Genomic DNA, 230,686 nt, shown 5'->3' with positions numbered 1-230,686 from the left:
AGGCGCCTGACCGAGAGCGCCCCCGGGGGAGCACCGCCGACCGCGCGGTGCTCGCCGGGGTACGGCGATGCGCGGCGGTTCCGGTGACGCGTGATGGTTCCGACTTCGCGCGGTGGTTCGGGTGGCGCGCGGTGGTTCGCCGGTCCTACTTCGCCGGCTCGGCTTCCCGGGAGAGGGCCTCGTCCGGGCGGCCTTCTTGCGGCCCGTTCTCGCCCGGCCGGTCGGTGTCCTGGCCCAGGCCCAGTTCCGCGTCCCGGATGAACTCGACCTCGCGGCGGACCAGGCGGAACCACATGAAGACGACGAAGCCGGCGAAGACGAACCACTCGCCGGTGTAGCCGAGGTTCTGGAAGGCCTTGAGGTCGAGCCCGGTGTCCTGCGGCGTCGTCGCGGGCACGGCCTTCATGCCCGAGTCGGCCTTGTCGAGAGTGATCCAGGCGTCGTACAGGTCGTCCGGCACGAGGTTCACCAGCGTCGCCGCGCTGATCGCCGAGGTCTGCCCGGCCGGGAGCCCGCCCTGGACGGGCACACCGTTCGACCCCGGGGTCTCGCCCGCCTGCAGCGAACCGGTGACGGTGACCTCGCCGGAGGGCGCGGCCGGGGTGCGGTCGGGGTCCGCGGAGCCGGGCAGCCAGCCCCGTACGACGGGCAGGGCCTTGTCCTCGTCGGTGCGCAGCAGTGTCAGCACGTAGAAGCCGTTCCTGCCGTCCACCTCGCGGTTCGGCACGAGGAGCTGCTCGCCGTACCGTCCGGTCACGGTGGCCAGCTCGCCCGAGGTCTCCTTGTCCACCGGCAGCAGCTCGTCCAGCGGGCGGGCCGGGGCCCGGTCCGCCGGGTCGATCCGCTCGGTCGCCGCACGATGGTCCTGCATCCGGCCCTCGAACCGGCTCAGCTGCCACGATCCCATGAACACGCAGAAGGGGATGGCGAGCAGCACGAAGACGTTGATCCCCCACCATCGGGGCGTCAGCAGAAACCGGTACACGCCTTCCACCGTACGGTGCCCGCGCCGCGCGCCCGGCTGCGGGGTCGGCCCGCGCGGCCCGTGCGGCCCGCCGCTCAGTACCGCTCGACGAGGTGCACTCGCCCGGCCGGTGGCTCGTACGGTTCGGGCCAGAAGTCGGTGACGGCGGCTATCCGGCCGTCCGCGTCCCCCGTGAAGAAGGAGATCGCGTGCATCTCCTCCTGCCCCATGGTGACGTGCGTCCAGCTGACGACCTGCCCCGGTCGTCCCGACTGCTCGGAGTCCCCCGCCCGCCCCGGCTCCGCGACGATCCGCTCGACCCGGGCGTGCCAGTCGCCCGGATACTCCCGGTTGAACTCCACATACCGCTCCCTGCCCCGTATCCGCTCCCGCGTCTGCGGCAGCTCGTACACGACGTCCTCCGCCAGCGTCTCGGCGAACGCGGTCCAGTCCCGGCTTTCGGTGGCGGCCCAGAAACGCTCGACGGTCCGGCGCAGATCGGTCGTTGACGTCGTTGAGGTCATGCGGCGAGTCTGCACCCGGCCACTGACAATCGGCCCGGAGGAACCCGACGGGAGCCGAAGTTATCCACAGGCCGGGGGCCTCGGCGGCACATTGTCGTGCGGGCGGGGCAGTATGGGGCCATGACTGAGAGCAACGGGTCCACCCCGCAGCAGCAGAGCGGGTCCATGCCCGACTGGGAGAAGAGGTTCCGGGCGCCGAGGGTGTCCCTGCCGGACTGGGCGGAGGACGCACCGCACCGCTCGCTGTTCGTCTCGAACGCCACGGGCACGTACGAGTTGTACGCATGGGACCGCGCCACCGGCGAGCAGCGCCAGGCCACGAACCGGGCCAACGGCACGACGGACGGCGTGCTCTCGCCCGACGGCGAGTGGATCTGGTGGTTCGACGACAAGGACGGCGACGAGTTCGGCGTCTGGCGCCGCCAGCCGTTCCACGGCGGCCCGGACGAGGAGGGATCCCCGGGTCTGGACCCGTCGTACCCGGCGGGCCTGGCCCTCGGCCGCGACGGCCGTACGGCGATCGTCGGCCGCTCCACGGACGAGGACGGCTCCACGATCCATCTGTCCCGGCAGGGCGAGGCCCCCGTCGAGATCTACCGCCACCGTGAGTCGGCCGGCGTCGGCGACCTCTCGCACGACGGCTCGCTGATCGCGATCGAGCACACCGAGCACGGCGACGCGATGCACTCGGCGCTGCGCGTGGTCCGGGCGGACGGCACGACGGTCGCCGAGCTCGACGACACCAAGGGCGGCACGGTCGAACTGGGCCTGGAGGTGCTGGGTTTCGCCCCCGTCGAGGGCGACACCCGGCTGCTCATCGGCCATCAGCGGGGCGGTCGCTGGGAGCCGCTCGTCTGGGACGTGGCCTCCGGCGAGGAGACCGACCTCGGACTCTCCGGCCGGCTGGAGGGCGACCTGAGCGCCGAGTGGTATCCGGACGGCTCCGACCTGCTCGTCGCCCACAGCTTCGAGGCCCGCAGCGAGCTGTTCCGCTACGACCTGGCGTCCCGAGCCCTGGAGCGCGTGGACACCCCGCGAGGCACCGTCTCCGGGGCCACGGCCCGCCCCGACGGCAGTATCGAGTACCTGTGGTCCTCGGCCGCCGAACCGCCGGTCGTCCGCTCCACCACGGGCGAGGTGGTCCTTGACCCACCGGGTCCGAAGTCCCCCGGCTCGGTGGCGGTGGAGGACGTGTGGGTGGACACACCGGGCGGCCGCGTCCACGCCCTCGTCCAGCGCCCGGCGGGAGCCTCCGGCCCGTACCCGACCGTCTTCGACATCCACGGCGGCCCGACCTGGCACGACAGCGACGCCTTCGCGGCAGGACCGGCCGCCTGGCTGGACCACGGGTACGCGGTGATCCGTATCAACTACCGGGGCTCCACGGGCTACGGCCGCGCCTGGACCGACGCCCTCAAGCACCGGGTCGGCCTGATCGAGCTGGAGGACATCGCGGCGGTCCGGGAGTGGGCGGTGACCTCCGGTTTCGCCGACCCGGACCGGCTCGTCCTCACCGGCGGCTCCTGGGGCGGCTACCTCACCCTCCTCGGCCTCGGCACCGAGCCGGACGCCTGGAAGCTCGGCATCGCCGCCGTCCCTGTCGCCGACTACGTCACCGCGTACCACGACGAGATGGAGGCGCTCAAGGCCATGGACCGCACCCTCCTGGGCGGTACGCCCGAGGAGGTCCCCGAGCGTTTCGAGGCCTCGTCGCCCCTGACGTACGTCGACGCGGTGAAAGCCCCCGTCTACATCTCCGCAGGCGTCAACGACCCCCGCTGCCCCATCCGCCAGATCGACAACTACGTCGGCCGGCTCGCCGCCCGCTCCGCCGTCCACGAGGTCTACCGCTACGACGCCGGCCACGGCTCCCTGGTCGTCGACGAACGCATCAAACAGCTCCGCCTGGAACTGGACTTCGCCGAACGCCACCTGGGGGCCCGCACCTGACGACCCCAACATCCCGCGCCCCGAGAGGGGCGCGGGGAACGGCGCGAGCAACCACGCCCCCTCACGCAGCCACCAGAACCTCCTCCGCGGCCGCCAGCAACCCCACAAGCGTGGCCCGGGCCCGGGCGACCCGTGACCGGACCGTCCCGATCGGGCATCCGGTCAGCTCCGCCGCGTCCTCGTAGGACAGCCCCAGCATCTGGGTGAGTATGAACGCCTCCCGCCGCTCCTCGGGCAGCGCCCCCAGCAGATCGGTGAGGGCGACACCGTCGTCGAAGCCGGGCAGCCCGCGCGGCTGGGCGTACTCGACGGCCAGCCGCCAGTCCGGTACGTCGGACAGCCGGGGCCGGGTCGCCGCGTACCGGAAGCTGTCGGTCACCGCTCGGCGGGCGATGGACAGCAGCCACGTACGGGCGGAGCAGCGCCCCTCGAACCGGTGCAGGCTGCCGAGCGCCCGCAGGAACGTGTCCTGGGTGAGGTCGTTCACCGCCTGCGGGTCCGCGCAGAGATGGGCGACGAACCGCTGGACGTCACGGTGCAGCGCGCCGACGAACCGCTCGACGGCCTCCGGGTCCCCACCGCGGGCGGCGAGCGCCCAGGCGGTTATGGACTCGTCGGTCGTGGACCGGGCCTGCGGGATCGAGGAAGCCTGCGGGGTCGAGGAAGTCCGCGGGGTCGACGCGGGCAGCGGAGTAAGGGTGATCACCTGGTGTCCTTTTCGGGTCATCCGGGATCCGGACCAGCGACACGGGCACGTGGGCGCACACAGCGGCACAGCGGCACAGCGGCACAGCGGCACAGCCGTACAGACAGACGGTTGGGCGGGGTGCGAGGTGGGTGTGCGCGTACGTGGGAACGCGTCCGGCGGTCCGGCGAGGAAGGGAAGCCGGCCGTACGGCACGCGCGGGGGCGGCGTACGGCCGAAGCCCGAGGCGTGTGCCGTGTCGGCCGCCTCAGGTAACCGGCTGTCGTCAGATGACAGCGGTCCCGGCGGGCGGACCCCGAGAGGTGATCGCATGGACGAGAAGGAGCCGGCGCGGCGAACGGTTCGCACGGCCGCGGCGCACCCGGGCGCGCGGACGCTCCGCCGCGACGGGCAGCGCGAGCGACAGCCGCAGCGGTGCGGCCAGCCAGCCGGCCACGGCCCGCAGCAGCCCGAAGGCGGCGCGTTCGCCGTACGCCAGCCACAGACCGCAGAGCAGCGCGGCCAGCAGATGCGCGGCGAGCATGCCGGACGAGGACGCGTACATGGACGCGAGTGAGGACATGAGCGACGAAGAGGACGCGGACGAGCCGTCCAGAAGGTACCCGGTGTGGTCCACATGGCCCATGTGACCGGCCGTACCCGTGGGGACCGTGTGAATCATGTGGGCGGAACCCATGTCCATGAGATCCGTCGAGCCGGTGGAAACCGTCGAACTCATCGAGCCCGTTGGGCCGTTGGCGGCCATCGGGCCCGACGGCTGCGCCAGCTCGAAGCCCGAGTGGAGGGCCGTCTGGGCGGCGACCACGACGGACGTGATCAGCGGGAGCCCGCGCTCACGTCCGGCCAGGCACCAGCCGACGGCACCGGTCGCGGCGGCCCCTGCGGCCATGGCCCACCAGGGGACATGGCTGCCGGACATCATCACGTGGCCCAGGGCGGCGAGCAGCACACAGACGGCCGCGAACATCGCGGCGCGTGTCGTGCGCGAACCCCACCCTGCGGTCATGGCGCCCCATCCTCGTATCCGGACACCGCCGTCGCCCCGTCCCTCTTGAGTACGGATTTCCACCCGCCGTCGCACTCACACCACCAACTGTGATCCGGATCACCAAGGAACCGGTCGCGTCGATGAGGCAGTCTTCTGCCTCGTGGGGACCCCTTCGCAGCACAACAGCCGTACCGGTCCGGGCAGACAGGCAGGTCCGGCCTACCCGGCCGACTCAACCGGGGCGCCCGGCACGACCGGGACGCCCGGTCGGGCTGGAACACCCGGAACACCCGGAGCATCCGGAACACCCGGTCCGGGCACGCCGTCCGGTCCGCCCGGCGCGGGCCGGCAACCCGTCCCGAGCGCGCGGAGCAGGCCGGCCGCCGACTCCGGCGCGCACATGGTCGTCTGCGGGGACGACGGGCTGGCGCACCGGCTCGCCGCCGAACTGCGGACCGTGTACCGGGAACAGGTGACGCTCGTCGTGCCGCCCACGGCACGCACCGCGCAGCGGCCGGTCGTCGGGCGCGCCCGGACCGCCGCCGCGCTCCTCGACCGGATGACGGCGGCGGTCAACCGGGCCACGGGCGTCGGCGATCCGGCGGCCGGCGACCGGACCGGAGAGCGGGGCGACCGGGGCGGCGGCGAGCGGGTGCTGGAGGCCGGGGAGGCCACCGAGGCGGTGCTCGCCGAGGCCGGGGTGGAGCGGGCCGCCGCGCTGGCACTGGTGTACGACGACGACGAGACCAACATCCGCGCGGCCCTCACCGCCCGGCGCCTCAACCCGCGCCTGCGACTCGTCCTGCGGCTCTACAACCGTCGCTTGGGGCAGTACATCGAGGAACTCCTCGACCAGGCCTCGGCGTTGGCGGCGGGTGACGCCGAGGCCGACGGGGTCGACGGCTTCGGCGCGTCGACGACCGTTCTCTCCGACGCCGACACGGCCGCGCCCGCGCTGGCCGCGACCGCCGTCGCCGGGACCAGCAAGGTCGTCCAGACGGACGGGCTGATGCTGCGGGCCGTGGAACGTCCGCCGGGCCGGAGCGGCCAGAGCCCGGGAGGCCTGTGCACGCTCGCGCTTCTGTCGGCCACGACCAACGACCCCGCCGGAACCGAGGGTTCCGAAGGCAGCGGCGAGCGTGGCCCCCAACTCCTGCCCGACGAAAGGGCGGTGGCCGAGGCCACCGGACGCGGCACCATCGTCCTCGACACCGTGCGTTACGCGGGACCCGCGCTCCCGCCCGGCCGGGCGAGCGGCGGATCACTCGGGGCCTTCGGCGCGTTCGGGTCGCTGCTCTCGCGCCGGTTGCGGTGGTCTCTCGCGGGGATGATCGGGTGTGTGTTGGCCCTCGCCGTCGCCCAGATGGTGATCACCGGGGAGCACCCGCTCCAGGCGACGTACGCGACCCTCCTCGACCTCTTCGGGACCGCCGACCCGGCGACCGACCAGAGCGACTCCCGCCAGGTCCTCCAACTCCTCTCCGGCCTGATGGGCTTACTCCTGCTGCCCGTGCTCCTGGCTGCCGTCCTGGAGGCCCTCGGCACCTTCCGCAGCGGCAGCGCCTTGCGCAAACCGCCGCGCGGCCTCTCCGGACACGTCGTCCTCCTCGGCCTCGGCAAGATCGGCACCCGCGTGCTCGCCCGCCTGCGGGAGCTCCACATCCCGGTCGTCTGCGTCGAGGTGGACCCCGAGGCGCGCGGCCTCGCGGAGGCCCGTCGTCTACGGGTGCCGGTCATCCTCGGCGACGTGACCCAGGAAGGTGTCCTGGAGGCCGCCAAGATCCACCGCGCCCATGCCCTCCTCGCCGTCACCAGCTCCGACACGACGAACCTCGAAGCCGGCCTGTACGCCCGTTCCGTACGCCCCGACCTGCGCGTCGTCCTCCGCCTCTACGACGACGACTTCGCCACCGCCGTCTATCGCACTCTGCGCGCCGCCCACCCGGGCGCCCTCACCCGCAGCCGCAGCGTCACGCACCTCGCCGCCCCCGCGTTCGCCGGCGCGATGATGGGCCGCCAGATCCTGGGCGCGATCCCCGTCGAACGCCGCGTCCTCCTCTTCGCCGCCGTCGAGGTCCGTGGCCACCCCCGCCTGGAGGGCCGAACCGTCGCGGAGGCCTTCCGCGCGGGCGCCTGGCGGGTCCTGGCCCTCGACACGGCCGCCCCCGGAGAATCGGACACCGAACGGGCGCCGGGGGAGGCCGGTTCGGGCCTCGTCTGGGACCTGCCGCCCACGTACGTCCTCCGCGCCGAGGACCGCGTGGTGCTGGCGGCCACGCGGCGGGGGTTGGCGGAGCTGTTGGGGAGACGGGCGAGGACGGGGGCGTAGCGCTGGGCCGTGATCGTCGGTGCGGTCGGTGCGGTCGGTGCGGTCGGTGCGGTCGGTGCGGCCGGTGGGGCCGGTGGGGCTGGTCGCGCGGGGAGCTGCGCGAGCAACCACACACGACCCGCACCCGGCGCTCCTCCTGGTCAGCCCACCCCGGCGGATCGCGCGGGTTGCTCGTGCTCGCAAGCGTCGTCGATCCCGTACGTGTCCCACGCGGGGAACGGATCGCCGACGGCCGCCGCGGGAACACCCTCGCCCAAGCCCATCAGACAACCGGCCAGGGCCGAACACAGCGCATCCGCCCGCAACTCCGTCCCGATGAACACCAACTCCTGTGCGTACGGGGTCTCCTGCGCGTGCGCGGCCTCGTCGTCCCGCGCGGCGGACGGCTCGAAGCGGGCGACGGACCCGGCCTGCGACCACAGCCCGACCACACGCGGCCGACTGGCGAGCGTGAAGAACCCCTTGGAGCGCAGGACGTGCCCGAAGGCGCCGCTGTCGAGCGCCTCGGTCACGAAGGTCCACAACCGCTCCGGGTGGAAGGGCAGTTCGGACCGGAAGACGGTCGAGGAGATGCCGTACTCCTCGGTCTCCGGCACATGGTCCCCGTTCAGCTCCCGCACCCACCCCGGCGCCTGCTCAGCCCGTTCCAGGTCGAACGCCCCCGTGCCGAGCACCTCCGCGACCCGTACCCGGCCATGGCTGACCGGCACGATCCGCGCGGCCGGGTTGAGCCGGGCCAGCGTCGCCGCGAGCCGCTCGGCGGTCGCCGCGTCGACGAGGTCGAGCTTGTTCAGGACGATCACATCGGCGAACTCCACCTGGTCCATCAGTAGATCGCTCACCGTGCGCTCGTCGTCCTCGTACTGGTCGAGCCCCCGCGCCACGAGCTCGTCCCCACCCGCCAGCTCCGGCAGGAAGTTCACCGCGTCGACCACCGTGACCATGGTGTCGAGCCGGGCGAGATCCCCGAGCGTGGCGCCGTCGTCGCGCGCGAAGGCGAAGGTGGCGGCGACGGGCATCGGTTCGGAGATCCCCGAACTCTCGATGAGGAGATAGTCGAAACGGCCCTCCCGCGCCAGCCGGTCCACCTCCTCCAGCAGATCGTCGCGCAGGGTGCAGCAGATGCACCCGTTGGTCATCTCGACCAGCCGCTCCTCGGTGCGCGACAGCGAGGCCTCGCCGCCCCGCACGAGGGCGGCGTCGATGTTGATCTCGCTCATGTCGTTGACGATGACCGCCACACGGAGTCCCTCGCGATTGGCGAGGACATGGTTCAGCAGGGTGGTCTTGCCCGCACCGAGGAACCCGGAGAGGACGGTGACGGGCAGCCGTTCGTTCGCCATGGTCAAGCTCTCGATCCTGGATCCTCGATCTCCGGTCCTCAGCCCTCGGGGTGGATCAGCCCGCGCTCGTACGCCTTCAGCAGCCGCTGCGGTACGAGGTGGGTGGCGCCGTCGACGGTGAACGGCACCAACGGGGGTGTGCTCGCCTTCCACTGGGCGCGACGGTGGCGGGTGTTGCTGCGGGACATCTTCCGCTTGGGTACGGCCATGGGGTCCTCCTCCACAGGCTTCACAGGTGATGGACCGGACGCTACATGAAAATGGATCCCATTACTAAAAGGGCTTTCCCGGGGTCGGGACTGTGGCCGTGGCCACGACCGTGAGCAACCCCGACGCGAGCGCCGTATGGGAGGGAAGGGGGCCGAACCGGCCCCACTCGGCCCAGCCGTTCCCTACGGAGGTACCGTCCCCCGTGGCCACAACCAAGGAAGAAGCGCCCCAGCGCGGGCGGCACCTCGACCCACCCCTGGTCCTCACCATGCTGCTGGTCCTGGCGGTCGTGGTGCAGGGTCCCCTGCGCGGTCTGCTGTCCGCCCCCGTGACGCAGAGCTGGATGACGGTGTTCGTGGCGGTGGTCGTGCAGGCCCTGCCGTTCCTGGTCATCGGGGTGCTGCTGTCGGCGGCCATCGCGGTGTTCGTACCGGCGTCGTTCTTCGCCCGCGCCCTGCCGAAGCGGCCCGCGCTGGCGGTACCGGTGGCGGGCATGGCCGGGGTGGTGCTGCCGGGCTGCGAGTGCGCCTCGGTGCCGGTGGCGGGAGCCCTCGTACGCCGGGGTGTGGCACCCGCGGCGGCGCTCGCCTTCCTCCTCTCCGCCCCCGCGATCAACCCGATCGTCCTGACCGCGACCGCCGTGGCCTTCCCGGGGAACCCCGAGATGGTGCTGGCCAGGTTCGTGGCGAGTCTGCTGGTGGCCTGCACGATGGGCTGGCTGTGGCAACGGCTGGGCCGCGGCGAGTGGATGCGCCCGCCGGAGCGGCCGTCCTACGAGGGACAGAGCAAGGGCGCCGCCTTCTGGGGCTCGGTGCGGCACGACGTGATGCACGCCGGCGGGTTCCTGGTCGTCGGCGCCATGGCGGCGGCCACGCTCAAGGCGGTCGTCCCGGCGAGCTGGCTGAACGCCGCCGCCGACAACCCCGTCATCGCCATCCTCGCCCTCGCGGTTCTGGCCGTGCTGCTGTCGATCTGCTCGGAGGCGGACGCGTTCGTGGCGGCCTCCCTGACCCAGTTCTCCCTGACCTCCCGGCTGGCCTTCCTGGTCGTCGGCCCGATGATCGACCTGAAACTCTTCGCCATGCAGACCGCCACCTTCGGCCGCGCCTTCGCGCTCCGCTTCGCCCCAGCCACCTTCACCCTCGCGATCCTGGTGTCGGCCCTCGTCGGGGCGGTGCTGCTGTGAACCGCCAGGCCCAGACCGTGATCCTCTTCCTCACCGGCGGCGCTCTCCTCCACGCGGGCTTCACCGACCTCTACCTCCGCTACGTCAAGGCCGGCCTCCGCCCCCTCCTCATCGGCGCGGGCGTCGTCCTCATAGCCGCCGCTGTCGCCACGGTCCTGTACGAACGCCGGGCGCGGCGCCAGGGCGACGAGCAGCACACCCATCACGAACCCCGGGTCTCCTGGCTCCTCGTCCTGCCCCTGCTCGCCCTCGTCCTGGTCGCCCCGCCCGCCGCCGGTTCCTACACCGCGATGCGCACCGGCTCGGCGCTCCAGCAGCAGCCCTGGGGCTACCCCACCCTCCCCGCCGACGGCCCCCTCCGGCTGAGCGTCGCCGACTACGCCGGCCGCGCGATCTACGACAAGGGCCGCGCCCTCGCCGGCCGCCCGCTCAAGGTCACCGGATTCCTCGCCCTCGACGGTTCCGGCAACCCGTACCTCGTCCGCATGGCGCTCAACTGCTGTGCCGCCGACGCCCAGCCCGTCAAGATCGCCCTCACCGGCGAACTCCCGGCCGTCCTCCGGCCCGACACCTGGATCGAGGTCACCGGCACCTACACCCCGAAGCGGACCAAGGACCCCCTCAACGGCACCGCCGTCCCCTACCTCGACGTCACCACCACCAAGCCGGTCAAGGCCCCCCAGGACCCGTACGACGAGGCCTGAAACGGCTGAGGGTGCGGGAGCGTCTGGCCGGCCGGCGCCAACAGGTGCTGCTGGCGGGCTGAGCAAGGGCGGCCGCTACGGCCTCTACGACCTCGCGCCGGACGACCTGGCCGTCGTACAGGCGGTCGTACAGGCCATCCGAGAGTCCGAGGGGTCCCGAGGGTCCGAGGGGTCCGAGGGGTCCGAGGCATGAAAGGGCCCGGTCGCTGGCGACGGGGGATGCACCAGCGACCGGGCTATGGCCAAGGCTAACAAGGCTGGTCGTGGGACGGGAGCCGACTGCTCGACTGCGTTGACAAGTTGTGATCGGTATCACGTGCGTGCCGATGACCGGCCAAACGTTTGTTAGCTGGTCACGGTGCCGCTGGACACCCCGAGCAGGTTGCTGCCGGGGCTGAAGGACAGGAAGTGACCGGTCCTGGCGTTGGGGCTCATCGACCGGCCGATGGGGGAGGCGTCGGCGGGGCGGGTGACGTCCCTGAGGTGAACGGTGCTGTCGTTGCCCCCGCTGGCCAGGGTTCGGCCGTCCGGGCTGTAGACGAGGTCGCTGACCGCGCCGCGGTGGGCGGTGAGGGCTCCGCCGAGCCGGGTGGACCGGGCCGGTTCGGCCACGTTCCACAGACGGATGGTGCCGTCCGCGCTGCCGCTGGCGAGCGTGCGACCGTCCGGACCGAAGACGAGGGCGAGGATGTAACCCTTGTGGCCGGTGAGGGGCTTGCCGAGCGGGACGACGTGGGACGGATCGCTGACGTTCCACAGCTGGACGTCGTGGTCGCCGTAGGAGGTGGCCAGGACGCGCCCGTCCGGGCTGTAGGCCTGCGCGTCGGTGTACAGGATCCGCAACGCGAGGGGTGACCCCCGCAGGACCGGGCGGGCGGGCTCGCTGACGTCCCACAGGTACAGCGCCCGGTTCCCGGCCACGATCGAGAGGGTGCGGCCGTCGGGGGAGAACGTCAGGGAGCGATTGCCGCTGTCCAGGCCACCGGCGTAGCGCCCGCAAACACGCCACATCATGTCGCACGCTCCCGGCCGGCCTCAGCGACGCCCCAGCTCCGCCACCTCCACAACCGACCTCGATCCGCGTCCTCCTGACACGGATCGACACCCCCGCGCCGTCCGGCACCGGTCCCTCCCCACGTGGGGAGGGACCGGTGCCGGACGAAGCGATCCCACGGCGGCGAGAGGCCGCACCCGCCCGCACCCGCCCGCACCCGAGCGGAGATCGAGCAGAGCGAGATCACGCGTACCGTCACTGACGAACCAGCGCCCTTCTGCATCGGCGCCCTTCTGTATCGGCGTCTCTCTGCATCGGTACCCTCTGAACCGGCACTCGCAGAACTCGTCTTCGCAGAACTCGTCTTCGCGCAACTCGTCTTCGCACAACTCGTCCCTCGGGAACGGACCCGCAAGCGTGACCGACCCCTTGAAGGACCCGCGGTTCTTCGCCGATCCCTACCCGACCTACGCTCGGCTGCGAGACGCCGCGCCGGTGCAGAAGGTGCCCACCGGCTCGGGAGGGCGCCACAGCTACCTGGTCACGGGCTATGCGGAGGCGCGGGAGGCCTTCGCCGACCCCCGGCTCTCGAAGGACACCACGCGGTTCTTCGCCGACCGCCCGTCGCAGCGCGACCTCCATCCGGCCGTCTCCCGGAACATGCTCGCCACCGACCCCCCGGAGCACGCCCGGCTACGGGCCCTGGTGACGAAGGCGTTCACGACGGGGGCCGTCGCGCGGTTGCGCCCCTACATCGCCGCCCTGGTCGACGACCTGCTCGACACCTGGCCCGACCACGGAACGGTGGACCTGGTCGAGAGCCTCGCGGTACCGCTGCCGGTCACCGTCATCTGCGAGATGCTGGGGATCCCCGAGTCCGACCGTCCACTCGTGCGCACATGGTCGAGCGACCTGTTCGCCGCCGGCGACCCGGCCCGGATCGACGCCGCCTCACACGCCGTCGCCGACTACATGACCGACCTCGTCGCAGCCAAGCGCAGCGAGCCCGGCGAGAGCCTGCTCGACGCCCTCATCGCCGCACGCGACGGGCAGGACAGGCAGGACGGGCAGGACCGGCTGACCGAGGACGAACTCGTCTCACTGGCCGTCCTCCTCCTCGTGGCCGGCCACGAGACCACCACCAACTTCATCGGCAACGCGGCCCTGGCCCTCCTCCAACACCCGGAGTCACTAGCCCGCCTGAGGGCCGAGCCGCACCTCCTCGGGAGCGCGTTGGACGAACTGCTGCGCTTCGACTCGCCCGTCGGCATCGCCACGTTCCGCTACAGCACGGAGGAGCTCACCCTCGGCGGCACCCTGATCCCCGCAGGGGTCCCGGTCCTCATCGCCCCCGGCGCCGCCAACCGCGACCCCGCCCGCTTCCCCGCCCCGGACCACCTCGACCTCAACCGCGGCACCACCGGCCACCTGGCGTTCGGCCACGGCATCCACCGGTGCCTGGGCGCCCCCCTGGCCCGCATCGAAGCCGAACTCGCCCTCCACGCCGTCATCTCCCGCTACCCCGACATCCAGCTCGCAGCCTCCACCGAGAACCTGAACTGGCGCCACACCCGCCTGATGCGCGGCCTCACCTCCCTGCCCCTCACCGTGTGAGCCGAACCGCCGAGACGTACCGACGGGTATGCGGAGACGATCAATCCGAGCAAGCACGCGGCCAATCCGAGCAAGCACGCGGCCAAACCGGGCAAGCGCGCGTCGTCACGCAGTCGGACACCCACCCCGTTTGCTGGGCGGAACCCCCAACTGGCCCTCCAACGCCGTGTACGCGCGCTCGACCTCACCCAGGTACTGCTCCAGGCGGAAGCGAACCTCCTCGACGGGCCCGTCATCGAAGCCCGGGTATGCCAGGTCGGACCAGATGACCGTCTCGCCCCGGAGCCGGACCCGGACGGTCAGCCTGTCCGGCCCCGCCTCGGGCTGCTTGTCGGTCGCCACATCCACCGTGCGCGGCATATCCGTCGGATAGAGCGGTCCGCCGGGGCGGAGCAGCCGCCCAGGACCGAGGCCGACCATTCGGCTGTCGCTGCGCGTGATCATGTCGAGGCCGTCGACGAAGAGGTACGTGTGAACAGCGGTACACGCCGGCGGCCCAGGACACGCGCTGATGAACAGCGTGCTCACCGCACCATCGCCGTGCCCATCGGGCCCGACGCTCCTCACCTCGCGCGGCGCCCTACGAGGCATCCGCCTGCTGTGACGTCATGGACCGATGCTAGCGGCCACACCACAGCCTGAAAGGTCGCACACCACATCCGGCCTGACCGGGCAGACGATGAGCGGCGCATTCCTTCCTTTTCATCGCGACACGCCACTAGAGGTCGGCCTGGGAGGGAAACCTCGCGGCAATTCGAAGATCAGAACAGGTCTCCCTCCTGGCATGGCTCCGCCAAACCCCAAACTGTCCACGATGGCTTTTACTGTGCGGTACGCGGACGGCCGTCACGGTCGGAACAACGCATGGACCAGGGGAAATGCGGCGGTGCCGGGCAGTTTGGGCGATGCGTCGGATGGCTTGTTCAAGGTGCTTGCAGGGGGCACATTATTACCGCATGATGGGTTTCCCTTTACTTGTGCGAAAATGTTGAATCCTTTTCGATGGTGCGGGGTGAGTGTGGTAAACGGGGGAGAGATGGTGGGGTACGAAGGGCGTGATTGCGCCATGCCCCGCCTGGCTGCCGGATGGGAGCCTCGGTCGCGGCAGCGGCCGTGTGCGCGTCCTCCGTCGCCGTTCAGGGCTTCGTCCGAGACGAGCCAGGACGCCTTGTGCTGTCGGGCACGCCCGAACGCGCTATGTCGCACGTGTGCCAGGAGGTCACGCGGCTCGACGTGCTCGCGACCGCGTCCCGTTGCCTCCTTGATGTCCCGAGAGCCCTTTTCGAACGTCGACCCACGACCTGTATGACCGCGTCATTCGCACGCAGTCGCGGGTGCGACGCCGTGTGCGACCTAGCCGCGCCCGTGTCGATCGGATGATCTGCGCTGCAGGCTCCGCGGTCGCGGGCCCCCTTTGTGCCGCAGCGAGAGCAGCCCCTCAGGAGGAAAGCCCCCATGTCCGTCATTCGCGTGCTCCTCGCCTGCGAGAACAAACTCTTACGGGACGCCGTGTCCGGGGTTCTCGCCCCGCAGCAGGACATTCGGATCCTGGGCGCGGCCGGTGGGAGACACCTCGTACGCCGCGCCGCCGAGTGGCATCCCCACGTGGTGATACTCGTCCCGTGGGCGACCGCTGCGGCAGCCCATGCCGTGTACGTCCTGCGAAGAGTGGCGCCGAGGAGCGCGGTGCTGGTGCTCAGCACCCGCGACGCCGACCGCACCCAGTTCCTGGCGGCGGGCGCGCACGGATGCCTGCCCGCGCAATCGGGTCAGGAGGCGTTGCTGGCCGCCGTACGAGAGTTGTCGGTGACACGTGCTGCCACTCCCGTGCCGCAGTCGGACATCACACTGTCGCCGCGTCAGCGGGAGGTGCTCGGCCTGGCTGCGGAGGCGCTGTCGAACAAGCAGATAGCCCGGATCCTGGATATCAGCATCGGCACCGTCAAACGGCATCTGCACGTCGTCTTTCAGAAGTTGGGAGCGGTGTCCCGGCTGGACGCGGTCGCACGAGCCCATTCCGCAGGCCTGCTGCCCGTCGCCCACGGGCCGGCCGCATCGCTGTCGAAGTCCGTCGACCGTCGCATCCTTGCGAAGACCTGACATGGCTTGACGTAGATCTGACGTGGACGGGATTGTGCCGGGGAGGAAGAGCGAAGAAAGTAGTGAGTACGTTCCGGTGCGTTGTTCCCGAAAGAATCCCGGGGATGAGGCGGAGTGGGATTGCTCGAACCGTTGAGCCTCGTCTGCCTGGCGACAGGGTTGCGAATTGGTGAATGGAGTCCCCGTGATCAATGTGTTTCAGCCCAGCCTGGGGCGGGAAGAACTCCAGGCCATCGCAGAGGTCTTCTCGGACAACTGGCCCGGGCATGGGGTGCGGACTGCTGCATTCGAGAAGGAATTCGCGGAACATATCGGTGTGCCCGGCGAGAGCGTACTGTTCCTGAACAACGCCACGGCTGGACTCTTCCTTGCCATGGAGTTGCTGGAGCTGGAGCCGGGCGATGAGGTGGTGCTCCCGTCGGTGAGCTTTGTGTCGGCGGCCAACGCCATTGCGGCCACCGGCGCGGTCCCTGTCTTCTGTGACGTGGACCCCTACACGCTCAACCCCGCCGTCGAGGACGTCGAGCGTGCGTTGACGCCCCGGACGCGAGCCGTGTGCGTCCTGCACTACGGCGGATACCCGGGGGAGGTCGCACGTATTGCGGAACTGTGCCGAAGCCGCAGAATTCCGCTGTTGGAGGATGCGGCCTGTGGCGTCGCCTCCCGCGTGGAAGGCCGGTCCTGCGGCACATTCGGAGAATTGGCGACCTGGAGTTTCGACTCCATGAAAACCCTGGTCACCGGTGACGGCGGAATGCTCTATGTGCAGGACGAGAAGCTGATGGCGACTGCCCGCCGCCTGGCCTACTACGGCACCAGGCAGAAGAGTGGGTTCAGTTCCGCACGCGTCTCCGACCGGTGGTGGGAACTGGATGTGGAAGGGTTCGGGCGGCGGCTCATAGGAAACGATCTGACGGCGGCGATAGGCCGCGTGCAGTTGCGCAGATTGCCCGACTTCATCTCCGCCCGTGAAAAGGCCGCAGCCTGCTATACCGCATCGCTGGCGGACGTGGAAGGCGTGCGGCTTCCGCCTCCTGCGCCACCCGGCCACACTCTGTCCCACTATTTCTATTGGGTGCAACTGGACAACGGTATTCGGGACCGGGTGGCCGCAGACCTCCGGGACCGAGGTATCTACACCACGTTTCGGTATCCGCCACTGCACCGTGTCCCGGCATATGGATTCCGCGGGACTCTGCCGGCCACCGACCGGGCGGCGGAGGAGACCCTGCTGCTGCCCCTCCACCAGGGGCTGTCCGAGCAGGACGTGGACCAGGTGGTGCGCGAACTCGGGGCTGCGGTGGCTCGGCGGGGCGGTGGGGGCACATGAAGGTCCGGCCCACGGCCCTCGAAGGGGCGTACACCGTCGAGCCCGAGCACCTCGACGACATACGCGGCACGTTCTATGAGGCGCTGCGCACCGAGGAACTGGAGCAGGCCACTGGACGGCCCTTCGTCGTGTCGCAGGTCAACTACTCGGTTTCCCGATACAACACCCTGCGTGGTCTGCACGGCGTCACCGATCCGCCGGGGCAGGCGAAGGTCGTCACCTGTGTGCGGGGTGCGCTGCGCGACATCATCGTCGATCTTCGGCCCCAGAGCCCCACGTTCGGTGACTGGCACGTGAGCGTCCTCGACGCAGCCAGGGGAAACGCGGTGCTGATCCCTGAGGGATTCGGGCACGGCTTCCTCGCGCTGACGGACGACACCTGCGTCTGCTACCTGCTCTCCACGGTCCATGTCCCCGGCACCCAGATCGACATCGACCCCTTGGACCCCGAACTCGCCCTCCCCTGGGGCTTCGAGGAACCGCCGCTCATGTCGCACAAGGATGCGCGGGCGCAGAGTCTGCGCTCCGCGCTGGCGTCCGGAGTGCTCTCTTCGCGCTTTCCCGAAGACGTCATTGACCTCGACCGCGGTTGAGGTTTTAGGGTCCGAGGGTCCCCCACGGGCCGAGACCGGTCGGCCGTGACTGAGAGGAAGAGTCCACTGATGCAAGAGAGCTCGTTACGGGCGACGAAGCGGGAGTGGATCGGCCTGGCCGTGCTCGCACTTCCATCCATGCTGGTCACCATGGATCTGACCCTGCTGCACCTGGCGGTGCCGCAGATGAGCGCGGACCTGAACCCCAGCAGCTCGCAACTGCTGTGGATCACTGACATCTATGGCTTCCTCATCGCCGGGTTCCTCGTCACGATGGGTACCCTGGGCGACCGCGTGGGACGGAGGCTGCTGCTGCTGCTGGGTTCCGGTGCCTTCGGTGTGGCCTCCGTCCTCACTGCGTACGCGGACACGCCGGAGATGCTCATCCTGACGCGCGGCGTGCTGGGTGTGGCCGGAGCGTGTCTGGCTCCCTCCACCCTGTCGTTGATCCGCAACATGTTCCCCTCACCCGCCCAGCGCACGACCGCGGTCACCATCTGGTCGACCAGCTTCATGCTGGGCGGCGCACTGGGCCCGGTGGTCGGCGGCGTCCTTCTGGAGTACTTCTGGTGGGGCTCGGTCTTCCTGCTGGCCGTGCCGGTGATGGTACTGCTGCTCGCCGTAGGCCCTTTCCTGCTGCCGGAGTACCGCAACCCGGAGGGTGGGCGTGTCGACCTGGTCAGCTCAGTGCTGTCGCTGATTGCCGTGCTCTCCATGATCTACGGCCTCAAGGAGGTGGCCAAGTACGGCCTGGAACCCGTCCCGTTGGGGGCAATCGTGGCCGGGGCGGCCATCGGCTACGTCTTCGTACGGCGTCAGCGCACGCTGACCCACCCCCTGCTCAACCTGAGCCTGTTCGGCAACCGGGCCTTCAGCGCCTCCCTGTCGACCTTGCTGCTCACCGTCATGTTCCTGATGGGAATCCAGTTCGTCATCGCGCAGTTCCTGCAGAGCGTGCTCGAACTCTCGCCCCTCAAGGCGGGGTTGTGGCTGCTGCCTGCAGTGATCGCCGGCATGGTCGCGGCGCTTGCCGCCTCCGGCATCGTCGGCAAGGTGCGTCCGGCCTATGTTTTCGGGGCGGGCATGGTCCTGGCCGCCGTGGGGTTCACGGTGCTCTGGGGAGTCTCCGCAGAGTCCGGGCCCGGCGTGGTGATGCTGGCGTCGATCCTGATGTTCGCCGGTCTGGCCCCGGTCTCCGCGCTCGGCATCGACATGATCGTCGGCGCCGCGCCGCCGGAGCAGGCCGGACCCGCCGCCGCGATCTCGGAGACGTCCAACGAGTTCGGTGGCGCCCTCGGTATCGCCGTGGTCGGCAGCATCGGCACCACCGTCTACCGGGACACCATGGCCGACACCTACCCGGACGGCGTGCCCGCCGGTGCGGACGACACACTCGCCGGCGCACTGGAAGCCGCGGCGCGCATGCCGGGCGAGGCGGGTGAGGCCCTGGCCGCTGCCGCACGCGACGCATTCGCCGAGGGCCTGCAGATCAACTCGTTCGTGGCCATGCCCCTGATGCTCCTCATGGCACTGGGTGTGTCCTTCCTGCTCCGCCAGGTGAAGCCTGCCGCGCAGGAGGAGGAAGCGGCTCCCGCCGAGCAGACCGTCCCCGCCACCGGCGGACCGGAACCCTCGACGGTCAGGTAGGAGCCGGGCCGCGCGAGAGAAGTCGGATCGCACGTCTCACCTTCGCAGGGGTGTCGCCTCACCACGAGGCGGCACCCCTGCTTTCTATGCGCCGCCGTGGTCCGCCGCACGCGGCACGTGGCGGAGGAGAGGAAAGACATGAAGGCCCTGGTGCTCGCGGGCGGAGCGGGAACCCGCTTACGTCCGTTCAGTTACTCGATGCCCAAACAGCTCATACCCATCGCGAACAAGCCCGTCCTCGCGCATGTCCTGGAGAACATCAGAGACCTGGCTGTGACGGACGTCGGCATCATCGTGGGCGATCGCCCCTCGGAGATCGTCGAGGCGGTCGGCGACGGATCCCGGTTCGGTCTGAGGATCACGTACATACCGCAGACGGAGCCCCTCGGACTGGCGCACTGTGTGCTGCTCGCCCGCGACTTCCTGGGCGACGACGACTTCGTCATGTACCTCGGCGACAACATGCTCCCTGAAGGGGTGGGGGACATCGCCGCCGAGTTCCGCGCGCGGCGGCCGGACGCCCAAGTCGTCGTGCACAAGGTGGACAACCCCCAGGCGTTCGGCGTCGCCGAACTCGACGCGGAGGGCTCCCTCCTGCGGCTCGTGGAGAAGCCGCGCAGGCCGCGCAGCGATCTCGCCCTCATCGGCGTGTACTTCTTCACGCCCGCCATCCACGAGGCGGTCGCGGCGATCAGCCCGAGCAGCCGGGGAGAACTCGAGATCACCGACGCCGTCCAGTGGCTGCTCAGCAACGGCGCGCCGGTGACGGCCAGCAGGTACACGGGCTACTGGCGGGACACGGGCCGGGTCGAGGACGTCCTGGAGTGCAACCGCGTCCTGCTGCGGGATCTCAAGCCCTTGATCGAGGGCGTGGTGGACGAGTCCTGCCACATCCGCGGGCCGATCGTCGTCGAGGCCGGCGCCCGGGTGACCCGCTCGTGCATCGACGGGCCGGCCATCATCGGCGCCGACACCGTCGTCGAGGACAGCCACATCGGCCCGAACACGTCCATCGGACGAGGCTGCGAACTGCGGGGCACCCACATCGACTTCTCCATCGCTCTGGACGGCGCCCGGGTATCGCACGTCACCGGACTGCACGGTTCGCTGATCGGCCGCGGCGCGACGGTCGGTCCCCGTCCGGACCGGACCGCGCACCACCGGCTGGTCGTCGGTGACCACACGCACATCGAGGTGTCGGCATGAGAATCATGGTCACCGGGGGTGCCGGTTTCATCGGCTCGCACTACGTACGCACCCTCCTCTTGGGCGGGTACCCGGGAAGCGACAGCGTCTCGGTCACCGTGTTGGACAACCTCACGTACGCGGGAAACCGGGCGAACCTCCCTCCGTCCCATCCGCGCCTGGACTTCGTACGCGGCGACGTATGTGACCCGTCCCTGCTGCGGGAACTGCTTCCCGGGCACGACGCCGTGGTGCACTTCGCCGCGGAGTCCCATGTGGACCGGTCCCTCGTGTCCGCCGGGGAGTTCATCCGCACGAACGTCGGCGGCACGCACGCCGTACTCGACGCGGCCCTCGCCACGGGCGTACCGCGGGCCGTGCACATCTCCACCGACGAGGTCTACGGCTCCATCGACCACGGGTCCTGGACGGAGGAGTCACCGCTCCTGCCCAACTCCCCGTACGCCGCGAGCAAGGCAGCGGCGGACCTGGTCGCCCGCTCCTACTTCAGGACGTACGGCCTCGACGTCTCCATCACTCGCTGCTCGAACAACTACGGCCCGTACCAGCATCCGGAGAAGCTGATCCCGCTGTTCGTCACCCATCTGCTGGAGGGACGGACCGTCCCGCTCTACGGCACGGGCGACAACCGGCGCGAGTGGCTGCACGTGGACGACCACTGCCGCGCGGTGCACAGAGTGCTCCTCGGCGGCAGGGCCGGCGAGGTCTACAACATCGGCAGCGGCAGCGAGTACAGCAACCTCTCGGTGACGGAACGGCTGGTCGAGCTGTGTGACGCCGATCGTTCCGCGATCCGCTACGTCACCGACCGCAAGGGGCACGACCGCCGCTACGCGCTCGACGACACCAAGATCCGTGAGGAACTGGGCTACGCGCCCGCGATCTCCTTCGTCGACGGCCTGGCGGACACGGTCGACTGGTACCGGTCGAACCCGGCCTGGTGGAAGGCCGCGAAGTACGGAACCGACGGCGAGCAGAGCACGGACGGCAATGCCGCCGACGCGCGGATCGCGGGTCACGAGGGGGCGTGGGCCCGGTGACGGGGCAGCACACGGCGGCCGCGGTGGGCCCGCGCTCGCCGGCGCGGATCCTGCGGCCCCGGTCGGACCTCACGCACGGTGACCGTGTCGCTGCCTCGCTGGCCGTGCGGGACAGCGCGGTGAAACCCACCGCTGAGGTGACCCGATGGCTGGCGGAGCGGCGCGACGCCCACGCCTTCCGGGTGAACCGGATCCCCTTGCGTGAACTCGACGGGTGGCACTTCGCCCCGGGCACGGGCGACCTCGTCCACCGTAGCGGGCGGTTCTTCACGATCGCGGGGCTGGAGGTGTCGATCGAGGGGAGTTACGCGACGTCCTGGCAGCAGCCGGTGATCCGGCAGCCCGAGACCGGAATCCTGGGACTGCTCGCCAAGGAGATCGACGGTGTCCTGCACTTCCTGATGCAGGCCAAGATGGAGCCGGGGAATCCGGACCTCCTCCAGCTCTCGCCCACGGTCCAGGCCACCCGCAGCAACTACACGCGGGCCCACGGAGGGGCGAGGGTCAAGTACCTCGACTACTTCGTCGGACCCGAGCCGGGCCGTGACCACGTCCTCGCGGACTCCCTCCAGTCCGAGCACGGCTCCTGGTTCTACCGCAAGAGCAACCGCAACATGGTGGTGGAGACTCGGGACGATCCTCCCGAGGACAAGGACTTCTGCTGGCTCACCCTCGGCCAGATCGGCGAGCTCCTCCGTCTCGACGACGTCGTGAACATGGACGCACGATCGGTGCTCGCCTGCGTGCTCCCCGACCGTGGCGCGACGGCGCTGCACACCGACACGGACGTGGTCTCCTGGCTGACCGCGGAGAGGTCCCGGCAACTGCTGCTGGCCGGTCCGCGGCCACTGTGTGACGTAGCGGAATGGACCGTCGGCGAGGAGGCGATCGAGCGCCCCGACGGCCGCTACTTCCAGGTGGTGGCCGTCGCGGCCGAGGCGCCCAGCCGGGAGGTGACCGGCTGGTCCCAGCCTCTCGTCGAGCCCCGAGGAGAGGGGATCGCCGCATTTCTGACCCGCCGGATCGGAGGTGTACGGCATTTCCTGGCACAGGCCCGCGCAGAAGGGGGCCTGGTGCACGGACCGGAGATCGCGCCCACGGTCCAGTGCACGCCCGGGAACTACGCGCACCTTCCGGCGCCGGAGCGACCTCCGTTCCTGGACGATGTCCTCGCCTGTGCCGGAAGCCCACGGATCCGGTACGAGGCTGTCCACTCCGAGGAGGGGGGGCGGTTCCTGAACGCCCAGAGCCGCTATCTGGTCATCGAGGCGGACGAGGCCCAGTCGTCCCCCGAACCACCGTGCGGCTATCGCTGGGTGACGTACGGCCAGCTCGCGGCCTTGGCCCGGTACGGGCACTGCCTGAACGTCCAGGCCAGGACCCTGCTCGCCTGTATCGGCACCATCCCCGAGTTACAAGGAGACGCCCCGTGAACGTCGATTCCACGACGGAATCCATGGCCTACAGCACCGAGCACGCCGAGATATACGACAGGATTCACGCGAGCCGCGGTAGGGACTGGGCCGCCGAAGCCGACACCCTCGCGGACCTGGCCCTGCGACTGCGGCCCGGATCCTTGTCTCTCCTCGACATCGCCTGTGGCACGGGTGAGCACCTGAGGCGCTTCGCTGAGCGCTTCACGACCGTGGCAGGGGTGGAACTCTCGCGGGGTATGTGCGAGATCGCCCGGCGAAAGCAGCCTGGAGTCCCCGTCCACCACGGCGACATGCGCGCCTTCGATCTGGGACGGCGCTTCGATGTCGTCACCTGCATGTGCTTCTCGCTGGCCTACATGGCCTCGACCGACGAGCTCAACCAGGCGGTCGCGAACATGGCGCGGCATCTCGACCCGGGTGGTGTCGCCATCGCCGAGCCGTGGTGGTTCCCGGAGAGGTTCCTCGACGGGTTCGTGTCGGGCGCGGTGGCCCAGGACGAGCGAGGCGTGATCAGTCGCGTCTCGCACTCCGTCCGGGACGGGCGCAGAAGCCGTATGACCGTCCGCTACACGGTCGCCGAAGTGGCCGGCATCAAGGACTTCACCGAAACCGAAGTGCACTCGCTGTTCACCCGTGACGAGTACGAGACGGCCTTTCTCCTCGCCGGTCTGAAGGCGGAGTTCCGCGAAGGCGGGCCCAACGGCAGGGGTCTGTTCGTCGCGACGCACACGTGACCCACGACCGCCCGTACCCGGAGGAGGACCCCATGCGTGTCATGATCGCGACGTTCCCGTCGACTTCGCACCTTTACCCCGTCATACCCCTTGCCTGGGCCCTGCAGAGCGCCGGCCACGAGGTGTGTGTGGTCGGCCACCCCGGAATGGGGACGGACGACATGGCGGCCACCGTGACCGGCGCCGGTGTGACCGCCGTTCCCGTCGGCGAGAGCGTGGTCACCGCAGACTCGGAGCCGACGGAGGAAGAGGGCAGTCACCTCGACATCCCACCCGACGCCTTCGCCCTGGACATGCTGACCAGCGGCCCGGCCGAGTGGGAACTGCTCCAGAAGCGGCTTCTGTCGATCATCGGCCAGTGCTATCCGCTCGACGCCGACAAGGGAATGGTCACCGAGCTGGTGGAGTTCGCTCGCTCCTGGCGGCCCGACCTCGTGCTGTGGGACCCGCTCTGCCTGCCCGCGGCGGTCGCGGCACGGGTCGCCGGAGCCGCCCACGCCCGCATCCTGTGGGGCCAGGACAAGATGGGGTGGGTCTGGGACCGAGCGAGCGGACGGTCTGCCGAACGCGACCCGATGGCGCGCTGGATGCGCCCCCTGCTCGACCGGTACGGGCTGGACTTCTCGGAGGAGTTGCTCCTCGGCCAGTGGAGCGTGGACCTGGTCCCGCAGGCGGCGAGGCTGCCTCTGGACACCCGTACCGTGCCGCTGCGGTGGGTGCCCTACAACGAAGCATCGGTCGTCCCCGAATGGCTTCGTGAACCTCCGGAGCGCCCCCGCGTCTGCCTGACCCTGGGCGTCAGCTCGCGGCACCTTTTCGGCAAGGACACCGGCTTCCCGCTGGAGGAGATGCTCGACGTCGTGGCCGGCCTCGACATCGAGGTCGTGGCCACCCTGAACCGGGCGCAGCTGACGGGCCTGGACCGGATCCCGGAGAACGTCCGCACCGTGGACTTCGTGCCGCTCAACCAGTTGCTGCCCTCCTGCGCGGCCATCGTCCACCACGGCGGCTGGGGAACCTTCTCCGTCGCGGCCACGCACCGGGTGCCCCAGCTCATCCTTCCGGTGCCCACGTGGGACGAACCGGTCGCTGCGCGGTACGTGGCACAGCGCGGTGCGGGCCCGCTGCTGGACCCGGCGCGGCTCACCCCGGACGAGCTGGGCCGCCGGCTGAGCCGTGCCCTGGAGGAGCCCACGTTCCGGCAGGGCACGGCGGACCTCCAGAGCGACCGTCTCGCCGCGCCCTCGCCGGCGGAGATCGTCCCTGTCCTGGAGCGGCTGACAACACACCACCGTGGCCTGCCGCTCGGCTGAGCGGTCCGGATCCGCCCGGCAGGGGTCGGCCGCAACCGAGGAGTGAGCGATGGAGTACACACAGCTGGGGCGCACCGCCCTGCGCGTCAGCCGACTGTGCCTGGGTACGGTCAACTTCGGCGGCAGGGTCGACGAGGAGGCGGGCCACCGTCTCATGACCCGCGCGCTGGAGCACGGGCTGAACTTCCTGGACACCGCCGACATGTACGGCTGGCGGGTCCACAAGGGCTACACCGAGGAGACCATCGGCCGCTGGTTCGCCGGCGACCCCGCGCGCCGCGAGCGCGTGGTGCTGTCCACCAAGGTGGGCAACGGGATGTCCCCGGCACCCAACGACAGCGGGCTGTCGGCCCGTCACATCGTCGCCTCCTGCGAGGCGTCGCTACGGAGGCTGGGCACCGACCGCATCGATCTCTACCAGATGCACCACATCGACCGCAGCGCGCCCTGGGACGAGGTCTGGCAGGCGATGGACCTGCTGGTCAGCCAGGGGAAGGTCCTGTACGTGGGGTCGTCCAACTTCGCGGGCTGGCATGTCGCGACGGCGCAGGAGGCGGCGCTGCGCCGGCACTCGCTGGGACTCGTCGCGGAGAGCTGCGTCTACAACCTGGTCTCGCGCCAGGTCGAACTCGAACTGCTCCCCGCAGCCCGGGCGTACGGCCTGGCGGTGCTTCCCTGGTCCCCGCTGCACGGCGGTCTGCTGGGCGGGGTCCTGGACAAGCTTCGCGAGGGAACGGCGGTCAAGTCCGCGCAGGGCCGTGCGGTGCCGGCGCTCAAGGAGCACGAACAGCGCGTCGAGTCGTACGAGAACCTGTGCCGGGAGATCGGCGTGCCTCCCGCCCAGGTGGGCCTGGCCTGGGTGCTGTCGCGCCCCGGGGTGACCTCACCGGTCATCGGGCCCCGCACCGACGAGCAGCTGGACGGCGCGCTGGCCGCGCTGGAGCTCCGGCTCGATCCCCAGCTCCTGAGCCGCCTGGACGAGCTCTTTCCCGGACCGGGGGCCGAGGCCCCGGAGGCGTGGATCACTGCCTGAGCCGTCCCCACCCGTTCGCCCCGACACTCCCGAGGAGCCATGCAACCGAGGTATATGGCGCCGGCCGGCCCCGTCACGTACGCGCGACGCTGTGCTCAAGCGTTGAACTCCCTGCACTCGATCCTCTACTTCACGACCGACCTGGGCGAGGAACTCGCGCCCTTCGGTGTCGACGAGCACTCCAGCGTCTACATGGCGGGCCGCGCCTCGCCGCTCGGTGCGGTCGGCTCGGCGCCGGTCGTCGGTGTCTTCAACTCCTTCGCACCCGGCTTCGTGGCGTCCACGGTGCCCGCCGTGTGGGACCGCGTCGCGCCGGAGCGGGCCGTCGAGGCCCGCCAGAAGGCCGCGGGAAGGGCCATGGAACGTCTGCTGGGGCGGGCCGTCGTCGAATCGCGGGCCCTGGCGGAGGCAGCCGAACTGGCCACCGAAGCCGCCACCGAGGGCCTGCTCGCCGACCGGCCCCTCTATGCGGCCAACGCCGCCCTGGCCTGGCCGGACGAACCACACGTGGCCCTCTGGCACGCCGCGACGCTGCTCCGCGAGCACCGCGGGGACGGACATGTCGCGGTGCTCGACTGGTTCGAGGCCACGGACATCCGCTCGCTGGTCATCGACTGCGCCAGCGGCCACGGCATGCCGAAGGAGATCGTCATGCCGATGCGCGGCTGGAACGAGGACGAGTGGTCGGCAGCCCGGCAGCACCTGGCCACGCGCGGCCTCGTCGACGGGCGGGGCAGGCTGACCGCCCGGGGAGCCGAACTACGCGACGAGATCGAGTACGACACCAGCAGGCTCGACCGGCGCCCCTACGAGGCCCTGGGCGTCGAACGCACCGAGAAGCTGGCCCGGTTCGTGCACGGCCTGGTCAACCACGCGGCGGACACCGGGGTGTTCCCGACCCCGTTGCGCGACTTCTTCGCCCCGCCCACCGAGAAGTGGAACGACCTGTGAGGCACGTCGTCCACGACGCGTGCGGCCGATCCCCCAGGAGACAAGGACCGACCATGACCTCAACCCTGGCACCGGGAGTCCCGGCGCTGTTCTCACCCGCGTACTACCAGAACCCGCACCCCACCCTGACCTGGCTCCGCGAGCATTCCCCCGTCCACGCGTTCCCCTTCCCGGTCGGCGAGGTCCGGACCTGGATGGTGACGCGGTACGACGATGTCAGGGCGGTCCTCGCCGACTCCCGTTTCAGCGCGGAGACCGGAGCCTGGGCCGACGCCGACTTCCGTGACGCGGGGCTGGTGAGCGCCGCCGGGACGATCCTCGAACGCGGCATCGCCGTCATCGATCCGCCGGACCACACGCGGCTGCGCAGGCTGGCGATGAGCGCGTTCACCACTCGCCGGGTCGAGAAGTGGCGGGACACCGTAGGGTCCGTCGTCGACCGCGTGCTGGACGACTGCGCCCGGAGCGGGACCTTCGACGTGATGGACGACTACGCGGGTGAGGTGTCGGCCGGCGTGCTGAGCGCCATCCTCGGTTTCCGCATCGAGCGGCATCGCGAACTCGTCACCGCCCTCAACGATGCGTTTCCCTCCGACCCGGCGCTGATGCACCGCGTCCCGGCGGCCTTCGGCAGGATCTGCGAGTACGCGGAGGAACTCGTCGAGGACAAGCGGCGCCACCCCGCCGACGACCTGACCTCGGCCCTGATCCAGGCCCGTGACGAGAGCAACCGGCTCGACGGTGACGAACTGACCGGTCTGGTCGCCGCGTTCATCATGGGGGGCAGCGACACCGTACGCGGTTTCATCGGCAACGCCACGTACGCCCTGCTGGACAACCCCGGGGAATGCGCCCGGCTGCGCGCGGAGCCCGGCCTGGCCAAGAGCGCCGTGGAGGAACTGCTCCGCTACGAGGGGGCGTTGCACACGGCGCTGTTCCGGGTCACCACCGAGCCGGTGGAGCTCGCGGGAGTCAAACTGCCCGCAGGCGCCCCCGTCATCGTCGGGCTGCTGTCGGCCAATCGCGATCCGCGGCGCTTCGCCGACCCGGACCGGCTCCGCTTCACCGGGGAGAGCCCGCGCCACGTGGGCTTCGGACACGGGCTGCACAACTGCATCGGCGCCGCGCTGGCGCGGATGGAGGCGGAGATCGCGGTCCCCGCCCTGGTGACCCGTTTCCCCGGCCTGGCGCTCGCGGTGCCCCGTGACCAGGTGCGCTACATCGAGAACTGGGCTATCCGGCGGCTCACGTCGCTGCCCGTCACCTCCCAGGTGGGGCATGGCTGACCACGTCCCAGGGGCCGACTCCGGCCCGGGCGTCCGAGGAGAAGCCTTCATGCGAGCCGTGGCACACGTGGACCGAACGCTCTGCTACGGCACCGGCATGTGCGAGGCGATGGATCCCGCGCTGTTCGAGCTGACCGACGACGGACCCGCGGTGTTCCGCACCTCCGGGGTCGACGGCACCGGCCTGGTGCGCCTGCGGGAGATCGCCGAGTGCTGCCCGGCCGGAGCGATCACGGTGATCGCTTCGGAGAGCCAGGTGCGAAAGGTGCGTGCGGAGATGGAATGGGATGTGATCGTCGTCGGGGCCGGTCCGGTGGGTCTCATGCTCGCCGCGGAGCTGCGGCTGGCCGGAGCGGCCGTGGTGGTCCTGGAGAAGGAGAGCGGCTCCAGTGCCGAGTCCCGCGGTATGGGGTTCACCGCGCGCACCCTGGAGGTGTTCGACCAGCGGGGGCTGCTGGAGAGGTTCGGTGCCCTCGCGCCGGCCCCGGGCGGTCACTTCGGAAGCGTGCCGGTGGACTACGCGGTCGGGGACGGCGAGCACGCGAGCGTCACGGGCGTCTCCCAGGCGCGGACCGTGGCGGTGCTGGGCGATTGGGCCCGGGAACTCGGCGTCGAACTGCGCTACGGGAACCGAGTGGTCGCCGTCGAGGACGATGGCCGGCATGTCGAGGTTCGAGTCGAGACACCCTCCGGGGAACAGCTGCTGACCGCGCCCTACCTCGTGGGGTGTGACGGCGGCCGCAGCCTGGTGCGTCGGTCGTGCGGCTTCGGCTTCCCCGGTGTCGACGCCACGACGGAGCTGCTGCTCGCCGACGTCAGGGACCTGGACCTGGACCCGCTCTGGTCGGGAGGGCGGCGGCCCAACGGCATGCTCCTGGCCGCCCCGCTGCCCGACGGCGTGATGCGGGTTGTCGTACACGAACGCGGCAGGCCACCCAGGACAGGCTCCGGGCCGCCCGAGTTCCGCGAGGTGGCCGAGGCATGGCAGCGGGTCAGCGGAGAGGACATCTCCGGGGCCACGCCCGTCTGGGTGAGCTCCTTCGGAGACGCGGCCCGGCAGGCGAGTGAGTACCGACACGGCCGGGTCCTGCTGGCCGGCGACGCCGCCCATGTGCACCTGCCGGCCGGTGGTCAGGGCATGAACGTCGGCATTCAGGACGCCGTGAACCTCGGCTGGCGGCTGGGAGCCGTGGTGACGGGCCGCGCGGACGAGCCTCTCCTCAACGCGTATCACGCCGAACGGCACCCGGTCGGTGCGGAGTTGGTGCGCAACACCCGGGCGCAGGCGGCACTGTTCCTTGGCGGCGACGAGATGCAGCCGCTGCGGGAGGTGCTCGGCCGGGTCTTCCGGGGCGAGGCGGCGGCTCAGGAACTGGCCAGCATGGTCAGCGGACTCGACATCCGCTACGACGTCGGCCCCGGCGACCACCCGCTCCTTGGCCGGAGGCTGCCGGGGGCCGCTCTCGCCCTGCCGGACGGCGGCCGGGTCACCACCATGGATCTGCTCCGTTCGGCCCGGGGAGTGCTCCTGGTCCTCGGCGGGGACCACGGCTACGCGGCCGCCGCCGAGGGCTGGAAGGACCGCGTCGACGTGGTGGCCGCCCGTCTCGCCGGTGACCCCCCGTCGAGCGGGTTGTCCGGCACCGGGGCCCTTCTGGTCCGGCCGGACGGGTACGTGGCGTGGACGAACGCCGATGGCGACCTCGGTACGGCCCTGCGACGCCACTTCGGCGAGGCCCCGGGGTGAGGCCAACCTTCCGGCAAGGACCGGACCTCGTGCGGAACACCTCGTGCGGAACACCTCGTGCGGAACACCGGACGTTCTGGAGAGGACCAGCCCTCATGGAGACGACCATGACCGACACCGTTGCCGAACAGCCCACCGCGCCGGACATCGCGCGCGCCGACGCCCGCGCGGTCTTCGTCAGCCACTGGTACGTGGGAGACCCCGACAGGGCGCGGACCGAACTCGACGAGGTCACCGACGTCTGGCGGCGGGCCCCGTGGCCCGAGGAGTTCCTCACGTTCTCGTGCTACCTGAGCGTGGAGGGCGACACGGCGATGACGTACACGCAGTGCTCCGGCGCCACCGCATACCGGCGGTTCGTCCGTGCGCTGCCCGGCGCCGCACGTAGGGAGCCGGTCGAGTACCGGTTGCACCGCAGCGTGGTGACGGAACTCTCGACCGAGCCGCCGGGGGCCCTCGTCACCGCCATGTTCGACGTGGACGGGCCCGAACGCCAGCGGTTCATCGTGGATTCCATCGCCCGCCGGCTCGGGGAGGCGCCGGCGGACGAGCACGCGGGCATGATCGGCTCCCACTTCCATCTGAGCGTCGACGGAACGCGGGTGACCAATTTCGCAGAGTGGACGACCGACGAGGCGCACGTCGCGTTCCTGGAGGGAGGCACACGGCACGGCAACCTGCGGGTCACGGAACAGACGCCGGGTGTGCGCCCGATCGGTTTCCGGCGCTACCACCGGCTCCGAAGCCTCGGCTCGTGAACGTCCGGAAAGCGCCTCAACCGGGCCTGATCAGGCACCTCGAAATTGTTAACCTGCAAGCGGGGCAAGGGAGTTCACGCTCGCGAACGCCACACCCCCGACAGCAGTTCCCGATGAAGAGGAGAGCCCGCGCATGACCCCTCCGACAACGGTCCCCTTCCCGGACGTCAGCCGCTCCGACAGCGGCATAGTCCTGGTCACGCCGCTGTACGTGGGCTCCGCCGACGCCCAGCGCGCCGAGGTCGAACGCGTCATGGCCCCTTACCGGGACGGACCCCTCCCGGAGGGCATGCTCTCGGTGAGCGTCTTCACCTGCACCGAGGCGGAGAACGTCCTGACGTACGCGCAGTGGACCTCCGACGAGGTCTACCGCGAGTACGTTCGCGACACCGGCCGGTACGAGAAGGAGCCCGACGCCGTCGAGCCCGTCCGATACCGGCTCTACCGGGGCCGGGTCCTCGAAGCCGGGAGCGTCCCCACCCTGCTCGTTCCGCCCGTCTTCGACGTCGACGGCCGGGAACGGCAGCGGCGCGCGGCGGACAACCTGCTGGACGGGCCGCTCGGCACGCCGTTCCCCGGCCTGGTCTCCTCGCACTTCCACATCAGCGTGGACGGCACGAGGGTTCTCAACTGGGCGCAGTGGGTGGACGAGGAGTCCCACGCACGTTTCATGCAGAGCGAGCGACCCAAGGAATGCTTCGAGGCGCTCACCATGCCCGGAGTACGAGGCATCGGAGGCAAGCGCTACCGCCTGGCCGACTCGGTGGTGCGCTGACACAAAGACACCCGCTTCGGGACAGAGAGCTCCGAGCGGGCTGACATCGGTGGGCAGGGGCCCCTGTCCGGACGGCTGATCCAAGAGATCACCGTCCGGACAGGGGCCCTGTGCGTGCCGGACGCCCGCCGGCCGTCGGCCGGTTCGCCGTGCCGTGGGCGCCGGCCCGGATCCAAGGAGGAGATGGCAGATGGACACGGAAGTGATAGTCGTGGGTGCCGGCCCGGCCGGCCTCATGCTCACCGGAGAGTTGCGCCTGGCCGGCGTGGACGTCATCACCCTGGAGAAACTCCCCGAACGGACCGGTGAGTCACGGGGACTGGGCTTCACCGCCCGCACCATGGAGGTCTTCGACCAGCGTGGCCTGCTGAGCCGCTTCGGGGAGGTGCAGACAAGCAACGTCGGCCACTTCGGCGGACTGCCCGTCGACTTCGGTGTCCTCGAGGGCGCCCACCAGGCCGCCAAGACCGTCCCCCAGTCTCACACCGAGGCCGTCCTGGAAGCCTGGGTCGGCGACCTCGGGGGCGACCTGCGCCGCGGTCACGAGGTGCTTTCCTTCACCGACGAGGGCGACCGCGTCACTGCTCGGGTGCGCACCCCGGACGGCGACACGGTCGAACTGACTGCCCGTCACCTGGTCGGCTGCGACGGTGGGCGCAGCATGGTCCGCAAGGCGTCCGGGTTCGACTTCCCCGGCACCGCCGCCACGATGGAGATGTTCCTCGCCGACGTCAGCGGCCTGGAGCTGGCCCCCCGGATGATCGGCGAGACCTTCGAGGGCGGCATGGTCATGGTCGGCCCGTTGCCCGGCGGCATCACCCGGCTCATCCTGTGTGAACGCGGTACCCCTCCGCAGCGCCGAACCGCGGCCCCCTCCTTCGAGGAAGTGGTCGCCGGTTGGAAGCGGGTCACGGGAGAGGACATCTCGCACGGTGAACCGGTGTGGGTCAGTTCCTTCGGGGACGCCACCCGGCAGGTCACGGAGTACCGGCGCGGTCGTGTCCTGCTCGCGGGAGACGCTGCCCACGTCCATCTGCCCGCTGGTGGTCAAGGCATGAACACCAGCATCCAGGACGCCGTCAACCTCGGTTGGAAGCTCGCCGCGGTCGTCCGGGGCCGGGTCGGCGAGGAACTGCTCGACACCTACCACTCCGAGCGCCACCCGGTGGGCACGCGTCTGCTGATGAACACCCGGGCGCAGGGCCTGCTCTTCCTCTCCGGGCCGGAGATGCAGCCCCTGCGCGACGTCATCAAGGAACTGATCGGCTATCTGCCGGTCTCACGACACCTGGCCGCCATGGTCTCCGGCCTGGAGATCCGCTACGAACTGGGCGGCGGCGACCATCCGTTGCTCGGTCTGCGCATGCCGAACCTGCCCCTGACCGCGGCCTGCGGAGCCACCAGCACCACCGAACTGCTCAGGCCGGGCCGCGGCGTCCTGCTCGACCTGGGGGACAACCTCCATCTGCGGCGCCGTGCCCTCGGCTGGACCGACCGCGTCGACATCGTCACGGCCACCCCGAGAAATCCGACGGAAGGAGACCTGGCGAACACCGCGGCCGTGCTGCTGCGGCCTGACGGCCATGTCGCCTGGGCCGCCCCCGGCTGCCACCAGGACCTTCCCACCTCACTCGCGCGGTGGTTCGGCCCCGCCCGGACCGCCTGACCCCTCCACCACGGGAGACCCATCCATGCACAGCACTCTGATCGTGGCCCGGCTGGCGCCCGAGTCCGCCGAGCAGGTCGCCGAACTGTTCAAGGCCTTCGACGACACCGAGATGCCCCACCGCATGGGCACCCGCCGCCGACAGCTCTTCTCCTACCGTGGCCTCTACTTCCACCTCCAGGACTTCGACACGGACGACGGCGGCTCGCGCATCGAGAACGCCAAGGACGACCTGCGTTTCGTGCGCATCAGTGAGGACCTCAAGCCGTTCGTCCAGGCATACGACCCGACGACCTGGCGCTCTCCGAGGGACGCCATGGCGACCCGTTTCTACACCTGGGAGGCGCAGCAGTGAGCGCCCGGCGCGTGGCCCTCACCGGCGTCGGCGTCGTAGCCCCCGGTGGCGTGGGCGTCAAGAACTTCTGGAGCCTGCTGAGCGAGGGACGCACCGCGACCCGCGGCATCACCTTCTTCGACCCCTCACCCTTCCGCTCCCGGGTGGCCGCCGAAATCGACTTCGACCCGCAGGAGCACGGTCTCTCCCCGCAGGAGATCCGGCGCATGGATCGAGCTGCTCAACTCGCCGTGGTCGCCGCACGGGAGGCCCTGGCCGACAGCGCGGTGGCCGACGCGGGTATCGACCCCTACCGCACCGGTGTCGTCGTCGGTACCGCGGTGGGCGCGACGATGACCCTTGACCAGGAGTACCGGGTCGTCAGCGACGGCGGCCGGCTGGAGCTGGTGGACCACGGCTACGCTCCGCCCCACCTGTACGACGCGTTCGTACCAAGCTCCTTCGCGGCCGAGGTGGCGCGGATCGCCGGGGCGCACGGTCCCGCCTCCGTGGTGTCCACCGGATGTACGTCCGGGATCGACTCGGTCGGCCACGCCGTGGAGCTGATCCGTGAGGGCAGCGCCGACGTGATGGTGGCCGGCGCCTCCGACGCTCCGATCTCCCCCATCACCATGGCCTGCTTCGACGCGATCAAGGCGACCACGCCCCGTAGCGACGACCCCGGCACCGCGTCGAGGCCCTTCGACGGCACCCGCAACGGCTTCGTCCTGGGCGAGGGCTCCGCCTTCTTCGTCCTGGAGGAGTTCGAGAGCGCACGCCGCCGCGGGGCTCACATCTACGCCGAACTCGCCGGATACGCCACCCGTTCCAACGCCTACCACATGACCGGACTGCGCCCGGACGGCGCCGAGATGGCGGAAGCCATCCGCAGCGCCCTGGATGAGGCCCGGCTGGCCCCGCAGGACGTCGACTACATCAACGCCCACGGCTCCGGCACCAAGCAGAACGACCGGCACGAGACCGCCGCCTTCAAACGGAGCCTGGGGGCGCACGCCTACGCGGTGCCCGTCAGTTCCATCAAGTCCATGGTCGGCCACTCGCTCGGCGCCATCGGCTCCATCGAGATCGCGGCCTGCGTCCTGGCGATGGAGCACGACGTCGTCCCGCCCACCGCCAACCTGCACACCCCCGACCCGGAGTGCGACCTGGACTACGTACCGCTCACCGCGCGTGAGCACACCACCGACACCGTGCTGACGGTCGGGAGCGGCTTCGGCGGCTTCCAGTCCGCGATGGTGCTGGCACGGCCGGAGAGGAGCCCGGCATGAGACCCGCCGTGGCACCCGTGGCCATCACCGGGATGGGCGTGGCCGCGCCCAACGGCCTCGGCACGGAGGACTACTGGGCGGCCACCCGCGTCGGCAAGTGCGGCATCGGCCCGGTGTCCCGCTTCCGGGCGGACGGCTATCCGGCGGTCCTGGCGGGTGAGGTACCCGGATTCGAGGCGGCCGATCACCTGCCCAGCCGGCTGCTGCCCCAGACCGACCACATGACACGCCTCGCTCTGACCGCGGCCGACTGGGCGCTGGCGGACGCCGGCGTCGACCCGTCCGAGCGGGACGGCTTCGACATGGGCGTGATCACCGCAGCCTCCTCCGGCGGCTTCGAGTTCGGCCAGAACGAACTGCGCAAACTGTGGAGCCAGGGCAGCCAGCATGTGAGCGCGTATCAGTCCTTCGCCTGGTTCTACGCGGTCAACAGCGGCCAGATCTCCATCCGCAACAACATGAAGGGCCCCAGTGGTGTCCTGGTGGCCGACGGGGCCGGCGGGCTGGACGCCCTCGCCCAGGCGCGGCGAGCCGTCCGCAAGGGAACCGGGCTGGTCCTGTCCGGAGCGGTGGACGCCTCGATCTGTCCCTGGGGCTGGGCCGCGCTGCTCACCAGCGGCCGGCTCAGCACCGGCGATCGTCCCGAACGAGCGTATCTGCCCTTCGACCGGGACGCCGCGGGTCACGTCCCCGGGGAGGGCGGCGCCCTCTTCGTCCTGGAGGACGCGGTGGCGGCCCGCCGCCGCGGCGCCCGCCTCTACGGCACCCTCGACGGCTGCGCGTCCACCTTCGACGCGACCCCCGGCAGCGACGGAACGGGCGGGCTGGACCGTGCGATACGGCTCGCCCTCGCCGACGCGGACGCCACCCCCGACGACGTGGGTGTGGTCTTCGCCGATGCCGCCGCCGACCCGGAACTCGACCGGGTGGAGGCCGAAGCGCTGCGGGCCGTCTTCGGCGAGTGGGGAGTGCCCGTCACCGCTCCGAAGACCATGACGGGCCGCCTCTGCTCGGGCGCGGCACCACTGGACGTCGCCACCGCCCTGCTGGCCATGAAAGAAGGGATCATCCCGCCCACCGTGCACAGCCAGGCGGACCCCGGCTACGGCCTGGACCTCGTCACCGGCCATCCGCGCACCGCCGAGGTGCGCTGCGCCCTGGTCCTGGCCCGCGGGCAGGGCGGGTTCAACTCCGCCGCCGTACTGCGTGCGGCCGACTGAACGGGCGGGGCCCTGCACGGCCCCGCCCGCGCACCACGGCGCGGAGCCGCCAACACCACTTGCCACGAGAGACATGGAAGGAACCGGAAGACATGTCTGCTGCATTCACCCTGGACAACCTCAAACGCATCCTCCTGGAGGGGGCCGGCGCGGCTGAGGACGTGGACCTGGACGGCGACATCCTGGACACCGCCTTCACCGACCTGGGATACGAGTCCCTCGCGCTGCTGGAGACGGGCGGCCGAATCGAGCGTGAGTGGGCCATCACCCTGGACGACTCCGCCCTGACGGACGCCGGCACCCCGCGCGAGCTCATCGACACCGTCAACCGGCACATCACCAGGGCCGCCGCCTGACCCTCTCCTGTCACCACTGCCGCCCGGCGGAATCCCACACCGGCGGCAGCGAAGCCGCGCCCGTTGAGGCCGATCAGGTACTCAGCGCCCCCGACACATACGGAGTACCCATGCCCTCAGCTCCTCGTCTCGCTCTCGTCACCGGTGCCACCAGCGGTATCGGGCTGGCCGTCGCCCGCCTGCTCGGAGAGCGGGGCCACACGGTCTTCCTAGGCGCCCGCAGCACCGAGAACGTCATCGCCACCGTCAAGCAGCTCCGCGCCGAAGGCATCGAAGCGCACGGTACCGAACTGGACGTGCGTGACAACGCCAGTGTGCACGCCTTCGTCAAGGCCGCCGTGGCCCGCCACGGCAGCGTCGACGTCCTGGTCAACAACGCCGGCCGCAGCGGCGGCGGTGTCACCGCGGACATCGGCGACGAGCTGTGGCACGACGTGATCGACACCAATCTCAACAGCGTCTTCCGGATGACTCGCGAAGTCCTCACCACGGGTCGGATGCGCTTCAAGAGCCGCGGTCGCATCATCAACATCGCGTCGACCGCGGGCAAGCAGGGCGTGGTGCTGGGTGCCCCGTACTCCGCCTCCAAGCACGGCGTCGTCGGATTCACCAAGGCACTCGGCAACGAGCTGGCGGCCACAGGTGTCACCGTCAACGCGGTCTGCCCCGGCTATGTGGAGACCCCCATGGCGCAGCGCGTGCGCGCCGGTTACGCCGCGGCTTGGAGCACCGACGAGGAGACCGTCCTGGAGAAGTTCCAGGCGAAGATCCCGCTCGGCCGCTACTCCACTCCCGACGAAGTCGCCGGCCTGGTGGCCTACCTGGCCTCCGACACCGCCGCGTCCATCACCTCCCAGGCCCTGAACGTCTGTGGCGGCCTCGGCAACTTCTGAGCCGTGCCGCCCGCCCACCAGTGAACACCGACCGAGGAGACGTGACCATGCCGCAGTCCGCCCTACGCGAGGTCGAGCACGAGATCACCGTCTCGGCGCCGGCCGCAGCCGTCTACCGACTGATCGCCGATGTGGTCAACTGGCCGCAGATCTTTCCGCCGACCATCTATGTCGACCATGTGGAGCGCGGCGCCGGGAGCGAGCGCATCCGCATCTGGGCCACCGCCAACGGAGAGGCCAAGAACTGGACCTCGCGCCGCACCCTGGACCACAGGGCCCGGCGCATAGAGTTCCGCCAGGAGATCTCCACCCCGCCCGTCGCCGCGATGGGCGGAGCGTGGATCGTCGAGGAACGCGACGCGGGGACCAGCCGCGTCCGCCTGTCCCACGACTACCGGGCCGTCGACGACGACCCGGCCTCGCTGGAGTGGATCGACCAGGCGGTCGACCGCAACTCACGGTCCGAGCTCGCGGCGCTGAAGGAGAACATAGAACGCGCCCACGCCACGGCCGACCTCACCTTCTCCTTCGAGGACACCGTCCACATCGCCGGATCCGTCAAGGACGCCTACGACTTCATCAACGAGGCACAGCACTGGTCGGAGCGGCTGCCGCACGTGGCGTCCGTACGGCTGACGGAGGACACCCCGGGCCTGCAGACCCTGGAGATGGACACCCGCGCCAAGGACGGTTCCACCCACACCACCAAGTCCCATCGCGTCTGCTTCCCCGACCGCAGGATCGCCTACAAACAGGTCACGCTGCCCGCGCTGATGATCCTGCACACCGGCCTGTGGACCTTCGAGGAGACAGGGCAGGGTGTCGCGGCGACCTCGCGGCACACCGTCGTGCTCAACACCGCCAACATCGCAGAGGTCCTCGGCCCCGACGCCGGCGTGGACCGCGCCCGCGACTACGTACGTACCGCGCTCAGCACCAACAGCCGCGCCACACTCCAGCACGCCAAGGAGTACTCCGAGGCCAAGCGCTGACATGGGCGCCGCACTCGACACCGAGGTGCTCGTCGTCGGAGCCGGCCCCGTCGGGCTGATGCTCGCCGGTGAACTCCGGCTGGGCGGTGCCGAGGTGCTCGTCGTCGAGCAACGGGACCAGCCCGCCACCGAGTCCCGGGCCTCCACGCTGCACGCCCGCACCATGGAGATTTTCGACTCCCGGGGCCTGCTCGACCGGCTGGGCACGGTGCCGAACGATCCGCGTGGCCACTTCGGCGGCATCCCCTTGGACTTGACGCTGCCCAGCTCCCACCCCGGGCAGTGGAAGGTCCCTCAGACCCGTACCGAGGAACTGCTCGGAGTCCGGGCGGACGAACAGGGCGCGCGGCTGCTGCGTGGCCACCGGCTACGGGCCCTGGCCCAGCACCGGGACCACGTCGCGGCCGAGGTGGAGTCGGCAGGACGTACCGTCCGGCTACGCGCCCGGTACCTCGTCGGCTGCGACGGCGAGCGCAGCAGCGTACGGCGGCTGGCCGGCATCGCGTTCCCGGGCCAGGACGCGGAACGCGAACTCCTCCGAGCCGATGTCGCCGGCCTTGACGTCCCCGACCGCCGTTTCCACCGGCTGGACAGGGGCCTGGCCATCGCCGCCCGGCGCGGTGCCGGCGTCACCCGGGTGATGGTCCACGAGTTCGGCGCCCCGCCCCGCGTGCGTACGACGCCGCCCGGCTTCGACGAACTCGCCGCCGTGTGGCGGCGGGTCACCGGCGAGGACATCACGTCCGGAACCCCGCTGTGGGTCAACTCCTTCGACGACACGACCCGGCAGGCGGCCACCTACCGCGACGGCCGGGTCCTGCTGGCCGGTGACGCCGCGCACCGCCAGCTGCCGATCGGCGGGCAAGCCCTCAACCTGGGGCTCCAGGACGCCGTGAACCTCGGCTGGAAGCTGGCCCGGCACGTGCGCCGGGAAGCTCATCCGGAGCTTCTGGACACCTACCACAGCGAGCGCCACCCGGTCGGCGCGCGGGTGCTGGCCAACATTCGTGCTCAGGCGACGCTGCTGATGGGCGGCCCGGAAACCGAGTCCGTTCGCGCTGTCATGACCGAACTGATCACCTACGAAGAGTCCCGCGCCCATCTCGCCGGGATGGTCAGCGGCCTCGACGTCCGCTACGACGCCGGGCCAGGCGGCCACCCTCAGCTCGGCGCCCGACTGCCGCTCACCCTCCTGGCCGACGCGGACGACGAGTCCCCCACCTCGGCCGAGGCGCTCCGCACGGGCAAGGGCCTGCTGCTGCGGCTCGACGGCGACGCATCACGGACCGTTGCTCTGCGCCGGGCCGCCGCGAGCCACGCGGACCGCGTCCTCACGGCACGCGGCACCTATGGTGCGCGACGCGGATCGCCGGCCGGGAGCGGAGCGGTGCTGGTCCGCCCCGACGGTCACGTGGCCTGGGCCGGCGACGGCACCGAGGGCCTCGGTGACGCGCTGGCGCGCTGGTTCGGGCCGGCCGGCGTGCCGACAGTCCGTACGACATCCCCCGCGGCCCCCAGGTCCGCAGGGCAGACGAACGAAGGGAACCCGATGGGCAAGCTCACCGGAAAGACGGCGCTGGTCACCGGATCAAGTCGCGGTATAGGCCGGGCCACGGCCGTCCGCCTGGCTCGCGAGGGCGCGCTGGTCGCCGTGCACTACGCGACGAACAAGGACGCGGCCGACGACACCGTGGCGGCCATCGAGAAGGACGGAGGGAGCGCCTTCGCGGTCCGCGCCGAACTGGGCACTCCGGGCGACGTGCACGAGCTCTTCCTGGGACTTGAGGCGGGCCTCAAAGAACGCCGAGGCGACAGCGAACTGAATATCCTTGTCAACAACGCCGGTGAAATGGGCGGAGTGGCGGTGGAGGACACCACACCCGAGCAGTTCGACCGGCTGGTCGCCGTGAACGCCAAGGCTCCCTTCTTCCTCATTCAGCGGGCGCTGCGGAACATGCCCGACGGGGGGCGCGTCATCAACATCTCCTCCGGGCTGACCCATGTCGCCAATCCCGACGAGATCGCCTACGCCATGACGAAGGGCGCGGTCGAGCAACTCGCCCTGCACTTCGCCAAGTACCTGGGCCCGCGCGGCATCACCGTCAACAGCGTCGCACCGGGCATCACCCGCAACAGCAACCCCGTCTTCGGCATCCCCGAGGCCGTCGAGCAGATGGCCGGGCTCTCCGCCTTCAACCGGGTGGGCGAGCCGGAGGACGTCGCCGATGTCGTCGCGTTCCTCGCCGGTGAAGACGCCCGCTGGGTCACCGGGGCCTTCGTCGACGCCACCGGCGGCACGCTGCTCGGCTGAGCCCCGTCCGGGGCACGGCCATGTGCCGGGCCCCGGGCCTACCCCGTTCACCACCCCAGATCCGATCGACCGCATCCTCGGGAAAGAGGATCATGACGTCATCTACGGCCCCCCAGACCCCTGCCGCGGCAGGGGCGCGGCAGTGGGCCCTGCTCGCCGTTCTCGCCGGCAACATGCTGCTCGACGCGCTGGAGGTCTCCGTACTCGTCGTCGCCGCGCCGGCCATCGGTGCGGACCTGGGTCTACCGCCGGCGGGCGTCCAGTGGACGATGAGTGGCTTCGCCCTGGGTTTCGCCGGGCTGCTGCTGTTCGGCCCGCAGCTCGCGGAGCGCCGGGGCCGACGCCGTACCTACCTGGCTGCCCTGGCCCTGTTCGCCGCGGCCTCGCTGGTCGGTGCGGTCGCGACGGACCCGGTCGTGCTCGTGGCCACGCGATTCGTCAAGGGCTGCTGCGCCGCGCTCACCGCGCCGATGGGGCTCGCCATCATCACCTCGGCCTTCGCCGACGGAGCGGCCCGGCGTCGGGCCGTGTCCGTGTACGCCTTCTTCGGGGCAGCCGGCTTCACGGTGGGCCTGCTCCTGTCCGGCCTGCTCACGGCGTGGGACTGGAGATGGACCCTTTCCTTCCCGGCGCCCGTCGTCGCCGTGCTCCTGGTCGTCGGGGCCCGGGTCATCCCCCGGGACACACCGGCCCCCGGCACCGACCCGGGCCGCCCCGACGCGGCCGGGGCCCTCCTGCTCACCGGCGCACTCTTCGCTCTGGTGGGCGGCTTGTCCCTCGTGCCCGCCGACGGCTGGACGGGGCCGCGCGGCAGCGGCCTGCTGCTGCTCTCCGTGACCCTCTTCGTCGTCCTCGGCCTCCGTGAACGCGTGGTGTCCCGACCGCTCGTCCCGGCTCCGCTGCTGCGCCGCCCCGGTCTCGCGCGCGCGGCGCTCGGGGCGGCCTGCCTCAACGGCGCCTACCTGAGCACGCTGCTGACGTCCACCCTCCACATCCAGGGCCGGGAGGGGCACGGCCCGCTGTGGACGGCGCTGGCCTTTCTGCCCGCGAGCGCCCCGCTCGCCTGCTCCGCGCTGTACTCCGGCCGGATGATCGGGAGGTTCGGCACCCGGCGTCTGATCGCCGCCGGGCTGTCGTCGGCCCTGGCCGGATTCGTCCTGCTGTGGCACCGAGGGCTGAACACCCCTTACCCGACGGGGTTGTTCCCCGCACTGCTCCTGGTCGGCGCCGGATTCGTCCTTGCCTTCACCGCGCTCAACATCCAGGCCACCGCCGGCGTACCGGACAGTGGCAAGGGCCGGGCGAGCGCCGTGTACCAGACAGCGGTCCAGGCGGGGGCCGCCCTGTTCCTGGCGTTGACGGCCGCACTGTTGCCGCCCGCGTCCGGCCGGGCGGTGTCGGCCCACGCACCGGCACTCGGCGCGGTGGTCGTCATCGCCGCGCTCGGCTGGATCTCCGCGATCGGCGGGCTGCGTCCCGGCCTGCAGGACGATCCGTCCCGGTCGACCCTCGTGAGAAGGAGGACGTCATGAACTTCCGTGAACCGCTCGTGGTGGGGACGAGGTCACCGCGCCCGGCACGCGTGTCGCACGCGTCCGTCCCGGACATCACCGCCGTACCGGAGAAGGACGAGTCGCCGTTGCTCGCAGGGGAGGAAGACCGGGACGAGGCGGAGTCCCACATTGTTCGGGGCATCGACTGAGCGTCGGTGGTTCTCCGGCCGTCGTACCGCACGGGCGGTCAGCCCTTGCCCGCGCGTTCCATTCGGCGGGTGAAGACGGAGTGCACCTCGGATTCAAGGTAGTAGGTGCGCCCGGCACGGCGGCAGCGGCTCCAGGTGTGTTCGGAGGCGAGCCGGTACACAGTGCCGACGGGCACCTGGAACACACGGGATATGTGGTCCACGCCCAGCCAGCGCTCTGGCCCCTGGCCGCTCCCGTCGGCACGGGCGGCAGCCATGCGGCGCATCAGTGAAGTCCACTGTCGGCTCGGCCAACGATGGCGTTCCTCGGCCGTACAGGTGACGAGGTCGGGGCTTTCGCCGTGGGCGGCGTGTGCCTCGGCGACCAGTTCTCCGGCGCACCGCGGCTCGGGGCACGTCCCCAGGTGGAGCTGCCCGGGAGCCGCGTCCGGGCGGGCGACTCGCCGGGCCGCGACGACCGCGGCCTCGAGTTCCCTGCACACGTCGGCGGCGGCCTGATGGGTGGCGAGCCACTCCACCTGGGTCTTGAGGAAGGCGGCGCGGGCGTCCACGTCGCGGGGCGGGGCCGCCACGTTCCTCTCCAGGGCGACGAGAGAGGCCCAGGAGCCGAGCAGCGTCAGCAGGTCGGTGCGGACCCGGGCCGCAGCCTCGTTGAACGGCATACCCGTGGGCGCGCCGCCCCCGCTCGTGCGTTCACGCAGGGGGAGCTGGGTCGTGCAGGACAGCATCTCCCCACACTCGCGGTACAGGTGCGCGGCTTCGGCGATGCACAGGAGCAGCCGGTCGCGGCAGGAGCTGCACAACCGGAGCCCCGGGACGGCCGCCCGGGCCGTTCGCGCGGTCGCCTCATGGCTGGTCCGAGAGCAACCGACGCATTCCGTACGCCTGTCGGGGGGTGTCGGAGAACGGGGCGGCATGCGAGTTCCTTCCAGAAGAGAGGGGCGGGAGTGGGGGTGCCCGCGCCGGGTCACGGTCGGCCGAGGCGGAAACCAACACCGCGCACGGTGAGAATCCAGTCGGTCGAGCCGAGCTTCCGCCTCAGCGCGGCCACATGCGTGTCCAGGGTGCGGCTCTGTGCCGATTCCGTCTCTTGCCATACGCACTGCATGAGTTGCTGACGGCTCACCACCGCGCCCGGCCGCACCATGAGCACATGGAGCAGGTCGAACTCCTTGCGGGTGAGGTCGAACCGCTCGCCGTGGAGCTGCACCGAGCGGATGACGGGCTCGAGAACGAGCGGCCCCACACGCAGCACCCGCTGCTCCTGGCGGGTGGGGGAGGCGCGGCGCATCACGGCCTCCATACGTGCGAGGAGTTCCTGGAAGCCGTACGGCTTGACGATGTAGTCGTCCGCGCCGGCTCGCAGCCCCAGCACACGGTCGGTCTCGTCAGCGCGAGAGGTGACGGCCAGTAGCGGGATGTCGGAGGTCGCCGTGAGGGACCGGCACATGTCCAGGCCATCCACGTCGGGGAGTTCGAAGTCCATCAGGATGACCTCGGCGTCCTGCCGCGCCCGGAGTGCTTCCATGCCCGTCCTCGCCCGGCGTACTCGGTGCCCGTGTTCCTCCAGGTGCCGGCTGAGGCTGGTGGCCGCCCGGTCGTCGACCTCGATGACCAGCACGTGCCATCGGTTGGTGCTCGGTATGGGGATGTCCTTCACGTCGAACCGTCCGGACGGTTCGACGGTCGTACGAAACCGACTGGCCTGTTGCGGCACGTGCTCCTCCTGCGGAATGACTGTGGGGGGCTGGAGAACGCGGGTCCATTTCGCTTGCGTGCGAAAGGTGGTGGGACACCCGTCCGCTGCGGTTGGCGTAGTGACCTTCGCACACATACGGGCCGGGCCATGTGGTTGATGACACCTTGGTTGACCATGCTTCTCAACCACCCTTGCGTCGAAGGATCTTTTCCTCATCCCCTATTGCCGACAGCCCCTCGGGAACTCCGCCACCGACCGGAATGATCATGATCAAGGCAGGAAACGTGCTTAGGCCGGCCCGGCCCGGCGTGGCGTGCCGGCCAGGCCGACGGAGACGTGGCTGCCCCGTGCGGGGAGAATCGAAAGGAACTGGCATGAGCAGCAAGCACTTAAGGCTGGCCGTGGTGGTCGGCAGCGTCCGTAACGGCCGGATGGGCATCGATGTGGCCCGATGGGTGGCGGCCAGAGCGGTCCCGCACGGGAGGTGGGAGGTGGACCTCGTGGACCTTGCCGAGCACCCACTGCCGCTCGCCGTCCCGGGTATGGGCCAGCCGCTGGATGCCGAGGTGCAGCGCCTCAAGGACGGGATCACGCCCCGGCTGGCCGCGGCCGACGCGTTCGTGGTGGTCACGCCCGAGTACAACCACTCCTACCCGGCCTCGCTCAAGAACGTGGTCGACTGGCATCCGCAGGAGTGGGCGGCCAAGCCGGTGGGCCTGGTGTCCTACGGGGGAATGGGCGGGGGCATACGGGCCGCGGAGCATCTGCGGCAGGTGTTACCGGAAGTGCACGCGCTGACGATCCGCGAAACACTCTCCTTCCACAACGCCTGGGGCGCTTTCGAGAATGGAGGAGCACCGCAGGGCGCGGAGGCAGCGGCGAAGACGTTTCTTGACCAACTGGCCTGGTGGGCGGACGCGTTGTACGTCGCCCGGCTCAACCGCTCTTACCAGTTCTGATCCTTGCCACCGGGCCGACCGGCATGGTCGGCGCCGAGAGCTCGTTCCGTTGCCCCGGTACGCCCGGTCCCGGTTCTCGCGAAGGGAGATGAGACCGACCAGGTGGTCCGGCCGGGCTGCTCGTCCCTCCTCTCCCACCACTTGATGTGCGGCCACGTATCCCTCCGTTCCCGAGCCGCACTCAAACCGGGCCGGCCAGGTGGGGTTGAACACGTGCAGCTCGCGGCCTCGTAGGAGTCGGGCAGTGCCCGAAGAGCGGGAGGGCTCGTGCGCGCCTACTCGTCGGGCCTCCCGCAGGATGTGCGGATCCCGAGGCCGACAGGCCCCCTGGGACACCCCAACTCCTCCCTGGCTGCTCGATGACCTACGGAGATCTCATGCCACAGTCCGTCCCGGCACAGACACCCGAACGGGGCCCGTCACCCCGCCCAGTGGAGAAGGTCGAGTTGGTGGCGGGGGACGTACGGTTGTCAGGACTGCTCGCCCTTCCACCCCGGGGCGAGCCGCGCGCCGTGCTCGTCGCTCTCCACGGCGGGGGGATGGGCGCGGGCTACTTTCACGGCCAAGCCGATCCGTCCATCTCGTTGCTTTCCCTCGCCGCCGCGGCCGGTTACGCCGCCCTCGCCCTGGACCGCCCCGGCTACGGTGTTTCCGCGGGCCCTCTTCCGCAGGGCATGCGCCTGGCCGAGCAGGCCGTCTGTGTGCGGGCGGCGCTGCGGGCGTACGCCGTTGAGCATGGACGGCGCACCTCGTTCTTCCTGGTGGGCCACTCACTCGGCGGCAAACTCGCCCTGACCATGGTCGCGACGGCGGAACCGGAGGACAGACTGTTGGGGGTGGACGTCTCGGGAGTGGGGGAGCGATGGGCCCTGTCACGCGCTCAACTGGCCGCCGCAGGGGAGCTGTACGACCACCGTCTGCACTGGGGGCCGCTCGCGCTGTATCCGCCCGGCACGTTTCGAATGGCGCAGCACCTCGTCGGCCCCATCCCGCCCCGCGAGGCCGAGGAGATCCCCCACTGGCCCCGGCGATACGCCGGACTGGCCCACCGCATCCGGGTTCCGGTGCGCTTCACCTTCGCCGAGCACGAGCGCTTCTGGGCCTGCGACCCTGCGGCCCTACGCGACCTGACCACCCCTTTGGCCTCCCCGCTGGTGTGTACCGACCATGTGATCGGGGCCGGACACAACATCAGCCTCGGCTACGCGGCACGCCGCTATCACCTGAGCGTGCTGTCCTTCCTTGAGGAATGCCGCGGCCGTGTCTCCCGTTGAACACCGAACGCGCGTCGGAGCGCCCGGAGTCACCGGTAGTCCACAAACCCGGCTGCGGAGTACGTCGCGGTACTCTGCGGTCCCCCCGGGCTGTCAACCTCCGGGCCGGGCATCCCGCAGTCGGCAGGTCCGCATGACGTGGACGCGCGTACGGCTGGACTCCGGACGGCATCGCGGCCCTGTTCTGGACGAGGGGTTGTACGGCATCGACGACGTGGGCGTCTTCCTCGGCCTTGACGTCGGCAAGAGCGCCCATCACGGGCACGAGCCCACCCGGCCGGCCAGGAGGTCCTCTCGGACACACCGCCGTGTGGCGGTTCGCCGACCAGCGTCCGGGCGAGGGGAAGACCGACGTCAAGGATGCCGCGTGATCCGCAGGAGACCTGGGAGGACTCACCGCCGGGCTGGGCCCCAGTTCCGCGAGGACGGACGGCAGACCGACCGCGCAATGAGCGCGGATCGCCGTCGGCCACGACAACGACCTACACAGCGGACACCCCGGCACGGCGGGCTCAGGCTGCCGCTCCTGAAGCCGGGCCCGGAGGCCGCAGCCCAGCCGGGATCCGAGGACCGCAGTGCTCCGGACATACGACCGCACCCCGAACCCCTCCCACTGGCCACCACACGCAGCCGCTCAGGAAGACGTCCGTATGCGCTCGGGGGTCTTGATCAGTCGAACGGGTTCCAGATCAGGTAGGTGGCGGGAGGCTGATGCCGGCGGGGACCGCTTGCCTCGGACTGCGGCCGGCGCTCGAAGCGCGGGGACGAGTTCGGGGTGGTCCCCGCGAGAGGCTGACTGCAGCAGCTCGGTGACGACAATGATCTGTGCGACGCGGCCGGGTTCCCGCTTGCGCACCGGAGAGATATCGCGGACGCGATGGGCGAATGCGTCAGGCCCGGTGCTGATCTCTCAGCACCGGGCCTGACCTGGTGTTTCACTGTCGGGGTGGCGGGATTTGAACCCACGACCTCTTCGTCCCGAACGAAGCGCGCTGCCAAGCTGCGCTACACCCCGATTGTCGCTGCTTGCCGCGGCGACGTCGTTTACTTTAGCCCACTGGTGCCTTGAGACGAAATCCGGTTTTCGGGGCGTCGGCCGTGGCGGTCGGGGCGCCCGCGACGAGGGTGTACGGGGTCGGGGCGGACGTGGTCGACGGCGATGAGGAGGAGGGCGAGGGCGTAGAAGGCGAGGCCCAGGAGGAGGGCGTTGCCGAGGACGCTCTTGTAGCCGTGGCCGTTGACGTCCAGGAACGGGTAGAGGTACGGGGCCGGCCAGTCCGGGGTCACCAAGGCGGCTCGGCCGAGCGTGAACGCCAGGTACGCCAGCGGGTAGAACAGCCAGGCCACCGCATGGCTCAGGCGTGGCGGCGCCGGGCGGGTCAGGAGCAGCCAGTCCGCCACCACCGCGACGGGAACCGCGGTGTGGAAGGCGACGTTCGTCAGGGCGAGCCAGCCGGTGGGGGCGGTCGGGGCGCCCGTCGGCGTGATCGTCATGGAGAAGGCCGTCGCGTCCTTCATCAGGATCAGGTGGTACACCAACGCCGTGATCACGGCGTAGAGGACCGTGCCGCCTGTCACCCAGGAGGGCAAGGGACGGCGGGCCGACCAAGCGCTGCGGGCTGAGGCGGCGAAGACCAGTGCCACCAGGGCCGTGCTCTGGACCGAGAAATGGCTGAACGCCCTTAGGGGGCTGCCCAGCACCATCTCGATCACCACGGCCGCTGCCGCCGCCAGCGCGACCAAGGCGCGGTACGCCGCTGCAAGTGGGCGTCGTGTCGGTGCCACCACCGCTGTCGCGGGCACGACGGATGTCACCGGCGCGGGAATGCCCGAGATCGCGGGCAGATCGGGGATGTCCCTGGGTATCGGTGCGGTCATGCGATCACGCTAAGGCGCCCCGGCGAAACGGGCTATTCGGGGTGATCCGTACGGGTCGGTGCCTCATCCCGATGGCAGCCTTCACCGTCGGCCTGATCGCCAGATCTCACCGGCGAGAACCTCACCCGGCGAGGCCCCACCGCCAGCCACTCGACGTCACCGGTGGGCTGAACGCTGAACCCGTGGGCTGCACCGGCTGGCCTCATCATCAGGTCTTGCCGCTGGCCCCACCGGCAGAGCACCATGCTCGACGCCCTGCCTGCACACCAGCGACCCATCCGGCTGGCCCGCACCGCCCCCCGGGTGAGCCTCCCCCTCGCCCTTACCCCTCCCGCCCCACCAGCGTCAGCAACGAGGCCTCCGGCGGGCAGGCGAACCTCACCGGGGTGTAGCGGCTCGTGCCGCAGCCGGCCGAGACGTGCATGTACGCGGTGCGACCGTCGGCGGTGTGCCTGGAGAGGCCCTTCACGCGGTCCGTGTCGAGGTCGCAGTTGGTGACGAGGGCGCCGTAGAAGGGGATGCAGAGCTGACCGCCGTGGGTGTGGCCGGCCAGGACGAGGGGGTAGCCGTCGGCGGTGAACGCGTCGAGGGCGCGGAGGTAGGGGGCGTGGACGACGCCCAGGGAGAGGTCGGCCGAGTCGGACGGGCCGCCGGCCACGCGAGCGTAGCGATCCCGCTTGATGTGCGGGTCGTCGACGCCGGTCAGCTCGACCGACATGCCTTCGATCTTCAGTGTGCCGCGGGTGTTGGTGAGGTTGAGCCAACCCGCCCCGTCGAAGCCGTCCCGCAGGTCCTCCCACGGGTTGTGGATGGCGCCGACCACTGGCTTGTTGCCGTTCAGACCGTGGCGGCCCTGGACCTTCTCCAGGAGGTAACGGGCGGGGTTGCGCAGCGTCGGGCCGTAGTAGTCGTTCGAGCCGAAGACATAGGCGCCAGGGAACTCCATCAGCGGACCCAGCGCGTCCAGCACCTCGGGGACGCCCTCGGGGTCGGAGAGGTTGTCCCCGGTGTTGATCACGAAGTCGGGGCGCAGCCCGGCCAGGGAACGCAGCCAGCGCTGCTTCTTGCGCTGCCCGCTCACCATGTGAATGTCGGAGACCTGGAGTATGCGCAGCGGCCTCATGCCTGGTGGCAGCACCGGCACCGTCACCCGCCGCAGCCGGAAGGAGCGGGCCTCGAAACCCGCCGCGTACACCACACCGGCGGCACCGACCGCCGCGATCCCCAGAGGTACTCCGTATCGCGCTTGCATGTCTCCATCGTGTCAGACCCCGCCGAGCCCGAGCGCCTGCCTGTGGACAACCGCCGACCACCACCGCCGATCGTCAACTCCCCCTGTGGAAAACCCACTCCGGTCCGCACCTCCGACCAGCGCCCGAGCCGCCGACGATCCGCACCGGAGCTGCCACCGATCCACACCCCGGCCCGTCACCGATCCCCACCGGAGCTGCCACCGATCCACACCCCGGCCCGTCACCGATCCACCCCCAACCCGTCACCGATCCGCACACACCAGCGAAATCAAGGCGCGCTTCCCGCACCACACCTGCGACAATCGGCCCCATGACCACGCTCAAGTCGAAGCTGCAGGAAGACCTCAACGCCGCCATCAAGGAGCGCGACGAGCTCCGCTCCTCGACGCTCCGGCTGACGCTCACCGCGATCACCAAGGAAGAGGTCGCGGGCAAGGAGAAGCGCGAGCTCTCCGACGACGAGGTGCTCAAGGTGATCACCAAGGAGGCGAAGAAGCGCCGCGAGGCCGCGGACGCCTTCGCCCAGGGCGGTCGTACCGAGTCGGCCGAGCGGGAGACGGCGGAGGGCGAGTTCCTCGCCGAGTACCTGCCCAAGCAACTGTCCGACGAGGAGCTGAAGCAGATCGTCGTCCAGGCCGTCGAGGAGGCTCGGGCCGCCGGTGCCGAGGGCCCGCGCGCGATGGGCCAGGTCATGAAGATCGTCAACCCGAAGGTGGCCGGACTCGCCGAGGGCGGCCGCGTCGCCGCCATCGTCAAGCAGCAGCTCACGGGCGCCTGAGCAGCCCTCAGGCTTTCGCCCGCGCTCCAGCAGAACGGCGGTGGGGGCGCCCCTTCTCAAGGGGCGCCCCCACCGCCGTATCCGTGTGGATCAATCACTCATCATCCACACGGATCAGACGCTCATCGGCTGAGACGCTCATCGGATCAGTCGCTCACCGCATCAGAGACTCTTCCGATCGGACACTCGGTAGCTGTCAGCCGAACCCGCCACCGTTGCCGTTCCCGTTGTTCCCGCCGTTCGTCTGGCCCTGGATCCAGTTCTCCGGGATGGAGAATTCGGGGGTCGGGAAGGTGGTGCCGCCGTCGGTGCCGCCGATGAACCCGTCGTCGTTGTCGCCGTCGTCACCGTTGCCGTTGTCGTCGTCGTTGTTGCCGTTCCCGTTGTCGTTGTCCCCGCGACCGCGGTCCGGCCTCTCGTCGGGGATGTAGACGGGGTTGAAGCCGGGATTGGGCTCGCCCTCCAGCGCGCCGGACATCATGTCGCGCCAGATCGGGCCGGGGACCTTTCCGCCGAAGACCTTGTCGTAGCCCACGCCGCCGATGGTGATGTTCACCATGCGGCGCTTATGCGCGGGGTCGCCCACCCAGACGGCGCCGGCCATGTTCGGGGTGTAGCCCACGAACCAGGCCGCGTAGCGGCCATCCGTCGTACCGGTCTTACCGGCGCTGGGGCGGCTGGGGCCGAGGCCGGCCTCCGTACCCGTACCGTCCTCCACAACCCCCTTGAGAAGGGTGCTTATGGTGTCGGCGGTCTTCTCGGACATGGCGCGTGAACAGGTCGACTTCGGGACCTCCAGCGACTTCGACTTCTCGCCGACCCGCTGGGTGATGGACTCGATGGCGACCGGTGTGCAGTACATGCCGCGCGAGGCGAAGGTCGCGTACGCGTTCGCCATGGTCAGCGGGGACATCTCCTGCGTGCCGAGCGCGATCGACGGGGCCTGGTCCATCTTGCGGCCGTCGGCCCGCTCGACGCCCATCTTCCCGGCCATCTTCGTCACCGGGCAGATGCCGATGTCCGCGATCATCTGCACGAAGTAGGTGTTGACCGACAGCGCGGTCGCCTTCTCCATCGAGTACGGGCCGACCTCGGACGCGCTCTCGTTGGCGAGCTTCGCGGCGTCGCTGCCGGTGCTGTTGCGCCAGGTACCGCCACCACAGGTGGAGATCGGGCTCGGGTAGAGCATCTCGTACGGCGCGGGGTAGATCTTCCCCGGGGACATGCCGTCCTCGATGGCCGCCGCGGCGACGATCGGCTTGAACGTCGAACCGGGCTGATAGCCCGCTCCGCCGCCCATGGACTCGTCCACCGAGAGGTTTATCGACGTCTCGTTCTTCTTGGTGTCGAGGCCGTACGGCCTCGACTGGCCCATGGCGAGGATGTTGCCGGTGCCGGGCTCCACGATGGTGGCGGCGGTGGCCACCTCGTCCTTCTGCCTGACGTGCTCCTTGACGGAGGCCTGGACCGACTTCTGGGCCTTCGGGTCCATCGTCGTCCGGATCGTCAGACCGCCCTGGTTCCAGATCTTGGCCCGGTCCTCCTTGGACTTGCCGAAGATCGGGTCGTTCAGGAACACCTCGCGCACGTAGTCGCAGAAGAAGCCCGCACCCTTGACGGCCGTGATGCAGCCGTTCTTCGGCTTGCTGATGTCGAGGCCGAGCGGCTTCTCCTTGGCCTTGTCGGCCTCCGCCTGTGAGATGTCGCCGAGATCGGCCATGCGCTGCAGCACGGTGTTGCGCCGCTTGGTGGCTTCCTGCGGGTCGTTCACCGGGTCGTACCGGCTGGGCGACTGCACGATGCCGGCGAGGAGCGCGGCCTCCTCGACGTCCAAATCCTTGGCGGACTTGGAGAAGTAGCGCTGGGAGCCGGCCTCGACGCCGTAGGCCTGCTGGCCGAAGAACGTGATGTTCAGGTAGTTCTCGAGGATCTTCTTCTTGCCGAGTTCCTCTTCGAGCTGGATCGCGTACTTCAGCTCGCGGATCTTCCGGCCGAGGGTCTGCTGGATGGCCTGGGCGACGAGCGTGGGATCGTCACCGGCCTCCTCCACCGCGACGTTCTTCACGAGTTGCTGCGTCAGCGTGGACGCGCCCTGGGCGACCCCGCCCTCCTGCGCGTTCCGGTTGACCGCGCGCAGTACGCCCTTCAGGTCGACCGCGCCGTGCTGGTAGAAGCGTGCGTCCTCGATGGCGACGATCGCCTGCTGCATGTACGGCGAGATCTCCTTGAGATCGACCACCGTACGGTCGCGGCTGTACACCGTGGCGATCGAGTCGCCCTTGCTGTCGAGGATCGTGGTGCGCTGGCTCAGCGGCGGCTGCTTGAGGTTGGCGGGGAGTTCGTCGAACCCCTCGACCGAACCCTTGGCGGCCAGCCCCAGGGCGCCGACCGCGGGCAGCGCGATGCCCGCCATGACGGCACCGGCGAGCACGCTGACACCTAGGAACTTGGCGGCCTGCTGTGTGGGGGACAGACCACCACCCGAGCGCTTGTTTGGCATGAGGGCAGCCTAATCCGTAGCGACGACCGTTCCGAAGGAGCAGGTGGGTCAGGAGGGGTACGGGTGCCGGATCGTGACATCCGTGCCCGTGACGGGCCCCGACCCCCGTACTGAACGACGTGGCCTACGGCGGACGCCGGGGAGTGTCCCATCGGCTCTACGACCGGGCCGTGCTCGCCGGGCTGGTGCGGCATGCGGCGGCACGGAGGCGTGCCGGAACATGAACGCTTGTCTACGTTCTCATTTGCCGGACAGGCGCTCAGGCGTTGGCCTAAGCTGCTCCCAACTGTCACAGCCGTAGGCCCTTGTATCAAGTACGTCCAGCGAGCCCGAATCGTTCTGACGTTCTTCCGATTTTTTCCGGTGCCGTGTCCGAATACGCCTTGTGTGTCATTCGGTGTCCGTTGTGACGCATGTCAACTGTCCCGTTCTGTCGGGATGGTCATGTATGTCCTCAGGTCACTCCCGCGGGTGATCTGCCGCTTACGCATAGTCCGTTCGGGCCATTCAAGATTGGGCCCGAAGGGGGTGTTGCGCTGTGCCCACCTTCCGTAACGTCCTCAACTGGCGGCGGTGAATATGCCGCTGCCGCCGTGGGGGAGCCTCGATTCGGGAGAGGACGGCGCCGGTATGGGCTGGGTAACCGACTGGAGTGCGCAGGCTGCCTGCCGCACTACCGATCCGGATGAACTGTTCGTTCAAGGAGCAGCGCAGAACAGGGCCAAGGCGGTGTGCACCGGATGCCCGGTGCGTACGGAGTGCCTGGCGGATGCGTTGGACAACCGCGTCGAGTTCGGCGTGTGGGGAGGAATGACGGAGCGTGAGCGCCGCGCATTGCTGCGCAGGCGTCCGACCGTCACGTCTTGGCGCAGGCTGCTGGAGACCGCGCGCACGGAGTACGAGCGTGGCGCGGGCATTCTGCCGCTCGACGATGACGAGATCTATGAGAACTACGCGGCGGTGAGCTGAGGGCGAGGCCCTTCCGGGCCACGTCGGTCGAGGGCGCCTCTTGAGGTGTCGGCGCGTCGGGCAGGTGTGCCGGCTCTCGGGTGCCCCGAGGCGTGGATCGGTGGTCGGGGCACGGTTCGGTCCCCTCGGCCGGTCGTAGCGGTCCTCCGGCCGTCGCCGGACGGCCGGTTCGTCCGGCAGGGCAGTCGACCGCCAAACGTGAAGACCAGTCGTCCGACGGGTGGTTCAGTCGGCGGAGGTGGGCAGCTCCGGCCTTATGGCCGCGAGCCGGTCTCCGATGTCCCGCAGACCCGCCAGGTCGTGGACATCACCGGGCAGCGCCGCCACTTCGGCCACGGCCACCTCGGGATGCAGCGCGGTGAAGCGGTCACGTGTGCGCTGCTCGCGGGAGAGCAGTCGCATCCGCTCGGCGTGCAGCCGAAGCAGGCCCGCCGTGAGCTGTTCCACGGTCAGGTCCGGGGCGACAACCTGGTCGGCAACGGTCTGGTCGGCAACGGTCTGCTTCTGCTGGTCCGGGGCGGGGGAGCCGTCCGGGGTGACGGTCGTTGCGGGAGCTTCCGGACTGCCTGAACTGGCTGAACTGCCGTACGTGTCGGGAGAGTTACGAACTGCTTTCCCGTCCATCTGATCCACAATGCGGGGCTCGTCAAGATTTTCCGCGGCGGCGAGCGCGCGCTCGGCGGACAGCTGGGCCGCGCCGCTGCCATGGACGCGGTTGAGCACCAACCCGGCCAGTGGCATGTCCTCGGCCGCCAGTCGCTCCACGAAGTACGCCGCCTCGCGCAGCGCGTCCCGCTCCGGCGCGGCCACCACCAAGAACGCCGTGCCGGGCGCCTGGAGCAGCTTGTACGTGGCGTCCGCGCGCGTACGGAAGCCCCCGAACATGGAGTCCATGGCGGCCACGAACGTCTGGACGTCCTTCAGCAGTTGACCGCCGAGGAGCTTGCCCAGGGCGCCCGTCATCATCGACATGCCGACGTTCAGGAATTTCATGCCGGCCCGCCCGCCGACCTTCGCCGGCGCCAGCAGGACGCGGATCAGCTTGCCGTCGAGGAACGAGCCGAGCCGCTTCGGGGCGTCCAGGAAGTCCAGCGCCGATCGGGACGGAGGGGTGTCGACGACGATCAGGTCCCACTCGTCCCGGGCCCGCAACTGGCCCAGCTTCTCCATCGCCATGTACTCCTGCGTGCCCGCGAAGCCCGCCGAGAGCGATTGATAGAAGGGGTTGCTCAGGATCGCGGAGGCCCGGTCCGGGTCCGCGTGCGCCTCGACGATCTCGTCGAACGTGCGCTTCATGTCGAGCATCATGGCGTGCAGTTCGCCATCCCCGTCGATGCCCTTGACCCGCCGCGGGGTGTTGTCCAACGAGTCGATGCCCATGGACTGGGCGAGCCGTCGGGCCGGGTCGATGGTGAGCACGACCACCTTGCGGCCGCGCTCGGCGGCCCGCACCCCGAGTGCCGCCGCCGTGGTCGTCTTGCCCACTCCGCCGGCGCCGCAGCACACCACGATGCGGGTCTGCGGGTCGTCCAGCAGGGAGTCGACCGCGAGGGGGCGGGTCGAACTGATCACGCGGTGTCCGTCGTGGGAGTGGGCCGAATCGTGCGTGGCGGCCGGGTCCGGAGTCATGAGATCCCTTGCTGACGCAGTTCCTTGGCCAGTTCGTACAGGCCCGCCAGATCCATTCCCTCGGCGAGCAACGGCAGTTCGTGCAGCGGCAGGTCCAGCTCGCCCAGTGCGCCCCGCTGTTCGTGCTCCAGGGCGTACCGCTCGGCGTACTCCTCGGCCTGCGTGAGCAGCGGCTCCACCAGGCGCTCGGCCGTGCCGCCGCGCCGCGCGCCGCCCAGACCCGCCGTGGACAGGGATTTGGCGACGGCCGTACGCGGCACCGCGCGCGCGAACTCCAGCTCGCCGGCGTCCAGCAGTTCGGGCCGCACCATGTTGACGATGATCCGCCCCACCGGCAGCTTCGCGGCCCGCAGCTCGACGATGCCGTCCGCTGTCTCCTGGACCGGCATCTCCTCCAGCAGCGTCACCAGATGGACAGCCGTCTCGGGGGATTTCAGGACCCGCATGACGGCCTGGGCCTGATTGTGTATCGGGCCGATCTTGGCGAGCCCTGCCACTTCGTCGTTCACGTTCAGGAAGCGGGTGATGCGCCCGGTGGGAGGCGCGTCCATCACCACGTAGTCATACGTGAACCGCCCGCTCTTCTCCTTGCGGCGCACCGCCTCGCAGGCCTTGCCGGTCAGCAGCACGTCCCGGAGGCCGGGCGCGATGGTGGTCGCGAAGTCGATTGCGCCGAGCTTCTTCAGGGCCCGGCCCGCCCCGCCCAGCTTGTAGAACATCTGGAGGTAGTCCAACAGGGCCAGTTCGGGGTCGATGGCCAGCGCGTACACCTCCCCGCCCCCGGATGCGACCGCGATCTTCCGCTCCTCGTACGGCAGTGCCTCTGCCTCGAAGAGCTGCGCGATGCCCTGTCTGCCCTCGACCTCGACCAGGAGGGTGCGCTTGCCCTCGGTCGCGAGGGCGAGCGCGAGTGCGGCGGCGACCGTGGTCTTTCCGGTCCCGCCCTTGCCGCTGACGACCTGGAGCCTGCTCACGTATTCGAGCCTAACCAGTCCGCGCGCGGCGTACGCGGGAGGCTGTGGACAACTTGTGCTCTCCCCGCCTGTCGCCCCGGCCTGCCCGGGCTGTCATGCATGCCCGCCGGGACGGCGGCGGAACCCGCGCCGGACCGATCTCGATCCCGTGCCGGACCGAGGTCGACCCCCGTGCCGGACCAAGACGGAACCCGGGCCGGACCAAGATGGAACCCGTGCCGGGCAGCGGCCGGGAAGCGGATAAAGTCGGCCACATGACCAAGTGGGAATACTCAACCGTGCCGCTGCTCGTCCACGCCACGAAGCAGATCCTGGACACCTGGGGCGAGGACGGCTGGGAGCTCGTCCAGGTCGTGCCCGGGCCGAACAACCCCGAGCAGCTGGTGGCCTACCTGAAGCGGCCCAAGCCGTGAGCGCCGTCGAGGCCAGGCTCGCGGAACTCGGGCTGAGGCTGCCCGGGGTCGTCCCGCCGCTCGCCGCGTACCAGCCGGCCGTCCAGTCCGGCGTGTACGTGTACACCTCCGGGCAGCTCCCCATGGTGGACGGCAAGCTGCCCGTCACCGGCAAGGTCGGCGCCGAGGTCACCCCCGAGGAGGCCAAGGAACTCGCCCGCACCTGCGCGCTGAACGCCCTCGCCGCCGTGAAGTCCGTCGCGGGCGACCTGGACCGTGTCGCGCGCGTGGTGAAGGTCGTCGGCTTCGTGGCCTCGGCCTCCGACTTCACGGGCCAGCCCGCCGTGCTGAACGGCGCGAGCGAACTCCTGGGCGCCGTCTTCGGCGACAAGGGCGTCCACGCGCGCAGCGCGGTCGGTGTGGCGGTACTGCCGCTGGACGCGCCGGTCGAGGTGGAGCTCCAGGTGGAGCTCACCAGCGCGTAGCGGTCGCCGGGATCGCGGAGGCTCGCTCGAACATCCGCCCGTGACGAGTTAGCCTCCGCCCATGGCAAACGGGCAGTGGTACCCAGCCGAGTGGCCGGACCGCATCCGCGCACTCGCGGCCGGCACGCTGACACCGGTGACCCCCAGGCGGGCCGCCACCGTCATGCTGCTCAAGGACACGGCCGACACTCCGGTGGTGCACATGCTGCGCAGACGCGCCTCCATGGCCTTCGCCGGGGGCGCGTACGCGTATCCGGGCGGCGGTGTGGATCCGCGCGACGACGACCACCAGATCCGCTGGGCGGGCCCCGCGCGCGCGTGGTGGGCGTCCAGACTCGGCGTCGACGAGACCGACGCCCAGGCGATCGTCTGCGCGGCCGTACGGGAGACGTACGAGGAGGCGGGCGTGCTGCTCGCCGGGCCCAGTTCCGACACGGTGGTCGGCGACACCACGGGCGACGACTGGGAGACGGACCGCGCGGCGGTCGCCGCCCGGGAGCTGTCCTTCGCGGAGTTCCTGGAGCGCAGGGGGCTGGTCCTGCGGTCCGACCTGCTGGGCGCCTGGGCCCGCTGGATCACCCCCGAGTTCGAGGCCCGCCGCTACGACACCTGGTTCTTCGTGGCCGCGCTGCCGAAGGGCCAGCGCACCCGCAACGCATCCACGGAGGCCGACCGCACGGTGTGGATCCGCCCCCGGGACGCGGCGGACGGCTACGACAAGGGCGAGCTGCTGATGATGCCGCCCACCATCGCGACGCTGCGCCGGCTCGCGGAGTACGACACGGCCGCCGCGGCGCTCGCCGCCGCACCAGCCCGCGACCTGACCCCCGTCCTCGCCGAAGCTCGCCTGGAGAACGACGACGTGGTCCTCTCCTGGCCCGGCCACGCCGAGTTCACCAAGCGCATATCGGCCACCGGGGACTCCGCATGACCGACGCAGCAGCCCTCCCCGGCCGGCCCAGGGGCGGCGTCCTGTCGGGGCCCGCCACCGCGCGCGCGGTCAACGTGCTCGCGCCGAACGCGTCCGTGATGACGCTGGACGGGACCAACACCTGGATCGTGTCCGAACCGGACTCCGAGCTGGCGGTCGTGATCGACCCGGGTCCGCTGGACGACGTCCACCTGCGCAACGTCGTCGACACGGCGGAGAGGGCCGGCAAGCGGGTCGCGCTGACCCTGCTCACGCACGGGCACCCGGACCACGCGGAGGGCGCCGCCCGCTTCGCCGAGCTGACCAGGACGAACGTACGGGCCCTCGACCCGGCGCTGCGGCTCGGCGACGAAGGACTGGGCGCGGGCGACGTGATCTCGGTCGGCGGCCTGGAACTCCGGGTCGTTCCCGCCCCCGGCCACACCGCCGACTCGCTCTGCTTCCATCTCCCGGCCGACCGGGCCGTCCTGACGGGTGACACCGTCCTGGGGCGCGGTACGACGGTCGTGGCCCACCCCGACGGCCGTCTCGGCGACTACCTCGACTCCCTCCGCCGCCTCAGATCCCTCGCGGTCGATGACGGCGTCCACACCGTCCTTCCCGGTCACGGCCCCGTCCTGGAGGACGCGCAGGGCGTCGTCGAGTTCTACCTCGCCCACCGCGCCCACCGGCTCGCCCAGGTCGAGACGGCCGTCGAGAACGGCTACCGCACCCCCGGCGAGGTCGTCGCCCACGTCTACGCGGACGTCGACCGCTCCCTGTGGCCGGCCGCGGAACTCTCGGTACAGGCACAACTGGAGTACCTGGCCGACCACGGCCTGATCTGATTCCCCGAGCCTGAGCGGCCGCCTCCGGGGCCGTGTGCGACCGCGGGGTCTCCCGGGCCCCTGGAGGCCTCCCGGGCCTCAGCAGCCCCTCCCAGGGGCGTCCAGGGGTCCTCCGGGGGCATGATCGGAGCCCCATCGCCCGAGGAACGTCCCTCTCACCCTTCACTGATCTCCGGGACGCGGTGCTTTGACGCCGTGTACGCGCGCGTACTCCTCGGCCAGCCAGGGCCCGAGGTCGTCCAGGTACGACCGCAGAACCTCGACACCGGTACCCGGCTCGTACCCGGCCACCGCCGCCGCGCGCATCTGGGCGGCGCGCTCCGGGTAGTACGCGCCGAACGCCTCCGCCATCTCGTGCAGATCACTGGTCCAGCCCTGTCGGCGGGGCATGACGAGGGTGAACCCGGTGCGGACGAGCCGCCGGGAGCAACCACGGACGAGCGCCCGCCGGGCGTCGTCGGTCGTGGCCTCCGCGACTCGCGCACGCCAGCGCGGCAGTTGCAGCGCGAGGTCGCCGTTGGTCTCGCGGGCGAGGACGGAGTCGGGCCGATAGCGAGGCAGGTCCTCCGCCAGGTCCTCACCCAGCAGGGGAGTGCACAGACAGGCCACGAACCAGCCCAGGTCGTACCGCTCCAGGTCGCTGAGCACCTGCGCCCGGCTGACCAGCAGTGTTCCGGCGCCATCGATCTGCGGGAACTCGTTGTCCAGCGCCTCGTCCAGTACTCGGGCCTCCGCCCGGTCCGTCTCTGTGGGCTCCTCGCGCAACGCCAGCAACAGATCGAGGTCACTGCGCCCGGGACGAGCGGTGCCCCGGGGCACCGACCCATAGAGGTACGCACTGTGCAGCCGCCCTCCGAACACGTCCAGCACCCGATCCCGAGCCGCGGCCACCACCGGCCGGAACACCCCGGGCACCCGCCCGAGTGCCCCCTCCCGCTCGATGAACCCCTGACTGTCCAGCCCTCTTGGGCGCCCGATTCCGGCCATACGGTCACTGTGCCGCAAGGGACGCGCGGGCAGCTCAGGGAGGCGAAAACCAAGGGGCCCGCCCCGCGAAAGAAAATGGGGCCCGCCTCGCGGAACGAGACGAACCCCATCGACGTACGAACAGATGTGCGGCCTGTACTGGCTCGCAAGCCCCACCTGCGTACTGCGTTGCACCAACCCTCAGGCCCTGGCCCTGGCCCGTAAACCGAGGCCCCTCAGGCCCTGGCGGCGAACGACCGAACCCGCGTCAGCGCGACCGCTTGGCCAGCCGCTCCACGTCCAGCAGGATCACCGCGCGAGCCTCCAACCGCAGCCACCCCCGCTGCGCGAAGTCCGCCAGGGCCTTGTTCACGGTCTCCCGAGACGCACCCACGAGCTGCGCCAGCTCCTCCTGCGTGAGGTCGTGCACCACATGGATGCCCTCCTCCGACTGAACGCCGAACCGCCGGGAGAGGTCCAGCAGCGCGCGAGCGACCCGCCCGGGAACGTCCGAGAAGACGAGGTCGGACATCTGGTCGTTGGTCTTGCGCAGCCGCCGCGCGACGGCTCGCAGCAGCGCCGCGGCCACCTCGGGCCGCGCGTTCAGCCACGGCTGGAGGTCGCCGTGGCCGAGGCCGAGCAGCTTGACCTCGGTCAGCGCCGTGGCGGTCGCCGTCCGCGGACCCGGGTCGAACAGCGACAGCTCGCCGATCAGCTCACCGGGGCCGAGCACGGCCAGCATGTTCTCGCGGCCGTCGGGCGACGCGCGGTGAAGCTTGACCTTGCCTTCGGTGACCACATAGAGGCGGTCACCCGGGTCGCCCTCGTGGAAGAGAGCGTCACCGCGCGCGAGGGTCACTTCACCCATGGAGGCGCGGAGCTCCGCGGCCTGCTCGTCATCGAGCGCCGCGAAGAGCGGGGCGCGCCGCAGAACGTCGTCCACGAGTTCTCTCCTTGTCGACCTGCTCAGGGGATCTTGCTCCCCGTACTACCAGGGGACCGTGTTCCCCGTCTTGCCGGACGTACCAAACAGTGTGATCTGTCACAAGGATGCCGCACACATGTCCCGGGGTAAGCGTCAGGGGTCCAATTGGGGGCCGATCTTCTGGGCCCGGGGCGGATGTCAGTGCCGGGCTCTAGGCTGGCCGGGTGTCCAAATCGCCGGTGAGAGCACAGGCCAAGGGGGCTGGGCGGGTGGTTGTACGGCGCGATTCCGCTGTGGGCGAACAGGGCCCCGCGGGAGCGAACAAAACGGCAAAGGCGACGAAGGTGTCCGATCCATCAGCGGGGGAGAACTCCGCCCAGAAGACCACGGCCTCGGCGAAGAAGGCCGCTCCGGCGAGAAAGTCCACCAGCGCCGGAAGGGCGGTAGTGAAGAAGGCGGCTTCCAAGCCCGAATCGCAGACCGCCCTGGTCCGCCGTGCCCGTCGCATCAACCGCGAACTCGCCGAGGTGTACCCGTACGCGCACCCGGAGCTGGACTTCGAGAACTCGTTCCAGCTGATCGTCGCGACGGTCCTGTCGGCGCAGACGACCGACCTGCGGGTCAACCAGACGACACCGGCGCTTTTCGCGAAGTACCCCACCCCAGAGGATCTGGCCGCGGCCGACCCGGAGGAGGTCGAGGAGATCCTGCGGCCCTGCGGGTTCTTCCGGGCGAAGACGAGGTCGGTCATAGGGCTGTCGAAGGCCCTGGTGGAGAACCATGGGGGTGAGGTCCCCGGCCGTCTCGAGGACCTCGTCAAACTGCCCGGCGTCGGCCGCAAGACCGCCTTCGTCGTGCTGGGCAACGCCTTCGGCCGCCCAGGCATCACCGTGGACACGCATTTCCAGCGGCTCGTACGGCGCTGGCGGTGGACCGAGGCGACCGACCCGGACAAGATCGAGGCGGCCATCGGCGCGCTGTTCCCGAAGAGCGAGTGGACGATGCTGTCGCACCACGTGATCTTCCACGGCCGCCGTATCTGCCACGCCCGCAAACCGGCCTGCGGTGCCTGCCCCATCGCCCCGCTCTGTCCCGCGTTCGGCGAGGGGGAGACGGACCCGGAGAAGGCCAGGAAGCTCCTGAAGTACGAGAAGGGCGGCTTCCCCGGCCAGCGCCTCAAGCCCCCACAGGCCTACCTCGACGCGGGCGGTATCCCGGCCCCGCCCCTGGGAGCCGCCGGATGACGGGGCCCACGGAGCAGCCCGGCACGCACCCTCCCGGCGCTACTGCCCGCCACCCACAAGAGGGACGCGAGGCCCGAGCGGAACGATCAGCGGTCCCCCGGGCGTTGGGACCGGAAGAACGACGGGGGTGGCTATGACACGCGCGAGCCGGACGGACGGCGGCACGGACACCGACCACGGGCATCGCCCGACGGCCGGGCGGCCGGTGCTGGACAGGGCGGGCCTGCCCGCCTGGCTGGACCCGGTGGTGCACGCCGTCGAGACGATCGAGCCGCTGCAGCTGAGCCGCTTCCTGCCGCCGGAGAACGGCTCGGGGCGGCAGTCGGCGGTCCTGATCCTGTTCGGCGAGGGTGCGAGCGGCCCCGAACTGCTGCTCATGGAGCGCGCAGGCTCGCTCAGATCACACGCGGGCCAGCCGTCGTTCCCGGGTGGCGCCCTCGACCCCGAGGACGGCGACCCGCAGACCGACGGTCCGCTGCGCGCCGCCCTGCGCGAGGCCGAGGAGGAGACCGGCCTCGACCCCGCCGGCGTCCAGCTCTTCGGCGTGTTGCCCAAGCTGTACATCCCGGTCAGCGGCTTCGTCGTGTCGCCCGTCCTGGGCTGGTGGCGACAGCCGACCCCGGTCCGGGCCGTCGATCCGAACGAGACGGCCCGCGTCTTCACCGTCCCCGTGGCGGATCTCACGGATCCGGCCAACAGAGCCACCGCCGTTCACCCCCGCGGCTACGCAGGACCGGCATTTCTGGTCGAATCGGCCCTCGTCTGGGGGTTCACGGCCGGAGTGATCGACCGTCTGCTGCACTACGCCGGCTGGGAGCGCCCCTGGGACCGTGAGAAGCAGGTCCCGCTCGACTGGCGCTCATGACAGGGTGTCTGCCGTGCTGCGTCTTTTGGGGCTTGTGGTGTCCCCCCGTCGCCGCGCGGCGGGCCGGCCTCCCGGCCGGCCTGTAGTGATCGCGAAGCGACGAGGCGAGGCTTGAAGCGGTGAACGTGCTGGACATCCTGTTGCTGGTCGCCGCCGTCTGGTTCGCGATCGTCGGCTACCGACAGGGCTTCGTCGTCGGCATCCTCTCGGTGATCGGCTTTCTCGGCGGCGGCCTCGTAGCGGTCTACCTCATGCCCGTCATCTGGGACTGGACGACCGAGAACTCCGAGGTCACCACGGCCGCCGCCGTCGTCGCGGTGGTCATCGTGATCGTCTGCGCCTCCGTGGGCCAGGCCCTGACCACCCACCTCGGCAACAAGCTGCGCCGTTACATCACCTGGTCCCCGGCGCGTGCCCTGGACGCCACCGGCGGCGCTCTCGTCAACGTCGTGGCGATGCTCCTGGTCGCCTGGCTGATCGGTTCCGCACTCGCCGGGACGACGCTGCCGACGCTCGGCAAGGAGGTCCGCAACTCCAAGGTGCTGCAGGGCGTGGCAGGGGCCCTGCCCACCCAGGCGGACACCTGGTTCGCGGACTTCTCCTCGGTCCTCACGCAGAACGGCTTCCCGCAGGTCTTCAGCCCGTTCTCGAACGAGCCCATCACCGAGGTCCAGCCCCCCGACCCGGCACTCGCGAGCAGCCCGATCGCCCAGCGCGCGAAGCGGTCCATCGTCAAGGTCATGGGCACCGCCCAGAGTTGCGGCAAGGTCCTCGAAGGCACCGGCTTCGTCTTCGGAGAGCGCCGGGTGATGACCAATGCGCACGTGGTGGGCGGAGTCGACGAACCCACCGTCCAGATCGGCGGCGAGGGCCGCAAGTACGACGCCACGGTCGTCCTCTACGACTGGGAACGCGACATCGCCGTACTGGACGTGCCGGGCCTGCAGGCGCCCGTACTGGAGTTCACCACCAAGGACGCCGACGGCAGCGACGACGCGATCGTCGCGGGTTTCCCGGAGAACGGCTCGTACGACGTCCGCCCCGCGCGCGTGCGTGGTCGCATCACGGCCAACGGCGCCGACATCTACAAGCGCGGCACCGTCCACCGCGACGTCTACTCGCTCTATGCGACTGTCCGCCAGGGCAACTCGGGCGGCCCGCTGCTCACGCCCGAAGGCAAGGTCTACGGCGTGGTCTTCGCGAAGTCCCTCGACGATCCGGACACGGGCTACGCCCTCACCGCGGACGAGGTCGAGGAGGACATCGCCAAGGGCCGTAAGGCCAACCAGCAGGTGGACAGCGACAGCTGCGCGCTCTGAGGCCGGGGGCGGTGTGGTGAAGTCCTGTGCGGGTCACCCCGCGTGGGTCAGGGGCGAGGATGGCGCAGCCGCGCCGAGACCCAGCGGGCCCGGCGGCGCAGGATGCGCGGAATGCCCAGACGGGGATCCGTGCCCGGCAGCTGCGGGGCGCCCCTCTGGTGGGAGCTCAGGCCCGCGGCCGAGCGGCGGTTGCGTGCTGCGTCACTGTAGTCGTGCGTCCAGCCCATACCCCGACGTGTGCCCCCGCCCCAAGGTCCATAACCGCCCCCACGCCCCCCAATTGGCCTATGCGCCGGGCAAGTAACTGTTCGTGGAACAGGTGTTCAAGTCTGGAGGGCGGGAGGCCCGGCCGGACTCACCGGTCGGGCTCGGGGTCCTTCAGCCAGTTGATGAGTTCGGCCGAGAACGCCACCGGGTCCTCCTCGTGCGGGAAGTGCCCCAGACCGTCGAACAGCCGCCAGCGGTACGGCGCTTCGACGTACTCCCCGGACCCCGCCGCGCTGCGCGTACGCATCACCGGGTCGAGTGAACCGTGCAGGTGGAGGGTGGGCACCCGGACCGGGCGCTTCATCCGGCGGTTGAACTGGATGCCGTCCGGGCGGGCCAGGGACCGCACCATCCACCGGTACGGCTCGATCGAGCAGTGCGCCGTCGACGGGATGCACATCGCCCGCCGGTACGCCTCCACGGCCTCGTCGTCGGGCAGCCGGGGCCCCGACCAGTCCCGGATGAGCCGGCCGACCAGCGCGCCGTCGTCGGCGGTGAGTTGCCGCTCGGGGATCCAGGGCCGCTGGAACCCCCAGATGTAGGAGCCCGCGGACGTCTGCTTGACGTCCGAGAGCATCGCCGAGCGCCACCGCCGCGGATGCGGCATCGAGGACACCGCGAGCCGCCGTACGAGCTTGGGGCGCATCACGGCCGCCGTCCACGCCAGATAGCCGCCCAGGTCGTGGCCGACCAGGGCGGCGTCGGGCTCGCCGAGGGACCGTACGACCCCGGTGATGTCGAGGGCGAGGTTCGCGGGGTCGTAGCCCCGGGGTGTGCGGTCGCTGCCGCCGACCCCGCGCAGGTCCATCGCCACGGCCCGGAAGCCCGCGTCGGCGAGGGCGACCAGCTGGTGCCGCCAGGTCCACCAGAACTGCGGGAAGCCGTGCAGCAGCAGCACCAGCGGCCCGTCGCCCACCTCGGCGATGTGGAAGCGCGCGCCGTTGGCGGCCACGTCCCGGTGGATCAGCTTTTTGGCGCCGGGCACGTCGAGCCGTACGGGAGACGCGGGCTGATTCCAGGGGGCGGCCGGGGTGGCCGCGGGGTCGGTCATGACGTCGAGCGTGCCACAGCCTCGACGGCGTCGTCGGCCCGGGCGGGTCGACGGGGGTGCGGCTTGGCGTTCTGCAGCACGCCCGCTGTCTCCTTCATGGAGGCGGCGACCTTCTGCGGCCCCTGCCCCTTCTTGGCCTTCTTCGAGAAGACGACGCCGATCAGCGTCAGCACGAGGGCGACCACCACGTTCGCCGCGAACGAGAGCAGGAAGCAGATCGCCAGGTTCCAGTCGCTCCAGGTGCGGATGCCGTACGCCAGGGCGAAACTCAGCATCGGCAGGGAGAAGATCAGCACCGTGCCGGCCGCGGTGAACGCCCCGCCGCCGATCACGCCTCGCTTGACGTCCTGCCTGAGCTGAGCCTTGGCCAGCGCGATCTCGTCGTGCACCAGCGCGGACATCTCGGCCGTCGCCGAGGCGAACAACTGGCCGACGCTGCGTTCGGCTCCGACCGGGCTGCCGTCGGGTGCGCTCATCGGGGTCTCCCTCATATGCGTTTGTACGGTCCTGTCAGATCATGCCGGACCGTCGTCGCCGTCGCCTGCCCCGCCCGCCACTTCGGCAAGCCTGCGATGCTCGGCGGCCTTGCGTTCGTGGATCGCGGCCATACGCAGGTGGTACGCCGGGTCGTCCTGTTCGTAGACGTCGGGGATGCCGTCGAGGTCGTCGTCACGCTCCTCGGCGGCCCACAGAGCCTGGTACTCGGCGTTCCTCATTTTCAACAGGATGGTCGCCAGGACCGCCGCGATGAGCGAACCGGTAAGGACGGCCGCCTTGACGCCGCCGGTGAGCGCCGGGTCGCCCTCGAAGGCCAGTTCGCCGATCAGCAGCGACACGGTGAAGCCGATCCCGGCGAGGGAGGCGACCGCGAAGACGTCCGGCCAGGCCAGTTCCTCGGAGAGCGAGGCCCGGGTGAAGCGGGCGGTCAGCCAGGTCCCGCCGAAGATCCCGACCGCTTTGCCGACGACCAGCCCGAGCACCACCCCGAGCGTCTCCGGCTGTGTGAACACCTCTTCGAGCGCATTGCCCGTCACCGCTACACCCGCGCTGAACAGGGCGAACAGCGGCACCGCCAGACCTGCGGACAGAGGGCGCACGAGGTGCTCGATGTGTTCGCCGGGGGAGCGCTGCTCGTCCTCGCGCCGTGTGCAGCGCAGCATCAGCCCCATCGCGACACCGGCGATGGTGGCGTGCACGCCGCTGGTGTACATCAGCGCCCAGATGACGAGCGCGAGCGGAACGTACACGTACCACCCGCGCACGCCCTTCCTCAGCAGCAGCCAGAAGACGGCGAGACCGGCGAACGCGCCGCCGAGCGCGGCGAAGTCGAGGTCGTCGGTGAAGAACACCGCGATGATCAGGATCGCGCACAGGTCGTCGACGACGGCGAGGGTGAGCAGGAAGGCCCGCAGCGCGTTCGGCAGGGAGGTGCCGATGACGGCGAGCACGGCCAGCGCGAAGGCGATGTCGGTCGCCGTGGGCACCGCCCAGCCGGCCAGGGAACCGCCGCCGGTGAGGTTGGTGAGCGCGTACACGAGCGCCGGTACGGCCATACCGCACAGTGCGGCGACCACGGGCAGCGCGGCCGTCCTCGGGTCCTTGAGGTCACCGGCGACCAGTTCGCGCTTGAGTTCGATGCCGGCGACGAAGAAGAAGACCGCGAGGAGTCCGTCGGCCGCCCAGTGCGCCACGGACAGATCGAGGCCGAGCGCCGCGGGGCCGAAGCGGAAGTGGCTGACGCTCTCGTAGCTGTCGTGCAGCGCGGGGACGTTGACCCAGACCAGCGCGGTGACGGCGGCCAGGAGCAGCAGCACACCGCCGACGGTCTCCGTGCGCAGGGCGTCCGCCACGAAGGTCCGCTCGGGCAGGGAGAGCCGGCCGAGAACCTTGCGGGTGGGGGTGGGGGTGGGGGTGGGGCGGGACGCGGCCACGGTGGGGACCTCCGGTCGGTGGGCAGCACGGATCACTTGCCGACCAGACTTCCCGGCGCACCATTTGTCACTTTAACCAAAGAGCACCCGGCGTGCTTGCCGCCGGGTGCCCATTATCGGCGTACGCCCTCGCGGGGGACGTACGGAACCTCAGTCCTCGCTCGCCGCCGCCGGCAGCTTGGCCTGGATCAGGTCCATCACCGTGGAGTCGGTCAGCGTCGTGACGTCACCGAGCTGCCGGTTCTCCGCCACGTCCCGCAGCAGGCGCCGCATGATCTTCCCGGAGCGGGTCTTCGGCAGCTCCTGCACCGGCAGGATCCGCTTCGGCTTGGCGATCGGGCCGAGGGTGGTGCCGACGTGGTTGCGGAGGTCGGCGACGAGGCCCTCGTCCTCGGCGTTCGCCGTGCCGCGCAGGATCACGAACGCCACGATCGCCTGACCGGTGGTCTCGTCGGCCGCACCGACCACGGCCGCCTCGGCCACCGACGGGTGCGAGACGAGCGCGGACTCCACCTCGGTGGTGGAGATGTTGTGACCCGACACGAGCATCACGTCGTCGACGCGCCCGAGGAGCCAGATGTCCCCGTCGTCGTCCCTCTTCGCCCCGTCACCGGCGAAGTACTTGCCCTCGAACCGCGACCAGTACGTGTCGAGGAACCGCTGGTCGTCGCCCCAGATGGTGCGCAGCATCGACGGCCACGGCTCGGTGAGGACCAGATAGCCGCCACCGCCGTCGGGGACTTCCCGTGCCTCGTCGTCCACCACCGTGGCGGAGATGCCCGGCAGTGGTGTCTGCGCCGACCCGGGCTTGGTCGCCGTCACACCAGGCAGCGGGGAGATCATCATCGCGCCGGTCTCGGTCTGCCACCAGGTGTCCACGATCGGCGTCACGTCGCCACCGATGTGCTTGCGGTACCAGATCCATGCCTCGGGGTTGATGGGCTCACCGACGGACCCGAGAACACGCAGACTGCTGAGATCGAACTTCGCGGGGATGTCGTCGCCCCACTTCATGAACGTACGGATCGCCGTCGGCGCGGTGTAGAGGATCGTCACCCCGTACTTCTGCACGATCTCCCAGAACCGCCCCTGGTGCGGGGTGTCCGGCGTGCCCTCGTACATGACCTGCGTCGCGCCGTTCGCCAGCGGCCCGTACACGATGTACGAGTGGCCGGTCACCCAGCCGACGTCGGCCGTGCACCAGTACACGTCCGTCTCCGGCTTGAGGTCGAAGACGGCGTGGTGGGTGTACGACGTCTGGGTGAGGTAGCCGCCGGAGGTGTGCAGGATGCCCTTGGGCTTACCCGTCGTGCCGGACGTGTACAGGATGAACAGCGGGTGCTCGGCCCCGAACGCCTGCGGGGCGTGCTCGGCGCTCTGCCGGTCGACGATCTCGTGCCACCACACGTCACGGGAGTCGTTCCAGGCGACGTCCTGGCCGGTGCGGCGGACGACGAGGACGTGCTCGACATTTCCGGCGCGGTCGGCCGCGTCGTCCACTGCGGGCTTGAGCGCGGACGGCTTGCCGCGCCGGTAGCCGCCGTCGGAGGTGATGACCACCTTGGCGTCGGCGTCCTGGATGCGGGTCGCGAGCGCGTCCGCGGAGAAACCGCCGAACACGACGGAGTGCGCGGCGCCGATCCGGGCGCAGGCGAGCATCGCCACGGCCGTCTCCGGGATCATCGGCATGTAGACCGCGACCCGGTCGCCCGCTTGGATCCCCAGCTCCAGCAGGGCGTTCGCCGCCTTGCTCACCTCGTCCTTGAGCTCGGCGTAGGTGATGGTCCGGCTGTCCCCCGGCTCGCCCTCGAAGTGGATGGCGACCCGGTCGCCGTTCCCGGCCTCGACATGCCGGTCCACGCAGTTGTACGCGACGTTGAGCTCGCCGTCCTCGAACCACTTGGCGAACGGCGGGTTCGACCAGTTCAGCGTCTCGGTCGGCTCCTTGGCCCAGGCCAGCCGTCGGGCCTGCGCAGCCCAGAAGCCGAGCCTGTCAGCCCTGGCCTGTTCGTACGCCTCAGCCGTGACGTTGGCGTTCTCGGCCAGGTCAGCAGGCGGCGCGAAGCGTCGCTCCTCCTTCAAGAGGTTGGCCAGGCTTTCGTTGCTCACGACATCTCCCTTACGGTGCTTTGCCGGGGCGACCGTTGTGTCCCAGGCCACAGCTCATCAGACCCGGACCCCCGATGACAAGGGCCTTCATCGGATTGGTTTAGACCTGTGGGGCTCCGGGTGGCCCCACCGCCAGGGCGCCACCCGTTCCCACGGACCGCGAAGGAGATCGGTTCACGCGCGCGTGTCGTGCAGGACCGCCCCGGCCGGATCGTCCGTCCCGGCCGTCCCGGTCACCTGGTCGAAGACTCCGCCGTCCGGGGCCTCCTCGGTGAGCAGATACGCCTGTGCCTCGCCCACGTGGAAGTACATCCCGTGCAGTACGAGTGCGCCGTCGCGCAGGGCGCGTGCGACGGAGTCGTGGGCTCTCAGATGCTCCAGCTGCTGGATGACGTTGGTCAGGCCGAGTTGTTCGACGGCGTCGGCCGGTTCGCGGCCGGCCAGGCGGGCCCAGGGGCGGTTCTTGTCGGTCGCCCGGTCCAGGCTGGGGCGGCCGTGCCGCAGCCAGCGCTTGAGGGGGGTCTGGGCACTGTGCGGGTCGCTCTTGAGCAGGGCTTGCATCGCGCCGCAGCCGGAGTGCCCGCAGACCGTGATGGACCGAACGTGCAACACGTCCACCGCGTATTCGATCGCCGCCGCCACCGAGTCGTCGCCGCTCTCCTCGCCGGGCAGCGGCACGAGGTTGCCGACATTGCGTACGACGAAGAGGTCGCCGGGGCCGCTGGAGGTGATCATCGACGTGACGAGCCGGGAGTCGGCGCAGGTCAGGAAGAGCTGCGAGGGTTGCTGCCCCTCGCGCGCGAGCCGGGCCAGCTCACTGCGGACCAGGGGAGCGGTGTTTCGCTGGAAGGCGCTGATGCCACGCGCCAGTTGGTGACCGCGCGGCCCCTCGGCCGCCTCCTCCTGAGGTGTGCCGGCGGTCGGGGTGGCCGGGGCCTCGCACTGGTGGTTGCGCCACGGCGTCCAGGGCCGGCAGCGACAGCCGGCCGCCGAGGCCTTGACGGGTTCCGCGATACGGGTGCCGGCGCGCCCGGTGATCTCCACGGAGCCGCCGTGCGCCCGGTGCGCGTGCTGCCAGTCCTGCAGCGACTCGTAAGCCGCGTGGTCCATGAACGACCCGTCCAGCTCCACGACGACGGCGGCTGCCTGCGGGACCTGATGCAGGGCGCGGCTGAGGCGGGGCACGGCGAGGAACGTCAACTGCCCTCGTACGTGGACGTGATGGACTTCGTCCCGCTCCTCGTGGGTGATGCGGGTGCGGGTGAGGCGGTGCAGGGCGACCCCGACGGCCACGGCGATGCCGAGCGCGACGCCTTCCAGGACGCCGAGGACGACGACGCCGAAGGTGGTGACGGCGTAGACCAGTACTTCTCGGTGACGGGTGACCGTGCGGATGTGGTGCAGGGACACCATCTGGACCCCGACGGCCATCACCAGGGCGGCGAGTGAGGCGAGGGGGATCAGCTCCAGGCAGGGGACCATGAGCAGTGCGGCCGCTACCACCCAAACGCCGTGCAGCATCGTGGAGTTCCGGCTGGTGGCGCCGGCTCGCACATTGGCCGTGCTGCGGACCGCGACGCCGGCGATGGGCAGGCCGCCGAGGATGCCGGAGACGACGTTGGCCGCGCCCTGGCCGCGCAGCTCGCGGTCGAGGTCCGAGCGCCGTACGTCGGTCCGCCCCGCCGCCAGCTTGTCCATGGCTACGGCGCCGAGGAGCGACTGGACACTGCACACCAGAGTGGTGGTGAGGACGGCCGCGACGATGCCGAGCGTCGGCCCGTCGGGCATTCCGGCCAGGGCATGGCTCCGCCACGAGGGCAGGTCGACCTTGGGCAGGCTCAGCGCGGTGAGCGAGGCCGTCGCCGTGGCGCCCGCGACGGCGACGAGGGCGGCCGGGACCGTGCGCAGCTGCCGGCCGACGCGGCCGGGGATCCGGGGCCAGGCGAACAGCAGGACGAGGGTGAGGGCGCTCACGGAGACCGCGGCGGGTTGCAGGTGCGCCAACTGGGCGGGTAGGGCACCGACGTTGGCGCTGACCGAGCTCTGCGGGGTGCCGCCGAGCACGATGTGGAGCTGGGCGACGGCGATGGTGACGCCGATGCCGGCCAGCATGCCATGCACGATCGCGGGGCTGACGGCGAGCGCCGAGCGGGCAACGCGCAGGTGGGCCAGGCCCAGTTGCGAGAGGCCGGCGAAGACGGTGATGGCGCAGGTGGTGCGCCATCCGTACTGGTGAATGAGGTCGGCCGTGACGACGGTGAGACCGGCCGCAGGGCCGCTGACCTGGAGAGGGGAGCCGCCCAGGCGCCCGGCGACGAGGCCGCCGACGGCTGCGGCGACGAGGCCGGCCTGGAGCGGGGCGTCGGTGGCGAGGGCGATGCCCAGGGACAGGGGAAGGGCGATCAGGAAGACCGCGATGGAGGCCGACAGGTCGGCGGCCGAGACACGGAACCGGCGGCGCGGTCCCTCCGGGGGGCTGTGTGGTCGGTGATCACGCTCCATTCGATTCGAGTCCGGGTCGGTGGCGTGGGTGGGGACGCAGGCGGACATGTTCTCCCGTCTCCTCCGGGGCTGCGCGGTCGCGTGGGTCGCGGCCGTGGGGCACGGCTTTCAGTGGCGGGATTTCTCAACGCTCAGTAAACGAATCGTAATGCAGGGTAAAGGATATGCAAGAACATTAGCCGCAAATAGGTCATTAGATCACTCGTGAGGGTGAATCAAGCTTTTTATCAGCTTGTCGTATTAATGGTGATCGGAACTCTGTGTGACCTTGGCGGCTCTGCCCCTGAGCGAAGGAAGAAGGTGGGCGGAACATGGCCGTCACCCAGAGGATCGCCGCCGGCGTCACCCTCGCCGCGACCTGCGCCGCGGCGCTCGCCGGATGCGGGACCGGTGAGCCGACAGGAGCCGTCGGCTCACCTGGCGCGAAGAAAACGGAGGAGGAGGGCCGGCAGGGCGTACCGGCCACGAAAGAAGGCGTTCCGGCACCGCCGAAGGCCGCGGTCCGGCTGATCGGCGACGGCTCCACCGCGTACACCGGTGCGCAGCCGCGCCTGCCCAGACCCGAACGGCTGAAGCCCGGTCAGAAGCCGCCGCAGTTCGTGGTGTTCAGCTGGGACGGCGCGGGGGAGGACGGCCAGCGGCTCTTCTCGCACTTCCGCAAGGTGGCGCGGGCCAACGACGCGACCATGACGTACTTCCTGAGCGGCGTGTACATGCTGCCGGAGGAGAAGCGTGACCTGTACCGTCCGCCCCAGCACTCGCCGGGCCGGTCGGACATCGGCTTCAACGACGTCCGCGGAATCAAGGACACCGTGGACCAGCTGCGCGGCGCGTGGCTGGAGGGCAACGAGATCGGCACGCACTTCAACGGCCACTTCTGCGGTTCCGGCGGCGGGGTCGGCGAGTGGTCGGTCGAGGAGTGGAAGAGCGAGATCGCCCAGGCCAAGTCGTTCGTGAAGGCTTGGAGGACCAACACCGGCACGGGGAAGGCCGAGCCGCTGCCCTTCGACTACGACAAGGAGCTGATCGGCGCCCGCACACCCTGTCTGGAGGGCCAGACGAACTTCATGCGGGCCGCCCGTGACCTCGGCTTCCGCTACGACACCAGCGGAGTCAGAAACCAGGTCTGGCCCGAGAAGAAGGACGGGCTCTGGGACCTGTCGCTGCAGCTCGTCCCCGTCCCGGGGCGCGACTTCGAGACGCTCACCATGGACTACAACTTCTACGTGAACCAGTCCGGGGCCCGGGCGGGGAATGCGGCCAAGCGGGAGCACTGGGGCGACCAGTTCCGTGACGGTCTGCTCGCGGGCTTCGAGCGCGCCTACGAGGGCAACCGTGCGCCCCTGATCATCGGCAACCACTTCGAGTCCTGGAACGGCGGCGTCTACATGCGTGCCGTCGAGGAGACCATCGAGGCGGTCTGCGGCAAGGCCGAGGTGCGCTGCGTCTCCTTCCGGCAGCTCGCCGACTGGCTGGACGCCCAGGACCCGAAGGTCCTGGACAGGCTGCGCACCCTGGGAGTCGGACAGTCCCCGAAGAAGGGCTGGAAGAGCTTCCTGTCCGCCGGAGCGGCACCGGCCCCGAAGGGAGTTCCCGGGGCTCCGGCGGCCAAGCCGAAGGAGTGAGCGGAGCCGCGGCCGGGGCGGCCATGGGGCTCAGACCCCGGCCGGGACTCCCTCGGTGAGCACGAACTCGGGGTCGATCTGCGAGGCCAGGTCGGCCCCGGTCCTCTCGTTGCCCCAACTGGTCGCGTTCTTCAGGTGGAAGTGCGCCATCTGACGGGTGTAGCGCTCCCAGTCGCGCAGCTCGTACGTGGCGTCGGCGGCTTGGTGAAGGGTGCGCAGGGCTTGGCGGTTGGGGTCCTCCAAGCGCTCGAAACGGGGCGGGCGGCCCTTCTCCAGGGCGCGCACCCAGTCCGAATGCCCGAGGGTGACCAGCAGGTCGTCCCCGACCTCGGCGCGGAGGAAGTCGAGGTCGTCCTGACCGTGCACCTTGTTGCCGACGACCTTCAGGGCGACGCCGTAGTCGGCGGCGTACTCCTTGTACTGGCGGTAGACGGAGACTCCCCTCCGGGTCGGCTCGGCGACGAGGAACGTCATGTCGAAGCGGGTGAACATGCCGGACGCGAAGGAGTCCGAACCGGCTGTCATGTCGACCACCACGTACTCGTCGCGGCCGTCCACCAGGTGGTTCAGGAACAGCTCCACCGCTCCCGTCTTGGAGTGGTAGCAGGCGACGCCCAGGTCGGCGTCGGTGAAGGGGCCGGTGACCATCAAACGGACGGCCCCGCCGTCGAGTTCCACCGGGCGGGCGCAGGCGTCGTAGATCGCGTTGGGCTCGCGGATCTGCACCAGGCGTGAACCGTCGCCGGGCGGGCTGGTCTTGATCATCGTCTCGGCGGAGGTGATCCGGGGGTTGGAGCCACGCAGATGGTTCTTGATCAGCGCCAGCCGGTCTCCCATCGCCGGCAGTTCGGCGGCTTCCGACTCGTCGAGGCCGAGGGCGGCGCCCAGGTGCTGATTGATGTCGGCGTCGACGGCGACGACCGGCGCTCCGGAGACGGCGAGGTGGCGGATGAACAGGGAGGACAGTGTGGTCTTGCCACTTCCGCCCTTCCCGACGAAAGCAATTTTCATGTTCACTAACGGTAGTGGGGCGAGTGCCAGGGGTGTTCGTCGGCGGTGGAAGACCACTCATTCGAGGGGTCGGTGACCGGTGCGCGTAGGGTCGTACTCATGAGTACGTCAGGTGCGGCCGCCGATCCGCTCGCGGCCCTGGGAGAGCTTCCCGGTGTGGCCGAGTCCGTGGAGTCCGTGCGCAAGGCCGTGGACCGGGTCTACGGCCACCGCGTCATGCGGCGCCGCAGCAACGCGGTCACCTCCGAGGCCGCCCTGCGTGGTGCCCGCGGCTCGGCGGCACTGTCCGGCGCCGACTGGGCCCTCGAAGAGGTGCGCCGTCGTACGGACTTCAGCGGCCAGGACGGCGACGACGAGGCCCGCGCCATGGGTGCCGCGTTGCGGCTGACCGCCGAGGCGGGCCAGTTGCTGTCCATCTGGCGGCAGTCGCCCCTGCGGGTGCTGGCCCGGCTGCACCTGGTGGCGGCCGGCCGTGACGACGCGCGCGTGGGGCGGCCCCGACAGGAGGGGGAGTCCGTCGACGAACCCCTCGTCGAGCTGCCTGTGCCAGGCGCCGCCGAGGTGGGCGGCCGTCTCGACGGACTCTCCGAGCTGATCATCAAGGGCGGTTCGGCCCCCGCTCTGGTGACCGCCGCAGTCGTCCACGGCGAGCTGCTCGCCCTACGGCCCTTCGGCTTCGACAACGGCCTCGTCGCGCGCGCTGCCGAGCGGATTGTCCTGATCGGCAGCGGCCTCGACCCGAAGTCGGTCTGCCCGGCGGAGGTCGGTCACGCGGAACTGGGCCGTGCCGCCTATCTGGCCGCCCTCGACGGCTATGTCTCCGGTACCCCGGAGGGCATGGCCGCCTGGATCGCCCACTGCGGCAGGGCCGTCGAACTGGGCGCGCGCGAGTCGACGGCGGTGTGCGAGGCGCTGCAGCGCGGAGCGGCGTAGAAACCCGGGAAGCCGGGTGGCGGAAAACCCCTGGAAAAGGGTTGCGGCGGTACGAGAATTCGTACCGCCGCTGGCATGTTCACCCGGTTACCAAGCGTCCTCGATATATGCCCATCAGGTCGGGAACTGCGGCCCGTAACCTGGTGCGGCTGGCCCGTAATCGACGGGTCGACGTCGCGTGGGTGCCCGGTGTTCATGCTGGGTCCGTGGGGCCAAAATGAGTTTTAAAGGTGATCCTCTCGGATGTCCTTTGGTCTCGCGGGCCTTGAATCCTTTCTACTCCAGGATGGAGGCAAGCGGAACCCCTTGATGTGCTTCTTTACTTTTAGGTTCAAAGAGGGTGAATCGGCTACCGGTGTGCCGACCGCAGGTCAGGCGGTCGCCACCCGGCGTCGGCTCGCGTACCAGACGAGCCCCGCGGTGGCCGCCGCGGCGCCTATGGCGGCAGCCGCGAGAAGGGCGGGGCGCGGCCGCACGGCCAGGCGCTGCTTGAGGCGCACGGGACGGTGGAAGTCGAGAATGGGCCACCCGCGCGCGAGGGCCTCCTTGCGCAGAGTCCGGTCCGGGTTCACCGCGTGGGGGTGCCCCACGGCCTCCAGCATCGGCAGATCGGTCGCCGAGTCGCTGTACGCGTAGCAGTGCGCGAGGTCGTACTCCTCGGACTCGGCCAGCTCCCGGATCGCCTCGGCCTTGGTCGGGCCGTAGGCGTAGTACTCCACCTCGCCGGTGAAGCAGCCGTCGTCGCCGACGACCATCCGGGTCGCCACCACCCGGTCCGCGCCGAGGAGTTCGCCGATCGGCTCGACCACCTCGGCGCCGGAGGTGGAGACGATGACGACGTCCCGCCCCGCGATGTGGTGCTCCTCGATGAGGGAGGCGGCCTCGTCGTAGATGATCGGGTCGATCAGGTCGTGCAGGGTCTCGGCGACGATGTCCTTCACCTGTTGGACGTTCCAGCCCCGGCACAGCGCGGACAGATACTTCCGCATCCGCTCCATCTGGTCGTGGTCGGCGCCGCCCGCGAGGAACACGAACTGGGTGTACGCCGTCCGCAGGGCGGCTCTGCGGTTGATCAGGCCACCTTGGTAGAACGACTTGCTGAACGTGAGCGTGCTCGACTTCGCAATGACCGTCTTGTCCAGGTCAAAGAAGGCCGCTGTGCGGGGCAGGGAGTGGTTTTCCACGAGGCCGAGCATATGCGCCCGCCATTCGGGCTAGTGTCGGGTGCGTGGGTTTGCCTGAGAGGCCTCTCGGGTACACCATGGAAGTCACGGATCGTTCGCGACCGTGCCAACGCGGTCCGGCTCCTCCCCCCCCGAGTCGGCCGTGAAGACGACCCCCACTCTCCCCCCCGGTGGGGGTCGTCGCATGTCCGGGTGCGTTTTCCCCTCTTCTTCCCAGCCCGCGAGGCGCCTCCGTGCTCTCGTGGGCTTTCCTCTGCCTCGACACAGGATCCGTCACCGTCCGTAGCCGTGGGGATGCGCTGCGGAAGTCGCGCAGGGGTCGCCTGTTCGGGTGACGGCGATATCCACAAGGGCCGAGCTGTCCACAGTTTTCGACCAAGATCCACACGATTTCCGGGATCGCTGCACCGTGATTCCAGCGCGTTCCGACGGCGGCGAGTTCATGGCCGGTTCCGTTTCCAGGATGCGTAGGGCCGGATTCCGTCGGCCGCCCCTATGGGCGGCCGATCGCCGGTCCTCACACAGGACTTGAACACGAGCGCCCGGAACACGGGGCGCCCGTGTCAACGCAGCGAAGGGGGCTGGAGATCGTGGCGGGAGCCATCACCAACGACCGGCCGTCCGCCGCCGAGGGGCGGCAGGGCAGGCCGTTGATCGTCACCGAGGACGTGGAACTGCTGGACGACCTGCTGCGCCTGTGCGCGGCGGCGGGTGCCCGGCCGGAGGTCCACCACGGAGTGCCGGAGGGCCGGGGCCGGTGGGAGACGGCGCCGCTCGTGCTCGTCGGGGACGACGCGGCGCGGCGGCTGCGTGGGGCCGCACGCAGACGAGGAGTGGTGCTCGTCGGCAAGGACCAGGACGACTCCGGGGTCTGGCAGCGGGCCGTGGAGATCGGCGCCGACCACGTCCTGATGCTGCCGGACGGCGAGCAGTGGCTCGTCGACCGCATCGCCGACGTGGCGGAAGGGGTCGGCAGGCCCGCGCTCACCGTCGGCGTGATCGGCGGCCGAGGCGGCGCCGGCGCGTCCACACTGGCATGCGCTCTCGCCGTCACCTCCGCGCGGCAGGGCACGCGCACACTCCTCGTGGACGCCGATCCGCTGGGCGGCGGCCTGGACGTGCTCCTCGGCGGCGAGAGCGCCGACGGACTGCGCTGGCCGGCCTTCGCCGCCTCGCGCGGCAGGGTCGGCGGCGGCGCCCTGGAGGAGTCGCTGCCCGAACTGCACTCCCTGCGCGTCCTCAGCTGGGACCGCGGCGACGCCGTCACCGTCCCTCCCCAGGCAGTACGCGCGGTGCTCGCCGCGGGCCGGCGCCGCGGCGGCTCGGTCGTCGTCGACCTGCCGCGCCGCATCGACGAAGGCGTCGCCGAGGCGCTCGCCCAGCTCGACGTCGGCCTCCTGGTCGTCCCCGCCGAGCTGCGTGCCGTCGCCGCCGCCTCCCGCGTCGCCTCCTCCTTCGGCATGGTTCTCCGCGATCTCCGCGTCGCGGTCCGCGGGCCGTACGCCCCGGGGCTCGACGACCACGAGGTGGCCCGCCTGCTGGGGCTTCCGCTCGCGGGCGAGGTACCCACCGAGGCTGGGCTGCCGGACGGCGGCAAACCACCGGGAGGCATCTCCCGCGGACCACTCGCGCGGTTCTGCGAAGGCTTCTGGGAGCGGGTCGCGGTCAGGGGTGAGGCGGCGTGAAGCAGGTGCCCGAGGGCGGTCCGGGGCTGTCTGACGACGGGCTGCCGGGCGGCGGAGAACCACGGCTGGCCGGAGCCTGCCGACGGGTTCCGAGCGGGGGCGAGGCCGTATGACCGGAATGCCTGACGACGGACTGTTGGACGGGGTACGGCAGTGGCTCGTCGAGAGCGGTGCCGAGCCGACGCCCGCGCGGGTGGCGCAGGCGCTGCGGGAGCGGGGGCGGGTGCTCGGGGACGCCGAGGTGCTCGGGGCGGCTGAGCGGTTGCGGTCGGAGCTGGTGGGGAGCGGGCCGTTGGAGCCGTTGCTCGCCGACCCGTCGGTCACCGACGTGCTGGTGTCGGCACCGGACCGGGTGTGGGTGGACCGGGGCGGCGGACTGGAGCTGACCGGGATCTCCTTCCCGGACGCGGCCGGTGTACGACGGCTCGCACAGCGCCTGGCGGCCGTCGCCGGACGCCGACTGGACGACGCCCGACCGTGGGTGGACGCGCGGCTCCCGGACGGCACCCGGCTCCACGCGGTGCTCCCACCGGTGGCCGTCGGCTGCACCTGCCTGTCCCTGCGGGTCGTACGGCCCCGGGCCTTCACACTCGCCGAACTGGCGACGGCGGGCACGGTGCCGCCCGGAGGCGACCACGTCCTGCGGGCGCTGATCCGCTCCCGGTTGTCGTACGTCATCAGCGGCGGCACCGGCACCGGGAAGACCACGCTCCTGAGCGCGCTGCTCGGCCTGGTCGACCCGGGTGAGCGGATCGTGCTGGCCGAGGACTCGGCGGAGCTGCGACCCGACCATCCGCATGTGGTGCGGCTGGAGGGCAGACCGGCCAACCAGGAAGGCGTGGGCCTCGTCGAACTGCAGGACCTGGTGCGCCAGGCGCTGCGAATGCGCCCGGACCGGCTGGTGGTCGGCGAGGTACGAGGGCCCGAGGTCGTGTCCCTGCTGGCCGCTCTGAACACTGGCCACGAGGGCGGCTGCGGCACGCTCCACGCCAACGCCGCGGCGCAGGTACCGGCCCGTCTGGAGGCCCTCGGTACGGCCGCCGGCCTCGACCGGGCCGCGCTGCACAGCCAGTTGGCGGCCGCGCTGTCGGTGGTCCTGCATCTCGTACGGGACCCGGACGGGCGACGGCGGATCGCCGAAGTTCATGTGCTGGAGCGGGACGCGTCCGGGTGGGTGGTGACCGTCCCGGCGCTCCGCTGGGGCGAGGAGGCGTTCGTGTACGAGCTGGGCTGGGAGCGGCTGCGGGGGCTGCTTCGGGGCGGGCCGCGCGGCGGAGGCGACGGGGGCTCGGACGGGTTTCCGCAAGGGCGGAACGGGCTGGACAGGCGGGAAGGGAGTGGGCGGCAGTGACAGGGGTCGGGGAGATGCCGGTCGGGGTGGTGGCCGTGGCGTGTGCCGGGGCGGCGGCCTGGATGGCGGGTGATGGGCGCGTCGCCGGGATTCGGCGGGCGCGGTTGTTGCTGGCGGGAGGCGGGGCCACGGGGCCGTCGGCCTGGGCGCGGGTGATCGGCCGGGTGCGGCGGCTGGGGGCCGAGTGGTGGGCGCCGGTGGCCGGATTGGTGATCGCGGTGCTGGGGGCCTCGGTACTGCCGGTTCTCGCGGGGGCGGCGGCGGTGCCGTTACTGAGGCGGGTGCGGCGGGCGGCGGAGGAACGCCGGGCCGGGGAACGGCGGGGCGATGCGGTGGTCGCGCTGTGCTCGGCGGTCGCCGGGGAGGTGCGGGCCGGGCGGCAGCCGGGTGAGGCGTTGTCGCGGGCAGCGCGGGACTCCGGAGGACTCGGGGAGGCCGGGGCCGTGGTGCTGGCGGCGGCGAGGTTCGGTGGGGACGTACCGGGCGCCCTGGCGGACGCGGCACGGCAGCCGGGCGCCCACGGGCTGCTGGGGCTCGCCGCGTGCTGGCGGGTGGCCGTCGACCGGGGCGCGGGCCTCGCCGCCGGGCTCGACAGGCTGGAGGGCGCTCTGCGCGCCGAGCGGGACCAGCGGGCCGACCTGCGGGCCCAGTTGGCCGGCGCCCGGTCGACGGCGGTGATGCTAGCCGGGCTCCCGGTCCTGGGCCTCCTGCTGGGCACCGCGCTCGGCGCCGATCCCCTGCGCGTGGTGCTGCACAGCACGGCCGGGCTGGGCTGTCTGCTCGTCGGCGCGGTGCTGGAGGGCGCGGGGCTGTGGTGGGCGCTGCGGATCGTACGGGGAGCTGAGGCGGCGTGAGCGGCGAGGTTGTCCACAGGCTGGGGGTGGTCGTCTGCGTGTTCGTGGGACTGTGGTGGCTGGCCCGGTCGCTCGACACCGCGCGGCATGAACGAAGGCTGCGCGCCCGGCTGGCCGCGGTGCTGGCCCTCGCGGCAGAGCCGCCCCGGCGGAGCCTCGTGCCCCGGGGTGCCGTCCGCCGATGGCTGCCGGTCGCCGGGGCGGTCTGCGCCGCGTGGGTGCTCGTCGGCGGCCTCCTGGGGCTGCTGCTGGGGCCGGCTGCCGGAGTCGGGGCCTGGCTGTGGCTGCGAAGGGTGCGACGCGCGGGCGGTGACCCGACGGCGGCGTACGACGCCGCGGAAGCCTCTCGCCAACTGCCTCTCGCCGCCGACCTGCTGGCCGCCTGCATCACGGCCGGGGCGAGCCCCGTGGTGGCCGCGCAGGCCGTGGGCGAGGCCCTGGGCGGGCCGGTGGGCGGGCGGTTGGCCAGAGGTGCGGCAGAGGCACGGCTCGGAGGAGAACCGGCTGAGGCGTGGCGTGCGTTGGCGGCCCTTCCTGGCGCCGGAGCTCTGGCGAGGCTTCTGGAACGCGCCGACGAGTCCGGCGTACCGGCCGCCTCTCCTGTCGCCCGGCTCGCCGCCGAGGCCCGCGCGGAGTGGGGTCGTTCGGCGACGGAGCGGGCCCGCCGGGCCGCCGTGATGGTCACCGTACCGGTGGGGCTGTGCTTCCTGCCCGCGTTCATCGCGGTGGGCGTGCTGCCGGTGGTGATCGGGCTCGCGGACGGGTTGTTGGGAGGGGGTGGGGGATGACGGGGCGGACTTGAGCGGGCGGTGGACGGTGCCGACCGGCAAAGACCAGAAGTGGCCGACGACGATCAGCGGAGGCCGCTGATCAGCGGTGACGGCGATCAGTAGTCGGCCGTAGTCGGTAGTCGATGGAACAGAGCCTCACGGGGGTTGAGATGTACAAGGCAGTGAAGGCAGTACGGGAAGTGGTGCGGGTTCGGGTCGTGTGTGCCGTGATGTGCCGGGTGCGGGCGGCGCGGAGGGATGCGGGGATGGTCACCTCCGAGTATGCGGTGGGGATCATCGCGGCGGTGGCCTTCGCCGCGGTGCTCTACAAAGTGGTGACCAGCGGGCAGGTCCAGGCGGAGCTGCAGCAGATCGTCGGGCGGGCCCTCAATGGCGGGGCGTGAACCACGGGGGCCGTGGCGGCTTCGCGGGGTGTTGGGCGGTGACGAAGGGTTCGTGACGGCCGAGGCGGCCATGGTCCTGCCCATGATGTTGCTGTTCGCGACGGCGCTCGTGTGGGCCCTGTTCGTTGCCTGCGCGCAGATCCAGGTCGTGGACGCCGCTCGGGCCGGTGCCCGGGCGGCAGCCCGGCAGGACCCGTCGGGTGCCGTCGTGGCGGCGGCCCGGAGGACGGCGCCGGGAGGGGCGAAGGTGAGCGTCGGTCGGGAAGGCGACTTCGTGCGCGTCGTGGTCTCGGCCCCGGCGCCGGGGCCGGAGGGACTCGGCCTCGATGTGAGCCATGCGGCCGTGGCGCTGGCGGAGGAGACGGTGGGGGCGGCCACGACGGAGGGGGTGGGGATCGGGTGAGCGCGTCCTTGTGGTCCGGCCGACGGCCAGGAGTCGCCCGGTCGGTCCGGTTGGCCTGGTCGGTCCGGTTGGTCCGGTTGGCCCGGTCCGCCCGGTCGATCCGCTCCGACCGAGGCTCCGCGACCGTCTGGGCCGTCGGTGTGATCGTCGCGCTGTGTGCCGTGTTCGGTGCTGTGCTCGCCCTGGGGCAGGCCGTTGTGATCCGGCATCAGGCTGCCGCGACGGCCGACCTCGCGGCCCTCGCCGCCGCCGACCACTGGATGAAGGGTGCTGAGGGGGCCTGCGCGACGGCGGCACGGGTGGCGAGGGCTCAGGGCGGCAGACTCGTGCGCTGCGAGGTCGAGGGAGAGATCTCGGACGTCACGGCGGCGTCGGGCACGGGTCCGCTCACCGCGGAGGTCAGGGCGCGGGCGGGTCCGTCGGGTCCAACCGGGTCCGCCGGGTCCGCCTAGGCCCGGCAGGTCCCTCCGCAGCGGGCCGGAGGGACCGCTGGAGCGCCTCGTAGGAGTGGCCCGGAGGAATGCCGCCCAAGGGGCGCGGGGAACCGCGTGATCAGCCGCGTACGACCGTCGTGCGCCAGATCCCGGTCGGCTCCGAGTCCTGAGGCGCTCAGGCCGGCGGCGGAGCGTCGGGCGCTGCCCTGAGCAGTTCGGTCAGCAGCCGTACGGCGCCTCGTTTGTGCAACGGGTCGTTGCCGTTGCCGCACTTGGGGGACTGGATGCAGGACGGGCAGCCGGCGTCGCACTCGCAGGAGGCGATGGCCTGGCGGGTGGCGGTGAGCCAGGCGCGCGCGGTGTGGAAGGCGCGCTCGGCGAAGCCCGCGCCGCCGGGGTGGCCGTCGTAGACGAAGACGGTCGGGAGCAGTGTGTCCGGGTGGAGCGGGACCGAGACGCCGCCGATGTCCCAGCGGTCGCAGGTCGCGAAGAGGGGCAGCATGCCGATCGAGGCGTGTTCGGCGGCGTGCAGGGCGCCGCCGAGGATCTCGGGGTTGATCCGGGCCGCGTCCAGCTGGTCCTCGGTGACGGTCCACCAGACGGCGCGGGTGCGCAGCGTACGAGGAGGGAGGTCGAGTTTGGTCTCGCCGAGCACCTCGCCGGTGATGAGGCGGCGACGGAGGAAGGAGACGACCTGGTTGGTGACTTCGACGGAGCCGTAGCACAACCGGCCGACGCCCCAGGGGACTTCGGTGTCGGTCTCCAGGACGGAGATGGCGGTGGTGTCGCGGGCGACCGTCGAATAGGGCGGGTCGGCCTGTTCGACGAGGGCGACGGAGTCCTCCAGGTCCAGTTCGCGCACCAGGTACGTACGGCCCTGGTGCAGGTGGACCGCGCCCTCGTGGACGGAGGTGTGGGCGGCGCCCGCGTCGACCGTGCCGAGGAGTCGGCCCGTGCCGGTCTCGACGACCTGGACGGGGCGGCCGCCCTGGCCCCGGATGTCGGTCAGGTCGGCGGCCCGTTCGCGGCGCGTCCAGTGCCAGGCCTTGGCCCGGCGGCGGAGCAGTTTCGCGGCCTCCAGCTGCGGCAGCAGTTCCTCGCAGGCCGGCCCGAACAGGTCGAGGTCCTCGTCCGTCAGGGGCAGTTCCGCGGCGGCGGCGCAGAGGTGGGGGGCGAGGACGTACGGGTTGTCGGGGTCGAGGACGGTCGATTCCACCGGTTGGCCGAACAGGGCCTCCGGGTGGTGGACCAGGAAGGTGTCCAGCGGGTCGTCGCGGGCGACGAGGACGGCGAGGGCGCCCTGGCCGGCGCGTCCGGCGCGGCCGGCCTGCTGCCACAGGGAGGCGCGGGTGCCCGGGTAGCCGGCGATGAGGACGGCGTCCAGACCGGAGATGTCGATGCCGAGTTCGAGGGCGGTGGTGGCGGCGAGGCCGAGAAGTTCCCCGGAGTGCAGGGCACGTTCGAGGGCGCGGCGTTCCTCGGGAAGGTAGCCGCCGCGGTAGGCGGCGACGCGCCGGACGAGAGAGCGGTCGATCTCGGAGAGGCGTTCCTGCGCGATCACCGAGATCAGTTCGGCGCCGCGCCGGGAGCGTACGAAGGCGACGGAGCGGACGCCCTGGACGGTCAGGTCGGTGAGGAGGTCGGCGGTCTCGGCGGTGGCGGTGCGGCGGACGGGGGCGCCCTTCTCGCCGTGGAGTTCGGTGAGCGGGGGCTCCCAGAGGGCGAAAACCAGTTCCCCACGGGGTGAGGCGTCGTCCGCGACCTCGGTGACCGGGAGGCCGGTGAGGCGGCGGGCGGCGACCGAGGGCTCGGCGGCGGTGGCGGAGGCCAGCAGGAAGACGGGCTCGGCGCCGTAGCGGGCGCAGAGGCGGCGCAGGCGGCGCAGCACGTGGGCGACGTGGGAGCCGAAGACGCCGCGGTAGGTGTGGCACTCGTCGATGACGACGTACTTGAGGGCGCGCAGGAAGGAGGACCAGCGGGGGTGGGAGGGGAGTATCCCGCGGTGCAGCATGTCGGGGTTGGTGAGGACGTAGTTGGCGTACTGGCGCACCCACTCGCGTTCCTCGACCGGGGTGTCGCCGTCGTACACGGCCGGACGTACGGCGTTTCCGAGAGGTTGTGAAAGTTCTTTCACGGATCGCAGCTGGTCCGCCGCGAGGGCTTTGGTGGGGGCGAGGTAGAGCGCGGTCGCCCCACGGCCGTTGGGGGCCTCGGAGCCGTCCAGGAGGCGTGAGAGGACCGGGACGAGATAGGCCAGCGACTTGCCGGAGGCGGTTCCGGTGGCGACGACGACCGAGTCGCCGTCCAGCGCGTGCTCGGCGACGCGTGCCTGGTGGGCCCAGGGATGTTCGATTCCCGCGGCCTGCACGGCGGCGATGACTTCCGACCGGATCCGGTCGGGCCAGACGGCATGGCGGCCCGCACGCGGGGGCACATGCTCCGTATGAGTGATGCGCGAAGCCCGGCTCGGCCCCGAGGCAAGCCGGTCCAGGACCGTGCTCGGCGAGGGGCTGGAGGCGGGGTCCGTCGGGGATCGATCGGATCGGTGATTCTTGGCCATCGGCATCGAGTGTGTCACCGGCGTGACGGACAATGGAGCCAAGGCGTCGTGCACGCCTGCCGGTAAGTGATTGAATGCCATCGCGGCTGGCGAACCGTCCCGGGGGCTTTCAAGCCGAGGTGTCCCGAGGGGCGAACGCTCGATAGCAAGGTGCTGGAGGATCCGTGGACCTGTCCCTGTCGACCCGTACTGTCGGCGATCGTACGGTCGTCGAGGTCGGTGGCGAAATCGACGTTTATACCGCGCCCAAGCTGCGTGAGCAGCTGGTCGAGCTGGTCAACGACGGGAGTTTTCACCTCGTCGTCGACATGGAGGGCGTCGACTTCCTCGACTCCACCGGGCTCGGCGTGCTGGTGGGCGGCCTGAAGCGCGTACGGGCCCATGAGGGCTCGCTGCGCCTGGTGTGCAACCAGGAGCGGATTTTGAAGATCTTCCGCATCACCGGTCTGACCAAGGTGTTCCCGATTCACACCTCGGTCGACGAAGCGGTGGCGGCCACCGACTGATCACGCTCGCCCGGGCCCCGCGTCCGGAACGGCACGAGACAAGTGAGGGGGTCCGGGCCCATGGGCCCGGCCCTCCGACAGCACGCCCGTAGTTCTGAGGGGGATGCATGGCCACCGTTGAACTCCGCTTCAGCGCGCTGCCCGAGCACGTCCGGACCGCCCGACTCGTGGCGGCAGCGGTGGCGCGCAGGGCCGGAGTGGACGAGGCCGTCCTCGACGAGGTCAGGTTGGCCGTCGGCGAGGCGTGCACCCGTGCCGTCGGACTGCATCAGAGCGGCGGTATCTCGGCGCCTGTGCAGGTGTCGCTGATCGAGGAGGAGAAGCAGTTCTCCATCGAGGTCGGCGACGAGGCGCCGCACGCCGTGCCCGGTGACTCGGGCGCCGGCGTCGACGCGGACGACATCGAGGAGGACGACATGGGCCTCGCGGTGATCAGCGGTCTCGTCGACGACGTCGAGGTCTCTGCCGGGGAGAACGGCGGGCTGATCCGCATGACCTGGCCGACGACGCCGTCGATCGCCGCGCTGCCCTGATCGACCCGATCGCCCGATCGACCCGATCTTCTCAACTTCAAGTAGTACCGCGAAGGGCCCTGCTGAGCAGGGCCCTTCGCTTTTATTCGGCATTTATTCCGATCGCCGTTCATAGGAACACCGGAATTCGTGAAGGAATTCACGATCAATCACGCGATTATTTGATCAAGCGTCAATGCCTTTGAGGCGTTACTTCTTTCGAGTAACGTGGTCGTGCGCGGATCTTTTGCTGGACAGCATGTGAAGGCCAATTCCGCTTGCCGTGCACTGTTTTGATCAGGTTCTGCTCCCTAGAATCCGTCCACATCTTGAGCTCAGCCCAAGCGTCAAGGAGGACGAATGGCGGGGCTTTCTACCCCTCAAAGGTTTGACCAGACCACGGACTTCGCAGCCGCGGTACTGACCGACGACAACCGGATCATCGTCATGGTGATCGGCGTTGTGGCACTGGCGGCGCTCGCCGTCGCCGGGGTCCTGGTGCGCCAGGTCCTCGCGGCGGGCGAGGGCACCGACAGCATGAAGGAGATCGCGACGGCGATCCAGGAAGGCGCGAACGCCTATCTGGCACGGCAGTTGCGCACGCTAGGCGTATTCGCCGTCGTCGTGTTCTTCCTGCTCTTGCTGCTGCCCGCGGACGACTGGAATCAGCGCGCCGGACGGTCGGTGTTCTTCTTGATCGGCGCGGCGTTCTCGGCGGCCACCGGCTATATCGGTATGTGGCTCGCCGTGCGCAGCAATGTGCGCGTCGCCGCGGCGGCCCGGGAAGCGACACCGGCGGAAGGCGAGCCGGAAAAAGATCTCACCGCCGTCTCGCACAAGGCGATGAAGATCGCATTTCGCACGGGCGGCGTCGTCGGGATGTTCACGGTGGGGCTCGGCCTTCTCGGCGCGTCCTGCGTGGTCCTCGTCTACGCGGCCGACGCGCCGAAGGTGCTGGAGGGCTTCGGCCTAGGGGCCGCGCTCATCGCCATGTTCATGCGGGTCGGCGGCGGCATCTTCACCAAGGCCGCCGACGTCGGCGCCGACCTGGTCGGCAAGGTCGAGCAGGGCATTCCGGAGGACGACCCGCGTAATGCCGCGACCATCGCCGACAACGTGGGCGACAACGTCGGCGACTGTGCGGGCATGGCGGCCGACCTCTTCGAGTCGTACGCCGTGACGCTGGTCGCCGCGCTGATCCTCGGCAAGGCGGCGTTCGGCGACTCCGGGCTCGCGTTCCCGCTGATCGTGCCCGCGATCGGCGTGCTCACCGCGATGATCGGTATCTTCGCGGTGGCACCCCGCCGCACCGACCGCAGCGGAATGTCCGCCATCAACCGCGGCTTCTTCATCTCCGCGGTGATCTCGCTGGTGCTCGTCGCCATCGCCGTCTACGCCTACCTGCCGTCGTCGTACGCCGACCTCGAAGGCGTCACGGACACGGCGATCGCGGGCCACGACGGCGACCCACGGGTCCTCGCCGTCCTCGCGGTGGCCATCGGCATCGTGCTGGCCGCGCTGATCCAGCAGCTGACCGGCTACTTCACCGAGACCACCCGGCGTCCCGTGAGGGACATCGGCAAGAGTTCACTGACCGGCGCGGCCACCGTCGTCCTCGCCGGTATCTCCATCGGTCTCGAATCGGCCGTCTACACCGCCCTGCTGATCGGCCTCGGCGTGTACGGGGCGTTCCTGCTCGGCGGTACGTCGATCATGCTCGCGCTGTTCGCGGTGGCGCTGGCCGGCACCGGTCTGCTCACCACGGTCGGCGTCATCGTCGCCATGGACACGTTCGGGCCGGTCTCCGACAACGCGCAGGGCATCGCCGAGATGTCCGGCGACGTCGAGGGCGCGGGCGCTCAGGTGCTCACCGACCTGGACGCCGTCGGGAACACAACCAAGGCCATCACCAAGGGCATCGCCATCGCCACGGCCGTACTCGCGGCCGCCGCGCTCTTCGGCTCGTACCGCGACGCGATCCTCACGGCCGCGAACGACGTCGGCGAGAAGGTCTCCGGCGAAGGCGCGCCCATGAACCTGATGATGGACATCTCGCAGCCCAACAACCTCGTCGGGCTCATCGCGGGCGCCGCGGTCGTCTTCCTCTTCTCGGGGCTGGCGATCAACGCGGTCTCGCGGTCGGCGGGCGCGGTGGTCTACGAGGTGCGGCGGCAGTTCCGCGAGCACCCCGGGATCATGGACTACAGCGAGAAGCCCGAGTACGGCCGGGTCGTCGACATCTGCACCAAGGACGCCCTGCGGGAGCTGGCCACGCCCGGTCTGCTCGCCGTCATGGCGCCGATCGCGATCGGGTTCACACTCGGGGTCGGAGCGCTCGGCGCGTATCTCGCCGGGGCGATCGGTACCGGGACGCTGATGGCGGTGTTCCTCGCCAACTCCGGTGGCGCGTGGGACAACGCCAAGAAACTCGTCGAGGACGGCCATCACGGCGGCAAGGGCAGCGAGGCCCATGCCGCGACCGTCATCGGCGACACCGTGGGCGACCCGTTCAAGGACACGGCGGGACCGGCCATCAACCCGCTGCTGAAGGTGATGAACCTCGTCGCGCTGCTCATCGCGCCCGCGGTCGTCCAGTTCAGCTACGGCGAGGACAAGAGCGTCGGGCTGCGCGTCGCCATCGCGGTGGCCTCGATCGCCGTGATCGTCGGGGCTGTGTACGTGTCCAAGCGGCGCGGGATCGCCGTGGGTGACGAAGACAACTCCGAACGAGTGGCCAAGTCGGCGGATCCAGCGGTGGTTTCGTAGGCGGTCTTACGAACGGGCCTGCGAGGGCCCCAGTTCAAGAGGCGGGCGGACAGCGCGTGTTGACGCGTCGTCCGCCCGCTTCCGTATCTGCCGACAGCTCTCCGTGAGCCTTCTCTCTCTTGGTGCAAACAGTTACAAAAGGGTGCACTGGGGGTGCTCGGCACACAGGTGTCGCCCAGGTGCCGTGTATGTTCCGGGGCCGAGAGCCATGGAAGGGACCAATCCGGTGAACAAGAAGCTCGCGGCCGCGCTGTCCGGCGGTGCGGTACTGGTACTGGCGCTGTCCGGCTGCGGCGGCGACGACGAGACGAACGACAAGCTGAACTCCTGGGCCAAGGAGGTCTGCGACTCCGTGCAGCCGCAGATCAAGAAGATCGCGGCGGCCAACGCCTCGATCCAGAAGGAGACCTCGGACGACAGCGCACCGGCGGACGTGCAGAAGGCCGACTCCCAGGGCTTCCAGGACATCTCCGACGCGTACAAGGCGATGGCGACGGCCATTCAGCAGGCCGGGGCGCCCGATGTCGAGGAGGGCGCGAAGAAGCAGAAGGGCGCGGTCGCCGAACTGAACCAGCTGTCGACGGCGTACGGGGAGCTGAAGAAGAAGTCGGACGCGCTGAACACGAAGGACCAGGCGAAGTTCGCGGACGGGCTCGAAGGCGTCGCCACCGAGCTGGAGAAGCTGAGCAAGACCGGGAGCGACGCGCTGAAGGAGCTGGAGAAGGGGGAGGTGGGGCAGGCGATGGCCGATCAGCAGAGCTGCAAGTCCGCGACCTCCTCCGGGGTGGCTTCGGCGCCGGCTTCTTCGACCTAGAGCTGAGCGGGTTTTTTGCCGGCCGTGGGGTGACCGCGCCGGGGGCCGGACAGGCGCCCGGCGGTCGGTGCCGGGCAGGGGCGGGCTCCGCGGCTCGACGGCTGGGCGGTACGAGGTGCCGCCGCGCCCACCGTGCCGCCCCAGCCGCACGATTGCCGCAGCTACGCCTGTGACTCGGTCCTGCCGCTGTGGGGTGGGCGCCGCTCCGACGGCGCGGTGGCCAGCAGCTGAGCCGGGTCACGATGCGCGGCTACGCTGAGCGGTGTGAGTGACTCCAGGCTGTCTTCTCTGCCCTCTGTCGACCGGTCCGACGTAGCTGCCCGGTTGCGTGACGCGCTGCTCGGCGTGGATTTCACCGCCGACGGGCTTCTTGAGCTGCTCGGTGCCTCCGCGTACGCGGCCCTGGCGCGGAGTGAGGTCGTGCCGGCGCTCAGGGCGACGCGGGGGGACACGGCACTGGAGGCGCTTGCGCGGTTGTTCCTGTTGCAGCAGGCGGTTCCCCACGCGCGCGTGGAAGGTGTGCTGCCTGTTGACGCGTGCGTGGAGAGTGGGTGGCTCGTTCGCGTCGGTGCGGGCGGCGACGAGATCGCCGCCGCCGTCGACGTGCGGCCGTACGGCGGGCCCGGTGGTGAGGACTGGTTCATCGTGTCCGACCTGGGCTGCGCGGTTGGCGGGGCCGGGGGGATCGGGAGCCAGGACGAGGGTGTGGTGCTGGGGGTCGGCGGGGCGTCCACGACCCTGGCCGGGATCACCGTGCGGACGGCTGTCGGGGCCGCCCTCGACCTCGGGACCGGTTCCGGCATCCAGGCGCTGCACGCCGCGCAGCACGCCACGCGCGTGACCGCGACCGACCTCAACCCGCGCGCGCTGCACATCACGGCGCTCACGCTGGCGCTATCCGGAGCCCCGGCGGCCGATCTGCGTCAGGGCTCTCTCTTCGAACCGGTCCGGGCCGACGAGACGTACGACCTCATCGTGTCCAATCCGCCGTTCGTGATCTCGCCCGGTGCCCGGCTGACGTACCGCGACGGCGGGATGGGCGGGGACGATCTGTGCCGCACGCTCGTTTCGCAGGCGGGGGTGCGGCTGAACGACGGTGGGTTCGCGCAGTTCCTCGCCAACTGGCAGCACGTGGAGGGGGAGGACTGGCAGGAGCGGCTCAGGTCGTGGGTGCCGCGCGGGTGCGACGCGTGGATCGTGCAGCGGGAGGTCCAGGACGTCACGCAGTACGCGGAGTTGTGGCTGCGGGACGCGGGCGACCACCGTGGTGACGTGGCCGAGTACCAGGCGCGGTACGACGCGTGGCTCGACGAGTTCGAGGCGCGGAAGGTGAAGAGCGTCGGGTTCGGGTGGATCACGCTGCGGAAGGCGGCTGTCGCGGACTCCGAACCCTCGATCACCGTCGAGGAGTGGCCGCATTCGATCGAACAGCCGCTCGGCGAGACCGTGCGGCAGCACTTCGCGCGCGTCGACTACCTGCGGGCGAACGACGACGCGGCGCTCCTCGCCGCGCACTTCCGACTCGCCGCCGAGGTCGTCCAGGAGCAGGTCGGACTGCCCGGCGCCGAGGACCCCGAGCATGTGGTGCTGCGTCAGAACCGGGGTATGCGCCGGGCCACGAAGGTGGACACGGTCGGCGCGGGATTCGCCGGTGTGTGCGACGGCACGCTCAGCGCGGGGCGGATTCTGGACGCCATCGCCCAGCTCGTCGGCGAGGACGCGGTGGCGCTGCGCGACCGGACACCGGTCCAGATCAGGCTCCTCGTCGAACAGGGGTTCATCGAACCGGCTCGGTGAACCGCCGGGGCGGATGAGGAGGCTGCGGCACTGGCGAGAAGGGTGCGGCCCCCGCGAGCAGGGACCGGCAGCGGCGAGTGGCCCCGCACGGATGTGCGGCCCCGCACGGATTCGCGTACCGCGCACGGTTCGCACGAACCGCGCAGGACTCGCGGACCCGCAGGGATTCGCGGACCCGGTGACCATTTCCGTACCGTCCGATGACGGTACTGGTACCCCGCGCGGCGCCCGTCCCCGTGACGTGTGAGGCGTGGGCGCACCCCTGGGGCGCGTGTGTCTCCTCTGCCTGGATTGATACGTAAAAGGGCTCCTGTCAGTGGTGCGTGCGAAGCTATTTTCAAGAGACGGATTCGACGTGTCCTCGGGGGAGGCACGCGCTGTCTCTGGGGGATCGGGGGGTCGCGATGGCGGGGGCTATGCCGGCGGAGGGCCGGGGAAGGCTCATCAACGACCGGTACCGACTACTGCGCACTCTGGGCGCGGGCGGCATGGGCCGGGTCTGGCTCGCGTACGACGAGGAGTTGGCGTGCGAGGTCTCCATGAAGGAGATCTCCATGCCCGATGTCCCCATGGACTCGACCGAGCCCGCCCAGCGCATCGCGCGGGCCCGCAGCGAGGCCCGGCACGCCGCGCGGCTGCGCGGACACCCGCATGTGGCGACGGTCCACGACGTGGTGCTCCACGACGGCCTGCCGTGGATCGTCATGGAGTACGTGCCGGACGCGATCGATCTCCAGGCGGTCGTACGGCAGCGCGGGCCGCTCCCGCCCTCGCAGGTCGCCCGGATCGGGCTCGCCGTCCTCGACGCGCTCACGGCGGGACACCGGATCGGCATACTGCACCGGGACGTGAAACCGGCCAACATCCTGCTGGCCGCCGACGCCTCGGGCGACCCCTACGCGCGCGTACTGCTCACCGACTACGGCATCGCGCTGCAGCCGGAGTCCCACGAACCCCGGCTCACCGCCACCGCCGGCATCCTCGGCACCCCCGGATACCTGGCCCCGGAGCGCGCACGGGGTGAGCCGCCCACTCCGGCCGCCGACCTGTTCTCGCTCGGCGCCACGCTGTACGCGGCGGTCGAGGGGCGCGGCCCCTTCGACCGGCACGGCGAGTACGCGACGCTCACGGCCCTTCTCGGCGAGGAGCCGACGCCGCCCGCCCGCGCCGGTGAACTGGCCACCGTCCTGCACGGCTTGCTCATCAAGGACCCGGTGCGCCGGCTGTCGCCGGAGGCGGCGGCACGCGGACTGGAGCGGGTGGCCGGCGCGGGCGGCGAGCCGACCCCACCGGGCTGGGGAACCACCCCAGCGTCGGCGCCCGGGAGCTTCGGCCCGGCTCCCGGTACGCCCGGTACACCGGGTACGCCCGGCGGTCACGCGGCCGCCGGTGCGCCCCCGGGGTACGTGGCGAGTGCGCCGCCCGGGTACGTGGCCGCCGGGCAGCACGGCCTCGGAGGCACACCGAACACACCGGGCGCACCCCACACGCCGTACACACCACAGACCCCGGGCGCCCCGCACACACCCGGCGCGTCGCCCTCGGCGCCGAACACCCCGAACACCCCGGCGGGCGGCCCGTCACCGTACGACCCGTGGCAGCAGGGGCAGCAGCCACGGAGTCCCTACGCCGGCTACAACCCGTACGGGGGCGGCAGGCCCACGCCGTACGGCGGCGGCGGCCAGGCGCCGGCGTACGGCGGCACCCTCCCCTACGCGGCCAACCCGTCGACGCCGTACGGAGGCGGCGGGGCCCAGCCGCCGGGGAACGCGGGGTATCCGACCATCACGGCCGGAGGACCGCCGCCGCCCGGTGGGCCGAAGCGGAAGATGCCCGCGGCGGCGATCCTCGCGATCGTGGTCTCCGTGCTGCTGGTGGCGGGCGGCGGGACCTGGGCCGCGGTGAACCTGACGGGCGATCCGGATCCCAAGCCCTCCGACACCCCGGAAGCGCTCGTGTCGCAGCCGGGCTCGGAGTACCCCTACGGCGAGCAGGCGGCCCTCAAGAAGCCGCTGGAGGTGGGGGACTGCGTCAAGGCGGTCTGGACGGGGGCGGCGTTCGCGTCGGTGCCCGACCTCGGGGTGGTGGATTGCGACGAGGACTGGCCGGACGGGCAGGTCGTGGCGATGGAGACGGCGTCGGACCATGCCGACGCCAAGGCAGGCGGCGCGCGGCGCTGCGCCAGCCAGGCCGACGCGATGGCCGAGGCCCTGCCCGACGCGGGGGTCTACGCGCTCGTCCCGACGAAGGCGGGCTTCGCCGCGGCCAAGGGCGGCACGGCGTGTCTCGTACTCGGCAAGCACGTCCCGATCGGTGGCGAGGTGGGCCGGTTCCGTGACGTGGGCATGAACCTGTGGCCCACTCAGATGGCCGTCGGCGACTGCTGGGACTACACCACGAGGGAGGAAGAGGGGTACGACGCCCCACTGACCGACTGTGCCGAAGCGCACACCGACCAGGTCGTCGGATCGGTCCAGGCACCCGCCAACATGACCTTCGACGGCGCCCTCGCCGAAGGGGGAAAGCTGTGCACCAACAGGTTCGAGTCGAGTTGGGCGCCCGGCGCTGACCTGATCGTGTCGGGATGGGTGTCCGACAAAGAGGAGTGGAAGAAGGGCTTCAACAAGGTGGTGTGCACGGTGCGCAACGCCGACGTGTCGAGGACGACAGGGAAGATATCCACGCCCGGCTCGGTCTGAGGGCCCCGGACGCCTCGCGTTCACCTGGGGTTCGCGCGCCCGCTTCCCGTCCGTGCCAGCCTCCCGTCCCGGGGCAGTCGAGGGGTGGGAGGACGGGACATGGAGAGCGGACCGGCGATCTTCGCGGGGGTGGTGTTCGCCCTGTTCGGGGGCGGGCTGCTGCTGTGGACCGTGACGCGGCTGCGCCGGGGCGAGCCGGTCGCCCAAGGGGTGCGGCCCGCGCTGTCGGCGACGCTCGCGAGCGTCGCGGCGGTCACCGCCCTCGTGCTCGGCGCGTGGTGCCTCACGCGGATCTGAGCGGGCCCGGTGAGCCGGTCCGGGGAGCGCGCCGGGCGACCGGGATGTGACCCTCCGCATAGGACCGAAGGGATCGCTGAACACGCCGGGCGGCAGGAATGGCGGTAGTCGGGTTACCGTTCGAGTGGCCGTTGCGGGCTTTTCCCGTTTGACACGGGGGCGGGATGTACCGTCACACTCCGCAGCGTCAGCATGACCCGACCCCCGGGCCGGCCGCCGAGCCCCGTGCGAGGCAACGGCATTCCGGGGGCCCGCCCCGGGACGCAAGCCCGGGGAACCCCAGCGTCGACCGGAGAGAAGAGCGAAGTTGTCCCCGACCAGCGAGACCTCGAAGGGCGGCCGCCGACTCGTCATTGTCGAGTCGCCTGCCAAGGCGAAGACGATCAAGGGCTATCTCGGCCCCGGCTACATCGTCGAGGCGAGCGTGGGGCACATCCGCGACCTTCCCAACGGCGCCGCGGAGGTGCCCGAGCAGTACACCGGCGAGGTGCGCCGCCTCGGCGTGGACGTCGAGCATGACTTCGCGCCCATCTACGTGGTCAACGCGGACAAGAAGGCGCAGGTCAGGAAGCTCAAGGACCTCCTGAAGGAGTCCGACGAACTCTTCCTCGCCACCGATGAGGACCGCGAGGGCGAGGCCATCGCCTGGCACCTCCAGGAGGTGCTCAAGCCCAAGGTCCCGGTCAAGCGGATGGTCTTCCACGAGATCACCAAGGCCGCGATCCAGGCCGCCGTCGCCAACCCGCGCGAGCTGAACCAGAAGCTGGTCGACGCCCAGGAGACCCGCCGCATCCTCGACCGCCTCTACGGCTACGAGGTCTCGCCGGTCCTGTGGAAGAAGGTCATGCCGCGTCTGTCGGCGGGCCGCGTCCAGTCCGTCGCGACCCGGCTCGTCGTGGAGCGGGAGCGCGACCGGATCGCGTTCCGCTCGGCCGAGTACTGGGACCTGACCGGCACCTTCGCGACCGGCCGCGCCGGTGACGCCTCCGACCCGTCGTCCCTGGTCGCCCGTCTGCAGTCCGTCGACGGCCGCCGAGTCGCCCAGGGCCGTGACTTCGACTCGGTCGGGCAGCTCAAGGGCGCGAACATCCTGCACCTGGACGAGGCGAACGCCCACGCGCTGGCCGCCGCCCTGGAGAACACCCGGTTCTCGGTCCGGTCCGTCGAGTCCAAGCCGTACCGCCGCTCGCCGTACGCCCCCTTCCGCACGACGACGCTGCAGCAGGAGGCCTCGCGCAAGCTCGGCTTCGGGGCCAAGGCGACGATGCAGGTGGCGCAGAAGCTGTACGAGAACGGCTTCATCACCTATATGCGTACGGACTCCACGACGCTCAGCGAAACCGCCGTGAACGCCGCCCGCGCCCAGGTCACGCAGCTGTACGGCGCCGACTACCTGCCGGCCCAGCCGCGGACGTACGCCGCGAAGGTCAAGAACGCGCAGGAGGCGCACGAGGCGATCCGCCCCTCGGGTGATCGTTTTCGCACGCCCGCCGAGACCGGCCTGACCGGCGACCAGTTCAGGCTCTACGAGCTGATCTGGAAGCGGACAGTCGCCTCCCAGATGAAGGACGCGACGGGCAACAGCGTCACGGTCAAGATCGGTGGCACCGCCTCCGACGGCCGGGACGCCGAGTTCAGCGCCTCCGGCAAGACGATCACCTTCCACGGCTTCCTCAAGGCCTACGTCGAGGGCGCCGACGACCCGAACGCCGAGCTGGACGACCGCGAGCGCAGGCTGCCGCAGGTCGGCGAGGGTGACGCGCTCTCCGCCCAGGAGATCACGGTCGACGGGCACGCCACCAAGCCTCCGGCCCGCTACACCGAGGCGTCGCTGGTCAAGGAGCTCGAAGACCGGGAGATCGGCCGCCCGTCGACGTACGCGTCGATCATCGGCACGATCCTCGACCGGGGATACGTGTTCAAGAAGGGCACGGCCCTGGTGCCGTCGTTCCTGAGCTTCGCCGTGGTCAATCTGCTGGAGAAGCACTTCGGACGGCTCGTCGACTACGACTTCACCGCCAAGATGGAGGACGACCTCGACCGCATCGCGCGCGGCGAGGCCCAGGCGGTGCCGTGGCTCAAGCGCTTCTACTTCGGCGGGAGCACGGGGGCGAACGGCACCGCGGCCGAGGCCGGCAACGGCGACGGGGACCACCTCGGCGGTCTGAAGGAACTGGTCACCGACCTGGGTGCGATCGACGCCCGCGAGGTGTCGTCCTTCCCCGTCGGCGACGGCATCATGCTGCGTGTCGGGCGCTACGGCCCGTACGTTGAGCGCGGTGAGAAGGACTCCGAAGGGCACCAGCGGGCGGACGTGCCCGAGGACATGGCCCCGGACGAGCTGAGCGTCGAATTCGCCGAGGAACTGCTCGCCAAGCCGAGCGGTGACTTCGAGCTCGGTGCCGACCCGGTCTCGGGTCACCAGATCATCGCCCGCGACGGCCGCTACGGCCCGTACGTCACCGAGGTGCTCCCCGAGGGCACCCCGAAGACCGGCAAGAAAGCGGTCAAGCCGCGTACGGCCTCGCTGTTCAAGTCGATGTCGCTGGACACGGTGACGCTGGCCGACGCGCTGAAGCTGATGTCGCTGCCGCGGACCGTCGGCGCCGACGCCGAGGGCCAGGAGATCACCGCGCAGAACGGGCGGTACGGGCCGTATCTGAAGAAGGGCACGGACTCGCGTTCGCTGCAGACCGAGGACCAGCTCTTCACGATCACCCTTGAAGAGGCGCTGGCGATCTACGCCCAGCCCAAGCAGCGCGGGCGGGCCGCCGCCAAGCCGCCGTTGAAGGAGCTGGGCGAGGACCCCGTCAGCAAGGCGCCGGTCGTGGTGAAGGACGGCCGCTTCGGGCCGTACGTCACCGACGGCGAGACCAACGCGACGCTGCGGTCCGCGGACAGCGTGGAGACGATCACGCCCGAGCGCGGGTACGAGCTGCTCGCGGAGAAGCGGGCGAAGGCTCCCGTCAAGAAGACGGCGAAGAAGGCGCCCGCGAAGAAGACGGCGACCAAGACTGCCGCGAAGAAGGCTGTGCCGGCGAAGAAGACCGCTGCCAAGAAGACGGCGACTTCGAAGACGGCCGCGGCCAAGAAGGCGGCTCCCGCGAAGAAGACGACGGCGGCTGGGGAAGGCGCCTAGCCAAGTCGCTCGGGGGTGTGGGCGCGGGTACGGGCGCGGGTGCTTCTGCGGCTGCGGGCCGAGTGTGGCTGGTCGCGCAGTTCCCCGCGCCCCTTTGGGGGCGGTGGTGCCGAGGGTGGCTGAAATGGGTCGCCTTGGTTTTGCTGAAGGTGTGCGGGTTTTGTGCGACTTGGTTGTGCGGCGTGCGTGCGTTCGGGCGCTGCTTCGGAGTGTCGGTGGGTGCCGATAGGCTGAAAGCATGATGCGAGCCGAGCAGCCGACGGCCCACAACCCGGCCTCCGACGACGCCCTGGTAGTGGATTCCAGGGAGCGCGCCGTGCGGGCGCTGCTGCGCCGACCTCAGCTGAAACGGTTGTGGAGCGCACAGCTCGTGGGCGGTGTGGGCGATGTGCTCGCACTGTTCGTGCTGGTGCTCCTCGCCTTCCAGGCGGCGATCAGCGAAGGTTCCTTCGGCGGTGGATACCGGGGCGTCGCCCTGACGGTCGCGGCCGTCTTCGGTACGCGTGCCCTCGCGACACTGCTCTTCGGGGCCGTACTCCTCGGGCCGCTCACCTCGCTGACCGCGCAGGAGGGGCCGCTCGACCGTCGCTGGACCATGGTCGGCGCGGACGGGGTGCGGGTCCTGCTGCTGATCGTCGCACCCCTGTGGATCGACTGGACGCCGGAGAACGCGCTCGCGGTGCTGTTGGTCACCGCGTTCGTGGCCGGTGTCGCCGAACGGTTCTGGACGATCTGCCGGGAGAGCGCGGCGCCCGCGCTGCTGCCCGCGCCGCCGCCCGAGGGCGCGACCGTACGGCCGCTGCCGGACCACATGGACGCGCTGCGGCGCCTGGCACTGCGTACGGGATTCGTCGCCGTGCCTCTCGCGGCCACCGTCCTCGTCGTCGCGTCGCTGCTCAACAATCTGCTGGGCGCGGGCCTCGACTGGTTCGGGCAGCACCAGGCCGCGCTCGCCTCGTACGTCGCCGCCGGGCTGTTCGCCGCCTCGCTGTCCCTGGTGACCTTCCTCGAACTGCCTAAGACACGCACCCCGCGCGCGCGGTCGCCGCTGGAGGGGCTGCGCCGGCCCAAGACCGGCACCGGTGTGGACAAGGGCCGTACGGGTGCGATCCCGCTCCTGGTGCCGGCGTGCGGCGCGGTCGCCGGTGCGGTCGCGGCCGCTGTCGCCGTCGCCGTGCTGCACGCCAAGGACCTGGGCGGCGGGCCGGTGCTGTACGGGCTGTTCGTCGTCGCGCTGACGGGTGGCGTGGTCGTCGGGATCCGTCGGGCGCCGTCCGTGCTGCCCTCGCTGTCCCGGCGCCGGCTGCTCGCCCTCGCGATCGCCTTCACCGGTGTCGCGCTGCTCGCCGCGGGGCTGACGCCGGATGTCACGAGTGTGGTGCTGATCCTGGGGCTGGCCGGTGTCGGCGCGGGGGTCGCCGCCAACACCGGGCACACGCTGCTCGACCAGGAGGCCGAGGACTTCCGGCGGGCGCGAACCACCGAGCATCTGCATGCCGTCGTCCGGGTGTTCGTGGCGCTGGCGGTGATCGTCGCTCCGCTGGTCGCCGCCGTCATCGGGCCGCACCGGCTGGAGAGCGGCAGGTTCGTGTTCGCGCACGGAGGTGCGGCGTTCACGTTGATGCTGGTGGGCGCGTTGCTGCTGCCCGTGGCCGCGCTGGTGCTGGCCAAGGTCGACGACCGGTCCGGCGTGCCGCTTCGGCAGGATCTGCGGGACGCGTTGCTGAAGGGCGACGACCCGGCACAGGCACCCGCCGGGACCGGGTTCTTCATCGCTCTGGAGGGCGGTGACGGGGCCGGGAAGTCCACCCAGGTCGAGGCGCTCGCCGAGTGGATCCGGGCCAAGGGACACGAGGTCGTGGTGACGCGGGAGCCGGGGGCCACTCCGGTGGGCAAGCGGCTGCGGTCGATTCTGCTGGACGTGTCGAGTGCCGGGCTGTCGAACCGGGCAGAGGCGCTTCTCTACGCGGCGGATCGTGCCGAGCACGTGGACACCGTGGTGCGGCCCGCGTTGGAGCGGGGCGCGGTCGTCATCTCCGATCGGTACATCGATTCGTCCGTGGCCTATCAGGGGGCCGGGCGGGACCTTTCGCCCACGGAGATCGCCCGGATCTCGCGGTGGGCGACCGCCGGACTCGTGCCTCATCTGACCGTGCTGCTGGATGTGTCGCCCGAGGCGGCGCGGGAGCGGTTCACCGAGGCTCCGGACCGGCTGGAGTCGGAGCCGGCCGAGTTCCACGAGCGGGTGCGGGCGGGCTTCCTGACGCTGGCCGCCGCGGATGCCGGTCGGTATCTGGTGGTCGACGCCGCGCAGGATCCCGAGGCCGTGACCACGGTGGTCCGGCATCGGCTCGACGTGCTGCTGCCGCTGTCCGAGGCCGAGGTGAAGGCGCAGGAGGAAGCCCGGCGCAAGGCCGAGGAGGAAGCGCGGCGCAAGGCCGAGGAAGAGGCCGCGCGGAAGGCCGAGGAAGAGCGGCTGGAGCGGGAGCGTCAGGAGGAGCTCGCGCGGCTGCGGGCCGAGGAGGAGGAGCGCAAGCGGCGCGAGCTGGAGGAGGCTCAGCGGCGCGAGGCGGAGCGGCAGGCGGAGGAGGCCCGGCAGCGAGCCGAGGAAGCGCGTCGCCGTGCCGAGGAGGAGCAGGCGCGGCTCCTCGCGGAGGAGAAGGCCCGTGCCGAGCAGGAGGAACGGCGGCGGGTCGAGGAGGAACGGCGTCGCAAGCAGGCCGCGGAGGAGCAGCGGTTGCGGGCGGAGGCGGAAGCGCTCCGCCTGGAGAAGCAGCGAAAGGCCGAGGAGGCATTGCTCCGGGCCGAGGATGCTCGGAGGGTGGCCGCCGCGGCGGAGGCCGAGCGGGCGGCTCGGGTCGAGGCGGAGAGGGTCGCGGCGGAGCGGGCTGAGGCCGAGGCCGCGGCGGAGTCCGAGCGGGGGGCTCGGGCTGCGGCGGAGCGTGCTGCTGAGGCTGGGCGGGATGCTCGGGCCGCCGCTGAGGCTGAGGCTGGGCGTGTTGCCGAGGCCGGGCGCAGGCGCTCTGCCGGGGTTTCGAGGGGCGACGATGCGGTCACGGTGGCTACGCCGCTTGTGACGCCGACGAACGCGTCGGGTGGGCCTGCGGACGAGACGGCCGTGTTGCCTCCGGTGCGGGGGGATGGGCCGGGTGCGGCGGGTTCGTCCGGTGGGGCGGACTCCGAGACGACGGCGAAGCTGCCCAAGCCGCCGGTGCCTTCTTCGGGGGCGGCCGCGGAGGATGAGACCGCGGTGCTGCCGCCGGTGCCTTCGGGGGCGGCCGATGAGACGGCTGTACTGCCGCCGGTGCACGACGATCGGGTGCCGCCGGGGTACTTCCGGGACGAGCGGCCGGGGCCCGACGGGGCGGAGGGGCGGACGCGGGAGCTTCCGCAGGTCGACGAGCAGGGGGCGCCGCGGCGGCGGCCCCGGTCGGACTGGGCCGAGGAGACGCCCCTGGACGATCTGCCCACGCTGGCGGACGAGCTGTTGGGGCCGCATGGTGAGGACGACGCCGATGACGGGCGGGGCTGGGGTCGGCGGCGTCGGTGAGTTGAGCCGGCTTGTGCGCGGATGGTTCGCGGGCGGGGGCTCGTGTGCGCACGGCTCGTGTGCTGGCCGGTGAGCTGGGCTGAGCCGGCGTTCGCGTGCGGTTGCCTGTGGGTCGGGGCCGTGCCGGTGCGTCAGCCCGTCGCTTGGTGCCCTACTGCTCGGGGTTGGATCGATCCGGGTGACTTCTCTGGGCCGCTGTATGCGACGGGCTTGATGCACCGGCACGGCCCCTTCCGTGCGTGGGCGGCTGATTCGGCTTCGTGACGTGGCCGGCACCGGTGGTGGGGTGTGGTCGTGCGCGGGGTGGGTTGTCGGTGGGGGCGCGCACAATGGGGCGTGGTGAGGTCTTGTGGGACGGAGGGTGGTGGGTCATGGCCGTGTGGGACGACCTGGTGGGGCAGGAGCGGCTGAGTGGTCAGCTCGATGCGGCTGCTCGGGATGCGGACGCGATCGTCACGGCGGCGATGACCGGGACCGCCCCTCCGGAGGCGTCGAAGATGACGCACGCGTGGTTGTTCACGGGGCCGCCGGGGTCGGGGCGGACCACGGCGGCGCGGGCGTTCGCGGCGGCGCTGCAGTGTGTGAGTCCGGACCGGGCACTCGGCGGGAGTCCGGGATGCGGGTTCTGTGACGGGTGCCATACGGCGCTGGTGGGGACGCACGCGGATGTCAGCACCGTGGCGGCGGTGGGCACGCAGATTCTGGCCGACGACATGCGGGACACGGTGCGGAAATCGTTCACGTCGCCGGCGAACGGGCGGTGGCAGGTGATCCTCGTCGAGGACGCCGAGCGGTTGAACGAGAAGTCGGCGAACGCGGTGCTCAAGGCCGTGGAGGAGCCCGCCCCACGGACGGTGTGGATGCTGTGCGCACCCTCCTTGGAGGACGTGCTGCCGACCATTCGGTCGCGGTGCCGGCATGTCGGGCTGCTCACACCGTCGGTGGACGCCGTCGCGGACATGCTCGTACGGCGTGAGGGCATCGAGCCGGAGGCTGCCGCGGTGGCTGCTCGGGCCACCCAGGGGCACATCGAGCGGGCCCGGCGGCTGGTCACCGATCCGCGGGCTCGGGAGCGCCGGGCCGCCGTGCTGAAGCTGCCTTTGCGGGTCGAGGACATCGGGGGGTGTCTCAAGGCCGCGCAGGAGTTGGTGGACGCCGCTTCGGAGGAGTCGAAGCAGCTGGCCGAAGAGGTCGACACCAAGGAGACCGAGGAGCTGCGGACGGCGATGGGCGCGCAGGGCGGGCGGATGCCGCGCGGTACGGCGGGGGTGATGAAGGACCTGGAGGACAAGCAGAAGCGGCGGCGTACGCGGTCGCAGCGGGACAGCCTGGATCTCGCGCTGACCGAGCTCACCGGGTTCTACCGGGATGTTCTGGTCCTGCAGTTGGGGTCGCGGGTCGCGCTCGCCAATGTCGAGGTGCAGGACACCTTGGAGCGGATGGCGCGGGGCGGCACGCCGGAGTCGACCCTGCGGCGGATCGACGCGATCGCGGCCTGCCGGGAGGCGCTGGAAAGGAACGTGGCGCCCCTGCTGGCCGTGGAGGCGATGACGATGGCGCTGAGGGCCGGGTGACGTGACGGGGGCCGGGCGGCGAGCGTCCAGCGGTCCGTGGAGCGTTCGGTTGACTGTGTCACTCGTACGAGGAGCATTCGTTGCTGTTCGTGATCAATTGAGTGCTTCTGGTTACGCTCGCGAGATGTACACCAGGCGTACTTCCCGGCCGAATCGGCCCCTGCGGGCCGGCGGCGCGTTGCTCGCTGCCGTCGCGCTGCTCGCCGCGGGCTGCTCCTCCGGCGGTTCCAGTACGGCGGCCACGGCGGTGGACGGGGGGCCCGCCCTCGGCGCGCTGCCCCGGGCGACACCGTCGGTGCTGACCTCGTACTACGAGCAGAAGCTGAGCTGGCGCGACTGCGAGATCCCCGGTTTCCAGTGCGCCACGATGAAGGCGCCCCTCGACTACGCGCAGCCGGGCGAGGGCGACATCAGGCTGGCCGTCTCGCGGAGGAAGGCGACCGGGCCGGGTGAGCGGCTCGGCTCCCTGCTGGTCAATCCGGGCGGGCCCGGCGGGTCGGCCGTCGGGTATGTGCAGGGGTACGCGGGCATCGGCTACCCGGCCGAGGTGCGGGCCCGGTACGACATGGTGGCCGTCGACCCCCGGGGCGTGGCCGGCAGCGAGCCGGTCGAATGTCTCACCGGGCGCCAGATGGACACGTACACGCAGACGGACCTCACCCCGGACGACACGGGGGAGACGGGGGAGCTGGTCGCCGCGTACAAACGGTTCGCGGAGGGGTGCGGGCAGCGGGCGCCGCGGCTGCTGCGGCACGTCTCCACGGTCGAGGCGGCCCGGGACATGGACATCCTGCGGGCCGTCCTGGGCGACGAGAAGCTGACGTACGTCGGCGCCTCGTACGGGACGTTCCTCGGGGCGACGTACGCGGGGCTGTTCCCCGAGCGCGTCGGCCGGCTGGTGCTGGACGGCGCGCTGGACCCGACGCTGCCCGCCCACCGGCTCAACCAGGAGCAGACGGCGGGCTTCGAGACGGCGTTCCAGGCGTTCGCGAAGGACTGCGTGAAGCGGAAGGACTGTGTGCTGGGGAGTACGCCCGCACGGGTCGCCGAGAATCTGCGCGCGTTCTTCGAGCGGCTGGACACGCGGTCGCTCCCGACCGGTGACGCGGGTGGCCGACGGCTCGGCGAGTCCCTGGCCACCACGGGGGTGATCGCGGCGATGTACGACGAGGGCGCCTGGCCCCGGCTGCGCCAGGCGCTCACCGAGGCAATCGGGAAGGACGACGGCGCCGGTCTGCTCGCCCTCTCGGACAGCTACTTCGAACGCGGCCCCGACGGCACCTACTCCAACCTGATGTACGCCAACGCCGCCGTGAACTGTCTCGACCTCCCGGCCGCCTACAACACCCCCGAGGAGGTCGAACGAGCCCTCCCCGAGTTCGAGAAGGCGTCCCCGGTGTTCGGCCGGGCCCTCGCGTGGGCCTCCCTGAACTGCGCGTACTGGCCGGTGAAGCCGACGGGCGGACCGCACCGTATCGAAGCGAAGGGCGCCGCCCCGATCGTCGTCGTCGGCACCACGCGCGACCCCGCCACCCCCTACCGCTGGGCCCAGGCCCTCGCGTCGCAGCTCTCCTCCGCCCGCCTCCTCACCCATGACGGCGACGGCCACACCGCCTACGGCCGCGGCAGCGCCTGCGTCGACTCCGCGATCAACGCCTACCTCCTCCGCGGCACGCCCCCGGCCGATGGAAAGCGCTGCTCAGCCTCCTGAACGCCGACCGGGCCGCCAGCCCGTCCGGGCCCGTCCCGGGGGGCTCCGGCCCCTGGCTCGGAGCACCCCGGAAACTGTGTAGACTTACCGGCGTTGCTGATCGCACCATGGTGCGGACGGCGCGCCGCCTTAGCTCAGATGGCCAGAGCAACGCACTCGTAATGCGTAGGTCTCGGGTTCGAATCCCGAAGGCGGCTCTGTAGAAGCCTCAGGACTCACTCGCCGTGACCTGGGGCTTTTGCTTTTACCGGATGCGGCGACGACGCTGAGCGCGTACTGCCTTGCGGTCCCTGGTCTCAGTTGTGGTCTCAGTGGCGGGTTCCGGCGTGGGCATGAAGTGGTCGCCCATGCGGCGCATCGCGTCCTTGGAGAGGTGAGATCGGCCCTTCACGTACCTCCGGGTCTGGCTGATCTGGGTGTGCCGCAGGATCTCCATGATCGTGGGCATGTCGACCCCGAGTTCGTTGAGGATCGTGCCGGCGGTGTGGCGGCTTCCGTCGTACAGGCGGCGGTCGTCGATGCCAGCCTCGGCGAGCAGTTCTTTGAACTCTGACCAGTCCGTCCGGGGGTCGAGGGGGCGGCCGTCTGGGCGGGTGAAGAGTGCGTTGTGCTCCTGCCATTCGTCGCCGGCGGCGGCGCGCATTTCTTCCTGCTGCGCCTTGTGTTCGATCAGGTACGGGATGAACGGCGGCGGGATCGGCACGGGGTTGGTGCTCTTCTTGGTCTTGGGTCGGGTGAAGACCAGTCCTCCGTTCTTGCGCTCGGGGCATGCGGTGGCGTGCTTCCGGCAGTCCTTCGGGCACGGCTTGAGGCAACCGCGCTTGTAGTTCTTGTGCGTACGACAGTCCGGCGGGCACGGCTCGAACCGATGGAGGCGTTCGCCGCAGGCGTGGATGTCCGTGCAGCCGTGGCGCCAGGTGAGGCGTTGAAGCTGCCACTGGGGGGTGGAACAGCTCCGCCTCGAAGTCGACGTAAGGCCAGCGCAGGCCCAGGGCTTCCCCTTGTCGGCCCATGCCGACGCCCACACACCAGCGCATGAAGGTGGGGCGCTTGGCGGCGGCTTCCAGGAAGGCTGGGCCTTGACCGCGCACCCTCAGAATTCACCGCTCGGGCGACCGTGCAGCGGCAGCGGGCCAGCGGCGGGGACTGGGTAGCCCACGCGGCGGAGGTCGCGTCCAAGAAGCACTACGCGTCGATGACCAGTCCTTTGGCTTCAAGTACCGCGGCCAGGTTGCTCACCTCGATCACGCTCTTTCCGGAGCGGTAGGCGGCGATGTACGCGTCTTCGGCGTCGACGCGCTCCTGGCTTTTGCGTACGACGTCGGCCACGTCCTCGCGTCGTACGACCACGACGCCGTCGGCGTCCGCACGTACTACGTCTCCGGGGCGGATGATCTCGCCGCCGATCAGTACCGGTTCGGCCATCGGCCCGATGGTCTCCTTGACGGTGCCCTTGATGCAGACGCTGTACGAGAACACCGGGAAGCCGAGCGTGCGCAGCTCCTGGGTGTCGCGGACGCCGGTGTCGGTGACCAGACCGCCAAGTTCCTTGGCCACGCAGGCGTTTGCGAGGACGTCGCCGAAGGAGCCGGCTTCCGCGTACTCGCCGGCGGAGACCACGATGACGTCGCCGGGCTGTGCGTGGGCGATGGCGACCTGAAGCATGATGTTGTCGCGGGGCGCGCAGCGCACGGTGAACGCGGGGCCGCACAGGGACATGGCGGAGTCGACCGGTTTGATCGTCGAGTCGAGTGCGCCGAGGCGGCCCTGTGCCTCGTGGATGGTGGCGGCGGAGTATGTGCTCAGCTGCGCGATGAGCGCCGGATCGGGCCGGTCGAACTTGGTGTTGACGTGAAGAACCATGTCGCTCCTCCAGGGGCCTGAAAGGTCAGAGAGGTCAGGAGAGTTCCGCGCAGGCGCGGGCGATGCCCTCGCAGGCCTCGGTGAGGACGTCGGCCGACGTCGCGAAGGAGATACGGAAGTAACCCGGTGCGCCGTATGCGCCGCCGTGGATCACCGCTACCTGCTGTGACTCCAGCAGGTAGCGGGTGAACTCCTCGTCCGTGCGGATCACTTCGCCCGTGGGGGTCCGCTTCCCGAGTACGTCTGCGCAGCTGACGAAGGCATAGAAGCCGCCGCTGGGTGGCGTGCAGGACAGGCCCGGGATGTCGTTGACCAGCTTCACCGTCACGTCGCGGCGGCCGCGGTAGACGGCGACACACTCGCGTACGAAGTCCTGGTCTCCGGTGAGCGCGGCGGCCGCGGCGGCCTGGCTGATCGACGACGGGCACGACGAGATCTGCGACTGGAGGGTGTTGATCGCCGCCACCAATGAGGCGGAGCCGACTCCGTAACCGATGCGCCAGCCGGTCATCGCGTAGGTCTTGGAGACGCCGTTGGTGAGGAACACCCGGTCGGTCAGTCGTGGTTCGGCGGCGGCGAGGCTGGGGACCTGGCCCGGCTCGTACCAGATCTCGTCGTAGATCTCGTCGGTCAGTACCTGGACGTGCGGGTGGTCGAGCAACACGTCGGCCAGCGCGTGGAGTTCGTCGACCGTGTAGGCGGCTCCCGTGGGGTTGCCCGGGGTGTTGAGGATGACCCAGCGGGTGCGGGCGGTGATCGCGGACTCCAGCCGCTGCGGGGTCAGCTTGAAGCCGTCCGCTTCGGGGCAGGGCACGATGACCGGTGTGCCGTCGTTGGCGAGCACCATGTCCGGGTACGACACCCAGTACGGCGTGGGGATGACGACCTCGTCGCCCGCGTTCAGGGTGGCCATCAGCGCGAGGAAGATGACCTGCTTCGCTCCGCCGCCGACTGTGATCCGGTCGTCGGAGCAGTGGAGTCCGTGGCGTTCCGCCAGCTTGTGCGCGATGGCGGCCCGCAGCGCCGGTGTCCCGTTGACCGGGGTGTACTTGGTGTCCCCCTGCCGAATCGCCTCGATCGCGGCGGCCTTCACATGGTCGGGGGTGTCGAAGTCCGGTTCACCGACGGTGAGATCGAGGATGTCGAGACCCCGCGCCTTCAGCTCACGTACGCGCTGGGCGGCCGCGGTGCTCGGCGACGGCTTGATGCGGCGTACGCGCTCCGCCACGCCGGAAGTGGTCGAAGTGCCTGCCATCAGCCCTCCCTCCGCTCGAAGTTGAGGCCGCCCGGCACCTGGAACGTCGGCAGGATCTCCACATGGCCGATGTTCACGTGGCGCGGTGAGTCGATCGCGAAGTCGATGGCGTCGGCGATGTCCTCCGGCTTCAGCGACTCGTAGCCGTCGTAGAACTGCCGCTGTGCTTCTTCCATGTCGCCGAGGAGACGGCCGAAGATCTCCGTTTCCACCCGGCCCGGGCAGATCTCGGTGACGCGGATCCGGCGGCCGTATCCGTCGACTCGGAGTTGACGGGAGAGCGTGTGCACGGCCGCCTTGGTGGCGTGGTAGATCGTGTTGCCGCCGAAGTTGTAGACGCCGGCGATCGAGCTGATGTTGACGATGTGCCCGAGGTCGCGTTCGACCATTCCGGGCATGATCAGGCGCACGAGGTGCAGTACGGCCTGGATGTTGACGGCGATCTGCTCGTCGACGGCGAACTCGTCGGCGGTGAGGATGTTTCCGGTGCGGGAGACTCCGGCGTTGTTGACCAGGACGTCGACCTTGAGGCCGCGCAGGGTCTCGGCGAGGGCGGCGGTGTCGGTGATGTCGACGGCGTGCGGGGTGCAGCCCGTACGCCGGGCGAGGTCGTCGAGCCGCTCGGCGTTACGGGCGACGGCGTGGACTTCGAGCCCTTGTTTGGCGAGCCGCTCGACGACCACCGCTCCGATTCCGGTCGAGGCTCCCGTCACCAGGGCGGTCTTGTAGTCGGAAAAGGGCATGCGGGTGCTCCTGGAGAGAGGTGGTGGGGGGTGGGGTGATCGGCCGGGTTATGCGTCGCGCAGTGGCAGGTGTGCCCTGTCCTGCACCCGGGACACGGCGATGAGCGTGCCGAGGGCGGTGACGACCGCGTAGAAGGCGGGCATGTTGACGTTGCCGGTCTTGTCGATGAGGTAGGTCATCAGCAGGGGAGCCGTGCCACCGAAGAGGGCGGCGGAGACGTTGTAGCCGAGCCCGTAGGCGGAGTAGCGCACCCGGGTGGGGAAGAGTTCGACGAGCAGGATGTGAATGACGCCGGTGTGGCCGGCGAAGACGACTGCCATGATGCAGGCGCCGAGGATGGCGAGCGGGACGCTGCCGGTGCCGATGAGCAGGTAACAGGGGATGCCGGCGACCGCCATGGCGACGGCGGCGCTCGCGAGGACCTTCTTGCGCCCGACGCGGTCGGAGAGGCGGCCCATGTAGGGGATCGCTATACAGATGGCCACCAGGCTGGTCGCGGTGACGAGCAGCCCCTGCACCTTGCTGAAGTTCAGCTCGGTGTTCATGAAGGTCGGCATGTAGCCGAACAGCACGTAGTAGCCGGAGCCGTTCATCAGCGGGATGAACAGGGCGAGCAGCATCGCCCGGCGGTGCTCGGCGGAGGAGAAGGCCTCCTTGAGCGGGTTCTTCGACAGGCCGCCGCTCTCCTGGAGGCGGGTGAAGTTGGGGGTGTCGCTGATGCGCTTGCGGATGTAGATGCCGGTGATGCCCAGCGGGACGGCCAGCAGGAACGGGATACGCCAGCCCCACGACTCCATGCGGTCCGAGCCGAGGCCGCTGGTCAGTCCGGCGGCGATCAGCGTTCCGGTGAGCAGGGAGAGGAACGAGGCGATCTGGGCGTAACTGGTGTAGAGACCCCGCTTGCCCTCGGGGGCGTGTTCGGCGAGGAAGCTCATCGCGCCGGCGGCCTCACCGCCGACCGAGAAGCCCTGCGCGACGCGCAGCAGGATGAGCAGGGCGGGGGCTGCGATACCGATGCTCGCGTATGTCGGGAGGATGCCGATCGCCGCCGTCGCGACGCTGATCAGCATGATGACGAAGACCAGCATGCGCTGACGGCCGATACGGTCACCGATGTGCCCGCAGATGATGCCGCCGAGCGGGCGGAAGAAGAACGAGACCGCGTAGCCGAGGAAGACGAACTGGACGGCGGTCGCGTTGTCCGTGTTCGGGAAGAAGACGACGGCCAGGGTGCCCGCCATGAAGCCGAAGATGCCGTTGTCGTAGAGCTCGGCGAAGATGCCGACGCATCCGGCGAGGGTGACCTTGCGCGCGGTTCTCGGATCGACGGTGCTTGGCACCGGCTGAGCGGCCACGGTACTCATGTCGTTCTCCTGTCTGCTGGCAGGCTGGGGGGCTTCCCCCAGGGGGAGAGAGGGACGGCGCGTGCGGGGCTGGGGATGCGCAGGGCGTCGAAGACGGTGCGCACTCGGCTCTGGAGGGCGTGGACGGCGCCACGCTGGGAACGGTGGGCGGCCACCGCCTCGGCGACGGTCCGGCGCCGGAAGCGGACGGACTGGCCCGGTCCGACCTGGCCGAGGGCGGACAGACCGGTCGCGGTCACGACCGCGAGTACCGGATAGCCGGCGGTGACGCCGCGGCCTCGGTGCAGGACGAGCAGCTCGTCGCCCGCGGGGATCTCGACAGCTCCGACGGGTACGCCACGTGAGAGCACCTCGCCGGTCGCGACGCGCCTGGGTATGTCGCCGGCCATCCGCAGTCCGACGTGGTTGCTCTGCGGGCTCACGGTGAACTCCGACCGGAACAGCCGGCCCGCCGTGTCACCGAACTCGGCGAGGTCGGGGCCGTCGGTCACGTCGATCGTCCACGGCGTCGGGAAGCGGGGCACGGGTGCGCGCAGCCGGAACAGCGGGATGCGGAAGTCCGGATGGTCGACGGGCGGGCAGTGCCGCTGGAGTCCGAGCTCGTCGCCGTCGCGCAGTGAGCGGCCGAAGCCGAGGATCGTGTCGGGGGCGCAACTGCCTTGCAGGTAAGGAGCGTTCACCGAGCCGAGCACGGCCAGGTAGACCCGGATGCCGTGCCGGATGCCGCTGATGCGGATCGTCTCGCCGGACCGTACGGAGAGGGGTTCCCACTGCGGTCGTGCGACGCCGTCGACGGTCAGGTCCGCGGGCGCGCCGGTCACCGCGACGAGTACGTCGGTCGACGGCGTGCAGCTGAAGTCCAGAGCGGTGATCTCCAGCAGCGGCGCGCCCTCGTCGTTGCCGCAGAGCACGTTGGCGACGCGGGCGGAGTGCTGGTCGAGCGCGCCGTTGACCGGCAGGCCGTAGCGGGAGCGCCCGAACCGGCCCAGGTCCTGCACGGCCGCCATGCCGGCCCGGTGGATGGTGAGGGTGTCAGCCATGCGACGCCGCCAGGGGCCGGTTCGCGTGGTCGTCCCACTGCTCGGGTGCGATCGGTACGAAGCGGAAGGTGTCGCCGGGCCGGTACGCCGTCAGCGGGTCGGCGTCGAGATCTTCGAGGACGCGCAGGGGAGTGCGGCCGATCAGGGGCCAGCCGCCGGGCGACGGCATCGGGCAGATCACGGCCTGCCGTCCGGCCACCGCGACCGACCCGGGCAGCACCCGCGTCCGTGGCGACGCCAGCCGCGGTACGGGCCGGGGGAACGCAGGTCCGTCCATCATCGGAGCACCCGCCGGTGCGCCGAGGCAGCGGACGGTGAGATCCGCACCGCAGTGCAGCTCCACGACCTCCCGCTCGCTCAGCCCTAGCTGCTCGGCGACAACGGGCAGATCGGGGCCGAACTCGCCGCCATACACCACCGGGACGACGAACCGCCGTGTCCTGGACGGCCGCACCGGACCCTCGCCAAGCCGGTCGGCCTCGTGCCGCAGGACGCGCCGTACCGTTTCGTGATCGGTATCGGTGCAGTCGAACTCGACGAGCAGCGAGTCATAGGTGGGCACGATGCCGTGCACCCCGTCGAGCCGCACCGCGTCGAGCGCGTCGGCCAGGGCGTGCACGACCTGCCAGCCGCGCTCGGCATCCATGCCGATGGCCCTGGCCACGACGGCCGAGTCGCCGCAGTCCACGATCACGACGCCGCTGTCCACGGTGGCGAGGCTGGTGTCCATGTCAGGCGGCCTTGTGGTCGAGCACGTCGGCCAGGGCCGTGATCTTGACGCCGGCGGCAAGCAGATCCTCGCGTACGCGGTGGGCGAGGGATATGGCGCCCGGGGTGTCGCCGTGCAGCAGCACGGTGTCGCAGTCGACGGGAATGTCACGGCCGCCGACACTGCGTACGACGCCCTCGGTCACCATGCGGATCGTCCGCTCGGCGATCTCCCCCTTCTCGTGGATGACCGCGCCCGGCTCGCTCCTCGGCACCAGCGTGCCGTCGTCGCGGTAGGCCCGGTCGGCGATCCCGACGATGCCCACCCGCAGGTCGCGGGCGCGTGCGGCGTCGGCGAGCGCGCCGTCCTGCGCCAGCACGATCAGCGACCGGTCGAGCGAGGCGACCGCGTCGGCCACGGCTGCCGCGTAGTCGGGCCGGGTCGCGACCAGGTTGCCGAGCCGGCCGTGCGGTGCCACATGCCGTACGCGGGTGCCGTGTGCGGCGGCGAACGCCTGGAGCGCACCGATCTGGTAGAGCACGTCGGTGCGGACCTCGTCCGGCGTCAGGTCCATCGCGCGGCGGCCGAACCCGACGAGATCGGGAAAGCTGGGGTGCGCGCCCACGGCCACGCCGCGCTGGACGCAGTGGCGGACGGTGGCGTCCATGATGCGGGGGTCGCCCGCGTGGAAACCGCACGCGACGTTGGCCGATGTGAGCACGTCGAGGAGGGCCTCGTCATCGCCCATGGTGTAGGCGCCGAACCCCTCGCCGAGGTCGGCCACGAGATCAACCGTGTGCGTCATGACGTCCTCCGGGTACCGGATGAATGAAGAAAACGGCGCCTGTAAAGGTGGATTAACAAGGCTGTTACGATTCCCGTGAGATGCGTGGACCGTGCGATCAAGCGACCGGGAAATCGCGTTTCGGTGAACGTAATCCGAACGCGCGAAGGCGGCAAATATGCGTTGTGCGTGACGTAATAGCCGTTGGATATGACCCGGCGCCCGCGCACCAAGGTCCGCCGGACGACCTCGCGCCTACCATGAGGCTCCGCCCCGTGGAAGGCCCGCACATGGACACCAGGCGTCTCTACTCGTTCGTAAAGATCGTGGATGCCGGGAGCATCACGCGCGCGGCCGACATCCTGCACATCGCGCAGCCCGCGCTCAGCCAGCAACTCTCGGCGCTGGAAGCCCAGTTCAAGCAGCAACTACTGATCCGCAGCAAACGCGGCGTCGCCCCGACCGAGGCCGGCCGCGCGCTGTACCGTCACGCCCAGCTCATCCTGCGCCAGATCGACCTCGCCCACGCGGCGGTCGACGTCTCCGGACGGGCACCTGCGGGCAGCGTCTCGGTGGGGCTTGCCCCCTACAGCATGGGCGCGGCGCTCGCGCTCCCGCTGCTCAGGAGCGTGCGCGAGCGCTACCCCGACATCCTGCTGCACATCAACGAGAACTTCGGCGGCGTGATCAGCGAGGCGATTATGACCGGCCGTATGGACATGGCGTTCATCTACGGGGCCGGGCCGCTGCGGGGCGTGCAGTTCGAGCCGCTGCGCACCGAGGACCTGTTCCTGATCGCCGCGCCGGGCGGAGCCGTGCCACCCGGCGACGGCGATGTCCCCCTCGAAGAGCTGGCCGGTGTCGGCCTGTTGCTGCCCAGCCGCATCCACACCATCAGGCAGGTCGTCGACGCCGCGTTCCAGCACGCATCGCTCGAACCCAAGGTGGTCGGCGAGATCGAGTCGGTCCTGACCCTGGTCAGCGCGGTGGGCGCCGACCTCGGGGCGACGGTCCTGCCCTGGTCCGCGGCGCGCGCGATCCTCGACGTGCGGAATCTGGTGGTTCGCCGGATCGTCGACCCGGCGATCCAGGTCAAACTGTCCCTGTGTACCTCCGACCACCAACCGCTGTCGGAGCCCGCGCTCGCCGTGCACGACCTGTTCCATGAATTGATCACGGAATTCGGTGAAGGCGACACCTCAACGTAATGCATACCAGTTTTCGATGGCGTCATGTAAAACACCTATTTGCCCCCCGGGTATGTGCTGACTAGCTTTTTCGCGAATCGACGTCACCGGGAGAAACAGATGAAGCAGCGTGTGCTCACCACCCGGGCGGACCTCCTCGGCGGGAGTCTCGCCCGCCTGGCATCCCAGGCCGAGGTCGTGGGTTGGACGGGCACGGGCAAGCCCGATCCGGCGGATCTGGCCGTACTGGCGAGGGACGTGAGCGCCATCCTGGCCTTGGGCAACGACCGGGTGGACGCCGCCCTGCTGGATGCGGCCGGGCCCACGCTGCGCGTCGTGGCGCTGGCGAGCATGGGCTACGACGCGGTCGACCGGGACGCGGCGGCCGAACGCGGTGTCGTGGTCACCCACACTCCCGGCGTTCTCGCCGAGACCACCGCCGACCTCACCTTCGCGCTCATCCTCATGGCCCGCAGACGGCTCGGCGCTGCTCGCGACTCACTGGCCGCCGGTCAGTGGGACCTGTTCCGGATGGACGACTACCTGGGCCTGGACGTGCACGGTGCCACGCTCGGCGTGATCGGCTACGGCCAGATCGGACGAGCGGTGGCGCGCCGTGCGCAGGGCTTCGGCATGCGGCTCCTCCACCACGACCCGAGTGCACCCGACGACACCCTCTCCAAGTCCGTGGACCTGCCCACCCTCCTTGCCGAGGCCGACATCATCTCGCTGCACGTCCCCCTCACCCCGCAGACGCGTCACCTCATCGGCGCCGCCGAACTGGCGGCCATGAAGCCCACCGCCACCCTCGTCAGCACCTCGCGGGGTGGTGTCGTCGACGAGAATGCCCTGACCCGGGCACTGCGCGACGGGGTCATCCACTCGGCGGGCCTGGACGTCTTCGAGCGCGAACCCATGGGACGTGACCTCTCTCCGCTGGTCGGCGAGCCCCATGTGGTCACGCTTCCGCACATCGGTTCGGCCACCGAGGCCACGCGGGCTGCGATGGTGGACCTCGCGGTGGACAACATCCGGGACGTACTAGCCGGAGGACCGGCGCGCACTCCGCTGCCGGGCAGCTCGGCCACCCCTGGCGCGCGCCGCTGACGGAATGCCTCGTATGCCGGGCGAGGGACCTGGCCGAGCTCTCCTGACGGGCGTTTCCCGAGCTGGCGTCACTCTGAAAGGTCTGTCGAAGACCGACAACTACTATGCGTCGGTGCTGAGGTGTAGCGTAGGTGGCCCTGTCTTGATGAACATGAACACCTCGGCGCGGGCGGTCGCCCGGTCGAGCCAGATCCGAGTGCCGATCTCTTCCTTGAGTACAGCCCAGAAACTCTCCGCCGCGGCGATATCAAAACAGGACCCAGTCCTGCCGGTGCTCTGACGAAGCCGCGTCTTCGGCGCGCGACGCCGGCGATCTGGCGTTCGCGCATCACCCGTTCCACCCGCTTGCGGTTGACAGCCTGGCCCAGCCGCCGCAGCTCGGCGTGCACCCCGCGGAACACCGTAGGCACCTATCGAGGCCAGGTGGATCACGGTGATCTCGTGGGCAAGCGCGTCATCCGCCCGCGTCCGGACCTGCCGGGCCTCCTCCGCCTCCAGCCAGGCGTAGAACGAGGAGCGGACCACACCCAGGACACGGCACACAGTAGGGCCACCAGGTAGACGGCCTTCTCCGCAGCGATGAACCTGGCGGAGCGCTGTCCTCATGCACCGAACCGAACCCTGGTAGTCGCGGCATGCTTGGTCAGCACGCCCACGCATCCTGAGCTGCGCCTCACCTTCGAGGGCTCCTTCGAGTTCCTGTATGAGACTGACAACGGCATTTTGGCGGCTCGGTCTACGTAGGTGTGGCCGTGTGCGGCCAGAGTGCGGCCGGACGCCTTTGGACGAGGTAACACAGGGCGTCACCGCGGACCTGTGCGTACATGCTCTGATCAGGCAGAACGGCAGCCGACAGTACGAGCCGGAACCAGCCGTCACGAACCCCCGTGGTCTCGTAATGCGTAGGTCTCGGGTTCGAATCCCGAAGGCGGCTCTTTTGGAACCCCAGGTCAGGCTTTTGACCTGGGGTTTTGTGTTGTTCGTGCTGTCTGGTCCGGGCTGGAGTGCGGGTGTCGACCTGCGCAGCTGTGATGCGTAGGTCAGGGGTTTGATCGCGAGGGCTTCCCTTGAGGCGGAGCATGTAGATGACCATGACCTGCTGTTTTCGTGGTTTGGTCGATGTCTGCTCAGTTGTGGCTGCTGACGGCGTGTGCGAGGGGAGCGCATTGGTCCACGGGTAGTGCGCCTGTGGTTCGACACTCGGTTGGATGACGGGCCGTTGAGCCCGATGTGCTGACCCCTGTTCAGATTGTCGACGTCCGACAAATTCGTGGCGAATCCGGTCTCCAACACGATGGGTCAGGCTGAGACTTGGGATGGGCGCGTGGCGTCGCGGAGGGGTGTCAGTCATTTGTCGTCGGTCCACCGGCGGACAGGGTCGCGTCCATCGACGAACTGATCCTGGTCGAACACTCCCGGACCGGCTACTCGCAGCCGGCTGATCCATGATCTGACCGCGCTCGGGGCCCGTCGGCAGCGACATCGTGATGTTCCATACACGGATGTCCGCCCTCGGATGCGTGGCAGGTGGCCCTCGGGCGGTCATCGGTGCTCTCCACGATGCCGTGGCCGGAGCAGGGAACCTTGATGGTGGCCTGCGGCTGGAACGACACGCTGCCCTATGGCTACTCCGATTGGCCACGAGCCTCGCGAGACGCCCTGTGCGCAGAGCACCCCGCGTCCCCGAACTCGGCGAGCCGGACGACAGCAAGGGTCGGCTTTGTTCTGTGTGGTCGGAACGTCGCCACCGCACTACGGGCCGACCGCAGGGGCTCGGGTGGGAGTGGTCCAGTGTTTTGAGGACGCAGAATTCCGCTGCCGGACCTCCGCTGCGTGGACCTTCCCCCGGACGGTGAACTGCGCCGACAGGCCGAGGTGCCGGCGATCAGGGCGCAGTGCGCGGGTTCGCCGAGCGGATGGGGCAGGGTGGCCGCGCGGTGGCGGCGGCGGGGCGGCTGCGGATGGCCGACGCCCGCGAGCCGGTGGACCTGCTACGCACCGGCGACAAGACCGAGGAGTGCGTTCCTCGGTCGACCTGTCGAGGTTGGGACTGCTGGTGGAGTGGGCGAGGAAGGCGCGGGTGGTCCGGGTGGCCAAGGGGGGAGTGTATGCCGAGGCCTGGCCGGTGTACGGCCGACCCGCTTCGACTGTGGTTGCGCGCCTTTGAGCGTGCTTCGAGCTGCGACAGGCTCTGATCGGTGCGCGTAGCGGGCGGCATGGGGAGTCGAGGCTCTTCGGCGTCTGTGAGGACGTGCGGCACACGCTCCGCCGTACCCGATGCCCTGGCCGCGGTTGCGTGACTCGGTACGCTCGGCCCCCTCCGTGGTGGTGAACTCGTAGTGGTGGAAGACGTATGAACCGCCTGCGGGCGGAGATCACGAGATGCCACAGTCGCGGCATGCGCAGCGCGGACGGAGCGACGGACGAGGGGGGGTCCCCCCGGCCGAAGGCTGGGGGAGTCCCGGCACAGCCCGGTACTGGCGCGGGGGGATCCGTGGCCGAGGTGGTACGGCAGCGGTGGGGGGTCGCCCTGGGCGCCCGTGCCGGGGCTCCGGCACGGTTCTCCGAGCCCGGCTGGTCCTACGAGGAGCGGGTGGAGCGCTGTTGTCCCATCTGCGAGGGGGACCTGCACGCACTGCGCAAGCCGTACGAGTCCCGAGGGCGGGTCCACCGGTACACCGCAGTCGTCTGTCCCGCCTGCCCCACCGCACTCACCCTCGCGGAGCTCGGAGTGAGGACGTACGACCAACTGGCCGCCGGGACGCCCCGCCGGGCCGTGCCGGTCGTCGCTGCGGAGCTCGTGCCGCTGGGGTCCTGCCCGAGCGGTCCGGCAGTCACCGTGACCGCGATCCGGGTGCCCGGGCAGGTGTGTCCCACGGTGCGCGAAGGGAGCCGTCCGGCCTGGCCGAAGGATCTCCCGGTGCCCGAACAGGCCGAGAAGCGAGCCCTGTTGTGGTGCAAGGCGGTCGATGCGGCGTGGCGGCCCGCCGACGCGGCTGTCGCGGCGGCCGACGACGTGCGGGTGATCCTTCCCGAAGGCCCCGAATACGGTGAACTGCGGGCGTGGCTGGCGGAGCGCGGGATCCCGTACCGCATCAGCCGCTACTGGGAGGAGGACGAACAGGTCACCGACGTGAACGACGTCGGTGGCCGCACCGACCTGACCGCAGCCGGCCCCGGTGGCGCCGCCCCGGCCGGGGACCCCTGGGCCGCGGCGGCCCGGGACGCCTTCGCCGCCCAGTGGGACGCGTTGGAGGAACTGCCGGAGCGTGACCACGACACGTACATGCCGGTCGAGGAACTGGTGCCCGCCGAGTGGGCGGCCCTGCTGCCGCACCGGACGTTCAACCCGGCGCAGGCCGCCGCGGTTCCCCTCGTGCGGGAGGGCGCCGGGCATCTGGTCGTGGTGGCGCCCACCGGCGCGGGGAAGACCCCGATCGGCATGGTCGCGGCGCTGGACGCGCACGCCCGGGGCCGCAAGGCGGCCTGGCTGGTGCCGCAGCGCTCGCTCACCGACGAACTCGACCGCGAGCTTCAGCTGTGGCGGCGCCAGGGGCTGCGTGTGGTGCGCCTGACCGGCGAGGCCGTGGTGGACACCGAGCTGATCCGGGCGGCCGACGTGTGGGTGGCGACCACGGAGAAGTTCGAGGCGATCTGCCGTGCGGGATCGCTGCGCGACGCGCTTGCGGAGGTCGGCTGCCTGGTCGTCGACGAGATCCACCTGCTCGGCGACCCGGCTCGTGGGGCCGTACTGGAGGCGCTGCTCGCACGGGTGCGGGAGGACAGCGTGGGAACGCGCATCGTCGGTCTCTCCGCGACGGTCGCCAACGCGGACGAGGTCGCCGACTGGCTGGGCGCCCGCCTGGTCCGCACGGCCTGGCGGCCCACCCGGCTGACCTGGCAGCTGCCCGTGCTGCCCCCGGTGGACGAGGCGGACTGGGCGGCGCGTGCCGCCGTCCGCACCGAAGCCGCCGTCCGGATCGCCCGTGACGTCACCGCGGACGGCGGCAGCGTGCTGGTCTTCTGCGGCAGCAAGCGCCGGGTGCGGTCGACGGCTCTCGCGCTGGCCGCCGATCGCGGTGTACCGACCGCCGGCGTGGACGCGGACGACGCCGAACTCGTCGAGCGACTGTGCACCAAGGCCGGTGTGCGGCTGCACTACCGGGACTGGCCTGGCAAGCGCGAGGCCGAGCAGGCCTTCCGCACCCGTGAGGCGGACGTCCTGGTCGCCACCTCCACCGTGGCCGCGGGCGTCAACCTCCCCGCCCGGGCCGTGATCGTCAGTGACACCACCATCGGCCTGGACCGCATCGAGGTGTCCATGGTCCAGCAGATGTTCGGGCGGGCCGGCCGCATCGGTGCCGGGGAGCGCGAGGGCTGGGCCTTCCTGCTCACCGACGTGGGCGAGCGCGCACACTGGCAGGCCCGGCTCGCCGCCGGATACACCGTGCGGTCGCGGCTGGGCGACCATCTGCCCGACCACCTCCTCGCGGAGGTGGTCCAGGAACGGCTGACCGCCCCGGATGAGGCCGCGCGGTGGTGGGCGGGAACGTTCGCCGCGCACCAGGGCGAGGACAGTGTCGAGCCGCTGCACGAGGCGGCCCGGTTCCTCAGCACGGCGGGCTGCCTGCGCGCCACCACGGACGAGGGCCGTCTGGAAGCGACCCCACTGGGTCGGCTGACCAGCCGCTTCATGGTCGATGCCATCCTCGCCGACGAACTGGCCACCGCGGTGCGCGAGGCCCCGTTGCCCGAAAACGCCTTCGCCGCCGAGCGGTTGCTCGCGGCCCTGCTCAGCACACGCCTTCCGGTGCTCGAACAGGCCCCGTTCACAGAACGGGCCCGGGCGGCGCTGCGTCGCGTACTGCGCGAGGCTGACCGCGAACCCGCGGAGACCGGTGCGTACGAGGGCGTCGGTGGATCGGAGGAGTCCGGTGCGCGTGAGGAATCCGGTGCGTCCGAGGGCGATGAGCCGAAACCCGAGGCCGGTGACCTTGCTCGTGCGGTCCTGCTGCTGGTCGCGGGCCGCCCGCGCCTCTTTCGCGGTCGGCCCGGCTATGTCCTCGGTATCCCCGTAGACTCCATGACCGGCATCCTGGAGGAGGCCCGGCGCTACCTGGCCTGGCTCGGCGCGCAGGGACCCATGGGCACCGTCCATCCCTGGGCGGCCGTCGTCGCCGGCGACCTTGCGCTTCGCATCCGCTGGCGCGCACTCGGGCCCTTCCGGGGCGCCGGGCGACTGCTGTGGATGTGCGAGCGGATGGCCACCGCGCCGCACGCACCCCGCCTCGTCCCGCGTATGTGGGAGGCGGCCCGCGCCCGAGGCATCGACGCCCCCGACTGGACCGGCACCACCCCACCGGGCGACTGCGCCCTGACCACGGACCGCTACCACGCCCTGCTCGCCGAGCGCGCCACCGGCGTCCGCCTGGACCTTCGGGAGGACCAGGAAGGCACGGTCCGGGTGGCGGCTCCACCGGGCTCGGTGATCCGGCTGTGGAACGGCGCGACCACCACCCTTCACATCGGCGACGGCGAGGAAACCACCCTGCCCCTGCCGCCCGACGGCCCATCCGGCATCTCGGCGGGCAACAGCGGGGCGGCCGTCTTCACCAGGGGCGGCGACCGGCTGGCGACGGGGTGGCTCGGGGTTTACACGGCGATCCGTCCCTGACCCCGGCGCCGGGCCGGCCCGCGCGAAGGTCACCACCCGCTCACCTGGTCTGCTGCTACCAGCGGCAGCCGCTTGCGCCGTGCCGGGCGCCCCATGGGCGACGGGCACGTGTGTCCACCGCGGCGGCGACGGGAGCGATCCACCAGTCGTCGGCCTCCGTCGGCAGGACCGGGTTCCCTCATCCGACGGTGAATCTCGCGGCCGCACGAAGTTCGGGACGGCTCGCAAGAGGCCACCAGTCGCCTTCTCCCCGCACATCGCGGCCAGGCGCCGTCGGCGGGGAGGTCTGGCCAAGTACGCCCGCACGACGGGGCCGATCGCCCGCCGTGCGAGCGATGGGTGCGTTGCGCCCCCGGAGAGCTATGCTTAGTCCAGCACTTAGTCCACCCGGTGATCGTATCGTGAGGCAGCCATGGAAGCAGCCCGGCAGTACAACGTCCATGAAGCCAAGACGCACTTCTCGCGGATCCTGGAGCAGGTCGCGACCGGTGAGGAGATCGTGATCAGCAAGGCGGGGGAGCCGGTGGCCAAGGTGGTGCCGCTGCGCCCCAAGGTGAAGCGGACCGGCCGGGGCTCGCTCCGGGGACGGATTCACATCCCCGACGACTTCGATGAACTGCCCGACGACATCGCTGACGCCTTCGGGATGCGCTGATGCGGCTGCTGCTCGACACCCATGTGGTCCTTTGGTGGCTGGACGACTCCGCTGAGCTGTCCGGTGAGATCAAGGATCTGCTCGACACCGAACCCGCGGTGTACGTCAGTGCCGTGTCACCGTGGGAGATCGCCATCAAACAGTCCCTCGGGAAGCTGGAAGGCCCAGAAGACCTGGCCGAGCGGGTACGCGACAGCCAGTTCACCGGCCTGCCCATCACCGCCGGGCATGGTGTGCGGGCGGGTCGGCTTCCGGCGCATCACCGGGACCCCTTCGACCGGATACTGGTCGCTCAGGCACAGATCGAAGGGATGACCCTGATGACGAGGGACAAGTGGATCCCGCAGTACGACGTGCAGGCCATGTCCGTGTGAGGGGCAGTCCGCTCCCTTTCGTGTCGCTCGTCGGCCGCCGGATCACTTGTGAACCGATGCCCGACCGCGACGGACGGCCGGGACCGGGCGCGAGGCGCGCAAGTCGTCGTCCCCGTCGCCGCGGACGGTGGCCGATCCAGGGATCAGGAGGCCCGCCCACCGCGTGCCACGGGTGTGAGAAAGGCGCAAAATAGCACAGGGAGTGTGGGCTGGAGAGCGGGTTACCCGCACTGGTACGAGTGCGGCAGACTGGTGCGGAACCCCGGCTGTCCGGCCCGGGTGAGTACGTGTCCAGCCGCAGCAAGGAAGCCGCCAGATCCGTGAGTGACGAGCCCGACGCCCCGGAGTCCCAGGTTCCGGACCCCGTCGACGAGGGCGCGTTCGGCATCGACGCGTTCTCCCTCGACGACCGGCTGCGACTGTTCCACTTCGCCGCCGCCGAGAAGCGTCACGAATACCTGTGGCTGCTGCGCGCCTTCGACCGCGGACGCGCCAACTACCAGGTACTGCTGCACGCTTCGGACGCAGTGGGGCTGCTGGAGCGGCTCGCCGTCGACCATCCGGCCGCAGGTGCCGTAAGCGCGGTCGGGGGGTCGGCCGGTGTTCAGCCGTTGCTCGACGCGCTCGCGGAGTGGCAGGTTCTGGACCGGTCGTACGACGGGACGCGGGCCGCGAACCTGGCCGAGTACCGCAACCGGCACTACGTGTACCAGTTCACGCAGGCCGGGTACCGGGCGTACCGGGCCGTGGAGGACGTGCTCGGGGCGAGTCTGGAGGACGCCCAGCTCTCCCGTCTCGTCTTCCCCGACATCCTCGGCGACCTGCACGCCCTGGCCGAGGCCAACACCGCGGGCGACGCCGAGGAGGTCTACCGCAAGCTCGGCCGGCTCGACTCCGTGCTGAACGAGATGGCGCAGCGCGCCGCCCGTTTCTACCTCATGCTGGGCGATCTGGCGCGTACCAACGACACCCGGCCCGAGGTGTTCCTCGCCCACAAGGACGCCCTCCTCGCGCACATGCGGGAGTTCACCGCCGAACTCGGGCGCTACGCGCCGCTGTTGGCCGAGGCGGTCGAGAAGGCCGCGGCCACCGGTGTGGACCGCATGATCGAGTACGCGGCCGAGGCGGACGAGCGGCTCTTCCGCAGCCCCGCCGAGCGGCTGGCGGACTGGCGGCACCGGTGGGAGGGCATCGTCCACTGGTTCGCGGAGCGCGAGCACAGCGAGACCGAGCGGCTGCAGGACGCCACCGTCACCGCGATCCGCTCCGTCCTCGCCCTGCTGCGCCGCGTCACCGAGGCACGCCGGGGCGGGGTGAGCCGCGAGAGTCAACTGCGCCACCTCGCGCAGTGGTTCACCTCCTGCGAGAGCGACGAGGACGCGCACGCGTTGTTCCAGGCGGTTTTCGGGCTCGGCGCACCCCGCCACATTGCCGTCCCGTACGCCGACCCCGAGCGGATCCCGTCCCGTACGTCCTGGTGGGAGGCCGAACCGGTCGAGCTGGCCCGCACTCTGGTGCAGTCCGGCCGCACCCCCGCCCTGCACGGCCCCGGCCGCATCGAACGCGACGACGACCGGCGGGCCCTGCTCCGTGCTGGGCAGCTGAAGGAGCAGGCCGAGCGCCGTAGTGCCGCGAACTCCCTCGCATCGGACGGCGTCTACGGCCGCACGCTCGACGAGCCCGAGACACGGGCCCTGCTCGCCCTCCTCGACGTGGCGCTCGCCGCCCGTGTTCCCGCCAGTCGCACGGTCACCGCCGCCTCCGGCTCCGCCCACGGGGTGCGGCTCACTCTCACTCCCGCCGAGGGCTCCACCACCGTCGACACCGTGCGCGGGCGTCTCCATCTCGACGGGCTGCGCCTGGAGGTCACCGCATGAGCCGTCGACAAGGCCCTCGACGAGGCAGGGCCGCGTCATGAGCCGCGTCGCCGAGGGCGTCTCCTCGCTCGAACTCGCCGACTACCAGAAGGCGGTACGGCTCGTGCTGCGGCATCCGCTGGTCACGCCCGGGTATCCGGACAGGACGGCGCTGGCGACCGTGCGGCGCTGGGCCGGGCAACTGCGCACCGATCTGATGGAGGTGCTCGGCCACCGGCTCGTCACCACTGCCGACACCGCCCGGCTGCAGCGTGCCCAGGACGGCCTGGACGCCACCCGTCCGGCCCTCACCCGCGCGGGACGCCCCTTCGGCCGCCGCCGTTACGCCTATCTCGTCCTCACCCTCGCGGCCCTGGGCCGCCACGGCGCGCAGGTGGCGCTGGGTGAGCTGGCCGACGCGGTCGCCGCCGACGCCGTACGCATCGACGGGCTCGGGCTCGACACCGGGCGCAAGCCCGACCGGGACGCCTTCGTCGACGCCGTCACCTGGCTCACCGAACGCGGCGCACTCACCCTCGCCGACGGTTCCGCCACCGCCTGGGCCGGCGATCCCGAGCGTGCCGAAGCCCTGTACGACATCGACCGCGAGATCCTCCTCGCAGTCCACCACCCGACCCGAGTCCTGCAGCACCTGACCTCCGTCACCGCGCTCCTCGACTCCGGCAGCGCGCTCGGCATGTCGGCCGGCCGGGCCGGCCGGCGCCGCGACCAGGCCCGCCGAGCCCGCCGCCTGGTGCTGGAGAACCCGGTCGCGTACTACGCCGACGCCGACACCGAACTCCTGGGCCAGCTGCGGGCCCCCGCCCTCGCCGAGGACCTGGAGCGCCTGACCGGGCTGACGGTGGAGCGGCGGGCCGAGGGCGTGGCGCTCATCGACACCTCCGGCAGGCTGTCCGACATCCGCTTCCCCGGCGGCGGCACGGTCGCGCAGGCCGCGCTGCTGCTTGCCGCCCGGATCAGCGCCGCCGTGCAGCGTTCCGGACGGCATGCCCTCGAACTGCTGCCCGCGCCCACCGCCGCCGAATGCCTCGCGGCCCGCGCCCGGCGTATCGACGCTGCCCTGCCGTCGCGGGGGCTGGTCGCCGAGCTCACCGAACTCGCCGAGCCCGATGAGATGTTGGCGTACGAGGCGGTCGGCGACGCGGGTCAGGAGCCGGGGGAGATCCGGTATCCCTTCGTCACCGACTCCTGGCTCCGGGGCAGGCTCAAGGAGATCACCGGCGAGTACGGTGCGGGCTTCGCCGCCGACCTGCGCGGCGACCCGGACCGGCTGCTCGCCCAGGCTCTCGACCTGCTGGCCGCCATGTCGCTGATCGTCCGGGTCGACGGCGGGGCTCTCGCGCTGCCCCTGATCGCCCGCTACCGCGGGGTCACCGCCCGCGTGAAGACCCGTACGACGGCCCAACTGCCTGTCCAACTGCCGGCCCAGACCGCAGTGTTCACCGACGACACCGCCAAGGACCCGACTCCGTGAGCACCCCCGCTCCCACCCCGGCCGCCCGCTACGTCCCCACCCGTGCCGGGATCATCAACCTGTGGGACTACCGGGACGAGGAGTTCTCCTTCGCCGGCGGCTGGCTGGTGCTGCGCGGCCCCAACGGATCCGGCAAGACCAAGGCGCTGGAGGTGCTGTTCCCGTTCGTCCTCGACGGGCGTATCGACCCCAAGCGGCTCAACCCGTTCGCCGCCGAGGACCGCACGATGAAGTCCAACCTGCTCTTCCGCGGGCAGGACAGCGCCCTCGGCTACGTCTGGATCGAGTTCACCCACCGGGAGACCGGCGAGGCCGTCACCTGTGGCATCGGGCTGCACGCCCAGCGGCACCGCGACACACCCGCTCGGTGGCACTTCGTCGCCGAGGGCCGCGTCGGTGAGGACTTCTCACTCCTCACCGACGACGACCGGCCGATGACGAGGAAGCAGCTCGCCGCCGAGCTCGGACGCGAGCTGATCGCCTCCACGGCCGACTACCGCGCCGCCGTCGACCAGCGCCTGTTCGGCCTCGGCCGGGAGCGGTACGAGCAACTGCTCACCCTGATCCTCACGTTGCGCCGCCCGCAGCTCGCCAAGAACCTTGATCCGGCCAAGCTCTCCGACACCCTCACCGCGGGCCTGCGCCCACTCGACGACGACCTGATCGCCGAGGCGGCCCGCTCCTTCGACGACATGGAGTCCGTGCAGCGCACGCTGGAGGGCCTGGTCGCCGCCGACGACGCCACCGGCGCCTTCCTCGCGAGCTACTCCACCTATCTGCGGGTCCACGCCCGCACCGCCGCGGACCGGCTCACCGCCCGCCGCGCCGAAACCGCCGAGCGCGCCGCCGCCGTGCGCACCGCCGCCGCGGACCTGGCGGCGGCCCGCGAACAGCAGGCCGCCGCCGAGACACGCGCCGAGTCGGCCGACGCCTCGCTCGCCGCCCAGCGCGCCCGGCTCGACCAACTGCGCTCCTCCGCCGCCTACCAGGCCATCGAGCAACTGGCCGACCTGGAACGCCTGGTGCGCACCTGCGAGCACACCGCCCGCCAGGCGACCGCCGAACGCGAACGCCGCACCGCTGCCACCGGCCGCGCTCGCGCCGAGGCCGAGCGCGCGGCCGGACTCGCCGCCGAACTCGACGCCGCCGTCTCCCGGGACGCCGCCACCGTCGCCGACCACGCCCACACCGCCGGCCTCACCTGGACCCAGGCCGACGCAGAGCCCGCCTGCCTCTCCGACCGCTCCGCCGCGCTGGCCGCCGCCCGCCACGAGGGCGTCCGGGCCGTGCGCGCCGCTCAGCAGGCGGCACGCGGTGCCGAGCAGACCCGTGACCTCGCCCGGGTCTCGCTCGATCGCGCGCAGGAGGCCGTCGCCGCGGCCGAGACCGCCGAGACCGCTGCCGAGTCGGTTCTCGAATCGGCCCGTGAACAGGCCCGTACGGCGCTGGGAGAGTGGACGGAGACACACGGCGCGCTCCTGGCTGAAGAGAGCGCCGGCCGACTCGCCGAAGCCCTCGAACTCACCGGCGAGGCCGACGCGGTCACGCTCGCCGACGCCTTCACCGAGGCCACCGCCCCCGCCGCGCAGGAACTGCGCGACACTCTCGCCTCCCTGCGCGCCCAACGCACCGACGTCGAGAACCGCCGCGCCGAGACGGAAGCCGAACGCGACCGGATCGCCGCCGAACACGACGACGCCCCGCCCCCGGCCCGCGGCCGAACCGCCGACCGGGCGCCCGGTGACGGCGTGCCCCTGTGGCAACTCGTCGACTTCGACAGTGAACTGACGGATCGTCAACGAGCGGACCTGGAAGCGGCGTTGGAGGCGTCGGGCCTCCTCGACGCCCTCGTCACCGCCGAGGACACCCCCGTGGCGGCCGGCCACAGCGAGGGCTACCTCCGGGCCGGCGACCCGGTGGGCGGACCGAGCCTCGCCGACCTCCTGAGCCCCGACAACTCGGTGGACCCCGCCGCGATCCCGGCCGCCCGCATCACCGCCGTACTGCGCTCCGTCGCCGTCACCGGCGACCTCGACACCGGGACCCCACAGATCAGCCCCGACGGCCGGTACGCGGCCGGTGTCCTGGTCGGTGCCCACGCCAAGGAGCACGCCGAATACGTCGGCGCCACCGCCCGCACGCGCAGACGCGCGGCCCGCATCGCCGCCTGCGAGACGCTGCTGGCCGAACTCTCCGCCCAGCTCGACGAGTTGGGGCGCGCGCAGACCCGTACGGACGCCGCCCTGGAGGCGTACGCCGCCGCCCGCGCCGCCCTGCCCCGCACCACCGGCATCACGCAGGCCCTGCGCGAACTCGACAGGGCCGCGGCGAGGCTGCGCGCCACCCGCGACGCCGCCGACGCCGCCCAGGCCTCGTACGACGAGTCGGTGGCCGCCTGCTCGGTCGCCGAGCGCGCCCTGCGCCGTACCGCGGCCGAGCACGGCATCGAGACCGAGCGCGTCGACGCCGTGGAGACCGCCACCCGTGCCTTCGAGGCGGCGGTCCGTGAACTCGCCGCCCACCGCCGCGAACACGTCCGCCAGACCGAGGCCGCCCAGGCAGGCGCCGACCGGCTCACCGCCGCCGGCGAGGACGAGGAGGCGGCGCTGGACACCGAGCGCGCGGCGCGCCGCCGGCACACCGAGGAGGCCGCGGGACTGGAGGCACTCCAGGCGGCCGTCGGGGCCGAGGCACAGGAGGTGATGCGCCGGGTGCGGGAGGCCGAGGACGGGATCGACGCCCTGGTCCGGGAGGCCGAGGCGGCCCGCACGGCCCAGCACAGCGCGATCGCGGGCACCGCCGCGGCCGAGGCTCGCCGTACGGCGGCGGCCGAGGCCGGGTCGGTCGCCGCGGCGGAGGAGAAGGACACCGCCCGCGGCCTGCGCCCGTACGCCGCCCGGGAACTCCTCGACATCCTGCGCTGCCCGCCCGGCCTTGCCTGGCCCGCCCAGGAGGCCGACTGGGCAGGCGTTGCACTCCCGCCGGCCGTGGTCGCCGTACACGAGGCGATCCTCGCCGCGACCCGCGACCTGACCCCCACCGAGACCAGCCTCAAGCAGTCCGTCACCCGTCTCACCAAGGCTCTGGACGACCTGCAGGCGCAGCTCGCCGCCGCCGGTCAGGACTACCGGCCCGAATGGGACGGCTCCGACGGGATCATCGTCGTGCGCGTGGCCGACGAGGAGGGGCCGCTGCCCGTCGCCGCCTTCGCCCAGAAGATCTCCTCCCACCGCCGTGACCAGGCCGAACTGCTCTCCGAGTCCGAGCAGCGCATCCTGGAGGACGCCCTGCTCACCCGGCTCGCCCAGCAGATCCACGACCGCACCGTCGACGCCCGTGACCTGATCAGGCGGATGAACACCGACATGCGCAGGCGGAAGATGTCGTCGGGGACGACGGTCGGCGTCAGCTGGCTGCTCGCCGACCATCTCGACGACGAGCAGCGCGCCGTCTGCGCCCTCCTTGACGCCGACGCAGCCCGCCTCGGCCCCGAGGGTCTCGTCCGGGTGCGCATTCACTTCGCCGCGCAGATCAAGACCGCCCGTGCCCGTCACCGCGACCTGCCCTACCGGGAGTTGCTCGCCGAGGTCCTCGACTACCGGAGCTGGCGGCAGTTCGCGTTCCAGCTGGTCCGGCCCGACAAGAGCGAGGAGAGGCTCACCCGCGCCCGGCACAGTCGGCTGTCGGGCGGTGAGCAGTCCGTGTCGCTGCACCTGCCGCTGTTCGCCGCCGCGCACGCCATGCTCAACTCGGCCGACCCGCACGCCCCGCGCCTGCTCGCCCTCGACGAGGCGTTCGCGGGCGTGGACGACACCGGGCGCGGCGAACTCATGTCGCTGGCCGCCCAGTTCGACCTCGACCTGTTCATGACCGGCTACGACCTGTGGGCCGCCCACGCCTCCGTGTCCGCCGCCGCCCACTACGACCTCGCGCACACCGCCGTCGACCACACCGTCTCCGCGCTGCTGCTCGTCTGGGACGGCCGCCGGCTCCTCGCCGACGAGACCGGCGATCTCACCGCCGCCCTCGGCTCGCCCGGCACCCGGCGCGTACCGGCACCCATGCCCGAGGAGGCCGAGATTGCCGGCTGATCGGGGTGCGTACGACGAGTTGCAGGGCGAGGGATGGACACGGCTGCTCGCCGCCGCCCGCCGCAGGCTGGAGCGCACCGGCGGCGCCCTCGACGGCGACATCGGGCTCGCGGCGCCCAGTGAGGCTGAGCGCCGCACCGTCATCGGCGTCACCGGCCGCTACCGGCCCGAGACCGCGAGGCGCCTCGCCGTACCTCTGCGCGAGCTGGACGGATATCTGTACGACCGTTTCGGCACCGGTCTCCTGACGACCCTCGGCCGGCTCCACGGCCCGCTGCGCGACCGGCCGGCCGAACGGGCCGACGAGGACGCACACCGCGAACAGGCCCTGAAGTCCGCCCACTTGAGCTGGCTCGCCGGGCAGGGCTGGTTCGCGGCCTGGCTGGAGCGGATCGCCGCCGACGGCACCCTCACCCGTCTCGTACGCCGTGGGGACGCGCCCCTCCTCGATGCGGCGGTACGTGTTCTGGAAAGGCTCCTCGGTGACGGGGACCGCTTCGCCGACACCCCGGAACGGTTCCCCGGTGCCCTCGAACGGGCCCTCCGGGATCCGAACCAGGCGCCCGGTGCCCCGGACCTGGCCCCTGCGGCCCCTGCGCCCCCGGGCAGCCGCGACGGCCTGCCGCTTCCGGTCCTCGCCGAGTGGGCCACCGGCGACACCAAGGCGCTCGTTCCCGGCACCCCGCTCGAACAGCTCGTCCTGCGCGCCCTCGCCCAGCGCACCGGCGGCGGTTTCGCCGTGCCGCGCGAGAGGGCCGGGCGGCGCGCCCTGTGGGAGAGCGCCGGAGCCATCGCAGACGACCTCGCCAGCCAGGTACTCGTCCTCAACATCGGAGCAGAGGGCGACACGGTGGTCTGCGACTGGCTGCGCGACGCCGCCGACTTCGGCATCCCCTTCCGGCTCACCCTCCACCAGCTCGCCACCGACCCGGTCGTCCCCGCCGCCCGCACCATCTTCGTCTGCGAGAACCCGGCCGTACTGCGCGCCGCGGCCGGCGAACTCGAGTCCGCCGGCCGCGCCGCCGCTCTCGTCTGTACCGAGGGCGTCCCGTCCGCCGCCTGCCACAAACTGCTCGGCGACGCCGTACGCGCGGGAGTCCGGCTGCACTGGCGCGCCGACTTCGACTGGGTCGGCCTGCGCATCACCGCGGACGCCGTGGCCCGCCATGGTGCCCGCCCCTGGCGGATGACCGCCGTCGACTACACGGCGGCACTCGCCGAGGGCGAGTCCACACCGCTCGCGGGACCGCCCGCGAACAGTCCCTGGGACCCCGAACTGGCCCGCGCCATGGAGGAGTCGGGCAGCACGGTCATGGAGGAACGGCTTCTGCCCGCGCTCCTGTCCGACCTCACCACCCGTACCTGACCGGGCTGATTCCGGTGGCCGGCTCGATCTGTCCACTGGGGAGTACCGGCCGGCGTTCGCCGACGAACTGGAGGCTGGGCCCCGGCCGAGGAAGCGGGCGATCCCGAGCGACGGCTGTACGTTCCGGCTCTGGGCTCCCGCCGGTTGCCGGGACATGGAGCTGCTCCTCGACGGGCTCGGCGCCGCCGCCCTCGCCGACCGGCTGCGGATGGCCATCGGCGGGCGGGGCGCTTCCGGCGTTTCAAGGATGTCATCGGCCGTGACGAGCGCTCCTGGCGCCGGTGCCACCGGTTCCGCGATGAGCGACAGCGTGGTCGGGCCCGCGCCCGCGCCCGCGCCCGGTCGGCCGAGGAGGGCTGTCGTCCGAGGCTCCCCGTACAGCGGCTCCGACCCGGGCAAGAGCGGGAGAAAGCAGCCCGTGTCCCACTCCGGCCGAATGGAGAGCCCCGCCGGGCCCATCTGTGTGCGAGGCCAAGAGCGTGGCGTCGGTCGCAGCCGACCATCGTCTGCGTCTCCCGCGTCCGCCGGAGTCTCAGTTCCAGGTCGCCTCCAGTGACGGCTCGGTCACCGATTGTCAGACCCGGGTGTCACAGTGGGAAGCACGGTGATCACGGGGGAGGACATCATGGCCGGTACGACAGCGAAGCACCTCACTCTCGAAGCGGCACGCCGGGAACTCGGCCTGCGACGAGACGAGTTCACTCTCGGGCTCGAACACGGCGTGATCCGTACATGCTGGAGCGGGGACGAACTGTGCGTCAGAGCGGGCGAGGTGGCCCGATGGCGTGCGAAACTCGGTGAACTCGCCGAGCTCACCCGTCTGGTGCACGCGACGGAGGCTGCCGGGCTCGCGGGGATCAGCAGGCACCGCTTCGATCAGTTGGCGCGTGCCGGGGCCATCCGCCCGGTCCGTTCGTACATCAACCGCTATCACGCCGAGGTCTGGCAGTACTCGGCTGCTGACACCCGTCACTTGCCCGAGCGCCGGCCCGAGTTGCTCGGTGCCCGGCTGCCCGGCCCCTTCCTGGCCGAACTGGCCTCCGGCGCCGACCGCAGGGCCGAGGGCTACCGCATGCGGCTCCGCACCCAGGCGCTGCTGATGCTGCGTGACCCCTGGACGAAAGCTGCAGCGTGGTCGCACTGGTTGGGTTCCGCGCAGTCGCCCACCGACCGTGGGCAGCTCAGCCAGGCCGAGGCCGTCCATCTCGCAAGGCGTGCCGCGGAGGAGCGGCTGACGAACGTGCTGGGCTCGCACGCGAATCCTGTCACCCCTGAGGAGCAGGCAGAGGCCGCCCGGGAGTTTACGGCCGCCCTGCGTAGGGCCCGGCGAAGCCGCCCGGCGCCCGAGCTGGTCGCCCCGTCCGACGTGGCGGCGCGACTCGGTTGTGCGGTGGAGCAGATCCCGGACGAATACCGTGACTGCGGCGTCCCCGCAGATCTGCTTGAGCAGAGCATGGCTGATGGGTCGGCCGCCGTGCTCACCCCTGCACGGATCGCGGCGGTGCGTGAACAGCAGGCCGCACAGCGCCGGAAGGACGAGCGGCAGACGGCCCGGGAAACAGAACAGGCCGCCAAGCGGCTGCGGGAGCAGCGCGAGCACGCGGCCGCCGCACGTGCCCGTGCCCATGTCCCGGCGCGGACAGCCGACCCCAGGGTCACTTTCCATCTGGGCCCCACCAACTCCGGCAAGACACATGACGCCATCGCCCTGCTGGCCGCCTGCGCCGAGGCCGGACGGACCGGCGTCTACGCGGCGCCGCTGCGCATGCTCGCCTTCGAGGTCTACGAACAGCTGCGCACCCGGCTCGGTGCGGAGGGAGTTGGTCTGCTCACGGGTGAGGAACGCCTCGACCCGGACGCGCCGGTGCTGTGCTGCACGGCCGAGGCGGCGCCCACCGTCGGCGATTTCCTGGTCGTCGACGAAGCGCACTGGCTGGCCGACGAAGACCGTGGCCATGCCTGGACCCGGCTGCTGCTGAGCGGGGCCCACACCGACGTGCACATCTGCGCCGCACCGGAAGCCGAAGACCTGCTGCGCAAGCTCTTTGACGCCGGCACGGACATCACGGTGGTCCGCCACACCCGGCACGGCACACTGAGCCGAATGCCGGAGTTCCAGGCTGTGAACCTCCCGTCGGCCAGCGCGGTGGTGGCCTTCTCCCGCAAAGCAGTTCTCGCTCTGCACCGCGAACTGCTCGACGTGGGCCGGTCGGCGACGGTCCTCTACGGCGCGATGCCGCCCGCGGCCCGCCGGGAGCAGATCCGGCGTCTGTCCGAGGGCGAGGTCGACGTGATCGTCACCACGGATGTGATCGGTCACGGTGTCAACCTTCCACTGCGTGCCGTGGCCTTCGCGGAAACGAGCAAGTACGACGGCCGGTCCCGCCGACAGTTGCTCATCTGGGAGGCGGCCCAGATCGCCGGCCGGGCCGGTCGGCGGGGCCATGACGCGGGGGAGGGGCTCGTGGGCGCCTACCGCAGCCGCCTGCCCGGCCTCACCGTCGGCGCCCGGCTTCTGAACCAGGCCGTCGAGGCAGCCAACGGAGCGCGGTCCGGTGGCCTGCGCGTCACGACGGCTCGGCTGCGCCCCACCTGGACCGACCTCGGACGACCGGAGCCCGGAGAGATTCCGCACGCTCTGGCCGGCTGGACCGCTGCCGCCCGGAAGGTCGCCTACGAGCGTTCATGGCTGCGGCCGACGCCCGTGGCCGAGATCCACGCCAAGTTGCAAGTGGCACGCCAGGCCGTCGGGGCACCCTTGCACATCGACGCTCGCTGGCCGCGCGACGGCCGCACCGTCTGGCGTCTGATCACCATGCCCATCGACGCGGACCGCCCGGCCTACCCGGCCGTGTGCCGGGCGGTCCTGCACGGCGCGGCCCTGCACCACCTGATCCGTCCCCGCGCACGTATCGAACGGATGACCTTGCCCCAAGCCGAGGAGTACGCCGCGACCATGCGAGACCTGGGAACTGCCGTCCTGGCCTTCGGCCGTGAATGCGGCGGCCTGAGTGCGGAGGAGGTGGCGGCCTGTGAGCAGACGGCCGCCGAGCGAATCAACCAATTGGTGGCCGGTTCCCGGCCACTGGCCCCGCATGGCAGCTGCGCCTCCTGCGACGAACCGTGCGCTCCCTGGTACACACACTGCGATGCCTGCCACTCCGCCCGCTTCTCCTGCTACGACGTTGAGCTCGACTGGTGACGGCGGATCGCCAGGGCTCTGGCCTTCAGGCCGGAGTCGGCCATGGAGAACTGATCCATCAGGGGGCGTCGGCTGTTGCGGCCACTGGTGGTGCAGCCTGTCGAGGCTGCGGCAGAGGGCTCCGCTTCGTAGCTGGTGCTGGTGCTGGTGCCTGGGACAGGAACCGGGTAGGACAGAGGAGGACGGTGATGTGGGGTCCGGGAAGCGGCGGAACATACCTGCACCCCTCCGGCCCCGTCGCCGTCGACCAGAGATCCGCGTTCCGTTGAGACGCGGCATCGCAGAGTCAGACCTTGACGATGACGACGCCGGGCCGCACAGGGTTTGCCCGGAGGCAGGTGGCGGATTGCCTCGCGGGGGTACAGATCTTCTGTGATCACCAAGCGTGACGATGCGTCCCGTGGGCTGACACGTGAGGAACTGCTCGCGCTAGCCCTCCTGCGGACCCTCGTGGATGCCTGTGAACGGTGCGACGCGACATACGGGCACTGGGCCGTGATCGGTCCCCTGATCTGCGACAACAGGATCTGACGCGATCGCGTGGCACACTCCGTCGCCAGCTCTGTCGCCCTCGTGATGCGTAGATGTCGAGTCGGTATCCCGAAGGCGCCTCCGAGAATTCCGGTCAGGGATGTGAAGGTGAAGGTTCTCTGCGAAATTCGCGGAGGGTACTTGTCGTGCCGGGGTAGGGGAGTTGTGGGGTCACAGGGGGTGGTGGGGGCTCCTGTGCCGGGACGGCTTCGGGTTGGTCGTGGGGTGCTGTCACGGGATGGTGTTCGGGTGAGGGGACAGGCGAGGGTGGCGATCTTCCGCTGAGTGGAGTGTTCGCTTCTTCGAGGGGGCGGGGGCATGTCGCTCGGGAGCTGTGCCTGGCGTGTTCCGCGTGGTAGTTGGGCGTGGGGTGACGATCTGGTGAGGCGCGTGTGGCAGGCGTTCGCCAGAGCGATTTAGGGTGACGTGATGTGCGTCACATTCACTTTGTTTGTGCGAAGGTTGCGAGGGGCTGGATGCAAAGTGGCGTGGGGAGATCGGTTCCTGCTCGGGTTGCCCTCAAGTGCTTTGCTGCTGACGTGGTTTGGGGACGCGTCGGTCGGTCGGGCCGTCCGGGGGCGGGCGCCTGGGTGGTGTGAGCTGTTCGCTTATGCGGATTCACTCTGTGGAGTTTGCGTTACTTCGACAGGTGAACTCTGTGTTTCTCGTGTGTCGAGAGAGGTTGATTCGGCCCTAGATTTCCCCGCGTAGACCGCGAACGTCGCACATTTCGTCCACGTGTTTGGGTAAGTCCGGCTGGGGGTTCTGGGTTCGTGTCGGATTTCTTCGACGATGTCTGGTCATGGCTTGTCATGGTGACCGCCGAGACATCGTGGCGCGAGTTGATGCCGCTGGGCATCGCCGGCGCCTTCGTCTGGGGCCTGTGGCTCTATCGGGCAGTGCTCTCCCGGTTCGCCAAGCCAGTGGTGAACAACTACCGGACCACGGTGTCCGTCGTGGTCCCGGCATACCGGGAGGACGCGAGCATCCTGCTGGACTGCCTGGAAACATGGCTGGCGCAGGATCCCACCGAGGTCATCATCGTCCCGGACGTGGAGGACACGGAAGTCCTGCGCAGGCTGGCGCAGGTGACGGATTCCCGGGTACGGGTGCTGGCGTTCGAGCACCGCGGTAAGCGGTCGGCACTGGGTGTGGGGATCCGGGCCGCGACGAGCGAGCTCGTGGTGCTCGTGGACTCGGACACCCGGTGGGAGCCGGGACTGCTGTCCGCCGTCCAGATGCCCTTCGTCGACCCCGCGGTCGGCGGTGTCGGCACCCAGCAGAACGTCTACCAGCGCCGGACCAGCGTATGGCGGCGAATAGCCGACTGGCTCGTCAACCTCCGCTACTACGACTACGTCCCGGCCATGGGCCGCGCCGGCGCCGTGGCCTGCCTTTCCGGCCGGACGGCGGCGTACCGGCGGGCCGCGATCGAGCCCGTGCTGGAGAACCTGGAGAACGAGTTCTTCCTGGGCCGGCGTTGCGTCGCCGGTGACGACGGGCGGCTGACCTGGCTGGTGCTGGCCTCCGGCTACAAGACCGTGCACCAGTCCTCCGCGCGGGCGATATCGATGTTCCCCTCCTCGTTCCGCGCCTTCGTCAAGCAGCGGGTGCGCTGGAGCAGGAACTCCTACCGCTGCTACCTGACCGCCCTGTACAAGGGCTGGCTCTGGCGGGTCCCCCTGGTCACCAAGATCACTGTGCTGCAGATCCTGCTGACGCCGGTGACGATGGGCATGGCGCTCGGGTACCTGTTGTTCAGCCGCCTGGAGCTGACCGGCCGGGGCGTGGTCCTCGTGCTGATCTGGCTGCTCGTGGGACGTGGCATCCGCGGCTACTCCCATCTGCGCCAGCATCCGCAGGAGGTGTTGCTCCTGCCACTTCTCGCTCTCGTCGTCATCATGATCTCGTTGCCGATCAAGCTGTTCGCCTTCGTCACCATGAACAGGCAGGGCTGGCTGACCCGAACCAGCGACCGTATCGGCGGAGAGGGACAGGACTCCTCCTCTCTGGGAGGTGGGACACGGGTCACCGCGTCCTCGTGGCAGGAGGTGCGGCAGTCATGACGCGTCATCATCTTTCGTCCGTCCGGCGGACACTGCGGGGCGCGGTCGTGCTGCCCCTGGCCGCCGGTCTGCTCCTCGCTTCCGCGGCCACCTCCCCGGCCGCCGACGGAGACGGCAAGCCGCAGGTCAATGCCGCCGAAGCGGAGAACGAGACCGCGCTCGTGGCCGCCGAGGACCACCGTCTGGACCAGGTCCGCGCGGTCGCCGCCGTCGCCCCCCTGAAGGGCGGTGAGTGGAAGGCGCCGTACCGGCTGGACACCGGGGACGGCTACACCCTCGTCCTCACCCAGCGCAGCAACGCCTACACCGTCTCGGACCTGCTCGAACTGGCTCCGCAGACGTTCGTGCGCCAGCACAACGGCGCCTACCTGCTGACCGAGAACATCTATCTCAACGCGGGTGCCAAGCTGAAGCTGTCCAACCCCGGCGGACTGACGCTGCGGATGGCCAGCAGCAACAAGGGCTTCGTCAGCATCGTCTCCTTCGGCGGCCGGCTCACCCTGGAGGGCACCCCGCAGGCGCCCCTGCGGATCACCAGCTGGAACGACAACAAGAAGAAGCCGGACAAGGACGTGCGGGACGGCCGGGCCTACATCCGCGCCATCGGCGGCCAGTTCTCCATGAAGTACGCCAAGGTCGGCGATCTCGGGTTCTGGAGCGGGCGCACCGGCGGCCTGAGCCTCACCGGAACCGACCGCCCCGACACCGGCAACATCGAGGACTCGACGGTGGCGCCGGGCTCGAAGGGCGGCAGCGGCGGCGTCGTGGCACAGCCCTCCGGTTCGCTGGCCACGCCGGACACCCGGTTCTCGGTGCCCAGCCTCTCCTACGTCTCCGCGGAGATCGGACACTCCACCCTCACGGGCAACGCCTTCGGGCTGTTCCTCTCCGGTGCCAACGGCGTCAGCATCAGCGACAGCACCGTGCAGAAGAGCCTGGAACACGGGTTGGTCCTGCACCGGTTCGTCACCAACGCCGTGGTCGAGCGGACCATCTCCAAGAACAACGGCGGCGACGGGTTCGTGCTGGCCCGAGCCACCGAACAGGTCCGGGTCAGCGGTTCCAAGTCCGAGGGCAACGGCGGCAACGGGTTCACGCTCAGCGGCCGGCCGCTCGCCAGCGGCCCCTCCGCGTCCGGTGAGTCCATCAGCAGCTACGGCTCCAACTCCGTGTCCGACAGCGTCGCCAGGGACAACGGCCACTACGGCATCGAGATCTTCGGCGGCAAGGACGTCGGTGTGCAGAACAACCGCGTCGAGGGCGGCGACATGGGCATCGTGGCCCGCAAGGACGCCACCAAGGTCGCCATCACCGGAAACCGGCTCGTCGGCCAGTCACGGCAGGGCATCTCGGTGCGCGACGGAGTGACCGCCGCGACGATCACCGGCAACATCGTCGAAAGCACCGAGACCGGCATCTACCTACGGGACTCGGTCGGCGAGATACGCGGCAACACCATCCAGGACGGCACCAACCACGGGATCAGCCTCGTCGGCGGGGTCGCCGAGTCGATCATCACGTACAACGTCATCTCCGGGGTCGGCCCGAGCGCCGTGGACACCACCCGCGCCCACGGTGGCATCGCGGTCAGGGAGAACCAGACCTTCGCCTGGCACGACACCAGTTCCTTCTGGGTCAAGTTCCGGCACTACGCCAGCCCGATGACACTGCTCTGGACGTTCATCCTGCTGCTCATCCTGGTCTCGGCCGTTCTGGGCCGACGACAGAGCCGCAAGGGGAACCGCCGCGACGGACAACGCCTGGGCAGGCACCCGTACGAGGACAAGAAGTCGGTGACCAACAGCGCGTCCGTCGTCGAGGTCCCCCTCCGTCAGGTGCCCGAGCGCAGCTGGTTCTCCAAGGAGGACGAGGAGACCACCAGCCTGCGCGCCCTGACTCCCCAGTCCGTCCCAGCCGCCCGTCCGCCCCGATGACGACGCGTTCCCGCTAACCGGAGTTGCCTCGCATGTCTTCCGAACCGACCACGTCGAACCCGCCGCCCGCCCCCGAGCGTGGTCCCGCCCGGCAGCCGGCCCTCTGGCTGGCGGGGGGTGCGTTCCTGCTCGCCCTGACGGCGCTCATCGTGGCGGTGACGGGTGACGGCGGATCGGAACCGGAGGTGACGGCCGGGGCCACCACCGCGGGACCCAGGACGCCCGAGGTGTCAGAGCCCGCGGAAGAACCGTCACCCCTGCCCACCCGGTCGGTCATCGAAGCAACCCCGACCGAACCGGCCACCAGCGGTTCGGTGCCCGACTCCGCGGTGACCTGTCCGGCCGCCACCGTCAAGGTGAGCGACACCGCCACGCTCGAACAGGCCCTCGCCCAGGCGCAACCAGGAGACAGCATCTCCCTGGGCAACGGCACCTACGTGGGCAACTTCACCGCCGAGATCTCCGGTACCGCCGCGAAGCCGATCTTCCTGTGCGGTGGTTCCGGAGCGGTCGTCGACGGCGGCGACACGGACGACGGCTACGCCTTCCACCTGGACCGCGTCAGCAACTGGCGGCTGGTGGGCTTCACCGTCCGCAACGCCCAGAAGGGTGTGATGGCGGACGGAGTGGTGGGCACCGTCATCCAGGGCCTCACCGTCGAACAGATCGGTGACGAGGCCGTCCACCTGCGTAACTTCAGCTCGGACAACATGGTCCGCGACAACACCATCCGCGACACCGGCCTGCGCCGCGAGAAGTACGGCGAGGGCGTCTACATCGGCACCGCCAAGTCCAACTGGTGCACCGTGAGCGACTGCAAGACGGACACCAGCGACCGCAACGTGGTGCTCGGCAACCACATCAGCGACACGACCGCCGAGTCCATCGACATCAAGGAAGGCACCAGCGACGGCAAGGTCCTCGACAACACCTTCGACGGATCGAAGCTGAGCGGCTCCCACAACAACGACTCCTGGGTCGACGTGAAGGGCAACGGCTGGCTGCTCCAGGGCAACACAGGCAGCCACTCCCCCGAGGACGGCTTCCAGACCCACAAGCTCGTCAACGGCTGGGGCACCGGCAACATCTTCAAGGACAACACCGCGAACGTGGACGGTCCCGGCTACGGCTTCCACCTCACGTCCGACGGCAACAAAGTCACCTGCGACAACAAGGCGAAGGATGCGGCCGAGGGTCTCGCCAACGTCGACTGCGCCTCCTGACCGCGCCCTGACCGCCCCCTGACCGCCTCCGCCCCCTCGCTTCCGCAGGCCATCACCGGCTCGTGCGGCGGGCCGACATGCCCGACACACCTCTGGAGACCACCATGACCTCGTCGGACGACACCGACCGAACCGCGCCCCGCCTCACAGTCATAGGCACCGGCTACCTCGGCGCCACCCACGCCATCTGCATGGCCGTCCTGGGCTTCGACGTCCTCGGCGTGGACGTCGACCCCGTCAAGATCGAGCGGCTGAACTCGGGCGAGGTGCCGTTCTTCGAGCCCGGACTGCCCGAACTGCTCGCGAAGGCCCTCGACAGCGGCCGGCTGCGGTTCACCACGAGCTTCGCCGAGGCCGGCGAGTTCGGTGACGTCCACTTCGTCTGCGTGGGCACGCCCCAGCAGCGGGACTCGCACGCGGCGGACATGACCTTCGTCGACAGCGCGGTGAGCGAACTCGCCCAGCACCTGCGCAGGCGCACCCTGGTGGTCGGCAAGTCCACGGTCCCGGTGGGCACGGCCGCCCGGCTGACGGAGATCGTCCGGCGGACGGCCCCGGCCGGAGCCGACGTCGAACTCGCCTGGAACCCGGAGTTCCTGCGCGAGGGCTACGCCGTCGACGACACCATGCGGCCCGACCGGCTGGTCTTCGGCACCGAGTCGGAATGGGCCGAGGAGCAGCTGCGCGCCGCCTTCGCCCCGGTGATCGCCCAGGGCACCCCGGTGGTCGTCACCGACCTGCCCACCGCCGAACTGGTCAAGGTCGCCGCCAACTCCTTCCTCGCCACGAAGATCTCGTACATCAACGCGATGGCGGAGGTCTGCGAGGCGACCGGCGCCGACGTCACGGGTCTCGCGGAGGCACTGGCCTACGACGACCGGATCGGCGGCCGGTTCCTCAAGCCGGGCCTCGGCTTCGGCGGCGGCTGCCTGCCCAAGGACATCAGGGCGTTCAGCCACCGCGCCGAGGAACTGGGGGTCGGCCAGGCCGTCTCCTTCCTGCGTGAGGTCGACGCCATCAACCAGCGGCGCCGGGCCCGTACGGTGGACCTGGTGCGTGAACTGGCCGGTGGAGAGCTCGCCGGTGCCAAGGTGACGGCGCTGGGGGCGGCGTTCAAGCCCAACTCCGACGACATCCGCGACGCTCCCGCCCTGGACGTGGCCCGAACCCTGCACCAGGCCGGCGCCCAGGTGACCGTCATCGACCCGGCGGCCGTCGAGAACGCCCGCCGCGCCTACCCGGACCTGACCTACGGCACGGACGTCCTCGCCGCGGCCACCGGGGCCGATGTGGTGGTGCTGCTCACGGAATGGACCGAGTTCCGGGAGATCGACCCGGACGCCCTGGGCGCGGTTGTCGCCCGGCGCCGGATCGTCGACGGACGGCACGCCCTCGACCCGGCACAGTGGCGTGCCGCGGGGTGGGACTACCGCGCGCTGGGCCGACCCTGACCGCACGCCTGCCGCGCGCCGCGGCGGGCGGGTACCCACGGCGCGCACCGCGCTGCGGCGCGCATCCGGCGGGTATCCGGACGGCTCGCACCGCCCTGCGGTGGCGCGCACCCAGTCCGTGCTGCTGCGTGATCTCGTCCGGAACGGCCGACTGATCACGCCCGCAGCCGGCGGACCGTCATCCGTGGCTCTGGTGCTGCTCGGTCAGACGGCTCTCGGGGTGTACCCACAGCACGACGTTGTCGAGATGCTTGACCGCTCCGCTCTCCAGTTCGTGCTGGAAGAACTCGATGATCTCCCGGTCGGAGTGGCGCAGGCTGAAGTGGGTCAGCACGAACAGGTTCTCCGGATGGGCCTCGACCACCGGACGGAGTTCGCTCCACACGGTGTGTCCGACCTGCCGGGCCCGGGGCAGCCGTTCGTCGTCGAGGTAGGTGCACTCGGTGATGATGACCGGGTGGTCGAACAACCAGGGGTTCAGCGCGAACACGCTCGCGTGGGTGTCTCCGAGGAAGGCGAAGGCGGGGCGGCGGATCTCCTGGTCGACCGTGCCGGCGCCCTCCCTGCGTCGCTCGGCGATGATCCGGCCGAATTCCCTGGCCCGGCCGGCCGCGACCATCGACGCCTTCAGCTCTTCGTACTCCGGCTTCAGGACCGTCTTCTTCTCCGCGAAGCAGTAGCCCACGCACGGCACCTTGTGCAGACACTCGACGACGCGGACCGCGTACTCCCCGCGGCGGCCCACGGAGAACTCCGCACCCGGCCGCACGCCGTGCAGGCGGTACTCCGGGGCGAGGGACGGATCGAAGCCCGCCCCGTGGTTCAGCTCGCTCGAAGCACGCAGATAGGCCTCCGCGTACGGTGCGGCGTCGGCCGGCAGGTAGATGTCCACCCCCGCGTCCCTGGCGGCCAGATAGTCGAGGTCCTTGGAGTGGTCGAGATGGGTGTGGGTCAGGAGCACCGTCTCCACCTGGCGGCCCTCGGCCAGGCCGGCGTCGAGAGAGCATCGCAGTTCGGGGACGTGGAAGAAGGTCTTGTCGTTCGCTCGTGAGTAACCGGTCAGGGTGAGGCCGGTCCCGGGTATGCGCCACGTCTTCCACTGGCGGAACGGGTGCCCCTCGTCGAGCCGTTGGGGGTGACTGACGCGCCGCTCGGGTGGGTGGGTCATCCCGGTGTGCTCCCTGGCCTCGTCGTCACGGTTCGTCACGTGCACGGATTTCGGCTGATCGTACGGGGCGTCACCGGCCTGGTTACGGTACTTCCAGCGTCCAGCGTCCAGCGTCCAGCGTCCAGCGCCCCGCGGTCTCACGGAACGGCAAGTGCTCGCCGCGTCGGCCTGTGGCGCCGGTGACGAGGTGTCCGCCGCGGTTCCTGTCCGACCCGGCGACGGGTTCGGTGGTGCGCGAGCCGCGCACGTACTCCTCGTACTCCTCGTACTCCTCGTGCTGGTCGCGGTTCGTGGCCTTCGGAGACACGGGGCGCCGTGTCCTGCTGCCCGGCAGACCCGCCGCGGACGCCGAGCGGGTCGACCTCCTCGCTGAGACGGACACCAGTGGGCCGGTGACCGTGCTTGTGGGCTTGGGCTAGTCGCGGGAGAGGGAGTCGTCCGGCGGGCTTGGGCGCTGCGGGGTGGCGGGGTCTTCGCGGCTCACCTCGTGGTGGTGGCCGCCGGGGCCGGGGAGAGGTTTGAGGTCGACCTGTATGCGGTGGGTGGAGTCGTGGCTCACCGAGCCGCCGAGGCGGGCCTCGACCACGCCCAGGCGCAGGCCCGCCCCGCCCTCACCGGCCCGGTGGAACTGGACCGCGAACTCCAGGCTGACCTGCTCCACACTGAACCGCCAGTCGCTCGCAGCGCCTTCGGCCTGCGCCCTGGCCAGCTCCGCGCGGACCGTGCCGATGGCCTCCGCGAGACCGACCGGTTCGCTGTCGCCCATGTCAACACCCCGTCGAATTCCGTTGATTGTCGGTTGATCGGCCGATCCAAGTTGGTTCACAAGTCTAGGGACGCACGATGCCCCACGCGTAGTGTGAGGCAGCATGGGGGAATTGCGTGCGGACTGGAGGCTCAGGCTGCGGCGCGGGGGCGCGCACGGCCCCATCTGCGGCGCCGGCGTACTCGTCGACCAGTACACGGCGTTGACCTGCGCGCACGTGGTGCGCAGCCCGGACACCGTGATGTGGCTGGAGTTCGCGGAGAACAGCGAGCTTGAACCGGTGTCCGCGCGCGTCGCGCCCGGCGGTTGGCTGCCGACGGGGGAGGACCCCGGGGGAGGTACGGGAGGCACGGGCCGTACGGGTGGTGTGGGACGTACGGGTGGTGTGGGCGGTGAGGACGTCGCCGTGCTGCGGCTGGACAGTCCGCGTCCGCAGGCGCGGCCGGCCCGGCTGGAGCGGAGGCTGCGGGGCGGGATGGAGGTGTCCGCGACCGGCTACGCGGAGGGCTTCGACGACGGTATGAGCCTGTGGGGGCGTATCGGTGGGGTCAGCGGTGAGCGGGTGCAGTTGGATGCCGTCACCAAGGCCGAGGTGGTGCGCCGGGGGTTCAGCGGGGCCGCCGTGTGTACCCGGCCGGACGAAGGGAGCCCCGCCCGTGTGGTCGGACTCGTCGTCAGCTGGCGGGGCGACATGGGTGAGCTGCTGCCCGAGAACAACCGGCTCGCCTTCTCGTATCTGATCCCCGTCGAGCGCATCGCCGAACTCTCACCGGTCATCGCGGAGTTGAGTGGCCCGGACGCCTGGGGCCACGACTTCGAGGAGCGGCTGAGCCGGTGGTTCGACGACCCCGACGAGGATCCGGTGAAGATCACCGTGGTGCCTCCGGGCTCCGGCAAGGACCGCTCCCTGCGCCATCTGCTGCACCGGGCCCAACTCGTCCACCGCGGCGGGGGCTCCGGCAGACCGGACCTCGCCGATCACGCCCTGGGTCACATAGCCTTCCCGCCCGGCCAGTATCTGGCGTACTGGGACTGGCTGCTGGGCACCGGGCCCCGGCCCGCGCGGACGCCCGCCCTCCCGTCCGGTGGCCGGGTCACCGTTCTCGTCGACGGCCTCGACGAGGAGCCGGAGCCGGGCCCGCTGATCGAACTCCTCGCCCGATTACGGTCGTTCGGCTTCCGGATGCTGCTGGTCTTCCGGCACGAGGGCGGCACCGGCTGGACCGCCGCCCGTGACGAACTCCTCGTGCCCGCCCTCCTCGCCCACGCGGACATGCTCCTCGCCCGGCTGGAGCGCGTGGAGTTCAGCCGCGCGGTCCGCCACGGCGTCGTCGACAGCGCCTCCCTCGGCTCGATGACCGAGACGGCCGACCGCCGCAGGAGCGAGCGCCGACTGATCGACGAGACCACGGACCCGCAGCAGCGGCTCACCTGGCTGCGCCGACTGATCAGAACCCTGCGCGCCGACCTGGGGCCGGGAGGGCCGGTATGAGGCCGGGGACGGGTTCCGACACGGGTTCCGGCACGGATTCCGGCACAGGTCCCGGTATCGGGTCCGGCAGGAGGTCAGCCGCCCGCCGCGGGCAGGGGACGTACGACGAGACTGTGACGCCCTGTCCGCACCGGCGCTTCACCGGCGCCCCCTGCGGCGGCACCGTGCTGCCCACCGGCCACTGCGCCGTGTGCGGACGCGCGGAGAACGGCCCCCGGCTGCCCGCACTGCCCGAGGACCCCCGCGAGTTCGGCCCTGCCGGTCTCCTCGCGCTGCCCGAGCGCGCGCCGCGCCCCGCGCAGGAACGCCTCATCCACCCCGAGGCGCCGCTGCGCGTCCGCATGGGCTGCTCGTCCCCCGAGTGCGGCATCACCTTCGCACCGCCCTACACGGTGGGCCCGGTTCCGGTCGAGGGATACTGCCCGGCCTGCGGCGAGCCGTACTCGTACCGGCCCGAACTCGCCGAGGGCGACGTGCTGCGCGACCAGTACCGGATCATGGGGCCCATCGCGCACGGCGGCCAGGGCTGGGTGTATCTCGCCGAGGACACCCATCTCGGTGACGTGGTCGCCGTCAAGGGCATGCTCAACCGCTACGAGCAGGACGGGGCCCGGCTCGCCGACGTCGAACGCCGCAACCTCGTCGCCATCCGCCACCCCCGCATCGTCCAGATCCGCGACTTCGTCGCCCGGCGCGACGACACCGGTCAGGTCACCGGCGGCTACATCGTCATGGACGACGTCGGCGACGGCACCCTCGAAAAGGTCGTCAAGGAGACCCGGCGAGGCGAGTCCGTCCTCGACATCGAGCACGTCGCCGCGTACGGCTGCCAGATCCTCGAAGCCTTCGTCCATCTGCACGCCGGTGGCGAACGGGTCTTCGTGTACGGGGACATGAAGCCCTCGAACGTCGTGCACCACGGGGACGGCGTCAAGGTCATCGACCTCGGCGGTATGCGCGAACAGGGCCAGAGCCAGCCGCCCGCCCACGTCACCCCCGACTACATGGCACCCGAGACGGCGTCCTCGCCCATGCCCACCACCGCCCACGACCTGCACACGGTCGGCGTCACCCTGCGGGAACTCGCCGGCTGGGCCGTCGACCAGGTGCCCGGCCTCGGCACCGCCTCCTTCTGGGGGGTCGTCGACCGGGCCACCCGCGTCGACCCCGGTCTGCGCTTCGCCGACGCCCGGGAGATGGCGGGCCAACTGCGGGGCGCCCTACGGGAGATCCGCGCCTTGCGCGGCAAGAGCGACCCACCCGAACCCTCCGACTACTTCTGGCCGTCCCCGCAACTGCTCGGCGCCCGGCTCGGCACGGTGCCCGGCATCGAACACTGGCTGGACCGCCCCCGCCGCGACCGCTACGACCCGCCCCTGGCCCCCGCCCTCGACCTCGGCGCCCCCACCCCCACCGAGATCGCCCGCCGGCTGCCCGTGCCCAGGCGCTACCCGGGCGACCCGCAGACCACACGGTTCGAGGTGAGCAGCGGCTACGACCCGGGCCGGCTCCTCGACCAGGAGGACGGCAAGCCACCGTCGGTGGAGATCCGGCTGCACAACGTACGGGTCCTGTTGGGCCGGAACACCCGGGACGACCTGGAGCGGGCCCAGGAGGAACTCGACACCGCCGACTCGCTGCCGGGGCCGTCGGCCGTGCGCCGGTGGCGCCTGGAGTGGCACCGCGCCCTGGTCGCGCTCCGCCGCGCCGACCTCGACGACGACCCGCGCAGGATCGCCGAGGCCCAGGGCCACTTCACGAAGGTCCGCCTCGAACTGCCCGGCGAGTACGCGCCCAAACTGGCCCTCGCCTACTGCGGGGAGCGGCTCGGCGACGACACGGCCGGGCCCACCGCCAAGGAGCTGTACGAGGCCGTGTTCGCCCGTAACCCCGCGCACGGCGGCGCCGCCCTGGGGCTCGCCCGGCTCGCGCTCCGAGCGGGCGACCGCCGCGCCGCCCTCGACGTCCTCGGCCGGGTCCGCGCCGGCACCCTGGACCACACCGTCGCCCGTATCGCCTCCCTACGCATCCGCGCGGCCCGGCTGCCCCGGGACACCGAGCCGCTGCCCGAGCCCACCGAGGTCGACGCGGCGCTGGCCGAACTGCGCGGCCTCGTACGCCGGGAACCGGGTGCCGGCGGCCCGAGCCTGTCCGAGGACGAGGCGCTGCGCCTGAGCACCGAGCTGTACGAATGGCAACTGGACGCGCTGTACAGCCGCGACGACCGGCCCGGCCCCCGGGGAGAGGGCGGCGACGGACGGCTCGACGCCCACGGCCTCAGACGCCTGAGCGCGCAGGAGCGGCAGTTGCGCGCCCGGATCGAGTCGCACTACCGGCAACTGGCCGCACGGCACGCGGAGTCGGCCGCCGCCCACGAACACCTGGTGGACCTCCTGCAGGCGGTACGGCCGCAGACGGTGGTCTGAGCGCCGTGCGGGGGATCGGCGGGCAGCGATCGATCGGCGGACGGTGGTCATGCGGTGCGGTGGGTGGCGACGGTGGGCAGGAGGGCGGGGCACGACCTCCACAGACCGCGATCCGCCCGCAGGGCAGCGATCCGCCCGCAGGGCAGCGAACCGGCGGAGGGCATCGACTCGGTGGGTGCCACGTGCTGGTCCGCGGGGCAGCGGCCCGGTGGACGGCAGCGACCCGGCGGGCGGCACGTGCGTGGTCCGTAGGGCGAGCGCAGCGAACCGGTGGGCGGTACCCGCGTGGTCCGCACGGTGATGACGGGGAAGGAACGGTGACGCACGGCATGAACAGGCACCTGGGCCGGCACACGAGCGGCCGTCCGAGCGACCACGCCCGGACGGAGCGGCCGGACATCCAGCTGCGCGTCGACCTCGGGGGTGATCTGAGACCGCACCGCAGCGCGAAGATCGAGGCACACCTCCGGGTCGACGTGACCGCCGGCGGCGCCCCCGCCGAGCTGCCCGCGATCGAACTCGCCGTGATCATCGCGGTCGACGTCGCCGAGCCCCTCCGGGCGGCCGTCCGGCACGCCCTGCCGGCCGCGCTGCGCGCCCTGCCCGACGGCATCTCCTTCACCGTGCTCGGCGCCGGGCCCGAACCGGTCCGGTGCCACCCGGCGGGCGACGCCGAGTGGGCCGTCGCCGACGAGCGCGAGAAACGCCGGGCCGCCTTCGCCATGGGCGCGATCCCGCTGCACCGGGACGGTCCGCGCCCCGCCGGATACGCCGCCTGGGCGGCCGGATCACGCGCCCTGCTAGCCGCCCGCCCGCTGTCCGTACGCCATCTGCTGCTGATCACGGACGGCAGCAGCGCCCCGGGCGAGACCCGCCTCGACGAGGAACTCGACGCCTGCGCTGGGCAGTTCACCTGTGACGTGCTCGCCGTGGGCGCGGACTGGGCCCCCGAACCGCTGCTGACGCTCGCCGAACGGCTGCACGGCACCGCCGAGTTCGTGGACGACGGCCTCGGCGCGGCGATCACCGCCGCGATCCGGCGGCTGCGCCGGGTGCACACCCCCCAGCTGCCGATCGAGGTGACCGTACGGCCCTCGGTGCGGCAGGTCGCGCTGAACGAGAAGGCGCCCCGGCCGCACCGCCTCGGCGGACTGCCCCAGCCCGGCCGGCCGCACCGCTGGAGCTTTCCGACGTACCAGTGGGAGGAGGGCGGACGCGACTACCTGCTCACCCTCGTCGCCGACGCCGACGGCGACCCGTTGGAGACCTGGCTGCAGTTCGCCATGGTCTCCGTCGGCGACGTCCACGCGGCCGTCACCGCCCGCTGGCACCGCCCCGAACTGCCGCCGCCCGACATACCGGCGGGCGCCGCCAGCGTGCGCGACCAGAAGTCCACCACCGTGATGCGGGAGGCCCTGCGCCGGGGGCTCGTCGCTCTCGGGGAGGAGCAACGGGACGCCGCCAAGGGCCACTTGGGTCGGGCCGCGCGCCTGGCGGACCGGTTCGGCACGGACTGGGTGCTGGACGAGATCCGCGCGGTCGCCGACATCGAGGACGCGCCCGCGGGGCGGGTCCGGCTGCGCCACGCCGTCGACGCCGACACGCTCGGCCCGATGATCCTGCGCGCCGGGTCCCGTCCCGTGCCCCTGACCGACACCGCCGGTCCGCGGCCGGGCCCGCGCTGCGGCCGGTGCGCCACGCCGGCCGGGGGCGAGGCCCGTCACTGCATCGCCTGCGGCCAGAGGCTGCTGTGACGACCGGACGCGCGGGCTCCCTGAGCGGCCGGTCCCCCGCCCCGGACGACGACGGCGCTCCCAGCCCGGACGACGACGGCGCTCCCGGCCGCTCCGACGCCGACCGCCGGGCCCGGGCCGCCCGCGCCGGCTCCCGGAGCGAGCACCCCGGGTACTCCCGGGACTCCCCGTACTCCCGGTACGTCCTGCACGCTCCCTCCTCCCTCGGCGCCTTCTGGCGTGAGCGTCTGCGCGGGCGGCGGACCCGGTGGCTGCTGGAGGCGCATCTGCTGGTGCTGACGGTGTGCGCGCTCGTGGCGGCCGGCGCCCTGTTCGTGTCCTGCCGCCAGATCCAGGGCGGCGCCCAGGCGCTCGCCACCGAGGAGGCGCCGGCCGTGCAGGGGCTCGCCGCCACCCGGCTCGCGGTGCTGCGCGCTGACTACGAGGCCCGGGTCCTGGTGGACCTGGGCCTCGCCGACGTCGCGGGCTCGGGCGAGGTCTACCGGGCCCAGCTCTCCGCCGCCGACCAGGGACTGTCCAGGATCGCCGACCGGACGGACCAGGACCTCGGCACCGTCAACGGGCTGCTTGCCACCTACAGCAACTCCATCAACTCCGGTACGTACATGTACCGGGACCGGCCGCTCATGCGCGAGCAGAAGCTCGCCGAGGCACGCTCGCTGCTCATCCGGTCGGACGTGGGTCTCGTACCCCGCCTGGACGACATGCAGGGGATCCAGACGGAGCACGCCGAGGCCATCGCCACCGAGGGGTGGTTGCAGCGGAGCGGCTGGTGGCTCGCCGAACTCGCCCTGGCGGCCCTGGCACTGACCCTGCTGTCCGCGCTGTTCGTGCTGCGCGACCGCTGCGGCCGCGACTGGAACCCCCACCTCCTCGCGGCCCTCGTCCTGACCGTGCTGCTCGGGATCGTGCCACTGCTGACCATGTCGTCCGCCCAGGACGACCTCGACAGCGTGGTCGGGGACCTGCGGGAGATCACCGACGTCTCCCAGCGGCGCAGCAGCGGTCCGGAGTTGGAGGACTTGCAGCAGACCGTCACGGACACGTCCGAGGACATCCGGCATGTCCTGGCCGACGACACCTGGACCGAGCGGGTCTACCAGGGCACCCTGACCGGCGGCCTGCTGCTCGTCGTCCTGCCCGTGGTGGGGCTCGGTCTCCGGCTCGACAGCGACTACTGGAGGCGACGGTGACCCGGCGGTTCAAGGTGCTCGTGTTTCTCGTGGTGCTGCTGCTGGTCTCCGCCGGCAGCATGGTGGTGGTCTGGTCGCAGCGGGACGAGGAGCCGGTGACCATTCTCGGGCCGTGGACCGACGAGCAGGGGGATCAGTTCGAGGACGTGCTGCGGGGCTTCGGCATCCCCTTCGAGTACCAGGGCACCGCGGCCCAGCGCGAGGTGCTGCTGTCCAAGGTGCAGTCGGGGGAGCCCCCGGACATCGCGATCATGCCGGGCGTCGGCGAGCTCGCCGAGTACGCCGCCCAACACCGCCTCAAGCGGTTGAACGACCTCTACGCGGAGGAGGAGTACGGGGCTCCCTGGAAGCCGGTGAACGAGCCCTCGGAAGACGCGTACTGGGTGCCGGTCAAGGCGGACCTGAAGAGCATCGTCTGGTACCGCGAGGGTGACAGGCCGGCCGACTCACCGGCCCCGGCGGCGAGTTGGTGCGTCGGCATGGGGGACGACGGCGCCTCTGGCTGGCCCGGCAGCGACTGGATCGAGGACCTCGTGCTGCAACGGGAGGGCCCCGAGGTCTACGGCAGATGGGCGCTGGGCGACGACGCGGTGCCGTGGACCGGGACAGCGGTGCGCAGCGCGTGGGAGGCGTGGGCCGGCCTGCTCCGGCAGGACCGGGAGGCGGCCGAGCGCGCCCTGCTCACCGATCACCGCGGTGACCCCAAGGGGTACGGACTGTTGTTCGACGGCCCGGGGGGATGCGCCCTGGAACACCAGGGTTCCTTCGCCCGCTCCTTCTACGGCGAGAAGCGACAGCGGGCAGGCCTGATGGATTCCGCTCCCCTGCTGCCCGGGGGCGGCTACCCGGTCCGGGCCCACGAGGTGACCGGCGACTTCGCCGCGCTGTTCAGCGACCGCCCGCAGGCCCAGGACCTGATCGAGCGGCTGGCCTCCCGGGAGGGGCAGCAGAAGTGGGCCGACTCCGCCGACGTCTTCTCGGCGAACCGCCGGGTGCGACCGCGGGACCGCCCCGTCGAGCGGGAGATAGCCAAACGCCTCACCGGCACGGGCCCCCGCTGCCTCGACGCCTCCGACGTCATGCCCCCCGCCGTCCGCGACGCCTTCTACGAGGCCGTCCTGCTGACCATCGCCCGCGCCGCCGCCGGCGAGAACCTCGACCTGCCCGGCCTCCTCACGGACGTACAGAAGGTCACAGCCGCACAGCCCGACCGCCGTCCGGCGCTGCGGGCGGTGTGCAGTGCGTAGTGCGTAGTCAGTGGGCGGGAATCCCCAGCCCCCCGGGCGGGGAAGGAAACGGGAGACCGTCAACAGGCCACCAGGACGCACCTCGCACTCTGGTGAAACCGTTACGGATCATTCCGGCAGAAACGCCGGGATTGCCGAGAGCACTTGGTGATCAAAGCAACGGCTATCCCTCCGGGGCCGGGCGGCCGGCTGCCGTTCCCGGCACGACGAGGCCCGTCTCGTACGCCACCACCACGGCCTGCGCGCGGTCGCGGAGGCGGAGTTTGGCGAGGATGCGGGCGACATGGGTCTTGACGGTGGCCTCGCTGAGGCGGAAGTGGGCGGCCAGTTCGGTGTTGCTGAGGCCGGTGGCGAGGGACCGGAGGACCTGCAGTTCGCGAGGGGTGAGCGGGGCCAGGTCGCGGTGGAGGGCGGGGGTCTCGGGGGTGGGTGTGACGAAGCGTTCGATCAGGCGGCGGGTGATGGCGGGGGAGAGGAGGGCGTCGCCGGTGCGGGCCAGGTGGACGGCGGCCACCAGGTGTTCGGGGGTGACGTCCTTGAGGAGGAAGCCGCTGGCGCCGGCGGTGAGGGCGGCGTAGACGTAACGGTCCAGGTCGAACGTGGTCAGCATGACGACGCGGGGCGGGTCGGGGAACGTACCGGAAAGGATGCGGCGGGTGGCCTCCAGACCGTCCGTGCCCGGCATGCGGATGTCCATCAGGACGAGATCGGGGCGCGTGCGGTGGACCGCTTCGACGGCCTGGTCGCCGTCGGCCGCCTCGGCGACCACGTCGATGCCGTCGGCGGAGAGGATCATGCCGAAGCCGGTGCGGACGAGGGCCTGGTCGTCGGCGATGACGACCCGGGGGCGATCGGCACCTGCGGGGCTCGTGGCGTGGGGGTGGCCGGCCGCCGTCATGAGCGTTGCCCGGGGGGTGGGTTGCCGGTGTCCGTGGGGCCGCCGGGCCGGTCCGCAGCGGGCGGATTTCCTGCGGCTCGGTCCCGGGTGACTGGGGGGCCGTCGGGTGGGGCCGCCGTGGGCGGGTTCCCCGCGGGCGGGTACGCGGCGGGCGTGCGCCCGGTCGGTCGGTCTGCGGCGGGCAGGTCCGCGGCGGACAGGTCTACGGTCGATGGGTCTTCGACGGGTGGGTCCCCAAGGGACGGGTTCCCGTCGGGTGGGTCCATGTCTGCTGAGTCTGTGGCCCTCGGGTCTGCTGAGTCTGCGGCCGTCGGGTCTGCGGCCGCAGAGTACGCGGCCGTCGGGTACGCGGGGGGTGGGGCCGCTGGGCGTGGGCGCCCTGTCGGTGCGTTCCCGTCGGGCCGGTTCCCGGAGGGGGCGTCGTCGAGCGGTATGACCGCCTGTACGCGGTAGCCGCCGGTCGGGCGGGGGCCGGTGCGGAGGGTGCCGCCGTGGACGGCGAGGCGTTCGCGCAGGCCGAGCAGGCCCCGGCCCGTGCCGGACGCGGCCGAGGGGGCGGGGGTGCCACCGGTGTCCGTGATCTCCAGGCGGACCTCGGTGGGTGTCTGGTCGACGGTGACCCGCACCCGGGCGCCCGCGGCGTGTTTGACGGCGTTCGTCAGGGCCTCCTGGACGACGCGGTACGCGGCCAGGTCGGCGCCCGGAGACAACGGGGACGGTGTGCCGGTGACGCTCAGTTCGACGGGGACGCCGGAGGCGCGGACCCGGGAGGTGAGGGCCGGGAGCCGGTCGAGGCCCGGTTGTGGAGCCAACTCCGTGTCGACGGCCGGCCCCGCCCACGCATCAGCCGCCCCGGGCCCGGCCCAAGAACCGTTCGGCCCGGCCCGATAGCTGCTTGGCCCGTCCCGACCAGCCGGGCCGGCCCAGGAACCGCTCGACCCCGCCCGGTAGCCGCTCGACCCCGCCCGACCAGTCGGACCCGTCCCGGCGGTCGCGGCCTGATCGTGTTCGGTCATGGTCAACAGGCCCATCACATGGCGCAGTTCGGTCATCGCCGTACGGCCGCCCGCCTCGACGGCGAGAAGGGCCTCGCGCGCCCGGTCGGGGGCGGCGTCCATCACCTTGCGGGCCGCGCCCGCCTGGATCACCATCACGCTCACATGGTGGGTGACGACATCGTGCAACTCCCGTGCGATACGGGACCGTTCGTGTTCGACCGCGAGCCGCGTCGCCGCTTCCTGCTGCTCCTGGAGTGCGTGCACGCGCTGCTTCCAGGTGTGGAGCGCGTTGGCGGCGAGCCCCACGCCGAGCAGCACGAGGAACGGGATGACGGCCGGGGTGACGTACGGGAAGTTCTCCTCGACGAAGGCCGCGATCAGGGCGGCGCCCGCCACCAGACTGGTGAGCGCGCGCAGCCGGTACGGGCTGTGGACGGCGGCGCTGTACGCGGCGACCAGGCACGTCAGGAACGTGTACACGGTCGTGTCGCCCGCGCCCAGGCGCTGGTTGAACAGCATCGTCGTGACGATCACCGCCCAGAACGCGGTCAGCGGGTAGCGGCGGCGTACGAGCAGCGGCAGCGCGGTCAGGGCGGCCAGGAGCAGCTGCCAGGCATGGACCCCGCCGAGCTCGTGCCCGGGATACATGGGGGACGGCAGGGGCGGGGGTGGCGGCACCGGCACCACCGGCTCGCCTCCCGGAACCGGCGTCACCACCTTGTCCGGCAGCTGCGGGACCGCGCTCATGTCCTGCGACAGCGCGGCCCCCACCGTGCAGGCGGCCAGGAGGAGGGCGAGGGACGCGTCGGCCGTCCACGCCCACAGGGACGGGCGGGGCAGCGGGCCCGTGGTGTGGAGGAGCGTCGACAGGCCACTCCGCCAGGGGCGCACGAACACCGCCCGCGCCCTCGCCCGGACCCCTCTCGCCCGCGCCCCCGCCGCCTTCGCCCGCGCCTCCCCGCCGTCCATGGGATCAGTGTGGCAAGCGGCGACGGCGGTCACATCCCTCGTGGTGAGGACGGGCCGTACATCAACCGCGTACATCTCCGGGATGACGTGCGCGCGGTGTCCGTCCGGTACGGCAGAAGGCCTCGCCGTCGAGGGCGACGACCGCGCGCCGGGCCGTCCCTAGCGTCGGGGGCCACACGTCAACCACCTATCTGGGGAGGCTCCGTGGCCACGACCACGACCCCGTCCACCGCCGTGCCCGCCACCACCGCCCCACCCGTCATCGACATCCGTGAGGTGAGCAGGGCGTACGGCGGCGAAGGGCCGCCGGCGCTCGACGGGGTCTCGCTGCGGGTGCGGGCCGGGGAGGCGGTGAGCGTCATCGGGCCGTCGGGGAGCGGCAAGTCGACGTTGCTCAATCTGATCGCCGGGCTGGACCGGCCGAGTTCGGGGAGCGTCACCGTCGACGGGGTACGGGTGGACCGGCTGGGCGAGGCCGGGTCCGCGCGGTACCGGCGGGCCAAGGTCGGCATGGTCTTCCAGTTCTTCAACCTGCTGGACGACCTGACCGTCGCCGACAACGTGCTGCTGCCCGCCCAGCTGGCCGGCCTGCCCAAGGCCGAGGCGCGTCGGCGTGCCGCGGGCCTGCTGGAGTACCTCCGCATCGACCGGCACGCCGACGCGTATCCCGGCCGGCTGTCCGGCGGCGAACGGCAACGGGTCGCCGTGGCCCGCGCGTTGATGAACCGCCCGGCCCTCCTGCTCGCCGACGAGCCCACGGGCGCGCTCGACACCGCGTCCGGCGACGACGTCCGGGCCCTGCTCACCGAACTCAACGCGGACGGCCAGACGATCGTCCTCGTCACCCACGACCTGCGCCTCGCCGAATCCTGCGCCGGCCGGACGGTGGAGCTGGTCGACGGGCGGGTCGTGCGCGACACGGTTCGGGAGTACGGCGGACGGGCCGGCACCGGACACGCTGTTCCGGCCACCTCAAGCACCTCAAGCAGCCCGGACCCGTCGAGCACCTCAAGCACCTCAAGCACCTTGGGCCGCTCGGGTGCGACGGGGGTGGAGCGTTGAGTGCCCTCGGGCGGGTGGTGCGGGCCGGGGTGGGACGGCGGCGGGTGCAGACGGTGGTGATGGTGCTGACCACGCTGATGGCCGTCACCGCGTCGGTGCTCGCGGCCGGGCTGCTCGTCGCCTCGCGGGCACCCTTCGAGCGGGCCTTCGCGGAGCAGCGCGGTGCGCATCTGGCCGGTCAGTTCGACGGTACGAAGGTGACGGCCGCGCGGCTCGCGGAGACCGCCGACGCGCCCGGTGTGACGGCCTCGGCCGGGCCCTTCCTCACCCTCTCGGCACGGGCCCGCACCATCACGGGGTCCGACTTCGTGCCGGCCGGGGTGGATCTTCCGCCGCTGACCGTCGTCGGCCGGGAGGAAGCGGGCGGACCGGTCGACGAGATCGAACTGACCGAGGGTTCCTGGGCCACCCGACCGGGCCAGATCGTGCTGGCCGCCGACAGCGTCCCCCTACGGCCGGGCGACCGCCTGAGCTTCCCCGACGCCTCGGGCGGCCCGGCCCTGACCGTCGTCGGGATCGCCCGCTCGGTGACGGGCACGGGCGACGCCTGGGTGACTCCGGCACAGGCGGAGGCGCTGGCGGGGACGCCGACGGGGACCGGCGCGCAGAGCGGCGACAGCGCCGGTGGTGGAGGCGGTACGGCCTCGTACGAAATGCTCTACCGCTTCCGCCACGCCGCCACCGACACCGAAGTCGCCGTCGGTCGTGCCGCGATCGTGGCGGCCGTGCCGGACGGGGCGATGAGCGGGGCCCGGTCCTACCTGACGGTGCGGCAGGAGCAGACGGCGAACGCGATGGCGTTCGTGCCGTTTCTGGCGGCCTTCGGGGTGCTCGGGCTGTCTCTGTCGGTGCTGGTGATCGGGATCGTGGTCGGTGGGGCCGTGGGGGCGGCCACCCGGCGGATCGGCGTCCTCAAGGCGCTCGGGTTCACGCCCGCGCAGGTCGCACGGGCGTATGCGGCCCAGGCGTTGGTGCCGGCGGCGGTCGGCTGCGTCCTCGGGGTGGCGCTCGGCAACGCGCTCGCCGTGCCGGTGCTGGCCGAGGCCGGGGAGGCGTTCGGCGCGTCGGCCGGGGGGATTCCGGTGTGGTTGGACGTCGTGGTGCCCGGCGCCGCGCTCGTCCTGGTCGCGGCAGCGGCCGTGGTGCCCGCGCTGCGTGCCGGGCGGCTGCGGACGGTGCGGGCGATCGCGGTCGGGGGCGGGTCCAGGGACGCGGGGCGCGCACGGCTTGGACGCGGGCGGCCGGCGGGGCGGTTGCGGCGGTTCGCGGCCCGGCTGCCGTTGCCGAGGGCGGTCGGCCTCGGGCTGGCGCACCCCTTCGCCCGGCCGGCGCGGTCGGCGACGGTGGCCGCGGCGGTCGCCTTCGGCGCCCTGTCCGTCACCTTCGCCGTCGGGCTCGCCCTGACGCTGGGCGCGGTCCAGGAGGGCCGCATGATCGACCCGGCCGGATCGGTCGTGGTGGAGGCGGGCGGCGGGCAGGGGCCGCCCGGGGCCGAGGTGGTGCATGCGGACGGGGGCAGCGGCGCGGGGGAGAGGGCCGATCCGAAGGCCGTGACCGCCGTGCTGCGGGCGCGCGAGAGCACCGGACGGTTCTATGGCACCGCCCAGGCCCAGGTCGCCGCCTCCGGGATCACCGGTGCGACGACCGTCGTGGCGTACGAGGGCGACTCGGCGTGGGGCGCCCCCGAGCTGGTCTCGGGGCACTGGCTCGACGGGCCCGGTCAGGCGGTGGTCACCTCGCGATTCCTGACGGCCGCCGGGATCGGGGTCGGGGACACGGTGACCCTCAGTGAGAAGGGCCGGCGGGCCACCGTACGGATCGTCGGCGAGGCCTTCTTCACCCAGGGCGAGGGCATGGTCCTGCTCACCTCGACCGCGACCCTCACCGAACTCGGGCTCGGCGTGGAGGCGTTGCCGGGCCGGTTCCACGTACGGACCGAGTCGGGCACCGACCCGGCGGCGTACCTGGACTCGCTGAACCGCGCGCTCGACGAGGCCGGCGTCACCGCCATAGCCCGCGCCGACACCGCCGACTCCTCCAGCGTGATCGTGGCCATGGACGCGCTCATCGGGATGCTCACGCTGATGCTCGTCGTGGTCGCCGGGCTCGGCGTCCTCAACACGGTCGTCCTCGACACCCGCGACCGTGTCCACGACCTCGGCGTCCTCAAGGCGCTCGGCATGACACCCCGCCAGACCGTCGCCATGGTCGTCACCTCCGTCGCCTGGGTCGGCCTGCTCGCGGGACTGGTCGCGGTTCCTGCCGGGATCGCGCTGCACCGGGCCGTCACCTCCCTCATGGGCGATGCCATCGGCATGACCCTGCCGGCCACGGACATCGCCGTGTACGACGGTGCCGTGCTCGCGTCCCTCGCGCTGGGGGGACTGGTCATCGCGGTGACGGGGGCGCTGCTGCCGGCGGGCTGGGCGGCGAGGGCGAGTACGGTCGCGGCGCTGCGGACGGAGTGAGGGGCGGAGCGAAGCCGGGCACGGCCGCCCCTCCGGCCTCCCGCGGCAGACCGCTCACACAGCCCTGTCCTTCGCCGTCCCCGCCCTCCTCCCCGTCCCTGCCGTCCCCACCGTCAGGCCGCCCACGATGAAGCGCTGGAGGGCGGCGAAGACGCAGACCACCGGGACGCTGATGAGGGTCGCGGTGGCCATGAGGGCGCCCCAGGCGGTGCCGTAGGTGCCGACGAAGGCGTTGAGGAGGACGGTGACGGGCTGGACGTCGGGTGTGGAGGCGAGTGTGAGGCCGAAGACGAACTCGCCCCAGGCGATGAGGAAGGAGAGGGCGGCGACGGCGATCACACCCGGCGCCATGATCGGCAGGACCACCCGCAGCAGTACGCCCACCGGACCGCACCCGTCGACGAGCGCCGCTTCCTCCAACTCCCTCGGCACACCCCGCAGTACGGGCCGCAGCACGATCACCGCGAAGGGCAGCGTGAGCGTGGTGTCGGCGGCGATCAGACCGGCGTACGTGTTGTCGAGACCGGCCCGGCGTTCCAGGATGAACAGCGGGGCCGCCAGCACGATGCTGGGCGGGAGCTGGGCGATCAGCAGCGCCAGCACCATGGTGCCGGAGCCGCGCATGGGGACGCGGGCGAGGGCGTAGGCGAGGGGGACGCCCAGGACGAGGGTCAGGGCGACCACTCCGCCGGCGATGACGAGGCTGTTGAGCAGGGCGCGGAGCAGGGCGTCGTCGGAGAGGACGGTCGAGTAGTTCCGTGTGGTGGCGGGGGCGGGGAACCAGTTCGGGGTCTCGGCGAGGATGCGGTCCGCCCTGGTGAGGCTGGTGTTGACCATCCAGTACACCGGCAGGAGGAAGACGGCGGTGATCAGCGCGGCGGCCACGGTGAGCGGCCACGGCCGCTCGCCTCTCGCTCGGTGCGTCATGCCGCCTCCCCCTCCCCGCGCAGCCGCCGTACGTACGACACACCCGCCACCAGCGGTACGAGCAGCAGCAACAGCCCTGCCGCCGCGCCCTCGCCGAAGCGGAAGAACTTGAAGAAGACCTCGTAGACGTAGACCGACAGGACGCTGGTGGCGTCGACCGGGCCGCCGCCCGTCATCACGAAGACGAGGTCGAAGACCTTGAACGTGTAGACGAGGCCGAGGAGAAGGACGGTCACCGAGACGGAACGCATCAGCGGGACGGTGATCCAGCGGAACCGCTGCCAGGCGTTCGCGCCGTCGAGGGCGGCTGCCTCGTGGAGTTCCGGGTCGATGGTGTGCAGGCCGACCAGGAGCAGCAGCATGTTGAACGGCACGCCCACCCACACGTTGGCGAGGATCACGCCGGCCAGGGCGGTGCCGGGGTCGGTGAGCCAGTCGTGGGCGAGGGCGTCCGGGCCGATCGCGCGGAGCAGCGCGTTGTAGGCGCCGGAGTCCTGGTCGAGCATCCAGCGGAACAGGGTGCCGCTGACCACCGGGGGCAGCAGCCAGGCCACCAGCAGGAGGGACCGGAGCAGGCCGTTGAGGGGGAACGGCCGGGCGAAGAGCAGCGCCAGGGCGAAGCCGATCGTGAACTGCAGCAGCAGCGAACCCGCCGTGAAGACCAGCGACAGCCGTACGGCGTGCCAGAAGTCCGGGTCGGCGACGGTGGTCCGGTAGTTGTCGAGGCCCACGAACGGCGCCGAACCACCGAGCAGTTCGGACAGGCGTACGTCGTGCACGGACATCCAGACGTTGTAGAGCAGCGGATACGCCAGGACGAGGGCCAGGAAGACCAGGCCGGGGAGGGAGAACAGGTAACCGGCACGTCGGCGGCGGGCGGAGAGCGAGGCCGTGGGCCGGGGACCGGGTCGGCCGCCTCGCACGCCTCCGCCCCTTACACCTCCGCCTTTCGCCCTGCCCCCTCTCAGGCCTCTCCCTCTCGCCCTTCCCTCCTTCGACCCTCCTCCTGTCACCGTTGCTCCAGGGCCTTGTCGAGTTTCGTCGCGGTGGTCCTGGCGACGGCCGTGGGGGAGGCCGTGCCGGTGAGGACGGACTGTTCGGCCTCGGCGACGGCCTGGGAGGCGTCGGCGTAGCCCGGACCGTACTGGCGCGGGCGGGCGAGGGGCAGCTGGCCGAGGAAGACCCGCAGGGCCGGGTCGGAGGCCCAGGTGCCGGTGTCCGCGAGGTCCTTGCGGGCGGGGAGGTTGCCGAGCCCCACCAGATACGGCACCAGGACCGACGGCTGCTGGGTGTACTCCAGGACCTGCCACGCCTTGTCCTGGTGGTCGCTGCTCGCCATCACCACCCAGTTCTCGCCGCCCAGACAGGTCGCCGCCTCCCGGTCGCGGGGCAGCGCGACGACGCCGTACTCCATGTCCGTCTTCTTGATGGTGGGCAGCTGCCATGGACCGTTGATCTGCATCGCGGCCCGCCCGTTGACGAACCGGGTGTTGACGTCCTGCTGCGTCCAGCCCACGCACTGCTCGGACAGCGAGCCCTTGGCGACGAGGTCGTCGAGGAAGGCGAGCGCGGTCGCGCCGTACGTGGCGAAGGTGTCCAGGTCGCCGCCGGCCTGCCACAGGAACGGCAGGAACTGGAACACGCCCTCCTCCGTCCTGATCGCGCTCATCGCGAGCCCGAACCGCTCGCCGCTGGTCAGCCGCTGGGCGGTGTCGGCGAGCTGGTCCCAGGTGGCCGGCGGCTCCACGCCCGCCGAGTCGAGCATCCGGGTGTTGTAGTAGAGGGCGAGGCAGTTGCTGTTGTTGGGGATGCCGAGGCTCTTGCCGTCGACCTGGCAGCCGTCCCAGGGCCCCTTGTAGTACTGGTCGGCCTGCCCCCACTCGTCGACCTGCTCGGTGAGGTCCGCGAGCAGACCGCTGCCGGCGAGCGAGTTCATGGACACGTTGTCGACGATGGCGATGTCGGGGAGGTCGCCGGAGACCGCACCCAGGGTGATCTGCCGTTCGAGGTCGGCGAAGGGGAACGTACGGCGTTCGATGCGTACGCCGGGGACCGCGGCCTCGATGTCCTTGATCAGCCGGGTGAAGGCGGGCAGGAAGTTGTCCAGGGTGAAGTAGTCCCACCAGGTGAGGGTGACCGTGCCGCTCTCCTTGTCCGAGCCGCAGCCGGCCAGTGCGGAACCGAGACCGAGTGCGGCGGCGCCCGCACCGGCGGCGCGCAGGAGAGCGCGACGGTCGACGGGGTGAGACATGTGCTGCTCCCTGAAGGTCGGGGACGAGGAACGGGATCGGGGTCGGGGTCGGGGTCGGGAATGCGGAGGGGGAGAGGGGAAGGGCTCAGGCTTCGGAATCCGGCAGGTCCGGGAACTGGTCGAGGTCGGGGAACTCCCGTTCGGGTTCCGAGCCGGGCACCGGGCGGCAGGGGCCGGTGCTGGCCCGGAGGGAGATCAGGGGTTTGAGGAGGACGTGCCGAGGCGTCGAGTCCGGCGCGGTGAGGCGGCGGACGATCAGGTCGACGGCCACCCGGCTCATCTCCTTGGCGGGGATCTCGGCGGCGGTGAGCTGCGGGTTCACCTGCTCCGCCCAGTGGCCGGCGGCCACACCGACGACCGAGAAGTCGCGCGGGACGTTGCGGCCGCGCCGGAGGAGACCGCGGTAGAGGCCCTCCAGTGCCGCCTCGTTCATGGTGACGAGGGAGGTGGTCGACGGGTCGTCCAGCAGGATCCGCTCCAGGACCGACTCGCCGGCGGTGACCTCGTCGTCGCAGAGGTACGCGTTCGGGGTGAGCACCTGCTCCGCCATGGCCTTGGTGTAGCCCTCCAGGCCGAGGTGGGCGAAGCCGTAGCCGCTCTCGAAGAGCTGTTCGGACCTGTTCACGAAGGCGATCCTGCGATGGCCCAGATCGGCCAGGTGGTAGACGCAGCCGCGCGCCAGCCCCGCGAAGTCCAGGTCGACCCAGCTGGTCTCCTCCGCCCTGCTGTTGCGGCCGATCGTCACGTACGGGAACCCGGCCCTCGCCAGGTGCTCCACCCGGTCGTCCTCCAGCTTGATCTCCATCACGATCACCCCGGCGACCCGGCCCCCGTCCACCATCCGCCGGAACGAGCTGTCGCCCGCGCGGTCGGCGGGCGACACCCACACGTCGTAGTCGTGCGCCGTCGCCGCCTCCACCACGCCACCGATGAACGCCAGCTGCATGCCGGTGTAGTCACGGTTCCGGCCGGCGGGGGGATAGACGAGGCCGAGGGCGCGGGCGGAGGGCGCGGGGTCAGCGGTTGCCGTGGAGGACGAAGCAGGGGCCGCGGCAGTGGAGGACCAAGCGGGGTCAGCGGTGGTGGAGGGCGGCGCAGGGTCAGCGGCCGTGGGTGACGAAGCAGGTGCGCCGGTGGTGGAGGGCGAAGCAGGGTCAGCGGCGGGTTTGGCGCCGGTCGCGGTCCTGGCCGGCGCGGCGGCAGGCCCGTCGCAGGCTTCCGGCCCGCCGCGTCCGGGCAGGGTGGGCCGGCCCGGCGAGGCAGCCGCACCCGCCGGCGGGCCGCCACCCGTTCGGGGCCCCCTCCTCGCCCGGGCGCCCGCGCCCGCCGCCGGACCCGCGCCGATCCCCGTCCCCGCGCCCGCCGCCGGACCCGCGCCGATCCCCGTCCCCGCGCCCGCCGCCGGACCCGCGCCGATCCCCGGCCCCGTCCCCGGCCCACACCCGACCGGCCGCGCCCCCGGCTCGTTTCCGGGGCGGCGCGGGGCGGCGGCGGGCGCGGGGTGGCCGGTCATCGTCAGGTGGCCGGCAGGGGCTGTTCGGCCCAGATGGTCTTGCCGGTGGAGGTCTGGCGGGTGCCCCAGCCCTGGGTGAGCTGGGCGACCATGTGGAGGCCGCGGCCCCCCTCGTCGTAGGCGCGGGCGCGGCGGAGGTGGGGGGCGGTGCTGCTGGCGTCGGAGACCTCGCAGATGAGGGTGCGGTCGCGGATGAGCCGGAGGCCGATGGGGACGGCGCCGTAGCGGATGGCGTTGGTGACCAGTTCGCTGACCACGAGTTCCGTGACGAACGCCGCCTCCTGCAGGCCCCACACGGCCAGTTGGCGGGACGCCTGCGCGCGGGCGTCCGCCACGATCGCCGGGTCGGACGGCAGGGACCACGCGGCGACCTGGTCCGTGTGCAGTGCGCGCGTGCGGGCGAGGAGGAGCGCCACGTCGTCGTCCGGGGTGTCGGGCAGCAGCGCCTTCAGCACGGTGTCGCAGATGACCTCCAGGGAGGGGACGGGGGAGGAGAGGGCCTCGCACAGCCGGTCCTGGCCCAGTCCGATGTCGTGGTCGCGGGCCTCGACCAGCCCGTCGGTGTAGAACGCGAGGAGGCTGCCCTCGGGCAGTTCCACCTCGGTCGACTCGAAGGGCAGACCGCCGACCCCCAGCAACGGGCCCGGCGACAGCCTCACCACCTCGACCGTGCCGTCGGGATACAGCACCGCGGGCGGCGGATGGCCCGCGCTGGCGAGGGTGCAGACCCGTGAGACCGGGTCGTAGACGGCGTAAAGGCAGGTCGCGCCGATCTCGGCGGCGGACGGCATCTCCAGGTCCTCGGGGGCACTCTCGTCGTCGTAGGTGAGGTGGGTGACGAGGTCGTCGAGGTGGGTGAGCAGCTCGTCCGGCGGGAGGTCGACGTCGGCGAGCGTACGGACCGCCGTGCGCAGCCGGCCCATGGTCGCGGAGGCGTGCAGACCGTGCCCGACGACATCGCCGACGACAAGGGCGACCCGGGTACCGGAGAGCGGCACCACGTCGAACCAGTCGCCGCCGACCCCCGCCCCCGAACCGGCCGGCAGATACCGGTACGCCACCTCGACCGCCGCCTGCCTGGGCAGCTCGCGGGGGAGCAGGCTGCGCTGGAAGGTGAGCGCGTTGGTGCGTTCACGGGTGTACCGGCGCGCGTTGTCCACGCCCACCGCCGCCCGGCCGGCGAGTTCCTCGGCGAGGACCAGGTCGTCCGGCTCGAAGGATTTCGAACCGCGCCGACGGGCGAAGAACGCCACCCCGAGCGTGATCCCCCTGGCCCGCAGCGGCGTGGACATGACCGAGTGGAACCCGAATCGCCGGACCCGGTCCTTCCGCGGCCCGTCCTCGGTGACCCACCGCAGGTAGTCGGGATCGTCGACCCCGCTGATCAGTGGTTTCCCACTGGTGAGCGCACGGGCGGGCGGGGAGAACGGGGGATAGGCGTCGATCTCACCGAGCGGCACGGCGGCCTCAGGCACGCCCTCGTACGTGGACCGGTGCGCGGTCCGGCGCAGCGCGACGGCGGTGTCGACCGGCCCCGGGGCCGGTTCCTGGCCGCGCAGCACGGAGTCGAGCAGGTCCACGCTGACGAAGTCGGCGAGCCGGGGGACCGCCAGATCGGCCAGCTCCTGGGCCGTGCGGGACACGTCGAGGGTGCTGCCGATACGGGTGCCGGCCTCGTTCAGCAGCGCCAGCCGCTGCCGGGCCCAGTGCTCCTCACTGCTGTCGAACGTCGCCGTGCCGACGGCACACACCTCGTCCGTGGCGGGGTCCCTGACCGGCCACATCTCGGTGACCCAGGCCTGCTGACGCGAGGAGAACGGGCCGGGCGTGGTGCGCTCGTAGCGCATGGGCCGGCTCTCCTCCGCCACCTGCCGGACGAGCTCCAGAAACTCCTTCTCGGCCGTCTCGCCCGGCGATTCGCCCGACAGCTCGGTGTTCAGCCGCCATCCCTCCGCCCCCCGGGTGAACGTCGACATGCCCAGCGGCGACTGGGTGTGCGACCACTCGACCGTCCGCCGGGCGACATCCGTGGCGGTGGCGGTGGCGGTGGCGGCGGTGGCAGAGGTGCCGTCGGAGGTGGTGTCGGCGGTGGCGGTGACGACATAGCCCCGCGTCTCTCCGTCTGCGCCCAGGGAGGGCGAGCAGCGCAGGACCAGCGGGACACGGTGACCGTCCCGGTGCCGGAGCACCGCCGTGCCACTCCCGCCCCGCTGCGGGTGGCCGCCTTGCGCGTCGCGCGAATCGAACAGCTCGTCCGCCGCCCGCCCCACCACGTCCGTGGCGCGGTGGCCCAGCAGCCGTCGAGCCCCCTCGCTCCAGCCCGTGACGAGGCCCTGGGGGCTGATGGTGGCCGTGGCGGGTTCGGCCGCGTACGCGTGGTGACCGGACGCCTGATCGGAGACCGGCCTGGCTGTATCCATTCCCGCTCAGTTCACGCCGGACGTGTCACTCATAGATCTCAGCCTGCGCGCTGCGCCAAAAACGGACAAGTCGGACTCGCCTCGGGGTGTGAGGGGGTGAGCTCTTACCCCTGGCCGGCTCTCTCCTGTCCCTCGCTTGTCCTCGCACTGGTCGAGACGGCTGTCGGCGCCGGGACATACGTCTTCGCCCGGTCGCGGGCCGGGCGCGTCACCGCCCGCCGTCTCCACAGCATCGTGGGGACAGGGGACAGGGGACAGGGGACAGGGGACCGCCCGTGAACTCACCGGGTTCACGGGCGGTCCGCCCGGAGGGTCTCGACCGCCCGGTACCCGCAGGTGACCGACCCCGGTGGCATCCCGCCGAGATCGGGCAGTCGGTCAGCGGGCCGTCGGCAGGGGATCGGACACCTGGGCGAGCACATGGTCGACCAGGCTCAGCAGTATGTCCCGACAGGCGTCGCGCTCCCGGGCGTCGAACACGCACACCGGCGATGTCGGGGGAAGAGCTAGAGCACCGCGGATCTGTTCGACGCTGTAGTGTGGCCGGCCCTCGAAGCGGTTGACGGCCACGACAAAGGGGATGCCGCGTTTCTCGAAGAAGTCGATGGCGGCGAAGCTCGACTCCAGGCGCCAGGTGTCCACCAGCACCACCCCGCCGATGGACCCGACCGCCAGGTCGTTCCACATGAACCAGAAGCGCTGCTGGCCGGGTGTACCGAACAGGTAGAGCACCAGGTCGGAGGTGAGCGTGATGCGGCCGAAGTCCAGGGCGACCGTCGTGGTCGTCTTGGCTTCCACGCCGATCACGTCGTCCACCCCGACTCCCGCTGCGGTCAGTCGTTCTTCCGTACGCAGCGGAGCGATCTCACTGATGGCGGCGACCATGGTCGTCTTGCCGACGCCGAACCCGCCGGAGATCAGGATCTTCACAGCCTCGGGGGCGTTGTCAGAGCCGGGCAAGGCCGTTCCTCACTTTCTGCAGCAGGGCGATCTGCGGGCTTTCGACCGCGTGGATGGGCGGGCGGGCGAGGATCCTGCCTTGTTCCAGCAGGTCCGAGAGCAGGATGGCCGTCACGGAGACCGGCAGGTTCAGATAGGCGGAGATCTCGGCGACAGCCAGTGGCTGCGCACACATGCGCAGGATGTGCAGGTGCTCCGGCTGCAAGCCGTGGACGACGGACGGCAGGGGCTGTTCGACCGTCGTCACCAACGTGATGAGTGTGAAGTCGTTCCGGCTGGGCCGGGTACGGCCGCCGGTCAGCGTGAACGTCCGTACCATCCTCCAGGAAGTGCCCCCCTCGGGCTGTGCCCAGGACTCCTGGGGGCCGCCGTTCACCGCTCGAAACCGAGCACACCGGGCGGGGCCGCGAAGCTGGCGCGGGGGGCCGCACCGAGGTGTTCCCCGACCTTCTTCACCAGCATGTTCATCTCGAACGCCACCACGCCGACATCTGCCTGTGCCTCGGTCAACACGGCGAGGTGCGCGCCCGCGCCGGCCGATGTGAGGACGAGGAAGCCCTTCCGCATCTCGAGCAGCGACTGGACGACCGACCCGCCGTCGAAGTCGGCGCAGACGCCCCGGCCCAAGCTCATCAGCCCCGACACGGTCGCGGCCAGTCGCTCGGCCTCGGGCCTGGGGAAGCTCGCGGACTTGCTGACCACCAGCCCGTCCTCGGACACCACGACGGCGAATCTCACACCGGGTACCTGCTGTACGAGGCCGGTCAGTAGGAAGTCGAGGTTGTTGGAGGTGGCGGGGGCGCGGTGGGGGTAAACGGTCATCGGGGGGCCTTCGTCGGTGCGGAGGAATTGTGGTCGGTGAGGGCGTGTGCCCCGAAGTCACGGGCGTGCACGGTGCCGCGCTGGAAGGCGGACATCGTCCTGGCGACCTGCTCCGCCTGCGGCAGCGGATCGGGGCCTGACGGGAGAGCGTTGGCGGGGGGCGGGTCACGGCGCAGCTCTTCGGCCAGGCTCGCCTGCGGGACGCGCTGCGGCAGGAGCGGAGCACCGTGGAAGGGGACGGAGGTCCCTGGGGGCGTGGTCGCCGTAGGCCCGTCCGCCAGGAAGGTGCTCGAAGCCGGTGTGGTGGCAGGGCGGCGCATGGGGGTGAACACGGAGGGCCGCTCCGACGCCGACTGCTCGTCGTGGTGGAGAGCGGTGTGGGCGCCCGCTTGCGCGGTCGTGCCGACGATGGCCGCCACGGGCTGGGTGTTCGCCACGGGCGTCGCCGCGGGGTCCGGGGCCTCCGGGGAGTCCTCGATCAGAAGTTCCGAGGGGATCAGGATCACCGCCGAGGCGCCACCGAACGGTGAGGAGCGCAGCGTGACCCGGATACCGTGCTGGGTGGCCAGCCGGGCGATCACGAAGAGGCCGAGGCGGGTGTCGTCGGCGAGGGCCAGGACGTCGAACGGCGGGGGCTGGGCGAGTCTCTGGTTGGCCTCGGCGTACTCCTCCTCACTCATGCCGAGCCCGCGGTCCTCGATCTCTACGGCGAGCCCCTTGCTGACGTACTCCGTCCGGACCCACACCGGGCAGACGGGATGCGAGTAGCTGGTGGCGTTCTCCATGAGTTCCGCCAGCAGGTGGATCACGTCGGCCACGGCGTGCGCGGACAGCTTCAGCCGCTCGTCGGCGTGCACCGTGATGCGCTGGTAGTCGGCCACCTCGCCGACGGCGCTGCGTATGACGTCGATGACGGTGACCGGCTCAGTCCAGCGGCGGCCGGGCTGCCCCCCGCTGATGATCACGAGGTTCTCCTCGTAGCGGCGCATCTGACTTGCCTGGGAGTCCAGCTCGTAGAGCCCCTTCAACACGTCGGGATCCTGGTGCTCGCGCTCCATGGTGTCCAGCAGGCTCAGCTGGCGGTTCACCAGGTTCTGGGTGTGCCGTGCCACGCCCAGGATGGCCTTCTGGAAGCCGCGGCGGGCGTCGGCGAGACTCACGGCGCTGCGCAGTGCGGTGCGCTGGGCGGAGTTGAAGGCTTGGGCGACCTTGCCGAGCTCGTCGTCGCCGTAGGCGAGGTCCGCCGCCTCCGACTCGACGTCGACGTTCTCTCCTCGGTTGAGCCGGTCGATCAGGCTGGGCAGCCGGGTGTCGGCCAGTTCCAGGGTGGCTCTGCGCAGGCCGGCCAGACGCCGCATCAGGGAGCGGGTGACCCGCCAGGACAGCAGGGTCACGACGATCACGGCGACGAGCCCCGCCCCACTGGTGAGGAGACCCTGCCACAGCAGGGAATCGGCTCGCTCCTGGCTTCGGGCGACGAGGGCGAGGATGGGGTCGACCGTGACCTTCTGCATCTGCGGGAGGATCTCGGCCAGGGTGCCGGGCCACTGTCGGGCCACCGCGGGCAGGCCGGTGCTGTCGCCGTTCCGATGGGAGATGACGGCATCCTCGATCTTCTCCATCGTCTTCCACGCCTTGCCGCTGGTGAGCTTCTTCACCTCCGCCAGGTGCCGGGCGTCCAGGTCGCGGGGCAGGTTCGCCAAAAGGTGGCGCCGGGCCCCCACCGCGTAGGCGAAGGTGGCCCGGTCCTGGGAGCTCATTTGCCCGCTCGCGACGGCGGGTGCCAGCGTGGCGTCCCCAAGCTGGAGCTGTTCACGGGCATCGATCAGGTTCGCGACCGGAATGCCCGCGATCATCAGGGACGCCTCGGTCACCCGGAAGGCGTGGGCAGTACCGACGATCTCGGCGTTGATGACGCGGGTGAACGCCGCGGAGGCCGTCCGGGCGTCGGTGGATCGGTTGTCGATCCGGGCCCGCAGGTCGGTCAGATCCAGTTTCCGCATGGCGTCCAGGACCGGCTGGAATGCCTCCTTGGACGTCTCCGGGGCGTCCTTCAGCGCGGCGGGAAGCCCTGCCATCTCGGCCACGGCGACGTCCGTCTTGCGGCGCTGCGCCTTCATGGCGTCGTGTGAGGCGTTCGGGTCGGCCAGCCAGACCGTGCTGAGCGTCCGTTCCCGCGCTGCGGCGTCGATCATGTCGCCGAACGGCTTGGCGACGGCCATATTGATGGCGAATTCGGCGCGTAGGCCGAAGCCCTCTGACAGCACGCGGGCGCTGGTCGTGGCCCAGAGGCCGCCGAGGGTCAGGCTCGGAACCAGGGCGAGTAGCAGCAGCGAGGCCCGTATGGACCGGAGACGCTGCAGGGCAGGAGTCCGTGAGGGCATCGGGCGTCCTTTGGTGCAGGGGGACGAGCGCGACAAGCGGATTCAGAAATTCCGCTTCGCGACAGTGCTGAGGATGCTAAGCGACCTCTGGGCAGGAGTCAGCAAAGTCTGAAATCTTTCCTGATGTCAGGATCATCACGATCATTTACGACGCCCGAGAGCGCCGAAGGCCGGCTCACCGTCGCCCGCGGCAGTGATGAACTGGTAGCCGCGCTTGGGCGGGCAACTCCGGTCCGAGCGGTAGCTGACGCGTCGGCCGTTGATGTCCTGGGACTCGGAGCCGCCGAGGAGATGCTCTCCGTCCCAGTAGGAGTCGGATGCGGCGCCGTCGCAGGCGGTGGGCTTGGCCCCGGTTGAGTCGTCGCCGATCGGATTCGGCCGAGTGCCGTTGCAGTAATGGGTGGAGGCGCAGTTCGCCGGCCGTTTCACCGTCCGCATGACGTGATCATGGCTCTCTCGTCGCGAGCCGGCCCTTTTCCGGCCGACCCAGGTGTGAGGCCCCGTTGCCCAAGCCTTTACTGCCTGAGGTTCCCCGAGATGCGGGGAAGGTCACTCTCCCTCGTCCCCTTCAACCGGCGTGACCGGCAGGGGCGTTGACCCGCCCAGGGAGCGCCAGCAGAATGAGCCCGCACACCCTTGAGAGCGCTCTCAGAACTGCTCGGCTCCGGGCGCGCCCTCAGGCCCGCACTTCCAAGGGAGACCCATGACCGGCAGCAACGACAGCACCGGCATGACCGGCGCGACCCGCAGACACGGCCCGGCAGGTCCGGAAGGCCCGACTTCCCCGGCGTTCGGCCGCCGGGCGCTCCTCGGCGCCGGCCTCGGGGCCGCGGCGGCGCTCACCGTCGTCGGCTCCGGCCCGGCCCACGCGGCGCCCCGGGCGGCCGGGGCCTCGGCCCGGCGGCGCGGACAGGCCTTCCTCGCCGCCGCCATGGACGCCTACCCCGACCACGGCGCCATCCGGCTGACCCAGAGCTACACCGACCAGGCGGGACTGTTCAGCACGGCGTTCACGTACGACAACGCGCTCGCGATCCTCGCCCACCTCGCCGTGCGCACGGCGGACGGGCGGGCCAGGGCGGTGGCGCTCGGGGACGCGCTGATCCACGCCCAGGAGCACGACCCGGCGTACGACGACGGCCGGCTGCGCCAGGCGTACAACGTCGGTCCGTACGTCTACTACGACGGCGTACCGCAGCCGGACGGGTTCGTGCGGGCGGACGGGACGGCCAACGTCGGCACCCAGTTCGGCTTCACGGGGACGGCCGTGGGGGACATGGCCTGGGCGGGGATCGCGTTGAGCGCGCTGGCCCGGCGGACCGGGGCCCGGCGGTTCCTCGCCGCCGCGGTGCGGATCGGGGAGTGGATCGAGCGGACCGGCCGTACCGACGAGCCCCTGGGCGGCTACAAGTTCGGTGTGAACGGGGCGAACGAGAAGCTGCCGTTCACCTCGACCGAGCACAACACCGACCTGGTCTGCCTGTTCGGACGGCTCGCCCGGCTCACCGGCGACCGGGTGTGGGTGACGCGGCGCGCGCGGGCCGAGGCCTTCGTGAAGCGGATGTGGGAGCCGGCGCAGGGTGCGTCGGGCGGCTTCTTCTACACCGGCACGAACGACGGAGTGACCGTCAACAGGTCGCCGATCCCCGAGGACACCCAGACCTGGACCCACCTCGCGCTCGACTCCGGCCGGTACACGCGCTCCCTCGACTGGGCGGCCCGGGAACTGGCCGTCCTCGACCACGCCGAGCGGCGCAACAGCACGGTCCCCGCCGGGCAGTCGTACGAGGGTGTCACCTTCAGCTCCGCGAGTCTCCTCGCGAACGAGGACGCGCCCATCGCCGAGTTCCAGCCCAGGCCGAACCGCGAAGGCGTCTGGTTCGAGGGCACCGCCCACCTCGCGCTCGCCCTGCGCGACCGGGGCGCGCGCGGCGACGAGACCCGCGCCCGGCGCCTTCTCGACTCCCTCGAACGCGCCCAGGACCAGCTCGGCACCGCCCAGACCGTCGGCGGCCGAGCCCTGCCCGCCCGCTCCGGCATCGTCTCCGCCAGCAGCCCCCTCGACACGGGCTTCGGCTTCGGCTACTACCCGTACCGGCACACGGGCGCCACGGCCTGGTACCTGATGGCAGCGGTGCGCGCGAACCCGCTGCGGGCCTGACAGGTGCGGGCGTGGACGGTGGTGCGGAAGGGGGGCGGAGCGGCGTAGTCGAGGAGTCGGTGCGAAGTCTCCGGCGTGAACGACTACCATCCCGGCCGTAAACAGTCGATGGAAAACGGGATGCGGGCCGGCGGTCGTCGGTACTGCTGGTCGTCGTCGGCGGTCCGTGGACGGGATGGGGTTGGTGTCGTGGTGGAGGCTGGGCCTCGGGTCGCTGTCGCCGTGGTGACGATGGGCAATCGGCCCGCCGAGGTGGACGCGTTGCTCGCCTCCGTGGCCAAGCAGGACATCGCGCCCGAGCGGATCGTCGTCGTCGGGAACGGCTGCCCTCTCCCCGAGTTCGCCGAACGGCTCGGCCTGCCCGGCGAGGTCACGCTCATCGAGGTGGACGAGAACCTCGGCTGCCCCGGCGGCCGGAACGTCGCCCTCGAACGGCTGCGGCAGTTCGGGGACGTCGACGTCGTCGTCGAACTGGACGACGACGGGCTGCTCGTCGACGCCGATGTGCTGCGCCGGGTAAGGGACTTGTACGCCGCCGACCCCCGCCTCGGCATCGTCGGCTTCCGCATCGCCGACGAGCACGGCGAGACCCAGCGGCGGCACGTGCCGAGGGTCGGCGCCAAGGACCCGATGCGCGGCGGGCCGGTCACCGGGTTCCTCGGCGGCGGACACGCCCTCTCCATGGCCATGCTCGGCGAGACCGGCGACTGGGCCGCCGAGTTCTTCTTCGCGCACGAGGAGACCGACCTGGCCTGGCGGGCGCTCGACGCCGGCTGGACCGTGCTCTACGCCCCCGAACTGCTCCTCCAGCACCCGAAGACCTCACCCGCCCGGCACGCCATCTACTACCGAGTCAACGCCCGCAACCGCGTCTGGCTCGCCCGCCGCCGCCTCCCGCTCCCGCTCATCCCCGTGCACCTGGGGGTGTGGGTCCTCATCACCCTGCTGCGGATGCGCTCGGTGGGCGGGCTGAAGGCGTGGTTCAGCGGCTTCGTGGAGGGCTGGCGCGAGTCGGGCGGCGAGCGTCGGCCCATGAGCTGGCGGACGGTGTGGCGCCTGACGCGGCTGGGACGGCCACCGATCCTGTAGGCCCAACCGGCCTGCCCGGCAACCGACTCGGCCTCTCCGGTGACCGAACCGGCCTGCCCGGCAACCGACTCGGCCGCTCCCGCGACCGAACCGGCCTGCCCGACCGCCGATTCGGACTGCTTCGCGACACACGAGTGCCCCGGTCGTTCACCTCCGACGACCGGGGCACAGCGCTTGTACGACTTCGGATCCGGCAGCGGCGGCGGCACTCCCCCGAGCTACGCGTACCACGCGTGCGCCGTCGTCGCCGGATCCGATGAAGTGATCACATCAGGTCCCGCCAACGGATCGCTAACATGAGCCCAACGGTTCCACGGGGAGCCGTACGGGAGGCGGCGGCAGGTCGCCGCGAGGTGGGCCCGGAACGACGGTGCGGGAAGGCAGCGGCGGTTCTATGCGGGACGAGCTGCGGTTCGGACTGCTCGGTCCGCCGGTTCTGTACGGGGCCGGGGCCGTGGGGGCCGCGGTGGATTCCGGTGACGGCCGCGCACGTGGTGCCGCCGACGACGATGGCGACGGTGACGGCGACGGTGGCCGATCGGGCGGCGGCTCCGGCGATGTCTCCGCCGGTGCTTACCGTGCTGTCTCCGGCAGTACGTCCCGTGATGTCGCCGGCGGCGTACGGTCCGTCGGCAGCGGCAAGATGCGGGCCCTGTTCGTCGCGCTGCTGCTCGAACCCGGGCGGGTCGTCTCCGTCGACACCCTGAAGGACGTGCTCTGGGACGCCACACCACCACCGTCCGCACAGGCGTCCCTGCACAACCATGTGACCCGCCTGCGCAGGCTGTTGGACGACCCCGAGCGGCTGCGCGCGATCCCGCCGGGCTATCTGCTGCGGGTCGACGACGGCGAGCTGGACGTGCGCGTCTTCGAGGCCCACGCCCGCGCCGCCCGCACCGCGCACGCCCGGCGGGACTGGACCCGGACGGTGCGCGAGTCCGCCGCGGCGCTCGCCCTCTGGCGAGGGACACCGCTCGGCGGCCTGCCGGTCGAGGAGCTCCGCGCCCAGGCCTTCGTCCAACGCCTTGAGGAGGCCCGGCTGTTGCTCCTGGAGCGACGGTACGAAGCCGAACTCCACCTCGCGGCCGACACCGCGGACGAGGAGGCCACCGGAGCGCACGCGCTCGGCGCCCTCGCCCCCGAACTCACCGCCCTCGTTGCCGAGCACCCCCTCCGCGAGGCCTTCCACCGGCTCCTCATGCTCGTCCTCCACCGCACGGGCCGCCAGGCCGAGGCCCTGGCCGTCCACCGGGACCTGCGCGCCCGCCTCCTCGACGAACTCGGCGTGGAACCGGGCCCCGCGGTACGCGACGCCCACGTGGAGATCCTGCGCGAGCACGACGAAGAGCCCCAGGGTCCGTCGACCGAGGCCGCCCCCACCGACCCCCCACCCCGCCCGGCCCAACTCCCGCCGCCACCCGCTCATTTCACGGGCAGAGGGGAGGCGTTGGCAGAGCTGCGTAGGACATTGAGTACGGACGCTTACGAAGCAACTCGCGCCCCCACCCCCCTAGGGGCGCGGGGAACTGCGCGACAAGCCACGACGAACCCGCACTCGCCGACGAACAGTTCCTCCCGAGCTCATGGGCGCCCCTGGCCGCCAAAGGGGACCGCCGTCGCGGTCATCAGCGGCATGGCCGGCGTGGGCAAGAGCGCCCTCGCCCTCCATCTCGCCCACGAACTCGCCGAACACTTCCCCGACGGCCAGCTGTACATCAACCTCCACGGCGCCACCCCGGGCATGACCCCCCTCACCCCCGCCCAGGCCCTCGCCGCCCTGCTCCGCGACCTCGGCACCGCCCCGCGCCGTATCCCCGAACACCCGGACGCGGCGGCCGCGCTGCTCCGCTCGACGCTCGCACCGACCCGCACCCTGATGGTGCTGGACGACGCCGCGCACGCCGCCCAGGTGCGCCCCCTGCTCCCGGCCGGCGCCGGCTGCGCGGTCATCGTGACGAGCCGTTCGCCGCTCACCGCGCTGGACGGCGCCCACCGCTTCCCGCTCGCCCCGCTGTCGGACGACGAGAGCGCGGCCCTGCTGCGCGCCGCGTCCGGCCGTGCGGCGGGCCTGGACGCCGCGCACCCCCTCGTCGAACTCACCGGCCGCCTCCCGCTCGCCCTCCGCGTCGTCGCGGCCCGCCTCGCCGCCCGCCGGGCGCTCACCCCGGACGCGCTGGCCGGTCAACTGGCCGCCACCGAGGGGCGGTTGCGCCACCTCGAATACGACGACCTGAGCGTCCGCCGCTCCCTCGCCGTCGCCCACGAGGCCCTACGCGCCTCCGACCGCGAGGCCGACCGCGACGCCGCCCACGCCCTCCGCCGCATCGGCGCCCTCGACCTGCCCGCGTACGGCGCACCTCTCCTCGCCCGCCTCACCGGCATCGACGAGTTCCGCGCCGAGACCGCCCTCGACCGCCTCGTCGATGTGGCCCTCCTCGACGAGACGGCGTACGGCCGGTACGTCCCCCACGACCTCGTACGCCACTTCGCCCGCGAACTCGCCGACACGGCCGACACCGGCGAGGCCGTCGAGCAGGCCCTCCGCTGGTACGCCGGACGCGCCCGCCAGAGCCTGCTGGTGATGCTCCCACCGGGTTACGAGCGCGACGAACGCCTCCGTGCGACGGCGCCCAAGACGGAGGTCACGACGGAGGCGCCCCCGGCCGAACGGCAGCCCACGGAACCTCCTTTCGCCTCCGCCGAGGAGGCCTTCGCCTGGGGCGACCGTGAACTCCCCAATATCGTCGCCCTGGTGGACCGCTGCTCCCGCGAGCCCAGCGCCACCGCGGCCCTCGTCCCCGCCCTCGTCCGCCACCTCTTCCCCTACCTGCACCGGGGCGGCCGGCTCGCCGAGCTGGACGTTCTCGGGCGGCTCGCCCTGGACGTGGCGAGGTCGCTCGGCGACGACGCGGCCGAAGCGTTCGCGTTGACCGACCGGGCCGGGCTGCACTTCATGTCCGGCCGGGCCTCGGAGGCGCTCGCCCTCAACGACGAGGGCCTGAAACTGTGGCGGCGCCTCGGGGTCGCCTCGTGCGTACGGCGGTGCCTGAACAACCGGGGGCTCGTACTGGAGAGCCTCGGCCGGTACGAGGAGAGCGAGGAGACGCTCCGGCAGAGCCTGGAACTGTCCCGGCAGCTCGGCGACCCGTACGGCGAGGCGGTCACCTTCAGCCACCTCGGCAACCTGTACAAGCACACCGACGCGCGGGCCGCCATCGCCCACCACGAACGGAGCCTGGCGCTGGGCGAGCTGGCCGACAGCCTCGTCGTACGGCACACAGCGCACTGCAACATCGGCTACGCCCACCTCAGACTCGGCGAACCGGCCGCCGCCGTACGCAACTTCGAGCAGAGCCTGCGCATCCTCGGCGACGACGAGGACTGGCAGGGCGAGTCCAAGTCCCGGCTCGGCCTGGTACGGGCCCTGCGCGAGCTGGGCCGGCCGGACCGCGCGTCCCACGAGTGCGCCCTCCTCCTCGACCTCGCCGAACGCCGCGCCGACCAGTACGCCGTCGGCCTCGCCCGGCACCAGCGCGGGTTGCTCCTCCGGGCCCAGGGCCGCGTCGAGGAGGCGCACCGCGAGTGGGAGCGCGCCCAGGCGGTCCTGGACGACACGGACTCGACGGTGGCGGTGGAACTGAGGGAACTGCTGAAGGACCGCGACCGGTAGGGGCCGCGACCCGTCAGAGGGAGGCGGAGAACCGCGCGACCAGACAGACCCCGACAACCCACGCTCTTCGACGAAGCTTTTCGACGAAGCTCTTCGACGGACGGCGCTCATTTCGCATCGGCATAGCACTCCACCACCGCCGTGGTGAACGGAAACCGCACCGGCGTCTGCCCGAACGTCAGCCGCCCCGACAGCTCGGACGCCTCCCGGATCGCCGCCACGACGGCCTCCGCCTCCTCCTGCGGACAGTGCACGATCACCTCGTCGTGCTGGAAGAAGACCAGCTCGGCGGCCATACCGTCGAGGGCGCGCCGGAGGGCGGCGAGGAGGAGCAGGGTCCAGTCGGCGGCGCTGCCCTGAACGACGAAGTTGCGGGCGAACCGCCCACGGGCACGGGAGTTGGTGGAGGCGTACCCGGGCACCCACTCGTTCCCCTGCCCGTGCCCCTGTTCCGGGGATTCGAGGTCGGGGTCGGCCTGGGGGATACCCGCCTCCTCGCCCGCCGCGTCGGATGCCCCGGCCGCCGGCGGGCACGTACGCCCGAGCCAGGTCCGTACGAGCCGGCCCTCCTCGCCCGCGCGGGCCGCGTCGTCGACGTACCGCACGGCGCGCGGGAACCGTCGGCGCAGTGCGGCGAGATTCTTGAGCCCGTCCCCGGACGTCTGTCCGTACACGGCACCCAACACGGCGAGCTTGGCCTGCGCCCGGTCGCCGGAGAAGGCGCGGTCGGAGACGGACTGGTAGAGGTCGGAGGGGCGGCCCGCGACCTCCATGAGCCCGGGGTCGCGGGAGATCGCGGCCAGCACCCGGGGTTCCATCTGGTCGGCGTCGGCGACGACGAGCCGCCAGCCGGGGTCGGCGACGCAGGCGCGGCGGATCACCTTGGGGATCTGGAGGGCGCCCCCGCCGTTGGTGACCCACCGTCCGGTGACGGTGCCGTGCGCGAGGAACTCGGGCCGGAACCGCCCGTCCCGGACCCAGTCCTGCACCCAGGACCACCCGTGGGCGACCCAGATCCGGTACAGCTTCTTGTATTCGAGGAGCGGCTTCACGGCAGGGTGATCGAGACTCTCGATCTCCCAGCGGCGGGTGGAGCGGATCCGGATCCCGGCCTGCCCGAAGGCTTTGACGACATCGGCGGGCAGATCGGGCCGCACCCGCCGCCCGAAGGCGTTCGACACCTCGACGGCGAGCTCGGCCAGCCGGCGGGGCTCACCACCGCCGACATACCGCTCGCCGAGCAACTCGTGCAGCACCCCCCGGTGCACATCGGCCCGCCACGGCAGCCCCGCCCGGTTCATCTCGGCGGCGACGAGCATCCCGGCCGACTCGGCGGCGGTCAGCAGCCGCATCCGGTCCGGGTGCGCGGTGGCGTCGTGCCGCCGCTGCTGGTCCGCGTACACCTCGACGAGGTCGGTGAGGGGGACGTGGACGGGGCGGGGCTCGAAGAGGGACGGCTGTGCGCCGGGGTCGGCCGACCGCTGGGGCGGATCCGGCGGCACGGGACCGTGACGGAGCCGGGCGAGCGCGGCGGCCGCGGAACGCGGCTCCCCGAGCCGCCCCTCATGCCCCAGGAGCAGACTCTCGGCGTCCTCGATGTCATAACACCGCTCCACGCGGACGCCCCCGGCGAGCAGGCGGGGGTAGATCTCGGTGGTGGCCCGCCACACCCACCGACCGACGTCCGGCCCCCGCCGCCGCACCGCCTCCCCGAGGTCCGCCTCCCGCACCACCGGCCCCGCGAGCACGCCGTCCACCCCGAGGGGGGCCACCTCCACGCCCCCGTCCTCGGTCGTCGCGAGCGCCCAGCGGTCGGTCATGGGTGCGAGTGTGGCAGGGGGGTCTGACATTGATGCTGATACGCGGGGCCGGTGCGGCGGGCGGGGCCCGGGAGCCGGTCTTCGTCTACGCGATCGAGCACCCCCGACACCTGCTGGGGGTGCTGTCGAGTCCCGGACGGGGCTCGGGCTACGCACTGGTTCCGCCGCCTGCGGATCCGCTGGGAGAGACGCGACGACAACCACGAAGCCTTCCTCACCCTGGGCTGTGCTCTCATCTGTGGCGACGTCTGCGCTCGCGCTGCTGACCGGTCTAGCGAGTAGGAGGAGGGGACTGCGGGTCGGAAGCGCATGCTGCTTCCTGGGCTGCCAAAACCTCATCGCCGTGCTCGAAGGCCCATGCGCCAACGGCGTCGATGGGAGCCAGCAAGGTGCGGCCCAAAGCGGTGAGTTGATACTCGACCCGTGATGCGTCCGAGTGCGTCTGTCGGTCGACCAGTCCGTTGAACTGCAGTCGGCGGAGAGTCTCGGTGAGGACCTTGGAACTGATGCCCCCGATCCGCTCCCGCAGCTCGACCGGGCGCCTGGGGCCGTCGCGCAGCGCCCAGAGCACCACGGAGTTCCAGGTGTTGGAAAGCAGGTCGAAGGCGAGGCGGGCGCGGCAGTCGGCGAGGAAGGCGTCGGTCGTCACGAACCAAATGGTGCCCGATAGGCCCTCTAGCGTCGGTGCGAACGGTCGAAGCAGGCACGGAGAGGGAACGCGTGATGAGAATCGGCGTACTGGGAACCGGCAACATGGCCGACGCGCTCGCCACCCACTGGGTACGGTCCGGTCACGAGGTGACCATCGGGGGACGAGACGCGCACAAGGCGGAGCGGCTCGCGATGCGCATCGGAGGCAGTGCGAAGTCGGCCAGCCTACGTGCGGCGGCCGAGTCGGGCCAAGTGGTGTTGGCAGCACTGCCCTTCGGGGCGGGAGCAGACGTGGCACGGGACCTGCACGCGGCCCTTGACGGCAAGGTGCTGCTCGACTGCTCCAACCCTGTTGGACCAGGCTTCCGACTGCTGACGGAAGGAGGCCCCTCGGCCGCACAGCAACTGGTTGCGGCAGCACCGGGAGCCCACGTGATCAAGGCTTTCAATCTCTGTCACGAGGACGTGTGGCGCATGCGGCCGCCCGTCTTCCATGGAAGGCCGCTGGCCGTGCCCGTCTGCGGAGACGACGAGGCGGCCCTCGCGCGCGTACGCGAGTTGGTGCAGGACGTGGGCTGTGAACCCGTGGCTGGGGGCGGTCTCGAACGTGCGGGACTTCTGGAAGCGACCGCCGCGTTGTTCATCGCGCTGTGGGTCGGCGAGGGAGCGGATGCCCAGGCGATCGCACCTCCGCTGGCCTACGCGGCCGGACCGAGCCACCACGAAACGGAAGGCGGCACGAGGGCTTTCCGTTAGGAGTTCTTGCTGGGGCTCAAAGAATGAGGCGGGCGGCCCTCAGACTCACTTGCTGTGCATCAGGGCGAACGATTGTTGAGTCCGCCCGAGCCTCTGGCGAGCGGCCAACGCACCCCACCACCAGCTGACCTCCTGCGTTGTCGCCCCCGTTATCCTTTTCGCGGTCCCGCAATGGGACTGCTGGCCTCCGGGCCCGGCATGGTTGTTCCCCCTCTGTCGAAGGCATGGCAATGCCGTTGCTTCAGTGGTCGTGCCACCGGTTGTTCAAAACCACGGTGATCGGTGGACGTCGGCTGCTGGAGGGTTCGCCAGGGACTTTGCTGGCGTAGCCGGTGATGCAGGAACGGATCTTGCGAGGGCAGTCACGGGATCTACGGCGGGGCAGCAGACTGCAACCGATCTCATGATCTCCGGCCGCGCTGCGAAAGGCCGGACGCCGCAGGCTGGTCGAGGTGATCCGCCCGAAGGCCCTGCGCATGGCGAAACGGCTGGTCGACGATGTGTTCGACGCGCTCGACGAACAGACCGTCGTCGTCCCGGGAACCGGCACGCTCGACATCGTGATCCCCTCCCTGGCCCGCTCGCTCGGCGCCGTCCACGAACAACGCCGGGCGATAGAAGCCCAGATCAGCACCCTGCTGGAGGACCGCCGCCACCTTACTGGTCACTGTCGGCGACGGCACCAGCTTCCCCACAGCCGCCCACCTCGCCTCCTACGCCGGCCTCGCCCCGGCCACGAAGTCCTCAGGGACATCGATCCACGGCGGACACGTCCCCAGAGGCGGCAACCGGCAACTCAAACGCGCCATGTTCCTCTCCGCGTTCACCGCCTTCCACGACCCGACCTCCTGCACCTACCTACGACAAATGCCGGACACGCGGAAAGACCCACACCCAAGCCCTCCTCCGCCTCGCCCGACAACGGATCAACGTGCTCTTCGCGATGCTCCGCGACGGCACCTTCTACGAACCCCGCATGCCCCGGGCAACGGCTGCATGAACCAGCCCGCAGACAGGTCGACGCAGATCAACACCTTCTGTCGTCTGCCCATGCCGAGATTTCTGCGGCCCCCCGACGGACAGCTTCTTCCGGATCCCGGGCGAGCTTCCCGCAGGCCGCTGCGACGTCCGGCACACCGCCCAGTCCCACGAGCGCGTCATGCACCCCGGTCTGCAGCCAGTCGGCCCGGTTGTCGTCAGCCTCGGCAACCGCGAGAGCGATAAGCCTTATGGCGGACACCGTCCCCACCCGGGCCAGGGCCTCTGCCGTCTGCCGGGTCACCGCCGTGTCCTCGACGTCCAGCAGCAGTCCCACCAGCGTTTCCGCAGCCTGAGGAACATCAGCGAAGGAAGCAAGGTCACACCCGGCACGAACACGTTGCGTCCACGAAGGAGATGACGCCTCAGCCAAGGCCTCGTCCAACCCACTCGCCATCTCTGCCACGACCAGACAGTCTCATGCCCTAGAGAGAAGATCGAACCGGGCAGAAGCTGCGCGCACGCTTGACGAAGAACATAGAGGCACCCCCCACGATGCAGTGTTGATCAAGGGCGCCGGGGTGCTCGGCGCGCCCATGCGCTTCGGCGGGTAGCCGTCGCCCGGGCTTCGGCGGGTGAAACTTGGACCTGACGGAGCCTGCGGCGACGCCAGGGTCCGTCAGGCGAACGGGGTGATTGGTCTGCTTGCGGGTGCCCGTCGTACGTCGAAGCCGGAGGCGTTCTACGCCCGCTCTTCTGCCAGCGTCCGTAGCGCCTCTGCCACGTCCGTCTCCGTGGCCTCCTTGGTCACACCCAGTCCGCTCAGTACTCCCTCCCCGTTCTCGAACTCCAGCAGCGCGAGCAGGATGTGTTCCGTGCCGATGTAGTTGTGGCCGAGGCGGAGGGCCTCGCGGAAGGTGAGTTCGAGGACCTTCTTGGCTTCGGAGCCGTAGGGGATGAGTTCGGGCACCTCGGCGGAGGCCGGCGGCAGGGCGGCTGTGGCGGCTTGCCGTACGGACTCGGGGGAGACGCCCTGGGCGACGAGCGCCTTGGCGCCGAGTCCCTCCGGTTCGGCGAGCAGGCCGAGGACGAGGTGGGCGGGTACCCCCTCGACGGCACCGGCGGCCTTGCCCTCGTCGTGCGCGGCCGAGACCACGTTCCGGGCGCGCGGGGTGAAGCGGCTGAACCCCTGGCTGGCGTCGAGATCGTTCTCGCCCTTCGGCACGAACCGCTTCTGCGCTGCCTGCCGGGTCACCCCCATGCTCTTGCCGATCTCCGTCCAGGATGCGCCCGAACGCCGGGCCTGGTCCACGAAGTGGCCGATCAGGTGGTCGGCCACCTCGCCGAGGTGGTCCGCGGCGATCACCGCGTCCTGGAGCTGGTCGAGCGGTTCCGGGTGGACCTTCTTGATGGCATCGATGAGTTCGTCGAGACGGATGGACGCGGTGACTCGCGGGTTCGTCGTCATGCGTCAACCGTAGGTTGACACCACCCGGGTGTCAACCTTGGGTTGACGCCCGCTGTTCGTCTGCCGCTCCGCTCACTTCGGCGAGGTCACCAACCGCACCGCCAGCCCCGCGAACACCGTGCCGGTGAAGACGTTGAGCCCCCGCGCCACCCGCCGACTGCGGCGCAGCACCTGGGTGAGACGACCGGCGACGAGCGCGACCGAGCCGTCCCACACGCAGCCCATGACGACGATGGTGCAGCCGAGCAGCAGGAGTTGGCCGGGTACGTGTCCGAGGGAGGGGGTGACGAACTGCGGCAGGAACGCGACGTTGAAGAGGATCACCTTGGGATTGAGCAGATTGGTGACCGCGCCCTGCCAGAACGCCCGCCGCAGCCCGGTGCGCCCACGGTCGTCCGTCACGGTCCCGGATGCGGCGCCCTCGTCCCCCGGCACCGACCGGTCCCGGAACGCCTTCACCGCCAGGTACAGCAGATACGCGGCCCCCAGCCACCGCAGCACGTAGTAGAGCACCGGCAACGCCTCGAACAACGCCGAGAGCCCCAACGCCGCCGCCACGGTGTGCACCAGCATCGCGCTCGCCACCCCCGCCGCCGCCATCACCCCGACCACCGGCCCACCCCGCCCCCGACGGCCACGATGAACATCATGTCGGGCCCCGGAGTGACACAGAGAGCGAAGGCCGCGACCAGAAACGCTGCGTAGAGAGATGCGTCAACCATGGGGTCATGCTCGGCAGTTCGGACGGCCCCGAGTGACCGAGTTTCACGGATCGGACGTACGGCGGTGCCCCTGGCAGGCTCCCCGAGATCTCGGGATCCCGGGATCCCGAGATCGGCCCGGACACCCTGTCAACGGACCAGGGCGTCCGGGAGTTCGTCGAGCGAGGCGATGACGCGTATGCCGTCGTCGGTGGCGGCGCCGTTGCCGGTCTTCGTCCGGTCGAGCCAGTACGCGTGCAGTCCCGCGTCGCGGGACCCGAGGGCGTCGAGCGTGTACTTGTCCCCGACGTACGCCACTTCGTGCGGGGGAAGGCCGAGGGACGCGCAGCCCGCTAGGAAGATGCTCGCCGCGGGCTTCGCCGCGCCGTGTTGGTCGGAGCAGACGAGGACCTTGTCGATATCGAAGTAGGGCAGCAGCCCGATGGTGTGAAGCTTGTGGCGCTGGTGGTCGGCGGACGAGTTGGAGACGATGCCGAGGCGGTAGTCGGCCGCGAGCCGTTCGAGAACGGGCTCGGCGTCGGGGAACGCCGCCCAGGCCGCGTTGCGGTGGGCCTCGTATGCGGCGAACCAGGCGGAGGCCTCGGCGTCCGACATGGCGGAGGTGTCCCGTCCTGCGTCGGAAAGGAAGCGGCGGGTGCGTTCGAGCCGCTGCTCGGCGAAGGTGAGTTCGCCGCTGAGGAAGCGCCCGTACTGCACCTCCATGATCGTCCGCCAGAACGAGAGTGCCGCGGCGGGGCCGGGGAATTGGTCGAGCAGCCCTTGCGCCCGCAGGTGGGCGAGCACGCCGACCTCCTCCGAGGTCGAGTAGTCGAACAGTGTGTCGTCAACATCGAAGAGCACACCCCGGATCGGCATGCGACCGCCCTTTCTGGCCTGGTGAGAGAACCGCCGTCGGCGTGGCGAGCATCCCACGAGTACGGGCGGGGAGTCAGGGTGTTCAACAGTTGACCGATTGGCCTGGGGGTCCTGGGTTCTCCTGGGTCTTGGGTGCGGGGTTGGTGGGGCGTACGGGAGTGCGTAACCCGTATGGGGGTTTGATCGTTGATGTGATGGTCGGGTCGTGGCTTCGGGGTGTGTGAGGGGGTGGCAGGTGCGGCGGAGGGTGGAGTTGGGCGCGGGGGAGGTGCAGCAGGTTGCTGCGGCCTGCGCCCGTGCGTTGCGGGGTGTGGATGCGGTAACCGGTGAGGGGCTGACCGAGGCTGAGCTGGTGGAGCGGGCGGGCTGGCTGTCTGGGCTCGTGGAGTCGCTGGCCTCCGGCGTGGTCCGGGAGCACTGGAACCAGGCCGATCTGGCCCGACTCGCCTCGGGTACCGACCGGTCGGGTGGGGTGTTGCCGTCGCAGGGGTGGATGGCGTTGCGGCGGCTCGGCTGGACGGTGGCCGTCCCTGTGGGTGTGTATGTGCCGGACCGGGTGGTGCGGATCGCGCAGGAGCAGGCGGGCCGGGTGCTGCGGTCGGCCTGGTGGCGCGCCGAGGTCACCGCCGCGTTGCTGGCGACCTGGCCCGCCGACCCGGCCCGGCGCAGTGAGGCGGAGTGGCAGGCACTGCGGGCCGCCCTGCCCGACGGCGGGATGGTGGCGTCGAGCGTGCTGCTGGCCCGCACCCGGCAGATCGCCGGCTTCCACACCACGCAGCGTCGCCTGCCCGCCAGTCTCACCGAGTGTGAACCGCCGCCCGGCGGGGGGTCGCAGGTCGTCCTCGCGGCCGTCGACAAACAGCTCGCCACTCTCGACCGCTGTGCGGAAGATCCCTTCCAGTACGGGGTGCTGACCGTGCGGCTTCCGGTGCGTCCCGATCCCGCATCGCGGACGGACTGGCATCCGGTGCGGATCCGTTTCCGCCTGCCACCCCACGTCCCCGCCCACGCCGTGCTGTGCGCGCCCACCCTGCGCGTACGCGAAGGACGGCTGCTGCTCGACGTGCCCTACGCGCTCGCGGTCCGCAAACCGGAACGGGCCGGACACTCCCGAGCGGTGGCCTTCGACTGGGGTTTGAACACCCTGCTCACCGGCGGCCCCCTCCACCTCACCGGTGAGACCCAGCCCCGGGTGCTCACCGACGGGCGCCCGGTGTTCTTCCGCGCCGCCGGAGTCCTGGCCAAGGCCGACCGGCTGCGCCTCCTGGGCGAGCACATCGGCGCCCGCATCGACCGACTGCGGATCCTGATCACCTCCCGGCAGGAGCGCGGGATGCGCCCCAGCCCCTGGCAGGTGGCCAAGCTCGCCGTCCTTCAGGCGGAGCGGGAGCGGGTGGCCCGGCGGCGGACCCGGCTGAACGCGGCCCTCGCCAGGGCGGCCGCCCGTTTCATGGTGGATCAGGCCATTGCGGCCGGGGCGAGTGTCGTCTACCTCGAAGACCTCCGCGACATGGAAGCCCGCGGCAAGGGCCGCACGCTGAACACGCGTCTGTCGCAGACGGTGCGCGGCGCGATCGTCACCCACGTCCGCCACACCGCCGCCGCCCACGGCATCGCCGTGGTGATCGTGCCGCCACGCGGGACGTCGAAGTACTGCCCGCACTGCCTGACCGCCATCCGCCACCACAAGGCACCCAACAACCGGGCGGCGGGCTGGGCATGGGCGACCTGCCCCAACGAAGCGTGCGGGTACAGCACCGGCCGGGACAGCGCCGCCTGGCAGCGCATCGGCGCCCGCGGCCTCACCCACCAGCACAAAACGTGCCTCGACCGCGCCGGCGGAACCTTCGTGATCCGCACGGTGGTTGAGGCCCTGGACCGGGCAAGCCGGGTCCAGCACCAGACCAGGGACCGCACCAAAAGCCGTCCCACGAACAGACGCCCTGTGCCCGGGAAGCGGCGCAGGGTCCCCGCCCCACCCGGCCCAGCGCCGGGTGGCAAGCGTCCGGCGGGGCGGACCCCCACGCACCCGACCCACCGCAGCCGGCGGTGGTCACGGCAGCAGGGACCGACAACGATCGGCACCCCCGCACGGCATCAGCCGGACGGGGCCAGACTCGGGGCAGGCTTCCACCGCCACGCCCACACCACCCCCATCCCAGGGTGGCCACGGCCGAGTCACCCTCCAGGACGGTCCCGAACACCCGGGATCACCCAGGAAACCCAAGCCGATTAGAGACGCTCCGGCCGGAACGCACCCGCTCCCCGCACCCGCTCCCCACGCCCGCGCATCCGCGCTCCGCCCGCGCATCCGCGCTCCGCCCGCGCGCCCCGAAGGCACTCACCTCACCTCATCTCACCTCACCGCCGCCCCAACGCCCCGCCCACGGCGACCACAGCCACAACCCCGCACACCCCGACACACGCCCCAACGACCTCCCACGGCACAGCCACCCCCACCGGCGCCGACAACACCCCCAACGCGCCCACCACCCCCGCCAGGTTCACCGCGGTGACCGCCGCTCCCAACACCACTCCCACCACGACCGCGACCAGCGCCTCACCCACCACGACCACCCGCACCTGCCCCCGAGTGGCCCCGGCCAGCCGCAGCGACCGCAGCTCCGCGCCCCGTGCCGACGTGGCCATCAGCAACGTCCCGGCCAGCGAGATCCCCGCGTACACGAGCGCGATCCCCAGCACCACGAGGAAGCCGAGCCGGGTGTGCGTGCTGGTGCCGGGACGGTTCGCCGCGAGCCACTCCTCGGCCGACCGCACCGTCCCGCCGGTCCCCTCCAGCGCCGCCGCGACCCCCGCCCGGTCCACCCCGCTCCCCACCCGCACCTCGACCCGGTCCACGACCGCCCCACCGGCGTTCGCGGCCGTCACGTACGCCCCGTTGTCCCCGCTCCCCTGCGCGAGCACCGCCACGATCCGCAGCCGTACGGGACGTCCGTCCCCGAGCCACACCCGCACGGTCCGCCCCACCTCGTGCCGCTCCCACTCCTCGTTCACGACGATCGACCGGTCGTCGAGATCACGCACATCACCGGCGACCACCGGCAGCCGCGACACCGCCGCGAAGGCCGACACATCCGTCACCGCCCGCGCCTCGGACCGCACCAACGCGCTCCCCTCCTCCACCACATACACAGCGGTGGAGGCCGACCCGGCCACGGTCGCCCCGGCGACCCGCCCGCCATCGGCCGACAGCCCCTTGCCCGTGACCACGAAGTCCGCCCGAGTCCGAACCTCCGCCTCCGCCCCCTTGGCCTCCGCCACCGTCCCCGCAGCCCCCAGCAGCGAACCGGCCAGCGCGACGGTCACCAGCACCGGCGCGGCGACAGCGGCGGTACGGCGCACCGACGTGGCCGCGTTCTCCCGGATCAGCAGCCCGGCGGCACCGGGCAGCCCCGCCCCCACCAGCCGGACGACCGGCCGGACGAGCAGCGGTGCGAGCGCGGCCGCCGCCGTGATCAGCAACATCGGCTGGGTGGTGTACGTCTTCCGCTTCAGCAGGTCGGCCGGCGAGGTCCCCAACTTCCAGGCCAGCAACCCCAGTCCACCCGCCAGCAGAGCGGAACCGATCACCCGGCGCGACAGCGGCAGCACCCCGGTGTCCACGGACGCCTCCCGCAACGCCTCCACGGGCCCGATCCGCCCGGCCCGCCGCGCGGCGACCCAGGCCCCCGCGAGCGCCACCGACACCCCCGTCCAGAAGGCCACGTGGTACGGCCACACCACCGCACCCGGCACCGCGAACCACGTCGGCGCGACCCCGCCGTCCACCAACTCCCGTACCAGCAGAGGCGCCCCCCATGCCCCCAGCGCACACCCGGCACCGGACGCCGCGACCCCGACCGCCAGGGCCTCCCCGAGCAGCAGCCGCCGTACCTGACCGGGTGTCGCACCCGCCATCCGCAACAGTCCGAACTCCCGCCTGCGCAGGGCCACCACGAAGGCGAACGTCGACGCCGTCACGAACACGGACACGAACGTGGTGACCCCACCCGCCGTCCCCAGCAGCGAGTTCACGGCGACCAACGCCTCCGCGTCCCGCTCGTACGACGGATCCACCCGCCGCCGCGCGTCACCCGTCAGCACCCGCGCCCGATCCCCGACCACCGCCCGTACGTCGGCGACGGCCGCGTCCACCCCGACGGCGTCCGGCCCCGCCGAACCCCGGCCCGCCCCGTCCGTCGTCACCGGCCCCAGCGCGCGCAGCTCCGCGAGCAGCCGTTCGTCCACAGGGTGTGGATGGGTCAGCCTCTGCGACACCCGGGCCGGCCCCGGCCCCCGCCGCACCTCGACCGTCAGCCTGTCCAGACCCGCCACCACGACGGGGGAGGAGCCGAAACGCTCCGGCGCACGCGCGGGCGGGTCGAGCGTCGCCGCGAGCCCTAGCCCCATGGCGGTCATCACCCCGACCCCCAACGCCACCGCGACGAACGACCCGATCAGCGCCGCCCACCGCGTACGCAACGACGACAGCGTCAGCACGTCACACCCCCGACGACCCCGCCGCCGGGAGTGCCGGGAGTACCGGCCGCGCCGGCTCCCCGCTCCAACCCCGCCATACGTGCCGCCACGCCCTCCACCGACGGCCGGCCCAACTCCCCGCTCACCCGCCCGTCGACCAGGAACACCACCCGGTCCGCGTACGACGCGGCCACCGGATCGTGCGTGACCACGACCGTGGTCTGGCCCTCCCGGTCCACCAACTCCCGCAGCAGACAGAGCACTTCACGGCTGGTCGTGGTGTCGAGCGCCCCGGTGGGCTCGTCGCCGAAGAGGACCGCCGGGCGGGTGATCAGCGCTCGGGCCAGGGCTACCCGTTGCTGCTGTCCGCCGGACAGCTGGGTCGGCCGGTGTCCGGCCCGCTCGCCCAGCCCCACCCGGGCCAGGGCCTCGCGCACCGCCCCGCGCGAGGGCCGCCGCCCGGCGAGCCGCAGCGGCAGGGCGACGTTCTGCGCGGCGGTGAGGGAGGGGAGGAGGTTGAAGGCCTGGAACACGAAACCGATCCGCTCCCGGCGCAGCAGCGTCAGCCGCCGCTCGCTCAGCCCGGCCAGCTCCACCCCGTCGACCCGCACCGTCCCGCCCGACGGCCGGTCCAGCCCCGCCGCGCACTGCAACAGCGTCGACTTCCCCGATCCCGACGGCCCCATCACCGCAGTGAAGGTCCCGGCCCCGAAGTCGAGGTCCACCCCGTCGAGGGCGACGACCTCCCCGTACGACCGCCGCAGGCCCCGTACACGTACGGCCGCGACCCCTGTCTTTCCCGCCTCTGCTACCCCTGTCGTGGTCATGCCCCAAGCGAACCGCCCGCGCCCCGCCCGCACACGCCCACTGGAGGGCGTCCCGGGGGTATGGCCTGCCCTACCGCGCAAGGCCACCGACCCCGTGCCGCAGCCCCGTGCCGTAGCCCCTGGCTACCGCCCCTCCCGCGCCATGACACGATCGAACACGTGAGTACGACCAGCACGGTGGACCGCGCCTTCGAGGCGGCCCTCTACGCCGACACCGACGCCGCCCTCGACACCGGCGCCTCCCTGCTCGCCGCCGACCCGGCGGCCGACGCGGAACTGGCCCGGCGCGGACGGGAGTTCGTCGCGGGGGCCTGGCGACGCGGCTGGCAGCCCGCCGACGTCGTACGGTACGTGCGGCGCGAGCTGGAGGACGAGCACGTACGACTCCTGGCCGGGCTCGTCGTCGAGGAGCAGGAGCAGGAGCAGGAGCAGGAGCAGGCGCAGACGCGGGGGTCGACGGCCGGGAACCGGCAGCCACCACCCGCCCCCCGCTGGGCCGCCCAGCTCGACGAGGTCAGGGAACTCGCCGCGCACCCCGCCCGCGCGGACCGCTTCTCGTACGCCACCACGGCCCTGGAGCTGTACCGCCTCCTCCTGCGTCTCCCCACCCTCGAACCCCTCGACCAACCGCGGACGGCCGGCGGCGCCAAGAACTCGCCCCACCCCGAGTCCCGCATGCTCAGCCGTATCCGCGCGCTGCTCGCCAAGGCGGAGGCGACGGGCTTCCCTGAGGAGGCGGAGGCGCTCAGCGCGAAGGCGCAGGAGCTGATGGCGCGGCACAGCATCGACGAGGCGCTGCTGGCGGCCCGCGCGCACAGCAAGAACGCGCCCGGCGCCTGCCGGATCGGCGTCGAGCCGCCGTACGAGACGGCCAAGGCGGTGCTCCTCGACGCCGTGGCGCGGGCCAACCGCTGCGAGTCCGTCTGGAACGACGACCTCGGTTTCTCCACGGTCGTCGGTTTCGAGGCCGACCTGGAGGTGGTCGAACTGCTCCACACCTCGCTCCTCGTCCAGGCCACCACGGCGATGACGAAGGCGGAGGCCGCCCAACGCAAGGGCGGCCGCAAGCGGACCAAGACCTTCCGGCAGTCGTTCCTGGCCGCCTACGCCCACCGCATAGGGGTCCGGCTGGCCGAGGTCGCCGAGGCCCAGGTCGCCGAGGCGGAGGCCGAAGGCGTGGGCCCGCACGGGGCGGGCGCCCCGGAGCAGGATCTCCTGCCCGTCCTCGCCGCCCGCGGCGTCGCCGTCCGCGACCAGTTCACCCGTATGTTCCCGGACACGGTCACCACCCGCGTCCGGGGGGTCAGCGACCTGGCCGGCTGGCGGCAGGGGTCGGAGGCAGCCGACCGCGCCCAGGTCGGGGCGCGGCCCCGGCTGCCGTCCTGACCCGGACGCCGACGGCTCAGTCGCCCGCCGGGAGGAACGGCCCCACCGTCGCCTCCAGCGTGCTCTCGGACTTGACCGCGACCTCGGGGTCCGGCCACTTGAAGCTGCTGACCTTGGTGTCCCCGGGCAGGGTGAGCTTCAGCTCGTCCACCGCGGCGCTCTTCTCCGTGTCACCGGCGACTCCGCGCACGTACGCGATGGTGAAGGTCATCGACTGACCGGCCTCCAGCGTCGCCACGGTGTCCTGGGACGCGCCCTCCTGCGGCTGCAGCGCCCAGGACTTGTCGCCGGCGAACAGGTCGACCCCGGCGAGACCCGTCAGTGTGCAGGCGGCGTCGCTCTTGTTGGTGACGGTGACCGGTACGGCACCCTCGTCACCGGCGGTCGGGGCGGCGCTGCTGGGCCCGACCTCGAAGCCGGCCCGCGCGGCCGTACACGCGCCGCCCTTCCCGCTCTCGGGGGTGGCGGCGCCGGTCTTGCCGTCACCGCTCCCGCCACCCCCATCACCTCCGTCACCCCCGCCACAGGCGGTCAGTGTGAGGGCAGCGAGGAGAGCGGCAGCGATGGCGGTCGGAGCGGTGCGCATGGAGTTCCCGGTGGAGTTCGTGGCTGTCACAGCACAGCCGGGGCGGTGTGAACGTGCGAACGGGCCGCGAAACCCGGAGGTTCCGCGGCCCGTCCGACACATGATCTACGATCCACGGCCCGCCGAAGGCCCGATCGACGACCTGAGCCACGACCAGACCCAAGTCCTACGCCACGGCCCAAGCCAAGCCCTGCGCCACGGCCTGAGCCAAGCCCCGCGCCACGGCCTGATCCGGGACCGGACCCAAGCCCTGCTCTACGACCCGGCGCTCGCCGTGGGCAGGTCCGTGGGCAGTCCGGACGGCAGGGACCCCGCGGCCTTCTGGAACGTCTCCTCGCCGACGCTGCCCTCCCACGTGATCGTGAGGGCCTTGGAGCTGACCTTGTCCACCATGCCCTCGGTGCGATCGTCGCTGCCGTCCTGGCACTTGAGGTTGATCATCTGCATGTTCGCCGAGTCGGAGACCTTGCCGCTGCACACCGAGGTGCCCACGAAGACGGCGACCTCGTCACCGTTGACGAACAGGGCGACCGCTTTGCCGCCGGTCGTGGCCAGCCAGTTGCCCTGCAGCTCCGTCTTGGCGCCGGAGGAGTCCCCGGAGCCGCCGCTGTCCGCGCTGTCCGCGCTGTCCGTCGCCTTCGGGGCGGCCGACGACGACTCCTTGGCCTCGGAGTCGCCCCCGTCACCGCTGCACCCGGTCAGCACGAGCGCGGCCGTGAGCCCGGCCGCCGCGGCCGCGACGCGCATGCGCCGACGGGCGGAGGCAGCCCTGGTCACGGGCTTTGCCGTCATCGCCGTCATCGCCGTAGTCGCCGTAGTCGCCGTACTCGCCGTAGTCACTGGAGGTCTCCCAAAGCTGTGGCCGGATCCGGTCGCCGCGGCGACAGCGGCAAGCTACCAGGAGTGGCTCTGCGGCAGATGGCCGGGAACTGTGAGGACTCCGAGGACGACTCGAGCCACGACAGCCGGGCACCTGACGGAAGCCCACGGTGCCCGGCGTCAGCACGGCACCCGGCGGAAGCCCCGACGCCCGGCACCACCGCACCCGGCCGCTCCACCCCTACCAGGACGACTTGCGCACCCCCGGCAGGAACCCCGCGTGCGCCTGTTCCCGCAGGCTCACCCGCGACAGCCCGAAGGTCCGGAAGTACCCACGGGGCCGCCCGTCCACCTGGTCCCGGTTGCGGACGCGGGTCGCGCTCGCGTCGCGCGGCTGTGCGCGCAGCTCCCGCTGGGCGGCGTCGCGTTCGGCCTCCGTGGCGGACGGCCGCCGGATGACCTCCTTCAGCTCGGCCCGGCGTGCGGCGTACCGGGCGACGGTCACCTGCCGCTTCCCGTTCTTCGCGATCTTGCTCTTCTTCGCCATCAGACCCGCACCCCCCGGGCACGGATCCGCGCGACGGCGGCCTCGACGCCGATGACGTCCACGGTCTTGATCCCCTTGGTGCTCAGCCGGAGCCGCACATGGCGGTTCTCGCTCGGCAGCCAGTACCGCTTGGACTGGATGTTCGGGTCGAAGCGACGGGACGTACGCCGGTGGGAGTGCGAGATGCGGTTGCCGAAGCCGGGCTGGGCGCCGGTCAGCATGCAGTGGGCGGACAAGGGTGATGCACCTCTCTCGATCCAGTGATGCAAATGGAATTCATTTTCAGTAAGGTATCAGCATGGCACGCAACGAACTCCGCCCGGTCATCAAACTCCGGTCCACGGCCGGCACCGGCCACACCTATGTCACCCGCAAGAACCGCCGGAACGATCCGGACCGGCTGACGCTGCGCAAGTTCGACCCGAGGGTCGGCCGCCACGTCGACTTCCGAGAGGAGCGCTGACCGACGATGAAGAAGGACATCCATCCCTCGTACGGGCTCGTCGTCTTCCGGGACCGCGCCGCGAACCACACCTTCCTCACCCGCTCGACGATGACGAGCGGGAAGACGATCGAGTGGGAGGACGGCAACACGTACCCCGTGGTCGACGTCGAGATCTCGAACGTCAGCCACCCCTTCTACACGGGCACCGCGCGAGTGCTGGACACGGCGGGCCGTGTGGAGAAGTTCGAGAAGCGGTACGGCGCCGGCGCCGGAAAGAATCGGGGCTGACCGACGTGACCCAGCTGTCTGTCGCGATCGTCGGCGGCCTGCACGCCGACGCCCGGCGGGCCGCCGTCGAGGCGCTGCTCGCCGGGGTCCCGGGCAGCGTCGCGCTGCACCACGACCTCTCCACCGCCGTCGACGGTCCGGACGCCAGGGTCGTCCGGACCGTACGGGACGCCGCGGGCATCATCTCCAGCGGTGAGACCCGGCTCGTCAACGACTGCGCCTGCTGCGCCCTGCGCGAGGACCTCGTCCCCGAACTGGAGCGCCTGGCCGACGCGGGCCTGACCCGCCTGGCCGTGGTCGAACTCTGGGACTCGGTCGAACCGAAGGCGATGGCGGAGGTGGTCGCCGCCGGCGGCCTCCGCCTCACCTCCGTGATCACGGCCGTGGACCCCGCCCTCCTCCTCCCCTACCTCGGCGACGGCGACGACCTCGCCGACCGGGGTCTGGCCGCCGCCTCCACCGACCGACGCACCGTCGCCGACACCTTCGCCCGCCAACTGGAGTACGCCCCGATCCTGGCCGTCCTGGACTCGGAGGAGGCGGACGACGAGGACAGGGCCCTACTGGCCCAACTCCACCCGACGGCACAGAGGGTGCCCATCGGCAGCCAGGGGCCGACCCCCGGTTCCGAGGTGCGCGGGGAACTGCGCGACCAGCCACGACGCACCCGCACCCCGCAACGCACCACCACCCCCACGGCACCCCCCGGCTCCCTCCTCGCCGCGGCCTTCTCCGGCTTCGACGTGGACGCGGCCGCCGCCGCCCAGCACCCCGCCTGTGCCCTCCTCCCCACCGACGCCGACGAATGCGGTGTCACCACCCTCGTCTGGCACCGCCATCGCCCCTTCCACCCCGAGCGGCTGTACGCGGCGCTGGAGGACCTCTGCTGCGCGGCCGCCCGCAGTCGCGGCAGGTTCTGGCTGGCGGAGCGCCCCGACACCCTGCTGCACTGGGACGCGGCCGGCGGCGCCCTGTGCGTGGAGTCGGTCGGCCCCTGGCTCGCCTCGCTCCCGGACGCCGCCTGGGACCTGGTCCCCCCGGTCCGCCGGGCCGCCGCCGCCCTCGACTGGCATCCGGAGCACGGCGACCGCTGCCAGCACCTCGTCTTCACCTCCCCCGGCCTGGACCGCGACGGACTCGAACACCTTCTGGAGTCCTGCCTGCTCACCGACGCCGAGTACGCCGCCGGACGCACCGCCTGGGAACAACTGCCGCGCCCCTTCGACACCTTCCTGGAGGTCTGACCCGCCATGCCCCGCAAGCCGGAGCGCAAGCCCGTCAAGTCCCGTCCCAACCCGCTGGACCAGGCGAAGATCACGTACATCGACTACAAGGACACCGACCTGCTGCGCCGCTTCATCTCCGACCGCGGCAAGATCCGCAGCCGCCGCGTCACCCGCGTCACCGCCCAGCAGCAACGACGGCTCGCCCGCGCCATCAAGAACGCCCGCGAAATGGCCCTCCTGCCGTACTCCACCCGCTGACAGTGGCCCCGGCACGTCCTCCGAACCGCGCCGAACACCGTCGAACCACCACCCCCACCCGGCCCCCGGGGAGGCTCCCGACCTCCCCGGGGGCAGTCGTTTCCCGCCATCCTGCGCACCCCGGGCCCGCCTCCTGAACCGCACGGACCCGCCCCTCGTAGGAAGGGACATGGGGACATGAACCAGGACGTCAGGAATCTCCATGGCCGCCGATGGAACAGGATCGCCCCGACATACGTCTCTCCAGTGCTGTAACCGCGAGACCACCCCCCGTGCACGTGCATCTGCTCGTGCATACGCAGGTGCATTCGCTCGCGCGTCAGCACGTGAACAAAGCTATGATCCGGGGCAGTTGACCGCTGCATCACTGGCAGCACGGGCATCACTGGCCACACCAGTGCCAATGCGCATCAAAGCGCACCACTGCACCACCCCGGGGAGCGACCTGTGGACCACGACGTGTACGGCGTGGATGACGTGTACAACGGCATGGCCGCGACGGAGCTGACCGAGCTCCACGCGGTGGCCTGGCAGAAGAGCCGGCACAGCAACTCGCAGGGCAACTGCGTGGAGTTCGCGCGACTGCCCGGCGGTGAGGTGGCGGTGCGCAACTCCCGCTTCCCCGACGGCCCGGCGCTCGTCTACACCCGTGCCGAGATCGAGGCGATGCTCCTGGGCATCAAGGACGGCGAGTTCGACCACCTGGTCGGATAACCCCCGCCCGGCGGCGGGGTGGTTGTCGGCGAGCCCGCCGATGTGACACGCGTAGAAACGATGTGACACGCGTAGAACCGCGGCGCCGAAAAGCGCCGCGGTTCTTCAGCGGGCGGCGTACGGGCCCGGCACGGGCGGCACCTGGAACAGTGCCCACACCACTTTGCCGCTGAGTGCCCCACCGAGTGGATGCCAGCCCCAGCTGTCCGCGAACGAGTCGACCAGGAAAAGGCCGCGCCCCGACTCCGCCGAGAAGTCCTCGGAGTCCCCGGCGACCGGGCTGTCGTGACTGGGGTCGCGCACCGCGCACACCAGCCGCTCGGTCCAGCGCATCAGATGCAGTCGTACGGGCGGGTCCTGGGCCGGGCGCGATCCGTTGCCGGAGGGCAGGCCGTGCCGCAGGGCGTTGGTGACGAGTTCCGAGACCACGAGACAGACGTCGTCGAAGCGGTCGTCCAGTTGCCACTGGCCGAGCGTGCCCCGAGTGAACTGCCGCGCGTCGCGCACCGCTTCGTAGCGGGGCGGCAGCGCGCAGGACGCGGCGTCGGACACGGTCGCGGGATCAAGTGGCGGAAGTCCCTGCCGTAAGGGTTCGAGCATGGTCGATCCATTCGTCCCCATGCGAGGCACTCCCGGGTGTCTGCGGTCGTTGCGAAGCAGCGGTGGCGCGGGACCATGGTTTCTGATGCGTACAGCAGATGCAAGGGCAGATGCACGTGCACGCGCCCGAAATGGACCTCCCCATACCGCTTGCTCAACATTTCTTCTGTCACCCTGCCCCCGTTCCCCCTCCGTCTCGTCCGCCTCAGATGTTGAACACTTTCCATTTCTGTAACCGGGCGAGTGCGGATCGGAGTGGTTTAGTGGCAGACTGCGGCACTTGAAGAAGTTGGGGAGGCTGACGAACGTGGGCGCCGGTGAATCGAGCGGGTCGGTGGTGAGGCGGATGCTGCTGGGCTCGCATCTCAGGCGGCTGCGCGAGTCGCAGGGGATCACCCGGGAGAAGGCCGGGTACTCGATCCGCTCCTCCGAGTCGAAGATCAGCCGGATGGAACTCGGCCGGGTCAGCTTCAAGACCCGTGACGTGGAGGACCTGTTGACCCTCTACGGCGTCACCGACGAGACCGAGCGCACCTCGCTGCTCTCCCTGGCGAAGGAAGCCAATGTCGCCGGCTGGTGGCACAGCTACTCGGACGTCCTGCCCAGCTGGTTCCCCACCTACGTCGGCCTGGAAGCGGCGGCCCACCTCATCCGCAGCTACGAAGTGCAGTTCGTGCACGGCCTGTTGCAGACAGAGGCGTACGCCCACGCGGTCGTCTCCCGGGGCATGAAGGGCGCGAGCGAGGCCGAGATCGACAAGCGGGTGGCCCTGCGCATGGAGCGCCAGAAGTACCTGGTGGCCGAGAGCGCCCCCGAGTTCCACTGCGTCCTCGACGAGGCCGCGCTGCGCCGGCCGTACGGCGACCGGGAAGTGATGCGGGGTCAGCTCCAGCATCTGATCGAGATCTCGGAGCGCCCGAACGTACGGCTCCAGGTCATGCCGTTCAGCTTCGGCGGCCACGCCGGTGAGAGCGGCGCCTTCACCGTGCTGAGCTTCCCCGAGTCCGACCTCACCGACGTCGTCTACCTCGAACAGCTCAGCAGCGCGCTCTACCTGGACAAGCGCGAGGACATCGCCCAGTACGAGCGGGCGATCAGGCAGCTCCAGGACGACAGCCCGTCCACGGCCGAGAGCCGGGACCTGCTGCGAGGGCTGCTGCAGCTCTCCTGACCCTCCCCGCCTTCGCTGCGCCTTCTCTGTCGGCCTCCCTGAGAGTCTTCACAGAGTCTCCCGAGTAGCTCTCCAACTCCCTTTACCCACAAGTACGATGACGAGTGATCAATCTTGATCGATGCCGACTGATTGAGGATCACATGTCGTCCTACTTCACCGACCTGGCCCAGCAGTACATCGGTGGCGAGTGGCGCCCGGGCTCAGGGTCCTGGGACATCATCGACTTCAACCCGTACGACGACGCGAAGCTCGCGTCGATCACGATCGCCACGGTCGATGAGGTGGACGAGGCCTACCGGGCCGCCCAGGCGGCCCAGAAGGAATGGGCCGAGGTCAACGCCTACGGGCGTCGCGCGGTCTTCGAGAAGACCCTCAAGGTCATCGAGGAACGCGAGCAGGAGATCACCGAGGTGATCATCGCCGAGCTCGGCGGTACGCACCTGAAGGCCGGGTTCGAACTGCACCTCGCCAAGGAGTTCCTGCGCGAATCGATTCAGCTGGCGCTGCGCCCCGAGGGCAGAATCCTTCCGTCACCGGTCGACGGCAAGGAGAACCGCCTCTACCGTGTGCCGGTCGGTGTCGTGGGCGTCATCAGCCCCTTCAACTTCCCCTTCCTGCTCTCCATCAAGTCGGTCGCCCCGGCCCTCGCCCTCGGCAACGGCGTCGTGCTGAAGCCGCACCAGAACACCCCCATCGCCGGTGGCACCCTGGTCGCGAAGATCTTCGAGGAGGCCGGCCTGCCCGGCGGGCTGCTCAATGTCGTCGTCACCGACATCGCCGAGATAGGCGACGCCTTCATCGAGCACCCCATCCCCAAGGTCATCTCCTTCACCGGCTCCGACAAGGTCGGCCGCCACGTCGCCACCGTCGCCGCCGCGAACTTCAAGCGCACGATCCTCGAACTGGGCGGCAACAGCGCCCTGGTGGTCCTGGACGACGCGGACATCGACTACGCCGTCGACGCGGCCGTCTTCTCGCGCTACGTCCACCAGGGCCAGGTCTGCATGGCCGCCAACCGCGTACTGGTCGACCGCTCGATCCGGGCCGAGTTCACCGAGAAGTTCGTGACCAAGGTGAAGTCCCTGAAGGTCGGCGACCCGAGCGACCCGCAGACGGTCATCGGCCCGGTCATCAACTCCTCCCAGGCGGACTCCCTCAAGTCCGTCGTCGAGCAGGCCCTCGCCGAGGGCGCCACGGCGCTCGTCCACGGCTCCACGACCGACAACCTGGTCGAGCCGTCCGTCCTCACAGACGTCCCCGCCGGCTCCGCCCTCCTCCAGCAGGAGGTCTTCGGACCCGTCGTCTTCCTCATCCCCTTCGAGGGCGAGGAGGAGGCCGTCCGGATCGTCAACGACACCCCGTACGGCCTCAGCGGCGCCGTCCACACCGGTGACATCGAGCGGGGCGTGAACTTCGCCAAGCAGATCGACACCGGCATGTTCCACGTCAACGACGGCACCGTCCACGACGAGCCCCTCGTCCCCTTCGGCGGCGAGAAGCACTCCGGCATCGGCCGCCTCAACGGCGAGACGACGGTGGACGCGTTCACCACCCAGAAGTGGATCTCGGTCCAGCACAAGCGGAGCTTCTTCCCGTTCTAGCCCTGCCTCGCGCGGTACATCTCCCGCTCCGACGGGCCCTTGCGGACAGAACCTGACCGCAAGGGCCCGTAGCTTCGTCGGTGTCAGAGGGGCTCTCCCGGAGCCCCCGGTCCGGCGAAAGGCAGACGGCCATGGTCACGCACGTGAGCGCGGAGGCGAAGGGCGACGAGCGAGGGGCGTTGCTCGCCTTCGTGGCGGAACAGCGCGGTGGCGTCCGCCGCGCGCTGCTCGGACTGACCGACGAGCAGGCCTCCAGCCGGCCGAGCGCCAGTGAACTCTCCCTGGCCGGGCTGCTCAAGCACGTCGCCGAGGTCGAGCAGGGGTGGATCGCCCGGGCCAAGGGCGAGCCCCCGACGACGCACCGGGACGAGTCGAACTGGCACGAGTGCTTCGTCCTCACGGGCGACGAGACCGTGGAGTCGCAGCTGGCGTACTACGAGAAGGTGGCCGCCGCTACGGAGACGTTCATCCGTGCGGTGCCCAGCCTCGACGACACCTTCGAACTGCCGAAGACGTCCTGGAACCCGAAGGACGAGTGGCTCTCGATGCGCTGGCTGTGTCTGCACCTGATCCGCGAGACCGCCCGGCACGCGGGCCACGCCGACATCATCCGTGAGTCGCTGGACGGAGCCACCGCCTTCGAGCTGGTGGCGAAGGAGCAGGGGACGAGCTGGGGGTGACCTCTCGTGGTTCTACGCTGGGCCCATGTCAGCGATCCGTCTTCTCGTGCTCGGCGCCGTGCGCCAGCACGGGCGGGCCCACGGCTACCAGGTGCGCAACGACCTGGAGTACTGGGGCGCGCACGAGTGGTCCAACGCCAAGCCCGGCTCGATCTACCACGCCCTGAAGCAGATGGCGAAACAGGGACTGCTGCTCGCGCACGAGATCGCCCCCTCCACCGCCGGCGGACCGCCCCGCACCGAGTACGAGATCACGGACAAGGGCACCGAGGAGTACCTGAGGCTGGTGCGCGAATCCCTCACCGCCTACGACCAGAAGCCGGACATCCTCTCCGCCGGGCTCGGCACCATGGTCGATCTCGGCCGGGAGGAGGTGCTCGGACTCCTGGAGGAGCGCGTGCGTTCCATCGAGAAGTGGCGCAGGTCCGTCACCGAGTACTACACCCCCGAGGACGGACCAGGTCAGCTCGGCCACATCGGCGAGATCATGAACTTCTGGATCCACTCCGCCGACACGGGCGCCGAGTGGACCCGTGACCTCATCGGCCGCATCCGCGACGGCGCCTACACCTTCGCGGGCGAGGGCGAACCGTTCGTCGGCGTCCTGGCGGAGGGCCGGCAGAACCCGTACACGACAGGGGAGCGGCATCCGGGCGACGACCGCTGACTTCGCTTTTCAGGGGCGAAGGAGCCGGCCCCATTCCCTAGTGGTGGAACCCTGTAGCAGCCCCCTTCTCCTGGACCAACGGCCCGGACTGCCGCCGGAGTTCGGGCAGCAGACTCCCGAGATCCTCCAGGAACAGCCCCGCGAGATCGGACGTGAACCCGTTGCGGCACACCACCCGGAGCACGGACAGATCCTCACGGTTCTCCGGGAACGTGTACGCGGGCACCAGCCACCCCTTCTCCCGCATCCGCCGGGCCACGTCGAAGACGTCGTACGCGGCGACGCCCTCCTCCGTCGTGAAGGCGAAGACCGGCAACTCGTCCCCCCGTGTGAGCAGCCGGAAGTCCCCGAACTTCCCGACCTGCTCGGCGAGCTGTGTCGCCACGTCCCGCGTCGACTGCTGCACCGCCCGGTACCCCTCACGCCCGAGCCGCAGAAAGCTGTAGTACTGCGCGACGACCTGCGCCCCGGGCCGTGAGAAGTTGAGCGCGAACGTGGGCATGTCCCCGCCCAGGTAGTTCACCCGGAAGACAAGCTCCTCCGGCAGCTCCGCGGCGGACCGCCAGAGCGCCCAGCCGACCCCCGGATACACCAGCCCGTACTTGTGCCCGGAGGTGTTGATGGACGCCACCCGGGGCAGCCGGAAGTCCCACACCAGCTCCTCGTCGAGGAAGGGCGCGACCATCGCGCCGGACGCGCCGTCGACATGGACGGGCACATCCAGACCCGTACGTTCCTGAAGGTCGTCGAGTGCCGCGCACAGCTCGGCGATCGGCTCGTAGGACCCGTCGAAGGTGGAGCCGAGCACGCCCACGACCCCGACGGTGTTCTCGTCGCACAGCGCCGCGGCCGCCGCCGGGTCGAGATGGAACCGGTCGCCCTCCATGGGCACCTGCCGGGCCTCGACCTCCCAGAAGTTGCAGAACTTGTCCCAGCAGACCTGGACGTTGACGCCCATGACGAGGTTGGGCCGGGCGCCCGCCGAGGGATACCGGTCGGCGTTCCGCTGCATCCACCGCCGCTTGAGGGCCATTCCGGCGAGCATGCAGGCCTCGCTGGACCCGGTGGTGGAGCAGCCGACGGCGGCGTTCGGATCCGGCGCGTTCCACAGGTCGGCGAGCATCGACACACAGCGCCGCTCCAGCTCGGCCGTGCGCGGGTACTCGTCCTTGTCGATCATGTTCTTGTCCCGGCACTCACCCATCAGGACCGCGGCCTCCGGCTCCATCCACGTGGTGACAAAAGTGGCGAGGTTGAGCCGTGAGTTGCCGTCCAGCATGAGTTCGTCGTGGACGAGCTGATACGCCGTCGAGGGGGCCAGTGGGGCGTCCGGGAGCCGGTGCTTGGGCGGGGCCTCGGTCATACCGCCGACCGGGTTGGCCTGGCCGTAGAAGGGGTTCACTGCGAGCCGGTGCCCGCCGTCCTGCTGGGCGTCGCTGTCCCATCGGTGCAGTGGCATGTATTCGACGGTAGGTCCGCCACGGGGGACTCGCACCTCACGTGTACCGGGTGCGTTTGTAGCCTGCGGGCCGGGCGCCCCTGCCTTTCAGGGGCGCGGGGAACTGCGCGACCAGCCCCCACCGGACCCGCACCCGCCGACGAACCGAACCCCCCACCCCCTCAGGCGTTCAAAGACTTGCACCTCACGTGACGTGAGGCCCCAGCCTGGAACCCGTACCGAGAAGGGAGCGGAAGCATGAGCCACACCGTGGGACAGGTCGCCGGCTTCGCCGGGATCACGGTGCGCACGCTGCACCACTACGACGAGATCGGCCTCCTCGTACCGAGCGAGCGCACCGGCGCGGGCCACCGCCGCTACGGCGACGGCGACCTCGACCGGCTCCAGCGGATCCTGTTCTACCGGGAACTCGGCTTCCCCCTCGACGAGGTCGCGACCCTGCTCGACGACCCGGAAGCGGACCCGCGGACGCACCTGCGCCGCCAGCACGAGCTGCTGACCGCCCGGATCGAGAAGCTGCAGAAGATGGCCGCGGCCGTGGAGCACGCCATGGAGGCGCAAAAGATGGGCATCAACCTCACCCCCGAGGAACGGTTCGAGGTCTTCGGCGACAAGGACCCCGAGCAGTACGCCGAGGAGGCGGAACAGCGCTGGGGCGGCACGGAGGCGTACGCCGAGTCGCAGCGCCGCGCCGCCACGTACACCAAGGAGGACTGGAAGCGCATGCAGGACGAGGTGGCCGACTGGGGCGCGCGCTACGACGCCCTGATGGCCGCCGGCGAGCAGCCGACCGGCGAGGCGGCCATGAACATGGCCGAGGAACACCGACAGCACATCGGCGCGTGGTTCTACGACTGCCCGTACGAGATGCACCAGGGCCTCGGTGAGATGTACGTCTCCGACGAGCGCTTCAAGGCGTTCTACGACTCCACGCGCCCCGGTCTCGCCGAGCATCTGCGGGACGCGATCAACGCGAACGCGGCCCGTCGGCGCCCCTGACCCCACGGCTGACCACACAGCTTGGTCTCAGTGCTGCCACAGGGCACTCTGGAGGAGCCGGTGGAACCTAGTGGGGTGACCGTGCGTTGATAGCTTTGGTCACCCCTATGGGTCCCACCGTGGTGGGTCCGCACCCACAGGCCCTCCTTTCTCTCACCCCCCAGGAGCCCGGAACCGTGACGACGATCGCCCTCGGACCGAGCTGGTTGGATCCGGACTATCTGCTCGACTCGTTCGGTATCTGGGGCCTGCTCCTGATCGTGTTCGCCGAGTCCGGCCTCCTCATCGGCTTCTTCCTGCCGGGTGACTCACTGCTCTTCACGGCGGGCATGCTGATCGCCACCGATGTGCTGGACTTCCCGCTCTGGGCGGCCGTCGTCCTGATCTGCGTCTCCGCGATCCTGGGCGACCAGGTGGGCTACATGTTCGGCAAGAAGGTCGGCCCCTCGCTCTTCAAACGGCCCGACTCCCGCCTGTTCAAGCAGGAGAACGTCACCAAGGCCCACGAGTTCTTCGAGAAGCACGGTCCGAAGTCCCTGGTCCTGGCCCGCTTCGTGCCCATCGTGCGTACGTTCACGCCGATCATCGCGGGCGTCAGCGGCATGCGGTACCGCACGTTCCTCATCTACAACATCGTCGGCGGCATCCTCTGGGGCGCGGGCGTCACCCTCCTCGGCTCCTGGCTCGGCAAGATCGAGTTCGTCAGGACCAACATCGAGGCGATGCTCATCCTCATCGTCCTCATCTCGGTGCTCCCGATCATCTTCGAACTCCTCAAGGCGAGGAAGGCGAAGAAGAACCAGCCCCAGCAGTCCCAGCAGCCCCCCGCCGCCCCGGCCATGGACGACGCGACGACCCAACTCCGCCGCATTCCCCCGACCGAGCCCCAGCAGCAGCCGTACGACCCCAACCAGGGCTACGGCAACCAGGGCTACGGCAACCAGGGCTACGGCAACCAGGGTTACGACAACCAGGGCTACCAGCAGCAGGGCCACCAGGACCACGGCTACCAGCAGCCCCAACAACAGCCGTACGCCCAGCAGTACCCCCAGGGCAACCAGTACCCCCCGAACCAGAACCAGCAGGGCTACCAGGGCCAGGACTACCCGCAGTACTGACCAACGGGCCACCTACCCGCGCTCCCGTCACTCGGGGGCGCGGGTGCTTTTGTTTTTAGGGGTGCGGGGCTGTATCGATGTGCGGCTCCGCCGCGTGGGCGCGAGCAACCCGCGCACCCGCACCCGCCGACGCACCCGTACCCCCGAGCTGTCCGGCGCTCAGAACCCCCTGGTCCGCTTCGCGGCCTTCCGCCCCACCCGCGCGGCACCGGGCAGGAACAACCGGAACACCTCGGACCCGAGATTCACCCCGATCGCGATCGCCATCGCCAGGGCCCCCGCCTTGGTCAGCGACACCAGCCCCGCGTCCACATCGTTCTGCGCGAACGCCAGCAGCCCGAAATACGTCGCCGACCCCGGCAGCAACGGCCCGATCGCCGCGGTCGTGTAGGGCAACGCGGAAGCGAACCGGTACCGCGACAACAGCTGTCCGAACAGCCCCACCACCCCCGCGGCCACCGCGGTGGACGCGACCGGCGAGATCCGGCCCGCGTCGTGCATGGCCCCGTACACGGCCCAGGCGACACCCCCGTTGAGGGTCACCGCCAGCACGGTGGATCGTTCCTGCTGCAGCAGCACCGCGAAGGTCAGCGACAACAGCATCGACGCGCCGAGCTGCCACAGCGGCCGCTCGGCGCTGCCGAGCGCCGCGTCGGGGTTCAGTTCGGCGCCCAGCTTCACGCCGAAGTACAGGACGAGCAGCACCCCCACCACGATGCCCACGAAGAGGTACAGGACCTCCAGGAGCCGGGCGGAGGCGGTGATGTAGTAGCCCGTCAGACCGTCCTGGGCGCCCGCGACCAGCGCCCGTCCGGGCAGCAGCGCGAAGAGCCCACCGGTGATGACGGCGGACGCCTCCACGTCCACGTGCGTCACCGTCAGCGCCACCCCGATCGCCGCCGGGGGCATCGCCGCCACCAGGAACTGGTAGAACTCCGGCAGCCCCCGCCCCGAGCACAGCCAGGCCAGCCGGTCGCCGAGCATCGCACCCAGCGCCGCGGCGACGAAGACCACGACCCCACCGCCGACCAACACCGACGCGGCGCCCGCGAGCAGCCCGCTCGCCACGGTCAGCGCCCAGCCGGGATACGGGTGCCGGTTGCGCCGTATCTCCGCGAGCCGCCGGTAGGCCTCCTCCAGCGAGATCGCGCTCTCCGGGTCGCTGAGATCGTCCACCAGATGGAAGACGGCCGCGAGCCGGGTGTAGTCGGTGGCCCGGCGCCGGACGATCCGGGACGCCGAGACCGGGTCGTCCACCAGCGACGGCTGGTAGGTGACCGACAGCTGGGTGAAGGTGACGGTCGGCTCGCAGCGGTCGAGGCCGTAGGACCGGCACACGGCGAACATCGCCGCCTCCACGTCCTCCGCGCCCTCGCCGCCCGCGAGCAGCAGCTCGCCGATCCGCAGGGTGAGGTCGAGCACCCGCGGCACGGCGGGCCCGGAATCGCCTTCCGCGCGCGCCGGCGGCTCCGGCGCGGGCCGCTCCGCCACCGGCATCCGCAGCATCGTGCGCATCCGGTCCTGCCAGGGCACGTCCTTGGTCAGACTGACGATCGGAACCCCGCCCGGCGGCGTGAACGCGACCGGCGCGTGCCGCGCGCTGTAGGTCCGCGGCACGCTGAACGCGGACCCCTCCTGCTCCGTCGCCACCGGCTCGGGCGGCGCCAGCCCCTCCGGCAGGGCGAACTCGGAGGTCGTCTGCGCCTCCGACTCCGGCCCGCCGACCGGCACGTCCAGCCCGGCCGGGATCGCGAACTCCGAGGTCACCGACCCATCGCCGTCGATCCCCAGAACGACGCCCACCGGCACGAACGCGCCCCCCGCCGCGTCCGACACCGGCTTGCGGTCCTCCTCCGGCCCGAGCTTCCCCGGTTCCGTCACTCCCACTCAGCCGCGCTCCCTGTACGACGCTGTCGATACGCCTCAGTATGCGCACCGACACGCACTGGTACGCGAACGGGCCGCGCACCCCTCAAGGGGGCACGCGGCCCGTTCGCGAGAACAGCCGTCAAGAGAGCCGGGCTCAGTGACCGCCCTGCTCCTTGAAGCGCAGGTACGACTTCTCGACCTCTGCCTCGGCCTCGGTGCGGCCGACCCAGTCGGCGCCCTCGACGGACTTGCCGGGCTCCAGGTCCTTGTAGACCTCGAAGAAGTGCTGGATCTCCAGGCGGTCGAACTCCGAGACGTGGTGGATGTCACGCAGGTGCTCCTGGCGCGGATCCGTCGCCGGCACGCACAGCAGCTTGTCGTCGCCGCCGGCCTCGTCCGTCATCCGGAACATGCCGATCGCGCGGCACTTGATGAGGCAGCCCGGGAACGTCGGCTCGTCAAGAATGACCAGCGCGTCCAGCGGGTCGCCGTCCTCGCCGAGGGTGTTCTCGACGAATCCGTAGTCGGTCGGGTAGGCGGTCGAGGTGAAGAGTCGACGGTCCAGGCGGATCCGACCGGTCTCGTGGTCCACCTCGTACTTGTTCCGCGAACCCTTCGGAATCTCGATCGTGACGTCGAACTCCACCGGTGGCTCCTCCATGATCAACACATAGTTCTGGTGGTTAAGTGTCCCTCACGCAGGTGGGTGATCGCGAAAGGGGCTGGTGGTCGTGCCGGAGCCAAAGGTCTGGCGGGCCGCGAGAACGCAGGTGGTGAGGGTCGCACGTGGCGTGAAACCGGGGCTCGCGCGCGTCACGCGCGCCGTGAAGCCCGGTGCCGCGCGCGTCGCACAGGTGGTGAAACCCGGCGTCGTACGCGTCACGAGCGCCGTCACGGCACGCTCTTCGCAGCTCACGGGGAACACGAAGAAGCTCACGAACCTCCAGTTCACCGCCGGCGCGGCCACCCTGGGGCTGGTGCTCTCGGCCGGGGCGGTGACCGCCGCCGGACCCTGGGACTCCTCCGGTCAGCGTACGGCCGAGCGCGACTGGGCGGCATCGCGGGCCGGCCAGGGTGGCGCAGATCACGGAAGTGGTTCGGGCATGTCGTCCGGTACGGCGGCGGGGGCGCCCAAACCGGCGCCGAGCGCCCCCTCCGTACTGGCAGGCCTCGGCGGCGCCTCCGGAGCGGGTTCCGCGCCCGAGTCCGCCGCCCTGGCGGCCGCCCTCGACCCGTTCCTGAACTCCTCCGTCCTGGGCCCCCGCCGCGCGGCCGCCGTCGTCGACGTCGAGACCGGCGAGCAGTTGTACGCCCAGAACGCGAACGAGGCCCTGACCCCCGCCTCCACCACCAAGATCGCCACGGCCGTCGCGACCCTCTCGGCGGTCGGCCCCGACCACCGCATCGAGACCCGTACGGTCCTGGCGCCCGACTCCGCCGAGGTCGTCCTCGTCGGCGGCGGCGACCCCACCCTCACCGCCCACAAGGACACTGGGGGCTACGCGAGCCTGCGCACCCTCGCCGACGAGACGGCCGCCGCCCTCGGCAAGCGTCACCTGAACGAGATCACCCTCACCTACGACACCTCCCTCTACGAGGGCCCCGAGCAGCACACCATCGGAGAGAACGGCAATCTCGCCCTCGTCGTCCCCCTCATGGCCGACGAGGCCCGTCTCAACGACTCGTCCAGCGGCAGCGCGGACCGCGACAGGGACCCGGCGGCGCACGCGACCGCGAAGTTCGCCGACCTTCTGGAGCAGCGGGGCATCAAGACGAAGACCGACGACTCCGGCCGGGCCCCCAAGGACGCCGAGGAACTCGCCGCGGTCTCCTCCCCGCCCCTCTCGACGCTGGTCGAGCGCATGCTCACCAACAGCGACAACGACATCGCCGAGGCCCTCGCCCGGCAGGTGGCGCTCGCGACGGGCGAGCGGCCGAGCTTCGAAGGCGGCGCGGCGGCCATCAAGAAGGAACTCAAGACGCTCGAAGTGCCCCTGGAAGGCGTCGAGTTCGCGGACGGCAGCGGCCTCAGCCGGGGCAACCGGCTGACCCCTGCCCTCCTCACCGCTCTCCTGGCCGAGTCCGCGGCCCCCTCCCGCCCCGAACTCCGCCCCGTCCTCACCGGCCTCCCCGTGGCCGGCTTCACCGGCACTCTCCGCACCCGCTACTCCACCGACGCCACCGGCACCGGCGTCGTCCGCGCCAAGACCGGCACCCTGAGCAACGTGAACACCCTCGCCGGCACGGTCGTCGACGCGGACGGCCGCCTCCTGGCCTTCGCCTTCCTGGCCACGGAGACAGAGCTGGGGAACACGGACCTCGCCAAGAAGGCCCTGACAGACGCAACCTCGGCCTTGGCGATGTGCGGCTGCCGCTGAGGGGGGAACAGCCCGGGGAAGAGCAAGGGGCGCGGCCCCTGCTTTTCAGGGGCGTGGGGAACCGCGCGAGCGACCACGACCCACCCGCGCCCAAGTCACAACCGCACCCACCCCCCACCCCACGGCCTGCCCCCAGCGGCAGCGCTCACGTACGGTTGACAACATGACTCGTATCGGTGGTGCCGAGATGGTCGACTGGAATCTCGCGGTGGCGACCGCGACCCGGCTCGTGCGGCCGGGCCCCGAGGTGAGCCGCGACGATGCCAGGGCCATCGTCGCCGAGCTCCGCAGGCACGCGAAGGCGTCGGAGGGACACGTGCGCGCCTTCACGCGGATGCTGCCCGACACGGGCGACGACACCCCTGTCCTCGTCGTCGACCGGCCCGGCTGGGTCCGGGCCAACGTCGCCGGCTTCCGGGAACTGCTGAAGCCGCTGCTGGACAAGATGCAGGAACGTCGCGGCAACACCCCGGGCGGGGCCGTCCTCGGCGCCGTCGGCGGCAAGGTCACCGGCGTGGAGCTGGGCATGCTCCTGTCGTTCCTGTCCTCCCGGGTCCTCGGCCAGTACGAGACGTTCGCCCCGGCGACCCGCGAACTCCCGGCGGGGGAGAACGGCGGCGGCCGACTGCTCCTCGTCGCGCCGAACATCGTGCACGTGGAGCGCGAACTCGACGTCCACCCCCATGACTTCCGCCTCTGGGTGTGTCTGCACGAGGAGACGCACCGGACGCAGTTCACGGCGGTCCCCTGGCTGCGGGACCACCTGGAGGGTGAAATCCAGTCGTTCCTGGGGGAGACCGAGGTCGACCCCACGACTTTCCTGGAGCGCATCAGGGAGGCCGCGCAGTCACTCGCGGGTGGTCGGCCCGAGGGAGAGGTGGGCGACGACGGTCACTCGATCGTGGAGTTGGTACAGACCCCCGCCCAGCGCGAGATCCTCGGCCGCCTGACCGCCGTCATGTCCCTCCTGGAGGGCCACGCCGACTACGTGATGGACGGGGTCGGTCCGGCCGTCGTGCCCTCGGTCGCCGAGATCCGCGAGAAGTTCCAGCAGCGACGCGCGAAGGGGGCCTCCCGCCTGGACCAGGCCCTGCGCAAACTGCTGGGCCTGGACGCCAAGCTCAGGCAGTACAGGGACGGCGAGCGGTTCGTACGGGCGGTCGTCGAACAGGTCGGCATGGACGGTTTCAACCGCGTGTGGACCTCCCCGAACACCCTGCCGACCAAGGCGGAGATCGCCAAACCGGCGGACTGGGTCACGCGGATGCATCGCAAGGCGGAGTCGTGAGCCGCGCGTGAGCGTGGTGAACGAATTCGGCCTACGGCAGGCAAACGCTCCTCCAATCACCCGTCCGAGGGACCGTGAGCGAGGGGTAGGCGTGCAATGCTCGGGGAACGGCCCGGTTCTGTCACCATCTACACACTCTGAGTGACCGGAACCGGGCTCACCCCCCGGACAATTTCATGAAGGGAACCGGACATGGGTCCCCACCCCGCGGTCGCGGCGATACGCCTGGCGGTCCGCCGCGTACTCCACGACCTCCTCACCGAACACGACACGAACACCACCCCGCACGCGCCCGCCCGCGCGACCCCCGGCGCGCCGTCAGGCACGGGCGCACAACCCCTGCCCGCGCCCTCCACGGCCGTACCCCCCGCGGCCGTGCCCATCGGCGTCAGGCGCAGCGCGTCCGCGCGCGCGGGTGCCCCGCACCTCGGGACCGGCGCACACGAGCGGCCGCTCGTGCTCGTGGCGTGCTCCGGCGGCGCCGACTCCATGGCGCTCGCCTCCGCCCTCGCCTTCGAGGCGCCCAAGCTCGGCGTCCGGGCCGGCGGCATCACCGTCGACCACGGTCTGCAGCCCGGCTCCGACCTGCGCGCCGAGGAAGTCGCCCTGCGCCTGCGGGAACTCGGCCTGGACCCCGTCGAGTCCGTGGCCGTGACCGTCGGCCGCGAGGGCGGCCCCGAGGCCGCCGCCCGGGACGCCCGCTACGGTGCCATCGACGCCGCGCTGGAACGCCACGGCGGCACCGCCGTCCTGCTCGGCCACACCCGCGACGACCAGGCCGAAACCGTCCTGCTCGGCCTCGCCCGCGGCTCCGGCATCCGCTCCCTGTCCGGTATGGCCGCGGTCTCGGGGGCCGACGGCCGCTACCGCCGCCCCTTCCTCCAGCTCGACCGGCAGACCGCCCGCAAGGCCTGCATGGTCCAGTCGCTGCCGGTGTGGGACGACCCACACAACGCCGATCCCGCCTACACGCGGTCCAGGCTCCGCCACGAGGGGCTGCCCGCCCTGGAGAAGGCGCTCGGCAAGGGCGTCGTCGAGGCCCTCGCCCGTACGGCCCGGCTCTCCCGGGACGATGCCGACGCCCTCGACACCTGGGCCCGCCAGGCCGAGCCCGCCGTCCGGGACGCCGCGGGCCTGCTGGAGTGCGCGAAGCTCTACGCCCTGCCGCCCGCCGTACGCCGCCGGATCCTGCGCCGGGCCGCCATCGAGGCCGGTGCTCCGGCGGGTTCCCTCTTCGCCCGGCACATCGAGGAGGTCGACCGTCTCATCACCGGCTGGCGCGGTCAGGGGGCCATCAATCTCCCCGGCCGGGTCGTCGCCCAGCGCCAGGGTGGCAGACTGGTGATTCGGCAAGGCTGAAAACCGGACGCCGACGGGCCCCCACACGGGGCCCCCGGCCCCTCGTACGGGACGGGTGTCCGGGAGCGGCCCCGGGACGACCGACCGAAAGTGATGCGGGTGGACGCGAAAGACATGGGCGCCGATCTCAAAGAGGTGCTCATCACCAAGCAAGAGATCGACGCGAAGCTCGTCGAGCTGGCCGCGAAGATCGACGCGGAGTACGCGGGCAAGGACCTGCTGATCGTCGGAGTCCTCAAGGGCGCGGTGATGGTCATGGCGGACCTCGCCCGGGCGCTGTCCACCCCGGTCACCATGGACTGGATGGCCGTGTCCTCCTACGGCGCGGGCACCCAGTCCTCGGGCGTGGTGCGGATCCTCAAGGATCTCGACACCGACATCAAGGGCAAGCACGTCCTGATCGTCGAGGACATCATCGACTCGGGGCTGACCCTGTCCTGGCTGATCTCCAACCTCGGCTCCCGTGAGCCGGAGTCCCTGAAGATCTGCACCCTGCTGCGCAAGCCCGATGCCGCCAAGGTCGCCATCGACGTGGAGTGGGTCGGCTTCGACATCCCCAACGAGTTCGTCGTGGGCTACGGCCTCGACTTCGCCGAGAAGTACCGAAACCTCCCGTTCGTCGGTACGCTCGCGCCCCACGTCTACGGCGGTTGAACAACCCCCGTAAGACGCTCGGGAACCCCAGAGGGTTTCGCGCCGTTGGAGCATGCGAGGACGGGATCGCCGACAGTCCCCTGCGACTTCGGGTGACAATGCTGGGGTACCGTCCGAAGAACAGTCTTTTATCAAACTCACTATGGCAGGAGGGACGGGGCGGCACCGCTCCGTATGGATGGACGTGAAGCGATACTTCCGTGGGCCAGTCATGTGGATCGTACTGGCCGTCCTTGCCGTGGTCGTGTTGATGCAGGTTGTCGGCTCGTCCGGCGGCTACAAGACGGTGGACACCGGCCAGGTGGTCCAGGCGATCAATGACAACAAGGTCAAAGAAGCCAAACTGACCACCGGCGAAGAGCAGCTCCTCAAGGTGCAGCTCAAGGACGGCCAGAAGATCGAGGGAAGCTCGAAGATCCAGGCGAGCTACATCGGCGACCAGGGCGTCACCCTCGCCAACACCCTGCAGGACAAATTCCAGAACAAGCAGATCCCCGACGGCTACACGGTCTCCCCGACCAAGCAGAACGCTTTCGTCGGCATCCTGCTGTCCCTGCTCCCCTTCGTCCTCATCGTGGTCGTCTTCCTGTTCCTGATGAACCAGATGCAGGGCGGCGGCTCCCGGGTCATGAACTTCGGGAAGTCCAAGGCCAAGCTCATCACCAAGGACACCCCGAAGACGACGTTCTCGGACGTCGCCGGCGCGGACGAGGCCGTCGAGGAACTCCACGAGATCAAGGAGTTCCTGCAGGAGCCCGCCAAGTTCCAGGCCGTCGGCGCCAAGATCCCCAAGGGTGTGCTGCTCTACGGCCCGCCCGGTACGGGCAAGACGCTGCTGGCGCGCGCCGTCGCCGGCGAGGCGGGCGTCCCCTTCTACTCGATCTCCGGTTCCGACTTCGTCGAGATGTTCGTCGGTGTCGGTGCCTCCCGGGTCCGTGACCTCTTCGAGCAGGCCAAGGCGAACGCCCCGGCGATCGTCTTCGTCGACGAGATCGACGCGGTCGGCCGCCATCGCGGCGCCGGCCTCGGCGGTGGTCACGACGAGCGCGAGCAGACGCTGAACCAGCTGCTCGTCGAGATGGACGGCTTCGACGTCAAGGGCGGCGTGATTCTCATCGCCGCGACGAACCGGCCGGACATCCTCGACCCGGCGCTGCTGCGTCCGGGCCGCTTCGACCGTCAGATCGCCGTCGACCGCCCTGACATGCAGGGCCGTCTGGAGATCCTCAAGGTCCATCAGAAGGGCAAGCCGGTCGCGCCCGACGTCGACCTCGGGGCTGTCGCCCGCCGCACCCCCGGCATGACGGGTGCCGATCTCTCCAACGTCCTGAACGAGGCCGCGCTCCTGACGGCCCGCAGCGACAAGAAGCTGATCGACAACCACATGCTGGACGAGGCGATCGACCGCGTGATCGCGGGCCCGCAGAAGCGGACCCGGATCATGTCGGACAAGGAGAAGAAGATCACCGCGTACCACGAGGGCGGTCACGCCCTGGTCGCGGCGGCTTCGCCGAACTCCGACCCGGTCCACAAGATCACCATCCTGTCCCGGGGCCGCGCCCTCGGTTACACGATGGTCCTGCCGGACGAGGACAGGTACTCGACCACCCGTAACGAGATGCTCGACCAGCTCGGCTACATGATGGGTGGCCGCGCCGCCGAGGAACTGGTCTTCCACGACCCGACCACGGGCGCCTCGAACGACATCGAGAAGGCCACCAGCCTGGCCCGTGCGATGGTCACCCAGTACGGCATGACCGAGCGTCTCGGCGCCATCAAGTTCGGCGGCGACAACTCGGAGCCGTTCCTCGGACGTGAGATGGGTCACCAGCGCGACTACTCGGAAGAGGTCGCCGCTCTGGTGGACGAGGAGGTCAAGAAGCTCATCGAGAACGCGCACAACGAGGCCTGGGAGATCCTGGTCGAGAACCGCGACGTCCTCGACAACCTGGTGCTTCAGCTGCTGGAGAAGGAGACGCTGGGCAAGGAGCAGATCGCCGAGGTCTTCGCCTCCATCGTCAAGCGCCCGGCCCGGCCCGCCTGGACCGGCTCCTCCCGCCGCACCCCCTCCACCCGTCCGCCGGTGCTCTCCCCCCGGGAGCTGGCACTGACGAACGGCACCAACGGCGCGACGCCGGCGATCACCGTCAAGGCGCCCGTCGACGCGACGCCGGAGGAGAGCGCGGAGAGCTGACACCGAACCCGGTGAGAACCGGCCACCGGGAGCCGCGGCTCCCGGACCCGGCCGCCTCACCAGGCCCGGAATGGATGCCGTGCCCCCCAGGTTCTAGCCTGGGGGGCACGGCATTTTGTATGACCGGAACATGGCCGAAAGATGAGACGCGCAGTTCGTGCGCGTCGCAGGCTCAGGAGCGAGGCACCACATGACCGACCCCGTGACGCTGGCCGGCGAGGGCACCATCGGCGAATTCGACGAGAAGCGTGCTCAGAACGCCGTACGCGAGCTGCTGATCGCGGTCGGGGAAGATCCCGACCGTGAGGGGCTCAGGGAGACTCCGGCGCGGGTGGCGCGGGCGTACCAGGAGCTGCTGGCCGGTCTCAGGCAGCAGCCCGAGGACGTGCTGACGACCACGTTCGATCTGGGGCACGACGAGATGATCCTGGTGAAGGACATCTCGATCGTGAGTCTGTGTGAACACCACCTGCTGCCGTTCCACGGTGTGGCGCACGTCGGCTACATCCCGGCCGAGACCGGGAAGATCACCGGTCTGTCGAAGCTGGCCCGGCTTGTCGAGGTGTTCGCTCGCCGGCCGCAGGTACAGGAACGACTCACCACGCAGATCGCCGATTCCCTGGTGAGGATCCTTGAGGCGCGGGGCGCCATCGTCGTCATCGAGGCGGAGCACATGTGCATGTCGGTGCGCGGTATCCGCAAGCCGGGCGCCAAGACCACGACGTCCGCGGTGCGTGGCCAGCTCCGGGACGCCACGACCCGTGCCGAGGCGATGAGCCTGATACTGGCCCGCTGACCCGTCGAAGGAGCCCGGCTGCCGGAGCGACCCCTACGTCGCGCGTGCCGCCCCGCCGCTCGTGTCGTCGTCCTCCGGGAGCTTGCAGACGCGTTCCAGGAAGAAGGCGGCCACTATGACGGCGATGCCCGCGAGGACGGAGAACCCGGCGTAGATGGCCTGGTCGCGGCGGGCCGGGACGTCCAGGGATTCCAGGAGGAAGACGCCGACGCCGCCGTACATCCCGGCGACGAGGGCGGCGACGAGGGCGCTGGCCTGGCCGAAGACGACCGCGCGGGCGGCCATCAGGGGCTCCACGCCCTTGGCGTCGGGCCGGCGCTCCCGCTGGGCCTTCAGCCGGTTGCGGAGGGACAGTGCGGTGGCCGTCAGGACGGCGGCGATCAGGGCGAGCACGATGGGGGCGGCCAGCGGGACGCTCGGCAGCGTGTCCACCGAGTTCCACAGCCGGGCCCCTGCCCAGGACAGCACCCCCGCCACGACGAACACCGCGGCCAGCGTCCTGATGCGCAGCTCTTTCACGATGCCCCTTCGACGAGCCCGATGGTCCACGGAAGCCGGGATCCACGGCACCGGGTCGTCGGCCCGGCCGGTGATCCCGACGGTGTCGGGGATGGTCCCGACCCGGTAGACCTTAACGATTACTCGGGCAGGTGGAGTTCCAGGTCGGCGCGGGGCGACACGCCCTCGCGGGTGATGCCGTCCAGGAGCAGGGCGACCGGGCCGCGGTCGGCGAGCCGGGCCTCCGGATCGACGTCGTGCCAGGGGGCGAGGACGAAGGCCCGTTCGTGTGCGCGCGGGTGCGGCAGGGTCAGCTCCGGGTCGTCGCAGACCACGTCCGCGTACGCCACGATGTCGACGTCGAGCGTGCGCGGGCCCCAGCGCTCGTCCCGCACCCGGTGGAAGGCCTCTTCGACGGCCTGGGCCCGCTCCAGCAGCGAGGAGGGCGGCAGGGTGGTCTTCAGGACGACGACCGCGTTGAAGTACGAGGGCTGGCTGCCCGGTGCCACACCCCACGGCTCCGTCTCGTACACCGGCGAAACGGCCTTGATGCGGACGCCCGGGGTGTCCTCCAGCGCGTCGATGGCGCCCTGGATGTTCTCCAGCCGGTTGCCCAGGTTCGAGCCCAGGGAGAGCACGGCCCGGCGGGGGTTGTGCAGGGTCGTGTCGGCCTCGTCCACCTTCCGCACGACGGAGGCGGGGACCGGCTGTACGGTCGGGTCGCTCTGACCCCCGGTGAAGGACGCGGTCATACTCGGCTCCGGGTGATGGTGACGGTCACGTCGTCGAAGGGGACCGTGATCGGCGCGTTCGGTTTGTGGACGCCGACCTCGACCTCCTGGACTGCCTCGTGCTTCAGGCACGCCTGGGCGATGCGCTCGGCGAGCGTCTCGATGAGGTTCACCGGCTCGCCCTCGACGATGGCGACGACCTCCTCCGCCACGACGCCGTAGTGCACGGTCTTCGCCAGGTCGTCATCGGCCGCCGCCGGCCGGGTGTCCAGGCCGAGCGTGAGGTCCACGACGAAGGTCTGGCCCTCCTCGCGCTCATGCGGGAACACCCCGTGGTGTCCACGGGCCTTGAGGCCGCGCAGCGCGACACGATCCACGCGAATCACTCCTGCAATCGTCGGAAACGGCTGATCTCGTCCGTGTGCGCTCGGCACACCGGCCATCTTCGAATCTACCCGCGGGCACTGACAGCTCACCCGCTGAGGCTCGGGTCCACCCCTGTGCAGGCAGGGTTCACGGAGCGCTTCCCGAAGGGGAACACGGTGGCACACACCTCGGAGGCAACCCGCATCCGCGGGCCCGTGTTCCCCGTCACCCGTTGGCTCTTCGAGGACCGCCTACCCACTCAGGAGGGTGAGGCCTCGGCCTCGTCGTCGTCGGATTCGGTCAGCACCGGGGAGCCGTGGTGCGACCAGAGCTTCCAGCCGTCGGATGTGCGACGGAACACATTGGTGGCGACCACCAGCTGCCCCACGAGCGGCCCCAGCTCGTCGCTGCCGTCCGGCGCCGGGCCACCGCTGAGGATGTTCTCGGTGCAGGTGACCAACGCGGTGTCACCGGTGACCGACACATGTACGTCGGTGAGGAAGAACTGGATGTACTCCGTGTTCGCCATGATCAGCGCGTACGACCGCAGCACCTCGCCGCGGCCGGTGAGGACCGGCCAGCCGGGGTGCACGCAGGAGATCACGCCGGTCTCGGCCGGGTCGTGGAACTCCTCGTCCGCGCCCACGTCGGCCGGCGTCAGCCAGAGTGCGGAGAGCGTCTCGAAGTCGCCCTGTTCCATGGCCTCGTAGAAGGCCCGGTTGGCGAGTTCGACCTGTTCGACGTCGGTGTGGGGAGCGTTCACCGCTCGCGGGCCCCTTCGATGGCGCGGGCCACGCGGACCGCGTCGGCAGTGGCGCGGACCTCGTGCACCCGGACCGCCCAGGCGCCCTGCTGGGCGGCCAGGGCCGACACGGCGGCCGTCGCGGCGTCCCGTTCGCGTGCGGGCGGCGGGGCGCCCTCGGGGCCCGCCAGGACCCGGCCGAGGAACCGCTTGCGGGAGGCGGCGACCAGCAGGGGGTGGCCGAGGCCGTGCAGCCGGTCGAGGTGGGCGAGGAGGGTGAGGTCGTGCTCGGCGTTCTTGGAGAAGCCGAGGCCCGGGTCGACGACGACGCGGTCCGCCGCGACCCCGCCCTCCAGAACGGCCTCCACGCGCGCGTGCAGCTCGTCCATCACCTCGGCGACGACGTCCTCGTAGACGCCCTTGACGTTGCCGCCCTCCAGGAAGCCCCGCCAGTGCATCACCACGAAGGGGGCGCCCGCGTCGGCGACCACCGGGATCATCGCGGGGTCGGCGAGGCCGCCACTGACGTCGTTGACGAGGGCGGCACCGGCGGCGAGGGCCTGCTCCGCGACGGTTGCGCGCATGGTGTCCACGGACACGGTGACGCCTTCGGAGGCCAGCCCTCTGACGACCGGTACGACCCTGCGGAGTTCCTCCGCCTCGTCGACCCGGGCGGCACCGGGGCGGGTCGACTCACCGCCCACGTCCACCAGGTCCGCGCCCTCCCCGACCATGTCCAGGCCGTGCTTGACCGCCGCCGTGGTGTCGAACCAGCGGCCGCCGTCGGAGAAGGAGTCCGGGGTGACATTGACGACCCCCATGACCGCGCAACGGTCCCACACGGGCATTCCGGCCACCTGACCGCGCCGGTTCTGCTTGCTCATGCGTCAAGCCTAGGCCCCCGGCGCCGCGGGCCGTGACCTGAGCGGGAGCCCCGGGGCACGGGGTGGCCGGGGCCCACGCGGGTCGCTTCCCGGGGCTAGGCGGCACGTACTTCCTGTTCGCCCATGCCTCGCTCCGCCACCGCGTGCGCGCACGGCCGGCGAACCTTCGCGCGGCGGCGCAGCACGCGGGGCAGGGCGAGGTTGACGAAGCCCTCGGCCTGCATCGCGGCGAAACCGATGCGGGGCAGGTCGCGGGAGGTGGCGTAGACGACGAAGCGCGGCTCCCACCGCGGGCGGAACTTCGCGTTGAACTTGTACAGCGACTCGATCTGGAACCAGCGGGAGAGGAAGACCAGCAGCCCGCGCCAGGCCCGCAGTACCGGTCCCGCGCCGATCTTCTCGCCGCGCGCCAGGGCCGCGCGGAACATCGCGAAGTTCAGGGAGACCTGCTTGACGCCCAGGCGGGGGGCCGCCTGGAGGGTCGCGACGATGAGGAGTTCGTTCATGCCGGGGTCCGCCGAGCGGTCCCGGCGCATCAGGTCCAGGGAGGCGCCGTCGGGGCCCCAGGGCACGAAGTGGAGTACGGCCTTCAGGTCGCCGTACGGCCCCGGGACCTCGTCGGCCCTGTGGGCGGTGGCGATGAGGCAGTCCCCGTCGGCCGGGTCGCCGACGCGGCCGAGCGCCATGGAGAAACCGCGCTCGGTGTCGGTGCCGCGCCAGTCCTCGGCGGCGCGGCGGATCCGGTCCAGCTCGGCCTCGCCGAGGTCACGGACGCGCCGTACCCGGGTCTCGTAACCGAGCCGCTCGATGCGCTTCACCATTTGACGCACGTTGCGCATCGCGCGCCCGGCGAGGGAGAAATCCGCGACGTCCACCACCGCCTCGTCGCCCAGTTCGAGGGCGTCGAGGCCGGTCTCCCGGGTCCAGACCTCGCCGCCCGTCTCCGAACAGCCCATGACGGCAGGGGTCCAGGAGTGGGCCTTCGCCTCGTCCATGAAGCGCTCGATGGCGCCGGGCCAGGCCTCGACGTCGCCGATCGGGTCACCGCTGGCCAGCATCACCCCGGAGACGACGCGATACGTCACCGCCGCCTTGCCGCTCGGGGAGAAGACGACCGCCTTGTCGCGGCGGAGCGCGAAGTGGCCGAGGGAGTCGCGGCCGCCGTGCCTGTCCAGCAGGGCCCGCAGCCGTACCTCGTCGTCGTCGGTGAGGCGGGCCGCCGGGTGTTCGGGACGGAAGGCCAGATAGACGGTGGTGACGGCGGTCAGCAGACCGAGGGCGCCGAGTGAGAAGGCCACCGTCCAGGACGTGTTGCCGGCGTAGTCGACCGGGCCCTCGGAGCCGAACAGGCCGTAGATGACGTGTTCGAGCCGGTCGGCGAGGCTGGGATCGCCGACCATGCGCCCGGGGTGGGCGCTGACGACGAGCAGGCCGAGGACGATCGAACCGGCGCCCATCAGCATGAAGTTGGCGAGCGCCCGCCAGCGGCTGGTCGGGTCGGGCAGGGCGCGGAACTCGTCGCGGTGGCGCAGCAGCGGGACGAGCAGCGCGAGCGAGACGAGGACACCGACGAGCGAGTGACGGTAGGCGAACTGGGCGATCGCTCCGGCCGGCAGCAGGATCACGGCCGCGCGCCAGGCCCGCCGCTTTCGCCGGCGCAGGCCATGGGCGAGCAGGAGCAGCAGGACGCCCACGCTCAGTGAGAGGGCCGCCGCGAACGGGCCGAAAGCGCCCGGGAGCACCTCGGCCAGTGTGTGCATACGGCTGTTCCGGAAGCGGGGGAACACACCCGCGGCGATGTCCACCAGCCCGACGAGCGTGCAGGCCCTGGCGACCAGGGCGGGCACGGCCTCGGGGCGCGGCCCGCGCAGCGCGCCGCGCACGGCACCGTATCCGCGCCCGAGGGCGCCCGTCGGGAGTCGGTCCGGCCGGACCGGAACCCCGCCCGACATTTCCCCATCTGTCCTGACAGACATCGCATCCCGTTGTTCCGCGAGTGAGCTTGGATCCGGCGCCTTTCCGGCATCCGGCGACATTGCGCCCTCTAGGACGGTGCCTTGGCGAGGGAGGTTCACTCTCCAACGGAAAGCTGAACCAAAGGACAGGGAAAGACATGGAAAGACATGGAAAGAAAGGGCGGCGGGGGACAACCCGATGGGTCTTACGAGCAACAAGGTGCTGGTGTTGGCTGTGCTGTCCGCAGTGCTGCTGTTCGTCGGCACGGTGTGGCTGTGGCCGCGGCTGGCACGTCGTGGCTGGCGGGCGGTCGGCGGCCGGATCGCCGTACTGCTGGCCACGCAGGTCGCCCTCTTCGCCTCGGTCGGCCTCGTCGCGAACCAGGCCTTCGGGTTCTACGCCGGCTGGGCCGACCTCTTCGGGCGGGAGACCGGCCAGGGCGTGGTCGTCGACCACGACGGCGCCGACACCGGCGGGCCGTTGCGGGTCGTCGACACCCAGCAGGTGAACGTGGCCGGGGGCGCGCGCCCCCGGGTCGGCGGCCAGATCCAGAAGGTCGAGATCGTCGGCCGTACGACCCGGATCGCGAGTCCGGCGTACGTGTATCTGCCGCCGGAGTACTTCCAGCCCGAGTACCGCACCCGCACGTTCCCCGCCGTCGTCGTCCTCACCGGCTACCCGGGCACCGCCGAGGCGCTCGTCAAGGGCCTGCACTTCCCGCGGACGGCCCACACGTTGGCCCGCGACGGCAAGGCGCAGCCGATGATCCTGGTCATGATGCGGCCCACGGTGGCGCCGCCGCGCGACACCGAGTGCGTGGACGTCCCGCGCGGACCGCGGGCCGAGTCGTTCTTCGCCGAGGACCTGCCGGACGCCGTCGGCCACCACTACAGGGTCGGGAAGAAGCCCGGGAGTTGGGGGATCGTCGGCGACTCGACCGGCGGCTACTGCGCACTGAAACTGGCCATGCACCACCCTCGGGTGTACGCCGCCGGGGCGGGCCTCTCGCCTTACTACAAGGCGCCGAGCGACGTGACGACCGGTGATCTCTTCCAGGGGAACAAGACGCTGCGGAACGAGGCGGACCTGTTCTGGTATCTGCGGCACCGTCCGGCGCCGGACACCTCTCTGCTGGTCACCAGCAGCAAACAGGGAGAGGCCAACTACAGGGCCACGCTGAAGTTCATCGAGCAGGTGAAGGAGAAGGAGCCGACGCGGATCTCGTCGATCATCCTCGACATCGGCGGGCACAACTTCAACACGTGGCGGCGGGAGATCCCGGCGACCCTGCAGTGGATCAGCGGGCGGTTGAGCGACCGGTGAGCGACGGCTCGGGGTGCCCGCTGAGGGGTGTCCCGGCGCGAGTCTGCGCGGGGCCGGCATTTCGTGGAATTCCCCGGCCGGGGGAATGAGGCACATGCGGCCAAGGCGTTTCTGGATTCAATCGGGTTGATCCAGTAGAGGAGCCGCCGGTGGGCGCATTGGCGCACCGGTGGTGAGGAAGCTTGTGAGGGCTTGTGAGAGGTCAGAGGGACGGCTGAGTTTTTACGGCCCGGGGCTCCATCATTCGCCTACGCGCGGTAAGTTTCTGGCCATGCCACGTGGACGTCACCGCCATTCACCTCCTCTGCACAGGCTGCTGCCCCCCACGGCGATCGCAGGCGTCTCGCTCGTCTGCGCCCTCGGGCCCTGGGTGTTCTCCGAGCAGTCGGTGCTCCGGGTCGCCGCCGCCGTCGCGGCGGCGACCGCGGCCGTGGGCGCGGCGGTCATGCGCCGTTGGGACGTCGAGGCGGGCAAACGCGTCGCCGACCTCACGCGCGCGCGGGCGGGCGACGAGTGGCGTCACGAGGAGAAGGTCGCCGAACTGGAGACCGACCTCGACGAGTCGCGCGAGCTGCGCACCAAGCTGGAGCACAAGCTTCGCGCCAAGCGCACCGAACTCGCGGGCCTCCGCAACGAGCACGCCGCGCTGCTGCGCCGCTACGCCACCGCCGAGACCGAGCGGGCCAGCGCCCTGGAGGGCCGCCGCCTGCTGGAGATCGAGGCGACCGCTCCGGAGGGGGCGCCGGAGCTGCCGACGGCCGGTGCGGGCGAGGACGCTGTCGAGGACGACGGGGCCACGACGGCGGATCGGGCCACGCCGGTGCCGCCGCAGGGAGTTCCCGCGGCGGGGGCGCCCTGGGCTTCGTGGGAGACGGCTTCCAAGGCCGCCGCGACGGCGGCCAGGTCGGCGAAGGCACCGAAGGGCAGGGCTGTGGCTGCCTCGGCCGACGCGGATGTCTCCGCCGAGGGCGATGTCGACGATGGCGCCGAAGCAGAGGCCGACGCCGACGCCGACGTCGAGGTTGACGGGGACGGCTCCGGCGCGGCGAAGCCGGGCACCCCGGTGTTCTCGCCGGCCGGTTCCGGGCTCTTCCTGCGCGCGAACTCGGCGTTGGACCGGATCATCACCCAGCGGGGCTCGGGCGAAGCCGAGGCCGACATCGAGGTCGAGGCTGAGGCTGAGGCTGAGACGGAAGCCGGGGCCGGGGCTGAGACCGAGGCTGGGGCTGAGACCGAGGCCGGGTCCGAGGCCGAGGTTGAGGTCCGGGCCGGGATCGGGGCCGTGAGCGAGGGCGCGGCTGAGGCCGGTGCCGACGTGGTGGTCGAGACCGAGACCGATAGCGAGACCGAGACCGAGACCGAGAGCCAGGCCGAGAGCGAGGCTGTGGCTGAGGACGGGGCCGTGGCTGAGCGCGCGGCCGAGCCCGAGTCCGAGTCCGAGTCCAAGGGTGAGTTCGGGGCCGCTGTCGGGGCCGAGGGTGGATTCGAGACGGAGACCGTGTCCGCCACTGCGCCGGGGTTCGTGTCCGAGCCCGGGACCGGACCTGGCGCCGAGGCGGACGCTCACGTCGACGCCGGGACCGGTGCCGGCGCGGATGCCGGTGTCGGGTCCGAAGACGTCGGCACCGGGGAGTACGCCTCCGAGGCCGAGGCCGAGGCCGGGTCCGAGTCCGCTGACGCCGCCGTTGCCGAATTCGTCGAAGTACGGGCCGAGGAGTCGGGTGGGGTGACTGTCGACGAATCCGCCCCGACCGGGTCCGTCGGTGCGGCCTCCTGGGGGCAGGAGCCGAAGGGGGGTCCCGCCAAGGGCCCTTCTCCCAAGGGTGACCCGGACGGGCCGACCGATGGGGGCACTCGGCAGGGACGTTCCGCCGAGGCGGCGGAGGAGCCGGTTCCGGTGCTCACCGCCGAGGAGGACGATGCGTCGGGGAAGTCCGTGGCGGTCCGCGGGCACGAGCGCGCGACCGCCGCAGCCGTACCCGCGGTCTCCGCTCCGGCACGGTCGACGGGGATGGGTGAGCTGACGCGGGTCGAGCCCGCGGGTCGCGTGGGGCACGTGCGGCAGGCGGAGCCGGCCGCTCCGTCGGCGCTGCCCGCGCTGCCCGCCCTTCCGACGGCCGGTCACTTCACGGTGCCCACCGCCGTGGCGGTAGCTCCGGCCGCGCCGCAGCGGCGGGCCGTCGTCCAGGGCGGGTTCGACTTCTTCGGTACGCAGAAGGGTGCGGACGCGCTGGAGGCCGTGCAGAACGAGGACCTCGCCGACGTGGTCGGCCAGGAGGCCCTCGCGCTCCACAAGGCCGAGTCCGAGGCCCAGTTCAAGCACGCCGACGAGGCGTCCCGGGGCGTCGGTCAGGTCATCGACCTCACGGCCCACGACGAAACAGAACAGATCGACGTACAGAGCCTGCGCACGGCAGCGTCCTAGCCGCCCGGTGCCGCCGCGCCCACCCCCTTCCCCCTGCGCACACAGTTGGGGCCCTCGTGCCGCTGAGGCGGCACGGGTGCGCGCGGCGGTACCCGGCAAGCGCCGCTGAGCGAAACCCCCCGTCCAACCGAAGCCGCCGGGCGCCCTGCCCAAGCCACGGCGCGCCCCGCGCACCAGCCACACCCGGCCCCGCGCACCAGCCGCCGGGCGGCCCGCGTACCGACCCTCGGCTGCCCCCGCCCCCGCCCCCGGCGCTACACCATCCACCGATCCGGCAGGGCCTCCCGCCGCCCCGTCCGCGACCGTTCCGCCTGGGCCCGCAGCAGCTCCGCCGCCTCCCCCGCGTCCCGCAACCGCGCGGTCACGGTCTTGTTGGCGCCGGTGTCGACGTGGACGTCGGCGAGCCCCTTGTACCGCTCCCAGGGCCCCTGCGACAGCCGTACGCTCTGCACCTTCGCGTGCGGCACGAGGTCGAGCCGGCGCCGCAGCAGCCCGTGCCGCGCCGCGAACACCGTGTCGCTGACGGCGAGCCCGTACCCCCGCCACCACAACGGCACGCACCACCGCGCCCGGCCGGGCGGCCGTACGAGCGCCGCTGTGTCCGGCACGCTCACTCCGGGCAGCACGCGCGCGATCACGGCCTCGGCCACCTCGCGCGTCGCGACCGGCACGAGGACGGAGTTCGAGGAACCGGCCACGTCCAGCTCGACCCGGACCCAGCCGCGTCGCCGCCACAGCAGCGGTTCGACGATGCGTACGGTCTGCACGCGGCCGGGCGGGACCGTCTCGTGGGCCCGGTCGAGGAGCCCGTGGTCGATGCGGAGCCCGTCGGGGGAGTCGCCGACCGTCCAGTCGTACTCCGCGACGAACCGCCCCACACTGCTCGCCCCGGCCGCGCCGAGCAGCGGCAGCGCGGTCGCGAGGACGGTCCACACGCTCTCCGTGGCGAACCACAGCACCGACGGCACGACGACCGCGGCCACCAGGGATCCCCAGGTGGCGCCGGTCAGGGCGAGGGACATGGCCAGCACGCCCGCCGGGACCTTCAGCAGCCGCCGTACGGGCGCCTCGCCGACCTCGTGCGCGGTCTCCGGCGCGAAACCGGCGGCGCGGGCGAGGAGTTCGGCCCGCAGGGCGCCTGCGTGCGCCTCGCCGAGGTAGGCCAGCTCGTCCTTCTTGTCGGTGCCGACGACGTCGAGTTTGAGTTTGGCGACGCCCGCGAACCGGGCCAGCAGCGGGCGGGTGACGTCGATGGCCTGAATGCGTTCGAGGCGGATGTGGGCGGTGCGGCGGAACAACAGCCCGGTACGGATGCGCAGTTCGCTGTCGGTCACCGCGAAGTGGGTGACCCACCAGGTCAGGAAGCCGTACAGGGCGGCGGCCGGGATGAACACCGCGAGCCCGATCAGCAGGGTCGTCGTGTCGAGCCGCATCAGGTTCCGCTGCGCCCCGTCCGGATCGTGCACGGCCCACCCGATCAGCACCGCCACCGGCGCCCAGGCCCGCCGCAACGGCGTCACCGGATGCAGCCGATGCTCGACGACCGGCTTCTCGCCGGCCTTCCCGGCGTCCTCGGCCCCTGCCTCCGCCGCCTCGCCCAGCCCGTCCGCCTCGCCCAGCCCGTCCGCCTCGCCCAGCTCACCCAGCTCGTCCGCCTCGCCCAGCCCGTCCGTGCCCGTCGGCCGTGACGCCGCGCCCTGGGCATCGGCGTCCTCGGCCCCACCGCCCGGCCGCTCCGCCCGTACCGCGTCGTCCGCGTCCTGTGCCGGCACCGTCACAGCCCCGCCGATCGGGCCTCGCCCAGTTGGGTGAGGCGGTCGCGGAGGCGTTCGGCCTCGGCCGGGTCGAGGCCCGGGATGCAGGCGTCCGTGGCGGCCGCGGCCGTGTGGAGCTGGACGCTCGCCAGGTTGAAGTGCCGCTCCACGGGCCCGGAGGTCACCTCGACCAGCTGCATGCGCCCGTACGGCACGACGGTCTCCTCACGCCACAGCACACCCCGGCTGATCAGCAGGTCGTCCGCCCGTTCGGCATACCGCCAGGACCGCCAGTTGCGGCCCAGCATCGGCCAGCCCCACAGCAGCAGGCCCAGCGGCAGCAGCGCGATGGCCGCCCAGGGCGGGCCCGCCAGCCAGCCCGGCAGCACGGCCGTACCGATGGTGATCGGCCCCAGCCACACCACCAGCAACAGCCGTCTCATCCGCAACAGCACGGGCGGCAGTCCCGTCCAGGCCGGTTCGCTCTCCGCGCGCTCGGCGCCGTCCTCCAAGGTCCCCGTCTCCATTCCGCCAGCGTACGTACGACAGACTGTGTCCATGACTCCCCCGACGGAGACCCGAGAGACGACGGTCGGTATCGGCGGTGCCGCCGAGAGCACGGACATGGTGCTCAACATCGGCCCGCAGCATCCGTCCACGCACGGTGTACTGCGGCTGCGGCTGGTCCTCGACGGCGAGCGCATCCGGCACGCCGAACCGGTCATCGGCTATATGCACCGGGGCGCGGAGAAGCTCTTCGAGGCGCGCGACTACCGCCAGATCATCATGCTCGCCAACCGCCACGACTGGCTCTCCGCCTTCTCCAACGAACTCGGCGTCGTCCTCGGAGTCGAACGCATGCTCGGCATGGAGGTCCCCGAGCGCGCGGTCTGGATGCGCACGCTCCTCGCCGAGCTGAACCGGGTCCTGAACCACCTGATGTTCCTCGGTTCCTACCCGCTGGAGCTCGGCGGCATCACCCCGGTCTTCTACGCCTTCCGGGAGCGCGAGGAGCTCCAGAACGTCATGGAGGAGATCTCCGGCGGGCGGATGCACTACATGTTCAACCGGGTCGGGGGCCTCAAGGAGGACCTCCCGGCGGGCTGGACCTCACGCGCGCGGACGGCCGTCGCGGACGTCCGCTCCCGCATGGGCGTCTTCGACGACCTGGTCCTCGGCAACGAGATCTTCCGGGGCCGTACCCGTGACGTGGGCGTCCTCTCCCCGGAGGCCGTGCACGCGTACGGCGTCAGCGGCCCGATCGCCCGCGCCTCGGGCGTCGACTTCGACCTGCGGCGCGACGAGCCGTACCTCGCGTACGGCGACCTCCAGGACGTACTGAAGGTCGTCACCCGAGACGAGGGCGACTGCCTCGCCCGCTTCGAATGCCTCCTGGAGCAGACCCACAACGCGCTCGCCCTCGCCGACGCCTGCCTCGACCGCCTCGCCGACCTCCCACCCGGCCCGATCAACCAGCGCCTCCCCAAGGTCCTCAAGGCCCCCGAGGGCCACACCTACGCCTGGACCGAGAACCCCCTCGGCATCAACGGCTACTACCTCGTCAGCAGGGGCGAGAAGACCCCGTACCGCCTGAAGCTCCGCTCCGCCTCGTACAACAACATCCAGGCCCTCACCGAACTGCTGCCGGGGACCCTGGTGGCCGACATGGTGGCGATCCTGGGGTCGCTGTTCTTCGTGGTGGGGGACATCGACAAGTAGGTCGACAAGTAGGTCGGCGGTGGTCGGCTCAACCGCGGGCGAGTGGGTCCGGAATTCCCACCGACTGCAGCAGCCAGCCGAAGTCGCCCAGTCCGCCGGGCGCGGTCAGCTCGGCGGCCTCGCCCGCGCCCGCGAGGGCCCGTACGTACGCGGCCGGGTCGGCGGTCGCCAGGGAGAGCGGCGGACGGCCGGCGGCGACCCCCAGGGCGCGCAGGGCCTCCCGCTGGGTGAGCAGCCGGGCCCCCGGCAGCGCGCACGCGTCCAGCGCCACATGGGCGGTGATGTCGCACGACCCGTCCGGGACCGGCGCGGTCTCCCGCCCCTCCCGGAACCCCGTGAGCGTCCCGAAGGGTGGCCGGGACCCGGCGAGGTGCGCGTAGTCGACGGCGACGGCGAGCCCCCGCTCGACCCCCGCCACGGCGGCGGCCCATGCCCGGTCCCTCGGCAGCCCGACCTCGGCCCGCAGCCCCTCCTCCGGGTCCAGCGGCCACCACCGGCCCAGCCACCCGGCCTCCTCCCCGCCGACGGGCTCCCCGAGCAGCTCGCTCCCGTCCTCCCGTACGAGCACCCGCCGCGCCAGACCCGCCGCGTCCACCTCGACGACCTCGACGGGCACGTTGTCCAGCCACTCGTTGGCGAACAGCAGCCCGGCGACCCCCTTCGGCGGTTCGGCGAGCCACTCGATGCGGTGATCGAGATCACGTGGCCGCCCGGCCAGCTCGACGGCGTACGCGCGCGTGCGGGACGACACATCGGCGGGAAGCGCGGCCAGTACCCCGCTCACCAGCTCCCCCCGCCCGGCCCCCATGTCCACGAAGCCCAGCTCGCCCGGCCGCCCCAGCGCCTCATCCACCCGACACAGCAACCGCGCCACGGCGGCGGCGAAGAGGGGGGACGCGTGCACGGAGGTCCGGAAGTGCGCGGCGGGGCCGTCCGGCTGCCGGTAGAAGCCATGGGCCCCGTAGAGGGCTTCCTGAGTCGCGGCGCGCCAGCACCGCCACGGCCCCGCCCCTTCAGTGGCGGAGGGCTGTGACATATGCGGCTCCGCCGCGTGGGCGCGACCAGCCACGAACGACCCGCAGCCGCACGGCGGGGGCTCCCCCCGAGCTCCTGGGTGATCCATCATCACGTCAGGCTAAGCGGAACGGACAACGGGGCCTCCACCTTGGGGAGTACATGCCCCCGTCACGGATCGACCCTCCGGTTGACCCCGGCACACCGCGCGCATCCCTACGCTGGGTTACGTGCAGCGCCTCTATGACTTCCTCCGCAGGCACCCGACATGGGTCGACAGCTTCTGGGCCGTCGTCCTGCTCGGGATGAGCCTGGTCAGCGGAGCGATCGACTCGGACTACGCGAAGGACATGAACGAGACCGCGTTCGTGGTGATCTCGCTCGCCCTCTGCCTGTCGATCGCCCTGCGGCGCCGCCTGCCCGAGAAGATGCTGATGCTGGCCGCCGCGGCGGGCTTCGCGCAGCTCATCCTCGACGTGCCGAGAATCCCGGCCGACTTCGCGATGCTCGTGGTCATCTACACGGTCGCGGCGGACGGCGCCCGCTGGGCCTCCTGGTTCGCCCTGGGCGGCGGTCTCTGCGCGGCGTCGCTGGCGCAGCTGCGCTGGACCGAGCAGCAGATGAGCACGGTGGGGAACGCGGTGCTCGCGATCGTCCTGACCGTTCCGTTCGCCCTGGCCTGGGTGCTCGGCGACTCCCTGCGCACCCGCCGCGCGTACTTCGCGCAGCTGGAGGAGCGCGCCGCCCGGCTGGAGAAGGAGCGCGAGGCACAGGCCAAGGTCGCAGTCGCCGCCGAGCGTGCCCGGATCGCCCGGGAACTGCACGACGTCGTCGCGCACAACGTCTCCGTCATGGTCGTCCAGGCCGACGGTGCCGCGTACGTCATGGACGCCGCCCCCGACCAGGCGAAGAAGGCCCTGGAGACCATCTCCTCCACCGGCCGCCAGGCCCTCGCCGAGATGCGCCGCCTGCTCGGCGTGCTGCGCACCGGTGAGCACAAGGAGGTCGGCGAGTACGTCCCCCAGCCCGATGTCGAGCAGATCGACGACCTCGTCGAGCAGTGCCGGGTGGCCGGCCTGCCCGTCGACTTCAAGATCGAGGGCACCCCGCGCCCGCTGCCCAGCGGTGTGGAGCTGACGGCGTACCGCATCGTCCAGGAGGCCCTCACCAACACCCGCAAGCACGGTGGGTCGAACGCCGGTGCGAGTGTTCGGCTGGTGTACTTCGACGACGGCCTCGGTCTGCTCGTCGAGGACGACGGCAAGGGAGCGCCCCACGAGCTGTACGAGGAGGGCGGCCCCGACGGCCAGGGACACGGCCTCATCGGTATGCGCGAGCGCGTCGGTATGGTCGGCGGCACGCTGGACGCGGGCCCCCGCCCCGGCGGCGGCTTCCGGATCAGCGCCCTGCTGCCCCTGAAGCCCGCGCACTGACACGGTCATGCCACGCGCTGACACCTGTAGACCCGCTCCTGTAGACCCGCTTCAGACACGGAAGAGGACCCCGATGGCGATCCGCGTAATGCTCGTCGACGACCAGGTGCTGCTGCGCACCGGTTTCCGGATGGTGCTGGCGGCCCAGCCGGACATGGAGGTCGTGGCGGAGGCGGGCGACGGCGTCGAGGCCCTGCAGGTCGTACGGGCGACCGACGTGGACGTGGTCCTCATGGACGTCCGGATGCCGAAGCTCGACGGTGTCGAGGCCACCCGCCGGATCTGCGCCGACCCGAACCCGCCGAAGGTGCTCATCCTGACCACCTTCGACCTCGACGAGTACGCCTTCTCCGGGCTGAAGGCGGGCGCCTCCGGCTTCATGCTCAAGGACGTGCCGCCCGGTGAACTGCTGGCCGCCATCCGTGCCGTCCACAGCGGCGACGCCGTGGTCGCGCCCTCCACCACGCGGCGCCTGCTCGACCGGTTCGCGCCCATGCTCCCGAGCACGGGAACGCAACCCCAGCACAAGGAGCTGGAGCGGCTCACCGAACGCGAACGCGAGGTCATGATCCTCGTCGCCCAGGGCCTCTCCAACGGCGAGATCGCCGCCCGCCTCGTCCTCTCCGAGGCCACGGTCAAGACCCACGTGGGCCGCATCCTCACCAAGCTGGGCCTCCGCGACCGCGTCCAGGTGGTCGTCCTGGCATACGAGACGGGGTTGGTACGGGCGGGCGGACAGGGCTGACCCACCGCCGGGGTGCGCGCGTGCTTGTGCCGCATGCTGCCGCCCGAACTGCGCGCGACCGACCGCATCGCCACCCTGGCCGGCCTCCGGCTCGGGCCGAACCACGACGGCGCCCTGCGGACCCGGCTGTGGCAGGCGGCGGTCGGCGCCCGGCACAGCCGGTTCGACTGACGGTCCCGGGCTCTGTCCCGGTCGCCCGCCTTACCTGAGCAACCCCTCCAGGAAGTCGCTCCCCAGGCGGGCCACCACCGTCACGTCCAGTTGGTGCAGCACGTACCGTCCCCGTCGGCGCGTCGTCAGGAGGCCCGCCTTCTTGAGGACGGACAGGTGGCGGGATATCTCCGGTGGGGTCATGCCGAGCATCTGGGCCAGCTCCCCCGTGGTGTTCGCGCCGCGGGCCAGGTTGCGGCACAGGCGCATCCGGACGGGGTGGGAGAGCGCGGCCATACGCAGGGCCAACTGCTCGACGGAGAGCGGGGCGGCGGGCTCGGCCGCGCTCACGGGGTACTGGATCACCGGCTGCCAGCCGAACCGGTGCAGGACGGTGAGATGGGGCCGCCCCAGGCTGGTCGGCACGAGCAGCAGGCCCCCGTCCCCGGTGTGCGTGCGGCCCTCGACCAGCTTGTCCACGACGATCCGCTCCGCCGCGCTCCCGACGCCGTCCAGGGTCATCGAGGGCGACACGGCGGCCAGCGCCTCGGCCAGGCCCCTGTGCCGCAGCAGCTCCGTCTTGTGGCGGGCGTCCGCCGCGAGCGGGTGGCACAGCCGGGACCAGGTCTCGGCGAAGAAAGCCTCGTCGCAGTCCTCCAGGAACTGCCGCAGCCAGGACCGCACACCGGGCGGGTCCGCCAGCAGCCGCCGCGTGAACCGCAGTTGCAGCGGCCCGCGCGCGGCGGCGAGATGCAGGGCGCGCCGCCGCATCTCCGGGTCGGACAGCGCACCGGGCCGCTGCGAGTCGTACGCGTACTCGGGGGAGCAGACGAACTCCAGCCCGGCGTCGACGAACTGGTCGTCCGTCAGCTTGTCCAGCAGATCGAGGTCGTCGGCGAGCGTCGCGCCCGGGAGTGTGTCCCGGCCTGGGATCCCGGCGAACGGCATGAACAGGTCCGAGAACGACGTACGCCACAGGAAGTCCGCCTCGGACAACCGGTCGGCGAGATGCGCGTCGAGCCGGGCGGTCACCCCCGCCGCCCAGCCCCGCGACCCCGGATGGTGGCCCGGTTCGGCCAGCACGTGCAGCGCCATGCCCAGCTCGGCCAGGGGCGAGGGCACGACGGCCACCCGCTCCCGCCGCAGTCCGGTGATGTCGATGCGCACGCTCATGACCACATGGTGCACCCGGCCACCGACAACGCCCCGTCCGACGACAGGCTCCCGCTTCCCGGCTCGGAGGACGAGGTCGCCGCCACCCGTCCGGCGACTACTCGCCGGCGACCTTCCCCACCAGCGCCACGAAGTCCGCCACGGCCCTGCGCACGTCCGCCGCCGTCCACTCCAGCGCGGCGGCCCGTACCTCGATCTCCGTGACGGCCAGCCCCGGCCCGCCGGGGTCCCAGGGGCGGGCGAAGAGCAGCGCGCCCGTCTGCTCGCCCTGCCGGACGGCGGCCTCCGCGACGACGTCGACCTCGTACGGCAGCCACACCTGGAACTCGTTCGTGTGGGGCTCCTCGGGGTGCACGCGCGCCCATGGCACGCCCGCCGCCGCGAACCCCTCGCGCAGCGCGGTGGCGACCACGCGCGCGTGGCGGACGTATTCCGGCAGCCGGGGCAGCTCGCGCTCCAGGCCGACGAGGGCCGACAGCGCGGTGGGGAACTGCTGGAAGAGCTGGCCGCCGTACCGGTGCCGCCAGGCCTTCGTCTCGTCGACGAGCGTCCTGGGGCCGGCGATCGCGGCACCGCCGTAGGCGCCGAGGGACTTGTAGTACGACACGTAGACGCTGTCGGCCAGGGCCGCGATCTCGTCGACGGGACGGCCGAAGTGGGTCGCGGACTCCCACAGGCGGGCCCCGTCGAAGTGGACCACCGCGTCCCGCTCGCGCGCCGCCTCGGTGAGCTCTGTCAGCTCCTCCCAGGAAGGGAGCACGAAACCGGCCTCCCTGAGGGGCAGTTCGAGCATCAGCGCGCCGAAGGGCTCGTCGAGACCGCGTACCTCGTCGGCGGTCGGCAGCCGTGGCTCGCTTGTCAGCCGGACCGGACGCAACCCGCTGACCTGGCTGAACGCATGCCGCTCGTACATCTCGGGGTGGGCGAGCGCGTGCAGGGCGACGGTCGGGTTCCCGGTGCGGGCGGCCCAGCA

General features: G+C 71.1%; 186 protein-coding genes, 2 tRNA genes and 5 pseudogenes (2 of these 193 only partly in view). 115 read left to right on the top strand and 78 right to left on the bottom strand.

What is annotated here, in order from left to right; all coding sequences use genetic code 11:
- Window positions 1-10, top strand: the final stretch of a protein-coding gene (locus OG622_RS22335) for a hypothetical protein (protein ID WP_371578397.1). It extends 1,274 nt beyond the left edge of the window; 10 of the gene's 1,284 nt are visible here — the last part of the coding sequence; its start codon lies off the left edge, out of view; its stop codon occupies window positions 8-10.
- Window positions 11-145: 135 nt separating this feature from the next.
- On the opposite strand, the gene OG622_RS22330 is transcribed toward OG622_RS22335, so the two are convergent.
- Both OG622_RS22330 and OG622_RS22325 read right to left on the bottom strand, forming a co-directional pair.
- The gene (locus OG622_RS22330; protein WP_371578396.1) at window positions 146-985 is read right to left on the bottom strand and encodes an SURF1 family protein; all 840 of its coding nucleotides are present in this window, start codon (window positions 983-985) and stop codon (window positions 146-148) included.
- Between the two features lie 74 nt (window positions 986-1,059).
- A complete protein-coding gene (locus tag OG622_RS22325) occupies window positions 1,060-1,488 on the bottom strand; it encodes a nuclear transport factor 2 family protein (RefSeq protein WP_371578395.1) in 429 nt (142 codons plus the stop codon).
- A 120-nt stretch (window positions 1,489-1,608) separates the two neighbouring features.
- Between OG622_RS22325 and OG622_RS22320 the strand changes: the two genes are divergently transcribed.
- The gene (locus OG622_RS22320) at window positions 1,609-3,438 is read left to right on the top strand and encodes a prolyl oligopeptidase family serine peptidase (RefSeq protein ID WP_371578394.1); all 1,830 of its coding nucleotides are present in this window, start codon (window positions 1,609-1,611) and stop codon (window positions 3,436-3,438) included.
- 61 nt (window positions 3,439-3,499) lie between these two features.
- Here OG622_RS22320 and OG622_RS22315 read toward each other — a convergent pair whose 3' ends face one another.
- Window positions 3,500-4,165, bottom strand: a complete 666-nt coding sequence (locus OG622_RS22315; protein WP_371578393.1) for a sigma-70 family RNA polymerase sigma factor — start codon at window positions 4,163-4,165, stop codon at window positions 3,500-3,502.
- Between the two features lie 244 nt (window positions 4,166-4,409).
- Window positions 4,410-5,150 (bottom strand): hypothetical protein, encoded by a 741-nt coding sequence (locus OG622_RS22310; protein WP_371578392.1) that lies wholly within the window; start codon window positions 5,148-5,150, stop codon window positions 4,410-4,412.
- 382 nt (window positions 5,151-5,532) lie between these two features.
- Here OG622_RS22310 and OG622_RS22305 point away from each other — a divergent pair, with 382 nt between their 5' ends.
- Window positions 5,533-7,461 carry an NAD-binding protein gene (locus OG622_RS22305; RefSeq protein ID WP_371578391.1) on the top strand — a complete coding sequence of 643 codons (1,929 nt, stop codon included), beginning with the start codon at window positions 5,533-5,535 and terminating at the stop codon, window positions 7,459-7,461.
- 140 nt (window positions 7,462-7,601) lie between these two features.
- On the opposite strand, the gene OG622_RS22300 is transcribed toward OG622_RS22305, so the two are convergent.
- Window positions 7,602-8,804, bottom strand: coding sequence for a GTP-binding protein (locus tag OG622_RS22300; protein ID WP_371584176.1), 1,203 nt, complete (start codon window positions 8,802-8,804; stop codon window positions 7,602-7,604).
- A 38-nt stretch (window positions 8,805-8,842) separates the two neighbouring features.
- On the bottom strand, window positions 8,843-9,013 hold the full coding sequence (gene rpmF, locus OG622_RS22295) for a 50S ribosomal protein L32 (protein WP_371578390.1): 171 nt from the start codon (window positions 9,011-9,013) through the stop codon (window positions 8,843-8,845).
- A 203-nt stretch (window positions 9,014-9,216) separates the two neighbouring features.
- Here rpmF and OG622_RS22290 point away from each other — a divergent pair, with 203 nt between their 5' ends.
- Together OG622_RS22290 and OG622_RS22285 are read left to right on the top strand one after the other, a co-directional pair.
- The gene (locus OG622_RS22290) at window positions 9,217-10,200 is read left to right on the top strand and encodes a permease (protein ID WP_371578389.1); all 984 of its coding nucleotides are present in this window, start codon (window positions 9,217-9,219) and stop codon (window positions 10,198-10,200) included.
- Window positions 10,197-10,904 (top strand): TIGR03943 family protein, encoded by a 708-nt coding sequence (locus OG622_RS22285; RefSeq protein WP_371578388.1) that lies wholly within the window; start codon window positions 10,197-10,199, stop codon window positions 10,902-10,904. Before OG622_RS22290 ends, OG622_RS22285 begins: the two co-directional genes overlap by 4 nt.
- A 351-nt stretch (window positions 10,905-11,255) precedes the next feature.
- On the opposite strand, the pseudogene OG622_RS22280 reads toward OG622_RS22285, so the two are convergent.
- A pseudogene (locus OG622_RS22280) lies at window positions 11,256-11,879 on the bottom strand (WD40 repeat domain-containing protein); the annotation flags it as partial.
- A gap of 436 nt (window positions 11,880-12,315) precedes the next feature.
- Here OG622_RS22280 and OG622_RS22275 point away from each other — a divergent pair.
- Window positions 12,316-13,512, top strand: coding sequence for a cytochrome P450 (locus OG622_RS22275; RefSeq protein WP_371578387.1), 1,197 nt, complete (start codon window positions 12,316-12,318; stop codon window positions 13,510-13,512).
- A 105-nt stretch (window positions 13,513-13,617) separates the two neighbouring features.
- Here the strand turns inward: OG622_RS22275 and OG622_RS22270 are convergent, their stop codons facing one another.
- Window positions 13,618-13,956, bottom strand: coding sequence for a hypothetical protein (locus OG622_RS22270; protein WP_371578386.1), 339 nt, complete (start codon window positions 13,954-13,956; stop codon window positions 13,618-13,620).
- 1,011 nt (window positions 13,957-14,967) lie between these two features.
- Here OG622_RS22270 and OG622_RS22265 point away from each other — a divergent pair.
- From OG622_RS22265 to OG622_RS22145, 25 genes are all read left to right on the top strand, one after another.
- On the top strand, window positions 14,968-15,612 hold the full coding sequence (locus OG622_RS22265; RefSeq protein ID WP_371578385.1) for a response regulator transcription factor: 645 nt from the start codon (window positions 14,968-14,970) through the stop codon (window positions 15,610-15,612).
- A gap of 184 nt (window positions 15,613-15,796) precedes the next feature.
- Entirely contained in the window at window positions 15,797-16,942 is a 1,146-nt protein-coding gene (locus OG622_RS22260; protein ID WP_371578384.1) for a DegT/DnrJ/EryC1/StrS family aminotransferase, read from the top strand.
- Window positions 16,939-17,535, top strand: coding sequence for a dTDP-4-dehydrorhamnose 3,5-epimerase family protein (locus tag OG622_RS22255; RefSeq protein ID WP_371578383.1), 597 nt, complete (start codon window positions 16,939-16,941; stop codon window positions 17,533-17,535). The genes OG622_RS22260 and OG622_RS22255 overlap by 4 nt, the downstream gene beginning before the upstream one ends.
- A 69-nt stretch (window positions 17,536-17,604) precedes the next feature.
- A complete protein-coding gene (locus OG622_RS22250) occupies window positions 17,605-19,182 on the top strand; it encodes an MFS transporter (protein ID WP_371578382.1) in 1,578 nt (525 codons plus the stop codon).
- A 138-nt stretch (window positions 19,183-19,320) separates the two neighbouring features.
- Complete coding sequence (locus OG622_RS22245; protein ID WP_371578381.1) at window positions 19,321-20,388, top strand: glucose-1-phosphate thymidylyltransferase; 1,068 nt, start codon at window positions 19,321-19,323, stop codon at window positions 20,386-20,388.
- Window positions 20,385-21,428 (top strand): dTDP-glucose 4,6-dehydratase, encoded by a 1,044-nt coding sequence (gene rfbB, locus OG622_RS22240; RefSeq protein ID WP_371578380.1) that lies wholly within the window; start codon window positions 20,385-20,387, stop codon window positions 21,426-21,428. Before OG622_RS22245 ends, rfbB begins: the two co-directional genes overlap by 4 nt.
- Window positions 21,425-22,861 (top strand): NDP-hexose 2,3-dehydratase family protein, encoded by a 1,437-nt coding sequence (locus OG622_RS22235; protein ID WP_371578379.1) that lies wholly within the window; start codon window positions 21,425-21,427, stop codon window positions 22,859-22,861. Before rfbB ends, OG622_RS22235 begins: the two co-directional genes overlap by 4 nt.
- Window positions 22,858-23,598 (top strand): class I SAM-dependent methyltransferase, encoded by a 741-nt coding sequence (locus tag OG622_RS22230; RefSeq protein ID WP_371578378.1) that lies wholly within the window; start codon window positions 22,858-22,860, stop codon window positions 23,596-23,598. The genes OG622_RS22235 and OG622_RS22230 overlap by 4 nt, the downstream gene beginning before the upstream one ends.
- A 32-nt stretch (window positions 23,599-23,630) precedes the next feature.
- Window positions 23,631-24,911 carry an activator-dependent family glycosyltransferase gene (locus tag OG622_RS22225; protein WP_371578377.1) on the top strand — a complete coding sequence of 427 codons (1,281 nt, stop codon included), beginning with the start codon at window positions 23,631-23,633 and terminating at the stop codon, window positions 24,909-24,911.
- Between the two features lie 49 nt (window positions 24,912-24,960).
- Entirely contained in the window at window positions 24,961-25,944 is a 984-nt protein-coding gene (locus OG622_RS22220) for an aldo/keto reductase (protein WP_371578376.1), read from the top strand.
- Window positions 25,945-25,983: 39 nt separating this feature from the next.
- Window positions 25,984-26,895, top strand: a complete 912-nt coding sequence (locus tag OG622_RS22215) for a hypothetical protein (RefSeq protein WP_371578375.1) — start codon at window positions 25,984-25,986, stop codon at window positions 26,893-26,895.
- Between the two features lie 53 nt (window positions 26,896-26,948).
- Complete coding sequence (locus OG622_RS22210) at window positions 26,949-28,181, top strand: cytochrome P450 (protein ID WP_371578374.1); 1,233 nt, start codon at window positions 26,949-26,951, stop codon at window positions 28,179-28,181.
- Window positions 28,182-28,230: 49 nt separating this feature from the next.
- Window positions 28,231-29,928: an FAD-dependent monooxygenase gene (locus OG622_RS22205; RefSeq protein WP_371578373.1), complete on the top strand. Its 1,698-nt coding sequence runs from the start codon at window positions 28,231-28,233 to the stop codon at window positions 29,926-29,928.
- Window positions 29,929-30,035: 107 nt separating this feature from the next.
- On the top strand, window positions 30,036-30,686 hold the full coding sequence (locus OG622_RS22200) for a hypothetical protein (protein ID WP_371578372.1): 651 nt from the start codon (window positions 30,036-30,038) through the stop codon (window positions 30,684-30,686).
- A 133-nt stretch (window positions 30,687-30,819) separates the two neighbouring features.
- Window positions 30,820-31,461, top strand: a complete 642-nt coding sequence (locus tag OG622_RS22195) for a monooxygenase (RefSeq protein ID WP_371578371.1) — start codon at window positions 30,820-30,822, stop codon at window positions 31,459-31,461.
- 190 nt (window positions 31,462-31,651) lie between these two features.
- Window positions 31,652-33,127: an FAD-dependent monooxygenase gene (locus OG622_RS22190; RefSeq protein ID WP_371578370.1), complete on the top strand. Its 1,476-nt coding sequence runs from the start codon at window positions 31,652-31,654 to the stop codon at window positions 33,125-33,127.
- Window positions 33,128-33,152: 25 nt separating this feature from the next.
- The gene (locus tag OG622_RS22185; RefSeq protein ID WP_371578369.1) at window positions 33,153-33,482 is read left to right on the top strand and encodes a TcmI family type II polyketide cyclase; all 330 of its coding nucleotides are present in this window, start codon (window positions 33,153-33,155) and stop codon (window positions 33,480-33,482) included.
- Window positions 33,479-34,750, top strand: coding sequence for a beta-ketoacyl synthase (locus OG622_RS22180; protein ID WP_371578368.1), 1,272 nt, complete (start codon window positions 33,479-33,481; stop codon window positions 34,748-34,750). Before OG622_RS22185 ends, OG622_RS22180 begins: the two co-directional genes overlap by 4 nt.
- Window positions 34,747-35,970: a ketosynthase chain-length factor gene (locus OG622_RS22175; protein WP_371578367.1), complete on the top strand. Its 1,224-nt coding sequence runs from the start codon at window positions 34,747-34,749 to the stop codon at window positions 35,968-35,970. The genes OG622_RS22180 and OG622_RS22175 overlap by 4 nt, the downstream gene beginning before the upstream one ends.
- A gap of 92 nt (window positions 35,971-36,062) precedes the next feature.
- Window positions 36,063-36,326, top strand: coding sequence for an acyl carrier protein (locus OG622_RS22170; RefSeq protein ID WP_371578366.1), 264 nt, complete (start codon window positions 36,063-36,065; stop codon window positions 36,324-36,326).
- Between the two features lie 110 nt (window positions 36,327-36,436).
- Window positions 36,437-37,219 (top strand): 3-oxoacyl-ACP reductase FabG, encoded by a 783-nt coding sequence (gene fabG / locus OG622_RS22165; RefSeq protein WP_371578365.1) that lies wholly within the window; start codon window positions 36,437-36,439, stop codon window positions 37,217-37,219.
- 47 nt (window positions 37,220-37,266) lie between these two features.
- Window positions 37,267-38,211, top strand: coding sequence for an aromatase/cyclase (locus OG622_RS22160; protein WP_371578364.1), 945 nt, complete (start codon window positions 37,267-37,269; stop codon window positions 38,209-38,211).
- 1 nt (window position 38,212) lies between these two features.
- Window positions 38,213-40,522 carry an SDR family oxidoreductase gene (locus tag OG622_RS22155; protein ID WP_371578363.1) on the top strand — a complete coding sequence of 770 codons (2,310 nt, stop codon included), beginning with the start codon at window positions 38,213-38,215 and terminating at the stop codon, window positions 40,520-40,522.
- Window positions 40,523-40,614: 92 nt separating this feature from the next.
- On the top strand, window positions 40,615-42,054 hold the full coding sequence (locus OG622_RS22150; protein ID WP_371578362.1) for an MFS transporter: 1,440 nt from the start codon (window positions 40,615-40,617) through the stop codon (window positions 42,052-42,054).
- Window positions 42,051-42,224 (top strand): hypothetical protein, encoded by a 174-nt coding sequence (locus OG622_RS22145; RefSeq protein ID WP_371578361.1) that lies wholly within the window; start codon window positions 42,051-42,053, stop codon window positions 42,222-42,224. The genes OG622_RS22150 and OG622_RS22145 overlap by 4 nt, the downstream gene beginning before the upstream one ends.
- 38 nt (window positions 42,225-42,262) lie before the next feature.
- On the opposite strand, the gene OG622_RS22140 is transcribed toward OG622_RS22145, so the two are convergent.
- Both OG622_RS22140 and OG622_RS22135 read right to left on the bottom strand, forming a co-directional pair.
- Window positions 42,263-43,027 carry a hypothetical protein gene (locus OG622_RS22140; protein ID WP_371578360.1) on the bottom strand — a complete coding sequence of 255 codons (765 nt, stop codon included), beginning with the start codon at window positions 43,025-43,027 and terminating at the stop codon, window positions 42,263-42,265.
- Window positions 43,028-43,191: 164 nt separating this feature from the next.
- Window positions 43,192-43,941, bottom strand: a complete 750-nt coding sequence (locus tag OG622_RS22135; protein ID WP_371578359.1) for a response regulator transcription factor — start codon at window positions 43,939-43,941, stop codon at window positions 43,192-43,194.
- A 356-nt stretch (window positions 43,942-44,297) separates the two neighbouring features.
- On the opposite strand from OG622_RS22135, the gene OG622_RS22130 reads away from it, so the two are divergent.
- Window positions 44,298-44,882, top strand: coding sequence for an NADPH-dependent FMN reductase (locus OG622_RS22130; RefSeq protein ID WP_371578358.1), 585 nt, complete (start codon window positions 44,298-44,300; stop codon window positions 44,880-44,882).
- A 377-nt stretch (window positions 44,883-45,259) separates the two neighbouring features.
- The gene (locus OG622_RS22125) at window positions 45,260-46,156 is read left to right on the top strand and encodes an alpha/beta fold hydrolase (protein WP_371578357.1); all 897 of its coding nucleotides are present in this window, start codon (window positions 45,260-45,262) and stop codon (window positions 46,154-46,156) included.
- 941 nt (window positions 46,157-47,097) lie between these two features.
- Here the strand turns inward: OG622_RS22125 and OG622_RS22120 are convergent.
- From OG622_RS22120 to OG622_RS22110, 3 genes are all read right to left on the bottom strand, one after another.
- Window positions 47,098-47,171: transfer RNA gene (locus OG622_RS22120), tRNA-Pro, on the bottom strand.
- A 29-nt stretch (window positions 47,172-47,200) separates the two neighbouring features.
- The gene (locus OG622_RS22115) at window positions 47,201-48,034 is read right to left on the bottom strand and encodes a Pr6Pr family membrane protein (protein WP_371578356.1); all 834 of its coding nucleotides are present in this window, start codon (window positions 48,032-48,034) and stop codon (window positions 47,201-47,203) included.
- 322 nt (window positions 48,035-48,356) lie between these two features.
- The gene (locus tag OG622_RS22110) at window positions 48,357-49,286 is read right to left on the bottom strand and encodes a metallophosphoesterase (protein ID WP_371578355.1); all 930 of its coding nucleotides are present in this window, start codon (window positions 49,284-49,286) and stop codon (window positions 48,357-48,359) included.
- Between the two features lie 311 nt (window positions 49,287-49,597).
- On the opposite strand from OG622_RS22110, the gene OG622_RS22105 reads away from it, so the two are divergent.
- Window positions 49,598-50,065: a GatB/YqeY domain-containing protein gene (locus OG622_RS22105; protein ID WP_371578354.1), complete on the top strand. Its 468-nt coding sequence runs from the start codon at window positions 49,598-49,600 to the stop codon at window positions 50,063-50,065.
- A 196-nt stretch (window positions 50,066-50,261) separates the two neighbouring features.
- Here the strand turns inward: OG622_RS22105 and OG622_RS22100 are convergent, their stop codons facing one another.
- Window positions 50,262-52,565 (bottom strand): transglycosylase domain-containing protein, encoded by a 2,304-nt coding sequence (locus OG622_RS22100; RefSeq protein WP_371578353.1) that lies wholly within the window; start codon window positions 52,563-52,565, stop codon window positions 50,262-50,264.
- Window positions 52,566-53,195: 630 nt separating this feature from the next.
- On the opposite strand from OG622_RS22100, the gene wblA reads away from it, so the two are divergent.
- Entirely contained in the window at window positions 53,196-53,534 is a 339-nt protein-coding gene (wblA, locus tag OG622_RS22095; RefSeq protein ID WP_013001830.1) for a transcriptional regulator WblA, read from the top strand.
- Between the two features lie 225 nt (window positions 53,535-53,759).
- Here wblA and OG622_RS22090 read toward each other — a convergent pair whose 3' ends face one another.
- Both OG622_RS22090 and OG622_RS22085 read right to left on the bottom strand, forming a co-directional pair.
- Window positions 53,760-55,163, bottom strand: a complete 1,404-nt coding sequence (locus OG622_RS22090) for an ArsA family ATPase (protein WP_371578352.1) — start codon at window positions 55,161-55,163, stop codon at window positions 53,760-53,762.
- Complete coding sequence (locus OG622_RS22085) at window positions 55,160-56,137, bottom strand: ArsA family ATPase (RefSeq protein WP_371578351.1); 978 nt, start codon at window positions 56,135-56,137, stop codon at window positions 55,160-55,162. The genes OG622_RS22090 and OG622_RS22085 overlap by 4 nt, the downstream gene beginning before the upstream one ends.
- Window positions 56,138-56,391: 254 nt before the next feature.
- Between OG622_RS22085 and OG622_RS22080 the strand changes: the two genes are divergently transcribed.
- From OG622_RS22080 to OG622_RS22065, 4 genes are all read left to right on the top strand, one after another.
- A complete protein-coding gene (locus OG622_RS22080) occupies window positions 56,392-56,550 on the top strand; it encodes a DUF4177 domain-containing protein (protein ID WP_005476015.1) in 159 nt (52 codons plus the stop codon).
- Window positions 56,547-57,014: a RidA family protein gene (locus OG622_RS22075; protein WP_371578350.1), complete on the top strand. Its 468-nt coding sequence runs from the start codon at window positions 56,547-56,549 to the stop codon at window positions 57,012-57,014. The genes OG622_RS22080 and OG622_RS22075 overlap by 4 nt, the downstream gene beginning before the upstream one ends.
- Before the next feature lie 61 nt (window positions 57,015-57,075).
- A complete protein-coding gene (locus tag OG622_RS22070) occupies window positions 57,076-57,945 on the top strand; it encodes an NUDIX hydrolase (RefSeq protein ID WP_371578349.1) in 870 nt (289 codons plus the stop codon).
- Window positions 57,942-58,772 carry an MBL fold metallo-hydrolase gene (locus OG622_RS22065; protein WP_371578348.1) on the top strand — a complete coding sequence of 277 codons (831 nt, stop codon included), beginning with the start codon at window positions 57,942-57,944 and terminating at the stop codon, window positions 58,770-58,772. Before OG622_RS22070 ends, OG622_RS22065 begins: the two co-directional genes overlap by 4 nt.
- Window positions 58,773-58,934: 162 nt before the next feature.
- Here the strand turns inward: OG622_RS22065 and OG622_RS22060 are convergent, their stop codons facing one another.
- Both OG622_RS22060 and OG622_RS22055 read right to left on the bottom strand, forming a co-directional pair.
- Window positions 58,935-59,759, bottom strand: a complete 825-nt coding sequence (locus OG622_RS22060) for a nucleotidyltransferase domain-containing protein (RefSeq protein WP_371578347.1) — start codon at window positions 59,757-59,759, stop codon at window positions 58,935-58,937.
- A gap of 247 nt (window positions 59,760-60,006) precedes the next feature.
- Window positions 60,007-60,681, bottom strand: a complete 675-nt coding sequence (locus OG622_RS22055; protein ID WP_200307423.1) for a Crp/Fnr family transcriptional regulator — start codon at window positions 60,679-60,681, stop codon at window positions 60,007-60,009.
- A 326-nt stretch (window positions 60,682-61,007) separates the two neighbouring features.
- Here OG622_RS22055 and nth point away from each other — a divergent pair, with 326 nt between their 5' ends.
- The 3 genes from nth to OG622_RS22040 all read left to right on the top strand — a co-directional run bounded on the left by nth (window position 61,008) and on the right by OG622_RS22040 (window position 64,091).
- Window positions 61,008-61,907 carry an endonuclease III gene (nth, locus tag OG622_RS22050; protein WP_371578346.1) on the top strand — a complete coding sequence of 300 codons (900 nt, stop codon included), beginning with the start codon at window positions 61,008-61,010 and terminating at the stop codon, window positions 61,905-61,907.
- Window positions 61,908-62,040: 133 nt separating this feature from the next.
- Complete coding sequence (locus OG622_RS22045) at window positions 62,041-62,772, top strand: CoA pyrophosphatase (protein ID WP_371578345.1); 732 nt, start codon at window positions 62,041-62,043, stop codon at window positions 62,770-62,772.
- 119 nt (window positions 62,773-62,891) lie between these two features.
- Window positions 62,892-64,091 carry a MarP family serine protease gene (locus OG622_RS22040; RefSeq protein WP_371578344.1) on the top strand — a complete coding sequence of 400 codons (1,200 nt, stop codon included), beginning with the start codon at window positions 62,892-62,894 and terminating at the stop codon, window positions 64,089-64,091.
- A gap of 47 nt (window positions 64,092-64,138) precedes the next feature.
- Here OG622_RS22040 and OG622_RS22035 read toward each other — a convergent pair whose 3' ends face one another.
- The 6 genes from OG622_RS22035 to OG622_RS22010 all read right to left on the bottom strand — a co-directional run bounded on the left by OG622_RS22035 (window position 64,139) and on the right by OG622_RS22010 (window position 71,999).
- Complete coding sequence (locus tag OG622_RS22035) at window positions 64,139-64,318, bottom strand: hypothetical protein (RefSeq protein ID WP_257542638.1); 180 nt, start codon at window positions 64,316-64,318, stop codon at window positions 64,139-64,141.
- A gap of 128 nt (window positions 64,319-64,446) precedes the next feature.
- The gene (locus OG622_RS22030; RefSeq protein ID WP_371578343.1) at window positions 64,447-65,409 is read right to left on the bottom strand and encodes an alpha/beta fold hydrolase; all 963 of its coding nucleotides are present in this window, start codon (window positions 65,407-65,409) and stop codon (window positions 64,447-64,449) included.
- The gene (locus OG622_RS22025) at window positions 65,406-65,885 is read right to left on the bottom strand and encodes a phage holin family protein (protein WP_371578342.1); all 480 of its coding nucleotides are present in this window, start codon (window positions 65,883-65,885) and stop codon (window positions 65,406-65,408) included. Before OG622_RS22025 ends, OG622_RS22030 begins: the two co-directional genes overlap by 4 nt.
- A gap of 39 nt (window positions 65,886-65,924) precedes the next feature.
- The gene (gene nhaA, locus OG622_RS22020; protein WP_371584175.1) at window positions 65,925-67,340 is read right to left on the bottom strand and encodes a Na+/H+ antiporter NhaA; all 1,416 of its coding nucleotides are present in this window, start codon (window positions 67,338-67,340) and stop codon (window positions 65,925-65,927) included.
- A gap of 150 nt (window positions 67,341-67,490) precedes the next feature.
- The gene (acs, locus tag OG622_RS22015) at window positions 67,491-69,449 is read right to left on the bottom strand and encodes an acetate--CoA ligase (protein WP_371578341.1); all 1,959 of its coding nucleotides are present in this window, start codon (window positions 69,447-69,449) and stop codon (window positions 67,491-67,493) included.
- Window positions 69,450-69,623: 174 nt separating this feature from the next.
- Complete coding sequence (locus tag OG622_RS22010) at window positions 69,624-71,999, bottom strand: SulP family inorganic anion transporter (protein WP_371578340.1); 2,376 nt, start codon at window positions 71,997-71,999, stop codon at window positions 69,624-69,626.
- A gap of 263 nt (window positions 72,000-72,262) precedes the next feature.
- Here OG622_RS22010 and OG622_RS22005 point away from each other — a divergent pair, with 263 nt between their 5' ends.
- On the top strand, window positions 72,263-73,576 hold the full coding sequence (locus OG622_RS22005) for a hypothetical protein (RefSeq protein ID WP_371578339.1): 1,314 nt from the start codon (window positions 72,263-72,265) through the stop codon (window positions 73,574-73,576).
- 30 nt (window positions 73,577-73,606) lie between these two features.
- On the opposite strand, the gene OG622_RS22000 is transcribed toward OG622_RS22005, so the two are convergent.
- Window positions 73,607-74,587, bottom strand: a complete 981-nt coding sequence (locus OG622_RS22000; protein ID WP_371578338.1) for an ATP-binding protein — start codon at window positions 74,585-74,587, stop codon at window positions 73,607-73,609.
- A 99-nt stretch (window positions 74,588-74,686) separates the two neighbouring features.
- On the opposite strand from OG622_RS22000, the gene OG622_RS21995 reads away from it, so the two are divergent.
- Window positions 74,687-75,520, top strand: coding sequence for an oxidoreductase (locus tag OG622_RS21995; protein WP_371578337.1), 834 nt, complete (start codon window positions 74,687-74,689; stop codon window positions 75,518-75,520).
- A 371-nt stretch (window positions 75,521-75,891) separates the two neighbouring features.
- Here OG622_RS21995 and OG622_RS21990 read toward each other — a convergent pair whose 3' ends face one another.
- On the bottom strand, window positions 75,892-76,716 hold the full coding sequence (locus OG622_RS21990) for an HAD family phosphatase (protein WP_086753873.1): 825 nt from the start codon (window positions 76,714-76,716) through the stop codon (window positions 75,892-75,894).
- A 578-nt stretch (window positions 76,717-77,294) separates the two neighbouring features.
- Here OG622_RS21990 and ssd point away from each other — a divergent pair.
- From ssd to OG622_RS21955, 7 genes are all read left to right on the top strand, one after another.
- On the top strand, window positions 77,295-78,389 hold the full coding sequence (gene ssd / locus OG622_RS21985; protein ID WP_371584174.1) for a septum site-determining protein Ssd: 1,095 nt from the start codon (window positions 77,295-77,297) through the stop codon (window positions 78,387-78,389).
- Between the two features lie 109 nt (window positions 78,390-78,498).
- Window positions 78,499-79,740 (top strand): TadA family conjugal transfer-associated ATPase, encoded by a 1,242-nt coding sequence (locus tag OG622_RS21980; protein ID WP_371578336.1) that lies wholly within the window; start codon window positions 78,499-78,501, stop codon window positions 79,738-79,740.
- Window positions 79,741-79,754: 14 nt separating this feature from the next.
- Window positions 79,755-80,594: a type II secretion system F family protein gene (locus OG622_RS21975; RefSeq protein WP_371584173.1), complete on the top strand. Its 840-nt coding sequence runs from the start codon at window positions 79,755-79,757 to the stop codon at window positions 80,592-80,594.
- The gene (locus OG622_RS21970) at window positions 80,591-81,382 is read left to right on the top strand and encodes a type II secretion system F family protein (protein WP_371578335.1); all 792 of its coding nucleotides are present in this window, start codon (window positions 80,591-80,593) and stop codon (window positions 81,380-81,382) included. Before OG622_RS21975 ends, OG622_RS21970 begins: the two co-directional genes overlap by 4 nt.
- A gap of 152 nt (window positions 81,383-81,534) precedes the next feature.
- Window positions 81,535-81,768: a DUF4244 domain-containing protein gene (locus OG622_RS21965; protein WP_371584172.1), complete on the top strand. Its 234-nt coding sequence runs from the start codon at window positions 81,535-81,537 to the stop codon at window positions 81,766-81,768.
- Complete coding sequence (locus OG622_RS21960) at window positions 81,755-82,171, top strand: TadE family type IV pilus minor pilin (RefSeq protein WP_371578334.1); 417 nt, start codon at window positions 81,755-81,757, stop codon at window positions 82,169-82,171. The genes OG622_RS21965 and OG622_RS21960 overlap by 14 nt, the downstream gene beginning before the upstream one ends.
- Window positions 82,168-82,623: an Rv3654c family TadE-like protein gene (locus OG622_RS21955; protein ID WP_371578333.1), complete on the top strand. Its 456-nt coding sequence runs from the start codon at window positions 82,168-82,170 to the stop codon at window positions 82,621-82,623. The genes OG622_RS21960 and OG622_RS21955 overlap by 4 nt, the downstream gene beginning before the upstream one ends.
- 157 nt (window positions 82,624-82,780) lie before the next feature.
- On the opposite strand, the gene OG622_RS21950 is transcribed toward OG622_RS21955, so the two are convergent.
- Window positions 82,781-85,246, bottom strand: a complete 2,466-nt coding sequence (locus OG622_RS21950) for a DEAD/DEAH box helicase (protein WP_371578332.1) — start codon at window positions 85,244-85,246, stop codon at window positions 82,781-82,783.
- An 83-nt stretch (window positions 85,247-85,329) separates the two neighbouring features.
- Here OG622_RS21950 and bldG point away from each other — a divergent pair, with 83 nt between their 5' ends.
- The 12 genes from bldG (at window position 85,330) to OG622_RS21890 (ending at window position 104,727) form a co-directional block, all read left to right on the top strand.
- Window positions 85,330-85,671, top strand: a complete 342-nt coding sequence (bldG, locus tag OG622_RS21945) for an anti-sigma factor antagonist BldG (RefSeq protein WP_005475923.1) — start codon at window positions 85,330-85,332, stop codon at window positions 85,669-85,671.
- A 107-nt stretch (window positions 85,672-85,778) separates the two neighbouring features.
- On the top strand, window positions 85,779-86,204 hold the full coding sequence (locus tag OG622_RS21940) for an ATP-binding protein (protein WP_371578331.1): 426 nt from the start codon (window positions 85,779-85,781) through the stop codon (window positions 86,202-86,204).
- Between the two features lie 339 nt (window positions 86,205-86,543).
- On the top strand, window positions 86,544-88,949 hold the full coding sequence (locus OG622_RS21935) for a sodium-translocating pyrophosphatase (protein WP_371578330.1): 2,406 nt from the start codon (window positions 86,544-86,546) through the stop codon (window positions 88,947-88,949).
- Between the two features lie 208 nt (window positions 88,950-89,157).
- A complete protein-coding gene (locus tag OG622_RS21930) occupies window positions 89,158-89,763 on the top strand; it encodes a small secreted protein (RefSeq protein ID WP_371578329.1) in 606 nt (201 codons plus the stop codon).
- Between the two features lie 264 nt (window positions 89,764-90,027).
- Entirely contained in the window at window positions 90,028-91,560 is a 1,533-nt protein-coding gene (locus OG622_RS21925; RefSeq protein WP_371578328.1) for a methyltransferase, read from the top strand.
- A gap of 404 nt (window positions 91,561-91,964) precedes the next feature.
- On the top strand, window positions 91,965-94,259 hold the full coding sequence (locus tag OG622_RS21920) for a protein kinase (protein WP_371578327.1): 2,295 nt from the start codon (window positions 91,965-91,967) through the stop codon (window positions 94,257-94,259).
- A 99-nt stretch (window positions 94,260-94,358) separates the two neighbouring features.
- Window positions 94,359-94,556, top strand: a complete 198-nt coding sequence (locus OG622_RS21915) for a hypothetical protein (RefSeq protein WP_371578326.1) — start codon at window positions 94,359-94,361, stop codon at window positions 94,554-94,556.
- Window positions 94,557-94,863: 307 nt separating this feature from the next.
- A complete protein-coding gene (topA, locus tag OG622_RS21910; RefSeq protein WP_371578325.1) occupies window positions 94,864-97,695 on the top strand; it encodes a type I DNA topoisomerase in 2,832 nt (943 codons plus the stop codon).
- A 238-nt stretch (window positions 97,696-97,933) separates the two neighbouring features.
- Window positions 97,934-101,245, top strand: a complete 3,312-nt coding sequence (tmk, locus tag OG622_RS21905; RefSeq protein WP_371578324.1) for a dTMP kinase — start codon at window positions 97,934-97,936, stop codon at window positions 101,243-101,245.
- Window positions 101,246-101,616: 371 nt separating this feature from the next.
- Window positions 101,617-102,819 (top strand): DNA polymerase III subunit delta', encoded by a 1,203-nt coding sequence (locus tag OG622_RS21900; protein WP_371578322.1) that lies wholly within the window; start codon window positions 101,617-101,619, stop codon window positions 102,817-102,819.
- Window positions 102,820-102,943: 124 nt separating this feature from the next.
- Complete coding sequence (locus OG622_RS21895) at window positions 102,944-104,530, top strand: alpha/beta hydrolase (protein WP_371578320.1); 1,587 nt, start codon at window positions 102,944-102,946, stop codon at window positions 104,528-104,530.
- 123 nt (window positions 104,531-104,653) lie between these two features.
- A tRNA-Thr gene (locus tag OG622_RS21890) sits at window positions 104,654-104,727 on the top strand.
- Window positions 104,728-104,774: 47 nt separating this feature from the next.
- On the opposite strand, the pseudogene OG622_RS21885 reads toward OG622_RS21890, so the two are convergent.
- The 8 genes and pseudogenes from OG622_RS21885 to OG622_RS21850 form a co-directional block, all read right to left on the bottom strand.
- Window positions 104,775-105,612, bottom strand: a pseudogene (locus OG622_RS21885) (tyrosine-type recombinase/integrase); the annotation flags it as partial.
- Window positions 105,613-105,715: 103 nt separating this feature from the next.
- Window positions 105,716-106,393, bottom strand: coding sequence for a 4-carboxy-4-hydroxy-2-oxoadipate aldolase/oxaloacetate decarboxylase (locus tag OG622_RS21880; protein ID WP_371578318.1), 678 nt, complete (start codon window positions 106,391-106,393; stop codon window positions 105,716-105,718).
- 34 nt (window positions 106,394-106,427) lie between these two features.
- Complete coding sequence (locus tag OG622_RS21875; protein WP_371578316.1) at window positions 106,428-107,648, bottom strand: aspartate transaminase; 1,221 nt, start codon at window positions 107,646-107,648, stop codon at window positions 106,428-106,430.
- Complete coding sequence (locus OG622_RS21870; protein WP_371578314.1) at window positions 107,648-108,391, bottom strand: SDR family oxidoreductase; 744 nt, start codon at window positions 108,389-108,391, stop codon at window positions 107,648-107,650. Before OG622_RS21870 ends, OG622_RS21875 begins: the two co-directional genes overlap by 1 nt.
- A 48-nt stretch (window positions 108,392-108,439) precedes the next feature.
- Window positions 108,440-109,756, bottom strand: coding sequence for an MFS transporter (locus OG622_RS21865; RefSeq protein WP_371578312.1), 1,317 nt, complete (start codon window positions 109,754-109,756; stop codon window positions 108,440-108,442).
- Complete coding sequence (locus tag OG622_RS21860) at window positions 109,753-110,796, bottom strand: biotin-dependent carboxyltransferase family protein (protein WP_371578310.1); 1,044 nt, start codon at window positions 110,794-110,796, stop codon at window positions 109,753-109,755. The genes OG622_RS21865 and OG622_RS21860 overlap by 4 nt, the downstream gene beginning before the upstream one ends.
- Window positions 110,789-111,526 (bottom strand): allophanate hydrolase subunit 1, encoded by a 738-nt coding sequence (locus OG622_RS21855; protein WP_371578308.1) that lies wholly within the window; start codon window positions 111,524-111,526, stop codon window positions 110,789-110,791. Before OG622_RS21855 ends, OG622_RS21860 begins: the two co-directional genes overlap by 8 nt.
- Before the next feature lies 1 nt (window position 111,527).
- The gene (locus OG622_RS21850) at window positions 111,528-112,310 is read right to left on the bottom strand and encodes a LamB/YcsF family protein (RefSeq protein WP_371578306.1); all 783 of its coding nucleotides are present in this window, start codon (window positions 112,308-112,310) and stop codon (window positions 111,528-111,530) included.
- 269 nt (window positions 112,311-112,579) lie between these two features.
- Between OG622_RS21850 and nac the strand changes: the two genes are divergently transcribed.
- Complete coding sequence (gene nac, locus OG622_RS21845) at window positions 112,580-113,497, top strand: nitrogen assimilation transcriptional regulator NAC (protein WP_371578305.1); 918 nt, start codon at window positions 112,580-112,582, stop codon at window positions 113,495-113,497.
- Between the two features lie 99 nt (window positions 113,498-113,596).
- On the top strand, window positions 113,597-114,583 hold the full coding sequence (locus OG622_RS21840) for a 2-hydroxyacid dehydrogenase (protein WP_371578303.1): 987 nt from the start codon (window positions 113,597-113,599) through the stop codon (window positions 114,581-114,583).
- 68 nt (window positions 114,584-114,651) lie between these two features.
- Here OG622_RS21840 and OG622_RS21835 read toward each other — a convergent pair whose 3' ends face one another.
- Window positions 114,652-114,972: an IS3 family transposase gene (locus OG622_RS21835; RefSeq protein ID WP_371578301.1), complete on the bottom strand. Its 321-nt coding sequence runs from the start codon at window positions 114,970-114,972 to the stop codon at window positions 114,652-114,654.
- 2,105 nt (window positions 114,973-117,077) lie between these two features.
- On the opposite strand from OG622_RS21835, the gene OG622_RS21830 reads away from it, so the two are divergent.
- From OG622_RS21830 to OG622_RS21770, 13 genes are all read left to right on the top strand, one after another.
- A complete protein-coding gene (locus OG622_RS21830) occupies window positions 117,078-120,257 on the top strand; it encodes a DEAD/DEAH box helicase (RefSeq protein ID WP_371578300.1) in 3,180 nt (1,059 codons plus the stop codon).
- A gap of 412 nt (window positions 120,258-120,669) precedes the next feature.
- Complete coding sequence (locus OG622_RS21825) at window positions 120,670-120,912, top strand: type II toxin-antitoxin system Phd/YefM family antitoxin (RefSeq protein WP_055606765.1); 243 nt, start codon at window positions 120,670-120,672, stop codon at window positions 120,910-120,912.
- Window positions 120,912-121,286, top strand: coding sequence for a type II toxin-antitoxin system VapC family toxin (locus tag OG622_RS21820; RefSeq protein WP_371578298.1), 375 nt, complete (start codon window positions 120,912-120,914; stop codon window positions 121,284-121,286). Before OG622_RS21825 ends, OG622_RS21820 begins: the two co-directional genes overlap by 1 nt.
- Window positions 121,287-121,606: 320 nt before the next feature.
- Entirely contained in the window at window positions 121,607-123,163 is a 1,557-nt protein-coding gene (locus OG622_RS21815) for a TIGR02677 family protein (RefSeq protein WP_371578296.1), read from the top strand.
- Window positions 123,164-123,200: 37 nt separating this feature from the next.
- Complete coding sequence (locus tag OG622_RS21810) at window positions 123,201-124,637, top strand: TIGR02678 family protein (protein ID WP_371578294.1); 1,437 nt, start codon at window positions 123,201-123,203, stop codon at window positions 124,635-124,637.
- Window positions 124,634-128,728 carry a TIGR02680 family protein gene (locus OG622_RS21805; RefSeq protein WP_371578292.1) on the top strand — a complete coding sequence of 1,365 codons (4,095 nt, stop codon included), beginning with the start codon at window positions 124,634-124,636 and terminating at the stop codon, window positions 128,726-128,728. The genes OG622_RS21810 and OG622_RS21805 overlap by 4 nt, the downstream gene beginning before the upstream one ends.
- Window positions 128,718-130,094 (top strand): DUF2399 domain-containing protein, encoded by a 1,377-nt coding sequence (locus tag OG622_RS21800; RefSeq protein ID WP_371578290.1) that lies wholly within the window; start codon window positions 128,718-128,720, stop codon window positions 130,092-130,094. Before OG622_RS21805 ends, OG622_RS21800 begins: the two co-directional genes overlap by 11 nt.
- A 625-nt stretch (window positions 130,095-130,719) precedes the next feature.
- Window positions 130,720-133,296 (top strand): DUF6397 family protein, encoded by a 2,577-nt coding sequence (locus OG622_RS21795; protein WP_371578288.1) that lies wholly within the window; start codon window positions 130,720-130,722, stop codon window positions 133,294-133,296.
- Between the two features lie 372 nt (window positions 133,297-133,668).
- Window positions 133,669-133,827, top strand: a complete 159-nt coding sequence (locus OG622_RS21790) for a hypothetical protein (protein ID WP_371578286.1) — start codon at window positions 133,669-133,671, stop codon at window positions 133,825-133,827.
- 773 nt (window positions 133,828-134,600) lie between these two features.
- Window positions 134,601-135,893, top strand: a complete 1,293-nt coding sequence (locus OG622_RS21785) for a glycosyltransferase family 2 protein (RefSeq protein WP_371578285.1) — start codon at window positions 134,601-134,603, stop codon at window positions 135,891-135,893.
- Window positions 135,890-137,827: a right-handed parallel beta-helix repeat-containing protein gene (locus tag OG622_RS21780; RefSeq protein WP_371578284.1), complete on the top strand. Its 1,938-nt coding sequence runs from the start codon at window positions 135,890-135,892 to the stop codon at window positions 137,825-137,827. Before OG622_RS21785 ends, OG622_RS21780 begins: the two co-directional genes overlap by 4 nt.
- 32 nt (window positions 137,828-137,859) lie before the next feature.
- Window positions 137,860-139,050 (top strand): right-handed parallel beta-helix repeat-containing protein, encoded by a 1,191-nt coding sequence (locus tag OG622_RS21775; RefSeq protein WP_371578283.1) that lies wholly within the window; start codon window positions 137,860-137,862, stop codon window positions 139,048-139,050.
- 104 nt (window positions 139,051-139,154) lie between these two features.
- The gene (locus OG622_RS21770) at window positions 139,155-140,501 is read left to right on the top strand and encodes a UDP-glucose/GDP-mannose dehydrogenase family protein (protein WP_371584171.1); all 1,347 of its coding nucleotides are present in this window, start codon (window positions 139,155-139,157) and stop codon (window positions 140,499-140,501) included.
- Window positions 140,502-140,679: 178 nt separating this feature from the next.
- On the opposite strand, the gene OG622_RS21765 is transcribed toward OG622_RS21770, so the two are convergent.
- From OG622_RS21765 to OG622_RS21755, 3 genes are all read right to left on the bottom strand, one after another.
- A complete protein-coding gene (locus OG622_RS21765) occupies window positions 140,680-141,708 on the bottom strand; it encodes an MBL fold metallo-hydrolase (RefSeq protein WP_371578281.1) in 1,029 nt (342 codons plus the stop codon).
- 43 nt (window positions 141,709-141,751) lie between these two features.
- Window positions 141,752-141,976 (bottom strand): hypothetical protein, encoded by a 225-nt coding sequence (locus OG622_RS21760; protein WP_371578279.1) that lies wholly within the window; start codon window positions 141,974-141,976, stop codon window positions 141,752-141,754.
- A gap of 108 nt (window positions 141,977-142,084) precedes the next feature.
- Entirely contained in the window at window positions 142,085-142,435 is a 351-nt protein-coding gene (locus OG622_RS21755; RefSeq protein WP_371578277.1) for a trypco2 family protein, read from the bottom strand.
- 103 nt (window positions 142,436-142,538) lie between these two features.
- On the opposite strand from OG622_RS21755, the gene OG622_RS21750 reads away from it, so the two are divergent.
- The 5 genes from OG622_RS21750 to OG622_RS21730 all read left to right on the top strand — a co-directional run bounded on the left by OG622_RS21750 (window position 142,539) and on the right by OG622_RS21730 (window position 150,547).
- Entirely contained in the window at window positions 142,539-143,927 is a 1,389-nt protein-coding gene (locus OG622_RS21750; RefSeq protein WP_371578275.1) for a serine protease, read from the top strand.
- Between the two features lie 113 nt (window positions 143,928-144,040).
- The gene (locus tag OG622_RS21745; RefSeq protein ID WP_371578273.1) at window positions 144,041-146,353 is read left to right on the top strand and encodes a tetratricopeptide repeat protein; all 2,313 of its coding nucleotides are present in this window, start codon (window positions 144,041-144,043) and stop codon (window positions 146,351-146,353) included.
- Between the two features lie 329 nt (window positions 146,354-146,682).
- A complete protein-coding gene (locus OG622_RS21740) occupies window positions 146,683-148,107 on the top strand; it encodes a VWA domain-containing protein (protein ID WP_371578272.1) in 1,425 nt (474 codons plus the stop codon).
- Window positions 148,104-149,300 carry a hypothetical protein gene (locus tag OG622_RS21735; protein ID WP_371578271.1) on the top strand — a complete coding sequence of 399 codons (1,197 nt, stop codon included), beginning with the start codon at window positions 148,104-148,106 and terminating at the stop codon, window positions 149,298-149,300. The genes OG622_RS21740 and OG622_RS21735 overlap by 4 nt, the downstream gene beginning before the upstream one ends.
- Window positions 149,297-150,547, top strand: coding sequence for a carbohydrate ABC transporter substrate-binding protein (locus tag OG622_RS21730; protein ID WP_371578270.1), 1,251 nt, complete (start codon window positions 149,297-149,299; stop codon window positions 150,545-150,547). The genes OG622_RS21735 and OG622_RS21730 overlap by 4 nt, the downstream gene beginning before the upstream one ends.
- 163 nt (window positions 150,548-150,710) lie before the next feature.
- Here the strand turns inward: OG622_RS21730 and OG622_RS21725 are convergent, their stop codons facing one another.
- Together OG622_RS21725 and OG622_RS21720 are read right to left on the bottom strand one after the other, a co-directional pair.
- A complete protein-coding gene (locus tag OG622_RS21725) occupies window positions 150,711-151,445 on the bottom strand; it encodes a response regulator (protein WP_371578268.1) in 735 nt (244 codons plus the stop codon).
- A 419-nt stretch (window positions 151,446-151,864) separates the two neighbouring features.
- Window positions 151,865-153,412 (bottom strand): annotated as a pseudogene (locus OG622_RS21720) (sensor histidine kinase); the annotation flags it as partial.
- 204 nt (window positions 153,413-153,616) lie between these two features.
- On the opposite strand from OG622_RS21720, the gene OG622_RS21715 reads away from it, so the two are divergent.
- Window positions 153,617-154,474 (top strand): ABC transporter ATP-binding protein, encoded by an 858-nt coding sequence (locus tag OG622_RS21715; protein ID WP_371578266.1) that lies wholly within the window; start codon window positions 153,617-153,619, stop codon window positions 154,472-154,474.
- Window positions 154,471-156,942: an FtsX-like permease family protein gene (locus tag OG622_RS21710; protein ID WP_371578264.1), complete on the top strand. Its 2,472-nt coding sequence runs from the start codon at window positions 154,471-154,473 to the stop codon at window positions 156,940-156,942. The genes OG622_RS21715 and OG622_RS21710 overlap by 4 nt, the downstream gene beginning before the upstream one ends.
- A 54-nt stretch (window positions 156,943-156,996) precedes the next feature.
- On the opposite strand, the gene OG622_RS21705 is transcribed toward OG622_RS21710, so the two are convergent.
- The 10 genes from OG622_RS21705 to OG622_RS21660 form a co-directional block, all read right to left on the bottom strand.
- Window positions 156,997-157,869, bottom strand: a complete 873-nt coding sequence (locus OG622_RS21705) for a carbohydrate ABC transporter permease (RefSeq protein ID WP_371578263.1) — start codon at window positions 157,867-157,869, stop codon at window positions 156,997-156,999.
- Window positions 157,866-158,792: a carbohydrate ABC transporter permease gene (locus OG622_RS21700; RefSeq protein ID WP_371578261.1), complete on the bottom strand. Its 927-nt coding sequence runs from the start codon at window positions 158,790-158,792 to the stop codon at window positions 157,866-157,868. The genes OG622_RS21705 and OG622_RS21700 overlap by 4 nt, the downstream gene beginning before the upstream one ends.
- Window positions 158,793-158,878: 86 nt before the next feature.
- Complete coding sequence (locus OG622_RS21695; protein ID WP_371578259.1) at window positions 158,879-160,120, bottom strand: extracellular solute-binding protein; 1,242 nt, start codon at window positions 160,118-160,120, stop codon at window positions 158,879-158,881.
- 85 nt (window positions 160,121-160,205) lie between these two features.
- Entirely contained in the window at window positions 160,206-161,066 is an 861-nt protein-coding gene (locus OG622_RS21690) for a LacI family DNA-binding transcriptional regulator (protein WP_371578257.1), read from the bottom strand.
- Between the two features lie 569 nt (window positions 161,067-161,635).
- A complete protein-coding gene (locus OG622_RS21685) occupies window positions 161,636-164,053 on the bottom strand; it encodes a SpoIIE family protein phosphatase (RefSeq protein WP_371578255.1) in 2,418 nt (805 codons plus the stop codon).
- A gap of 378 nt (window positions 164,054-164,431) precedes the next feature.
- Window positions 164,432-165,013, bottom strand: a complete 582-nt coding sequence (locus OG622_RS21680) for an ATP/GTP-binding protein (protein WP_371578254.1) — start codon at window positions 165,011-165,013, stop codon at window positions 164,432-164,434.
- Window positions 165,000-165,332, bottom strand: a complete 333-nt coding sequence (locus OG622_RS21675) for a DUF742 domain-containing protein (protein WP_371578253.1) — start codon at window positions 165,330-165,332, stop codon at window positions 165,000-165,002. Before OG622_RS21675 ends, OG622_RS21680 begins: the two co-directional genes overlap by 14 nt.
- Window positions 165,333-165,385: 53 nt before the next feature.
- Window positions 165,386-165,835, bottom strand: coding sequence for a roadblock/LC7 domain-containing protein (locus OG622_RS21670; RefSeq protein ID WP_371578251.1), 450 nt, complete (start codon window positions 165,833-165,835; stop codon window positions 165,386-165,388).
- Window positions 165,832-168,219, bottom strand: a complete 2,388-nt coding sequence (locus OG622_RS21665; RefSeq protein WP_371578249.1) for a nitrate- and nitrite sensing domain-containing protein — start codon at window positions 168,217-168,219, stop codon at window positions 165,832-165,834. The genes OG622_RS21670 and OG622_RS21665 overlap by 4 nt, the downstream gene beginning before the upstream one ends.
- Before the next feature lie 141 nt (window positions 168,220-168,360).
- Entirely contained in the window at window positions 168,361-168,657 is a 297-nt protein-coding gene (locus OG622_RS21660; protein ID WP_371578248.1) for a hypothetical protein, read from the bottom strand.
- A gap of 265 nt (window positions 168,658-168,922) precedes the next feature.
- On the opposite strand from OG622_RS21660, the gene OG622_RS21655 reads away from it, so the two are divergent.
- From OG622_RS21655 to OG622_RS21645, 3 genes are all read left to right on the top strand, one after another.
- Entirely contained in the window at window positions 168,923-170,380 is a 1,458-nt protein-coding gene (locus tag OG622_RS21655) for a Tat pathway signal sequence domain protein (protein ID WP_371578246.1), read from the top strand.
- A 189-nt stretch (window positions 170,381-170,569) separates the two neighbouring features.
- Window positions 170,570-171,469 carry a glycosyltransferase family 2 protein gene (locus OG622_RS21650; RefSeq protein WP_371578244.1) on the top strand — a complete coding sequence of 300 codons (900 nt, stop codon included), beginning with the start codon at window positions 170,570-170,572 and terminating at the stop codon, window positions 171,467-171,469.
- A gap of 394 nt (window positions 171,470-171,863) precedes the next feature.
- Window positions 171,864-175,139: a BTAD domain-containing putative transcriptional regulator gene (locus OG622_RS21645; protein ID WP_371578242.1), complete on the top strand. Its 3,276-nt coding sequence runs from the start codon at window positions 171,864-171,866 to the stop codon at window positions 175,137-175,139.
- Window positions 175,140-175,246: 107 nt separating this feature from the next.
- Here OG622_RS21645 and OG622_RS21640 read toward each other — a convergent pair whose 3' ends face one another.
- Window positions 175,247-176,959, bottom strand: a complete 1,713-nt coding sequence (locus OG622_RS21640) for a bifunctional 3'-5' exonuclease/DNA polymerase (RefSeq protein ID WP_371578240.1) — start codon at window positions 176,957-176,959, stop codon at window positions 175,247-175,249.
- Between the two features lie 271 nt (window positions 176,960-177,230).
- Window positions 177,231-177,608, bottom strand: a complete 378-nt coding sequence (locus OG622_RS21635) for a winged helix-turn-helix transcriptional regulator (RefSeq protein ID WP_371578238.1) — start codon at window positions 177,606-177,608, stop codon at window positions 177,231-177,233.
- 74 nt (window positions 177,609-177,682) lie between these two features.
- Between OG622_RS21635 and OG622_RS21630 the strand changes: the two genes are divergently transcribed.
- Both OG622_RS21630 and OG622_RS21625 read left to right on the top strand, forming a co-directional pair.
- On the top strand, window positions 177,683-178,366 hold the full coding sequence (locus OG622_RS21630; protein WP_371578236.1) for an NADPH-dependent F420 reductase: 684 nt from the start codon (window positions 177,683-177,685) through the stop codon (window positions 178,364-178,366).
- 407 nt (window positions 178,367-178,773) lie between these two features.
- Window positions 178,774-179,366 (top strand): annotated as a pseudogene (locus OG622_RS21625) (transposase); the annotation flags it as partial.
- 27 nt (window positions 179,367-179,393) lie between these two features.
- On the opposite strand, the gene OG622_RS21620 reads toward OG622_RS21625, so the two are convergent.
- From OG622_RS21620 to OG622_RS21605, 4 genes and pseudogenes are all read right to left on the bottom strand, one after another.
- Complete coding sequence (locus OG622_RS21620) at window positions 179,394-179,681, bottom strand: hypothetical protein (protein WP_371578234.1); 288 nt, start codon at window positions 179,679-179,681, stop codon at window positions 179,394-179,396.
- A gap of 405 nt (window positions 179,682-180,086) precedes the next feature.
- Window positions 180,087-180,812: a Clp protease N-terminal domain-containing protein gene (locus OG622_RS21615; RefSeq protein WP_371578232.1), complete on the bottom strand. Its 726-nt coding sequence runs from the start codon at window positions 180,810-180,812 to the stop codon at window positions 180,087-180,089.
- Between the two features lie 72 nt (window positions 180,813-180,884).
- Window positions 180,885-181,534 (bottom strand): annotated as a pseudogene (locus OG622_RS21610) (LysE family translocator).
- A gap of 129 nt (window positions 181,535-181,663) precedes the next feature.
- Window positions 181,664-182,389 (bottom strand): HAD family hydrolase, encoded by a 726-nt coding sequence (locus tag OG622_RS21605; protein ID WP_371578230.1) that lies wholly within the window; start codon window positions 182,387-182,389, stop codon window positions 181,664-181,666.
- 310 nt (window positions 182,390-182,699) lie between these two features.
- Here OG622_RS21605 and OG622_RS21600 point away from each other — a divergent pair, with 310 nt between their 5' ends.
- Window positions 182,700-184,625 carry a zinc ribbon domain-containing protein gene (locus OG622_RS21600; RefSeq protein ID WP_371578228.1) on the top strand — a complete coding sequence of 642 codons (1,926 nt, stop codon included), beginning with the start codon at window positions 182,700-182,702 and terminating at the stop codon, window positions 184,623-184,625.
- 125 nt (window positions 184,626-184,750) lie between these two features.
- On the opposite strand, the gene OG622_RS21595 is transcribed toward OG622_RS21600, so the two are convergent.
- The gene (locus tag OG622_RS21595; RefSeq protein WP_371578226.1) at window positions 184,751-186,889 is read right to left on the bottom strand and encodes an FtsX-like permease family protein; all 2,139 of its coding nucleotides are present in this window, start codon (window positions 186,887-186,889) and stop codon (window positions 184,751-184,753) included.
- Window positions 186,883-187,695: an ABC transporter ATP-binding protein gene (locus OG622_RS21590; protein ID WP_371578225.1), complete on the bottom strand. Its 813-nt coding sequence runs from the start codon at window positions 187,693-187,695 to the stop codon at window positions 186,883-186,885. The genes OG622_RS21595 and OG622_RS21590 overlap by 7 nt, the downstream gene beginning before the upstream one ends.
- Window positions 187,696-187,854: 159 nt before the next feature.
- Here OG622_RS21590 and OG622_RS21585 point away from each other — a divergent pair, with 159 nt between their 5' ends.
- Entirely contained in the window at window positions 187,855-189,081 is a 1,227-nt protein-coding gene (locus OG622_RS21585; protein ID WP_371578224.1) for a DUF2786 domain-containing protein, read from the top strand.
- Between the two features lie 16 nt (window positions 189,082-189,097).
- Here OG622_RS21585 and OG622_RS21580 read toward each other — a convergent pair whose 3' ends face one another.
- From OG622_RS21580 to rpmB, 4 genes are all read right to left on the bottom strand, one after another.
- Window positions 189,098-189,667: a DUF4232 domain-containing protein gene (locus OG622_RS21580; RefSeq protein ID WP_371578223.1), complete on the bottom strand. Its 570-nt coding sequence runs from the start codon at window positions 189,665-189,667 to the stop codon at window positions 189,098-189,100.
- A 255-nt stretch (window positions 189,668-189,922) separates the two neighbouring features.
- A complete protein-coding gene (locus OG622_RS21575; protein WP_371578221.1) occupies window positions 189,923-190,459 on the bottom strand; it encodes a hypothetical protein in 537 nt (178 codons plus the stop codon).
- A gap of 268 nt (window positions 190,460-190,727) precedes the next feature.
- On the bottom strand, window positions 190,728-191,033 hold the full coding sequence (gene rpsN, locus OG622_RS21570; protein ID WP_371578220.1) for a 30S ribosomal protein S14: 306 nt from the start codon (window positions 191,031-191,033) through the stop codon (window positions 190,728-190,730).
- On the bottom strand, window positions 191,033-191,269 hold the full coding sequence (gene rpmB / locus OG622_RS21565; RefSeq protein ID WP_037702498.1) for a 50S ribosomal protein L28: 237 nt from the start codon (window positions 191,267-191,269) through the stop codon (window positions 191,033-191,035). The genes rpsN and rpmB overlap by 1 nt, the downstream gene beginning before the upstream one ends.
- A 62-nt stretch (window positions 191,270-191,331) precedes the next feature.
- Here rpmB and rpmG point away from each other — a divergent pair, with 62 nt between their 5' ends.
- From rpmG to OG622_RS21540, 5 genes are all read left to right on the top strand, one after another.
- Window positions 191,332-191,496 (top strand): 50S ribosomal protein L33, encoded by a 165-nt coding sequence (rpmG, locus tag OG622_RS21560; RefSeq protein ID WP_371578218.1) that lies wholly within the window; start codon window positions 191,332-191,334, stop codon window positions 191,494-191,496.
- A gap of 6 nt (window positions 191,497-191,502) precedes the next feature.
- A complete protein-coding gene (locus OG622_RS21555) occupies window positions 191,503-191,766 on the top strand; it encodes a type B 50S ribosomal protein L31 (RefSeq protein WP_371578217.1) in 264 nt (87 codons plus the stop codon).
- Between the two features lie 5 nt (window positions 191,767-191,771).
- Window positions 191,772-193,010 (top strand): GTP-binding protein, encoded by a 1,239-nt coding sequence (locus OG622_RS21550; RefSeq protein WP_371578215.1) that lies wholly within the window; start codon window positions 191,772-191,774, stop codon window positions 193,008-193,010.
- Window positions 193,011-193,016: 6 nt separating this feature from the next.
- Window positions 193,017-193,250: a 30S ribosomal protein S18 gene (rpsR, locus tag OG622_RS21545; RefSeq protein ID WP_371578213.1), complete on the top strand. Its 234-nt coding sequence runs from the start codon at window positions 193,017-193,019 to the stop codon at window positions 193,248-193,250.
- A 447-nt stretch (window positions 193,251-193,697) separates the two neighbouring features.
- Window positions 193,698-193,964: a DUF397 domain-containing protein gene (locus OG622_RS21540; protein WP_033524685.1), complete on the top strand. Its 267-nt coding sequence runs from the start codon at window positions 193,698-193,700 to the stop codon at window positions 193,962-193,964.
- A gap of 105 nt (window positions 193,965-194,069) precedes the next feature.
- Here OG622_RS21540 and OG622_RS21535 read toward each other — a convergent pair whose 3' ends face one another.
- Entirely contained in the window at window positions 194,070-194,564 is a 495-nt protein-coding gene (locus OG622_RS21535; protein ID WP_371578211.1) for an ATP-binding protein, read from the bottom strand.
- A gap of 346 nt (window positions 194,565-194,910) precedes the next feature.
- Between OG622_RS21535 and OG622_RS21530 the strand changes: the two genes are divergently transcribed.
- From OG622_RS21530 to OG622_RS21515, 4 genes are all read left to right on the top strand, one after another.
- The gene (locus OG622_RS21530; RefSeq protein ID WP_371584169.1) at window positions 194,911-195,735 is read left to right on the top strand and encodes a helix-turn-helix domain-containing protein; all 825 of its coding nucleotides are present in this window, start codon (window positions 194,911-194,913) and stop codon (window positions 195,733-195,735) included.
- A 143-nt stretch (window positions 195,736-195,878) separates the two neighbouring features.
- Window positions 195,879-197,339: an aldehyde dehydrogenase family protein gene (locus tag OG622_RS21525; protein WP_371578209.1), complete on the top strand. Its 1,461-nt coding sequence runs from the start codon at window positions 195,879-195,881 to the stop codon at window positions 197,337-197,339.
- Window positions 197,340-197,470: 131 nt separating this feature from the next.
- Window positions 197,471-198,019: a DinB family protein gene (locus tag OG622_RS21520; protein ID WP_371578208.1), complete on the top strand. Its 549-nt coding sequence runs from the start codon at window positions 197,471-197,473 to the stop codon at window positions 198,017-198,019.
- Between the two features lie 25 nt (window positions 198,020-198,044).
- Window positions 198,045-198,686: a PadR family transcriptional regulator gene (locus OG622_RS21515; RefSeq protein ID WP_371578206.1), complete on the top strand. Its 642-nt coding sequence runs from the start codon at window positions 198,045-198,047 to the stop codon at window positions 198,684-198,686.
- A 37-nt stretch (window positions 198,687-198,723) separates the two neighbouring features.
- On the opposite strand, the gene OG622_RS21510 is transcribed toward OG622_RS21515, so the two are convergent.
- Complete coding sequence (locus tag OG622_RS21510; protein ID WP_371578205.1) at window positions 198,724-200,145, bottom strand: glutamate decarboxylase; 1,422 nt, start codon at window positions 200,143-200,145, stop codon at window positions 198,724-198,726.
- 237 nt (window positions 200,146-200,382) lie between these two features.
- Between OG622_RS21510 and OG622_RS21505 the strand changes: the two genes are divergently transcribed.
- Together OG622_RS21505 and OG622_RS21500 are read left to right on the top strand one after the other, a co-directional pair.
- Window positions 200,383-201,144, top strand: coding sequence for a MerR family transcriptional regulator (locus OG622_RS21505; protein ID WP_371578203.1), 762 nt, complete (start codon window positions 200,383-200,385; stop codon window positions 201,142-201,144).
- A 176-nt stretch (window positions 201,145-201,320) separates the two neighbouring features.
- On the top strand, window positions 201,321-202,262 hold the full coding sequence (locus tag OG622_RS21500) for a DedA family protein (protein ID WP_371578202.1): 942 nt from the start codon (window positions 201,321-201,323) through the stop codon (window positions 202,260-202,262).
- 159 nt (window positions 202,263-202,421) lie between these two features.
- On the opposite strand, the gene OG622_RS21495 is transcribed toward OG622_RS21500, so the two are convergent.
- Entirely contained in the window at window positions 202,422-204,149 is a 1,728-nt protein-coding gene (locus OG622_RS21495) for a threonine/serine exporter ThrE family protein (RefSeq protein WP_371578200.1), read from the bottom strand.
- Window positions 204,150-204,285: 136 nt separating this feature from the next.
- Window positions 204,286-204,777 (bottom strand): inorganic diphosphatase, encoded by a 492-nt coding sequence (locus tag OG622_RS21490; protein ID WP_371584168.1) that lies wholly within the window; start codon window positions 204,775-204,777, stop codon window positions 204,286-204,288.
- A gap of 79 nt (window positions 204,778-204,856) precedes the next feature.
- Between OG622_RS21490 and dacB the strand changes: the two genes are divergently transcribed.
- The 6 genes from dacB (at window position 204,857) to folE (ending at window position 212,800) form a co-directional block, all read left to right on the top strand.
- The gene (gene dacB / locus OG622_RS21485; RefSeq protein WP_371578199.1) at window positions 204,857-206,509 is read left to right on the top strand and encodes a D-alanyl-D-alanine carboxypeptidase/D-alanyl-D-alanine-endopeptidase; all 1,653 of its coding nucleotides are present in this window, start codon (window positions 204,857-204,859) and stop codon (window positions 206,507-206,509) included.
- A gap of 163 nt (window positions 206,510-206,672) precedes the next feature.
- Window positions 206,673-207,797 (top strand): zinc-dependent metalloprotease, encoded by a 1,125-nt coding sequence (locus OG622_RS21480; RefSeq protein ID WP_371578197.1) that lies wholly within the window; start codon window positions 206,673-206,675, stop codon window positions 207,795-207,797.
- Window positions 207,798-207,989: 192 nt separating this feature from the next.
- Window positions 207,990-209,156: a tRNA lysidine(34) synthetase TilS gene (tilS, locus tag OG622_RS21475; RefSeq protein WP_371578195.1), complete on the top strand. Its 1,167-nt coding sequence runs from the start codon at window positions 207,990-207,992 to the stop codon at window positions 209,154-209,156.
- A 93-nt stretch (window positions 209,157-209,249) separates the two neighbouring features.
- Entirely contained in the window at window positions 209,250-209,810 is a 561-nt protein-coding gene (gene hpt / locus OG622_RS21470) for a hypoxanthine phosphoribosyltransferase (protein WP_371584167.1), read from the top strand.
- 178 nt (window positions 209,811-209,988) lie between these two features.
- A complete protein-coding gene (gene ftsH / locus OG622_RS21465) occupies window positions 209,989-212,004 on the top strand; it encodes an ATP-dependent zinc metalloprotease FtsH (protein ID WP_371584166.1) in 2,016 nt (671 codons plus the stop codon).
- 190 nt (window positions 212,005-212,194) lie between these two features.
- Window positions 212,195-212,800 carry a GTP cyclohydrolase I FolE gene (gene folE, locus OG622_RS21460; RefSeq protein ID WP_371578194.1) on the top strand — a complete coding sequence of 202 codons (606 nt, stop codon included), beginning with the start codon at window positions 212,195-212,197 and terminating at the stop codon, window positions 212,798-212,800.
- Window positions 212,801-212,833: 33 nt separating this feature from the next.
- On the opposite strand, the gene OG622_RS21455 is transcribed toward folE, so the two are convergent.
- From OG622_RS21455 to OG622_RS21430, 6 genes are all read right to left on the bottom strand, one after another.
- Window positions 212,834-213,319, bottom strand: coding sequence for a DUF3180 domain-containing protein (locus OG622_RS21455; protein ID WP_371578193.1), 486 nt, complete (start codon window positions 213,317-213,319; stop codon window positions 212,834-212,836).
- 119 nt (window positions 213,320-213,438) lie between these two features.
- Window positions 213,439-214,050, bottom strand: coding sequence for a 2-amino-4-hydroxy-6-hydroxymethyldihydropteridine diphosphokinase (folK, locus tag OG622_RS21450; RefSeq protein ID WP_371578191.1), 612 nt, complete (start codon window positions 214,048-214,050; stop codon window positions 213,439-213,441).
- Window positions 214,047-214,406 carry a dihydroneopterin aldolase gene (folB, locus tag OG622_RS21445; RefSeq protein ID WP_371578190.1) on the bottom strand — a complete coding sequence of 120 codons (360 nt, stop codon included), beginning with the start codon at window positions 214,404-214,406 and terminating at the stop codon, window positions 214,047-214,049. Before folB ends, folK begins: the two co-directional genes overlap by 4 nt.
- A 248-nt stretch (window positions 214,407-214,654) precedes the next feature.
- Complete coding sequence (locus OG622_RS21440) at window positions 214,655-215,158, bottom strand: nuclear transport factor 2 family protein (RefSeq protein ID WP_371578189.1); 504 nt, start codon at window positions 215,156-215,158, stop codon at window positions 214,655-214,657.
- Window positions 215,155-216,021: a dihydropteroate synthase gene (gene folP / locus OG622_RS21435; RefSeq protein WP_371578188.1), complete on the bottom strand. Its 867-nt coding sequence runs from the start codon at window positions 216,019-216,021 to the stop codon at window positions 215,155-215,157. Before folP ends, OG622_RS21440 begins: the two co-directional genes overlap by 4 nt.
- Before the next feature lie 95 nt (window positions 216,022-216,116).
- Window positions 216,117-217,973: a phosphatidylglycerol lysyltransferase domain-containing protein gene (locus OG622_RS21430; RefSeq protein ID WP_371578187.1), complete on the bottom strand. Its 1,857-nt coding sequence runs from the start codon at window positions 217,971-217,973 to the stop codon at window positions 216,117-216,119.
- 202 nt (window positions 217,974-218,175) lie between these two features.
- On the opposite strand from OG622_RS21430, the gene OG622_RS21425 reads away from it, so the two are divergent.
- Window positions 218,176-219,300, top strand: a complete 1,125-nt coding sequence (locus OG622_RS21425; RefSeq protein ID WP_371578186.1) for an alpha/beta hydrolase — start codon at window positions 218,176-218,178, stop codon at window positions 219,298-219,300.
- 271 nt (window positions 219,301-219,571) lie between these two features.
- A complete protein-coding gene (locus OG622_RS21420; protein ID WP_371578185.1) occupies window positions 219,572-221,725 on the top strand; it encodes a hypothetical protein in 2,154 nt (717 codons plus the stop codon).
- Between the two features lie 254 nt (window positions 221,726-221,979).
- Here OG622_RS21420 and OG622_RS21415 read toward each other — a convergent pair whose 3' ends face one another.
- Together OG622_RS21415 and OG622_RS21410 are read right to left on the bottom strand one after the other, a co-directional pair.
- Complete coding sequence (locus tag OG622_RS21415) at window positions 221,980-223,326, bottom strand: PH domain-containing protein (protein WP_371584165.1); 1,347 nt, start codon at window positions 223,324-223,326, stop codon at window positions 221,980-221,982.
- 173 nt (window positions 223,327-223,499) lie between these two features.
- Window positions 223,500-224,006 carry a PH domain-containing protein gene (locus OG622_RS21410; protein ID WP_371578183.1) on the bottom strand — a complete coding sequence of 169 codons (507 nt, stop codon included), beginning with the start codon at window positions 224,004-224,006 and terminating at the stop codon, window positions 223,500-223,502.
- Window positions 224,007-224,037: 31 nt separating this feature from the next.
- Here OG622_RS21410 and OG622_RS21405 point away from each other — a divergent pair, with 31 nt between their 5' ends.
- Complete coding sequence (locus OG622_RS21405) at window positions 224,038-225,198, top strand: NADH-quinone oxidoreductase subunit D (RefSeq protein WP_371578181.1); 1,161 nt, start codon at window positions 224,038-224,040, stop codon at window positions 225,196-225,198.
- 28 nt (window positions 225,199-225,226) lie between these two features.
- On the opposite strand, the gene OG622_RS21400 is transcribed toward OG622_RS21405, so the two are convergent.
- On the bottom strand, window positions 225,227-226,234 hold the full coding sequence (locus OG622_RS21400) for an SAM-dependent methyltransferase (RefSeq protein WP_371578180.1): 1,008 nt from the start codon (window positions 226,232-226,234) through the stop codon (window positions 225,227-225,229).
- A gap of 208 nt (window positions 226,235-226,442) precedes the next feature.
- Here OG622_RS21400 and OG622_RS21395 point away from each other — a divergent pair, with 208 nt between their 5' ends.
- The 3 genes from OG622_RS21395 (at window position 226,443) to OG622_RS21385 (ending at window position 228,561) form a co-directional block, all read left to right on the top strand.
- Window positions 226,443-227,645 (top strand): sensor histidine kinase, encoded by a 1,203-nt coding sequence (locus OG622_RS21395; RefSeq protein ID WP_371578179.1) that lies wholly within the window; start codon window positions 226,443-226,445, stop codon window positions 227,643-227,645.
- Between the two features lie 73 nt (window positions 227,646-227,718).
- Window positions 227,719-228,390, top strand: a complete 672-nt coding sequence (locus OG622_RS21390) for a response regulator transcription factor (RefSeq protein WP_319697451.1) — start codon at window positions 227,719-227,721, stop codon at window positions 228,388-228,390.
- A 33-nt stretch (window positions 228,391-228,423) separates the two neighbouring features.
- Window positions 228,424-228,561 (top strand): hypothetical protein, encoded by a 138-nt coding sequence (locus tag OG622_RS21385; protein WP_371578177.1) that lies wholly within the window; start codon window positions 228,424-228,426, stop codon window positions 228,559-228,561.
- Between the two features lie 30 nt (window positions 228,562-228,591).
- Here OG622_RS21385 and OG622_RS21380 read toward each other — a convergent pair whose 3' ends face one another.
- Both OG622_RS21380 and OG622_RS21375 read right to left on the bottom strand, forming a co-directional pair.
- On the bottom strand, window positions 228,592-229,713 hold the full coding sequence (locus OG622_RS21380; protein WP_371578175.1) for a DUF5937 family protein: 1,122 nt from the start codon (window positions 229,711-229,713) through the stop codon (window positions 228,592-228,594).
- 97 nt (window positions 229,714-229,810) lie between these two features.
- On the bottom strand, window positions 229,811-230,686 hold the 3' portion of the coding sequence (locus OG622_RS21375) for a low specificity L-threonine aldolase (protein ID WP_371578174.1). Its footprint extends 324 nt past the window's final position; 876 of the gene's 1,200 nt are visible here — the last part of the coding sequence; its start codon lies beyond the right edge, outside the window; it ends in the stop codon at window positions 229,811-229,813.

The organism is Streptomyces sp. NBC_01314 (assembly GCF_041435215.1).
Taxonomy (GTDB): Bacteria; Actinomycetota; Actinomycetes; order Streptomycetales; family Streptomycetaceae; genus Streptomyces.
The sequence above is the reverse complement of the archived record's forward strand: the minus strand, read 5'-3'. Positions and strand labels throughout refer to the sequence as shown.

Bases quoted from the DNA above. Each gene is read 5' to 3' on its own strand.
- OG622_RS22325 (WP_371578395.1), bottom strand. From the start codon at position 1,488: ATGACCTCAACGACGTCAACGACCGATCTGCGCCGGACCGTCGAGCGT.
- OG622_RS22320 (WP_371578394.1), top strand. From the start codon at position 1,609: ATGACTGAGAGCAACGGGTCCACCCCGCAGCAGCAGAGCGGGTCCATG.
- OG622_RS22315 (WP_371578393.1), bottom strand. From the start codon at position 4,165: ATGACCCGAAAAGGACACCAGGTGATCACCCTTACTCCGCTGCCCGCG.
- OG622_RS22310 (WP_371578392.1), bottom strand. From the start codon at position 5,150: ATGACCGCAGGGTGGGGTTCGCGCACGACACGCGCCGCGATGTTCGCG.
- OG622_RS22305 (WP_371578391.1), top strand. From the start codon at position 5,533: ATGGTCGTCTGCGGGGACGACGGGCTGGCGCACCGGCTCGCCGCCGAA.
- OG622_RS22300 (WP_371584176.1), bottom strand. From the start codon at position 8,804: ATGGCGAACGAACGGCTGCCCGTCACCGTCCTCTCCGGGTTCCTCGGT.
- rpmF (WP_371578390.1), bottom strand. From the start codon at position 9,013: ATGGCCGTACCCAAGCGGAAGATGTCCCGCAGCAACACCCGCCACCGT.
- OG622_RS22270 (WP_371578386.1), bottom strand. From the start codon at position 13,956: ATGATCACGCGCAGCGACAGCCGAATGGTCGGCCTCGGTCCTGGGCGG.
- OG622_RS22265 (WP_371578385.1), top strand. From the start codon at position 14,968: ATGTCCGTCATTCGCGTGCTCCTCGCCTGCGAGAACAAACTCTTACGG.
- OG622_RS22255 (WP_371578383.1), top strand. From the start codon at position 16,939: ATGAAGGTCCGGCCCACGGCCCTCGAAGGGGCGTACACCGTCGAGCCC.
- OG622_RS22250 (WP_371578382.1), top strand. From the start codon at position 17,605: ATGCAAGAGAGCTCGTTACGGGCGACGAAGCGGGAGTGGATCGGCCTG.
- OG622_RS22245 (WP_371578381.1), top strand. From the start codon at position 19,321: ATGAAGGCCCTGGTGCTCGCGGGCGGAGCGGGAACCCGCTTACGTCCG.
- rfbB (WP_371578380.1), top strand. From the start codon at position 20,385: ATGAGAATCATGGTCACCGGGGGTGCCGGTTTCATCGGCTCGCACTAC.
- OG622_RS22225 (WP_371578377.1), top strand. From the start codon at position 23,631: ATGCGTGTCATGATCGCGACGTTCCCGTCGACTTCGCACCTTTACCCC.
- OG622_RS22220 (WP_371578376.1), top strand. From the start codon at position 24,961: ATGGAGTACACACAGCTGGGGCGCACCGCCCTGCGCGTCAGCCGACTG.
- OG622_RS22215 (WP_371578375.1), top strand. From the start codon at position 25,984: ATGCAACCGAGGTATATGGCGCCGGCCGGCCCCGTCACGTACGCGCGA.
- OG622_RS22210 (WP_371578374.1), top strand. From the start codon at position 26,949: ATGACCTCAACCCTGGCACCGGGAGTCCCGGCGCTGTTCTCACCCGCG.
- OG622_RS22205 (WP_371578373.1), top strand. From the start codon at position 28,231: ATGCGAGCCGTGGCACACGTGGACCGAACGCTCTGCTACGGCACCGGC.
- OG622_RS22200 (WP_371578372.1), top strand. From the start codon at position 30,036: ATGACCGACACCGTTGCCGAACAGCCCACCGCGCCGGACATCGCGCGC.
- OG622_RS22195 (WP_371578371.1), top strand. From the start codon at position 30,820: ATGACCCCTCCGACAACGGTCCCCTTCCCGGACGTCAGCCGCTCCGAC.
- OG622_RS22190 (WP_371578370.1), top strand. From the start codon at position 31,652: ATGGACACGGAAGTGATAGTCGTGGGTGCCGGCCCGGCCGGCCTCATG.
- OG622_RS22185 (WP_371578369.1), top strand. From the start codon at position 33,153: ATGCACAGCACTCTGATCGTGGCCCGGCTGGCGCCCGAGTCCGCCGAG.
- OG622_RS22175 (WP_371578367.1), top strand. From the start codon at position 34,747: ATGAGACCCGCCGTGGCACCCGTGGCCATCACCGGGATGGGCGTGGCC.
- OG622_RS22170 (WP_371578366.1), top strand. From the start codon at position 36,063: ATGTCTGCTGCATTCACCCTGGACAACCTCAAACGCATCCTCCTGGAG.
- fabG (WP_371578365.1), top strand. From the start codon at position 36,437: ATGCCCTCAGCTCCTCGTCTCGCTCTCGTCACCGGTGCCACCAGCGGT.
- OG622_RS22160 (WP_371578364.1), top strand. From the start codon at position 37,267: ATGCCGCAGTCCGCCCTACGCGAGGTCGAGCACGAGATCACCGTCTCG.
- OG622_RS22155 (WP_371578363.1), top strand. From the start codon at position 38,213: ATGGGCGCCGCACTCGACACCGAGGTGCTCGTCGTCGGAGCCGGCCCC.
- OG622_RS22150 (WP_371578362.1), top strand. From the start codon at position 40,615: ATGACGTCATCTACGGCCCCCCAGACCCCTGCCGCGGCAGGGGCGCGG.
- OG622_RS22145 (WP_371578361.1), top strand. From the start codon at position 42,051: ATGAACTTCCGTGAACCGCTCGTGGTGGGGACGAGGTCACCGCGCCCG.
- OG622_RS22130 (WP_371578358.1), top strand. From the start codon at position 44,298: ATGAGCAGCAAGCACTTAAGGCTGGCCGTGGTGGTCGGCAGCGTCCGT.
- OG622_RS22125 (WP_371578357.1), top strand. From the start codon at position 45,260: ATGCCACAGTCCGTCCCGGCACAGACACCCGAACGGGGCCCGTCACCC.
- OG622_RS22115 (WP_371578356.1), bottom strand. From the start codon at position 48,034: ATGACCGCACCGATACCCAGGGACATCCCCGATCTGCCCGCGATCTCG.
- OG622_RS22110 (WP_371578355.1), bottom strand. From the start codon at position 49,286: ATGCAAGCGCGATACGGAGTACCTCTGGGGATCGCGGCGGTCGGTGCC.
- OG622_RS22105 (WP_371578354.1), top strand. From the start codon at position 49,598: ATGACCACGCTCAAGTCGAAGCTGCAGGAAGACCTCAACGCCGCCATC.
- OG622_RS22100 (WP_371578353.1), bottom strand. From the start codon at position 52,565: ATGCCAAACAAGCGCTCGGGTGGTGGTCTGTCCCCCACACAGCAGGCC.
- wblA (WP_013001830.1), top strand. From the start codon at position 53,196: ATGGGCTGGGTAACCGACTGGAGTGCGCAGGCTGCCTGCCGCACTACC.
- OG622_RS22090 (WP_371578352.1), bottom strand. From the start codon at position 55,163: ATGACTCCGGACCCGGCCGCCACGCACGATTCGGCCCACTCCCACGAC.
- OG622_RS22080 (WP_005476015.1), top strand. From the start codon at position 56,392: ATGACCAAGTGGGAATACTCAACCGTGCCGCTGCTCGTCCACGCCACG.
- OG622_RS22070 (WP_371578349.1), top strand. From the start codon at position 57,076: ATGGCAAACGGGCAGTGGTACCCAGCCGAGTGGCCGGACCGCATCCGC.
- OG622_RS22065 (WP_371578348.1), top strand. From the start codon at position 57,942: ATGACCGACGCAGCAGCCCTCCCCGGCCGGCCCAGGGGCGGCGTCCTG.
- OG622_RS22060 (WP_371578347.1), bottom strand. From the start codon at position 59,759: ATGGCCGGAATCGGGCGCCCAAGAGGGCTGGACAGTCAGGGGTTCATC.
- OG622_RS22045 (WP_371578345.1), top strand. From the start codon at position 62,041: ATGACACGCGCGAGCCGGACGGACGGCGGCACGGACACCGACCACGGG.
- OG622_RS22035 (WP_257542638.1), bottom strand. From the start codon at position 64,318: ATGGGCTGGACGCACGACTACAGTGACGCAGCACGCAACCGCCGCTCG.
- OG622_RS22030 (WP_371578343.1), bottom strand. From the start codon at position 65,409: ATGACCGACCCCGCGGCCACCCCGGCCGCCCCCTGGAATCAGCCCGCG.
- OG622_RS22025 (WP_371578342.1), bottom strand. From the start codon at position 65,885: ATGAGCGCACCCGACGGCAGCCCGGTCGGAGCCGAACGCAGCGTCGGC.
- OG622_RS22010 (WP_371578340.1), bottom strand. From the start codon at position 71,999: ATGTCCGCCTGCGTCCCCACCCACGCCACCGACCCGGACTCGAATCGA.
- OG622_RS22005 (WP_371578339.1), top strand. From the start codon at position 72,263: ATGGCCGTCACCCAGAGGATCGCCGCCGGCGTCACCCTCGCCGCGACC.
- OG622_RS22000 (WP_371578338.1), bottom strand. From the start codon at position 74,587: ATGAAAATTGCTTTCGTCGGGAAGGGCGGAAGTGGCAAGACCACACTG.
- OG622_RS21995 (WP_371578337.1), top strand. From the start codon at position 74,687: ATGAGTACGTCAGGTGCGGCCGCCGATCCGCTCGCGGCCCTGGGAGAG.
- OG622_RS21990 (WP_086753873.1), bottom strand. From the start codon at position 76,716: ATGCTCGGCCTCGTGGAAAACCACTCCCTGCCCCGCACAGCGGCCTTC.
- OG622_RS21980 (WP_371578336.1), top strand. From the start codon at position 78,499: ATGACCGGAATGCCTGACGACGGACTGTTGGACGGGGTACGGCAGTGG.
- OG622_RS21975 (WP_371584173.1), top strand. From the start codon at position 79,755: ATGCCGGTCGGGGTGGTGGCCGTGGCGTGTGCCGGGGCGGCGGCCTGG.
- OG622_RS21965 (WP_371584172.1), top strand. From the start codon at position 81,535: ATGTACAAGGCAGTGAAGGCAGTACGGGAAGTGGTGCGGGTTCGGGTC.
- OG622_RS21960 (WP_371578334.1), top strand. From the start codon at position 81,755: ATGGCGGGGCGTGAACCACGGGGGCCGTGGCGGCTTCGCGGGGTGTTG.
- OG622_RS21950 (WP_371578332.1), bottom strand. From the start codon at position 85,246: ATGGCATTCAATCACTTACCGGCAGGCGTGCACGACGCCTTGGCTCCA.
- OG622_RS21940 (WP_371578331.1), top strand. From the start codon at position 85,779: ATGGCCACCGTTGAACTCCGCTTCAGCGCGCTGCCCGAGCACGTCCGG.
- OG622_RS21935 (WP_371578330.1), top strand. From the start codon at position 86,544: ATGGCGGGGCTTTCTACCCCTCAAAGGTTTGACCAGACCACGGACTTC.
- OG622_RS21930 (WP_371578329.1), top strand. From the start codon at position 89,158: ATGGAAGGGACCAATCCGGTGAACAAGAAGCTCGCGGCCGCGCTGTCC.
- OG622_RS21920 (WP_371578327.1), top strand. From the start codon at position 91,965: ATGGCGGGGGCTATGCCGGCGGAGGGCCGGGGAAGGCTCATCAACGAC.
- OG622_RS21915 (WP_371578326.1), top strand. From the start codon at position 94,359: ATGGAGAGCGGACCGGCGATCTTCGCGGGGGTGGTGTTCGCCCTGTTC.
- tmk (WP_371578324.1), top strand. From the start codon at position 97,934: ATGATGCGAGCCGAGCAGCCGACGGCCCACAACCCGGCCTCCGACGAC.
- OG622_RS21900 (WP_371578322.1), top strand. From the start codon at position 101,617: ATGGCCGTGTGGGACGACCTGGTGGGGCAGGAGCGGCTGAGTGGTCAG.
- OG622_RS21895 (WP_371578320.1), top strand. From the start codon at position 102,944: ATGTACACCAGGCGTACTTCCCGGCCGAATCGGCCCCTGCGGGCCGGC.
- OG622_RS21880 (WP_371578318.1), bottom strand. From the start codon at position 106,393: ATGGTTCTTCACGTCAACACCAAGTTCGACCGGCCCGATCCGGCGCTC.
- OG622_RS21875 (WP_371578316.1), bottom strand. From the start codon at position 107,648: ATGGCAGGCACTTCGACCACTTCCGGCGTGGCGGAGCGCGTACGCCGC.
- OG622_RS21870 (WP_371578314.1), bottom strand. From the start codon at position 108,391: ATGCCCTTTTCCGACTACAAGACCGCCCTGGTGACGGGAGCCTCGACC.
- OG622_RS21865 (WP_371578312.1), bottom strand. From the start codon at position 109,756: ATGAGTACCGTGGCCGCTCAGCCGGTGCCAAGCACCGTCGATCCGAGA.
- OG622_RS21860 (WP_371578310.1), bottom strand. From the start codon at position 110,796: ATGGCTGACACCCTCACCATCCACCGGGCCGGCATGGCGGCCGTGCAG.
- OG622_RS21855 (WP_371578308.1), bottom strand. From the start codon at position 111,526: ATGGACACCAGCCTCGCCACCGTGGACAGCGGCGTCGTGATCGTGGAC.
- OG622_RS21850 (WP_371578306.1), bottom strand. From the start codon at position 112,310: ATGACGCACACGGTTGATCTCGTGGCCGACCTCGGCGAGGGGTTCGGC.
- nac (WP_371578305.1), top strand. From the start codon at position 112,580: ATGGACACCAGGCGTCTCTACTCGTTCGTAAAGATCGTGGATGCCGGG.
- OG622_RS21840 (WP_371578303.1), top strand. From the start codon at position 113,597: ATGAAGCAGCGTGTGCTCACCACCCGGGCGGACCTCCTCGGCGGGAGT.
- OG622_RS21825 (WP_055606765.1), top strand. From the start codon at position 120,670: ATGGAAGCAGCCCGGCAGTACAACGTCCATGAAGCCAAGACGCACTTC.
- OG622_RS21820 (WP_371578298.1), top strand. From the start codon at position 120,912: ATGCGGCTGCTGCTCGACACCCATGTGGTCCTTTGGTGGCTGGACGAC.
- OG622_RS21810 (WP_371578294.1), top strand. From the start codon at position 123,201: ATGAGCCGCGTCGCCGAGGGCGTCTCCTCGCTCGAACTCGCCGACTAC.
- OG622_RS21795 (WP_371578288.1), top strand. From the start codon at position 130,720: ATGGCCGGTACGACAGCGAAGCACCTCACTCTCGAAGCGGCACGCCGG.
- OG622_RS21780 (WP_371578284.1), top strand. From the start codon at position 135,890: ATGACGCGTCATCATCTTTCGTCCGTCCGGCGGACACTGCGGGGCGCG.
- OG622_RS21775 (WP_371578283.1), top strand. From the start codon at position 137,860: ATGTCTTCCGAACCGACCACGTCGAACCCGCCGCCCGCCCCCGAGCGT.
- OG622_RS21770 (WP_371584171.1), top strand. From the start codon at position 139,155: ATGACCTCGTCGGACGACACCGACCGAACCGCGCCCCGCCTCACAGTC.
- OG622_RS21755 (WP_371578277.1), bottom strand. From the start codon at position 142,435: ATGGGCGACAGCGAACCGGTCGGTCTCGCGGAGGCCATCGGCACGGTC.
- OG622_RS21750 (WP_371578275.1), top strand. From the start codon at position 142,539: ATGGGGGAATTGCGTGCGGACTGGAGGCTCAGGCTGCGGCGCGGGGGC.
- OG622_RS21740 (WP_371578272.1), top strand. From the start codon at position 146,683: ATGAACAGGCACCTGGGCCGGCACACGAGCGGCCGTCCGAGCGACCAC.
- OG622_RS21725 (WP_371578268.1), bottom strand. From the start codon at position 151,445: ATGACGGCGGCCGGCCACCCCCACGCCACGAGCCCCGCAGGTGCCGAT.
- OG622_RS21705 (WP_371578263.1), bottom strand. From the start codon at position 157,869: ATGACGCACCGAGCGAGAGGCGAGCGGCCGTGGCCGCTCACCGTGGCC.
- OG622_RS21695 (WP_371578259.1), bottom strand. From the start codon at position 160,120: ATGTCTCACCCCGTCGACCGTCGCGCTCTCCTGCGCGCCGCCGGTGCG.
- OG622_RS21690 (WP_371578257.1), bottom strand. From the start codon at position 161,066: ATGCAGCTGGCGTTCATCGGTGGCGTGGTGGAGGCGGCGACGGCGCAC.
- OG622_RS21685 (WP_371578255.1), bottom strand. From the start codon at position 164,053: ATGGATACAGCCAGGCCGGTCTCCGATCAGGCGTCCGGTCACCACGCG.
- OG622_RS21675 (WP_371578253.1), bottom strand. From the start codon at position 165,332: ATGGTACGGACGTTCACGCTGACCGGCGGCCGTACCCGGCCCAGCCGG.
- OG622_RS21670 (WP_371578251.1), bottom strand. From the start codon at position 165,835: ATGACCGTTTACCCCCACCGCGCCCCCGCCACCTCCAACAACCTCGAC.
- OG622_RS21665 (WP_371578249.1), bottom strand. From the start codon at position 168,219: ATGCCCTCACGGACTCCTGCCCTGCAGCGTCTCCGGTCCATACGGGCC.
- OG622_RS21660 (WP_371578248.1), bottom strand. From the start codon at position 168,657: ATGCGGACGGTGAAACGGCCGGCGAACTGCGCCTCCACCCATTACTGC.
- OG622_RS21655 (WP_371578246.1), top strand. From the start codon at position 168,923: ATGACCGGCAGCAACGACAGCACCGGCATGACCGGCGCGACCCGCAGA.
- OG622_RS21645 (WP_371578242.1), top strand. From the start codon at position 171,864: ATGCGGGACGAGCTGCGGTTCGGACTGCTCGGTCCGCCGGTTCTGTAC.
- OG622_RS21640 (WP_371578240.1), bottom strand. From the start codon at position 176,959: ATGACCGACCGCTGGGCGCTCGCGACGACCGAGGACGGGGGCGTGGAG.
- OG622_RS21630 (WP_371578236.1), top strand. From the start codon at position 177,683: ATGAGAATCGGCGTACTGGGAACCGGCAACATGGCCGACGCGCTCGCC.
- OG622_RS21615 (WP_371578232.1), bottom strand. From the start codon at position 180,812: ATGACGACGAACCCGCGAGTCACCGCGTCCATCCGTCTCGACGAACTC.
- OG622_RS21605 (WP_371578230.1), bottom strand. From the start codon at position 182,389: ATGCCGATCCGGGGTGTGCTCTTCGATGTTGACGACACACTGTTCGAC.
- OG622_RS21590 (WP_371578225.1), bottom strand. From the start codon at position 187,695: ATGACCACGACAGGGGTAGCAGAGGCGGGAAAGACAGGGGTCGCGGCC.
- OG622_RS21580 (WP_371578223.1), bottom strand. From the start codon at position 189,667: ATGCGCACCGCTCCGACCGCCATCGCTGCCGCTCTCCTCGCTGCCCTC.
- OG622_RS21575 (WP_371578221.1), bottom strand. From the start codon at position 190,459: ATGACGGCAAAGCCCGTGACCAGGGCTGCCTCCGCCCGTCGGCGCATG.
- rpsN (WP_371578220.1), bottom strand. From the start codon at position 191,033: ATGGCGAAGAAGAGCAAGATCGCGAAGAACGGGAAGCGGCAGGTGACC.
- rpmG (WP_371578218.1), top strand. From the start codon at position 191,332: ATGGCACGCAACGAACTCCGCCCGGTCATCAAACTCCGGTCCACGGCC.
- OG622_RS21555 (WP_371578217.1), top strand. From the start codon at position 191,503: ATGAAGAAGGACATCCATCCCTCGTACGGGCTCGTCGTCTTCCGGGAC.
- rpsR (WP_371578213.1), top strand. From the start codon at position 193,017: ATGCCCCGCAAGCCGGAGCGCAAGCCCGTCAAGTCCCGTCCCAACCCG.
- OG622_RS21535 (WP_371578211.1), bottom strand. From the start codon at position 194,564: ATGCTCGAACCCTTACGGCAGGGACTTCCGCCACTTGATCCCGCGACC.
- OG622_RS21530 (WP_371584169.1), top strand. From the start codon at position 194,911: ATGCTGCTGGGCTCGCATCTCAGGCGGCTGCGCGAGTCGCAGGGGATC.
- OG622_RS21525 (WP_371578209.1), top strand. From the start codon at position 195,879: ATGTCGTCCTACTTCACCGACCTGGCCCAGCAGTACATCGGTGGCGAG.
- OG622_RS21520 (WP_371578208.1), top strand. From the start codon at position 197,471: ATGGTCACGCACGTGAGCGCGGAGGCGAAGGGCGACGAGCGAGGGGCG.
- OG622_RS21515 (WP_371578206.1), top strand. From the start codon at position 198,045: ATGTCAGCGATCCGTCTTCTCGTGCTCGGCGCCGTGCGCCAGCACGGG.
- OG622_RS21510 (WP_371578205.1), bottom strand. From the start codon at position 200,145: ATGCCACTGCACCGATGGGACAGCGACGCCCAGCAGGACGGCGGGCAC.
- OG622_RS21505 (WP_371578203.1), top strand. From the start codon at position 200,383: ATGAGCCACACCGTGGGACAGGTCGCCGGCTTCGCCGGGATCACGGTG.
- OG622_RS21480 (WP_371578197.1), top strand. From the start codon at position 206,673: ATGACTCGTATCGGTGGTGCCGAGATGGTCGACTGGAATCTCGCGGTG.
- tilS (WP_371578195.1), top strand. From the start codon at position 207,990: ATGGGTCCCCACCCCGCGGTCGCGGCGATACGCCTGGCGGTCCGCCGC.
- hpt (WP_371584167.1), top strand. From the start codon at position 209,250: ATGCGGGTGGACGCGAAAGACATGGGCGCCGATCTCAAAGAGGTGCTC.
- ftsH (WP_371584166.1), top strand. From the start codon at position 209,989: ATGGACGTGAAGCGATACTTCCGTGGGCCAGTCATGTGGATCGTACTG.
- folE (WP_371578194.1), top strand. From the start codon at position 212,195: ATGACCGACCCCGTGACGCTGGCCGGCGAGGGCACCATCGGCGAATTC.
- folK (WP_371578191.1), bottom strand. From the start codon at position 214,050: ATGACCGCGTCCTTCACCGGGGGTCAGAGCGACCCGACCGTACAGCCG.
- folP (WP_371578188.1), bottom strand. From the start codon at position 216,021: ATGAGCAAGCAGAACCGGCGCGGTCAGGTGGCCGGAATGCCCGTGTGG.
- OG622_RS21430 (WP_371578187.1), bottom strand. From the start codon at position 217,973: ATGTCGGGCGGGGTTCCGGTCCGGCCGGACCGACTCCCGACGGGCGCC.
- OG622_RS21425 (WP_371578186.1), top strand. From the start codon at position 218,176: ATGGGTCTTACGAGCAACAAGGTGCTGGTGTTGGCTGTGCTGTCCGCA.
- OG622_RS21420 (WP_371578185.1), top strand. From the start codon at position 219,572: ATGCCACGTGGACGTCACCGCCATTCACCTCCTCTGCACAGGCTGCTG.
- OG622_RS21410 (WP_371578183.1), bottom strand. From the start codon at position 224,006: ATGGAGACGGGGACCTTGGAGGACGGCGCCGAGCGCGCGGAGAGCGAA.
- OG622_RS21405 (WP_371578181.1), top strand. From the start codon at position 224,038: ATGACTCCCCCGACGGAGACCCGAGAGACGACGGTCGGTATCGGCGGT.
- OG622_RS21400 (WP_371578180.1), bottom strand. From the start codon at position 226,234: ATGTCACAGCCCTCCGCCACTGAAGGGGCGGGGCCGTGGCGGTGCTGG.
- OG622_RS21390 (WP_319697451.1), top strand. From the start codon at position 227,719: ATGGCGATCCGCGTAATGCTCGTCGACGACCAGGTGCTGCTGCGCACC.
- OG622_RS21385 (WP_371578177.1), top strand. From the start codon at position 228,424: ATGCTGCCGCCCGAACTGCGCGCGACCGACCGCATCGCCACCCTGGCC.
- OG622_RS21380 (WP_371578175.1), bottom strand. From the start codon at position 229,713: ATGAGCGTGCGCATCGACATCACCGGACTGCGGCGGGAGCGGGTGGCC.